Genomic DNA, 226218 nt, shown 5'->3' on the forward strand with positions numbered 1-226218 from the left:
GAGGTGGTCTCACGCAGCCAGTTCTCGGTGGCCGGCCAGAGCCTGCGCTACTACGTCATCTACGGGCCGACGCCCAGGGAGATCCTGCGCAGGTACACCGCACTGACCGGACGGCCCGCCGTCGTGCCGACGTGGTCCTACGGGTTGTGGCTGTCGACGTCGTTCACCACCGACTACGACGAGACGACCGTGCTGGGGTTCGTGGACGGGATGGCGGAGCGGGAGATCCCGCTGTCGGTGTTCCACTTCGACTGCTTCTGGATGCGGCAGTTCCACTGGTGCGACTTCGTGTGGGACCCCGAGACCTTCCCGCACCCGGAGGGCACGCTGGCGCGCCTGCACGACCGAGGGCTGCGGGTCTCCGCCTGGATCAACCCCTACATCGCGCAGCGGTCGCACCTCTTCGAGGAGGGCAGGCGGCTCGGCTATCTGGTGCGCCGCCCGGACGGCGACGTGTGGCAGTGGGACATGTGGCAGGCGGGCATGGCGCTGGTGGACTTCACCAACCCGCGGGCGTGGGCCTGGTTCCAGGGCAAGCTCGAGGCGCTGCTCGACCAGGGCGTCGACGCGCTCAAGACCGACTTCGGCGAGCGGATCCCCACCGACGTCGTCTGGCACGACGGCTCCGACCCGCAGCGCATGCACAACTACTACGCGCAGCTGTTCAACCGGTGCGTGTTCGAGCTGCTCGAACGGCGTCGCGGTCACGGAGACGCAGTCGTGTTCGCTCGCTCGGCCACGACCGGGGGCCAGCAGTTCCCGGTGCACTGGGGTGGCGACTGCGAGTCGTCGTTCACGGCGATGGCAGAGTCGCTCCGCGGCGGCCTGTCGCTTGCGCTGTCCGGGTTCGGCTTCTGGTCGCACGACATCGGTGGCTTCGAGGGCACGCCCGACCCGGAGGTGTTCAAGCGGTGGGTCGCGTTCGGTCTGCTGTCCTCGCACAGCCGGTTGCACGGCTCGAACTCCTACCGGGTGCCCTGGGCGTTCGACGAGGAGGCGGTGTCGGTCACGCGCACCTTCGCCCGGCTGAAGAACTCGCTGATGCCGTACCTGGCCGCTGCGGGGCTGCAGGCGCACCGCGAGGGCCTGCCGGTGATGCGACCCATGGTGCTGGAGTTCCCCGAGGACCGCGCCGCCGCCACCCTCGACACCCAGTACATGCTCGGCGACGCGCTGCTCGTGGCGCCGGTGCTCGACCCCGACGGCTGGGTCGACTACTACCTGCCGCGCGGCCGCTGGACGAGGCTGCTCACCGGCGAGGTCGTCGAGGGTGGCGGCTGGCGGCGCGAGCAGCACGACGTGCACTCGCTGCCGCTGCTCGTGCGCCCAGGGAGCGTGCTCGCCCGCGGCGCGCGCTCGGACCGACCCGACTACGACTACGCCGACGGCGTGCTGCTGCAGGTGTTCGAGCCGGCGGACGACCTGCGCGCCCAGGTGCAGATCCCGACGGCGGACGGCGCGGCTGTGGCCGGGACCATCGAGATCGAGGTCGTCGGCGGCAGCCTTCGTGCGCGTGCCGCCGGGATGGTCCAGGATTGGTCGGTGAGCCTGGGCGGCGTGGTGACCCGGAGCGTGGACAACTCGGTCTCGATCGAGATCGGCGGCAACGATGACTGATGATCGGAACATGATGACGAGCTTCCCGAGCGACTTCCTGTGGGGTTCGGCCACGGCGGCCTACCAGATCGAGGGGGCCGCGACCGAGGGCGGCCGCACGCCGTCGATCTGGGACACCTACTCCCACACACCGGGGCGCACGCTCAACGGCGACACCGGCGACGTCGCGGCCGACCACTACCACCGCTGGCCCACCGACCTCGAGATCATGAAGGAGCTCGGCCTGCAGGCCTACCGGTTCTCGATCTCCTGGTCGCGTGTGCAGCCTGGCGGTCGCGGGCCGCTCAACCCCGAGGGCGTCGCGTTCTACCGCGGCCTGGTCGAGGCGCTGGTGGCGGCCGGCATCCGCCCTGTGGTGACCCTCTACCACTGGGACCTGCCGCAGGAGCTGGAGGACGAGGGCGGGTGGGCCAACCGCGAGACCGCCTACGCCTTCGCCGAGTACGCACGCCTCATGGCTCGCGAGCTCGGTGACGCGATCACCGTGTGGACGACACTGAACGAGCCGTGGTGCTCGGCGTACCTGGGCTACGCCTCGGGCGTGCACGCACCGGGCCGCACCGAGCCGGCCGCCGCGCTCGCGGCCGTGCACCACCTCAACCTGGCGCACGGTCTCGCGGCGATCGCGATCCGCGAGGAGCTCGGTGAGGGCACGCAGCTCTCGATCACGCTCAACCTGCACGTGATCCGCCCCGACGACCCCAGCAGCGCCGCCGACCAGGACGCGGTGCGTCGCATCGACGGGCTGGCCAACCGGGTGTTCCTCGGCCCGCTGCTCGGCCACGGCTACCCGCAGGACGTGATCGACGACGCCGCGCACGTGAGCGACTTCGCCTTCGTGCAGGACGGCGACACCGAGCTGATCGCGCAGCGGCTCGACGTGCTGGGCGTCAACTACTACTCGACCACCCGGGTGCGCGCCTTCGACGGTGAGGGCGAGCCCGATCAGGCCGACGGTCACGGGAACAGCGCCGCGACCCCGTGGGTCGGCACCGAGGGCCAGGTCGAGTTCGTGCAGCAGCCCGGCCCCTACACCGCGATGGGCTGGAACATCGACCCCAGCGGCATGCACGACCTGCTGATGCGGCTGCACCGCGAGCACCCCGGTGTGCCCATGATGATCACCGAGAACGGCGCTGCGTTCCACGACGTCGTCAGCGAGGACGGTGCGGTCCACGACCGCGACCGCACGCAGTACCTGCACGACCACATCGACGCCGTCGGACGCGCCCGCGAGGACGGTGCGGACGTGCGCGGGTACTTCGTGTGGTCGCTCCTCGACAACTTCGAGTGGGGCTACGGGTACGACCGGCGGTTCGGTGTCGTGCGAGTCGACTACGACACCCAGGAGCGCACGATCAAGGACTCCGGCCGCTGGTACGCCCGTCTGATCGCCTCCGGCCAGCTGCCGGACGTCGGCGCGGTCACCCCGGTGCCCGCGGTGCCGTGAGGCGCGGCCGCAAGCGCCCCTACAACGCCGAGCACGTGCCGCTCGACGTCGAGGCGTTCACGCGCGGTCGCGCCCGAACCGAGACCGATCGACAGGGCCGGCGCTGGACCGTGCGAACGGTGAGCGGCAGCGACAAGAGCTATCGCTGCCCCGGGTGCGGAGGTGACATCGCACCCCGAGCCCAGCACCTGGTCGCCTGGAACGAGGATCATCTGTTCGGCTCCGAGGCCGGTCTCGCCGAGCGCCGCCACTGGCACACGCAGTGCTGGCGCCGCTGAGAGCTGAGCTGAGCCGGCTCGCCGAGCTCACCGGTCAGGGAAGAGGCCAGGTGTGCACGGGCTCGTTGCTGTGCATTCCCTGGGTGTAGAGCCTCGTCATCTCGGTCAGGGCATCGGCGCGCGAGGATCCGCGTGCCTCGAGGCGAGCGACGGCCTCGGTCTGCCACCAGGCGCCGTTGCGGCGGAGCTGGCAGCGGGCCTTGACGATCTCCAGGTACTTGGAGGCGGCGTCGTCGGCCACCCCGAGGCTCGCCAGCCCCTCCTGGGCCAGCGGCAGCAGCTCGCGCAGGATCAGCTCGTCCCAGCCGACCTCGCCGTAGCCGGGCCAGTAGAAGGAGGCCTCGACGCCGTGGCGTGCTCCGGCGTCGAAGTTGGCCTTCGCGGTCGCGAACGACATCCGGCTCCACACCGGGCGGTCGTCGCCGGCCATCGCGACGAGGCAGCCGTAATAGAAGGCGGCGTTCGCCACCGTGTCCACGACGGTCGGGCCCGCCGGCAGCACCCGGTTCTCGACCCGGCAGTGCGGGACCCCGCCGACCGTGTCGTACACGGGCCGGTTCCAGCGCCAGACCGTGCCGTTGTGCAGCCGTAGCTCCTGCAGCTTCGGCGCCCCGCCGGCAGCGAGCACCTCCTCGGGCTCCTCGTCGGTGATCTGCGGCAGCAGCGCCGGGAAGTAGCGGACGTTCTCCTCGAACAGGTCGAAGATCGAGGTGATCCAGCGGTCCCCGAACCACACGGTGGGCCGGACCCCCTGGTTGCGCAGCTCGGGTGAACGGGTGTCGGTGGCCTGCATGAACAGCTCGGTGCGGGTCTCCGCCCACAGCCGGCGCCCGAACAGGAACGGCGAGTTCGCGCCGAGCGCGAGCTGCGGACCTGCGAGCAGCTGGGCGGCGTTCCAGTGCGCGGCGAAGTCCTGGGGCGCGACCTGCAGGTGCAGCTGCACCGAGGTGCACGCGGACTCCGGCGCGATCGAGTCGACCGTCATCCGCAGCGACTCGAGCCCGCTGATGTCGAGGTCGATGTCCTCGCGCCTGGCGCCCAGCACAGCGTCCTCGAGCGCCTCGTACCGGGGGTTCTCGCTCATCCAGTCGCCGGTCAGGTGCTCGCGCGCCAGCGTCGGCAGGATCCCCACCATGACGATCTGCGACCCGGCGCCCGCGGCCAGCGACTCGGCGCGGTTGAGCGACTCCCGCAGCGACTGCTCCAGGCTCGCCAGCGAGTCACCCGCGAGGGTGGTCGGAGGAGCGTTGAGCTCGATGTTGTAGCGACCGAGCTCGGTCTGGAACGCTGGGTCCGCGATCCGCTCCAGCACGGCCGCGTTCGCCATCGCCGGCTGGTACGTCGAGGAGATCAGGTTCAGCTCGATCTCCATGCCGGTCACGCCGGCCGTGGTCTCGAAATGGTCCTCCGCCAGCATCCGCTCGAACACGTCGAGGCAGCGCCGCACCTTCTCGCGGTACCTCGTGCGCTCGGCGCGCGTGAAGGTCGTCCCAGCGATCTCATCGCCCATCGGCACAGCAAAGCATGTCGCCGCACTTGCCGGGCAGGGTTGCGTTGTGCCTAGTCTTGAGGGGTCGCACCCGACCGGAGGACCGATGGGCATCGCCGTTCACGCACCCGAACCGCTGACCTCCACCCCGCTCGTGCTGCTGCACGCCTTCCCGCTCGACTCACGGATGTGGTCCCCGGTCATCGACCTGCTCCCCGACGACGTCCCCATCGTTCTCGTCGATGCGCCCGGATTCGGGGAGGGCACCGCGCAGGAGCCCGGGCTCGAGCGCCTCGCGCTCGACGTCGTCGCCGCGATCCGCGAGCTCGGTGTGGACGAGGCCGTGGTGGCCGGGCTGTCAATGGGTGGCTACGTCGCGATGGCGATCGCCGAGGCGGCGCCCGGTCTGCTCGCAGGGATCGGGCTGCTCAGCACCAAGGCCGGGATCGATCCGGAGCCGGCACGCGAGAAGCGTCTCGAGATGGTCGACGCGGTCGAGCGCGGCGAGACCGGGGTTGCGCTCGCCATGCTGGAGGGCCTCCTCGGCGAGAGCACCCGCGCGAGCAGTCCCGCCGTCGTCGAGGCGGTCAGGGACCGGCTCCAGGAGGCGCCGCCGGAGGGACTGGTGTGGGCGCAGCGTTCGATGGCTGCCCGGCCCGACCGGCACGCGGCCCTGCAGGCGCTGCCCGAGGAGCTTCCCGCGCTCGTGCTGCGCGGCGCGGAGGACTCGCTGATGGGCGCCGCCGACGCCGAGTCGATGGCGGCGGCGCTCGGCGTCGAGGTGCTCGAGGTGCCGCAGTCAGGGCACCTCGCAGCGCTCGAGCAGCCGGGAGCGGTCGCGAACGCGCTCGACGATCTCTACCGCCGCGCGGTGGCCTGACCGCTCAGCTGCGCCAGCCGGGCAGCAGCCGATCGAGCGCTGCCACGAGCTCGATCGAGTCGCCGTCCTTGCCGCCGGCGCCGATCACCAGCGGTGGCGGGGTGGGCGTGAGCGTGACGCCGCGCAGCCGATCCAGCACGCCGAGCGGCGCGGTGAGCACGTAGAACGAGCCGTCGATGCCGATCCCGATCGTCCTGTCCAGCCGCAGGTACCAGCCCTCGACATCGCTGCGTGCGCTGCCGCGACCGCCGTACCCCTTGACCATCAGCTGCTGCGTGGGCAGCGTCTCCCGCGCGACCTCGACGAACTCCTCGAGGATCTTGCGCGCCTTGGCGTGCTCGGTCTCCTTGCGCGCGTGCAGACGTCGCTCCTGCTCGCGCGCCGCCTCGGTGCGCTGGTTCGCCCAGTCGGTGCCGTCGGTCACGACGACCTGCTCACTCCTTGCGGACCGGCGGGAGAACCGCCGTGTCCGTCTCGGTGTCCGCCTCCGCAGCGCTCTCGACGGCGGGAGCCGCCGCTTCCGCGCCGGCGTCGCCGTCCTCGGTGTCCTCGGTGTCCTCGGGGGTGGGCGGCGACTCGGGCGACGCGGGTGAGGTCGCCGCCGAGGCCTCGGCGGGAGCCTCAGGCGTCGCCGCGGATCCCGGCGTGCTGAGCCCGAGCGCGGCGCTGGCCGCGCCCGACATCGATCCGAGCATCGTGCGCAGCTCGTCGAGGTAGGCGGTGATGCCCTCGCGCTGACGATGCAGGTCGTCGAGCTGATTCTGCGCGGTCGCGCGGTCGGACTCGATCTGCGCCGTGGTCTCGGCGCGCTCCTTCTCGGCGCGGGTACGACCTTCGTCGATGAGCGCGGTGGCCTTCGTGCGAGCTTCCTCGAGGAGGCCGTCGGCCTCCCGCTCGGCCTCGGCGCGCACCCGCTCGGCCGCCGACAGCGCGGTCGCGAGCCGGCCCTCGGCGTCCTGGGAGTGCTTGGCCGCCTCGCTGAGCACGGTCTCGATCTCGACCTTCGCCTGCTCGTGACGCTCGGCCGCCTCGCGCTCGGCGTCCTCCCGAGCCCTGGCGAGCTCGATCTCGGTGTCCTCCTTGAGGCGCGCGGCGGCGGCCTTGACCCGGTCGGCCTCGACGGTGGCGTTGCGCACCAGCTCGGTCGCGGTCGTGCGGGCCGAGCCGAGGATCTCCTCCGCCTGGGCCCGGGCCTCGCTGAGGAGCGTGCCGGCCTCGCGCTCGGCGCTCACGCGCCGCTCGGTGATCTCGCGCTCGGTCGTGGCACGAAGCCCGCCGAGGAGACGCTCGAGGCCCGCGATCTTCTCGGCCCGTGCAGCCGACTCGGCGCTGTGGATGCGCGCTGCTTCCCGCTCGGCCGAGCCGACGAACTCCACGGCGCGTGTGCGCGCGTCGCTCAGGTGCCCCTCGGCGTCGCGCTTGGCGGCGGCGGCGATGTCCTCGGCCTGCGCGCGTGCCCGCCGCAGGATCTCCGCGGCCTCCCGCTCGGCCGACTCGGTGAGCGCTGCCGCCTCCTCGCGGGCTGCCTTCGTGGCGTCGGAGGCCTGGCTGTTCGCGACCGCGACGACATCGGCCGACTGCTCCTCGGCCGAGCGCAGCAGCTGCTCGACCCGTACGCCCAGCCCGGAGTAGCTCGGGGACTCCATCTCGGCGAGCTTGCCCTTGACCTCGGCGAGCTCGGCGGCGAGCCGCTTCTGCGCGGCCTCGGAGTCCTGGGCTGTGGCGCGCGCCTCATCCAGCTGGCGGCCCAGCTCATGCAGCTTGTGGTCGACCTGCGCACGGTCGTAACCGCGCATCACGACCGGAAACTGTGCGGTCTCGTCAGCCACGTCCTGCTCCTACACCTGTCGGCAACTCCACGGGAAAGCGGACCCAGAGTAGCCGGGGTCACACGCTCGGGCGGTCCGGGTTCGTCCGAGGTGCTCATGATCACAGGACGGTCACGTACCCTAGTCGGCGGCCAGCGATGCGCTGGAACGACCCCAGAGGGACGACGCAAGGGAACTGACAGCTCGTGGTGAGACGGATCTTCGCGATCGTGCTCATCGTGCTCGGACTCGGCACGATCGGCGCTGCGGTCGCATCCGGCACGATCTGGCGACCCGACGACCGGGTGACGCTGACGCTCCCGGCTGCCCCCGACGTCCCCGTGGTGATCAGCGCCCCCGGCGTGCTGAACGCCGTCGACAACCAGGTGGACGTACGGCTGGTCGGCAGCACCGCTGAGACCCCGATCGTGCTCGCGATGGCGCGCGAGAACGATGCCCGCGCCTGGATCGGCGAGTCGGCCCACTGGGAGATCACCGGTCTGGCGGACTGGGAGACGCTCAGCTACGCCGACTCACGTGACGACGGCGCCACCACGGATCCCAGCGCGACCGACGAGGCGTCCGCGATCGGCGAGGCGACCGAGGAGCCCTCGGCGTCCGAGAGCTCCGCGGCCACGGACGACCCCTCCGCGAGCGCCAGCCCCACCGAGGCGCCGAGCGACGAGGCCGACCCGAACGCCACCGTCCCGAACCCGAGCGGCTCCGACCTGTGGGTCGAGGAGCTGACCGGCACCGGCGAGCTCGAGTACTCCTGGACGGCGGTGCCGGGCCGCTGGGTGATGCTCGTAGCGAGCGACGGCACGCTGCCCGCGCCGCAGGTCGAGCTGACCTGGGACCGCCCCGTCGAGACCCCGTTCGTCAGGCCCGGGATCATTCTGGGCAGCGTTGTGCTGCTGCTGGGCCTCGGCCTCCTGATCCTCCAGATCCTGGCCGACCTCGAGAAGCGCCGCGGTCGCCGCGAGGCTGCCGCGATCGCCGCGTCCGGCGAGATCGCTGCCGTTCCCACCCCCGAGAACGGCGACCGACCGCTCACGCGCCGCGAGATCCGCCACGCCGAGGAGGCGCGGCGGCGAGGCGGCCGCCCGGCGAAGGAGGTCGGGACCACGGCCGCTGCCGCGCCCGCGGCGGACGGCGCGAGCGACGCGACCGAGACGATCCCGGCGGTCACGGCCGCCGGTGCCTCCGCTCCGACGCCGACCACGCCGGAGGAGGGCGACGACGCCGGGGAGCTCGACGCGTGGGTCCGCACCGGCGCGGCGAGCCCGCTGCTCCATGAGGGCGAGCGCACCGCGCCGGCCGATCTCGACGTCCAGCAGGACGCGACCGAGGCCGACACGCACGAGGAGCCCCCGGTCGAGGCCACCGAGCAGCAGCCCGACCGAGGGCCGTGGTGGCGTCGCCGATCGACCCGCGACGAGTCCGAGGCGAGCGCTGCGGTGACGGCCCCCGACGGCGAACCTGCCGCGGCGGCTCCGACCGAGCCCGCACCCGCACCCGAGGCGGAACCCGCACCCGAGCCGCAGGCGAGCGGCGACACCGACGAGATCCCCGCCGTCGAGCACGAGGAGCCCGACGCCCAGGAGTGGGGTGCCTCGTGGCGCCAGACCTGGGGGCTGGGCGCAGGCGAGAACGCGGACGAGCCGAAGGAGGGTGACCGATGAGGCGCCGGGACCGGGTGCTGCGTGCGGGTGCCCTGGCTGCGGCAGCCGCCGCTGTCCTCGCCGGGTGCGCGATCCCGCTGCCCGAGGTCGAGGCCGACCCACCCGTGGAAGGGCCGCAGCCCGCTCTCGACGAGCCGCGGATCGAGCGCGTCCTCGACTCGGTCGCCGCCGTGCTCGCCGAGGGTGACGCGGCCGCGGACGCCGCGCTGCTCGAGCCCCGGCTCAACGGCCCCGCGCTGGAGACCCGGCTCGCCGAGTACGCGCTCGCCCAGGCGACCGCCGGCAGCGAGGACGAGGCCACCACGCCGCAGCAGCTCACCACCGAGCCGCAGGTCGTGGCCGTGAGCCAGAGCGAGACCTGGCCGAAGACGATCTTCGTGTTCACCGAGATCGCCGAGGGCATGAACACCCCGCTGCTGATCGGTCTGCAGCAGGACGAGCCGCGCGCGGACTACCGACTGTTCTCGTGGGTGCGGCTGCTGCCAGAGGTGACGACACCGGCGACGGCGGTGATCGCCGAGGGAAGCCCCCAGGTCGCGCCGGACGCCGAGGGCCTGCGGCTCAGCCCGGTCGACACCGTCGCTGCCTACGCGAGCGCGCTCGCCGACACCGAGAGCGAGCAGGTGGCCACCTTCACGGAGGACGTCTTCCGGACGCTGGTCAGCGACGACAGGATCGCGATCGCGGAGTCGGTCGAGGATGCCGGCGAGTACAGCGAGGCGTACGCCGCCGACCCGGACTTCGTCCCGGTGAGCCTTCAGACCGCTGACGGCGGTGCCATCGTGTTCGGCGCGATCGGCTCCACGCACACCTACGAGCGCACCATCGACGACTCCGAGATGACCGTCGGCGGGCAGATCGCCCTGCTGGCGGGCGAGGCCGAGGGCATCGAGGTCGAGGAGTCCGTCACAGCCTCCTACCATCTGATGGTGGCGTTCTACGTCCCCGCCGATCCCGAGACCCAGATCCAGGTCCTCGGGGCCGAACGGGTGCTCCAGAGCGTCACGACCGAATAGCCCCACACGAGGACAGCGATGACCCAGCCTCCTTCCGGACTCAACCTGCGCGGCGCCGTCGATCTCTCGGCGTTGTCGCAACCCGCGCCCAAGGCGGGGGCAGGTGGCGGCGCCACCGCTCCGAACGGGGTGGTGATCGAGGTCACCGCCGAGACCTTCCAGGAGACGGTCACCACCTCGATGACCGTGCCGGTGGTCGTGGACCTGTACTCGGCGCGGTCGGCTGCCAGCACGCAGCTCTCAGCGACGCTGCAGCAGCTCGCGGCGACCTACGCGGGCAAGTTCCAGCTCGCGCGTGTCGACGCCGACAGCAACCCGCAGATCGCCCAGGCGATCGGGGCACAGTCGCTGCCCACCACGTTCGCGATCATCAAGGGTCAGCCGCTGCCGCTGTTCCAGGGTGCGCACCCCGCGGAGCAGATCCAGGCGGTGCTCGACGAGCTGCTGCGCGCGGCAGCCGAGAACGGCGTGACCGGCACGATCAGCGTCGCCGACGCGCCCGAGGCGGCCGAGGAGCCAGAGGAGCCGCCGCTCCCGCCCCACCTGCAGGCGGCCTACGACGCGATCGAGAACGGTTCGTTCGAGGACGCGATCGCCGGGCTCGAGCTCGCGATCAAGCAGAACCCTGGCGACGACGAGGCCAAGGCGCTGCTCGCGCAGGTCCAGCTGATGGGCCGCCTGGAGTCGGTCGACCCGGTGGCCGCGCTCACCGCTGCCCGTGACGCCGCACCGGGCGACGTGGCGGTGCAGCTCGTCGCTGCCGATGTCGAGGTGAGCACGGGCCAGGCTCCGGCTGCGTACGAGCGCCTGCTGGCCGCCGTCCGCGCGAGCTCCGGCGACGACAAGAACGCCGCTCGTGCCCGGCTGGTCGACCTGTTCCTCATCGCCGACCCTGCCGACCCGGCCGTGCTCAAGGCACGCCGCGACCTCGCGATCGCCCTGTACTGATTTCACCGCACTTTCGACACGGATCCGACTTCAACGCACCTGTGACCCGTGTCGAAAGTGCGTTGAAATCACTCAGGGGGAGGGCGTGAGGATCACGGCGCCGAGCGGCGGCACCCGAAGCTCGATCGAGTGCGCGCGACCGGCCCACGGGACCGGCTGAGCCGTCAGCTTTCCGGCGTTCGTGACGCCGGAGCCGCCGTACTCCGAGGCATCGGTGCTGAGCACCTCCACCCAGTCGCCGCCGTGGGGGAGCGCCACCCGGTAGCCCTCGTGCGCCGTCCCGGCGAAGTTGATGACCACGGCCACGACCTGACCCTCGCCGAGGCGGAGGAACGAGATCGTGTTGTGGTCGCCGTCGCCTGCCTCGAGCCACTGGAACCCGGCGTGGCTGAAGTCGTCGGCCCAGAGCGCCGGCTGCTCGGTGTAGATCTTGTTGAGGTCACGGACCAGCAGCCGCACCCCCGCATGCTCCGGGGTGTCGCCCTGGCCCCACTCGAGCGAGCGGGACTCGGCCCACTCGGCATCCTGCGCGAACTCGTCGCCCATGAAGATCAGGTTCTTGCCCGGGTGCGTCCACTGGTAGGCGAACAGCGCTCGGACACCAGCGAGCTGCTTCCAGCGGTCACCGGGCATCTTGCGCAGCAGCGAGCCCTTGCCGTGCACCACCTCGTCGTGCGACAGGGGTAGCACGTACTGCTCGGAGAACGCGTAGACCAGCGAGAACGTCAGCTCACCGTGGTGGTAACGCCGGTTGATCGGCTCCTCGGCCAGATAGCGGAGGGTGTCGTTCATCCAGCCCATGTTCCACTTCAGGCCGAACCCGAGGCCGCCACCCGAGGTCGGGGCGGTCACGCCCGGGAACGCGGTGGACTCCTCGGCGATCATGACGATCCCCGGGGCGCTGCGGTACGCCGTCGCGTTGGTCTCCTGCAGGAACTGGATCGCCTCGAGGTTCTCCCGGCCGCCGCGCACGTTCGGGCGCCACTCGCCGGGATCGCGCGAGTAGTCGAGGTAGAGCATCGAGGCGACCGCGTCCACGCGCAGGCCGTCGATGTGGAACTCGCTCAACCAGTACACGGCGTTGGCGACGAGGAAGTTGCGCACCTCGTTGCGGCCGAAGTTGAAGATGAGGGTGCCCCAGTCGCGGTGCTCGCCGCGCAACGGGTCGGGGTCCTCGTACAGCGGCGTGCCGTCGAAGCGCGCGAGAGCCCAGGCGTCCTTCGGGAAGTGCGCCGGCACCCAGTCGAGGATGACGCCGATCCCGGCCTCGTGCAGGGTGTTGACGAGGTGGCGGAAGTCGTCGGGGGAGCCGAACCTCGCCGTCGGGGCGTAGTACGAGCTCACCTGGTAGCCCCAGGAGCCGCCGAACGGGTGCTCGGCCACCGGCATCAGCTCCACGTGCGTGAAGCCCATCCAGCTCACGTACTCGGTGAGCTCGGTGGCCAGCTCGCGGTAGGAGAGTCCCTGCCGCCACGAGCCGAGGTGCACCTCGTAGATGCTCATCGGTCCGCTGTGGGAGTCCGCACCGGTGCGCCGCTGCATCCAGTCCTCGTCGGTCCAGACGTGCTCGCTCTCGGTGACGATCGAGGCCGTCGCCGGAGGTACCTCCGCGGCACGGGCCATCGGGTCGGCCTTGGCGCGGGCGGCGCCGTCCGGCGTGACGATCTCGAACTTGTACCGCGTCCCCTTGCCGACGTGCGGGACGAACACCTCCCAGATGCCGCTGTCACCGAGCGAGCGCATCGAGGTGCCGCGGCCGTCCCAGCCGTTGAAGTCGCCGATCACCCGCACGGCGCGCGCGTTCGGCGCCCACACCGCGAACGACGTGCCGGTCACCTCGCCGAGGCCGGTCGGGTAGCGGCGCACGTGCGCACCCAGCACGGTCCAGAGCTGCTCGTGGCGGCCCTCGCGGATCAGGTGCTGGTCGACCTCGCCGAGCGTGGGCAGGTACCGGTAGCCGTCGTCGACCTCGTCGACGCGGTCGCCGTAGCTGACCTCGAGCCGGTACTCCGGGACCTCGTCTGCCTCGACGACGGCGACCCAGACGCCGTCCTGCTCGTGCCGCGCCGGGATTCTCGCGCCGCCGGTGAGGACAGCGACCGAGTCGGCTCCGTGCCGGACCGCGCGGATCGTGACGACGCCGTCGTGCAGATGCGGCCCCAGCACGTCGTGGGGGGCGAAGTGGTGCCCGTGCCCGACAGCCGCGAGCACGTGCGCCGGCAGGGGCAGGGGCGCAGCGACTGGTGCCGACGTCGCGGCTGCAGGCCGTTCGCCTTCGGGACTGGTGGGCGTGTTCGTCACGACGTCCTCCTTCTTCGAGTCCCGACCAGCCTACGGGGGTCGGGAGCCGGCTGTCCCGCAGCCGGGATGGCATCCCGGCCGGGGCCGAGAGCAAGAAGGGGCTCAGCCGGCGATGCTCAGCTCGGCGATGCGGTCGCCGTCGATCGTGAAACGGTAGGTCAGGTCGACGACACCGCCCGGGAAGTCGCCCTCGAGGTGGTTGACGAGCACCCAGTGCGTCTCGTCGACGCGCTGGGCCCCGACCAGCTCGGAGGTGTAGCGGAACTCGGCTGCGCCGTTTCGCAGGAAGCCACGGACCTCGTCGAGCCCGCGGTAGGTACGGCCGTCGTCGACCACCACGGCGTCCGGGGCGAAGGAGGACAGGGCAAGCTCGACGTCCCGGTCGGTGTGAGCGGTGAGGTAGCTCAGGATGGTTCGAGGGAGGCCGGTCGCGCCGACCGGTGCTGATGTGCTCATGGAGCAAGCGTGCGGCTTCCCCCACTGAGAGGGTCAAGCGCTGGACTCTCCCCAGGGGGAGGGTCCAGGGTGGTCACGTGCTGTCCATCGGTGAGTTCTCCCGGCTCACGCATCTGAGCGTGCGCACCCTCCGGCGCTTCCACGACTCCGGCCTGCTCGAACCTGCCGAGGTCGACCGTTCGAGCGGCTACCGGTACTACTCGGTGGAGCAGATCCCTGCGGCACAGGTGATCCAGCGGCTGCGCGAGCTCGAGATCCCCGCCGCCGATGTCCTGCAGATCGTGCGCTCAGCCGACCCCGCCGCGCGCGCCACCCTGGTCTCGGAGCACCTGCGCCGGCTGGAGTCGCAGCTCGACCGCACACGTCACGCGGTCGCTGCCCTCCACCGGCTCCTCGAGCCCGCGCAGGCAGAGCTCCAGGTCGACGTGCGCTCGGTGCCGGCGCTCACCGTGGCTGCGATCGAGGCCACGGTGGCGCTGGCGGACGTTCTTCCCTGGTACGCCGGCGCCATGGCGGAGCTCGAGGCCGCTGTGCCCGCCCGCGCCGGCAGTGCGGGAGGTCTGTACGACAACGCCCTCTTCGAGGACGGCCGCGGGCACGTGCTGGTGTTCCTGCCGGTGCCCGAGCCGCCCGAGGTCGGTCGCGTCCATCCTGCGACCCTGCCGCCCGTGGAGCTGGCCGTCACCACACATGTCGGCGAGCACGACGACATCGATGTCACCTACGGCAGGCTCGGTGCCTGGGTCGTGTCGAACCTGCTCGCGGTCGCCGGTCCCGTGCGCGAGACCTATCTCGTGGGCCCCCGTGACGCGAGCGACCCGGCGTCCTGGCGCACCGAGATCGGCTGGCCCGTCTTCCAGGTGGCTGCGCGCTGAGCCGACCGCTGCCAGGGAGCGGAGATCAGTGCCGCCCGACCACGACGATGTGAGCGGCGCTGCCGTGAGGGTCCAGTCGCACGTAGGGGCTGGCACCCCAGGCGAACGTCTGCCCGGAGAGCACGTCGTGCGCCACGAACTCCTCGCCCGCCGACAGCCCGAGGGCGGACATGTCCAGCTGAAGGTGTCCCTGCCGCGTGGCGTACGGGTCGGTGGTGACGCACACGATCAGCGTCTCGCCCACGCCGTCGGGAGCGTGCTCGGGCGCGAGGCGCTTCGAGAAGCACAGGATCGCGTCGTCGGTCGTGCCGTGCACGGTGACGTTGCGGAGCTGCTGCAGCGCCGGGTGCTCCCGCCGGATCTCGTTCAGCCGCGTCAGCAGGCCGGTGAGGCCGTTGCGCTGGGCTGCTTCGTCCCAGTCCCGGGGCTTGAACTCGTACTTCTCGTTGTCGATCTGCTCCTCGGCTCCCGGGCGTGCGACCGACTCGGCCAGCTCGTACCCGGCGTAGATCCCCCAGGTGGGCACCGCCGTCGCGGCGATGATCGCGCGGATCGCGAAGGCGGGGACACCGCCCTGCTGCATGTACGGCGTGAGGATGTCGTGGGTGGTGGGCCAGAAGCTGGGCCGCATCACCGATCCGAGATCGCCCGAGATCTCGGTGAGGTACTCGCCCAGCTCGGTCGCCGTGTTGCGCCAGGCGTAGTAGGTGTACGACTGGTGGAACCCGATCGTCGCCAGCGTGCGCATCATGGCCGGCTTCGTGAACGCCTCCGAGAGGAAGATGACCTCGGGGTGCGCCTCGTCGAACTCGCGCAGCAGCCGCTCCCAGAACGGCAGCGGCTTGGTGTGCGGGTTGTCGACACGGAACGCGGTGATGCCGTGCTCGACCCAGTGCTCGAGCATGTCACGGATGGCGACGTAGATGCCCTCGGGATCGTTGTCGAAGTTCAGCGGGTAGATGTCCTGGTACTTCTTCGGCGGGTTCTCGGCGTAGGCGATCGTGCCGTCGGCGCGGGTGGTGAACCACTCGGGGTGCTCGGTCACCCACGGGTGATCGGGGGAGGCCTGCAGCGCGATGTCGAGCGCGACCTCGAGACCCTGCCGCCTGGCCTCGGCCACGAACGCGTCGAGGTCCGCCACGGTGCCCAGATCGGGATGGATCGCGTCGTGGCCGCCCTCCGCCGCACCGATCCCGTACGGGGAACCGGGATCGCCGGGCAGGGCGGTGAGCGTGTTGTTGCGGCCCTTGCGGTTGGTGGTGCCGATGGGGTGGATCGGTGTCAGGTACGCGATGTCGAACCCCATCGCGGCGATGCCTGGCAGGCGCTTCGCGGCCGTGCGCAGGTTCCCCGAGGTCCAGGCACCGGTGGTCGGGTCCTTGACGGCACCCTCGGAGCGCGGGAAGAACTCGTACCAGGAGCCGAACAGCGCGAGCCGGCGGTGCACGCGCAGCGGATAGGTCGCGCTCGCGGACACCGCGTCGCGCAGCGGGGTGGCCTCGAGCACCGCCTTGACCTCGGGCGAGGTGCCGGCGGCCAGCCGGGCGCCCGGCGGGCGGGAGGAGTCACGCAGCGCGGTGACGGCATCGAGCAGAACGGTGCGCTGCGCACCCGAGAGGCTGTCCTGCGCCGCTGCCCGCTCGAGGACCAGGGCGCCCTCGGCGAGCATGAGCTCGACGTCGACGTCCGCGTGGATCTTGATGCTCGCGTCGTGCTCCCAGGTGCCGTACGGGTCTGACCAGCCCTCGACCCGGAACCCCCACAGTCCCTCCGCGTCCGGGACGACCTGCGCGAAGAAGGTGTCCAGGCCGGGTCTGATGTCCCGCATCCGGACACGTGTGTGGTCGGTGCCGTCAGGGGCGACGAGCACGGCGGTGGCGGCGACGGCGTCGTGCCCCTCTCGGAAAACGGTGGCGCGGACCGGCACCACCTCGCCGACGACCGCCTTCGTGGGCCAGCGGCCGCCCTCGGCGACCGGGCCGACCTCGACCACGGGGATCCGCCCGATCGGCGCGTACGGGGTGGGCTGTGGGGTGTCGTTGCTCACGCCACGAACCTACCGAGAACGGCTGGCCTGCGAGGCCGCTCCGGGCCAGGACCGGCGAGCGGAGGCCGCGGTCACGTTGCCGACCTTTGCCGTGGCTACACTCGCCGCCGTGAGAGCCATCCGCCGATTCACTGTTCGCACCGTGCTGCCCGAGGTGCTGAGCGCCCTCGACGACCTCGCCGTCAACCTGCGCTGGTCCTGGCACACGCCCACCTCCGAGCTGTTCGCGCAGATCGACCCCGAGCTGTGGGAGCACGTCCACGGCGACCCGGTCACGCTCCTCGGCGCGCTGACGCCCGAGCGGCTCGCCGAGCTCGCTGCCGACGGCGACTTCGTGGCTCGCGTGCAGGGCCTCGCCGCCGACCTGGCGACCTATCTGAGCGAACCTCGCTGGTACCAGCAGGAGGCGCAGCGACGCGCCGAGGCCGGCGAGCCCGAGCTGCCGCGCGCGATCGCGTACTTCTCGGCCGAGTTCGGCATCACGGCCGCGCTGCCGCAGTACTCCGGCGGTCTCGGCATCCTCGCGGGCGACCACCTCAAGAGCGCCTCGGACCTCGGTGCGCCGATCATCGGCGTCGGGCTCCTCTACGGGGCGGGCTACTTCCGGCAGTCCCTGACCCGGGATGGCTGGCAGGCCGAGACCTACCCGTTGCTCGACCCCGACAACTTGCCGCTGACGCTGCTGCGGGAAGCCGATGGCACGCCCGCTCGGGTCACGCTCGCGCTGGCCGGGGGAGCGCAGCTGCACGCGCAGGTGTGGCGCGCTGACGTCGGGCGGGTGGCGCTGCTGCTGCTCGACTCGAACGTCCCGGAGAACGAGGACGGGATGCGGCGGGTGACCGACCGCCTCTATGGCGGCACGAGCGAGCACCGGCTGCAGCAGGAGCTGCTGCTCGGCATGGGCGGCGTGCGGGCGCTGCGCCTGCACGCCCGGCTCACCGGCGGCCCGGCGCCCGAGGTCTACCACTGCAACGAGGGCCATGCGGGCTTCCTCGGTGTCGAGCGGATGCGCGAGCTGGTCGAGGCCGAGGGTCTGGAGCTCGACGCCGCCCTCGAGGCCGTGCGCTCGGCCACCGTGTTCACGACCCACACGCCCGTCCCCGCGGGGATCGACCGTTTCGACGCCGGCCTGGTGGCCCAGTACTTCGGCGGTGCGTCCGAGCTGCCGGGCATCCCGGTGGAGCGGGTGCTCGCGCTCGGTGCCGAGGACTACCCGGGCGGTGGCGAGGGCATCTTCAACATGGCGGTCATGGGCTTGCGGATGGCGAAGCACGCCAACGGCGTGGCCAAGCTGCACGGCAAGGTCTCGCGCGGCATGTTCGCTCAGCTCTGGCCGGGCTTCGATGTCAGCGAGGTGCCGATCAGCTCGGTGACGAACGGTGTGCACTCGCCCACGTGGGTCGACCCGATGTTCGCGGAGGCACAGGCCGAGCACTTCAGGGCCGAGGAGATCGCCGACGGCCGCGGCTGGCTCAAGACCGAGGGCGGCATCGACAACGAGACGCTGTGGCAGCTACGCGGCATGATGCGCGCACGGCTTGTGGAGGATGCGCGCAAGCGGGTCCGGGCCTCGTGGCTGCGACGCGGCGCTTCCCCGGCCGAGCTGGGTTGGGTGGAGGACGTGCTCGACCCCGAGGTCCTGACGATCGGGTTCGCGCGCCGCGTCCCCACCTACAAGCGGCTCACCCTGATGCTGCGCGACCAGGACCGGCTCAAGAAGCTGCTGACTGACCCCGAGCGCCCGATCCAGATCGTGGTGGCGGGCAAGTCGCACCCGGCGGACGAGCAGGGGATCCGGTTGATCCAGAAGCTGGTCCAGTTCGCCGACGACCCGGAGGTGCGCACCCGGATCGTGTTTCTGCCGAACTACGACATCGAGATGGCGCAGACGCTCTACCCCGGCACCGACGTCTGGCTGAACAACCCGCTGCGTCCGCTCGAGGCGTGCGGCACGTCCGGCATGAAGGCCGCGCTGAACGGCTCGCTCAACCTGTCGATCCTCGACGGTTGGTGGGACGAGATGTACGACGGCCAGAACGGCTGGGCCATCCCCACCGCCGACGGCGTCGAGGATCCGGACCGCCGCGACGACCTCGAGGCCGCGGCGCTGTACGACCTCATCGAGACCACGGTGGTCCCGCGGTTCTACGACCGGGACGAGGACGGGTTGCCCACTCACTGGCTCGAGCAGGTGCGCCACACCCTGGCAACCCTCGGCCCGAAGGTGCAGGCCACCCGGATGGTCCGCGACTACGTGCAGCAGCTCTACACGCCCACGGCGATCGCCGCTCGCGCGGTCGACGGCGACGGGCACCTGGGCGCGGTCGAGCTCGCCTCGTGGAAGCAGCGGGTGCGGGCCGCCTGGCCCTCAGTGCGTGTGGACCACGTCGAGTCCGAGGGCCTTCACGATGCGGTCAAGGTGGGCGACCACGTGACGGTCAGGGCCTTCGTCTCCCTCGGGGACCTGACGCCGTCCGACGTCGAGGTGCAGATGAACTACGGGCTGGTCGCCGACAACGACGAGATCACCGACTTCGCCACCGCGTCGCTCGACCTCGCCGAGGGCTACGAGAGCGGGCGCTACCAGTTCAGCCGGTCGTTCACGCTGGCGCAGGCCGGGCCCTTCGGCTACTCGGTCCGCATCGTGCCCCAGCATGCCGGCCTCGCGGCCGCCACCGAGCTCGGCCTGGTCGCCAGCGCGTAGCCATGGGCTCGCCCCACGCCGCCGAACAGGTGGTTCTGGTCGCCTCGATCGGTCGAGCAGGGGGTTCTGCCCGGTATGACGGCACTTTCCGGGCAGAACCACCTGCTCGGCGCAGACGTGAGGGCTGAAGGCCTGCTCGGCGCAGACGTGAGGGCAGAAGGGGTCCCGGTGCGACTGTCCCCAGGTGCTCGCTGATGCACCGATATCCACAGCACCCCTCCGACTGCCGGGCACGCCGGAGGCCGGCTGCGCTCTGCTGGGGTGATGCGCTCGATCGTCGTTCCGCCGGCCCTGCTCGACCTCGCACGTGTGCAGGCCGGGTTGGTCTCGACCACGCAGTGCGACGCTGCCGGTATCGGGAGCAGCACCAGGACTCGGCTGCTGCGTCGGGGCGGTTGGCACAGACCGGCGCGCGGCGTGTACGCAGTCCCCGGCGTCGTGGCCCGGCCACGCACCACGAGCGAGCGGTGGGCGCTGTCGCACCGGAGGCAGGTCTGGGGGAGCTTGCTGTCAGGCCCCGATGATGCGATGCCGGCGGGCTTGACGGCACTCGCGGTCCACGACATCTGGGGCCTTCCGGCGAACCTCGGGTGCGAGCTGGTCTACGGCAACGGGCGCCACGCAGGCGGCAACAGTGCCGTACGGGTGAGGCAGTTCGGTGGCCCGTTCGAGACCACGCTCGTCGGTGAGCGGCTGGTACCCACGGTCGCGAGCGCTCTCGTGCAGGCGCTTCCCGAGGTGGGGAGGGACCTTGCCGTGGTGCTCGTCGACAACGCTCTCAACCGGGACAAGCTCACAGAGGAGGAGCTCGAGACCGTCCGGCAGCAGGTCAGGGGCCGCCGAGGTGCGGCGCGCCTGCATGCGGTCTGGCCCCTGATCGACGGGCGAGCGGAATCACCGATCGAGACCCGGGCGCGGCTCGAGTGCCGCGACGACGGACTCCCGCCGGACGATCTGCAGGTCGAGCAGTTCGACGATGAGGACTTTCTGGGCCGCGGCGACCTCGGCTGGCGCCGATGCAACGGCGGCTGGGTCCTCGTGGAGATGGATGGGCTCGACGTGCACGGCACAGCCGCCGCGGTGTCGAAGGACCGTCGCCGTCAGAACGGAATCGCCTCGCGATCGACGGCCACCACGCTGCTCCGCTACATCGGCGAGGACCTCGGCACGGGCGTCATCCTGCGTGATGTCCGCCGGGCCCTGGCCGCCTGACACCCACGGCTCGGCGGCTCACGGCTCGGCACCGGCAGCGAGCAGGTGGTTCTGCCCGCTCCGGTACGCCGAACAGGAAGTTCTGCCCGGAAAGAGGTGCGCAAGCGGGCAGAAGCCCCTGTTCGGCTGATGGGAATGCGTGCTTGTCGAGCTGGAGGGACCAACCAGGAGCCCCGCACGTATCTCCCCGCCGATCACGATCACCGGTATCGCCAACTACCTCGACCGGCAGCTGGCTGCGATCCGGTCATCGGCGATCGGGCTCACCGAGGAGCACGCGACGTCTACACCATGCCGAAGCACCCTGTCCGTGGCGCGCACGGTCAGGCACGTCCTCCACGAGGATGCGCGGTGCGATCCGCCGGTGCCGATCGACTGCTCGGTGATGGCGGCCGCCCATCTGGACGCGTTCGTGCTCAGCGGTGACGAGACGGTGGCCGGGGACCATCGGCCCGGACTGATCAGGCGGTGTAGACCATCCCCATCGCCTCGCGGACCTCGGCGAGGGTGGCGTCGGCGATCTCGTTCGCGCGGGTGTTGCCCTCGGCGAGGATCCTCGCGACACAGCCGGGGTCGGCCTCGAGCTCACGACGACGCTCACGGATCGGGCGAAGGTGCTCGTTGACCACCTCGGTGACGAGCTTCTTCAGGCCGCCGCCGCCGCCGTCGCCGATCTCGGCGGCGATCTCGACCGGGTCGCGGCCGGACAGCGTGCTCGCGATCAGCAGCAGGCTCGCGACCTCGGGCCGGTTCTCGGGGTCGTAGGTGATGTTGCGGTCCGAGTCCGTGACGGCGCGCTTGAGCTGCTTGGCGGTCTCGTCCTCGGTCATCGCGAGGTCGATCGTGTTCCGCTTGGACTTGCTCATCTTGGTGCCGTCGACGCCGAGCACGTTGACCGACTCCGAGAGCAGCGCGTCGGGGGAGGGGAAGATCTGCGCCCCACCTGCGTACCGCTCGTTGAACCGCCGCGCGACCACGCGGGTCTGCTCGAGGTGCGGCAGCTGGTCCTTGCCGACCGGCACCAGGTTCGCCTTGCAGAACAGGATGTCGGCGGCCTGGTGCACCGGGTAGGTGAGCAGCAGCCCGCTCATCGGACGCCCGCCGGTGGCCTCGTGCTCGGCCTTGACCGTGGGGTTGCGCCGCAGCTCCGAGTCGGTGACCAGGCTGAGGAACGGCAGCATCAGCTGGTTCAGCGCGGGCACGGCGGAATGGGCGAAGATCGTGGAACGGGTGGGGTCGATGCCGATCGCGAGGTAGTCGGTGACGACGTCGCGCACGCGGTCGGCGATCGAGCCGATCTCGTCGCGGTCGGTGATCACCTGGTAGTCGGCGACCAGGATCATCGTCTCGACGCCCAGCCCCTGCAGCCGCACCCGGTTCCGCAAGGTCGCGAGGTAGTGACCGAGGTGGAGCCGGCCGGTGGGCCGGTCGCCGGTCAGGACCCTGAAGGTCGAGGGGTCGACGGCGATCCGTGCCTCGATCTCGGCGCTTCTGTTCTGCGCTGAGATCAGCGAGCGATCAGAGATCTCGCTGGGCTCGAAGTCGGGGGCGTCGTCGTCGAGGAAGTCGGTGCTCACCCCCCGAGATTACTGATCCCTGCCGCTGGTGCCGTGCACGCGCACGCAGAAGGCGCCGCCGCCTCGGAATAGCGCTCGCGGTCTGCTGGTTGCGCACAGACATGGCGAACATCGACCCGGCCGCGCTGGAGCGGGTCCTCTCGTGGATCGATGTCCGTGTCGGTGCTGGCCGGAAGCTCGTGCTGGCTGCGGGGGAGCTGCTGCCGCTCGCCCCGGGTGCGGTGTGGCTGGTGTACGTCGTCGGCGGCAGCGTTCATGGGCAGCCACCCCTGTCGCAGGCGTGCTCCCTGAATGTGGACCGCGCCTCGCGCTCGCTCGCTCTCTCCACGAGGCCCGACGGCGAGCGGCTGGTCGAGGGCGACGCCTTCCTCACGCTCGGGCTCCATCCCGTGGCGCTCAGCTCCGAGGCCGGTGCCTCGCTGATGGTCGCCGAGCTCCACCTGTCCGAGACCGCGACCATGGTCCGGGACCTCCTGCCCGAGTTCGTGACCGTGACCGACTTCGCGGGCCTCGAGCCGGCGGCGGCGGCCCTCGCCCGCACGATCGGCAGCGAGCCGTCCGACGCGTGCGACCTCCGCTCCGGCAACCCGCTGATCTGCCGGATGATGGCGACGACGGTGCTGCTCTCCCTGATCCGCGCCTGGGCGGAGAACGGCTGCGCGCCGACCGGCTGGCCGGCGCGCTCGAGCGATCCCTTCCTCGAACGCGTCCTCGAGGCGATCCACGAGACGCCCGGGCGGGAGTGGACGGTCTCCTCGCTCGCCAGCCTCGGGGCGATGTCGCGCTCGGTCTTCGCCGAGCGGTTCCGGTCGACGCTGGGTCGCTCGCCCGCCAGCTATGTCACCGAGGTGCGGATCGACGCCGCCAAGCGCATGCTCGAGGCGGGCCGCCCGGTCTCCGAGGTGTCCAGGGAGCTCGGCTACGGCTCGGACGAGGGCTTCAGCCGAGCGTTCCGGCGCCACACGGGCATGACCCCCTCAGCGTGGCGGGCGGAGTACCGCACGCTCGCCCCCGCCTAGTCGCGCACCCGGTACGACCGACCGAACAGCGCTGCCCCGACGAGCAACGAGGCGGCGCCGATCGCGTAGACGACACCGACGCCGACCAGGTCGAGCACGAGCCCGCCGATGGCTGCCGCGAGCGTGATCGCGCCCTGGAACCCGATGACGACCAGGCCGCCGCCGGCCTCCAGCCGATCGGGCATCCGGTGCCCCACCCACGTGTTGACCACGATCAGCCAGGAAGCGAAGAAGAAGCCCCAGACGAGCACGGCGCCCGCGACGGCGAGGAACACCCCGGGCAGCAGGATCGTGATCGCCACGGTCGCGGCGATGGCCACGGGTGTGAGAACCGAGAAGAACACGAACGAGCGGTCGATGACCATGCCGATGACGATGTTGCCCGCGAGCCCGCCGACGCCGAACAGCGCGAGCAGCAGCACCACCGAGCCGCCGTCGATCTCCGGCATGCGCTCCAGCGCGAGCCGGATGTAGGTGTAGGCGACGATGTGACCGAACACCACGAAGACGTGCCCCATCATGCCGAGCGCGGCGCCGGGGCGGCGAACCACCTCGAGCAGCAGCCGAAGGCTCGAGGTCGTGGCCGCGGGCACGGTCGGCAGCAGCGCCCGCAGCGCCAGGGCGAGCAGCGCGGTCGCCACCCCGATGCCGGCGAAGACAGCCCGCCAGCTCGCGAGCTCGCTCAGCAGCACCCCGAGCGGCACGCCTGCCACCGTGGCCAGCGAAGCGCCTGCCGAGGTGAACATCACCGCTCGACCGAGGCGCTCCGCACCCGCGATCCGCACCGCGACGGTGATGGACATCGTCCAGAACGCGCTGATCGCGGCACCGAGGAAGAACCGGGCTAGCAGGACCAGGATCAGGTTCGGCGCGATCGCGACGAGCAGGTTCGAGACCGCCGCGGCGAGCGCCATCCGCACGAGCAGCGACCGACGGTCCAGGCGGGGGAAGACGATCCCGACCGTCGGGGCGACGACGAAGCCCACCAGGGCGGTCACCGTCACGGTCTGCCCCGCCTGACCCGCCGTGACCCCCAGGTCGGTGGCCAGCTCGGTCAGCACCCCGTTCGGCAGGAACTCGGCGGTGACGAGCAGGAAGCTCATCAGCATCATCACGATGAGGCCGCCGTACCGGATGCGGTCGGATCGAACCTCGGGCTCGGTCCCCGCGGGCAGAGTCTGTGTCATTCCTCCAGCGTGCTCGCGCGGGGTGGTCGACGCCCGACGAAGAGTCCGTAGAGTCCGACCATTCGTCCGGGTTCGCGCGCGGGAATCTTCCGTCTCTCTCGTTCGTTATGTCATCAAGACCGCACCAGGTAGAGGAAGAGGGGTACCTGTGAGGAAGAAGAAGTACGAGGAGCTCGAGCTCGACAACGGCACGGTCGTCAGGTACCGCCGTCATGAGAACGGCGGCGGCATGGTCGCCATGCACGCCGATGCCGACCCGAGCGCCCGCATCGAGGAGACCGCCTGGGTCGACCCGGGAGCCACGATCGCCGCCGGCGCACGCCTGGGTGCCGGCTGCTGGATCGAGGCAGGAGTACGGATCGAGACCGGCGCCTACCTGGCGACCGCCAGCCATGTCGAGCGCGAGGCCGTCATCGGCGCGCATGCACGCATCGGCAGCCGAACGTCCATCGGTGCAGGCGCGCGCATTCGCCCCCGCGTCACCCTGAGGCCGGACTCCGAGATCCCGGCTATGGTCGTCGTCGGCAGGAACGGGCTCGAGCAGGAGGTCCGCGCCGCCTGAGGCCGCTCAGATCGCGCGCCCGACCACCCGGCCGTTGAGCAGGCAGGCGCCGAGGAACGTGCCTTCGAGCGAGCGGTGCCCGTGGATCCCGCCACCGCCGAACCCGGCGGCCTCGCCGACCGCCCACAGACCGGGCAGCACCTCGCCGCCTGGTCGCAGCACCCGCCCCTGGGTGTCGGTGTGCAGGCCGCCGAGCGTCTTGCGGGTCAGCGCTCGCAGCCGCACGGCGAGCAGCGGCCCGTCCTCCGGTCTGGTCAGCGGCGCCGGCTCGGCGACCCGCATCCGCTTGTCGACGACGTAGCTGCGCGCCTTGCGGATCTCCTCGAGCTGGGCATCCCCGCCGTGCTCGACGGCGGCGTCCCGCGTCTGGATGACGCTCGCGAGCGTAGTCGCCGAGATCTGCGAGCCCCCCACCAGGGCGTTCATGCCCGCCGCGAGCGACGCGACGTCATCGGCCCACACGAAGTCGGGGGACCTCGTCGAGAACTCGAGCACGGGCGTGGCGCCCCCGGTGACCCGCTTGAGGAGCCGGCGCACGCTCTTGCCGGTGAGGTCGGGGTTCATGTCCGAGCCGGAGAACGCGAACTCCTTCGCCATGATGGCCTTGTTCAGCACGAACCAGGAGTGCTCGTCACCGCGCCCGGTGAGGTACCGGAGTGCACCGAGCGCGTCGAAGCCGGGGAACAGCGGCGCGGGCAGCCGGTGGCCGTCGGCGTCGAGCCACAGCGAGCTCGGGCCAGGCAGGATACGCACCCCGTGGCGGGTCCACACGGCCGGGTCCATCGGCAAGCCCTCGGGGTAGTGCCACATCCGGTCGGTATGGACCACGTCGGCGCCGACCGCCGCAGCCCGGTCGATGCCGGTGCCGTCGGTGCCGTCGGGCACCCCGGCGAGCAGGTCCTGCGGCAGGCTGCCGGCGGCGGCCGGCCACAGCGACCGCACCATGTCGTGATTCGCGCCGATGCCGCCGGAGGCGACCACGACCGCGTCGGCCGAGATCTCCTCGCTACCCACCACCTCGCGACCGCTCACCTGACCCCGGCGTGCGGCCGAGTGGGCGAGCACATCCGCCCTGACCCCGGTCACGGCGCCATCGGTGACCAGGATCTCGCTGACCCGACGGCGGAACCGCACGTCGAGCCTGCCCGCCGCGCGGGCGTCGCGTGCGGCACGGACGAACGGTTCGAGCACGCCGGGCCCGGTTCCCCAGGTCACATGGAAGCGGGGCACGGTGTTGCCGCGCCCGTAACCCTCGTGTCCGCCGCGCTCGGCCCACTGCACGAGAGGGAACAGGCGTACGCCCAGGCCACGCAGCCAGGACCGCAGCTCGCCCGAGGCCAGCTCGACGTAGGCGCGGGCCCATGCGTACCCGTTCCGGTCGGGTCCCTCGCCCCGATCGGCGCCGTCGGCGAAGTCGGCGGCAGCCAGCCAGTCGGCGAGCGCGAGATCCGGGCTGTCCCTGACCCCGAGGCGTCGCTGCTCGGGCGAGTCGATGAGCAGCAGGCCGCCGAACGACCACCACGCCTGCCCTCCCAGGGAGGCCGCTGGTTCGGCGTCGAGCAGCGTGACGTGCCGCCCCCGGGCGACCAGCTCGGTCGCGGTGACGAGCCCCGAGAGGCCGGCTCCGATGACGACGACGTCGGTGTCTGCCATGGTCGGCACCCTATCGGCGCGGGCGGGCTGACGCCCGGGTCGTGGGCCGTGCGACCACGCCGTGGCGCGCCCGCACGGCCCCGCGCGCTACTCCTCCTCGGACCCGTCGAGCTCGCCCTCGGTGGCGGCGCGCTCGTCGGCCTCCGCGCTGTTCACGAGGTCGTCGTTGAGGTCGGGGTCGAGGGGCTGGTCGTCGTCGTCGCCCAGCGGGCTGACGACGCCCTCGTCACCGAGGCGCTCGTCGTCATCGCCGTCGTCGCCCGGAACTGGAACGACGGGAGGTGTGGGGGTGCTCGACATGATGCTCTCCTTCGAACTCGTCGGTCACGGACCTCGCTTCCGCGGAGGCCGCAGCGGTCCCATCACTGTATGCCTGGGCGCGGGCGGGCGCAGCGGCTTGCGGTCCCACGCCGGATGACTCAGAGCGACAGGTAGATCCGCATCGTGAGCGGGGCGAGCGTGGTGATGTGGCCGCTGTCGACGACGAGGCGCTCACCGGCGTCGGGGCGCTCCCAGGCGGAGTCCCACATCAGCTCGAAGCGCTGGTCCACACTCGGCACCATGACGTCGACCTCGTTGGCGGCACCGTTGAGCACCACCAGCACGTGGCGGTCCTCGACGTCGCGGCTCACGCGGTACTTCTGCAGCACCCGGCGGTGCGGGTCGTGCCACACGTCGATGGTCATCGGCTCGCCGGCCTCGTCGAACCACATCAGGGTGGGGCGCCCGCCGCGGGTCTCGTCGGGGCGGCGGAACCGCCAGGGACGCAGCACCACGTGGTCGCGTCGCAGCGCCGCGAGGTGCTGCACCGTGGCGAGCTGATCACGCTGGGGCTCGGACAGGTTCCAGTCCACCGACAGGGCGACGTCGTCGAAGCCGTCGACGGTGGTGCAGTAGGCGTTGTTGTTGCCGTGCTGGGTGCGGCCGAGCTCGTCACCGGCGGTGAGCATCGGGGTTCCGGTCGAGGCGAACAGCATCCCGAGGATGTTGCGCATCGAGCGCCGGCGGGCTGCGAGGATCTCGGGGTCGTCGGTCTCGCCCTCCACCCCGTGGTTCCAGGAGCGGTTGTTGTCGCTGCCGTCGCGGTTGTCCTCGCCGTTGGCGTGGTTGTGCTTGACGTCGTAGCTGACCAGGTCGGCGAGCGTGAAGCCGTCGTGCGCCGTCACGAAGTTCACCGAGGCGATCGGTCCGCGGCCCCCGGGCACGTCGGTGTGCGCGAACATGTCCGCCGACCCGGCGAGCCGGGTGGCCAGCTCACGCAGGTCGTGCCCCTCGCCACCGTTGCTGATCGCCGCCGCATCGGTCAGCCAGAAGGACCGGGCGCAGTCGCGGTACCTGTCGTTCCACTCGCTGAGCGGCGGCGGGAAGTTGCCGGTCTGCCAGCCGTGCGGTCCGAGGTCCCACGGCTCCGCGATCAGCTTGACGCCGCTGATCACCGGGTCGCTCGCGAGCGCCACCAGCAGCGGGTGCTCCATGTCGACCTGCTCCGCCTTGCGGGCGAGCGCCGTCATCAGGTCGAAGCGGAACCCGTCGACGCCGACCTGCTCGACCCAGTACCGCAGCGAGTCGAGGGTCAGCTGGATCGCGCGGTGGTTGCGGAAGTCGAGGGTGTTCCCGCAGCCTGTGACGTCCAGGTAGCGGTCCGCGGCGGAGCCGTCGTGCAGGTAGTACCCGAAGTCGTCGAGCCCACGCCAGGACAGCGTCGGCCCGTCGGGGCCGCCCTCGCAGGTGTGGTTGTAGACGACGTCGAGAATCACCTCGAGCCCCGCCTCGTGCAGCAGCTGCACCATGCCCTTGACCTCGTCGAGGACGGCGTCCGGTCCCGCCTCTTGGGCGGCGCGCGTGGCGTAGCTCGGCTCGGGCGCGAAGAACGAGAGCGTGTTGTAGCCCCAGTAGTTGACGACCCCGCGCTGCTGCAGCGCCGGCTCGGTCACCTTCGCGTGGATAGGGAGCAGCTCGATGCTGGTCACCCCGATGCTCTGCAGGTGCTCGATCGTGGCCGGGTGCGCCAGCCCGGCGTAGGTGCCGCGCAGGTGCTCAGGGACGCCGGGCAGCTGCTTCGTCAGGCCGCGCACGTGCGCCTCGTACAGGACGGTCCGGCTCCAGGTGACACGTGGCCGGTTCGCCACGCCGCCGCCCGGGTGGTCCGCGAGCACGACACCGTGCGCCACGAACGGTGCGCTGTCGCGCTCGTCGGGGCCGTCGACCGGCAACGGCGCGAGCTCGTCGTCGACCGGGTGCCCGTAGATCTCGGGCCGGAGCTCGACCTCGCCTGCGATGCCCCGCGCGTACGGGTCGAGCAGCAGCTTCGCGGCGTTGTGCCGCATGCCGTGGCCGGGGTGCCATTCGCCGTCGACCCGGAAGCCGTAACGCTGGCCGGGGCCCACGCCCGGCACGTGCGCGTGCCAGCGACCGTGCAGCCTCGGCAGCAGGGACACCCGCCGCTCGAGCAGCTCGCCCTCCTCGCCGTCCTCGAGCAGGCACAGCCAGACGTGGTCCGCGAACGGGGCGCTGACCACCACGTCCACGCCGTCGCCGACCAGGTGCACACCGAACCGCTCCGACCGGGTGGCCGGCGCCGTCGCGTCACTGGTCGAGAGCAACGTCACGGACGGTGCGGTCAGCGCAGTCATAGATCCTCGATGTCGGAAGCGGCCGCAACAATCTAGCGCCCGCGAGCCGGACGGCGGAGTACGCAGGGGCGGCGGGGCCGCCGGACGTGGCAGGCTGGCACCATGCGTGTGGTCGTCCTCGTCAAGCATGTCCCCGAGCTCCTGAGCGATCGCGCCCTCGGCGAGCGCGGGCTCACGGTCCGCACCTCGGACGACTCGACCCTCAACGAGGTCGACGAGAACGCCGTCGAGGCCGCGCTCCAGCTCGCGGCTGCCAGCGACGGCGAGGTGATCGCGGTCAGCCTCGGCCCGGCCATCGCCGTCGATGCGCTGCGTCGCGCGCTCGCGATGGGCGCCGGCCGAGCAGTCCACGTCACCGACGACGCCTTCGCAGGCTCCGACGTGGTCGCCACCGCCCGTGCGCTCACCGCCGCCGTGCGGGTGCTCGACGGCGAGGCTCCCGTCGACGTGGTCCTCACCGGTCTCGCAGCCCTGGACGGGCTGGGATCGGTGGTGCCCTCGCTGATCGCGGCCGAGCTGGGCTGGCCGCAGCTCACCGTGGTCGAAGAGGTCACGCTCGAGGGTGAGGCACTGGTCGCTCGCCGCGAGCTCGACGGCGCGACCGAGCGCTGGCGTGCCAGCACCCCCGCCGTGGTGTCGGTCATCGACACCGCCAACGACCCGCGGCTGCCCAAGATGAAGGATCTGCTCGCCGCCCGCGGCGCCGAGGTCACGGTGCTCACGCCGGCGGACCTGGGGTTGAGCGCTGCACAGGTCGGCGCCGCCGGGACGCGGACCCGGGTGGTCGAGGCCGCCCGCCGACCCGAGCATCCCGGTCCCGAGATCGTGACCGACGACGACGGCGAGGGCGGCGCGCTGCTCGCCAGGTACCTGATCGACAACGACCTCGTGGGAGGCGCCAGGTGAGCACCAGAGGGGTTCTCGTGGTCGCGCTCGGCGGCGTCCGCGCGCCGGTGCTGGAGGCTGTCACGCTCGCGCGCGCGCTCGGCACGCCGGCCGTGCTGTCGCTCCAGCCGCTCACCGACGACGACGTCACCGCGCTCGGCGCCGCCGGCGTGGCCCGGGCGCTCGTCGCCGATCTGGGCGAGGCGCGGCACGCCGCAGCCGTGAGCGGCCGGGCGGTCGCGGCCGCCGTCGAGGCCATCGGTGCGAGCCTCGTGCTGCTGCCGACGTCGTTCGTGGCCAAGGAGGTCGCCGCGCACGCCTCGTTCCTCCTCGACGCAGGCCTGCTCATCGACGTCGCCGCGCTCGCGCTCGACGACGAGACCGGCGAGGTCGTCGGCGACAAGCGTGTCTTCGCCGGCACCTGGGAGACGCGCTGCGCCGTGACCAGCCCGGTCGCCGTCGCGACCGTGCGGGCGAACGCGGTGGTGGCGGCTCCTGCCGGCGAGGCGACCACCACCGCCGTCGAGCCGCTCGAGGTCGATGCCACGCTGCCGCGTGGTCTCGCGCTGATCGGGCGCGAGGAACGACCGAGCGAGGGCCGCCCGGCGCTCGCCGAGGCCGCGACCGTGGTGCTCGGTGGCCGTGGCACGGAGGGCGACTTCTCCGCCGTCGAAGAGCTCGCCGATGCGCTCGGTGCCGCGATCGGCACCACCCGCGACTGCGTGGACGAGGGCTGGCAGCCGCACGACGCGCAGGTGGGCCAGACCGGCGTGACCATCGCGCCGCGCCTGTACATCGGCGCCGGCATCTCCGGTGCCCCGCACCATCACGGCGGCATGCAGGCCTCGGGCACGGTCGTGGCGGTGAACCTCGACCAGGACGCCCCACTGGTGCAGATCGCCGACTTCGCCGTGATCGGTGACCTGCAGGAGATCCTGCCCGCCGCCGCGCAGGCGATCCGCGAGCACCTCGACCGATGACCGCACCACTGGCCCTGCTGGACCTCGACGGCACGCTCAGCAACTCCGCACCGGGCATCCTGCGCTCGGCGAGCGTCACGCTCGCCTCCCTCGGGCTGCCCGTGCCGGAGCCGGAGGTGCTGCTGGCGTTCGTCGGACCGCCGCTGCCCGTCTCGCTGCGGGCGCACGGCGTGCCGGAGCATCGGATCCTGGAGGCCATCGAGGCGTATCGCGCCGAGTTCGAGGCCGGCGGCATGTGGGAGTCGGCGCCGTTCCCCGGGATCGGTGAGCAGCTCGAGCGCCTCCGCGCCGCGGGGCTCACGCTCGCCGTCGCCACGTCGAAGCCCGAGGGGTACGCGCGCCAGATCTGCGAGCGGTGGGGGCTCGACCGGCTGGTCGACGGCGTGTTCGGAGCACCGCCCGACCACATCCCCTCGACCAAGGCGACCGTCATCGCGCACGCCCTGGAGGAGCTCGGCCCCGCACGGGTGCCGGAGGCCTCTCGCATCATCATGGTGGGCGACCGCCACCACGACGTCGAGGGCGCGGCCGAGAACGGCATCGCCTGCCTCGGCGCGGGCTGGGGCTACGGCGACCCGGGTGAGCTCGAGGGCGCCGTCGCCGTGGTCGCCGAGGTCGCCGGTCTCGCCGACGCCGTGCTGCACCACGTGGCGACCGACCAGGGCGCCCTCGTCGGTCGGCGCGCCGAGCCCACGATCCACGCCGGCGAGCAGCGATGAGCCGGGTCCGGCTGGCCTGGTCCGCGCTGCCGGACCACGTGCGAGGCGAGATCGAGGACCGACTGGGCTCCGCCGTCGTCGATGTGCTCAGCCACGAGGGCGGCTACTCGCCCGGGATGGCGGCCACGCTGAGCACGGCCGACGGCGGCAGGACCTTCGTCAAGGCGGTCTCGGCGTCCTTCCATCGGCGCAGCTGGGAGCTGTACCGGGACGAGGCGCGCGTGAACGCGATGCTCCCGGACGCGGCGCCGGCGCCGCGGATGCTGTGGAGCCTCGACGACGGCGAGTGGGTCGCGAACGGGTTCGAGGCAGCCGACGAGCCGGTCGATCTCCCCTGGGACGAGCGGACCCTCGAGGAGGTGCTCGCGGTCTACGACGTGCTGGCCGGCATCGAGGGGCCTGCGGGGCTGCCCACCGTCCCGCACGAGCTCGGGCTGATGACCGGCTGGCACACCGCGCTCGCGGACGGCTCCGACCTCAGCTCGTGGGACCCGTGGGTGGCGGCGAACCTGCGCGACCTGGAACGGTTGAGCAGGAACTACGGGAGCCGCGCAGCGGGCACCGCGCTGGTCCACCTCGATGCGCGTCGCGACAACATGGTCCGTCGCGGTGGCCGGGTGCTGCTCGTGGACTGGCCGTACGCGGCTGTCGGGGCGCCGTGGGTGGACCTGCTCGCGCAGCTGCCGAGCATCACTCTCGAAGGCGGCGGCGACCCCGCTGACCTCTGGGCGCGCGCCGGGATCAGCAAGGACGTCGCGGAGGACGACGTGACCACCGTGCTCGCGGGGCTCACGGGCTACTTCGTGCACGGCAGCGTGCAACCACCGCCGCCGGGGGTGCCGCACGTGCGCCAGTTCCAGCGCGCCCAGGGCGAGATCGGGCTCGCGTGGCTGAGGCAGCGGCTGGGGGAGTAGCCGCAGCTCAGGGCGCGGCAGACAGGACCGCCGTCACCGCCGCACCGGGCCAGACGATGAACCACGCGAGCGATCTGGCCATCAGGCAGCCGCCGCGGTGCCCGACCCGGACGAGGACCAGCAGAGCCACGAGGTAGCTCAGCGGGATCAGGCCGAGCACCACGGCCCGGGCGACCGGTTGGTCGGCGAGCGGCTCCGACAGCGCGACCGCCACCACGAACGCGTAGATCACCAGGGTGATCAGCGGCGAGACCACGCCGATCCAGATCCCGTGCCCGATGCCGCGCCCCTGGAACCACGGCCGCACCCGCTGGCCGCAGGGGCACAGGCGCCATCCCGGGGGCAGCGGCTCGGCGGTGGGTGCCGGCGCGGTCGCCCCGTAGGGCAGGTGCGCGTCGCCGCCCATCAGGGGACCTCCATGACACCGATCTCGTACCCGGTCGAGACGAGGAGCCCGTCGATGCCCGCGAGCTGGTCCCCGGTGTTGCGCTGCGTCCACAGGAGCTCGCCGCTCGCGAGGTCGAGCCCGGCGGCGTGGGTGCCGGCGTCGATGACGGCGACCTCCCCGACCTGGACGACGGAGAAGACGTAGCCGTCGCCCTCGAGCGGCCTGGTCCACAGCTGTGCGCCGGTGACCGGGTCGAGCGCCACGAGCACGGCGTCGCCCGCCACGATCGTGGCATCCGCCAGCGTGTATGCCGAGGGCGGCAGCACGATCCCGCTCCAGGTGCCCGGCTGCTGGGTGAACCGGTACGTCGCCGGGCCGGCGATCTGGCCGGTCTCCCAGTCCACCGGGACGATCTCGAACTGGTTCGTGACCGGCTCGGTGATCGCCACGGGTCGCGCGTCGGAGCGATCCTCGGGGACGGTGAGCCGAGCGCCGGGCAGCGACCAGGTGATCGTGCCGTCGAGGGCGTGCCGATGCAGGCCGTCGTCGTCCTGGCAGAGATAGTGGTCACCCTGCGCCGTGCCTGCCCTGCAGTGGTGGACAAGGACCGGACCGGTGACGGGATCGATGATCGCCGCGCCGGGAGTGGCCCAGAGCATCACCAGGCCATCGTCGAGATCACGCCAGCGTGGACGCTCCAGCACCGGGTCGCCGTCGGAGTCGTAGACGTGCGAGAACAGCAGCTCGGCGGAGTCGAGGTCGGCGACGTCGATGCTCCACAGCTCGGTGCCGTCGGGCGCGAAGCCGGCCATCTCGGCATGGGGTGCCGGATCGGCGGGGCCCACCGCGACCAGCCCCTCGGCGGTCGCGTGCACCGTCTGGACCTCCCGCAGCGAGGTCTCGACCGTGACGGTGTCCTCACCGGTGGCGATCTCGATCTGGTGGTACACCCAGGTCCCGCCGTCCTCGTGCAGACACCGGAGCGCCCCGTCGAAGGCGTGGTCCGCGCACAGGACCCCGGGCAGCGGCCGCTCCCACAGGACCCCGCCGTCGGCGGGGTCGAGCGCGGCGATGCCGGCGGTGCGCCACCCGGAGCCGCTCTCGGTCTGCCAGGCGACCACCCACGCGTCGTCGGCCACGATGATCTGAGGTCCGGTGAAGGCACCGTCGGGGTTGCGGGCGAACTCGTCGCCGTCCTCGGGCTCGGTGAGGTCCTCCGGCCCGAGCAGCCACACCGCGGCCATGTCCGGCACGTCCCCGGTGGTGCTTCCCACGGGGGGCGGATCCTCATCGCCCCCGAGCCTGCTGACCGCGGCTCCGACGAGCTGGACGACGATCAGCAGCGCGAAGGCGCCCACGAGGATCCACGAGGACCGGGAGCGGCGTGCGGGCCGTGCCGGAGTCGGTCGAGCTGTCGAGAACGGTGCCGATGGCGCGGGCGGGTGGTGACCGCCGGCCGGCCCGGCTGGTGCGGACGGACCATGCCTGCTCGGCGTCGATGCCGGTTGCTGCGGGCGCTCGCCGTCATCCATCTCGACCGAGTACGGCTGCGGGGCGGTGAAGCCCGGAACGGGAGCCGGGTCATACCCGTCGCCGATACCGTCGTCGGGAGCAGGGTCGCCAGGCCGGAACCGGGCGTCGTCGGGCTCGCTCATCACCGGGCAGGGTAGCCAGCGCGCGGGGCCCCGGACCGCGAGCACCGCGGGTACCTCTGCCCGACCTACACTCGGATGTCGTGACGGCGACCTATCTCGATCACGCGGCGACCACGGTCGTGCGCGACGAGGTCGCGCACGCCTACGCCGAGGACCTCCGCCGGCTCGGCAACCCCTCCTCGGTGCACAGCTTCGGCCGCGAGGCACGCCGCGTGCTCGAGGAGTCGCGCGAGCAGCTCGCCGCCGATCTCGGCGCCCACCCGACCGAGGTGATCTTCACCGCAGGCGGCACCGAGGCGGACAACCTCGCGGTGGTGGGCGGGTTCCATGCCGCCAGGGGGACGCGACCTGCGGTCGCGATCTCCGCCGTCGAGCATCATGCGGTGCTCGATGCCGCGCACTGGCTCGGCTCGGCGCAGGGGGCCGAGGTGACCGAGCTCGCGGTCGACCGCGAGGGTGTCCTCGACCTCGATGCCCTGACGGCGTACCTCGCCTCGGCGGCAGAGCGCACCGCGGTGCTCGCGGTGATGTGGGCGAACAACGAGACCGGCGCGCTGCAGCCCGTGCGGGAGGTCGTCGCTGCCGCCGGTGGCGTCGCCGTGCACACCGACGCGGTGCAGGCGCTCGGGCACGTGCCGCTCGACTTCGCCGAGATCGGCGTGACCACGCTCGCGCTCTCGGGCCACAAGGTCGGCGCACCGGTGGGCGTGGGCGCGCTGCTCGCACGGCGCGACGCCGCGCTGGCGCCGGTTCTGCACGGCGGCGGTCAGGAGCGCGGCATCCGCTCCGGGACCCTCGACGCCGCCGGGGCCAGGGCGCTCGCGCTCGCGGTGCGGCTCGCGGTCGCCGAGCAGGCGAGCGAGCAGGCGCGGCTCGGTGAGCTGCGGGACCGGCTGCAGGCGGGCGTGCTCGCCGCGATCCCGGAGGTGAGCGCACGATCGGCCGGCGCCGATCGGCTCCCGGGGCACCTGCTGCTCACGATTCCGGGCACCGATGCCGACGCCGTGCTGTTCGGCCTGGACGCCGCGGGTGTGGCCGCCTCCTCGGGCTCGGCCTGCACCGCCGGTGTCACGCAGCCCTCGCACGTGCTGCTGGCGATGGGCGACGACGTGCGGACGGCGCGCTCCGCGGTCCGGTTCACGCTGGGCCGGACCACGACCGAGGCCGACATCGACCGGGTGCTCGCGGTGCTGCCCGGTGTGGTCGAGCGCGCCCGCGCCGCGAACCTGCCCCGACAGGGCGCAAGCGTGACCCGGAGCGGCCAGCCACGCCCTGCCGGCGAGCCTGCGCCCTCCGGGCGTGGACGTGTGGCGGGCGTGCGATGAAGGTGCTCGCAGCGCTCTCCGGCGGCGTGGACTCGGCGGTCGCGGCCGCACGTGCGGTCGACGCGGGGCACGAGGTGGTCGGCGTGCACATGGCGCTCTCGCGCAGCCGCGCTCAGCACCGCAACGGCTCCCGGGGCTGCTGCTCGATCGAGGACGCCTCCGATGCCCGCCGCGCGGCCGATGTCCTCGGTATCCCGTACTACGTGTGGGACCTGTCGGAGGAGTTCGAGGACACCGTCGTGGCGGACTTCCTGTCGGAGTACGAGGCCGGCCGCACGCCCAACCCGTGCGTGCGCTGCAACGAGCACATCAAGTTCGCCGCGCTGCTCGACCGCGGTCTCGCGCTCGGGTTCGACGCGGTGGCCACCGGGCACTACGCACGCATCGTGGACGGCGAGCACGGGCGCGAGCTGCACCGCGCCGTCGACAGCGCGAAGGACCAGAGCTACGTGCTCGCGGTGATGGGCCGGGAGCGGCTCGAGCGATCGCTGTTCCCGCTGGGCGACGTGGAGTCCAAGGACGTCGTGCGCGCGGAGGCCGCCGCGCGCGGGCTGTCGGTCTCGGCCAAGCCCGACTCCTACGACATCTGCTTCGTGGCCGACGGCGACACCCGGGGTTTCCTGGCCGCTCGCCTCGGCGAGCGCCCGGGTGAGATCGTCGACTCCTCGGGCGCCGTCGTCGGGACCCACCAGGGCGCCTACGGCTTCACGGTCGGCCAGCGCAGGGGCCTCGGGATCACAACACCTGCGAGCGACGGCGCGCCCCGGTACGTGGTCGCGACCGATCCCGCGGCGAACCGCGTGGTGGTCGGTCCGGCCGCGCTGCTGAGCGTGGACGAGATCACCGGTGGGGACGTCGTCTGGCTCGCGGAGCCCGGACCGTTCCAGGACGTGACCGTGCAGGTCCGGGCGCACGGCGAACCGGTCGCTGCGACGGTCGAGGTGGACGGCGGCACCCTGGTCGCGCGGCTGGCGACGCCGTTGCGCGGCATCGCCGCCGGGCAGTCGATCGTGGTCTACCGGGGCACGCGCGTGCTCGGGCAGGCGAGCATCACCTCAGCGGCCCGCGCCGGTGCGGTCGGCGCCGTTCGCTGATGTCAGGGGAACGGCAGCCCGAGGAGCTCGTTGCCGAACCACTGGGTCGCGAGCGCGAGGAGGGCGTACCCGAGCAGGAGCACGACGAGCGAGCCTGCCGCGCGGCGGTTCTTCGCGAGGCTGCCGCCGATGCCGGCGAGCACGAGACCGAAGAACAGCACGGCGAGCGGGACCAGGACCAGCTGGCTGGGCTCGACCTCGCAGACGTTCGCGTCGAGCCTGCCCTCCAGGCACAGCATGCGGCCCGCCGCGGCCGCCAGGCCCATCGCGACCGAGAGCAGCAGGCTCAGGTAGCCGAGGAACGGGGCGAGGGCGCCGAGGGCGCCGGAGCGGTACTGGTTGGTGCGGATGCCGTCGGTTTCCACCGGGGCGAGCGTGGAGACCTGGGTCTGGCTGCCGGTGTTGAGCCCGTGGACCTCGGGCTGCTTCTGGTTGTAGGGGTCGAAGATGCTCATGCCGCCGCTCCCATCGCCCAGGCGAGCCCGACGAGCCCGAAGCCCAGCAGCGCGTAGAGCCAGCCGATGCCGCGGCCCTGCTGGCGCTCGATGCCGGCACCGCGCGCCAGCGAGAAGGCGCCGAGCACCGCGACGATCGGCAGTAGCACCTGGATGCGGCCCGCCTCGTTGCTGAGGCACTCCCACGCGCCACCGCCGTCGATGCAGGTCGCCACCGAGGTGCCCCAGTCCACGACCCACTCGCGCGCGACGAGGGCCGCGAAGACGATCGTGCCGACCACGAGCAGGAAGGTCGCGAACCCGAGACCGGGAACGGCGCGCTGCTGCTGGGGCTGTGGCGCGCCGGGCGCGGTGACGCCGCCCGACGTCGCTGACATGGTGTTGACGACCGTGATCGGCTGACCCTGCTGGGCCTGCGCGGTCGGCGGCGTGGGCGGGGGAGCCCATGGCGTGGCCTGCTGCGGGTGGTTCTGGCCGCGGTACGGCTGCTGCCCCGCCTGCTGCGGCATCCACGGGGCCGCCTGGGGCGCGCTCGGGGGCGCGGGCGGCTCACCGGATCCGGGCCACCACGGCTGCGTCATGTGCTCATCCCACCACAGCAGGCTCCGATGTCGGTGCTCCGCGACACAATGAGGGCGTGAACGAGCGCAGCGAGGCAGTGCCCGACTCCGTGGAACACGTCGCGGCCGGAGCCGCGGCCCAGTGGCAGGCCCTGGCCGAGGAGGTCCGCGACCACCAGTTCGCGTACTACGTCAAGGACAGCCCCACGGTCTCCGACGCCCAGTTCGACGCGCTCCTGAAGGAGCTGGAGGCGCTCGAGGAGGCACACCCCGAGCTGCGCACCCCGGACTCGCCGACCCAGCGTGTCGGCGGCACGTTCTCCACCGAGTTCCGCACGGTCGACCACCTTGAGCGGATGCTCTCGCTCGACAACGCCTTCAGCCTCGAAGAGATCGACGCGTGGGCGGGGCGTGTGGAGCGCGAGGTCGGTGCCGACACCCACTTCCTGTGCGAGCTGAAGATCGACGGTCTCGCGATCTCGCTGGTCTACGAGAAGGGCCGGCTGGTTCGCGGCGTCACGCGCGGCGATGGTCGCACCGGGGAGGATGTCACGCTCAACGTCCGCACGATCTCCACGATCCCGCAGCGGCTCACGGGCGAGCACGTCCCCGACCTGCTGGAGGTGCGCGGTGAGGTGTTCTTCCCGGTCGTCGACTTCGAGGCCCTGAACGCCTCGTTGGTGGAGGCCGGCAAGCCCCCGTTCGCGAACCCGCGCAACACCGCCGCCGGATCGCTACGGCAGAAGGATCCGCGCGTGACGGCGTCGCGAAACCTCAAGATGTTCGCGCATGGCATCGGTGCGATGCGATGGCCGGGTGGCATGGTCCCGAGCAGCGCACGCCTGTCCCGGCAGTCCGAGGTCTACGACCTGCTGAGTGGATGGGGGATCCCCACCTCGCCGTACAACCGCGTCGTCGACGACCTCGAGGGCGTGCGCACGATGATCGCGCACTACGGCGAGCACCGGCACGATCCAGAGCACGAGATCGACGGCATCGTCGTCAAGGTCGACGAGGTCGCCGCGCAACGGCAGCTCGGCACCACCTCGCGCGCCCCGCGCTGGGCCCTCGCATACAAGTACCCGCCCGAGGAGGTCAACACCAAGCTGCTCGACATCCGCGTCAACGTCGGGAGGACCGGCCGGGTGACGCCGTACGGGGTGATGACGCCGGTCGTCGTGGCCGGGTCCACGGTCGAGAACGCCACCCTGCACAACGCGAGCGAGGTCAGGCGCAAGGGCGTGCTGATCGGCGACACGGTGGTGCTGCGCAAGGCCGGTGACGTGATCCCGGAGATCGTCGGGCCGGTCGTCGAGCTGCGTGACGGCACCGAGACCGAGTTCGTGATGCCGACCGAGTGCCCCTCGTGCGGCACACCGCTCGCCCCCGCCAAGGAGGGCGACGTCGACATCCGGTGCCCCAACTCCCAGCGTTGCCCCTCACAGCTGCGCGAGCGGGTGGATGCCCTGGCCGCTCGGGGTGCCTTCGACATCGAGGCTCTCGGCTGGGAGGCCGCGGTCGCGCTGACCGACCCCGAGAACGGTCGGCCCGAGGATCCAGCCCGCTACCGACCGAACGGCGTCCTCGACGCAGAGCCACCCAGCGAGCTGCCGCCGCGGCAGCAGCCGGTGCTCGAGACCGAGGCAGGTCTGTTCGATCTCACCGTCGACGACCTGGCATCGGTGCGCGTCTGGCGCGAGATCAAGCGCAAGGGCCAGGCCACCGGTCTGTGGGAGGACCGGCTGTTCTTCTTCACCAAGGGGGATGCGAAGAAGCCGTCGCAGCCCACCCAGAACACGCGGATGTTGTTCGAGCAGCTCGAAACGGTGAAGTCGCAGCCACTGTGGCGGGTGCTGGTGGCCCTCTCGATCCGGCACGTCGGTCCCACCGCGGCCCGCGCGCTCGCCCAGCACTTTGGCTCGCTGGCCGCCATCGAGGCGGCCACCGAGGGCGAGCTCGCCGCGGTCGAGGGGGTCGGTCCCACGATCGCCGCCGCGCTGAAGGAGTGGTTCGGCGACCCTGACGACCCCGACAACTGGCACCGCGAGATCGTCCGGCGCTGGGCCGCCGCCGGCGTCCGGATGGAGGATGAGCGCGACGAGTCGATCGAGCGGACCCTCGAGGGGCTCACCGTCGTGGTCACGGGCTCTCTCGAGAACTTCTCACGAGACGGCGCCAAGGAGGCGATCCTTGCCCGCGGTGGCAAGGCCTCGGGGTCGGTGTCGAAGAAGACCGACTTCGTCGTCGTCGGCCCCGGCGCCGGCTCCAAGGAGACCAAGGCCCGCGAGCTCGGGCTGACCATCCTCGACGAGGCAGGATTCCAGGCGCTGCTCGACGGCGGGACCGAAGCGGTGGCGGATCTCTGAGCTTTCAGGCCGTCTCCGCGGTCGCCAGCATGCCCGCGAGCCCTGGCGTGTCGTTCACACGTGCCACATGCGTGCGCATGACACGGTAGAGGTCGGACATCCACGGCGGAATCGCCCCCCCAGCGGCGCCCACAGAGGTTTCCGGCGCGAGCGACGGATAATGGGCAGATGATCTCCGACGACCTTGCCCGAGCCCTCCGCGATGCCGGGGTGCGGTGGGAGCCCGCGTCCGGCGACCGGTTCCGCATCGACAAGCAGGCGCTGACCGAGGAGGTCTTCACGGTCTCCGACATGGTGATCGAGGAGCACCGCCACGATCAGGGCAACTTCTTCGGCTTCAACGGCACCACCGAGTGGGCGCTCGACTCCGTGCCGACCGCCGACACCCTGTGGTTGCCGCGCGAGGATCAGCTGCGCGAGCTCCTCGGTGCAGCTTTCGTCTCGCTGGCCCGTGACGGCGAGGAGTACCTCGCCACCGCGCAGGTCTACGGCCACGAGCCGATCACCGGGCGCGGCAGCGACGCCGCCGACGCCTACGCCCTCGCGCTGCTGGAGCTCGTCGGCCTCGCGGTGTCCTGAGGGCGCCGGACCAGCGGCAGGATGCTGGACATGAGGATCGACCTCAACGCAGACCTCGGCGAAGGCATGGACGACGGAACGGCTGACGCGGCGATGCTCGGCGTCGTCAGCAGTGCCAACGTCGCGTGCGGCGGCCACGCCGGCGACGGTGCGTCGATGCGGGCGGTGTGCGAGATCGCCGTATCGCGCGGCGTGAGCATCGGGGCGCACGTCTCATATCCGGACGTCTCCGGCTTCGGTCGCGTCGCCATGGATCTCGCGCCGGACGACCTCCTCGACTCGCTGACCGGCCAGCTCGACAGGCTCACGACGGCGGCCCTCGGCGCGGGTGGTCGGGTCACCTTCGTGAAACCGCACGGGGCGCTGTACCACCGCGTCGCGGTCGATCCCGAGGTCGCCGAGGTCGTGGTGCGGCTCTGCCGCGGGGCCGGGCTCGCCGTCGTCGGGCTGCCCGCCTCCGTGGTGCTGCTGCAGGCCGAGGCCGCCGGGCTCGCCACCGTGCCGGAGGCCTTCGCCGACCGCGGCTACCTGCCCGGGGGCGGCCTGGTGCCCCGCACCGAGACCGGCGCGGTGCTGCACGACCCGCACGAGGTCACGCAGCGCATGGTGGGCCTGGTGCGCGACGGCACGCTCACCGCGGCCGACGGCACCTCGGTCCAGGTGACCGCCCGCAGCATCTGCGTGCACTCCGATACCCCGGGCGCGGTCCAGATCGCGCGCTCGGTCCGTGCCGGCCTCGTCGCCGCCGGCGTTCACATCGTGGCGGCCACGTGAGCCGGGTGCTGCCCTCGGGGGAGCGGTCTGTGCTCGTGGAGGTCGACGATGCGGCTGCCGCGCACACGCTCGCCGGCCACCTGCGCGAGCGCGCCGAGGATCAGGTCGAGGAGATCGTCCCCGGTGCCCGCACCGTGCTGGTCGTGGCCCGCGAGCCCCGCCTGCTACCGGGGCTGCTGGAGGTGGTGGCGGCGGCCGGGGCATGCGGCCCCGCGGCGAGGGAGCCCACCGAGGTGAGCATCGCCGTCGAGTACGACGGCGATGACCTTGCCACGGTGGCCCGCCTTACCGGGCTCTCGGTCGAGGAGGTGGTGCGGCGACACAGCCAGGCGCGCTACGTGGTCGAGTTCCTCGGGTTCGCGCCCGGGTTCGCCTACCTCGCCGGGCTGGACCCGGTGCTGCACCTGCCGCGGCTCGACAGCCCGCGCCCGAGCGTGCCCGCCGGGTCGGTCGCGATAGCCGGTCCCCACGCAGCGGTCTACCCACGCTCCTCGCCCGGCGGCTGGCGGTTGCTCGGCCGCACCGACGCGGTGCTGTTCGATGTCGACGCCGACCCGCCCACCCCGCTCGCCGCGGGCACCGTCGTGCGGTTCGAGCCGCGATGATCGAGGTGCTCGAGGTGGGTTCGGCGTTCGTGCAGGACCTGGGGCGGCCGGGCCTGTCGCATCTCGGCATCTCGCCCTCGGGCGCCGCGGACCGAGCATCGCTGGTGGCCGCGAACCGGGCGCTGGGCAACGACCCCGGGGCTGCCGCGCTCGAGATCGTCGGTCCTCTCGCGGTGCGCGCCGATGCCGATCTCCTGGTGGCGGTCACCGGTGCGCACGCACCCGTGCTGGTCGACGGCGTGGCCACCGACGCCCGTGTCCTCGCCGTGGCCTCGGGCTCGGTGGTCACGCTCGGGATGCCGCGCTGGGGGTGGCGCAGCTACCTCGCGGTCCGTGGTGGCATCGACGCGCCGCTGGTGCTCGGATCCCGATCCACCGACGTGCTCTCCGGGCTCGGCCCGGCGCCGCTGCAGGTCGGGGACCGGCTCGCGGTCGGACAGGCGACAGGCGCGGTGCCCACGAGCGAGCCACACCCCGAGGTGATCACTCCGGGACCGCTCGTCATGCTCGATGCCTCGCCCGGCCCACGAGCCGACTGGCTCGCCGACCCCGACGAGCTCTACCGCAAGCCCTGGCGGGTCTCCGCCCTCGCTGACCGCGTGGGCCTGCGACTCGAGGGAGGACCGCTGACGCGCGCGATCACCGACGAGCTGCCCTCGGAGGGCGTCGTGACCGGGTCGGTGCAGGTGCCTCCGAACGGTGAGCCCGTGATCCTCGGGCCGGACCACCCGGTCACGGGCGGCTACCCCGTGGTGGCGGTGCTGACCGCGGCCGCGTGCGACGCCGTCGCCCAGCTCCGGGCGGGGATCACGGTGCGGTTCCGCCGCAGCGGGCCGCGGTGACGATCCCGTCGACCCAGCCGGGAGCTACAGGCCGGACACCCAGAAGACGCCGTAGCAGACGATGCCGCCGAGGGCGCAGAGGTTGGTGACCTTGCGCGAGGTGTCGAGCGCCCAGGTCACCCCGACGGCCGCGACGCACAGCCACAACGCCACGCCCGCGCCCTGAGTGATCAGACCGCGGGACCCGGTGTCGCTGTCGAGCGGTCGGATGGCGAACACGACCGCGAGTGCAGCACCGATGAGAGCCACCACGATCCCGAGCGGGATCCGGAACCGCTGGGCGAACCGCGACATCGGCCGTTCCTCGGGTGTCGGGTCGGTCGCCGTGCCCTCCTCGGGCTCGTTCTCGGGGCTGGCAGTCATGACGTTCATCGTAGGTCGAGCCCCGTGCGAACCGGTGCGCACGGGCCGCACCGGTGCGACGATGGTCACACCCGAGGAAGGGAACGACGATGGCTCACGGAGACATCACGCACATCGAGATCCCGGTGTCCGACAACGCCCGTGCGAGTGCGTTCTACAGCTCGCTCTTCGGCTGGGACATCGCGGAGTACCCCGGTGACGAGGGCTACCCGATGTGGCAGGCACCCAACAAGATCAGCGGCGGCGGTCTGACCGCACGCGAGAACGCCAGCAGCCCGGTCTCCTACGTCGAGGTCGACTCGATCGACGAGACGCTGGCCAAGGTGACAGCAGCCGGCGGCGAGGTCGTCAACGCCAAGACGGCGATCAGCGAGACCAGCTGGTCGGCGAGCTTCCGCGACCTCGACGGCAACGAGATCGGCATCTACGAGGGCACCACCAGCGGCGCCGGCGCCGACTGACGGCAGCTGAGATCGCACATCCACGGTGAGTGCACACATCGCACGGTGCGCACTCGCCGTGGATGTGCGCACTCAGCGGGGATGCGCTCGAGCGGATGAGCGTGGACGCGCGGCCGGAGGTGCCCGCGGTTCCTCATAGACTCGCCACCATGTCCACGATCGACTCTGCCGAGGTGGTCCGGCTGGCCGGGCTCGCCCGGATCGACCTCTCCGAGGACGAGGTGACGCGACTGGCCGGCGAGCTGGACGTCATCGTCCAAGCCGTTGCGACCGTCAGCGAGGTGGCCGGGGCCGACGTGCCCGCCACCAGCCACCCCATCCCGCTGACCAACGTGTTCCGCGACGACGTGCCGGGCGAGACCCTCGACACCGCCGCCGTGCTGTCTCAGGCGCCCGAGGCGCAGGACGACAAGTTCGCCGTCCCGCAGATCCTGGGTGAGGAAGTATGAGCGAGCTGATCAGGCTCACCGCCGCCGAGCTCGCCGCCACGCTCGCCGCGGGCGAGGTCAGCAGCGTCGAAGCCACGCAGGCCCACCTGGACCGGATCGGCGCCGTCGACGGCGATGTGCACGCTTTCCTCAACGTGTCCGACGCCGAGGCGCTCGCCAGCGCCGCCGCCGTCGACGCGGCTCGCGCCGCGGGGGAGACCCTCCACCCCCTCGCGGGCGTGCCGATCGCCGTCAAGGACGTCGTGGTCACCAAGGGGCAGGTCACCACGGCCGGCTCCAAGATGCTCGAGGGCTGGGTGCCGCCCTACGACGCGACGCTGGTCACCCGGCTGCGCGAGGCGGGGCTGCCGATCCTCGGCAAGACCAACATGGACGAGTTCGCCATGGGGTCCAGCACCGAGCACTCGGCGTACGGGCCCACCCGCAACCCCTGGGACCTGGGCCGCATCCCCGGCGGCTCCGGCGGTGGCTCGGCCGCCGCGGTGGCCGCCTACGAAGCACCGCTCGCGATCGGCACCGACACCGGTGGCTCGATCCGCCAGCCCGCGGCCGTCACCGGCACGGTCGGCGTCAAGCCGACCTACGGCAGCGTGTCCCGCTACGGTCTGATCGCGCTCGCCTCCAGCCTGGACCAGGCCGGCCCCTGCACGCGCACCGTGCTCGACTCGGCGCTGCTGCACGATGTCATCGGTGGGCACGACCCTCGTGACTCGACCTCCCTGCCCGAGGCTGCGCCGTCGTACGCCGACGCCGCCCGAGCGGGCGCGCACGGCGACCTCAAGGGCCTCCGGGTGGGCGTCGTGACCGAGCTCGGCGGCGAGGGCTACGAGCCGGGTGTCCGGGCCTCGTTCCAGGCCGCGCTCGACGCGCTCACGGCCGCGGGCGCCGACATCGTCGAGGTGACCTGCCCGAGCTTCTCGGCCGCACTCGCGGCGTACTACCTGATCCTGCCGTCGGAGGCCTCGAGCAACCTCGCGAAGTTCGACGGCATGCGCTACGGCCTGCGCGTCGAGCCCGGCGAGGGTGCGGCCACCGCCGAGCGCGTGATGTCCGCGACCCGCGGCGCCGGGTTCGGAGACGAGGTCAAGCGCCGCATCATCCTCGGCACCTACGCGCTGTCCGCCGGCTACTACGACGCCTACTACGGCAGCGCCCAGAAGGTCCGCACGCTCATCCAGCGCGACTTCGCCGCCGCGTTCGAGCAGGTCGACGTGCTGGTCTCGCCCACGGCTCCCACCACCGCGTTCCCGTTCGGCGCCAAGCTGGACGACCCGCTGGCGATGTACCTCAACGACGTCGCCACCATCCCGGCCAACCTGGCCGGCATCCCGGGGATCTCGCTGCCGAGCGGGCTCTCCGACGACGGCCTGCCTGTCGGGTTCCAGATCCTCGCCCCGGCGCGCCAGGACGCCCGCCTGTACGGCGTCGGTGCTGCGCTGGAGACGCTGCTGCTCGATGACTGGGGTGCGCCGCTGCTGAGCAGGGCGCCGAAGCTGGAGGTCTCCCGATGAGCGTCACCTACGAGGACGCGGTCACGCGCTACGACCCGGTGCTCGGCATCGAGGTCCACGTCGAGCTCGGCACCCGCACCAAGATGTTCGACGACGCCCCGTCGCCGGCCGGCGGCACCGAGCCCGAACACGCGAACCAGCTCGTGACACCGGTCTCGCTGGGGCTGCCGGGTGCGCTGCCGGTCGTCAACGGCACCGCGGTCGAACACGCGATCAAGATCGGCCTCGCGCTCAACTGCCAGATCGCCGAGGTCTGCCGGTTCGCGCGGAAGAACTACTTCTACCCCGACGTCCCGAAGAACTTCCAGACCTCGCAGTACGACGAGCCGATCGCCTACGAGGGCTACCTCGACGTCGAGCTCGCGGACGGCACCGTGGTGCGCGTCGAGATCGAGCGTGCCCACATGGAGGAGGACGCCGGCAAGAACACGCACGTCGGCGGCGCCGCAGGGAGGATCCACGGCGCGTCCCACTCGCTGGTCGACTACAACCGCGCCGGGGTGCCGCTGGTCGAGATCGTCACCAAGCCGATCACCGGCGTGGGCGACCGTGCGCCGGAGGTGGCGCGCGCCTATGTGCAGACGCTCCGTGACATCTTCCGAGCGCTCGAGGTCTCGGAGGCGCGGATGGAGCGCGGCAACGTCCGCGCCGACGTCAACGTCTCGCTGCGACCCACGCCCACCTCACCGCTGGGCACCCGGACCGAGACCAAGAACGTCAACTCCTTCCGCTCGATCGAACGGACCGTGCGCTTCGAGATCGCGCGGCAGGCAGAGGTTCTCGACGGCGGTGGCTCGGTGCTGCAGGAGACGCGGCACTTCCACGAGGACGACGGCTCCACCTCGCCGGGGCGCGTCAAGTCCGACGCCGAGGACTACCGCTACTTCCCCGAGCCCGACCTGGTCCCGGTCGCGCCCTCGCGCGAGTGGGTCGAGCAGATCCGGGCGACCCTGCCCGAGCTGCCCGCGGCCCGCCGTCGGCGGCTGCAGGGCGACTGGGGCTACGCCGACGCCGAGATGCGAGACGTGGTCAACGCGGGGGCGCTCGAGCTGATCGAGGCCACGGTGGCTGCGGGCGCGAGCCCGGCCGCAGCCCGCAAGTGGTGGATGGGCGAGCTCGCCCGCACCGCCAAGAGCCAGGACGTCGCGCTCGAGGAGCTGCCGGTCACGCCGGCCGCGATCGGTGAGCTGCAGACGCTCGTGGACGCGGGCCGGATCAACGACAAGCTCGCGCGCCAGGTGCTCGAGGGCGTGCTGGCGGGTGAGGGATCCCCCGAGCAGGTGCTGACCGCCCGCGGCCTGGAGATCGTCTCCGACGACGGACCGTTGCTCGAGGTGATCGACGCGACCCTCGCCGAGCAGCCGGACATCGTGGAGAAGATCAGGTCCGGCAACCTCGGTCCGATGGGCGCGATCATCGGCGCGGTCATGAAGGCGACCCGCGGTCAGGCCGATGCGGGCCGTGTGCGTGAGCTCGTGATGGAGCGCGTCAACGGCTGAATCCGGTCCCGCGTGTAATCTTCGGCCGGTTCAGGACATGTCACAGGTATGACCGTGCACAACGAGGGCACCGGCGGCCGATGGTCGTCCCTGATCGTCGTGCGCGCGCTGGCACTGGTCATCGTGGTCCTCATTGCCGCGGCTGGACTGGCTGTGGCTGCGCTCACGTCGGAGGGCGGGCGGGAGCTGCCCGTGGAGCACGGGGTGGAGCAGCCGAGCATCCAGTGACGGGTCGCCTCAGGGCAGCTCGTACCGGACCAGCTCGTTGATCCCGAGCCCGTAGAGCGCGTCGTCGATGACCTGCACGTCACTGGTGAGGAAGTCGCGCTCCCACGAGCGGCTGCCGTCGGCGATGTCGAAGCCCCACGAGTGCTCGCCGTCGACCACGAGGGTGTCCTCGACCACCCCGCCGCCGGCGATGTTGAGGTAGCCGTCGACGACCGGCGCGGTCCACACCACGCTGGTCAGGTCGGAGGAGAGCAGCGAGACGGACTCCTCGGCCAGCACGAACGGGTGCTCGGGATCGCCGAGAAAGTTGAAGGAGCTGTCCTCGCCCAGGTCGACGGCCGGGCCGTGGTCGCCGGTCAGCGGGTCGACCGAGGAGACCGTGCCGTCCCAGTTGTCGACGAGCATCACCGGAGCGATGTACTGGTACCGGTCGATCAGGTAGTAGTCGTGCCAGTCGGCGCGCCACAGCTCGGCGCCGTCGGGGGCGAACCCGATCGCCTCGTCCTCGCCCCGACACATCCACGCCGCCGGTGTGGCGGCCACGCTGTCGCACTCGTGCTTGGTCGATCCCTCGGGTGTCACGAAGAAGGTGCCTCGCAGCCATCCGAAGGACAGGATCAGCGAGCTCTCGTAACGAGCGACGTCGGCCTGGATGTAGCTCGTGTCGAGGTCGGGTGAGTCCAGAGGCTCCTCCCACCGGGTGCTGCCCGCCAGGTCGAGCGCCGTGAGCTCCTTGTCGACCGACAGCGTCACGAGGCCGTCGGGACCCAGGGGCAGGAGGAGCACCGGGACGTGCGAGATCTCCGTGGGTACCGGTTCGCCGACGAGGTCACCGGTGCCGACGTCGACGGTGACGAGGTCGAATGTCGAGCCGCCTTGCCGTGTGAGGCACAGCAGGGTGTCGGGATCCGGTGCCGCGCACCGGGCCTCGGGCATCGGCACGGACCACCGCACGCTGCCGGATCCCGGGTCGATCGAGAGCAGCGACGCGTCGAGGGTCGAGGGTTCGATCATCGCCACCAGCCCGGCCGACGTCGTCAAGATCGAGCCGGGGAGGGTGCCGTCCGCGCTGTCGTAGGTGCCGTAGTCGCTGTGGTCGTAGGAGCTGACCGCCCACGCCTCTTCCAGCACCGGCGCCGCGCCCAGGCCGCCCCCGCCGCCCCCTCCGGAGCCGGTGAGGGCTGAGTAGCCCACACCGACCACCACGACCAGCACCCCGACGGCGGCGCCCACCAGGAAGAGGATCCCCGCCTTCCGCGGTGCACGGCCGGGTGTGGCGCCGGGACGTGAGGCGGCCGGGAACGGTGGAGCGGGGGCCGTGGTTACGGGCGCCGTCGTCGACGTACCCGTGCTCGAGGCCTTCTTCTTGGTGTTCTTGCCAGACGGCGTGCCCCACGGCGGCGTCTCGGTGGAGGCGGGATCGAATCGGGTGGCGCGCGGTGCCCGAGGATCGAATCCGGCATAGGGGTTAGGTGCCGACCAGGTCGGCCCAGTCGTGCTCTCCACGGCCTTGTAGCTGGTACCGATCTGGCTGAACCTCGCTTCTGGGGGCGGCTGGAAGGCCGCCGGCCGAGGGGACGTGCCTGCGAGCTTCTTCCACCAGTCGATCAGGCGCCCCACCGGGTCGAGGGTAGTGGAGGCGGCGCGGCCGCTACGCCCGCGGGTCGAACACCAGCAGGCTGCTCGAGGCGGTCGCGATCAACGTGCCGTCCTCGGTGGCGAGCGTGGCGTCGGCGAACGCCACCCGGGAGCCAGGCTTGGTGACCGTGCCGGTGGCGACCACCCGCGTGCCCCGCTGCAGCGGCCGCAGGTAGCTCAGCTTGATCTCGATCGAGGTGTAGGCCTTGCCTGCCGGCAGCGTGGTGTGCACCGCGCAGCCGCACACCGTGTCGAGCATCGTGGCCGCGAACCCGCCGTGCACCACGCCGATCGGGTTGTAGTGCGAGGCGTCCGGCGTGCCCCCGAACGTCACCCGACCCTGATCGACGGTCTCGATGTCCATGTTCATCAGCGCGGCGATCGGCGGCGGCGGCACCGTGCCGTCGGCCATCCCGCGGAGAAACTCGAGCCCGCTCATGGTCATCCCCATCGCGGCGGTCGCCGTCGGGTCCGCGAACTCGATCGTCCGGCTCAGGGGAGAGGGTGTCTGGGTCATGGCCTCATCATGCCGAGCCGTAGACCGGATGGCGGGATCCGAGCGCCATCGAGCGGAAGTGACTAAGATGTGGAATCGTACTCTCGCATCGTGAAAGTTTCTGAGGAGCGACATGGACATCCCCGTCGGCATCGCCATCACAGCCCCCTTGCCCGAGCGCGCCGAGGACGTCCTCACGCCGCGTGCACTCGAGCTGATCGGCAAGCTCCACCGCGCTCTCGACGCGCGCCGCCACGAGTGCCTCGCCGCGCGCGAGCAGGTCGTTGCCGACATCGCCGCCGGGGGCACGCTCGACTTCCTTCCCGAGACCGCCGATGTGCGCGCCGACGACTCCTGGCGGGTCGCCGAGCCGGCGCCCGGGCTGATCGACCGTCGCGTCGAGATCACCGGCCCGACCGACCGCAAGATGACGATCAACGCCCTCAACTCCGGCGCCAAGGTCTGGCTCGCCGACCATGAGGACGCGAACACACCGCGGTGGGAGTCGGTGATCGGCGGGCAGCTCAACCTGCTCGACGCCGTCAACCGCACGATCGACTTCACCGCCGAGAACGGCAAGAGCTACACGCTGGCGCCCGACGCGGACCTGGCGACCATCGTGGTGCGTCCGCGCGGCTGGCACATGGACGAGAAGCACATCGAGGTCGACGGCGAACCCACCTCGGGCGGACTCGTGGACTTCGCACTGTACGTCTCGACGGCGGGGCTCGCCCAGATCGCGAAGGGCCTCGGCCCGTACTTCTACCTCCCCAAGATGGAGCACCACCTCGAGGCGCGGCTGTGGAACGAGGCCTTCGCGATCGCCTCGGAGCACCTCGGCTTCCCGGTCGGCACCATCCGTGCGACATGCCTGATCGAGACGATCCCCGCGGCCTTCCAGATGGAGGAGATCCTCTACGAGCTCCGCGAGCACTCGGCCGGGCTCAACGCGGGTCGATGGGACTACCTGTTCTCGATCGTCAAGACCTTCCGCAGCCGCGGCGCCGAGTTCCTGCTGCCCGATCGCAACTCGATCACCATGACGGCGCCCTTCATGCGCGCCTACACCGAGCTGCTGGTGCGCACCTGCCACAAGCGGGGCGCGCACGCGATCGGCGGCATGGCTGCCTTCATCCCGAGCAAGGACGCCGGCGTCAACGCCGCGGCCTTCGAGAAGGTCACGGCCGACAAGACGCGCGAGGCCGGCGACGGGTTCGACGGCTCCTGGGTGGCGCACCCCGGCATGGTGATCACCTGCCGCGAGGTGTTCGACGCCGTTCTCGGTGATCGTCCGAACCAGCTCGACAACCTCCGCGAGGACGTGCACGTCGAGGCGGCACAGCTGCTCGACATCGCCTCGGCCGGTGGCGAGGTCACCGAGGCGGGTCTGCGCAGCAACGTCGACGTGGCGCTGCAGTACCTGCGGGCGTGGCTCGGCGGGCTCGGTGCCGTGGCGATCCACAACCTGATGGAGGATGCCGCCACCGCCGAGATCTCGCGCTCGCAGATCTGGCAGTGGCTCCGGGGCGGGATCGTGCTCAGCGACACCGGTCGCATCGTCACCAAGGATCTGGTGCAGCGATGCGTCGAGGAGGTGGTGCAGACGCTGCCGGGCGAGCCGAGCGACTACGACGAGGCCAAGGAGCTGTTCCTCGAGGTGGCCGTCTCCGACGACTACGCCGACTTCCTGACCACACCTGCGTACGCGCGGATGGACTGACGGGCTCTCAGGGCCCAAGATCGACCCTGAGGGTCCGACGGCGGAAGGTTCGGCAGTGCGGCTGGATGAGTTCAACGCGGCGACGCCCGCGCAGGCAGCGGAGGTCGTCCGTGCCTGCGCCGACGTCGAGCGCTGGGTGCAGCAGGTCGTGGCCGGCCGTCCCTATGGCGACGTCGACGGGCTCGTGGCAGCCGCCGAGACGCTCGCGGACCCCTGGACCGAGCAGGAGATCGACGCCGCGCTCGCGCGCCACCCCCGCATCGGGGAACGGCCGAGCGGGGGTGGCGCCGCCGCTCAGCTGTCGCGACTGGAGCAGGCGCGAGTCGGCGACGTCGATGCCCAGGTGCAGGACCGGATCGCCGCCGGCAACCGCGCGTACGAGGAACGGTTCGGCCACGTCTTCCTGGTCCGGGCCGCCGGGCGATCTCCTGAAGAGATCCTTCACCTGCTCCAGGAGCGGCTCGGCAACACCGCCGAGCAGGAACGCCGCCACGCTGCGGCCAACCTCCGCGAGATCGCAGCCCTTCGACTGAGAGGCCTGGTGGGCGCATGACGAGCACGACGGCTCCATCCTTCATCACGACCCATGTCCTCGACTCGGCCGTCGGGGCACCGGCCGCTGGGGTCGCCGTCCTGCTCGAGGCCCGCGACCGCGAGGGCTGGACCGAGGTCGCGGCCGGCACCACCGGCGCCGACGGGCGCATCGGTGCGCTCGGGCCTGCCGCCCTGCCGAGCGGGATCTACCGGCTGACCTTCGCGGTGGGGGACTACTACGCCGCCCGGGGAACCACCACCTTCTACCCCGAGGTGAGCATCGTCGTCCGGATCGACTCCGAGCAGTCGCACTATCACGTGCCGCTGCTGCTGAGCCCGTTCGCCTACTCGACCTACCGAGGGAGCTGACCCGTGTCGAACGTCCCAGCAGCGCCGACGCCGCCGTACGAGATCCGGAGCGAGGTGGCCGAGCTCGGCTTCAACCAGTACGGCAAGTCCGAGATCCGTCTCGTGCACGTCGAACGCGACGGCGCGCGCCACGAGATCACCGACGTCAACGTCTCCTCCCAGCTGCGCGGCGACTTCGCACGCGTGCACACCCACGGCGACAACGCCGCCTGCGTGGCGACCGACAGCCAGAAGAACACGGTGTTCTCGCTCGCACGGGAGGGGGTCGGCGCTCCCGAGGCGTTCGCGATCAGGCTCGCCGACCACTTCACCAGCACCTACGACTGGGTGAGCGGTGGCCGGTGGGAGGTCGAGCAGGTCGCGTGGAACCGGATCGTCACCGAGAACGGGCCTCATGACCACTCGTTCGTGCGTGCGGGCAAGGAGGTGCGCCGCACGGTCGTGCAGCGTGACGGCGACGAGCTGTTCGTGGTCTCCGGCGTCACGGACCTGACCGTGCTGAAGTCCTCCGGCTCGGAGTTCGTGGGCTTCGTGGACGACAGCTACCGCACCCTCGCCGACGCCACCGACCGGATCATGGCCACCGACATCACGGCTTGGTGGAGCTACGACGCCGCGCGGGCGCGTGAGGTCGACTTCGACGCGGTGTACGACTCGGTGCGCCAGATCATCCTCGGCCAGTTCGCCGAGCTCCACTCGCTCGCGCTGCAGCAGACCCTGTGGGCGATGGCGGTCACGGTGATCGAGACCCACGCGGAGATCGACGAGATCCGGTTCTCCTGCCCGAACAACCACCACTTCGTGGTCGACCTGAGCCCGTTCGGCCAGGACAACCCGAACGTGGTCTTCTTCGCCGCCGACCGGCCCTACGGGAAGATCGAGGCCGCGGTCACCCGCAAGGGCGTGCCGAGCGAGCCGCGCGCCTGGAGCACGGTCCCGGCGTTCGCGTGAGCAGCACCTCAGGCCTGCAGCAGTGCGGCCCCGATGTCCTTCGCACGGCGCTGGAGCACGGGCACGGCCCTCTCGCCGAAGGCGACGGTCACCCGCGAGTCGGGCCCGGACACCGAGAGCGCTGTGGGCGTCGGGGCGCCCGGCACCGGGACCGCGTAGCACCGCACCCCGATCTCCTGCTCGCCGTCGTCGATCGCGTACCCGCGCTCGCGGATCACCGCCAGCTCGGCCAGCAGGGCGTCGAGGTCGGTGATGCTGTGCTCGGTGGTGGCGGGCATCCCCACGCGGCGTACGATCTCGCGGACCGCTGCGTCGTCGAGCTGGGCGAGCACCGCCTTCCCGACCCCCGTGCAGTGCGTGTAGACGCGGCGGCCCACCTCGGTGAACATCCGCATCGAGTGCGCCGAGGAGGCCTGCGCGATGTACACCACCATGTCCCGGTCGATCATCGCCAGGTTGGCGCTCTCGCCGAGCTCGCCGGCGATCTCGGTCAGGAACGGTCGGGCATCCGCGCCGAGCTGGCGGCCCGCGCCCTCGCCGAGGCGGATCAGCCGTGGCCCGAGCGCGTATCGTCTGCTGGGAAGCTGCCGCACATATCCGAGCTGCAGCAACGTGCGCATGAGGCGATGGATCGTGGGTAGCGGAAGACCGGTCGTGGCGGCGAGCTCGCTGAGCGCGCTCTCACCTCCGGCGTCAGCCAGCAGCTCGAGCAGCTCGGCGGCGCGTTCGACGGACTGGACCGACCCGCTGCGGGGGGCGTCGCTCATCGCCGTTCCTCCCTGTTCCGTCACTCGGAAAGATTACTCCATTGCGCGGAATAGCAGCCAGGAGCGGCGGACGTGTGCGCGTGCATCTCCCGATCTCCCGATCTTGATCACGACGACGTGATACCACCATGAGCAGCAGCCCCGTACGCGAGTACCCGACGTCCTAGGCGGAACCGATGGCGATCCCCAGCCCCAGCTACTCGATCACGATCCGAGTCGAGTCCCCCACCGGTCCGCGCAGCACCACCGCGCTCGTCTCGGCGGTCGGTGACACCGGCGCCGCGGTGACCGGTATCGACGTCGTGGAGTCGACCGACACCGGCATGGTGGTCGACGTCTCGGCGAACGCGCGCGACGAGGCGCACGTGGAGGAGATGCGGCTGCGGATCTCCTCGATGGAGGGTTTCAGCGTCCGCTATGTCTCGGATGCGACGTTCCTCATGCACCTGGGCGGCAAGCTCGAGGTCAAGCCCAAGGTCAACCTGCGCCATCGTGACGACCTGTCGCGCGCGTACACGCCGGGCGTCGCGCGCGTCTGCCTGGCGATCGCAGCCCGCCCGGAGGACGCACGGCGGCTGACCATCAAGCGCAACACGGTCGCCGTCGTGACCGACGGCACCGCTGTGCTCGGGCTCGGCGACATCGGGCCGGCGGCGGCGATGCCGGTCATGGAGGGCAAGGCCGCCCTCTTCAAGCAGTTCGGTGGCGTGGACGCCTGGCCGGTCGCGCTCGACACCAAGGACACCGAGGAGATCATCCGGATCGTCAAGGCGATCGCTCCGGCCTATGGCGGCGTCAACCTCGAGGACATCTCCGCCCCCCGCTGCTTCGAGATCGAGCGCCGGCTGCGGGCCGAGCTCGACATCCCGGTGTTCCATGACGACCAGCACGGCACCGCGATCGTCGTGCTCGCCGCGCTGATCAACGCCCTCAAGGTCGTGGGGAAGCGTCTCGAGGACGTGCGCGTGGTGATCTCGGGCGTCGGCGCCGCCGGGTCCGCCATCATCCGGCTGCTGCTCAAGCAGGGCGCCCGCAACATCGTGGGCTACGACATCAACGGTGCGGTCTGCAGCAGCAAGCCTGCGCCCGACGAGAACTGGGCCTGGATCGCCGAGCACACCAACCAGGGCGGCGTGAACGGCACGGTGCGCGAGGGCCTCGCCGGTGCCGACGTCTTCATCGGCGTCTCGGCGGCCAACATCCTCACCGGTGCCGACATCGCGACCATGGCCGAGGGTGCGATCGTGTTCGCGCTCGCCAACCCCAACCCCGAGGTCGACCCGCTGGAGGCGTCCGAGCACGCCGCGGTCGTCGCGACCGGTCGCAGCGACTACCCCAACCAGATCAACAACGTGCTCGCGTTCCCCGGCATCTTCCGCGGGCTGCTGGACGCACGGGCGGTCAGCATCTCCGACGACGTGCTCCGCGCCGCCGCGCTCGCGATCGCCGAGGTGGTCAGCGACGCCGAGCGCAACGCCAACTACATCGTGCCGAGCGTGTTCGACACCGAGGTCGCAGAGGCGGTCGCGCGGGCGGTCGTCGAGGTGGTGCGGACCGAGCGCGAGGAGTCCGGTGAGGAGCTGCCTCCGACCGGAGCGCTGCCGCTGGGCCTCGGGACGGCTCGGTGAGCTCGATCCCGCTCGCGCGGATCGAGGACCTCCTCGCCGGGCCGGACGCGGCGCTGGCCCGCCGGTATCCTGGCGCGCCCACCGCGCGGCAGCCGGTCCACTCGGTCTACGTCCCGGCCGACAAGGTCGACGGCGGCACGATCCGCGCCTGGGGGAGTGCGGCTCTCGAGTCGCTCGCCGCGGCCGGTGGGCCCGGGCGGCTTCTCGAGGTGCATGGTCAGCTGCCCGCAGGAGTGCAGCGGGACAGGGTCGCCGACCTGGTCGTGGCCAAGCTCGCGAGCGAGCCGATCGAGGACCTGCGCATCGATCTGGAGGACGGCTTCGGCGATGTCGGAGACGCAGCGGAGGATGCCGCCGTCGATGCGGCGGTCGCGACGATCGGCGAGCTGATCGAGGACGGCGCGCTGCCGCCCTTCGTGGGAATCCGGTTCAAGTCCTTCGAGCGCCCCAGCCGTGCGCGCGGGCTCCGCACGCTGGAGCGCTTCCTCACGGGGCTCCATCGCGGTCCAGGGCTCCCGCCCGGCCTGGTGCTGACGCTCCCCAAGGTGACGTCGGTCGAGCAGGTGCAGGCGATGGTCATCGCGCTCGAGGCGCTCGAGCTGGCGCTCGGTCTGCGAAGCGGTGCGCTGACCTTCGAGATCCAGGTGGAGACGCCGCAGGCTGTTCTTGGTCCGGACGGCACCTCGCTGCTGCCGCCGATGATCGCCGCCGGGCAGGGGCGCGTGACGGGGATGCCGTACGGCACCTATGACTACTCGGCCTCGCTCGGGATCGCTGCCGGTGACCAGGCGATGGATCATCCGGCCGCCGACCACGCGAAGGCGGTCATGCAGGTCGCTGCCGCGGGCACGGCCGTGCGGCTCTCGGACGGCTCCACGAACGTGGTCCCGACCGGCGACGGCGCGGCGATCGACGCCGCGTGGGCGTTGCACGGCCGGCTCGTGACACGGTCGCTGCATCGTGGCTTCTTCCAGGGCTGGGACCTCCACCCCGCCCAGCTGCCGAGCCGCTACGCCGCGACCTACGCGTTCTTCCGCACCGGGCTCGCCGGCATCGTGGAGCGCCTCGACGCCTATCTGGGACGCCGGGCGGGTGCGGTCATGGACGAGCCCGCGACCGCGCGTGCGATGGCATCGTTCCTCGTGCGCGGGCTCGACTGCGGCGCCGTCGACGAGGCCGAGATCCCGTTCGCCGCGGACGATCTTCGCGCTCTCCTCGCCCCTCGGCCCAGCGGTTGACGCCCCTGACGGCAGTCTCCTAGGCTTCCATGACAAGGAACAGAGATATCGCATCTTGGAATCAGTCCGCTGGTGCGGCTGACGCGGCGCCGCCGACGTGGGGGAAGAGAACGCCATGCGACTCACGGTGAACGGCTCGATCCTGCTGACGGACCTGCCGTTGCTGGAGCGGCCGGCAGCGATCAGGGCGGCCGGGTTCGAGGCGATCGAGCTGTGGTGGCCCTACGCCACCTCGACTCCCGACGCCGACGAGGTCGACGCCCTCGTGCAGGCGCTCGCGGACGCCGGCACCCAGCTGACCGGCCTGAACGTCAACGCCGGCGACATGCCGGGCGGGGACCGCGGCCTGGTGTCCTGGCCCGAGCGGGAAGCGGACTTCCACGCGAACCTCGACGTCGTCACCAGGATCGGGGAGCGCACGGGCTGCCGCTCGTTCAACGCGCTCTACGGCAACCGGCAGCCCGGCGTCGACCCTGTCGAGCAGGACGACCTCGCGGTCCGGAACCTCGCCGCTGCCGCGCAGGCCGTCAGCCGCATCGGTGGCACCGTGCTCGTGGAGCCGATCTCCGGCGTGGACGCCTACCCGCTGAAGACCGCAGCCGACGCGATCGGCGTCATCGACAGGGTCGCCGCCGAGCACGGCGCCACCAACCTGGGGCTGCTGCTCGACGTCTACCACCTGTCCGTCAACGGCGACGACGTCGATGCTGCGATCGCCGCCCACCGCGACCGGATCGCCCACGTGCAGATCGCCGACGCGCCCGGGCGAGATCAGCCCGGCACCGGGGCGCTGCCGATCGGCACCTGGCTCGGCGCGCTCGAGGCAGGCGGCTACGAGGGCTGGATCGGCCTGGAGTACAAGCCGGCCACACCGCAGTCCCAGGCGGACCCGTTCGCCTGGATCCCGCCCGAGCAGCGCGCCTCCTCCTGAACCGCGCCCTCCCCACGAAGGACCAACCAGACATGACCACGATCGCGTTCATCGGCCTCGGCATCATGGGCTCGCCCATGGCGGTGCACCTGCAGAAGGCGGGCTTCGACGTCATCGGCATCAACCGCACACCGGAGAAGACCGCCGCGCTGGTCGAGGCGGGCGGCCGGGCAGCCGGGTCGATCGCGGAGGCGGTGCCCGACGCCGACATCGTCGCGCTCATGGTGCCCGACTCGCCCGACGTCGTGCAGGTGCTGCGCGAGGACGGCGTGCTCGACCACGCCAGGCCCGGCACGCTCGTCATCGACTTCTCCTCGATCCGCCCGGACATCGCCGCCGAGCTCGCGGCCGAGGCCGAGGAGAAGGGGCTGCGTATGCTCGACGCGCCCGTCTCCGGCGGTGAGCCCGGCGCGATCAACGCCACGCTCTCGATCATGGTCGGAGGGGCCGCCGCCGACTTCGAGGCGGCTGCGGACGTGTTCGCAGCCGTCGGCAAGACGATCGTCCACGTCGGTCCCAGCGGCGCGGGTCAGACGGTCAAGGCCGCCAACCAGCTGATCGTCGCCGTCAACATGGAGGCGCTCGCCGAGGCGATCGTGTTCCTCGAGGCGTACGGCGTGGACCTGCCCGCGGCGGTCGAGGTCCTCGGCGGGGGCCTGGCCGGGTCCGCCGTGCTCAACCAGAAGGCGGGAAAGATGCTCGACCGCAACTTCGACCCCGGCTTCCGCATCGACCTGCACCACAAGGACCTCGGCATCGTCACGGCAGCCGCCCGCGAGGCGGGGGTCGCTGTCCCCGCCGGTGCGTTGGCCGCGCAGCTGATGGGCTCGGCGCGCGCCAACGGCGACGGCGGCCTGGACCACAGCGGCCTGTACCGCGGCGTGGCTCGCCTCAGCGGTATCCACCACGAACGCTGAGCAGGTGCCGCACATCGTCGTGGCCCCTGACAAGTTCAAGGGCTCGCTCACCGCCGCCGAGGTCGCCGCGCACGTCGCCGCTGGCCTGCGCCGTCACCACCCTGATCTCGACGTCCGCGAGCTGCCGCTGGCAGACGGCGGCGAGGGCACGGTGGCCGCCGCCGTCACCGCGGGCGGGCGGGGGCGCGAGGTCCGGGTCACGGGGCCGCTGGGCTCGCCGGTGGATGTCCGGTACGCCCTGCTCGACGGACCGGGCGGCCCGACGGCGGTGCTCGAGATGGCGCTCGCCTCCGGCCTGGCACTCACCGATGCCGACGACCACGCGGCCCGCCTGGCCACCTCCTACGGCACGGGTGAGCTCGTGGCCGACGCCCTCGCGGCGGGCGCTCGCCGGATCGTCCTCGGGGTGGGCGGCAGCGCCTCCACCGACGGTGGCGCCGGGCTGCTCGCCGCGCTCGGTGCCCGGCTGCTCGACGACGCCGGAGCGCCCCTGGGCGGCGGCGGTGACGCGCTGCGTCGGCTCGCTCGGGCGGACCTCTCGGGCCTGGACCCCAGGCTCGGCGACGTCGAGATCGTGCTGGCTGCCGACGTCGAGAACCCGCTTCTCGGGCCCGACGGGGCTGCTGCGGTGTACGGACCCCAGAAGGGTGCGGACCTCCAGGCGGTCGCCGACCTCGAGACCGGTCTCGCCCGATGGGTCGATGCGCTCGCCACGGCCGGCCTCGCTCACGCCCAGGAGACGGCGCAGCAGCCCGGGGCCGGGGCCGCCGGCGGAGTCGGCTACGCCATGCTCCTGCTCGGTGCGCAACGCCGCCGGGGGATCGACGTGGTGCTCGAGCTGACGCGGTTCGGTGACGCACTCGCGGGCGCGGCGCTCGTGGTGACCGATGAGGGATCGCTCGACGAGCAGAGCCTGTTCGGCAAGACCCCGGTCGGCGTGGCAGCAGCGGCGAATGCGGTCGGCGTGCCCACGGTCGCGGTCGCGGGGCGCAGCACCCTCGATCGTGAGATGCTCGCGAGGCACGGGATATCGGACCGCTACGTGCTGACCGAGATCGAGCCCGATGTCCGCGTCTGCATCGCCGAAGCCGGCCGGCTGCTGGAAGATGTGGGAGCACGGATCGCCGCCGACCACCTGTAGGAGCACCATGACCCAGCCCCTGGACCTCGTGGTCCGTGGCGAGCGAGTGCTCACCAGCGCGGGCTTCGGGCCGCGAGAGATCGGGGTGCGCGACGGCAAGATCGCCTCGTTGGCGCCCCTCGGTGCGGGGTTGGCGGGAGAGCGGTCGATCGACCTGGCACCGGACGAGGTGCTGCTGCCCGGCCTCGTGGACTCCCACGTGCACGTGAACGAGCCGGGCCGCACCGAGTGGGAGGGCTTCGACTCGGCCACCCGTGCTGCTGCCCGTGGCGGTGTCACCACGATCATCGACATGCCGCTCAACTCGATCCCGCCGACCACCTCGGTGGCCGCGCTGCGGGAGAAGGTGGCGGCGACCGAGGGCAAGCGGCACGTGGACGTCGGCTTCTGGGGCGGCGCGGTGCCCGGCAACCTCGGAGAGCTACGCACCCTCCACGATGCCGGCGTGATGGGCTTCAAGTCGTTCCTGCTGCACTCGGGCGTCGAGGAGTTCGGCCATCTCGAGGTCGAGGATCTCGAGGAAGACCTGCGCGAGCTCGTGGGGTACGACGCGTTGATGGTGGTGCACGCCGAGGACTCGCGTGCGATCGACCACGCGCCCCACCCGGCAGGCGACCGCTACGAGACCTTCCTGCGCTCGCGCCCGCGCGGTGCCGAGAACGTGGCGATCGCCGCCGTGATCGAGCGCGCCCGCTGGACCGGTGCGCGCGTGCACGTGCTGCACCTGTCCTCCTCGGACGCGCTGCCGATGATCGCCTCCGCCAAGCGCGACGGCGTGCGCATCACCGTCGAGACCTGCCCGCACTACCTGACCCTGACGGCCGAGGAGGTGCCTGACGGCGCCACGGCCTTCAAGTGCTGCCCGCCGATCCGCGAGGCCGGCAACCGTGAGCTGCTGTGGCAAGGGCTGATCGAGGGCACGATCGACTGCGTGGTCAGCGACCACTCGCCCTCGACCGCCGAGCTGAAGAACCTCGAGACCGGTGACTTCGGGACCGCCTGGGGCGGGGTGGCGTCGTTGCAGCTGGGGCTCTCGATCGTGTGGACCGAGGCACGCACCCGGGGCATCGGGCTCGCGCAGGTGGTGGAGTGGATGTCGAGCCGACCAGCCGCGCTGGTGGGGTTGCGGAACAAGGGCGCGATCGCCGTCGGGCACGACGCCGACCTGGTCGTGTTCGCACCCGACGACGCGTTCGTGGTCAGGCCGGAGGCGCTCGCGCATCGCAACCCGGTCACGCCCTATGCCGGTGCCACGCTCTCGGGCGTGGTGCGGCGCACGCTGCTGGCGGGGGCCGACATCGACGAGGGCGTGCCCGCAGGCCGGCTGATCTGGAGAGGCGAGTCATGAGCTACTACACCCCGCGCGGCGGGCTGCCGGCGCAGACCGAGCTGACCACCGACCGCGCGATCTTCACCGAGGCGTACGCGGTGCTGCCGCGACGCACGATGAGCGACATCACGACGAGCCTGCTGCCCCACTGGGACGCGACCCGGCTGTGGGTGCTCGCCCGCCCGCTCACCGGCTTCGCCGAGACGTTCTCGCAGTACGTCGTCGAGGTCTCACCGGGTGGCGGGAGCAACCGCCCCGAGGCGGACCGCCGCGCCGAGGGCGTGCTGTTCGTGGTCGACGGCGAGATCGGGCTCGAGCTGTTCGGCACCCGCCATGCGCTGGTCGCCGGGAGCTACGTCTACCTCGCCCCGGGCGCGTCGTGGACGATCCGCAACACCTCGGCTGCCACCGCCACGTTCCACTGGGTCCGCAAGGGCTACCAGGTGGTGGACGGGATCGAGGCGCCGAGCTCGTTCGTCACGCACGAGCGCGAGGTCGACGCCGTGGAGATGCCCGACACCGACGGTGCCTGGGCCACCCAGCGGTTCGTGGACCCGGCCGACGTCCGCCACGACATGCACGTGAACATCGTGACGTTCCAGCCCGGGGGAGCGATCCCGTTCCCCGAGACCCACGTGATGGAGCACGGTCTGTATGTGCTCGAGGGCAAGGCGATGTACCTGCTCAACACGGACTGGATCGAGGTGCAGGAGGGTGACTTCATGTGGCTGCGGGCGTTCTGCCCGCAGGCCTGCTACGCGGGTGGCCCGGGCCTGTTCCGCTACCTGCTCTACAAGGACGTGAACCGCCACGCGCCCCTCTGGCCAGTGATGCCCACGCGTCCGTGACGCCGTCGACGGCGTCAGAGTGACGTCGCGATGGTGTTGACGTGACGCCACAATGGTGTCAAGATGGCGTCATGGATCTCACACCGTATGTCACGAGCCTCAACTCAGCTCTTGTCAACAGCGCTCAGACCTCGAGCCACGAGGTCCGCGAGGCGGCTGAACGGCTCGCCCAGGGAATGGAGCCGGCGATCAGGCTCACCTTCATGGAGATGGCCTCCGACGTCGCGGCCGAGGTGACCGCCAGGCTCGATGGCGATGTCATCGACGTCCGGCTTCGCGGCGGCAACCCGGAGATCGTGGTCGACCGGGCCGTCTCCCACGAGGAGCCCACGGTTCCTTTCGGCACCCCGCCGGAGCCGCCAGCCCCGCCGGCGCCGCCGCAGCCCCCGATCGATGACGACGGCGGCTTGTCCCGCGTCTCGCTCCGGCTGCCGGACTACCTGAAGTCCCAGGTCGACGAGGCCGCTGCGAAGGAAGGCGTCTCGGTCAACACCTGGCTCGTCCGCGCCGTCCAGCAGGCGCTCACACCCCAGTCAGGGATCGACATCACCACTCCCGGCGGTCGCGTGCGCATCGGGCGCTCGATGACCGGCTGGGTCCGCTGAACTCACACCTTGGAGCACGTCATGTACAGCACCGCACACGAAGCGATCATGGCTCAGCACATGAGCTCCCCGCTCGACGAGCAGATCGCCCGCACGTCCAAGCCTCGCCGTCGGAACTCTCTCAGCACGACCTTCCGCCCGGCCAACAACCGTGGAGGGCAGCTGTGAGGTACGAGTACGAGAGCACCGGCCCGGTGACGCTCACCGCCAAGATGCGGGCCAGTGACCTCGTCGTGATCGCGAGCGAGTCGGCACCGCTGGTGACGGTCGACGTCGAGCCCCGCCGCGGCGGCGACGACCTCGCCGCCGCCACGCGGGTGGAGATGTCCGGCGGGCGGCTCGACGTCTCGGTCCCCAAGTCGATCGGCGGCCTCTTCGGGAGCCGCGGCTCGGTGCACGTCACGGTGACGCTGCCTCCGGGAAGCTCGATGGACGCCGAGACCGGCTCCGGTGACATCCGCACCGAGGGCTCGCTCTCGCGGGCCGAGATCAAGAGCGGTTCCGGTGACGTCAGCCTCGAGAGCGTCGAGGACGTCCGCCTGACCGTGGGATCAGGTGACGTCACCATCGGCGGCACCGGCGCTGCGGTCGTGACCGCAGGCTCCGGCGACGTCCGGCTCGGTCGGTCCACCGGCCGAGCCGAGCTGCGGACGGGCTCGGGTGACATCGTCGTGCAGGATGTCGCCGACATCTCGCTCGCCACCGGTTCCGGTGATGTCATGGTGACGTCCGCCGGCGGCCACGTCCAGATGGCCAGCGGCTCGGGCGACCTGGTGATCCGCACCATCACTCACGGCGAGGTCAGCGCCAAGGCCGCCTCGGGCGATGTGACCGTCGGCGTGGCCGCGGGCACGGCAGCCTTGCTGGACTGCAGCTCGATCAGCGGAAGCGTCCACTCCGACCTCCGGGCCGGCGACGAGCCCAGCGAGGGTGAGCGCGGCGTCGTGCTGCGGATGCGTACCGTCAGCGGCGACATCATGGTCCAGCGCGCCTGACCCTCAGCGCAGGCCGAGCCAGCTCTCGACGGCGGTGCGCAGGCCCGGCATGTCGGAACGGAGCGAGTGGTTGCCTCGCAGGGTCACGATCTCCCGGTCGGCCGCTGCGGGCGGCATGCCGAACGGGTCCGACTCGCCCTGCACGATCAGCACGGGAAGCGTGACGCCGTCCAGCTCAGGGAGTCGGGACTTGCTCGGGTCGCCGGCCTTGCCAGGCGGATGGAGCGGGAAGGCGAGGCACAGCACGCCGGCGGCTCCGCCGTCGTGAGCGGTGCGGCACGCGACCCGGGCGCCGGAGGAGCGGCCGCCGACCACGAGGGGCCCGGGTCCGATCACATCAGTCTCGCGCAACGCGGCGAGCACCGTGAGCCACGCGACATCCAGCTGCGCGGCTGGTGCTGGCGCGCGCCGCCCCGCGACCCGGTACGGCTGCTCGACGAAGACGACCGTCCACCCAAGGCTCTCGGCCACGGCGCCCGCCGCCCGCAGGTCGGGGGCCTTCGTGCCACCGCCGGCGCCATGCCCCAGCACGAGGGTGCCGATGCTGCCGAGCACGATCTCGGCGCGAGCGGGTCCGTGCGGGGTCTCGATCTCCACTCGCCCAGGTTAGGGGCACGAGAACGGCCGGCCACCTCCGCTGGTGGCCGGCCGTGCGATCTCGACGAGATGGGGATCAGTCGAGATCGGTCTCCTTCTCGGCGCGCGGCGCTGTGGTGGCGACCGCAGCGGCGACCTGCCGCAGCCCCAGCCCGCCCAGGACGAGCAGGACACCGAGGACGATTGCCATGGCGGCGACGCCGTAGGAGACGACTGAGGTGAACAGTGACGCCCGCAGGAAGGAGGCGTTCATGACGGTGGTCCGCTGCTCCTGCAGCTCGGCGGCGCGGTCGGCGTCGCCGGCTTCCTCGGCCTCCCGGACCATCGAGCCGAGCTCGGCGTAGGTGTAGCCCTCGGCGGAGGCGGAGGCGTGCAGGTCGATGATCTCGGCCTGGGCGTACGCGGTGAAGGGGTCGCCGACCGTGCGGCCGGTCGTCCACGACAGCGCGGGGACCGCCTCGCCGGCGTCCTCGCCGACAGTGATCTTCTGCGCCTGGAGCTGCGTGCTCACCAGGACCCAGACCGCGATGCCGGCGATCGCGAAGATGAGGCCGGCGACCAGCGCTGCGACGCCGGCGACCTTGGCCGTGGAGGTGTTGACGGTGGAGCTGGACATCTGGGGTGCCTCCTGTTGGGGCTGATCTGTAGGGCGGGCTTGCATGAAGAAGTCTTCCGGTGCACTCGGGTCGGTGCATGGGTCCGAGGTCCCGGATGCTGCGATCGGGCCGTTCGGCACGGTGTCGCCTGCGTCACACGTCCGTGTCGTTGTGCCCATTGAAGCGCAGTGCTCTCCCACGGGCCCGCACCTACACTCGCCAGCATGGCGATCACCGAGGACTCAGGGCCGGACATCAAGCCTCGCAGCAGGGTGGTGACAGATGGCCTGGAGGCCACGGCCTCGCGCGGGATGCTCCGGGCGGTGGGCATGGGTGACGACGACTTCGCCAAGCCGCAGATCGGCGTCGCGAGCTCGTGGAACGAGATCACACCGTGCAACCTGTCGCTCGATCGGCTCGCCCAGGCGGTGAAGCAGGGTGTGCACGCTGCCGGCGGCTACCCCCTGGAGTTCGGCACCATCTCCGTCTCCGACGGCATCTCCATGGGTCACGAGGGCATGCACTTCTCGTTGGTCTCGCGCGATGTCATCGCGGACTCGGTGGAGACCGTGATGCAGGCCGAGCGGCTCGATGGCTCGGTTCTCCTCGCAGGCTGCGACAAGTCGTTGCCCGGCATGCTGATGGCTGCCGCCAGGCTCGACCTCGCGTCGGTGTTCCTCTACGCGGGCTCGATCATGCCGGGCTGGGTGAAGCTCAGTGACGGCACCGAGAAGGACGTCACGATCATCGACGCGTTCGAAGCGGTCGGGGCGTGCGCACGTGGGCTGATGAGTGCTGAGGACGTGGATGCCATCGAGCGGGCGATCTGCCCGGGTGAAGGCGCGTGCGGCGGCATGTACACGGCGAACACGATGGCCTCGGTCGCTGAGGCCATCGGGATGTCGATCCCGGGCTCTGCGGCGCCGCCCTCGGCGGACCGGCGGCGGGACACGTTCGCGCACCGTTCGGGACAGGCGGTGGTGGAGATGCTCCGACGCGGCATCACGGCACGCGACATCATGACGAAGGAAGCCTTCGAGAACGCGATCGCCGTGGTGATGGCGTTCGGCGGGTCGACCAACGCCGTCCTTCATCTGCTGGCGATCGCGCACGAGGCCGAGGTCGACCTCACGCTGGACGACTTCTCACGCGTGGCTGACAGGGTGCCGCACCTCGGCGACCTGAAGCCGTTCGGTGCGTACGTGATGAACGACGTCGACAGGATCGGCGGCGTGCCGGTCGTCATGAAGGCACTGCTCGATGCTGGGCTGATGCACGGCGACTGCCTCACCGTGACGGGCAGGACGCTCGCCGAGAACCTCTCGGACATCGCCCCGCCCGACCCCGACGGGAAGATCCTGCGTGCGATGGGCGACCCGATCCATCCGACGGGTGGCATCACGATCCTTCGCGGTTCGCTCGCGCCCGACGGGGCGGTCGTGAAGTCGGCCGGCTTCGACTCGACGACCTTCGAGGGCACCGCGCGGGTCTTCGATCGCGAGCGTGCGGCCATGGATGCTCTGGAGGACGGCACGATCACCGACGGCGACGTGGTGGTGATCCGGTACGAGGGCCCCAAGGGTGGGCCGGGCATGCGGGAGATGCTGGCGATCACCGGTGCCATCAAGGGTGCCGGCCTGGGCAAGACCGTGCTGCTGATGACCGACGGGCGGTTCTCGGGCGGCACCACCGGGCTGTGCGTGGGTCACGTCGCGCCCGAGGCCGTGGACGGCGGCCCGATCGCCTTCATCAACGACGGCGACCGAATCGTTCTCGACGTGGCCAACAAGACGCTCGACCTGCTGGTGGACCCTGCGGAGCTGGAGCTGCGCAAGGCCGGGTGGCAGCCGCTGCCGCCCGTCTTCACGCGCGGCGTGCTGGCGAAGTACACCAAGCTCGTGCAGTCCGCCTCGACAGGAGCGGTGCTGGTCTGAGCCGGTCGGCCTCGTCCCTGCTCAGAGCACCTCGAGGTCATCGAGGGTCGGCGTGGCCGGGCGATCCGTGCTCGGCGCGTCGAGGTAGAAGAACGCGGTCGAGGCGATGTCGTCGTGCAGGGGCAGGTAGCGGCCGCCACTGCGCCAACCCAGCGCCTGGATGTCGACCGTGAGGTCGGTGTGGAACCGGATCGGGTCGGGCACGTGCCAGCGGTACATGCCGAAGCGCTGCTGCGAGGCATACAGACCGTCGGGGCGGATGATCTGGTGGAGGCCGAGGTAGGGCGTGGTGTAGGCCGTGTAGCCCTGGCCGGGGACCTCGAAGTTCCAGGCGCCGCCGAAGTAGTCCTCGGTGCCGGTACCGGCGATGGTGGGGTAGGGCTCGGGCAGGCCCGCGTCGCCGTCCAGGTAGAACTTGACCTCGCCCTCGCCCCACCAACCGGTGGAGTTCACGCCCCACGCGATGTAGGTCCCGGCGTAGTGGCCGCGGCCCCGGACGCCGTCCAGGATGGTGTGCGTGCTCCCGGCCCGCAGGGGGTTGCTGCGCCGCCACTGCGCGTGCAACCGCCCGCCGGTGCCAGCCGACTCGCCGACCTCGTAGGTCACCTGGTAGTAGACGACGACGGGTGCGTCGGAGAGATTCTGGGCGGTGAGCAGGGCGCCGTCGGAGAACGGCATCGGCCAGTAGGAGTTGAAGCCGCCGTGCGGGTTGACGGCGACCATCTGCGAGGACAGCTGGGCGAACCGGCCCCAGCCCTGACCGAAGAAGTCGCCCAGCGGTGTCTCGATCGCCGGCTCCTGGCTGCCGTCCCAGTACGCGCGCAGCAGCATGCGTCGCCAGTTGTCGGTGTGGGTGGTCAGCCACAGGTGCGTGATGCGGCCGGCGCCCCCCATGCGGGCGAGGTCGAACGTCTCGCCCGGCCCGATCTCGACGCTGGGGGAGACCTTCCACCCGACTCCCAGGTCGCGAGCGGCGTTCGCGCCGGTGCCATCGGTGGCACGACCGCCACCCGCCTTGGCGCCCGTGACGTTCTCTGGGCTGATCGAGCGGGTCGCGCGCTCATGCAGTGCGGCGATGTCGTGGTGCGTCATGTCGGGATCGCATCCTGGGGATCGGTGGGCCGTCGGCGACGGCATGAGCAAACGATTACCGATGGTAGTCGCCACCGCGGCCCCGCGCGTACCCCGCACTGGGCAGGAATGAACGCGATGCGCTCGTTGGTTGCGTCAACGATGAGCGATGCGCGCGAGCACACCGTGTCCGTTCCCGTGGTCGACGCCGTGGTCTTCGACGTGCTCGGGACGATGGTCGATGAGCCGGGTGGCATCTCTCGCGCGCTCCGCGAGGTGCTGCCGACGTCCGGCGCCGTGCGCGACGTCGAGCCGCTGGTGCGCCACTGGCAGCACTACGTCGATGGCCAGCAGCGCCGGATGCGCGACGGCGACAGGCCGTACGCCAGGACCGACGTCGTCGACCGCGAGGCCGCGGTCGCGCTCGCGCTCGCCTCGGGGATCGAGGCGGCGGATGTGGATGCGGACGCGCTGGTGCGCGCGGCGCAGCGGCTGGACCCATGGCCCGACTCCGTGTCCGCGCTGGGCAGGATCGCGTCCCGGTTCCAGGTGATCGCGCTCTCGAACGCGAGCCGTGCCGCGCTCACCCGGATCAACGCCCACGCCGGGCTGCGCTGGCACCAGGCGCTCTCGGCGCAGGACGCTCAGGCCTACAAGCCGGCGGCTGCCGTGTACCAGCTGGCGGTTGACGCGGCGGGGTGCCCGCCGGAGCGTCTGCTGATGGTGGCTGCGCACGCCTGGGACCTCCGGGGCGCTCAGGCTGTCGGGATGCGCACCGCCCACGTCGAGCGCCCGGTCGGAGATCCGCCGGCAGCCGGCGACGTCTTCGATCTGGAGGTCACGAGCCTCGAGGAGCTGGCCGATCGCTTAGGTGCGGACTGACCGGAGGTGCGGCGGGACGTGCTCGAGCAGGTCGCCCGGCTGGCACTCGAGCACCTCGCAGATCGCCTCGAGCGTGGTGAAGCGGATCGCCCGCGCCTTGCCGGTCTTGAGATTGCTGAGGTTGGCGACGGTGATCCCGACCCGATCGGCGAGCTCGGTCAGCCGCATCTTGCGCTGTGCGAGCATGACATCGAGGTTGACGACGATGGCCATCAGACCGTGAGCTCGCTGTCAGTTCGATAGCGCGCGCCGCTGGCGAACAACCGCTCGAGCAGTGCGACCAGGGTGAACAAGAACAGTCCGACCGCCTCGGCGGCGAACCAGACGATCAGCACGCTTGGATGCCCCAACCCGAGCGCGAGCATCCCGATCAGACCGATCGTGAACCAGACGGCGCTGGCAGCGATCAGCAGCCGGAGCGTCCGCAGACGGCGAATCGCGTCATCGGAGAACGCCTCTCCACGATCAATGACTGTCAGCAGGCCCCAGGTCACCGTCATGCCCGCGAAGACCGGAACGGTCCCGAGCGCTATCCCGAGAAACACCGGCGTCGTCCAGCGGGCTACCTCAGGGAACTGGCGAGCAGTCTCGTCACCGAGCTGGAAGAGCACGACGAGCCCCAGCAGGACGACGAAGACGAGCGCGATCAGCAGCACGCGCAGCGTTCTGGTCGGCAACATCGCTCAATCATATCGATAAACGGCAATTACATGCTGTGTTGCGATACGCCCCGTGTGCTGTGTAGCAGCCGCAACCTCCGATGTTCCTGCGCGCAGCGTCGAGGCAGGCATACCGTGATGGCATGGACACGTTGACGGCCTCGCAGGTGCTCGCGATGGACGGGTTGGACGACTGGCGCGTGATGCTCGGCACGCTGCAAGCACGATTCCGGACGCCTGACATGAGTGCCGGCGCCGAGTTCGTCGCGCGGGTGGTCGCTGCGGCGAACGCCGCGAACCATCACCCCGACCTGCAGGTCAGCTATGCGCATGTGGACGTCGACCTCGCGACGCACGACGCGGGCGGGCTGACGCAGCGTGACGTCGAGATGGCGGCGACGATCTCGGCGCTCGCCCTCGACGCGGAGCTGCGGGCGGCACCGACCGAGCGCCAGGTGATGGAGTACGCCGTCGACGCCCTCGACATCGCGGCGGTGCGGCCGTTCTGGGAGGCCGTCACCGGGCTCGCACCCGACGGGGCGGGCAACCTGCCCGCGAGCGGCCTCGGAGAGATCGCGGTGTGGTTCCAGCAGATGGCGGAGCCCAGGCCGCAGCGCAACCGGATCCACCTCGACATCACGGTCCCGGTCGACGTCGCCGACGGCCGCGTCGCGGCCGCCCTGGCCGCGGGCGGGCGGGTGGTCGGCGATGCGCGGGCGCCGGCGTTCGTGGTCCTCGCGGACCCCGAGGGCAACGAGGTCTGCATCTGCACGGCCGCCGGGCGGGACTGACGAAGCCGTCCGATATGCGGACCTGTGATCCACGATGTGAGATCGGCGGTGTGGGAAGTTGGGTGAACCGCCGACGCAGGTCTACAGTGACGAACGTGTCCAGCACCATCATCGTCGTCGTACTTACCGAGCGCGCCAGCGCAGCGGTCTGAACGTCGACCTCTCGCTGAGCGCGCGCCCCTCGATCGCCCACCTCGGGCCGAGGGGTTTTTGTATGTCTAGAACCGATCGACCGCAGTCTCGAACCGCCCAGGAGGAGCGATGACGACCCAGGTCCCGCACCCGGCGCCGCCTCGGCCGACGCCGGCCCAGGTGCGACCCGCCCCAGCGCAGCACGATTCGGCGACAGCCGGCGAGCCCATGTCGGGCGCGGCCGCCGTCGTACGCGCGCTCGAGGAGGTCGGTACCGAGGTCATCTTCGGCATCCCCGGTGGAGCGGTCCTTCCGGTCTACGATCCGCTGTTCGACTCCTCGATGCGGCACATCCTCGTGCGTCACGAGCAGGGTGCCGGGCACGCGGCGACCGGCTACGCCGCGGCGACCGGCAAGGTCGGCGTGTGCATGGCGACCTCCGGTCCCGGTGCCACCAACCTGGTCACACCGCTCGCTGACGCCCACATGGACTCGGTGCCGCTCGTGGCGATCACGGGCCAGGTCGCGAAGTCGATGATCGGCACCGACGCCTTCCAGGAGGCCGACATCGTGGGCATCACGATGCCGGTCACCAAGCACAGCTTCCTCGTGACCGATCCGGCGGAGATCCCGGCCCGGATCGCCGAGGCGTTCCACATCGCCTCGACCGGGCGACCGGGTCCGGTGCTCGTGGACATCGCCAAGAGCGCCATGCAGACCGAGACCCGGTTCGTGTGGCCCACCGAGCCCGACATCCCGGGCTACCGGCCGATCACCAAGCCGCACATCAAGCAGGTGCGGGAGGCGGCCCGACTGCTGGCGACCTCGCGCAAGCCGGTGCTGTACGTGGGGGGTGGCGTGATCCGCGCCGACGCCGCTGCTCAGCTCCGTGCGTTGACGGATCTGTCCGGAGCGCCCGTCGTCACCACCCTGATGGCGCGGGGTGCGCTGCCTGACAGCCACCCGCAGCACGTGGGCATGCCCGGCATGCACGGTGCGGTCTCGGCCGTCGCCGCTCTGCAGAAGGCTGATCTGATCGTCGCCCTCGGGGCACGCTTCGACGACCGCGTGACCGGCAGGCTCGACTCGTTCGCGCCGAACGCGACCGTGGTGCACGCCGACATCGACCCGGCGGAGATCGGCAAGAACCGCGTGGCGGACGTCCCGATCGTGGGCGACCTCCGTGAGGTGCTCGCCGACCTGGCCACCGAGCTGAAGCGGGAGCACGCTCAGCACGGACTCCCGGACCTGCAGGGCTGGTGGGCCCTCCTCGACGATCTGCGGGAGCGCTACCCGCTGGGCTGGACGCCGACCGCCGACGGCCTGCTCGCACCTCAGCACGTGATCTCGCGGTTGGGTGAGCTGGCCGGTCCCGACGCGATCTACGCCGCAGGCGTGGGCCAGCACCAGATGTGGGCGGCACAGTTCATCCGCTACGAGAAGCCGCGCACCTGGCTGAACTCCGGTGGCCTCGGCACGATGGGCTACTCGATCCCCGCGGCCATGGGTGCGAAGGTCGGCATGCCCGACACCGAGGTGTGGGCGGTGGACGGCGACGGCTGCTTCCAGATGACCAACCAGGAGCTCGCCACCTGCGCGCTCGAGGACATCCCGATCAAGGTCGCTCTGATCAACAACTCCTCGCTGGGGATGGTGCGGCAGTGGCAGACCCTGTTCTACGGGGAGCGCTATTCCAACACCGACCTCAACACCGGCCATGAGACGCGCCGCATCCCCGACTTCGTCAAGCTGGCGGAGGCTTATGGGTGCGTCGGCCTGCGTTGCGAGTCGAGCAAGGACGTCGACGAGACGATCAAGAAGGCCCGCGAGATCGACGACCGCCCCGTCGTCGTCGACTTCACGGTCAGCCGGGACGCCATGGTGTGGCCGATGGTCGCAGCCGGCGTCTCCAACGACGAGATCCAGTACGCCCGGGACATCACCCCGGACTTCGACCGGGACGAGTAAACACGATGACACGACACACCCTCTCCGTGCTGGTGGAGAACAAGCCGGGTGTCCTCACCCGGGTCGCGGCGCTGTTCGCGCGCCGTGCCTTCAACATCCACTCGCTCGCCGTCGGACCGACCGAGCACCCGGACATCTCCCGCATCACCGTGGTGGTCGATGTGGACGAGAACCCGCTCGAACAGGTGACCAAGCAGCTCAACAAGCTGGTCAACGTGCTCAAGATCGTGGAGCTGACCCCGCAGGCCTCGGTGCAGCGCGAGCTGCTCCTCGTCAAGGTCAGGGCCGACGACGCCTCCCGCACCGCGGTGCTGCAGGTCGTCGAGCTGTTCCGGGCGCACGTCGTCGACGTCGTCCCGGACGCCGTGACCATCGAGGCGACCGGTGGCGAGGACAAGCTGACCGCGCTGCTGACCGCGCTGGAGCCGTACGGTATCCGCGAGATCGTGCAGTCCGGGGCCGTGGCGATCGGCCGAGGCCCCCGCTCGATGACCGACCGGGCGCTCGAGCGCATCGCCCGCAGCGCCTGACCACCGACAACACAGTCCGCAACAACCCCAATATCAAGGAGATTGATCCGTGGCCGAGCTGTTCTACGACGACGACGCCGACCTGTCCCTCATCGCTGCCAAGAAGGTAGCTGTCATCGGGTACGGCAGCCAGGGGCACGCGCACGCCCTGAACCTGCGCGACTCCGGTGTCGACGTCCGAATCGGTCTGCGTGAGGGCAGCGCGTCCCGTGAGAAGGCCGAGAACGAGGGCCTCCGGGTGCTGAGCGTGGCCGACGCGGTCAAGGAGGCCGACGTCGTCGTCATCCTCGCCCCGGACCAGGTGCAGCGCATCGTGTACTCGGAGGAGATCGAGCCGAACCTTGCCGAGGACGCCACGCTGGTGTTCGGGCACGGCTTCAACATCCGCTTCGGGTACATCAAGCCCAAGGCGGGCAACGACGTGATCATGGTCGCCCCCAAGGGCCCGGGTCACCTCGTGCGCCGCGAGTACGTCGACGGTCGTGGCGTGCCGGTGATCGTTGCCGTCGAGCAGGATGTCTCGGGCAACGCCTGGCCGCTCGCGCTGTCCTACGCCAAGGGCATCGGCGGCCTGCGCGCCGCCGGCATCAAGACGACCTTCACCGAGGAGACCGAGACCGACCTGTTCGGTGAGCAGGCCGTTCTCTGCGGTGGTGCCTCGCAGCTCGTGCAGTACGGCTTCGAGGTGCTGACCGAGGCCGGCTACCAGCCCGAGGTCGCCTACTTCGAGGTGCTGCACGAGCTCAAGCTGATCGTCGACCTCATGTACGAGGGCGGCATCGCCAAGCAGCGCTGGAGCGTCTCCGACACCGCTGAGTACGGCGACTACGTCTCCGGCCCGCGCGTGATCGACGCCCGCGTGAAGGAGAACATGAAGGCCGTGCTGGCCGATGTGCAGAACGGCGCCTTCGCGCAGCGGTTCATCGACGACCAGGATGCCGGTGCTCCCGAGTTCAAGGAGCTCCGCGCCAAGGGCGAGGCACACCCGATCGAGGGCACCGGGCGCGAGCTGCGGAAGCTGTTCGCGTGGGTGAAGCCGACCGACGCCGACTACCAGGAGGGCTCAGCCGCCCGCTGACCCCTGACCGACGAACGCCCCTCCGGCAGCTCTGGCTGCCGGAGGGGCGTTTCTCGTGGTGTGGAGACCGGGGGAGCTCAGCCCTTGAGGATCGGGAGCTGGAACGGGTAGCGGTAGACCTCACCGTTCCAGGCCCGCAGCGCGCCGACGATCGAGAGCACGATCTGTGCGATCGCCGGGACCACCCACAGCACGATCGCGACCGGGATGCCGATGATCGTGATGAAGAAGATCCACGCGGCGATCCAGGCCACCCAGATCGTGATGTGGAAGTTGAACGAGGAGGCGGCCGCGTTGCGCACGAGCGGGCTGCGGTCCTTGTAGACGAAGTACAGGATCAGCGGGCCGAGGAAGCTCAGCCAGCCGGCGCTGACGATCGCGGCGATGATGGGGGACAGATGGGCGAGGACCGCGAGGACGCGGTCATCGGCTCCGGCGGTCGCGTCGACGGGTCGCTGGTACTGCGAACCCTGCTGCGGCGTGCCCCACGTGGGTTGCTCGTTCTGCTGGTCGGGCGATGGGTACGTCACGTTGTGCTCCAAGTCTTCGGTCCGAGGTCGTCCGGACGCTGCCATTCTCCCCGGTCTCGCAAGCCGGGTCGAGCCTGCCACCCCCCAGGGGATAACCACCACAACGCGCGGACCCGGCATGATGGGCCCGTGACCGATGTCAGCGAGCCTGCCGAGTCCGACGAGGTGGACGAGGCCGGTGGCCTCCTCGATCAGGCGCTGCTGGTCGCGAGGGCGCTGCGGGCCGCGACCCTCGTGCTCTCGGTGCCGGCATTCGGCGTGGCCTCGGCGGCCGGACTCGCGTTCGGCGTGATTGCCATCCTTGCTGGGACCGGGCTCGCGAGCCAGTCGTCCGTGCCGGGCTGGATCCTGCTCGGCCTCGCGATCGTCGGCCTTGGGGTGGTGACGGTCTTCCTGCTGCGCGTGCGCGCCACGCGGCGCGCCGGGAGCGATCACCCAGCCCTGGCCGCTGAGCTTCTCGGTCTCGTCGACATCAGCGAGCTGACGACGGCGACCCTCGCCGATCTCGCTGACCTCACCTCCCGAGAGGGCGGGATCCGCGCGGTCTCGCGTGCACGTGCCCTGTGGCGGCTGCTGCGCCGCCTGGACGTCGGCGAGCACACCTCACGCTTCGAGCGGGCGAAGTGGTTCATCCCGCCGGAGGTCGGGGCCACGTGGCTGCTCGCTCAGATCGTCACGTGGTCCGGGCTGGTGGCGTGGCTGGCAGTCCCGCTGGTGGTGGCCGCCCGAGCGGCCGGCGGCCTGTAGGAGCCGATCCGGGCCGGTCAGACGCGGCGATGCCGAACGACGTCGCGTGTGCGTGCGCGTCACGCCAAGGCTGACCAGGTCAGGGCTGTGCGGTTGCGGAGGGGGATCATGGGCAGGATGTGCCAGCGGCCGTCTGCTCCGAGCTCGCAGCGGAGTCTGCCGGCGTGGAGCTCGTTGTGGCAGTGCTGACATAGCGGGACGCCGTTGTGGACGTCGGTGTGCCCGCCGTTGGACCACCAGAGGGGGTGGTGGATCTCGGTGAAGCCTGGTGGTGCGTTGCATCGGGGGTTCTGGCAGCCGGTGGGATAGGCGGTGAGGATGGCTCGGCGTTGATGCCGGGTGTGGGTGCGGCGGGCTCGCCCGAGCTTGAGGGGGTGGCCGTCGTCTCCCAGGACGCAGGCTTGCAGGTAGCCGTCGCAGATGATTCGTGCGGCCACGTTCGCGGGGACGGGTTCGCCGCTGTGTTGCAGGTGGGCGGTTCCGGCGCCGGTGGTGGCGTGCTTGGTGAGCTCCTCGTTGGTGATGGTGACCACGAGGGTGGGGGCGTCGCCGCCGATGCGGGGTGCGTTGCCGTGCTTGATGGCGTCGGTGATGAGCCCGACCAGGGTGTCGGCCTGTCGTTGTGCTGTGGTGCGCTCATCGAGCATGCCCCGGCGGTTCAGCGCGGCGACGCCAAGATCCGCGCTGCCGCTGCCGCTACTGACAGGCTCACCGCCACCGCCACCGCCACCGCCACCGCCACCGCCACCGCCACCGATGCCGCTGCCGTCGGTGGCGCTGCCACTCTCGGGCAGGGCGGGGCTGGCGCCAGCGGTGGTCGTGGTGTCGGTGGTGTCACCTCCGTTGGTCCCGGCGGTGTCGTGCCTGCTGGCGGTGCGGGGTGCGTTGTGGGCATCGAGGGCGAGCCGAAGGGCTTCGCCTTGGTCGGGTGGGAGTAGGAGCTTGCCGACCCACATGCCGTCGAGGCGTTTGCCGAGGGTGAAGGAACGGGCCTGGCGTTGCTGCTCATACGTGGGTTCGGGTCCATCGGGGTCGATGGCGTCGCGCCAAGCCCGGGCCTGCACGGCCAGCAAGTCGGGTGGCAGCGGCATGGCTGTGGCCTGCTGGGCGCAGTCCTGCTCGTCACCGGCATCATCGTGCTCGTGCTCGCACACCACGGCACCCATGGCTGCGGCGACGAGTGCCTTCTCCGCAGCGTCGAGCGCTTCGGGGTGGGCGCGGGCACGGGCCTCTGTGAGGTGCTGCCGGATCACCAGTGCCTGGTCGACGCTGACCGCTCCCGTTGCGATGCCTTCCGCGAGCCGGGGCAGCCAGGGTGGCAGCAGCCCGCTGGAGCCGATGCCCCGTGGGGTGGTCTCGGCGGCGATCTGGCGCCACCGGGTCAGGGTGCGGCGACTTGCACCGGTGATCGTGACCAGCAGGGCGGCCGCGTCCCGGAACCCGTACCGGCAGGCCAACGACTCCTCCGGCCCGGCGCGCCGGCACTGCTCCTGGACCGCGTCCACGGTGGTGACCATCGCCGCATCCGACAGCCGAGCGATCCCAGCCGCCAGCTCGGCAGCCTCCATCAGCTCATCCGCGGATAGCGAAGCCATCGAGCCCAGCTCGCCGGCGGCAGCCGCCAAGGCCTGGTGCGCCTGCGCCAGCAGACCCACCAACCCCTCACGCGCCGTCGTCGCCTTCATGAACCCACACTAGCACACATTGGAACGGATGTACTAGTACCGATCGGAGCCAATCTCTTCCGGTTCTGTCGACGCGGTACTCCTACGGGGCGGATGAGGCGTCCGGCCGGTTGGCAGGCTGGCGACACGACAAGGAGACCCGGTCCGACTCTCACGACCGATCGGCTGATCCGGCTGCGCGCCGAGCGGATCGACCTCAGGGCCAGCATGGTGAGCGCCTCTCGCCCTCGGTGGCTTGTGGCAGCAACGTGTCGCCGTCACCGACAACGCGGGCCAGGCGGCGGAAGGTCGGACGCCGCAACCGACTGCTGGTCAACACGTTTGCCGGCGGTCCTCGCCGGCATCGGCATCTCCGGAGTTCTCGCGATGGTTCAGGAGGGCTTTGCCGTGACAGGCTGGGCTCGGCCACGCTCGTGGCCATCGTGCTGACCATTGCCGCGCGCGTCGGGGCGAGCCGCTGAGGAGAGACGATGAGGCTGGCCGATGTCACCGCCGAGCGCGCGCTCGGTCAGATCTACGACGACGTGCTCGCCCCGTCCTTCCCGTCCACCGAGCTGGTGAGCAGGCCATGGCTTCTCGAGAGCGCAGCCTCCGGTGCCGTCGTGGTCACGGGTGCGTACGAGGGCGAGGGCCCGACGGCGGTGGCCGTCAGCGAGACGATCTCGCCCGGCGTGGTGCTGCTGAGCTATCTGGCCGCGCTGCCGACCAGTCGCGGGACGGGGGTCGGCTCGCGGCTGCTCACCTCCGTGCGCGAGCGGGTGATCGACGACGGCGGCGTGCTGCTGCTCGCCGAGGTCGAGCGACCCGACCGCCACACCGGCTCGGCCGAGCACGGCGACCCGGCGGCGAGACTGCGCTTCTACGCGCGGCACGGCGCGCAGGTGCTCGACCTGCCGTACGTGCAGCCGCCGATCCGACCGGGGGAGGACCCGGTGCCCGGCATGCTGCTGCTCGCGCTCTACGCCGCTCCAGCGGTGCTTCGCAACGGCGGCACCGGCGTCGACGGCCAACTCGTGGCCACAGCAGTCGAGGCGCTGCTCGAGGAGCAGGGCGCCGATGGCGCGTGGGTCGCGGCGCTCCGATCCGCTGCGCGCGCGCCCGTGGTGACGATCCGACCCGCAACCCAGTGGCAGTCCGTGGCGCCCTCGGCCGCGATCCCACCGCGGCGTGACTAGATAATGAGACAGCCATCCCAGCACCTGGGACGGCCGTACTACAGTGCGACCATGGCACGCACGATCAAGCTCGCGGTGATCCCCGGTGACGGTATCGGCATCGAGGTGGTGTCCGAGGGTCTCAAGGTCCTCGACGCCGCGCTGGCGGGCTCCGACGTCGTCATCGAGCAGACACAGTTCGACCTCGGCGCCGCACGCTGGCACCGCACCGGTGATGCGCTGACCGACGAGGATCTCGAGGCGATCAAGGGTCACGACGCGATCCTGCTGGGCGCCGTGGGTGACCCGACCGTGCCGTCCGGTGTGCTGGAGCGCGGCCTGCTGCTCAAGCTCCGCTTTGCGCTCGACCACTACGTCAACCTCCGGCCCTCGAAGCTGTACCCGGGGGTGCCCAGCCCGCTGGCGAACCCCGGTGAGATCGACTTCGTCGTCGTCCGCGAGGGCACCGAGGGACCGTACGTGGGCAACGGCGGCGCCCTCCGCGTCGGCACCCCCCACGAGATCGCGACCGAGGTCAGCGTCAACACCGCGCACGGCGTCGAGCGCGTGGTGCGCGATGCGTTCGCCCGCGCACAGGCCCGCCCGCGCAAGAAGCTCACGCTGGTGCACAAGCACAACGTGCTCGTGCACGCCGGCCACCTGTGGCGCCGCACGGTCGAGGCGGTGGCCGCCGAGTTCCCGGACGTGACGATCAACTACCAGCACGTCGACGCGGCCACCATCTACCTGGCCACGAACCCGAGCCAGTACGACGTGATCGTCACCGACAACCTGTTCGGCGACATCCTCACCGACCTGGCTGCCGCCATCACCGGTGGCATCGGCCTTGCGGCCTCCGGCAACGTCAACCCCTCCGGCGAGCACCCCTCGATGTTCGAGCCCGTGCACGGCTCGGCCCCCGACATCGCCGGCCAGGGCAAGGCTGACCCGACGGCCGCCATCCTCTCGGTCTCGCTCCTGCTGGAGCACCTCGGTCTGAACGAGGCAGCGGCCAAGGTGAGCGACGCCGTCGACATGGACCTGCAGGAGCGAGCAGCGGGGCGCGCCGCCGCCTCCCGCAGCACCACCGAGATCGGCGACGCGATCGCCGCTCGAGTAGCCGGCTGAGCGCGCCGCCCGGGCCGATCCTCCGACCGCCTGCCCCGGCTCGCTCTCCCGTTCCCGCCGAACACGGCGGAATGGGCGCCATGTCACCCCTCACGACATTACGGTGGAGCCACCATGACTGCTGCAGCAACCTTTGAGGTGCGACCCAGCTCGCACCCACGCACCCTCGCTGAGCGCACCGCCGCGCTCGCTGACCTCAAGTTCGGGATCGTCTTCACCGACCACATGGCGCGGGCCAGGTGGACCGAGGACGCCGGCTGGCACGACCGCCGCATCGAGGCGTACGGGCCGCTGAGCCTGGACCCTGCCGCCGCCGTGCTGCACTACGCCCAGGAGATCTTCGAAGGTCTCAAGGCGTACCGGCACGCCGACGGCTCGGTCTGGGTGTTCCGCCCCGACCGCAACGCAGCCCGGCTGGCCCGCAGCGCCACCCGGCTCGCGCTGCCGGTGCTGAGCGAGGAGGACTTCCTCGGCTCCATCCGGACGCTGGTCGCGACCGACGCCGAGTGGGTGCCCTCGGTTCCGGGCTCCTCGCTCTACCTGCGGCCGTACATGTTCGCCTCCGAGGCGTTCCTCGGCGTGCGGGCCGCCAAGCAGGTCGACTACCTGGTGATCGCCTCCCCGGTGGGCCCGTACTTCACGAACGGCTTCCAGCCGCTCTCGATCTGGGTCGATGCCGAGTACAACCGCGCCGGGCCCGGTGGCACCGGTGCTGCCAAGTGCGGCGGCAACTACGCCGCCAGCCTGCTGCCGCAGGCGCTCGCGTACCAGGAGGGGTGCGACCAGGTCTGCTTCCTCGACGCCGCCACCGGCACCTACCTCGAAGAGCTCGGCGGCATGAACGTCTTCGTCGTCATGAAGGACGGCTCGGTGACCACCCCCGGTCTCGGAACCATCCTCGAGGGCGTCACCCGCGACTCGATCCTGCAGCTGTGCCGTGAGAACGGCCGCCCGGTGACCGAGCGGCAGATCGCGCTGACCGAGCTGCTCGACCAGATCCGGTCCGGTGAGGTGGCCGAGGTGTTCGCGTGCGGCACCGCTGCCGTGATCACCCCGATCGGTCGCCTCAAGGGTGCGGACTTCGACCTGACGATCGGCGATGGCGGCGCGGGCCCCGTGACCAGCGAGCTCTACGAGACGATCACCGACATCCAGTACGGACGTCGCGAGGACGTCCACGGCTGGATGCAGCGCCTGGTCTGAGCGGGTTCAGGAGTCCTCGGCCTGGTCGTAGCGATCGACGACGGCGACATCGAGCGGGAAGGTGATCGGAAAGCTGCCGAACAGCAGCCGCCCGGCCGTCTCCGCGGATTCCCGGACCGCCGCGGCCACCTCGTCGGCCAGCTCGGTGGGCGTGTGCACCACGATCTCGTCGTGCAGGAAGAACACCAGGTGCGGGCGACCCTGCCCGGGGAGGTGAGCGGCGCCGTCGTGCTCTGCCTGGCCCATCGAGCGGAGCCGACGGCGTAGCTCACCCATCCAGCACAGCGCCCACTCCGCAGCCGTGCCCTGGACCACGAAGTTCCTGGTGAAGCGCCCCCAGTTGCGGGCCTGGGTGCGGGCGCGACGCTCGTCGCCTGCGCTCGCCTCGACGACGGCGGCCGCGTGCTGCACGCTGTGCCACGCCTCACCGGGCGGGGGAGAGGTGCGACCCAGCCACGTGCGCACGGTGCCGCCCCGCTCACCGACGCGGGCGGCGGCGTCGACCATCCCGAGCGCGCGCGGGTAGGCCTGCCGCAGCCGGGGCAGCACCAGCCCGGACTCGCCCGTGGTGCCGCCGTAGAGCGCCCCGAGCATGCCCACCTTGGCGCGGGAGCGGTCCTCGACCACGCCGGCGTCGACGAGCCCGGCGTACAGGTCCCGGTCAGCGCCTGCCTCCGCGAGGTCGGTGTCGTGGGCCATCGCGGCGAGCACCCGCGGCTCGATCTGCGCGGCGTCGGCGACCACGAGCCGCCAGCCGGGATCGGCCACCACGGCCGCCCGGAGCGACTTCGGGATCTGCAGCGCACCGCCGCCGTTCGTGGCCCAGCGGCCCGTCACCACGCCGCCGGGGACGTAATCGGTGCGGAACCGGTCGGCGCGGCCCTCGACGCCCGGCTCCACCCAGGAGTCGAGCCAGGTCCAGCCGTTCGCGGTCAGCAGCCGGGACAGCTTCTTGTACCGCAGCAGCGGTGCCACCACGGGGTGGTCCGAGCGGGAGATCTCCCACTTGGAGGTCGAGCTCACGTCGAGCCCGTTGGCGCGCAGGGCCCGCAGCAGCTCGACGGGGGAGTCCGGGTTGAGCTGCCTGCTGCCCAGGTGCTCCGCGATCTCGACGGCGAGGCGCTCCAGCACCGGTGGCCGGTAGCCGATGGCCGGTCGCGGCCCCAGCGCGGCGGTGAGGATCTCGTCGTGACGCCTGCGGGACCACGGCAGGCCATCGGCGCGCATCTCGACGGCGATCAGCGCACCCGCCGACTCCGCAGCGAGCAGAAGCCGCAGCCGGCCGGCCTCGGCCGCCGCTGCGACCAGGCCCTGCTGGCGCGCGAGCTCGGCAGCGACCTGCTCGAGACCCAGCTCACCGACCGGGTCGAGGTCGTCGAGAAGCGTGCGCTCGGCGACGGCAGCCGGGCCGGCGTCCAGCCAAGCGGGGCCCGGCTCCGCATCCGGAGTCGCCTGCGCCAGGATCCGGCCGCACAGCCGCAGGTCGTAGCAGCGGGCGGGGCGGCCGCCGGCGGCGAGCAGCCTCGGATACGCGGCGATGGTGTCCGGCCACACCCACCGGGCATCGGGGTGGGTCCGCACGAGGTCGGCGGCCTGCTCCCACGTGAGCCGTTCCTCGCTGCCGTCGACCGCGACCAGCAGGCGCGCCCCGCTCGGCGCCGCGATCACGTCCACAGGGGCACCGTACGTGGCAGCGCCGTCATCCCCGCAGTCGCACCACCGATCTGGCCCAGAGTGTTGACCTGGTGAAGAAAGGTGAGCAGAATGGCCACTGTGCAAGGTCGCACCGCTCACACGAAGATCGCCGCGCTCGCCGATCACGGCTCGTCGGCGAGAGCTGTCATACGCGAGCTGCTGGTGCACGGACCGATGGCTCGTGCCGAGCTGGCCAGGCGCCTGCAGCTGTCGCCGGCCGCGCTCACTCGGGTGACGCGCGACCTGCTGGAAACCGCGACGATCCGGGAGGCTGCAGCAGCCCCCGGTGCTACCGGCGGGCGCCCAGGAACCCCGCTCGAGGTCAACGTCGAGCAGCATCAGATGGTCGGCGCCAAGATCACGGCCGAGGGTGTCTACGCGGTGCGGACCGATGCCCTCGGGCGCGTTCTGCAGGGGGGCCAGCGTCAGCTCAGCTCCACCGATGTCCCCGAGGTCGCCGACGCGATCGTTGATCTGGTGAATGAAGTCGCCGAGAGCCAGCCCGTGGAGGCGCTCGGAGTCGGACTGGCCGGGGCCATGTCGCGCTTCGACGACCGCGCCCGGCACAACCTGTTCCTCGGGTGGGACGACGTGCCCCTGGGCACCATGCTCGAGAGCGCGTGCGGCCTCCCCACGGTCATCAGCAACGACGTCCGGGCTCTCACCGCGGGCGTGCACTGGTCCGGACCGGCGCGCGGCCGGGACGACTTCGCCGTGGTCACGACCGGCGTCGGCATCGGCCTCGGCCTCGTGATCGAGGGGCGGATGGTGGTCGGCCCTCGGGGCAGGGCGGGCATGATCGGCCACCAGCGCGTCAGCGGCACGGGACCGCTGTGCGTCGATGGCCACCGCGGCTGTGCCAGCAGCTTTCTGACCACGGCCGCGATCACGAGGGCTGTCGCTGTCGCGCACGGCGACCCGAGCATGACCCTTGCACGCGTCTGCACCTTGGCCGACGGCGGCGACCCGGCCGCTCGCAGGACCCTCGCCGAGGCCGGCCACGCCCTCGGAGCGATCGTGGCCGATCTCGTCAACGTGATGGATCTGCCCAGCGTGATCCTGGCGGGTGACGGGCTCCCCGCGGTCATCCGTGCCCAGACCGAGCTCGAGCAGTCGCTCGCGGAGCGCCTCGACCGGCACGCCGCGATGCCCGAGCTGCGGTTCCTGGTCTCCGACTTCGACGAATGGGCGCGCGGAGCAGCCGTCGTCGCATGTCAGTGGGTGCTCCTCGAGCCGCCGTGGCGGCGCTCGCCCGATGCTGCGGCCCGCCCCCGCACGGGGCGCGAACGCTCGTGGCAGCGCCCCCGCAGCCCGGTCGCCGTCCATTCCTAGCCAGTCCTGATCAGCAGTCCGCAACGAGAGAGGGAGGTCAGATGACGACCGCTCCAGCATCGACCGGAGCACGCCGACGCCGGCGCGACGACACGCGGCTCGCGCTGCTCTTCATCGCCCCGGCCACCATCGGTCTGCTCGTCTTCTACTTCTGGCCGCTGCTGCGTGGCGTGTGGCTGAGCTTCACGTCGTGGGACGTGCTCACCCCGGCCACGTTCATCGGCGTGGACAACTACACCGCGATGGTCGCCGACCCCGTGTTCTGGAACGCCGTGCGGGTGACCGCGCTGTACGTGGTCATCAACATCGGCGTGCAGACCGTGGTGGCGCTCCTGATCGCCGTGCTCATGCAGCGGCTCAGCCAGTCGATCCTGCTGCGGTCCCTCGTCCTGACGCCGTACCTGGTCTCGAACGTGGTCGCCGCACTCGTGTTCCTGTGGATCCTCGACTTCCAGCTCGGCATCGGCAACAACATCCTCGAGGGGCTCGGTCTCGACCGGGTCGGGTTCTTCACCTCCGAGGAGTGGGTGATCCCGACGATCGCCCTTGTCAACGTCTGGCGCCACATGGGCTACACGGCCCTGCTGATCTTCGCCGGGCTGCTCACCATCCCACCGACCATGTACGAGGCCGCCCGGGTCGACGGCGCGTCCGAGGTCCGGTCGTTCTTCTCGATCACGTTGCCGCTGCTCCGGCCGATCCTCGGGCTCGTCCTCATCGTCTCGGTGATCGGGTCGTTCCAGGTGTTCGACACGGTCGCCGTCACCACCAGCGGCGGTCCGGTCGACGCCAGTCGCGTGCTCCAGCTCTACATCTACGAGAAGGCGTTCGCGCAGTTCGACTTCGGGTACGCCTCGGCGCTCAGCGTGGCGCTGCTGCTGCTCCTGATGATCGTGACCTTCCTGCAGTACCGCGTCACGCGCGCGGGACAGTCGGACCTGAGCTGAGGGGGATCGAGATGACACAGGCAGCAACCACAGATCCAGCCGGCGCCCGCCGGCGCCGCGGCCCTCGCATGACCGCCGGGCGCTTCTTCGCGTGGGTCGTGATGATCATCATCCTGATCGTGACCCTGTTCCCCTTCTACTGGGTGCTGCGCACAGCGCTGTCCAGCAACGCGGCGCTCTACGTCGACCCGTCGGCGATCGGGCCGGTGGGCACGGGGTTCGGGGCCTTTGCCCGCGTGTTCGGGCAGCAGTCGGTCGAGGAGGCGATCGCCCAGGGCGGCTCCGGCGCCTCGATCGACTTCTGGCGCTACCTGCGGAACTCGATCGTCGTGGCCACCACGGTCACCGTCTTCCAGGTCTTCTTCTCGGCGATGGCCGCCTATGCGTTCTCGCGGCTGCGGTGGCGCGCTCGCAACCAGGTCTTCAGCCTGTTCCTGCTGTCGCTGATGGTGCCGACGATCTTCACGCTGCTGCCGAACTTCCTCCTGATCCGGCAGCTCGGTCTCATCGACACGCTGGTCGGCATCATGCTGCCCGGGCTCTTCATGACGCCGTTCGCGATCTTCTTCCTGCGCCAGTTCTTGATGAACATCTCCACCGAGGTGGAAGAGGCGGCTCAGATCGACGGTGCCAGCAAGACACGCGTGTTCTTCGTCCTGGCGATCCCCATGACCGTGGGCCCGATCGCGACCATCGCGATCCTCACGTACATCAACTCCTGGAACGACTACTTCTGGCCGCTGATGGTCTCCTACACCGACTCCTCGCGCGTGCTGACCGTGGCGCTCGGCAACTTCAACGCCCAGACCCCCCAGACCGGGCCGGACTGGGCGGGTCTGATGGCGGCCACGCTGGTGGCGGCACTGCCGATGCTGCTGCTGTTCATGGCCTTCGCGCGCCGGATCGTCAGCTCCATCGGCTTCAGCGGAATCAAGTGAGGTGACTGAGATGACGAACAGGACCCTGAGCACCCAGCGCACTCCTCGCCGTCGACGGCTCGCTGCTGCGGCCGTGGCGGCCGGCGCCGCGGCGGTGACCGTGGCGTGCGGTGCGGGCAACGCCGCAGGCGGTGCGGAGACAGCGCTCGACTACTGGTTGTGGGACGCCAACCAGCTGCCCGCCTACCAGGCGTGCGTGGAAGCGTTCGAGGAGGAGAACCCCGACATCGACGTGCGCGTCAGCCAGTATGGCTGGGACGACTACTGGCAGAAGCTCACTGCCGGCTTCGTCGCAGGCGCCGGCCCCGACGTGTTCACCGACCACCTGACCCGGTATCCCGAGTACGCCGGCCGCGACCTGTTGCTCGATCTGAACACGCTCGACGCCACGGCAGATGTCGACCCGGACACCTTTCAGCCCGGCCTCGCCGAGCTGTGGGTGACGCCCGACGGCGGCCGCTACGGCCTGCCCAAGGACTTCGACACGATCGCCCTGTTCTACGACGTCAACGCGCTGACCGAGGCCGGCATGAGCCCCGAGGACCTGCAGGGGCTCACCTGGAACCCGGACGACGGCGGCACGTTCGAGGACGTCATCGCGCACCTGAGCGTCGACGCCAACGGGGTCCGCGGGGACGAGGAGGGTTTCGACCCCGACAACGTGGAGACCTACGGCATGGCCTCCAACGGCTCCGGCGGGGCCGAGGGCCAGACCCAGTGGTCCTGGCTCGCGGCGTCGACGGGCTGGACCTTCACCGACCAACCGGTCTGGGGCACCGAGTATCACTTCGACGACCCCCGGCTCCACGAGACGCTGGCCTGGTACTTCGGCCTCGTCGAGAAGGGCTTCATGCCACCGTACGAGGAGGTCGGCACCAGCCCGAACCCCACCCAGGCGCTCGGGTCGGGGCGTGCGGTGCTCTCCTCGAACGGTTCCTGGATGATCCGCAGCTACACCGCGCTCGAGGGTGTCGAGCTCGGCGTCGCGCCGTTGCCCGCCGGGCCGGTGGGGCACCCGATGTCGATGTACAACGGGCTCGCCGACTCGATCAGCGCGCAGACGGAGAACCCCGAGGAAGCGGCACGGCTCGTGGCGTTCCTGGGGTCGGAGGCCTGTCAGGTGATCGTCGGAGAGGCCGGCGTGGTGTTCCCCGCCATCCCGGCCGGCACCGAGGCAGCGGTCGAGGCGTTCGCGGATCAGGGGGTGGACGTGCAGCCGTTCACCGATCTTGTGGACAATGGCTACACGTTCTTCTTCCCTGTCACGGACGGCTATGGATCGATCTCGGCGCTGATGACGCCGATCATGGACGAGATCTACATCGGCAGCCGCGACCCGGAGACGCTCACCCAGCTGAACGATCAGGTCAACGACCTGATCGGGTGAGGCCTCACGTCAGGCAGAATGATTGCCTTGTGAGGCCAGCACAGGGAGCGACGTGGCGCGGATCGGATCGGTAGGGGCTGCGGTCGTCGGCTCCGAACCCGAGTCCTGGTACGCGCTGCAGGTCTTCGACGACGGCTGGGTCGAGGTGCTCGGCTCGGGTCGCAGCGCGGCCGGTGCCCGTGAGCAGCTCCGTGGCGCGCTCGTGGCGCTGGGCACGGTCGCGGCGCTGTTCGCGATCGCCGCCATCACGCCGTACCTGGGCCTCGACGAGCAGTGGTCCGGCATCGTCGGCCTCGTGCTCGGGATCGTGGTGGTGACCGTGCTGGTCCTGCAGGTGGTGCGCCAGCGCGGTCGGCTGCGCCGTCGCCTCGCGGATGCCCGCGCCGACTGGGGGCAGCTCCAGCGCGCACGAGCGGCAGGGCAGGGGACTCGGCGGGTCCCGGGCGCACCCACGTTCAAGCGAGCGACCTCCGCCGAGCAGCTGGCCGGCTGGCTCACTCCGGTCCGCCTGGTCCGCGCCGCCGAGGTCGCCCAGCTCACGCTGACGACCCACGGCGAGGACGCGGTCGCCGTGGCCACCTTCACCGATGGGACGGCGCGCTCGTGGCGCAGCCCGGACCACAAGCTGCACGAGTTCCTCGGCCGCGTCGACCTGGTCCCCGGCGTCGTGCAGCGCGTGTCGTGAACGCCGCCCCGGTCGAGCTCGCCCTGCCGCTGGCGGGTCGCGTGCTCGTGCAGAACAGTCCTGCTGACAGGGTGCCCAGCCACGGCGCCGACCTGTTCGGTCAGACGTACGCGATCGATCTCGTCCCGGTGGACGAGCACGGCCGGTCCGCACCTCGAGGTGTCCGGTCCTGGCTGGCCGCTGAACCGCCTGCCGGGTTCGTCGGGTTCGGCCGTCCGGTGCTCGCACCCGCATCCGGCGTGGTGGTCGGCACGCACGACGGCGAGCCCGACGGCCCCGCGCGCCGCGCTCCGCTCGTGGTGGCTGCCTACGCGCTCACCCAGCTCCGACGTGTCCGCGCCGGCCTGGCCGCGATCACCGGCAACCACGTGGTGATCGAGGTCGACGGCGGTGCGGGCTTTCTCTGGATCGTGCACCTGCGAGCAGGCTCGGTGAGTGCTGCGCCCGGCGACCGTGTGCAGGTCGGTGACCCGATCGGCGAGTGCGGCAGCTCGGGCAACAGCACCGAGCCGCACGTCCACATGCACGTGGCCGACACGGCGGACCCCTCGTCGGCGCGCGGGGTGCCGATCACGTTCGACCGGTTCCGGGATGTGGCGACCGGAGTCGTCGTCACGGCGGGGCTCCCGCGCAACGGCAGCCTCATCGAGCCGGTGTGACCCACCCTGAGACGAGCTGTCCGCGCTGCGGGACGCCGGGGGTTCCCGCTGTGGCATGATGGCCGCGTGGCACACCAGGCACAGACGCAGCTCATTATCTGCTAGCGCGCACGGGACGACCCGAGCGCGCAGACCTCCCCAACCCGGGAGGTCTTTTTGTTGCCGGGGCCACCCCTTCCCGGCAGCAGGCGGATGATGGACGCGGGACCCACCCCTTCCCGCGGGAACAACAGAACGACACCACGGGCGAGCTACGCCGTCGTCCGGAAGAAGGCAACGATGAGTACCAGCCCGGTCCCAGCGGACTCCGGTGACCTCGATGTGCACGTGTACGACACCACGCTGCGCGACGGCGCCCAGCAGGAGGGGATGAACCTCTCCGTGGGTGACAAGCTCGCGATCGCGGCGCTGCTCGACGAGCTCGGGGTGGGCTTCATCGAGGGCGGTTGGCCCGGTGCGGTCCCGAAGGACACCGAGTTCTTCGCCCGCATGGACAAGGAGGTCGAGCTCAGCAACGCCGCGCTCGCCGCCTTCGGCGCGACCCGCAAGGTCGGGGTGCGCCCGCACGACGACCCGCAGGTGCGCGCTCTGCTCGACTCAGGGGCCTCGGTCATCACGCTGGTCGCCAAGAGCGACATCCGGCACGTCGAACGGGCACTGCGCACCACGGGCGAGGAGAACCTCGCGATGATCGCGGAGACCGTCGCCTATCTGCGCGAGGCCGACCGGCGCGTGTTCGTGGACGTGGAGCACTTCTTCGACGGGTTCCGCTTCGACCCCTCCTACGCGCTGCGTGCGGTCACGACGGCGTTCGAGGCCGGGGCCGAGGTCGTCGCCCTGTGCGACACCAACGGCGGGATGCTGCCCATCTGGGTGCACGAGATCGTCGGCAAGGTGCGGGCAGAGACCGATGGCCGGCTCGGCATCCACGCCCACAACGACTCGGGCTGCGCGATCGCCAACTCGATCGCCGCCGTCGAGGCCGGGGCGCGGCACGTCCAGGGCTGCGTCAACGGGTACGGCGAGCGGACCGGCAACGCTGACCTGCTCTCGGTGGTGGCGAACCTCGAGATCAAGACCGGGCGCACCCTGCTGCCTGCTGGCGGGCTGAGCGAGATCACCCGGATCGCGCACGCGATCAGCGAGCTCACCAACATCGCGCCGTTCGCCCGCCAGCCCTACATCGGCGCGAGCGCATTCGCGCACAAGGCGGGGCTGCACGCCTCGGCGATCCGCGTCGACCCGGACCTGTACCAGCACGTCGACCCACGCGCCGTGGGCAACGACATGCGGATGCTCGTCTCCGACATGGCCGGCCGCGCCTCGATCGAGCTCAAGGGGCGCGAGCTGGGGTTCGACCTGGCCGGCCAGGGGGATCTGCTCGGGCGGGTGACCAACCGGGTCAAGGACTCCGAGGCCAACGGGTACACCTACGACGCCGCCGACGCGAGCTTCGAGCTGCTGCTCCGTGAGGAGATGGACGGCAAGCGGCTGGCGTACTTCGAGGTCGAGTCGTGGCGCGCCATCGTCGAGCACACCGCCAGCCGGGGTGACGTGGTGGACGCCGAGGCCACCGTCAAGCTCCGCACGGGCGACCGCCGCGTCGTGAGCACCGGGGAGGGCAACGGTCCGGTGAACGCCCTCGACCACGCCCTGCGGCAGGCGCTGGTGACGGCGTACCCCGACGTGGAGGCGTTCGATCTCATCGACTACAAGGTCCGGCTGCTCGACAGCTCGCACGGCACCGACGCGATCACGCGGGTGCTCATCGAGATGACCGACGGCGAGCACACCTGGAACACCGTGGGCGTCGGTCCGAACATCCTGGAGGCGTCCTGGGAGGCACTGGTCGACTCGATCACCTTCGGGCTGCTCCGCAGCGGGGTCAGGCCAGCCTGAGCTGAGATCGCACATCCCCGGTGACATCGCACCGTGCGCAGTGCGTACTCACCGGCGGTGTGCGATCTCGACGGCGGGTGCCGGCGAGGACCGGGTGGTCCGACGGCCGTAGGGTGGGCTCGTGCGTGGTGAGTACAAGGTGCCTGGTGGCAAGCTAGTGGCTGCGGACGTCGAGATCGCCGACGGCGTCATGCGCGAGGTCCGGATCAGCGGAGACTTCTTCCTGGAGCCGGACGACGCGCTCGCCAGCATCGACGGTGTCCTGACCGGGCTGGCCGAGGATGCGGACGTGGCGACCATGGCCGCGGCGGTGAGCTCCGCCGTCGGGGATGCCGAGCTGATCGGGTTCACGCCCGAGGCGGTCGCGATCGCGGTGCGGCGCGCGCAGGGGCGCGCGTCGGGGTGGACCGACCACACGTTCGAGATCGTGCACCCGGGGCCGCTGCCGCCGCTGACCCACCTGGCGCTGGACCAGGTGCTGCTCGAGGAGGTCGGCGCCGGGCGCCGGGCGCCGACGCTGCGGATCTGGGAGTGGGCCGGGCCGGCGATCATCATCGGCAGCTTCCAGTCGCTGCGGAACGAGGTGGATCAGGTGGCTGCCGAGGCGCATCGCATCGAGGTGGTGCGCCGGATCTCGGGAGGCGGGGCCATGTTCGTCGAGCCCGGCAACTCGATCACGTACTCGCTGTACGTGCCTGGATCGCTCGTGGACGGGCTCTCGTTCGAGCGCTCGTACGCGTTCCTCGACGACTGGGTGCTGGGCGCGCTGCGCGAGCTCGGCATCGACGCCAGCTACGTGCCGCTCAACGACATCGCCTCACCCGAGGGCAAGATCGGCGGCGCCGCGCAGAAGCGGCTCGCGGGCGGCGCGGTCCTGCACCACGCGACCATGTCCTACGACATCGATGCCGACAAGATGCTGCAGGTGCTACGGATCGGGCGCGAGAAGCTCTCCGACAAGGGCACGAAGTCGGCGCGCAAGCGCGTCGACCCGATGCGCCGGCAGACCGGCATGGCACGCGCGGACGTGATCGACCGTATGGTCGATCACTTCCGCGGGCGCTATGACACGGTCGACGGCGAGATCACCGCCGCCGAGTACGCGCGTGCCGATCAGCTGGTCGCCGAGAAGTTCAGCACCCCGGCCTGGCTCGCGCGCGTACCCTGACTAGCTGGCGGACTGCTCGGCGACCTTGGCGCGGACCTCGTCCATGTCGAGGCCACGAACGGCCTCGATGAGCTGGTTCAGCTGCGCCTTGGGCAGGGCGCCGGCCTGGTTGAAGACCAGGATGCCGTCGCGGAACGCCATCAGCGTGGGGATCGCGGTGATGCCGGCCTGACCGGCGAGCGTCTGCTCGGCCTCGGTGTCGACCTTGGCGAACGTGATGTCGGTGTTCTGCTCGGACGCCGCGTCGTAGACGGGGGCGAAGCTCTTGCACGGGCCGCACCAGTCGGCCCAGAAGTCGACGAGGACGATGCCCTCGGACTCGATGGTGTCGTTGAAGGTCTCGGTCGTGATGTCGACGGTTGCCACAGCTCTCCTCGTTCGGGTTCGTCTGTCAGGCACAACCGGATCGGAACCTCTGGTATTCCGCTCAGCCGGGCACGGGGCGCGCCCCGAACACGGCCGATCCCACGCGCACCATGGTGGCGCCGGCGGCGATCGCGATCTCGAGGTCGCCGCTCATGCCCATCGAGAGCTCTCGCGCCTGCGCGGTCCCGACGGCGGTGCTCGCCTGCACCTGCTCCCGCACCTCGGCGAGGGCGTCGTAGGACGCGCGGACCTGCCCGCGGTCGGTCGAGTTGGCGCCGATCGTCATGAACCCGGTGAGGGTCAGCCCCGGAAGCGCGGCGACCGCGGCGGCGAGGTCGGGTGCGTGCTCCGGCCCGGCGCCGAACTTCGACTCCTCACCCGAGGTGTTGACCTGGACCATCACCTGGAGCGGGTGCTGCGGCCCGCCGTCCTCGGCCATCGCGACTCGTCTGCGCGAGAGGCGCTCGGCGAGACCCAGGGAGTCGACGCTCTGCACGCAGTCCACCCATCGCAGCACGGCGTTGACCTTGTTCGACTGCAGGTGCCCGATGAAGTGGGTGCTGTGCTGGAGGTCCACCAGGTCGGGTTCGGTCGCGGTCAGCTCCTGCGCACGGTTCTGCCCGAGCAGGGGGTAGCCGGCAGCGATCGCCTCGCGGATCTGGGGCGCATCGACTGTCTTGACCGCCAGCAGCACGGCCACCTCGGCGGGTTCTCGCCCTGCTGCGCGTGCCGCCGCGTCCACCCGCTCGCGGACCCGCGCCAGGGCGTCGGTGACGTGCTCGCTCACGTGACGAGAGTACCGGCGTCGACCTCGCCGGCCTCGTGCGGATCCGGGCGGTGCGGGCGCAGCGCGAGGGCGGTGGCGATCGCCGCGGTCGCGGCCTCGTACCCCTTGTCCTCGGTCGATCCGTCGAGGCCGGCGCGGTCGCGAGCCTGATCGACGTCGTCGCAGGTCAGCACCCCGAACCCGACCGGGGTGCCCGTGTCGAGCGCGGCCCGCGTCAGGCCGTCGGTCGCGGCCTGGCACACGTACTCGAAGTGGGGCGTGCCACCCCGGACGACGACGCCGAGCGCGACCACGGCGTCGTGCGTGCGCGCGAGCACCGATGCGGCGACGGGGAGCTCGAACGACCCGGGGACGCGCACGAGGGTCACCTCGGCGACGCCCGTGTGATCGAGCGCGCGGGCAGCGCCGTCGAGCAGCCCGGTCATGACCTCCTCGTGCCACTGCGCGGCGACGACGGCGACGCGCAGGGATCGGCCGTCGGGGGAGGTGAGGTGCGGGGCGCCGGAGAAGTTCATGGGATGTCCGATCTGGGGTGGGGTGGTGGGGTGGTCAGCTGAGGTGACCGAGCCGCTCGCGCTTGGTGGCGAGGTAGTCGGAGCTGTCGGGGGTGGCCGGCACGACCAGAGGCAGCCGGGTGCGCACGTCGATGCCGGCGGCGGTCAGGCCGGTCACCTTGTCGGGGTTGTTCGTGAGCAGCCGCACGGAGCGGACGCCGAGGTCGCGCAGGATCTGACCCGCGGCCTCGTAGGTGCGGCCGTCGACCGGGTGGCCGAGCCGCAGGTTCGCGTCGACGGTGTCCAGACCGGCGTCCTGCAGCGCGTAGGCGCGCAGCTTCTCCACCAGGCCGATCCCGCGCCCCTCGTGCCCGCGTAGGTACACCACGACGCCCGCGCCGGCGGCGGCAACCTCGGTGAGCGCCTGCGCGAGCTGCGGTCCGCAGTCGCACCGGCCGCTTCCCAGCGCCTCGCCGGTCAGGCACTCGGAGTGGACGCGGACGAGGATGTCCGCAGCCTCGTGGACGTCGCCGTGCACGAGGGCCAGATGCTCGTCGCCACCGGGGGAGCGGTAGCCGTACGTCTCGAAGGTGCCGGCGGGCAGGGGGAGCCACGTGCGGGCGACGCGCTCGAGGGCTGCCGCCTGCTGCCGTCGGTAGGTGGCCAGGTCGGCGATCGAGATCATCGCCAGCCCGTGCTCGTCGGCGAACGCCCGCAGCGCGGGGGCTCGCATCATCGTGCCGTCGTCGTTGACCAGCTCGACGAGAGCACCTACCGGCAGCAGGCCGGCGAGGGTCACCAGGTCGGTCGCCGCCTCGGTGTGACCAGGACGCTCCAGCACGCCGCCCGGGCGAGCCGCGAGCGGGAACACGTGCCCGGGTCGCACGAGATCGCCGGGGGTCGCCGCCGGGTCGGCCAGCAGCCTGATCGTGTGCGCGCGGTCGGCGGCGCTGATCCCGGTCGTCACACCCGTGCGGGCGTCCGCGCTCACCGCGAACGCGGTGCGGTGCGGGTCGGCGTTGACGGCCGTCATGGGTGGCAGGTCGAGCGCGGCGAGCCGCTGCGGGGTAATCGGCACGCAGATGATGCCGCTGGAGTGCCGCACCGCGAAAGCGAGCAGACGCTCGGTGGCCATCGAGGCCGCGAAGATGAGATCGCCCTCGTTCTCCCGGTCGGCGTCGTCCACCACGACGACGGGCGCGCCCGTCGCGATCGCGGCGACGGCGTCCTCGACCTGGTCGAGCCGGTCCGCGCTCATCGTCGGCCCGCCAGCGCGGTGGCCACGTACCTGGCCACGACGTCCACCTCGACGTTGACCCTGGCGCCGACGTCCAGAGCGCCGAGAGTCGTGCTGGCCAGCGTGTGCGGGATCAGGCTGACGGTGACCGCGGTGCTCTCGACCGCGACGACCGTCAGGCTCACGCCCGCCAGCGTGATCGAGCCCTGCGGGGCGATGAAGACCATCAGATCCTGCGGCACCGAGAGCTTGACGACATCCCAGTGGGGCGTGTGCTCCCGCTCGCGCACGAGCGCGACGCCGTCCACGTGGCCCTGCACGATGTGCCCACCGAGGCGGGAGTCGGCGCGCACGGCGCGTTCCAGGTTGACGGGGTCTCCTGGCTGGAGGTCGCCCAGCGTCGTCGCCTCGAGCGTGGTGAGCATCAGGTCGGAGGTCCACTCCGTGCCGTGATGCTCGACGAGCGTGAGGCAGCATCCGTCGACGGCGATCGAGTCGCCCGTCCGGGCGTCCTCCAGCACCTGGGGTGCATGGATGCGTAGCCGCGCACTGGTCGCGGTCCTCTCGATGGACGTCACGGTTCCGATGGACTCGACAAGTCCGGTGAACATCAGGCTCCTGGGGGGTCGAGGCGGAGGGTGAGGCGGATGTCGGCAGCAGGGCCGGTCCCGGCTGTCGACGGGTCGGGTGGCGGATCGGTGATCACCGCGACGTCGACGAGTCGCGGCCGGAGCGCGTCGTCGATCGAGACGACGCCGAGGTCGGCCAGCGCCGCCGGACCGGCGCCCAGGAGGGCCGGCGCGACGTACGCGACGATCTCGTCGACCACTCCGGCACCAAGGAACGCTGCGGCGAGCTGCGGCCCGCCCTCGAGCAGGACCCGTCGCAGGCCGAGCGCGAAGAGGTCGCCGAGGGCGGCGTCGACATCGCGGGTGCGCAACCGGATCAAGCGGCCCGGGCCGGCCACGGCGCGCGCGTGTGCCGGCAGGTCGCGCAGGCCCATGACGGCGCGCGCAGGCTGGTGGGGGAGCGCCCGCCCGCACCCGTCCCGAACGGTGAGCTCCGGGTCGTCCACGAGCGCGGTGCCGGTGCCGACGAGCACGACGTCGTGAGCCGCTCGCACGGCGTGGACGTCCCGGCGGGCGGCGGGGCCGGTGATCCAGCGGCTGGAGCCGTCGCGGGCGGCGGCTCGGCCGTCGAGCGTGGTCGCCACCTTCCAGGTGACCCACGGGCGCTGGTGAGCCAGCCCGAAGAGCCAGGGCGCGACGAGCGCGGCGGCACGGTCCGCGATGTCGGTGGGCATCGCCTCGACGACCTGGATGCCCGCGGCCCGCAGCAGCTGTGCCCCGCCGCCGGCGCTCGGGGTGGGATCGGGGTGCCCGATGACGACCCGCCGCACGCCGGCGGCGCGCAGTGCGTCGGTGCACGCCGCCGTTCGCCCCACGTGCCGGCACGGCTCGAGCGTGACGACCGCGACCGCTGGCTCGGCACCCGGGCGGCACCGAGAGAGTGCGACGACCTCGGCGTGCGGGGTGCCCGCGCCTCGGTGGAATCCTTCGCCGAGCTGCTCGCCGGAGCTCGACAGCACGACGCACCCGACCCGCGGGTTGGGTCCGAGCGGCAGCCCCGGCGTCGCAGCGAGATCCAGGGCTCGCCTCATCGCGCGCCGTTCGGCGGTCCTCAGTTCGTCCATCGGGGTCCCTGGTCCGGTCACGGCTCAGGGGGTGACGACGACGGACGCTGCCTGCTCGTGGGCGGACAGCGACGCCACCGCGTGCGCTTCCCATCCGGACTTTCACCGTCGGTCCAGGAATTTCACCTGATCAACCGGTCACTGGCTGTGACCGGGTCGCGGACTTTCACCGCCGGCTCGGAATTACACCGACCCCAGAGCACGCGAGTGCTTGCACTCAACGCCCCGATCATGGCACACCCGGCTCAGCGGGTAGCCCGCCGGCGCATCCCGTCCAGATCGCGGCCAGCGGGCAAGGGCCTCAGTCGTCGATCACCCGGATACCGAGCTCGGCAGCGAGCGCGGGAAGTGCGCTCGCGGCGTCGGTGCGGGCGAGGTGCGCGCCCCGCAGGCCGGTGACCCCGGTGATGGCGTCGAGCGTGCAGCCGCTCAGCGTGACGTCCGAGCAGCGCACACCGGCGAACCGCGCCCGGGTGAGGTCGCAGTCGACGAACCGGACCCGCACGAGCTTGGCCTCGGAGAGGTCGAGCTCGCGCAGCCGGGCGCCGGTGAGCGTGACGTCGGTCCACGTGCTGCCGTGCGCCGAGAGCGTGTCGGCCACCAGCTCGGTGGCGTCGAGCTGCCGCCAGCGCGACCGGAGCCACTGGCTACCGGTGAGCCGGGCGCCGTCGAGCGTGCAGCGCACGAGCGAGGAGTCGGTGGTGACCACCCCGGCCAGATCGGCGCCGTCGAGCGCACAGTCGATGAAGGAGGTGCGGGTCCAGGTGCCGCCGCTGCCACGCAGGCGCCGCAGGCTCGAGGACTCGACGGCGACCTCGTCGAGCTCGGCTCCGATCCAGATCCCGCCGTCGAAGCTCTCCGACGAGGTGGTCGTGCCGTGGACGGGGAGATCGGTCACGAGACCGTGACGTCGGCCTCGAGGGCACGACCCCGGTAGTCGAAGACCAGCACCACCCAGGTGCCGGCGGGCAGGTCCTGCTCGAGCTGGGGGTCGCGGTCGTCGGCGTTGCGGTCGTCGTTCACGTACTGACGATCACCCTCGCCCACGACCACCACGACCGCGTCGGGGTTGCTGTTCTCGGTCGTGCTGACGCCTTCGACGGTGATCGTCACCGCGCCGTCGGCTGCCATCGTGAGCACGCCGGCCCAGAAGCCGTTCTGAGCTGTGGATGCGTCGACGCTCGAGCCCGGCGCCAGCTCGGCGGTCACCGAGGTGGCGCTGATGTCGAAGTCGACCTCGGCGCCGTTGCGCTCGTCGACGTGGACCTCGTACGTGCCCGCGGCCAACGTGACGGCGAGGAGAGGGTTGAGCGCGTTGCCGCCGATGCTCGCGAGGAAGTTGCCGCGGTCGTCGTTGGCGCCCACCGGGTCGTCGCTGCCCTCGGGTACGACGGAGATGCGCAGGTCGCTGCTGCTGCTGGAGCCGTACGCCTCCAGCAGCAGGGTGGTGTCCGAGCCGAGCTCCAGGGTGCCGATCCACAGGCCGGCCGCAGGGACGGTCGCACTGCTGGGGGAGTCGACCGTCAGCTCAGCAGTCACGGTCTCGCCGTCGGTCGGTCGCGTCGTGTCGCCGTCGGTGGGTCCGCCGGCAGGGGAGTCGGGTCGGAACGCCCACCAGGCCACGCCGACGACCAGCAGCACCACCAGCGCGCTGGCGGCCACCATGGCCCAGGCGCTCGCGCGAGAGTGCTTGCCGCCACCGTTGAACTCCTGGGTGTCGCCGTCCCCGCCCGCTGCCGGTGCGGTGGGCCAGCCGCCGCTGCCCGACCTGCCGACGTGGATCGGCGGTGCCATCAGGTCGTGGTGCGACCCGGTCTTGCTCGCCGTGAGGTAGGGGTAGTCGGTGACGGCGGTGCTCGCCCCGTGGAGATCGGTGCGTTCGGGCGCGAGCGGCGTGTAGTACTCCGTCCAGGAGTCGCCGTCCCAGTACCGCTGACGGTTGTCCCCGTCAGGGTCGGGGTACCAGCCGGCTGCCTTGTCGCTCACGCGCCCATGGTAGGTGGGCGCGCCGGTGTGCTCGCCTCACCGGATCGGGCAGAGGTCCCCGATAACCTGCGGTGCACACGACCTCGAAGGGGGCAACATGGCCGAGGGCGAGTGGGCTGTCGTCACGCGCGACCTGCGCAAGACCTACCGGGGGCGGGCCGCCGTGGACGGGCTCGACCTGCGCGTGCCTGCGCGGGGCGTGCACGGGTTCCTGGGCCCGAACGGTTCGGGCAAGACGACCACGATCAGGATGTTGCTGGGCCTCGTGCGCGCCGACTCGGGGCGGATGCGGATCTTCGGGACGTCGGTGCCGCGAGCGCTGCCGGAGGTCATCAACCGGGTAGGCGCGATCGTGGAGTCGCCGAAGTTCTTCCCGAACTTCACGGCGAGGCGCAACCTCGACCTGCTGGCGCGCGCGATCGGTGCGCCCGGCACCGCGGTGGACGACGTGCTCGAGCGCACGGCCCTGCGCGACCGCGCGGGCGAGGCCTACCGCGGCTACTCGCTCGGCATGAAGCAACGCCTAGCCATCGCTGCGACGCTGCTCAAGTCGCCCGACCTGCTGATCTTCGACGAGCCGACCAACGGGCTGGACCCGGCGGGTATCCACGAGATCCGCGGCACGATGCGGCGGCTCGCCGACGAGGGCCGTGCCGTGCTCGTGAGCAGCCACATCCTCGCGGAGGTCGAGCAGGTGGCCGACACCGTCTCGATCATCGGCCAGGGGCGGCTGCTCGCGTCCGGCTCGGTGGCCGAGGTCGTGGGCGACCGGGCGGGCGCGGTGAAGGTGGGGATCGCCGATCCCGCCGGCGCAGCGCAGGTGCTCGCCGCCGCCGGGCTGAGCGTGCGGGCCGAGGGCGAGATGCTGGTGGTCGAGGGTGAGAACGACCCGGCGCGGGTCACCTACCTGCTGGCCCAGCACGGCCGCTACGTCCACAGCCTCAACCGCACCCGCGCCGGTCTCGAGTCGGTGTTCCTCGAGCTGACGGCAGGACATGGACTGGGCGCCCCACCGCCGGCCGCACCCGGCGAGCCCACGGGGGGTACCGGCTCATGAGGCTGCTGGGCGTCGAGCTGCTGCGGCTGCGCTCGCGCGCGGCCATCGTGCTGCTGCTGATCGCGGGGCTGGCGAGCACGGCGCTGTTCGCCTGGGCCGCGTACAGCTCGGCGCAACCGATGACCGAGGCCCAGCTGGAGGAGGCCGAGAGGCAGTGGGAGCTCGCGCAGGAGGACTGGGAGGAGCACGGACCGGAGCAGGTCGAGCAGTGCGAGGAGGCCGAGGCGACGGAGTCGGAGCTCGCTGGTGAGCAGCTCGACTTCGGGTGCGACGAGATGGCACCGGAGCGCGAGTGGTACCTCTGGGAGCCGCCACCGTTCGACGAGTTCGTCGCGAGCGCGCTGCAGTCGGGGCAGATGATCATGCTCCTGGTGGCGCTGATGGTGGGCGTGACGTTCGTCGCCGCGGAGTTCAGCTCCGGCTCGATCGGCACGTGGCTGACCTTCGAGCCACGCAGGCTCCCCGTCTTCGGGTCCAAGGTCGCGGCGACGGCGCTGACCGGGCTCGGTTTCGGGCTGCTGTGGGGCGCATTGTTCCTGGGCGCGAACGCCGGGGGGTATGCGCTGGCGGGCAGCGAGGTGATGCTCGAAGCCACGCAGCTGCACATGGTGCTGCGGGTGGGCGCGACGGCGATGGCAGTGGCAGTGGCCGGTGCGGCGCTGGCTTTCCTCGTGCGGCACACGGCTGCAGCGCTCGGAGTGGCTATCGGGTACCTCATCGCGGTCGATCTGATCGCGCTCACGATGATGGTTCCCGGCGGCCAGCGTTGGACGGTGACCAATAACGTCACGGCCTGGACGACAGGCCGGCCCGCGTCGTACTACGAGGAGATCTGCACGGTCGAGGCCGGCGGGACGATGTGTGACTACGTCGAGCGCACGGTCTCGATGACCCAGGGCGGCATCGTCACGCTGGCGGTGGTGCTGGTGGTGACGGTCCTCGCGCTGGTGACCTTCCGCCGGCGGGATATCTAGCTCAGGCGACCCGCCAGCTGAGGTCGGCGAGCACACGCTCGCCGGGGGAGGGATCCGCCACGCGCCACAGCTCGGCGGGTGGGTGCGCATGCTCCTGCGCGCCCGGCAGCGGGGGAGCGGTACCGCTGTAGGTGTGGCCGGTCGGTGTGGTGGTCACCACTCGGTGCCGGCTGCCCGGTTCCACCTCGGCGGGCTCCGCATGCCACCCGAGCGCCGCCTTGCCGTAGTTGTGCGCCTCGCAGGTGCCTTGGAGGTACCGCTTCCTGGTGGGGCCGCCTCGCGCGGCCGGGACCACGTGATCGATGTGTCGGATGGGGGCGTCGCACCAGGGGACGCGACAGCGGCCGCCATCACGCAGGCCGATGAGCTGGGACAGCCCCTTCGGGGCGCGGCGCCGGCGACTGTCCATCGCGACGAGGTCACCGGTGCTCGGTGCGACGTACAGCCTGCGCACCCACGCCCCTGCCTCACCGTTCGATCGTGCGACGAGCTCACGTGCGGTCGCTGCCGGCACCGGTCCGAAGCCAGGCAGCACCGCCGGCTCGCTGTCGCCCGTGAAGAGCGCACGATCGGTCATCACGAGGTTGACGAGGACCGGTGGGCACGAGCCCTCAGGACGGCCGGTCACGGCGGCCACCAACGCATCGGCCATCACCTGGCCACGGGAACGGGCACCGCCGCTCTCGTCGAGGGCGCGAGCGCGCGCGGCATCGGCGTGCTGGCTGAGCGCCGCGAAGGCGGCGACCCCCTCGGCCACCGGCAGCAGCGCCGTGAGGTAGACCATGGCGTCGGGTGCGGGACGGATGCTGACGCGTCGCTCGGACTCGGCTCTGGCCCTGCGCTCGACCACTGCGGCTGCGTTCTCGCGCGCGCACCAGGTGCGGGCGGCGTCCCCGATCTGACGGTCGCCCAAGCCCGCCAGCACCCCGGGGTCGCGGCACAGGTCCCGGTCCATGCGCGCCCGATCCTCCGTCGGTAGGCAGGCAGACTCCTTGACCAGCAGCGTCGCTCGCCACGGCGACAGGCGCCCGGCTGCCAGTGCCGCCATCGTGTGTGGCATCTCCAGGCACAGGGCCTTGCCCAAGCCCAGCATCCTGCTGCCGCGCGATCCCGAGGTCCGGGCCGCCAGCCCCACCTCCGCCGCGACGCCGCGACCGCGCCGGGCCGCGGCGATACCACGCTCGGCCTCCTGCGCCCGCCGCACGCGGTCCAGGTCGACCGCGGCCCGCGCTTGCACCGCCGCTGCCGCAGCGATCAGATCTTCCACGTCCGAGATCAGGTCGACGAGTGCTGCGCCCGCGTCCGGGCGCTCGCCCATGTCGACGGCCGTACCGCGGTCGATGCCGGCGACGGCAGCCGCGCCGAGTGCCTCGAACGCGGTCTGTGCGGCAGCCCTGAGCGCAGCGACATCCCGGGCGCCAGCCAGTGGTGCCCCGCCCCGCTCGGATCCGCTCGTCCTGGCCATGGATTCACGATAGAACAGAGGTACGACATCGACGTCGTGGCGACGGGTCCCCGACACGCTTCGCGGGACCCCGGGTCGGCGCGGCGGGGCCTGGTGGCGATCAGAGCGGGCCGAGCCGCTCGATCCGGAGCACTGGCTCGCCCTCGGCGACGCTCGCGGCGATGTCGACGACGGCGGTCAGGCGCCAGTCCTTGTCGCCGGCGGGGTCGTCGAGGATCTGGGTGAGCACCCAGGCGTCGCCCCGCTCCTCGATGCCGAGCATCGAGGGGGCGCGGGCCTCCGGGCCGATGCCGAGGTCGTCGTACTCGTCCCAGTAGGGGTCCGCGGCGGCTCGCCAGGCGGCGGCGTCCCAGCCGGCCGCGCCGTCGAGATCGCCCAGCTCGTCGTACGCCTCCCGTGCCAGCAGCTCCACGCGGCGGAACATCGCGTTGCGGACCATCACGCGGAACGCGCGCACGTTGTCGGTGATCGGCCGGACCGGGGGCGCGAGTGCCATGTCGCCGTCGTCGTCCTCGGGCCTCTCGAGGCGTGCGAGCGCACCGCCCGAGGCGAGCGACTCCCACTCGTCCAGCAGCGAGGAGTCCACCCCGCGCACCGTGGCGCCCAGCCACTCGACGACGTCCTCGAGCTCCTCGGTGCGCAGGTGCGGCGGCACCATCCGGCGCAGCGCGCGGTAGGCATCGGTGAGATACCGCAGCAGCACACCCTCGCTGCGGGCGATGCCGTAGGAGGAGATCAGCTCACCGAACGTCATCGCGCGCTCGAGCATCTCGCGCACCACCGACTTCGGCTTCAGCTCGTGGTCGTCCACCCACGGGTGCGCCTGCGCGTACTCGGCGAGGGCCGCGCTCAGCAGCTCCTCGAGCGGGCGGGGGTAGGTGATGTCGTCGAGGGCGTTCATCCTGTCGATGTAGTCGACGCCGTCGGCCTTCATCGCCGCGATCGCCTCGCCGCGCGCAGCCTTATCCTGTGCGATCAGCAGCGGTCGCGGGTCCTCGAGCGTCGCCTCGACCACCGAGACGGCGTCGAGCACGAAGCTCGGGTCCTCGGGGTCGAGCAGCTCCAGCGCCGCGAGCGCGAACGGCGAGAGCGGTGCGTCGAGCGCGACGTCGATCGGTACCTCGGTCGCGAGCCGGACCTGCCGGCCCTGGGCGTCCGGCTCGGCCAGCTTCTCCACGATCCCGGCCGCGCGCAGCGATCGGTAGATCCTCAACGCGTCGCGTACCAGCGTGTTGCGGGGGCTGGGGGCCTCGTGGTTGTCGGTGAGGAGCTTGGCCATCGCCGTGACCGGGTCGCCCCAGCGGGACAGCATCGAGAGCACCATGGCGTGCGTCACGCGCATCTGCGAGGTCAGCGGCTCGGGTGCCGCGTCGCGCAGCCGCTCAAAGGTCTTGTCGGTCCAGTTCACCTGGCCGGCAGGAGCCTGCTTGCGCACGATCTTGCGGCGCTTGCGCTCGTCGTCGCCCGCCTTGGCGAGCGCCTTCGCGTTCTCGATGACGTGCTCGGGCGCCTGCACGATGACCTCGCCGAGGGTGTCGTACCCGGCGCGGCCGGCGCGGCCCGCGACCTGATGGAACTCGCGAGCGCTCAGGTGGCGCTGCCGAACGCCGTCGAACTTCACCAGCGAGGTGAGCACCACGGTGCGGATCGGGACGTTGATGCCCACCCCGAGCGTGTCGGTGCCGCAGATCACCGGCAGCAGACCCGCCTGCGTGAGGCGCTCCACCACCCGCCGGTAGCGGGGGAGCATGCCCGCGTGGTGCACGCCGATGCCGTGCCGCAGCAGCCGAGACAACGTGCTGCCGAAGCCTCGCGAGAAGGTGACCCTGTACTCGTCGAGGAACGCGGCGATCGCGTCCCGCTGCGCGCGTGTGGCGACCTGGGTGGACGTCAGCGCCTGCGCGGTCGTGACCGCGGCAGCCTGGCTCGTGTGCACCACGTAGACCGGCGCGCGGTGCGTGGTGACCAGCTCCTGCAGCAGCTCGGCCAACGGCTCGAGCGAGTAGGCGTAGGTCAGCGGCACGGGCCGGGCAGCGTCGTCGATCACAGCGGTCGGTCGGCCGGTGCGTGTGGTGAGGTCCTCGGCGATCGCGCTGACGTCGCCCAAGGTCGCCGAGAGCAGCACGAACTGCGCCTGCGTCAGCTCCAGCAGCGGCACCTGCCACGCCCAGCCGCGCTGCGGGTCGGCGTAGTAGTGGAACTCGTCGGCCACCACCTGCCCGACGTCGGCCAGCTCGCCCTCGCGCAGCGCGAGGTTGGCGAGGATCTCGGCGGTGCAGCAGATGATCGGGGCGTCGGCGTTGATCGCGACGTCACCGGTGACCATGCCCACCAGATCGGCCCCGAAGAGATCGACCAGATCGAAGAACTTCTCGCTGACCAGCGCTTTCAGCGGAGCGGTGTAGTAGGTCCGGCGGCCCTCGGCCAGCGCGACCGTGTGAGCCGACATCGCGATCAACGACTTGCCCGATCCCGTCGGGGTCGAGCAGATCACGTTCGCGCCCGAGGCAACCTCGAGCAGCGCGCTCTCCTGGTGCGGGTACAGCTCCAGACCGCGACCCGCAGCCCACGCGGTGACCGCCTCGACCGCCGCATCGGCGCCTTGATCCTGTGCCCCGGCGAGGCTCATGACGCTCCTCCCGGTTGCGCATCGACTCCGACGAGCCTATGCGCAGGAGCAACCTGGTGTGTGCCGCCGCTATCTGACCGAGGCGGGATCGAGGCTCTCCGTTGATCCTGCGTTGGACATGTCTTGACCGACCCGATAACGTGCTGACCGCCGTTTCCCAGGAGGGGTGGACGGCGAGACTACGTGACGCGAAACATACATACGAAACTGATGGGGTCGAGCGCATGGGGGAATTCCTGGCCGGGCGGTTCAACGAGATCGCCTTCGCCTCGGTACAGCACCTGAGCCTCGTGGCGCAGTCCCTGGTGATCGCCACGGTCATCGGGGTCGGGGTCGCGGCCCTCGTGTACCGCAACCAGGCCGCGAGCTCGCTCGCCAACGGCGTCACCGCGATCGGGCTGACGATCCCGTCGTTCGCGCTGATCGGCCTGATGGTCGCGCCGCTCGGGTTCGGCGTCACCCCCGCCGTCGTCGTCGTGGTCTTCTACGCCGTGCTGCCGATCCTGCGCAACGCGGTCGTCGGGCTCGCCGGCGTCGACCCCGGCGTCGTCGAGTCGGCGCGCGGGATCGGCATGAGCCGGTTCCGCACCTTCTGGCGGGTCGAGCTGCCGATCGCGTGGCCGGTGATCCTGTCCGGGGTGCGGATCTCGGGGCAGATGGTGATGGGTGTCGCCGCCGTCGCCGCGTTCGTGCTCGGCCCCGGGCTCGGCGGCCTCATCTTCCAAGGGCTCTCCCGGATGGGGGGAGCCGGTTCGATCGAGTCGATCGTGACCGCCGTCGTCGGCGTGATCCTGCTCGCGCTCGTGCTCGACCTCGTCCTCGTCGCCATCGGGCGACTGACCACACCGAGAGGTATCCGTGTCTGACACCGCCACCGCCCTGCCCCAGGGCGACGAGAGCCAGATCACCGGCAAGTCGATCCGCCTCGAGGGCGTGACCAAGCGCTATCCCGGGCAGACCACGCCCGCCGTCGACGGCGTGACCCTCGAGATCCCCGCCGGGCAGGTCGTGATGCTCGTCGGGCCGTCCGGCTGCGGCAAGACCACCACGCTCAAGATGATCAACCGGCTGATCGAGCCGACCGACGGCCGGATCGTCCTCGGCGACGAGGACGTCACCGACATCGACGGCGACCAGCTGCGTCGTCGCATCGGCTACGTGATCCAGGCCGGCGGCCTGTTCCCTCACATGACGGTCGCGCAGAACATCGCGATCGTGCCGAAGATGCTCGGCTGGGACGCCCAGCGCATCGAGGAGCGCACCACCGAGCTGCTCGACCTCGTCTCGCTCGATCCGGACACCTACCGCGACCGGTACCCCAAGGAGCTCTCGGGCGGCCAGCAGCAACGCGTGGGCGTGGCGCGGGCACTGGCGGCCGACCCGCCCGTGCTGCTGATGGACGAGCCGTTCGGCGCGGTGGACCCGATCACGCGGCAGCGGTTGCAGGACGAGCTGATCCGCATCCAGCACGAGCTGCGCAAGACGATCGTCATCGTCACCCACGACTTCGACGAGGCGGTCAAGCTCGGCGACTGGATCGTGATCTTCCGCGAGGGCGCGCAGATCGTGCAGTACGACACCCCCGAACGCATCCTGGCCGAACCGGCCGACGAGTTCGTCGAGTCCTTCATCGGCAGCGGTGCCGGGCTCAAGCAGCTCAACCTGCGGCGGGTACGGGACGTCGAGCTCAGGGAGGCGGTCACGGCGCGACCCGGCGAGGCCGCAGCCGACGTGCTGGCGCGGGTCGAGCAGGCCAAGCACGGGCACGCGGTCATCCTCGACGAGCGTGACCGCCCCATCGGCTGGCCCTCGAGGCGTCAGCTCTCACGCCTGACGACGCTCGCCGACGCGGTGGACGAGACGACCCCGATCGTGGGTCAGGACGCGACGCTCAACGATGCGCTCGACGAGATGCTGGTCTCCAGCGCGGGCGCGGCGATCGTCACCGGTCGCCGGGGCGTGTTCGTGGGTGTGATCACGGTCGAGGTGGTCATGGAGGCGATCCGCGCGGTCCGCGACGCTGCCGGCGACGACATCGGCGGCGCACCGGTGGGCACCAACGCCGAGGTGACACAGGATGGCTGAGGCGATCGCCGGACCAGCAGCCGGCACCGGTTCAGCGGCACGCCCGTGGCGACCGCTGATCTTCCAGCTCGTGGCGATCGTGGCTGCCGCGCTCGCACTCGTGGTCTGGCTGCGGACGGCCGAGCTGACCGCGACGGAGGCGGAGACCCTCAACGCCGGCGCGCTCGTGAAGCTGATCGGTGAGCACCTGCTGCTGACGCTGGTCGGCACTGCCATCGTGCTCGTGATCGCGATCCCGCTCGGGGTGCTGCTCACGCGCGGCCGGTTCAAGAAGGTCGCAGGCCCGGTGCTGGCAGTGGCGAACTTCGGGCAGGCGGCGCCGGCCGTCGGCCTGATCGTGCTGATCGCGGCTGCTCCGTTCCTTCCGAACGGTTTCTGGGCGGCGATCATCGCGCTGGTGGTCTACGCGGCGCTACCGGTGCTGGGCAACACGATGATCGGGATCCGCGGTGTCGACCAGCGGCTCGTCGAGGCGGGCCGGGGGATGGGCATGACCGCGCCTGCGGTGCTGTTCCGTGTCGAGCTTCCGCTGGCCGTGCCCGTGATGCTCGCCGGTGTCCGTACCGCGCTTGTGCTCCTCGTGGGCACCGCGGCGCTCGCCAGCTTCATCAACGGCGGTGGCCTCGGGCTGCTCATCACCACGGGCGTCAACCTGTACGAGCTCCGGGTGCTGGTGACCGGCGCCCTGCTGACGGCGCTGCTGGCGCTGCTGATCGACTGGGCCGGCCGCGTGGTCGAGCACGTCGCCCGGCCGAAGGGAATGTGATGGCGAGGACCATGAATGCAGCGCGAGGTACCCGACGTCGCGTCGGCGCCCTGCTGGCCGGGCTGTCGGTCGGCGTGGTCGCCGCCTGCGGTCTGCACCCGGCGACTGCCTACACGCCCGAGAGCGCCCCTGGCTCGATCGAGGGGATCGAGGGCCTGCCCGAGGACGCCTCGATCACCGTGACCGGCAAGAACTTCACCGAACAGCTGATCCTCGGCAAGATGGCCGTGATCGTGGCGCAGGCCGCCGGGTTCACGGTCACCGACCTCACGAACGTGCCGGGCAGTGTGCCCGTGCGCGAGCTGATGCTCTCGGGCGAGGCCGACATCACGTTCGAGTACACCGGCACCGCCTGGCTGACCTACCTCGGCCAGGCCGAGGGCATCCCGGACCAGCAGGAGCAGTGGCAGGCGGTCCGCGACGCCGACGCCGCCAACGGTCTGACCTGGTTGCCGCCGGCGCCCCTGAACAACACCTATGCGTTCGCGGTGCGGTCCGAGGCGGTCGAGGAGCTCGACGGCGTCTCGACGCTCAGTGAGCTCGCCGCGCTGCCCGTCGAGGACCGGACCTTCTGCGTCGAGGCCGAGTTCAACTCGCGTGCCGACGGCCTCGGGCCGATGCTCGAGACGTACGACATCCCACGCGGCGACCCGCAGGGCGTGCCGAACGAGAACATCATGATCTTCGACACCGGCGCGGTCTATACCGCGACCGATGCCGGGACCTGCAACTTCGGCGAGGTGTTCACCACCGACGGCCGCATCGAGAGCCTCGACCTCGTGGTCCTCGAGGACGACCTCGGCTACTTCCCGGCCTACAACGTGGCGCCGGTCATCAACACCGAGACGCTCGAGGAGTACCCCGCGCTCGAGGAGATCTACAGCACGCTCGCGGCCGAGCTGACCGACGAGCGACTGCAACAGCTCAACCTGCGGGTCGACGAGGGTGGCGAGCTCCCGGCCGACGTCGCGTTCGACTTCCTGCTCGAGCTGGGGATGGTCACCGAGCCCTGAGCCGGTGCCGTGCTCAGCCCGGTCAGCCGACCTGCTCGGACACCTCGAGCCAGCGTTCCTCCAGCTCGGCCGTCTCGGTCTCGAGCGCGCGGAGCCGGTCGCCCAGCTCGGTGAGCCCGGTGTAGTCCGAGGAGTCGTGCACGGCCATCTGCTGGTGAAGCTCGGTCACCTGGGTGGCGAGCTTGTCCATCCGGCGCTCGATCGCGGCCAGCTCCTTGCGCGCGGCCCTCGTCTCGGCGCCGCCGAGCGCGGGTTCCGCCCGTTGGTCCGACGACGGCGGTGAGCTCACCGCAGAGGTGAGCTGCGCCGTCGTGGTCCCGCGGTCCTTGCGCAGCCGCAGGTACTCCTCGACGCCGCCGGGCAGGTGCCGGAGCCGGCCGTCGAGGATGGCGTACTGGTTGTCGGTGACGCGCTCGAGCAGGTACCGGTCGTGGCTGATGACGATCAGCGTGCCGGGCCAGGTGTCGAGCAGGTCCTCCATGGCGGCGAGGGTGTCGGTGTCGACGTCGTTGGTGGGCTCGTCGAGCAGCAGCACGTTGGGCTCCTCCAGCAGCACGAGCAGCAGCTGGAGGCGACGGCGCTGCCCGCCGGACAGGTCGCCGACCCGCGCCGAGAGCAGTGCCCGGTCGAAGCCGAGCCGCTCCAGCAGCTGCGCCGGGGTGAGGTCGGAGCCGTCGATCGTGTACGTGGTCTTGAAGCGGGCGAGCACGTCGCGGACGCGGTCGTCGCTGATCGTGGCAAGCTCGCCGAACTGCTGATCGAGGCTGCCGATCCGCACGGTCTTGCCGTGCTTGACGCGGCCCTCGGTGGGTGCCAGGGTGCCGGCGATCAACGACAGCAGCGTGGACTTGCCGGAGCCGTTGCCGCCCACGATCCCGGTGCGCTCACCGGGCGCCAGGCGCCACTCGATGTCACGCAGCACCTCCTTGTCGCCGAAGCTGACGCCTGCGCCGTGCAGGTCGACGACGTCCTTGCCGAGGCGTGCGGTCGCCATCCGGGACAGCTCCACGCGGTCGCGCAGCGGCGGTACGTCCTCGATCAGCTGGTTGGCGGCGTCGATGCGGAACTTGGGCTTCGACGTGCGTGCCGGCGCCCCGCGCCGCAGCCACGCGAGCTCCTTGCGCATCATGTTCTGCCGCTTCACCTCGGCGACCGCAGCCTGCCGGTCCCGCTCGACGCGCTGCAGCACGTAGGCGGCGTAGCCGCCCTCGAAGGGGTCCACGATGCCGTCGTGGACCTCCCACGTGGTGGTGGCGACCTCGTCGAGGAACCAGCGGTCGTGGGTGACGAGCAGCAGCGCTCCCTGGTCCTTCGACCAGCGCTCCCGCAGGTGGGCGGCGAGCCACGTGATCGCGTCGACGTCGAGGTGGTTGGTGGGCTCGTCGAGGACCAGCACGTCCCAGTCGCCGAGCAGGAGCGCGGCGAGTGCGGCGCGCCGTCGCTGCCCACCCGAGAGGGTGCCGATCGTCGCCTCCATGTCGAGGTCGCCCACGAGCGCGTCGACCGCCTCGCGGGATCGGCGGTCGGCCGCCCACTCGTGGTCGGCGAGATCGCCGAGCACGGACTGGCTGATCGTGGCGCCGTCGTGGAGGTCATCGGTCTGACCGAGCATCCCGACCCGGAGCCCGCCCCGGTGGGTGACCCGACCGTCGTCGGGTTCCTGCAGACGTGCCAGCACGCGAAGCAAGGTGGACTTGCCATCCCCGTTGCGGCCCACGATCCCGATCCGCATCCCCTCGTCGACACCGACGGTGACGCTGCGCAGGGGTTGGGCGGTGGGGTAGGAGACGCTCACCGATTCTGCGCCGAGGAGGTGAGCCACGAGGGTCCAGCCTAAGGTGCGGACGCGGTCGTCGCTGCCACGGCGCCGTCGGCGTGCTGCGGTGCGGCCGAGGGGCCGTAGAGCGTCTCGACCGCGGCGATGACCTCGTCGAGGCGACCCTCGACAGCGAGGGTGTGGGCCCGGGTGGTGGGGCCGTGCACCAGGACCCCGGCGAAGTGGCGCAGCGCACGCTCGGTGGCCTCGGCCGTCTCGACCGACGTGCCCGGGCGCGCCTGCATCCGCTTGAGCTCCTGCTCGAGCAGGCGCATCACGTGCTCGCGGAACGCGGTGACCACCGGACCGGCGGCTGCGCTGGCGTCGAACGCATCAGCTGCGGACTCGACCAGGTCATGGGCCTGCGCGCTCGCCTGCAGCTCCGGCACCGGGGCGTGCAGACCGATCGTCGGCAGGTCGAGCAGGTCGACGCCCGGGAGCTCGGCCACGGCCGGATCCACGTTCGCCGGCATGCCCAGATCGACGACGAGGGTCGCTTCGGTCGAGGCGCCGCGGGCGGCGAGCAGCCGCTCGCGCGTCAGCGCCTGGAGCGTGGTCGAGGTGACGACGAGGTCGGCGGCTCCCAGCGCGGAGGTGAGATCGTCGCCGTCGACCATCCGCACGGCCGGGTGGGGGAGCATCCGCCCCGAGGGTGACCACGCGTCCATGGCGCGGACGCCGCGCTCGACGAGCGCGGCGCACAGGGCGCGCGCATGGCTGCCGGAGCCGATCACGAGCACGCGGGCGGCGCGCCACCCGCCCAGGCGGCTGCCCGCGAGGTCGAGCGCGAGCTGCACGATCGACTGCCCGCCCTCGCTGATGCCGCTGATGGCCCGGACCTCGCGGGAGGTGGCGGTCGCGCCCTGGAAGAGGCGCTCGAGCTGAGGCGTGGTGACGCCGTCGCGCTGGGCCTCCGCGAGCGCGCGGCGCACCTGGCCGGTGATCTCGCGCTCGCCGAAGACCATCGAGTCGAGCCCGGAGGCGACCGCGAACAGGTGCGCACTGACGCGGTTGCCCGCGATCACCCGCATGCCGTCAGCGAGCTCCTCGGGCTCGAGCTGCGCGGCGCGTGCGACGTCGGCGACGAGGTCCGCCGGGTCGTCCGCGTCCTCGATGTCGAGGTAGAGCTCGTAACGGTTGCAGGTCGCCAGCGTGACCCGACCGCGAGCAGCGGCCGGTGCGGCGACATCCGCGAGCCCCGAGGCGAGACGCTCGAGCAGGTCGAACGTGGCCGTGCGGTGACTCGCTCCCAGGCAGACGAGCACCGCTCCAGGGTAGGCGCGATCATGTTTCCGGGTGATGACGCCCCGTCACGTCCAGCACGTGGGCACGGACCGCCGGCCGGTGGGCGTGAGTGCGCACATCCACGGTGACGGCGCACGGTGCGGTGTGCGCACTCACCGGCGGTGTGCGATCTCACGGTGGCCGCGAGGCGAGGCTGAGGCGACACGGTGTCGCGACTGGGCGGGCGGAGACAGTGGCACGATCGAGGGGTGCCGACCGTCGAGCTGAACCCCCACCCCGCGCTGGCCTCCGCGCCGCTGCTGCGCGCCTACCGCGGCGAGCGCCCCGACCGGCTGCCCGTCTGGTTCATGCGGCAGGCCGGCCGGTCGCTGCCGGAGTACCGGGAGCTACGGGTCGGCACCCGGATGCTCGATGCCTGCCTCGATCCCGCGCTGGCGGCCGAGATCACGCTCCAGCCCGTGCGGCGTCACGGTGTGGATGCCGCGATCCTGTTCAGCGACATCGTGGTGCCGTTGAAGATGGTGGGCGTCGACGTCGAGATCGTCCCCGGCAAGGGGCCGGTGCTCGCGCACCCGGTCCGCACGGCAGCCGACGTCCGCGACCTGGTCGCGCACGCACCCGACGGCGCCACGCCCGAGGCGTTCGACGCCGTCGCCCAGGCGGTGCGGATCGTGGTGGCCGAGCTGGGCGGGACACCGCTGATCGGCTTCGCGGGCGCTCCGTTCACGCTCGCCGCCTACCTCGTGGAGGGCGGCCCGAGCAAGGACCAGCTCGCCGCCCGCACCCTCATGCACGCCGACCCGGAGGCGTGGCAGCAGCTGATGTCGTGGACGGCGCAGCTGTCCTCGGCGTTCCTGCTCGCCCAGGTCGCTGCCGGTGCGAGCGCCGTCCAGCTCTTCGACTCGTGGGCGGGCTCGCTCTCGCTCGCCGACTACGAGCGGGCCGTGCTCCCGGCCTCGACGGCGGCGCTGACAGGTGCGCGTGCGCAGGGTGTCCCGACCGTGCACTTCGGCACCGGGACCGGCCACCTGCTGCCGGCGATGTCCACCGCTGCGGACGTCGTCGGCGTCGACCACCGCACACCGCTCGACGAGGCGGCGGCGCTCGTGCCCGGCGTGCCGCTGCAGGGCAACATCGACCCGGCGCTGCTCGGCGCTCCGTGGGAGGTGCTCGAGGGCCACGTGCGCGCGGTCGTCGAGGCCGGCCGTGCCGCGCCCGGGCATGTGGTCAACCTCGGCCACGGCGTACCGCCCGGCGCCGACCCCGCGGTCCTCACCCGGCTCGTCGAGCTGATCCACGCCCTGTAGCGACGGGCGTGGCAGACTGGCGCGGCGCGGCACGGATGCCCGCCGTTTCACGTTGAAGGAGCATCGATGAGACCCTCGACCGTGACCGCTGCGACCGCTGCCGGGCTCGGGTTGGCGTTGATGATCGCGGCGTGCGCGCCGGGATCGGGCACCCAGGAGCCCACGTCGGAGCAGCCGCAGGAGATCAGCACCGACGTCGCCGCTCTCGGCGACATCACGCTGACGGTGTGGGACCAGGAGGTCCGCGGCGGCCAGGACGAGCAGATGACCCAGCTCAACGCGGCGTTCTCCGAGCTGTACCCCAACGTCACGATCGACCGCGTCTCGCAGTCCTTCGACGACCTGGAGACCACGCTGCGCGGCGCGCTCACGGGCGACGACGCGCCCGACGTGGTGCAGGCGAACAACACCCGCGGGACCATGGGCGCGTTCGTCGAGGCCGGGCTGCTGCTCGACCTCGACGACTACGCCGACGCCTACGGCTGGCGTGAGCGCTACAGCGAGTCCGTGCTCGCGGTGTCCTCCTACGGGGATGGCGGCGCCACGTTCGGCGAGGGCGCGCTGTACGGGTTGCCGCAGACCGGCGAGATCGTCGGCATCTTCTACTCCCGCAGCGCGCTCGCGGCCGCCGGTGTCGAGGAGGAGTCGCTGCGCAGCGGCACCTGGTCGGACTTCACCGCCGCGCTGGCGACCGTGCAGAGCAGCGGCGCGACGGCGATCCAGCTCGGCAACCTCGACGGCTGGCCCGCCGGGCACGTGTTCGGCCCGATCCAGGGCCAGCACGTCCCCGCCGACGAGATCACCGCCCTCGGCATGGGCAACGCGGGCGCCTCCTGGATGACGCCGGAGAACGAGGCGGCCGCCGCCGAGCTGCAGCAGTGGGTCGAGGCCGGTTACTTCAACGACGGACCCAACGGGACCGACTACGACGCCGCCTGGCAGTCCTTCTCCGAGGGCTCCGCCGTCTTCCTCATCGGCGGTTCGTGGCTTGCCGCGGACCTCGAGGCCGCGATGGGCGACGACGTGGGCTTCATGGCGCCGCCGCCCGTGGAGGCCGGCGGCCCGATCGCGACCACCGGTGGCACCGGGCTCCCGTTCGCGATCACGGCGCAGAGCCCGAACGCGACGGCGGCCGCTGCCTACATCGACTTCATCACCAGCGACGACGCGATGCAGGTGCTGGCGGAGACCGGCAACATGCCGGTGAACCGCACCGCCGAGCTCGCCCCGAGCTCCGGCGTCAACGCCGAGATCTTCGAGGCGTTCGGCACGGTCAGCGAGAGCGGGCACCTGCTGCCCTACCTCGACTGGGCGACGCCCTCCATGGGGGACACCCTCGGTGCCGGGCTGCAGGACCTCATCGGCGGGCAGGCCGATCCCACGCAGTTCCTGGAAGGGCTCGAGGCCGACTACAGCGCCTTCACGCAAGGCGGCTGAGCGGTGCGGTCAGGCCGCCGCTGGGTGCCCTACGCCTACCTGGCGCCGGCGCTGATCCTGTTCGGCGGGTTCCTCCTCTACCCGCTGGCGCGCTCGGTGCAGTACTCGCTGTACTCCTGGGACGGGCTGGGCGCCTCGGCCTTCGTCGGCCTGGACAACTACCTCGCGCTGGTGCAGGAGGAGCAATTGCGGGCCGCCTTCGCGCACGCCCTGGTGCTGATCGGCTTCTTCTCGCTGCTGCCGCTGGCGATCGGGCTGGTACTGGCGGCCGTACTCAACCGCGACAGAGCTGTCCGCGGGCTCGGGCTGTTCCGCACCGTGGTGTTCCTGCCGCAGGTGATCGCCATGGTGGTGGTGGCGGTGGCCTGGCGGCAGATCTACGCACCCGACGGCACCCTCAACACGGCGCTGCGTGCGATCGGGCTCGATCAGCTCACCCGCACGTGGCTCGGCGACTACACCTGGACCCTGCCCGCCGTCGGGATGGTCGGCACCTGGGTGCAGATGGGTCTGGTCACGGTGCTGCTGCTCGCCGGCATGGCGCGACTGCCGCGTGAGCAGTACGAGGCCGCGCGGCTCGACGGCGCGGGCGCGGTGCGGGAGTTCTTCTCGCTCACGCTGCCCTCGATCCGCCCCGAGATCGCGGTCGCGCTGACGCTGACGATCGTCGCGGCGCTCAAGACCTTCGACCTCGTCTACGTCACCACCGGTGGCGGGCCGGGCACCTCGACGACGGTGCCCGCCTACGAGGTGTTCCAGCGGGCCTTCCGCGAGGGTGCGGTGGGCTCGGCCGCGGCGATCGCCGTCACGCTGACCGTGCTGATCTTCGCGATCAACATGGTCGTGAACCGGGTCGTCGACCGGAGCGAGCCGTGATCGTCTCGCGCGCCGAGCGCGCAGCCAACTACGTGGTGCTGGCGTTGTTCGCGGCGTTCGCGATCGCCCCGATCGGCATCGCGCTGGCGACCGCGCTGGCACCCAGCACCACCTCGCCCGGTGGCCTCGAGGTGTTCCGCCAGGCCTGGACCGAGGGTGAGTTCAGCCGGTACATGCTCACCTCCGCCACCGTGGCGGTGGTTGTCGTGGTCGTCGCGGTGCTCGCCTCGCTGCTGGCCGGCTACGCGTTCGGCACGATGGCGGTGCGCGGGTCCGGCTGGCTGTTCCCGTTGTTCCTGCTCGGGCTGATGGTGCCTACCGAGGCCATCGTGGTGCCGCTGTTCTACGACCTGCGGGCCCTCGGTCTCACGAACACGTTGTGGGCTGTCGCACTGCCGCAGATCGCTCAGTCGATCGCGTTCGGCACGTATTGGATGCGTGCCTATTTCCGTTCCGCGCCGCGGCCTGTGATGGAGGCGGCGCGGATCGACGGCGCAGGATCGTGGCGCACGCTCTGGTCGATCCTGGTCCCGATCGGGCGGCCCGCCGTGGTGACGCTGGTGCTGCTCGTGTTCATGTGGACCTGGAACGAGTTCCTGATCCCGCTGGTGATGAGCCCCAACGGCACGTTCCGCACCGCGCCGCTGGCGCTGGCGCTGTTCAAGGGCCAGCACGTGCAGGCCACCGGGCTGCTCGCCGCCGCTGCGGTGCTCGTGGCGCTGCCGGTCGTGGTCGTCTACCTGTTCCTGCAGCGTCACTTCATCCGCGGCATGGTCGAAGGGGCTGTGCGGGAATGAGTGGTGAGCCACGCCGTAGGCTCGCACGATGCTGAGCTCGACAGTCGTGATCGGTGGCGGCATCTCCGGTCTGGTCGCCGCGCGCATGCTCGCCCGTGCCGGTCACGGCGTGACGCTGCTCGAGCCGAACGAGCTGGGCGGCGCCGTGGCCCGGCGGCAGCTGGACGGTCTCCAGGTCGACGTCGGTGCCGAGGGTTTCGCGACCCGTGGCGGCGCGGTCCCCGATCTCCTGGCCGAGCTCGGGCTCGCCGAGCGCGCGTGCTCGCCCGAACCCGTGGGCACCTGGGTGTACCGCCCCGACGGCTCCACGCGGATCCCCGACGGCGCCGTGCTGGGCATCCCCACCGACCTCGCCGACCCTGCGCTCAGCGCCTTGGGGGAGGAGGGACTCGAGCGGGCTCGGCTGGACGCCTCGCTGCCCGCTGCCGTGGGCGCGGACGCGGCGAGCCTCGGCGCCCTCGTGCGTGCCCGCATGGGCGATGCCGTCCTCGACGCCTGGCCCCGACCCCTCGTGGCCGGCGTGCACCGGCTCGACATCGAGACCGTAGCCCCGCACGTGCTGCTGCCCGGGGTGCTCGACCGGCTCGCCGAGCGCGGGTCGCTCGCGGCCGCACTCGGTGGCGGCTCCGGCCAGCTCGGCGGGCTCTCCGGTGGCATCCACCAGATCGCCGACGCGATCGTCGGTGAGCTCGTCACGCACGGTGCGACGACGGTGCCCGCAGCGGCGACCGCCGTCGAGCCCGATCTGTTCGGCTGGCGCGTGCGGACGTCGCACGACACCGTGATCCACGCCGACCGGTTGCTCCTCGCGTGCCCGCCGTGGTGGTGGCCGAGCGGCCTCCCCGAGCCTCTCGCCGCGGCCGGCAGGTCCTGGCCCGGACCGCGTCCGGTCGACCTGGTCACGCTCGTGCTGGCGCACGACGGCGGAGCCCGGGCCTCGGGCGTGATCGTCGCCGACGGCGGTGACCGGGTCCGCGCCCGCGCGCTCACCTTCTCCAGCGCCAAGTGGGCATGGCTCGCCGAGCAGGCCGGCGACCGCGTGGTGCTGCGCCTGACCTACGACGCGTTCGACGGCACGGACGAGGCGCTCGTGATGCGTGCCCTCGAGGACGCGCGAACCCTCACGGGTGGCGACTGGTCGGCCGCCGATCTGCGCGCGAGCGACCGCACCCGGTGGGCCATGGCATGTTCCGCCGTCGAGCCATCGATGACGGCGCACCGCGAGCAGGTGCGGGAGCGGCTGGCGGAGGTCGAGGCGCTCGAGGCGACCGGCGGGTGGCTCGCCGGGACCGGACTGGCGTGGTCGGTCACGGACGCGGTCGGCGCCGCTGCGCGGCTCGGTGCCTAGGCCCAGACCTGAGCGGCGAGGTGCTCGGCCTCCTCGGCGGTCGCCGCGCCGTCGAGCATGACGGCGCCGAGGCTGACGGTCAGGGTGGCGCCGTTGCCGACCTGCAGCGGGGAGCTCCAGGCGAGCGCGGGGCCCGCGCCGACGTAGTCGCTGGCGCGAAGGAACCACGGCAGCACATGATCGGGATCCTGGGCGAGCACGAGCGTGGCGACCCGCGGGCCACGATGCTGCACGAACGCCACCCAGGGTGAGATCGAGCCGTGGATCGCGTCCGGGCCCTCGCCGTGCGAGCCCATCACGGTCGTGGTGGTGGCAGGGCCGAGGCGCCAGAACAGGCCGCCGTAACCCGCGCCACGGCGACCGGCGGTCGCGGGTGACTCGATCACGAGGTCACGCTGATCGGCGAGCAGCTCGGAGCGCCACCGCAGCGACCACGCGTGCTCGCTCATCACAGCAGCCCGCAGCTCACGCTGCTCGCTCAGCAGGTCGCCGCCCTGCGCGTCCGACCACAGGATCTCCTGCTGCAGCGTGCCGTCCTCGGCATGCTCGGAGAGCACCTGCTGGCGACCGTGGTTCGCGAGCAGCGTCGGGCCCTCGTCGCGCACGTAGGTGCGGCCGCCCCAGAACGACGTGCCGTTGACGAGCGCGACCGCCATCGAGACACCGTAGTGATGGCGGTGGTCGGCCGGGGTGACCTCGGTGAGGTCGAGCCCCGCCGCGGTGCGCACCGGGTGCAGGTAGGGCCGCGGGGAGTGCACGGGCGGCATCTCGGCGCCGTCGAGCGAGCGCACGAGGTCGATCTCGCTGCCGTCGGCAAGGGTGCCGATCAGGCAGTGGCCCGCGTCGTCGCGCACGGGGTCGTCACGCCACTGCACGCCGGTGAGCACCGGGGGCGGCGCGGTCGCGGCGCGCTGCGCCTCCCGCCGCAGGCCGTGCACGGTGGCCGGGACCACCCCGCTGCTGGCGCGCGGCTCGAGCTCGGGGACCCACAGCGGCGGGTCGGTCCTGCCGACGCCGTCGAGCAGCGCCGTCAGCTGTTGCCACGCCAGCTCACCCAGCTGCCCGTGGTGCACCGAGACGGTGGTGAGCGGCGGCAGCGAGAACCGCGACAGCGCGATGTTGTCGAACCCGGTCACGGAGATGTCGGTGGGCACGGCGACGCCGAGCTCGTTGAGCCGGGCCAGCAGGCCGAAGGCGACCAGGTCGTTGTAGGCGACGACGGCGGTGGCCCGGCACTCGAGGACGGCCTCGCCGGCTCGGTAGCCCGAGGCGATCGAGGCGCCGCCGGGCAGCTCGGTCAGCCGCACCTCGGTGCGACTCGCGGCGAAGCGCCGCATCGCGTCGATCCGCTGCCGGTTGGGCTCGCTGCGCGAGGGGCCGGCGAGGTAGACGAGGTGCTGGTGGCCGAGCGCGGTCAGGTGCTCCATCACCAGGACCGCACCCGCGGCGTAGTCAGCGCCGATCGTGGGGGTGATGCCATCGGGCAGCCGGTTGACGACGACGACCGGGTGCAGCGTGGGCAGCAGCGCCCGCAGCTCGGCCTCGCCCAGCCGGGGGGAGACCAGCACGATCGCGTCACAACGCCGCCGGGCGTCCGAGATGCTGCGGACCTCCTCGCCCGGGTCACCCGAGGTGTCCGCGACCAGCACGCGGTAGTCGCGCTCGCCCGCAGCCGTGCTGACACCTGCCAGCACCTCCTGGAACATCGGGTTCCCGAGGTCGGGCACCACCACGGCCACGGTGTTGGTCCGGCCCAGCGACAGGCTCCGGGCCGTGGTGGAGGGGTGGTACCTGAGCTCGTCAGCGGCGGCCTGCACGCGGCGCGCCAGCTCGGCGTCGACGGTCGCCTTGCCGTTCATCACACGCGAGACGGTGGCGCGGGAGACCTGGGCCGCACGCGCGACGTCGTCGATCGTCGCGGGCTTGCTCGCGTTGCGTGACTGCGGCACGGCTGTCGACTCCTTCGAGGCCTGTGACGGAGCCCGCCGACCAGCGGGGACCCCACGGACTGGACGCTACCGGACCCATCCTCGTTGTCTCGGCAGGCGCGCCACAGGCAGATGGTAACCGGTTGCTGAGTTCTGCGCGGACTCCCAACCTTGGTGTTGCTGACGTTGGCGGGCTATGTCTATAGTGACTCGAACCTGTCAGAAACCGGTTACTCAGCCTGGGTCGGATTGCCGAACCCTGGCGCTCGACGTGGAGCGGAAGGCAACGAAGCATGGCCAACTCGGCAACGGCTGGGCTGCGATGAGCGCGCCCACGCTCACGAGGCCCGTCGAGCACGCGCGCCTCGACCGGTCACCGAAGCCCGCACGCGCACGCGGCTTCCGGAAGACGATCTGGCGCCATCGCACGCTCTACCTGATGGCGATCCCGGGCATCGCGTACTTCCTGCTCTTCAAGTACCTGCCCATGGGCGGGCTCGCCATCGCATTCCAGGACTACCAGCCGTTCCTCGGCATCAGTGGGAGCCCGTGGGTGGGATTCGAGCACTTCGTGCGCTTCTTCACCGAAGACACGTTCTTCATGCTGCTGCGCAACACCCTGGTGGTCTCGGCGCTGCTGCTGGTCTTCGCGTTCCCGGTGCCGATCGTCCTCGCGCTGATGCTGAACGAGCTCCGCGGCCGCGTCTTCAAGCGCAGCGTGCAGTCGGTGATCTACCTGCCGCACTTCATGTCCTGGGTGATCGTCGTCTCGCTCTTCTACGTGCTGCTCACCACGGACCGGGGCGCCATCAACAACCTGATCACCGCGCTCGGTGGCGACTCGATCTCGTTCCTCACGGATCCGGACTGGTTGCGTCCGCTGTACGTGCTGCAGAACATCTGGAAGTCGGCCGGCTGGGGCACGATCGTCTACCTCGCCGCGATGACGGCGGTGGACACCAGCCTCTACGAGGCCGCCGAGCTCGACGGCGCAGGCCGCATGCGCCAGTCCTGGCACATCACGCTGCCGGCCATCCGGCCCGTGATCGTCGTGATGTTCATCCTGTCGATCGGCGACATCCTCGAGCTCGGCTTCGAGCACATGTACCTGCTGCTCAACTCGCTGAACCGCGAGGTCGCCGAGATCTTCGACACCTACGTGTTCACCGCCGGGCTCCAGAACGGCCAGCTCTCCTACGGCACCGCCGTCGGCCTCTTCAAGGGTCTCGTCGGCCTGATCCTCGTGGTGCTCGCCAACCGGATGTCCAAGAAGTTCGGTGAAGAGGGCGTCTACTAGCCATGTTCTCCTTCGAGGGCTTCGCGCGGCTGAACGGCTTCCTCAGCGGCGTCTACCGGATGGCGTGGCTCAACATCCTGTGGGTCGCGGTGACCCTGCTCGGCCTGGTCGTCGTCGGCTTCGGACCGGCCTCCTACGCGATCGCCACCTATGTGGACCGGTGGTTCCGGCTGGGGCAGACGCCGCCTGTGACGCGCACCTTCCTCGGCTACTGCCGAGAGCAGGGCTGGCGCCCGGTGCTCATGGGCTGGATCCTGCTCGCAGCCGCCGGCGTGATCACCGTCAACCTGCTGCGTGTGGAGAGCGGAACCGTGCGCGCCCTCAACGTCGTCATGCTCGCCGTCCTCGGCATCATCGCGGCCTACGTGTTCTTCGTGATGGCGGCGCTCGACGTCGACACGATCCCGCGACAGCTCGCCAGCGCGGTGCTGCTGGGCGTCGGCTCGCTGCACCTGACGATCATCGGCGCGGCCGCCGTGGCGGGACTGGGTTGGCTGCTCGCGCACCACGCCGCGCCGCTGCTGCTGCTCTTCGGGGTCGGGCTGCCCGCCACCGCTGCCGGCCTGATCACCCGCCGTGTGCTCAGCGGCCTCGACCACCAGACCGATCACACGGCGCGGGTCCCCGCGCACTCCCCAGGATGAGAGGACCACAACGATGATGAGACGACGACTGCTGGCCGCGGTTGCGGCCGTCGGCGCGCTCGCGCTGACCGCTACCGCGTGCGGCGGCGGGGGCACGAGCGGCGGAGACGGCGGTGGCGAAGGGCTGCAGCCGGGCGACACCATCCGCTGGATGTCGACCGTGCACACGCCCACGACACCCGAGGCCGACGGCCCGATCGAGACGGCGCTCGAGGAGCACTCCGGCGCCACCTTCGACATCGAGTGGGTGCCCGCGCCCTCCTACAGCGAGAAGATCAACGCGGTGCTCGCCGCCAACCAGCTCGCCGACGTGACGGGGCTCTCGCCGCTGGACAACAGCGCGATCCGCAACGCCCTCGGCTCAGGGATGTTCTGGGACGTCGAGCCGTACCTGAGCGAGTTCGACAACCTCTCGCAGATCAACGAGCTCACGATCGACGGCGCCCGGATCGACGGCGTCCTGTACGGCGTCCCGATCCAGAAGGTGATCGCCCGCTACGGCGTGCTCGTGCGCCAGGACTGGCTCGACAACCTCGGCCTCGAGGAGCCGCACACGCTGGAGGAGCTCGCCGAGGTGGCGCGAGCCTTCACCGAGGACGACCCCGACGGCAACGGTGTCGACGACACGACGGGAATCCTCGACCGTGCGGAGAGCTTCCAGCTCACGTTCCGCACGATCGCCGGCTACTTCGGCGCCGGCGACAAGATCGAGCTCGACGAGAACGGCCAGCTCGTGGCCTCGTTCGACACGCCCGCCTTCAAGGAGGCGATGGAGTGGTACCGCGAGCTGTACCAGGCCGGCTACGTCAACCAGGAGTTCATCACCCTCCAGAAGACGAACCAGCAGGACGCGATCGCGCAGGGCCGCGGTGGCATCGTCATCACCGGGCTGTTCGAGGCCAAGAACTACATGGCACTGGCGGAGAACGCCGACCCGAACACCCCGATGGCCTGGGCGTTGATCAACGACATGACCTACGCAGACGTGCCGCGCCGGATCGTCTCGGACACCGGCGGTGGCGTGGGTGGCGTGCTCGCGATCTCCAAGGAGAACGTGCCGACCGAGGAGGGTCTGCGCTACGTCCTCGGCTTCATCGACTCGCTGCTGGACGAGGAGGCGTTCGACCTCATGACGAACGGCATCGAGGGCACGCACTACGAGCTCGACGGCGACGGTGTCGTCACGATCACCGACCAGACCGCGTGGGAGCAGCAGGTGCAGCCCTACTCGAGCTCGCGCCCCTCGGACACCGTGGTGACCTACCCGAGCGCTACGCCTTACGTCGACGAGGGCAACGCACTGATGGCGGAGCAGGCCGAGTTCGCGGTCATCAACCCCGCCTCCGGGCTCAGCTCCGACGCGTACGACCGCAGCTGGTCGACGATCTGGACCACCGTGCAGGATGCGTACTTCCAGTACATGGACGGCCAGATCGAGATGGCGGACTACGAGGCCGTCGTCGAGGCCACGTACTCGCAAGGTCTGGAGGAGATCCTGACCGAGCTCAACGAGGCGTACGCCGCAGCCAACGGCTGATCCGCGGTGCCGGCCACGGCAGCGTGCCGTGGCCGGCATCCCAGCACCCCAGCTCAGAGAGGTTCCTGACGTGCACGAGACGATCCAGACCACCCCGACGGCATCCCGCGGGCTGGCCACGTCACGGCTGCAGGCCGAGATCGACGCCGCAGCCGCCCGCGGCGGCGGCAGGGTGGTCGTGCCCGCGGGGGTGCATCGCACCGGTGCGCTGCGGCTGCGCTCGCACGTCGAGCTGCACCTGGAGGTGGGGTCGGTGCTGCAGTTCGACCCCGACCCGCAGCTCTACCCGGTGGTGACCGCCCGCTGGGAGGGTGTGCCCCGTGAGGTGCACATGCCGTGCCTCTTCGCCGACGGTGAGGTCGGGGTTGCGATCACCGGTCTCGGAACCATCGAGGGCGGCGGCGAGGCCTGGTGGCGGCGTCAGCACGATCGCGAGCTGGAGCATCCGCGACCCACCCTGATCGGACTGCACTCGTGCGAGCGCGTGACGATCCGCGACGTCTTCCTGCGGGACTCGCCGGCGTGGACCGTGCACCCGGCACTGTGCCATGACGTGAGCGTCTCGGGCGTGCGCATCCTCAACCCCGCCAGCTCGCCGAACACCGACGGCATCAACCCCGAGTCCTGCCGCAACGTGCGGATCAGCGACTGCCACATCGACGTGGGCGACGACTGCATCGCGATCAAGGCCGGGACCGAGGCGGCCGCAGCGCGGGTCGTGTGCGAGAACATCACGATCACCGGCTGCACGATGGTCCACGGTCACGGCGGTGTCGTGATCGGCAGCGAGATGAGCGGCGGCGTCCGCAACGTCGTGATCACCGGCTGCGTGTTCCAGGGCACCGACCGCGGCATCAGGATCAAGACGCGGCGCGGCCGCGGCGGCTTCGTCGAGGACGTGCGCGTGACCAACGTGATCATGGACGGCGTCATGTGCCCGTTCGTGGTCAACCCCTTCTACCACTGCGGCGACGATGGCAAGAGCGAGCTCGTCCGCGACCGGTCCGCCAGGCCGGTGGACGAGCGCACCCCGGTGCTGCGCAGGCTGCACATCGCGCACGTGACAGCGCGCGGCGCCCACGCAGCGGCCGGCCATCTCTTCGGGTTGCCCGAGCAACCGCTCGAGGACATCACGCTCGACGACGTCTCGATCTCCTTCGCCGACGACGCCCAGCCCGGTGTGCCCGCGATGGCCGACGGCGTCGAGCCGGTCGTCCGGGCCGGGTTCCGGCTCGGGCACGTCGTCGACTCGGAGCTCTCCCGCGTGCGCGTGCTCGGCGCGGAGGGCAGCCCGGTGACCGCGACCGACTGCCACGGTCTGATTCTCGACGTGAGGAGCGGTGATGACGGCGACGGCTGAGCGGGTGGCCGACGCCGGCGCGAACCAGGAGGCGGTCCCCGTGCGCCGAACCGCTGAGCAGGTGGTGAGCGTGCTCGCCATGGTCGCCGCCACCAGCTTCCTCGGTGGCTTCACCGCCGTCATGAACGGTCTCGAGGAAGCGACCTTTGCCGAGTCCGGGCTGCCTGCGATGCTCGGCCTGCAGGAGCTGAGCAGCGCCGACTCATACCACCTGGCCAGCACGCTGGCCGCCTGGTTCGGATTCACACTGATCGCGGTGCTGCTGCTGTCGGCCGCTGGGCTATTGACGCTGCGTCGTCGGCCCCGGCGCCGGGATACGGGCTGGTGGTTCCTCGCTGCCGGACTGGTATGCCTCTTCGGCAGCCAGCTGATCCTCTATCCGGTCGCCTTCATCTTCTTCGTCAGCGCGGGCCTGCTCGCCCTGCGCCCGGTCGCACCCAGGAGCGTCTCATGAGCACTGCCCCCACACAGCGGCGCACCACCAACCGCAGCGTCCGCCGCGAGGGTCCCGGCGTCAAGGTGTTCCGGGTCGTCAACGTGCTGCTGCTCACGGGTTTCGCGCTGATCTGCCTCGTGCCGTTCCTGCACGTGATCGGCAGCTCCTTCGCGAATCCGGGCGAGCTGGCCACGCGCACCTTCGTGATCATCCCGCGCGAGCTCACCCTCAACGCCTACGACTACGTGCTCTCCAGCCCGGCGATCTTCCGGGCCATGGGCGTGTCCGTGTTCGTCACGGTCGTGGGGACGTTCCTCAGCCTGGTGGTGACCTCGCTGATGGCGTACGCGCTCTCGAAGCGCTACCTGCGAGGGCGGCGCGTCATCAACTTCCTGGTCGTGTTCACGATGCTGTTCAGCGGCGGCATGATCCCGACCTTCATCGTGGTGAGCTCGCTCGGGCTGCTCGACACCCTGTGGTCGCTGATCCTCCCCGTCACCGTCAACGCCTTCAACTTCGTCATCATGCGCAGCTTCTTCCAGGGGATCCCGGACAGCCTCGAGGAGGCGGCGCGGATCGACGGCTGCTCGGAGCTCGGGGTGTTCTGGCGGATCGTGCTGCCGCTGTCGTTGGCGTCGATCGCGACCATCGGTCTGTTCTACGCCGTGGCGTACTGGAACAACTACATGCACGCGGTGCTGTACATCAACAACTCCGAGCTCTGGCCGATCCAGCTGCTGCTGCGCCAGATCGTGATCATCGCCAGCGGGCTCAACGCCGACACCAGCGCGGTGGACGTCGTTCCGCCTGCGCAGTCGGTCAAGATGGCTGTGATCGTGATCGCCACCCTGCCGATGCTGATCGTCTACCCGTTCATCCAGCGGTTCTTCGTCAAGGGCGCGCTGATCGGCTCGGTCAAGGGCTGAGCCGCCGGCGGTGCGGTGCTGACGCGACGTCGCGACGTGTCACCTCGGTTCCGACCTAGGGTGGAGAGGTGACCGAAGCATCCGAGACCGTGCCCGATCAGGGAAGCGACCAGCAGACCGAGTACACCCTCTGGGCCACGTTCGCCCGCACCGATGAGCCGTCGGCAGGCGACTCCGCCGAGCTCGAGGAGGCGATCACGAGCGTCGAGGCCACCGGTGTGCGCATCCGCGGCCTGTACGACGTCTCCGGGCTCCGCGCCGACGCCGACGTGATGATCTGGCTGCACGGCCCGGACCTCGCCGCCGTGCAGGCCGGTCTGCGGACGCTGCGCCGGACGGCGCTGCTGGCCCCGCTGACACCGGTGTGGCACGCGGGTGGCGTCCACCGGGATGCCGAGTTCAACCGCTCGCACGTGCCCGCTTTCATGCGCGACGTCGAGCCGAAGGGGTGGCTGTGCGTGTACCCGTTCGTGCGCTCGCACGAGTGGTACCTGCTGGCTGAGACGGACCGCAGGACCATGCTCGCCGACCACGGCCGCAAGGGTGCCGCGCACCGCGGCGTGCTCACGAACACGGTGGCCGCGTTCGCGCTCGGCGACTACGAGTGGATCCTGCCGCTCGAGGCCGACGACCCGGTCGAGCTCGTCGACCTCATGCGCGACCTGCGCTACACCGAGGCCCGGCGCCACGTCCGCGAGGAGACCCCGTTCTTCACCGGGCGGCGTGTGACGCCGGCCGAGGTCGCCGAGGTGCTCCGATGACGCCGTCCGTCACCGAGCGCCCGGGCGCAGGTGGCAAGCCGCCCAGGGCGACCGATGCTCCCTGCGCACGCGGCGCCGCCGTGCCCGCCGCGACACCCGCGGCTCGGTGCGGCGATCCGTTCGTCACCGAGCCGACCGAGTACGACGCCGTGCTCCTGCTCGGGTTCGGCGGGCCCGAGGGCCCCGACGACGTGATGCCGTTCCTCAGGAACGTCACCGCGGGGCGTGGCATCCCTGACGAGCGGCTCGCCGCCGTCGCCGAGCACTACCATCACTTCGGCGGCGTCAGCCCGATCAACGACCAGAACCGCGAGCTGCGGGAGGCTCTGGAGGCCGAGCTCGCCCGCACGGGTCCGGCGCTGCCGGTGCTGTGGGGCAACCGCAACTTCGCGCCCTACCTGACCGACGCGCTGCACGAGGCGCACGAGGCCGGCCACAGGCGCCTGCTCGCGCTCGCGACCAGCGCCTACTCCAGCTACTCCTCCTGCCGCCAGTACCGCGAGGACCTCGCCGACGCGCTGGCAGCGACCGGGCTGGGGTCGGAGCTCGAGATCGACAAGATCCGCAGCTTCTTCGACCACCCGGGCTTCGTGGAGCCGTTCGTCGAGGCCGTGCAGGGCGCCGTGACCGAGCTCGCGGGACGCGGGCGTCGGAACATCCGGGTGCTCTTCGCCACCCACTCGATCCCGAGCGGGGACGCGGAGCGCTCCGGTGCACCCGGGCGCGACCTCGGCCCAGGAGGTGCCTACGAGGCCCAGCATCTCGCCGTCGGGAAGGTCATCATGGGTCGCGTGAGCGCACCCGAGGGGGTCGCGGTCGATGCGACGTTGGTGTACCAGTCCCGTTCGGGGCCGCCGAGCCAGCCGTGGCTGGAGCCCGACATCAACGACGAGATCGCCGAGATCGCGCAGGGTGCTGCCGATCGACCGGACGCGGTCGTGATCGCTCCGATCGGGTTCGTCTCCGACCACCTCGAGGTGCTGTGGGACCTCGACAACGAGGCGATGGAGACCGCGGCCCAGCACGGGCTCGACGCCATCCGGGTGGCCACGCCGGGCACGCACCCGGCGTTCGTGGCCGGGCTCGCGGACCTGGTGCGCGAACGCGTGGAGGCGCGCCCGGCCCAGCGCCGTGCCGCGCTGACCGGGCTGGGACCCGACATCGACGTGTGCCGGCCCGGGTGCTGCGCGAACGCGCGACGACCGTTCTCTCCGGCGCTGGCAGGTATCGCGCCGTGACCACCATCCGTCTCGGCACCCGCGCGAGCGTGCTCGCGCAGACCCAGGCAGGCACGGTGGCGGACGCGTTGCGATCCCGGGGCGTGGCCGTCGAGATGGTACCCATGCGCAGCGAGGGGGACACCAACCGGGCGTCGCTGTCGACGCTGGGTGGCACCGGGGTGTTCGCCGCCGGGCTGCGCGAGGCGTTGCTCGCGGGCGAGTTCGACATCGTGGTGCACTCCTACAAGGATCTGCCCACGGCCCCGCACCCGGGGCTGGAGGTCATCGCGACACCCGCGCGGGCCGATCACCGCGACGTGCTCTGCGCCCAGGCCCCGCTCGCCGAGCTGCGCGCGGGTGCACGCGTGGGGACCGGGTCGCCGCGGCGCCGGGCGCAGCTGCTCGCGGCACGCGAGGACCTCGAGGTCGTGGACATCCGCGGCAACGTGGACACGCGGCTCGCGATGGTGACCGACGGTGCTCTCGACGGCGTGGTGCTGGCTGCTGCCGGTCTCGAACGGATCGGACGCCAGGAGCACATCGCCGAGGTGTTCGAGTGGCCCACCGCACCCGCGCAGGGTGCGCTGGCGGTGGAGGCACGCACCGGCGACGAGGAGATCGCTGCCCTGGTCAAGCAGGTCGACGACGAGCGCACCGGGCAGGCCGTGGCAGTCGAGCGGGCCTTCCTCGCCGAGCTCGAGGCCGGATGCTCGGCGCCGCTGGCGGCGAGCGCGACGGTCCGGTTCGGACGCGTGAGTCTGCGGGCGGTGGCGTACTCGCTCGACGGGCAGCGCCGTCACGGCGCCCGGCTGGACGACCGGCTCACCGACCCCGAGGCGATCGGGGTGCGTGCCGCGCGCTCGTTGATACAGGCGGGTGTCCAGGAGTGGCTGCAGGCGGGCTCCGGATGAGCGTGCTGCTGATCCCGCGCGGAGGTAGCTGGGGTGCCACGGTCGCTGCCGCTGCGGCGGAGGCGGGGCTCACTCCCTGGGTGCTGCCGCTGATCGAGGTGCTACCCGCGCCGTCGATCGAGCTGAACCAGGCACTCACCCGGCTGAGCGAGGGTGACTATGCCTGGCTCGCGCTGACCAGCGCCGCCGCCGTGCCGGCCCTCGAGGGCGTGACGTTGCCGAGGACCACCAAGGTGGCTGCGGTCGGGCATGCCACGGCGACCGCGCTGGAGGAGGCGGGTTTCGCCGTCGACCTGGTCGGTGACGGGGGCGCGCAGGCGCTGCTGGACCGGTGGCTCGAGCCCGCTGATGGTCGAGTGCTCGCCGTGAAGTCCGACATCGCGCGCCCGCTGCTGGCCGACGGCCTGCGCGCGGCCGGCTGGGACGTGGACGACGTGGTCGCGTACCGGACGGCAGCGGCACGGCTGAGCTCCAGCGAGGAGCACGCGGTCCGGACCGGCAAGGCTGACGTGGCGCTGGTGATCAGCGGCAGCGTGGCGCGCAGGCTCGCGGAGGTAGGCGTGAGCGAGGGCACCCAGCTGGTGGCGATCGGTGCCCAGACCGCCGAGGATGCGCGGTCCGTCGGCCTCACCGTGAGCGCGGTGGCGCCCACGCCGTCGGTGGCCGGGCTGATCAGCGCCGCACAACGACTCGTTCCCGCGCACGACGACGAAGGAGGTGCTGCATGAGTGCGATCCCGTTCCGCCCACGACGGCTGCGCCAGTCCGCGGCCATGCGGGCTCTGGTGAGCCAGACCCGCCTGCACGCGGCGCAGCTGGTGTTGCCGGTGTTCGTGATCGAGGGGGAGGAGTCGCGACCGATCTCCTCGATGCCGGGCGTCCTGCAGCACTCGCTCGACTCGCTCCGGCGGGCCGCCACCCAGGCCGCCGAGGCCGGCATCAGCGGTCTCATGATCTTCGGGGTCCCCGAGCACCGGGACGCCACGGGCACCGGCGCGACCGATCCGAACGGGATCCTCAACAGGGCGACGGCGGCCGTCGTGCAGGAGGTGGGGGACGCCGTCGTCATCTCGACGGATCTGTGCCTGGACGAGTTCACGGACCACGGGCACTGCGGTGTGCTCGACGGCGAGGGCCGGGTCGACAACGACGCCACCCTCGTGCGTTACGCCGAGATGGCGCTGGCGCAGGCGGAGGCCGGGTCGGTGCTGCTGGGGCTGTCGGGGATGATGGACGGGCAGGTCGCCCACGTGCGCGAGGCGCTCGACGAGGCGGGGCGGACCGACGTCGCGCTTCTCGCCTACTCGGCGAAGTACGCCTCGGCGTTCTACGGCCCGTTCCGCGAGGCGGTGGACTCCCAGCTGCAGGGGGACCGGAGGGCGTACCAGCTCGACCCGGCCAATGCGCGCGAAGGGTTGCTGGAGGCTGCGCTGGACGTCGAGGAGGGCGCGGACATCGTCATGGTCAAGCCCGCGCTGCCGTACCTGGACGTGCTGCGACAGGTGGCCGAGTCGAGCCCGGTACCGGTGTGGGCCTACCAGGTGTCGGGGGAGTACGCCATGCTCGAGGCCGCTGCAGCGAACGGGTGGATCGCGCGCGAGGCCGCGATCATGGAGTCGGTGACCTCGATCGTGCGCGCGGGAGCCGACGCGGTGCTGACCTACTGGGCGATGGAGCTGGCGGAGTGGACGAGGCGATGAGCACGGAGGCGTTCGAGCGGGCACGGGGGCTGATGCCGGGTGGTGTGAGCTCGCCGGTGCGGGCGCACGGCGCGGTCGGGGGAGACCCGCTGATGCTGGAGTCCGCTGCGGGTGCGCGGGTGCGCGACGTGAGCGGGCGCGAGTACGTCGACCTCGTGGGGTCGTGGGGTCCGGCGATCCTGGGGCACGCGCACCCCGAGGTGGTCGCGGCGGTGCAGGAGGCCGCCGGCCGCGGGTTGTCCTTCGGGGCGTCCACGCCGGCGGAGGCGGAGCTGGCCGAGCTGGTGCGCGAGCGGGTGCCGGTGGCGGAGAAGATCCGGTTCGTCTCCACCGGCACCGAGGCCACGATGACGGCGATCCGGCTGGCGCGGGCCGCCACCTCGCGGGACCTCGTCATCAAGTTCGCCGGGCACTACCACGGGCACTCGGACGGGCTGCTGGCCGCTGCGGGATCCGGTGTGGCGACGCTCGGCCTGCCGGGCTCGGCCGGTGTGCCGGAGCCGTTCGCGGCGCTGACGATCGTGCTGCCGTACAACGACATCGAGGCGGTGCGGGCGGCGTTCGACATGCACCCGGGGCGGATCGCCGCCGTGATCACCGAGGCGGCTGCGGCGAACATGGGCGTGGTGCCGCCCGAGCCGGAGTTCAACGCGGAGCTGTGCGCGCTGGCGCACACGTACGGTGCGCTGGTGATCGCCGACGAGGTGCTCACGGGGTTCCGGGTGCACCGCTGCGGCTGGTGGGGGATCGAGCGCGGCCTCGAGACCCGCTGGGAGCCCGACCTGCTGACCTTCGGGAAGGTGATCGGCGGCGGCCTGCCCGTGGCGGCGCTGGCCGGTCGCGCAGAGCTGATGGACCAGCTCGCGCCGCTCGGGCCGGTGTACCAAGCAGGCACGCTGAGCGGGAACCCCGTGGCGCTGGCCGCCGGTGCGGCCACGCTGCGGCTGGCGGACGAGGCCGTCTACGCCCGGCTGGACGCGGTCGCGCACGAGGTGAGCACCGCCGTCGAGCGGGCGCTGGGAGGCGCCGGGGTGGCGGCGCACGTGCAGCGCGCGGGAAACCTGTTCTCGGTCGCCTTCGGGCAGCCCGCGCTGTGGGGCGGGACGCCCGGGCCGCGCGACTACGCGGGTATGCAGGCCAGCGAGCACTGGCGCTTCCCGGCGTTCTTCCACGCGATGCGCGAGGCGGGCGTGAGCCTGCCGCCCTCGGCGTTCGAGGCGTGGTTCGTGTCCGCCGCTCACGACGAGGAGGCGGTCGGGCAGATCATCGAGGCACTCCCGGCCGCGGCGCGGGCCGTGGCCGGAGCGTCAGCGCCCGCCTGAGACGCTGGGCGCGTACTCGATCGCCACGACGTGATCGGCGCGGATGTCGCGCAGCAGTGGCTCGTCGACGGCGGAGATGCTCACGCTCAGTGCGCGCGCGGGCGTGACGACATCGGCAGGGTTCCATGCCGGCAGCACCGCGAGCCGGGTGACGTGCGGTGCGAGGCTGGGGAGGTCGTGGAGCCAGCCGAGCAGTGCGGGTGCGGGGATCTCACCAGGCTCGGCGGGTCGATCGCGGAGGCCGACGAGCGCGTCGCAGTCACACATCCGCCGCGTCAGCGTGAAGTGCACGGCGCTCGGGCGCACGCACGAGGCTGCGATGCGTGTCGTGGTGGGCTGCGGCGCCACGCCGAGTCTGCGCTCGGTCGCGTGGAGCAGCGACTCACCGTAGGCGGCAGCGTTGATCGCCCAGATGACGGTCGTGCACATCGGGTCATTCTGTCAGTCGCGAGGGGTGCAACGCCTGGTCGGTCGGTGACCGACGCGCGTGACATCTTCATCCGGCACGCTCTCGTGGAGGGCGACTGGCGCACGCACCACTGATTCGTGCGGGCCGAGGCGGAGGTCGAGGGTCCGGTCCCGTGGCCGCGACCCCATGGTCGACGGCTGACCAGCGCTCGCCCACCCGCGATCGGGATGTCGGTGGTCGAACATAGGTTTGATTCATGACCACCACACCTCCTGCGACTGAGCGCCCCGGCTCGACGGCGCTGTCGGGGGCGCTTGGGTGCGGTTGTGCCCAGATGTCGGTGGTCGAACATAGGTTTGATTCATGACCACGACCGCCCTTCCTCGCACCACCGTGGCTCCTGCTGCGGTGGCGCGCGATGCTGATGAGGTGCTGGGGTCGGCGCGGGCGGCGCGGGTGCGTGCGGTGGCTGCGGAGGTGCAGGTGCTGGTGGATGCGGTGGACTGGGCGGTGTTGAATCCGCCGTTGTTCGGGCGTGAGGCAGCGACCTGGTACGCGGCCACGTCGCAGGGATCGGCGCCGGAGGCGCTGGAGGTCACCGCGGAGGGGGTGCCGGATGTGGACCGGGCCGCGGTGGCAGAGTTGGGGATCGCGTTGGGCATGAGCACCCAGGCCGCGCAGCGGCTGCTGGCGGATGCGTTGGAGCTGGCGTTCCGGCTCCCCACGGTCTGGACCCGGGTGGTCGCTGGTGAGGTCAGGCCGTGGCAGGCGCGGCGGGTCGCGCAGTCCACCCGCCAGCTGTCCAAGCTGGGGGCGGCGTTCGTGGACCGCGAGATCGCCCCGGCCGCTGACCGGGTCAACGGCCACCAGCTGGAAGGACTGATCGCGACCGCGATGGCCCGCCACGACGCGCAGCTGGCTGAGCAGCTCGCGGCCGAGCGCGCCGAGCAGCGCGATGTCCAGATCCACCTGGACGAGACCACCCTGGCCGGGTTGACCCCGGTCAACGGGTGGGTGGACCTGCCCGATGCGCTGGACCTGGAAGCAGCCCTGTCGCACTGCGCCGAGCAGCTGGCCGCGTGGGGGTCGCAGGACCCCCTGAACGTGCGCCGCGCCCGCGCCCTGGGCGAGCTCGCCCGCGAACACCTGACCTTCACCGGCCAACCCGCCACCGACCACCCGGCCGACTTCGAGGGCGGCGAACGCGGTGGCAGCAGTGCTGGCGAGGCCGGCGATGGCGGCGGTAGCACCGCGGGTGTGCGGGCGGGCAAGCGGGTGCGGCCCAAGCGGCAGGTGGTGCTGTACGCGCACCTGACCGATGCAGCGATCTATGACGCGATCGGCCGCGGCACCACCCCGATCATCCAGTACCCCGACACCACCAGCACCGCCGGGGGCACCGAGAGCAGCGCCCATCACGACAGCTGCGTCGGCAACGACGGCGACTGCAGCTACCGCGACGGTCACGGCGGTCACGGCGGAGGCGACGCCGGTAGCGGCGGTGGCAGTGGCGCCGGCGGCGCAGGTGGCGGGAGTTCGGGTTGCGGTACGAGTGGTGATGGGTGGCGGGTGCCGGTCTGGGTGGGGCGGGTGGAGAACACCGCGACCCCGGTCACCGCTGAGACGATCCGGGCCTGGTGTGCCGATCCGGGCACCCGGGTGACCGTCAAGCCGGTGCTGGACCTGAACGGTTACCAGCAGGCCGACTCCTACGAGGTCCCGGGCCGGATCAAGGAACAGATCCGGCTCCGCGATGGCACCTGCATCTTCCCCAACTGTCGTGCCAAAGCCCTCTACTGCCAGGACGACCACGTCGAGCCCTACGACCACGCTGACCCGGGCGCGGGTGGTCGGACCGAGACCAGTAACCTGCGGCTGCTGTGTCAACGGCATCACAACCTCAAGACCCACCACGGCTTCAGCTACATCATCCTGACGAACGGGGCGGTGTTGTGGCGCACCCCGCACGGGCTACGCATCCGCCGCAACCGCGACGGCACCGTCGACTACCTCACCCGACACCGAAACCGCTACGGACCCCACGGCGACGACGGGACTGGCGACCGGGTCGAGGCCACCACAGCAGCACGCGGCGGTCGTCGCCAGCGTGGCATGCACGGCTGGGACGCCATCGACGGACTCGAGACCCTGAACCCTGCCGACCAGAGCGAGCGCCGCAACGGTCTCGACGACCTCGGCCCACCACCCTTCTGAACGACCCGCCCCGAACCCCGCCACCCCACGAGGAGGCGGGGACACGGGCATGTCCGCAGAGGTGACAGCGTCTTCGTGCGGGCGTCGAGCGGCCGCAGCGAGCGCTCCGTTGCCGAGAGCGGGTGGGTCGCCCCGGGGAACCGCAGCAGCTCCCCAGAGGCCAGCTGCACTCGCAGCCGGGCCATCTTCTGGCTCGCGCTCGCGGCCGCGTGCAGCATCAGCGCACCGCCCCCGACGCCGCCCACCCCGAGCCCGCCCGCCCCGACGCCGCCCGCCCCGACGCCGTCCACTCCGCCGAGATCGTGGATCGACGCCGAGATCGTAGATCGCGATCTACGAAGTGGCCGCGGATCTACGATCTCGCGGAGCGAGGTCGGGGATGCCGTGAGCCTGGCCCCCACGAGGCGGGGCTCCCGAATCGGGGCCGGAGCCATCAGAACAGCCCCGCCGGGGTACGGACCGTGACACGGCGTACGTCCGTGGACGTGCCCCCGCGCTGGCGAAGCCAGAGCACGACCACCGCACCGGCGGCAGGATGGGGTCATGAACCGCATCGTGGTGATCGGAGCCGGGCTGACCGCAGCCAACGCCGTCGAGACCCTCAGAGATGAGGGGTACAGAGGGGAACTGACCGTCGTCGGTGACGAGCCGGTGCTGCCGTACGAGCGTCCACCGCTGAGCAAGGACGTCTTGCAGGGCAACAGCGAGTTCGACGTCCTTCACGACGCGCAGTGGTACGGCGAGCGGGACACCCGGGTGGTCACGGGCACCGAGGCGACCGGCATCGACCTGGAGGGCCGGAAAGTCACGTTGAGCACCGGGGAGGAGCTGCCCTACGACGGCCTGCTCATCGCGACCGGGGCGGATCCGCGCGTGCCGTCGATCCCCGGTGGCGAGCGCGCCCTCACGCTGCGGACGCACGCCGACGAGCAGAAGCTCAGGTCCACGTTCACCGAGGGCGGGAAGCTCGTGACGATCGGCGGCGGTTGGATCGGGCTGGAGGTGGCGGCGTCGGCGCGGCAGGCAGGCATGGAGGTGACCGTTCTCGAGCGTGGTCGGCTGCCGCTGGCCACAGTGCTTGGCCCGGAGATCGCGGAGCACCTCCGCGCGCTGCACACCGGCCACGGGGTCGAGATCCTCACCGAGGTCGACGCTCTCGAGGTCACCGACGACGGCGTGACCACCTCCGCAGGGCCTGTCGCCGCGGACGCGGTGCTGGCTGCGATCGGGGTGGAGCCGACCACCGAGCTGGCGGCCGCCGCAGGGCTGGTGGTCACCGACGGCATCGTCGCGGACACGCGCTTCCAGACCTCCGACCCGCACGTCTGGGCGGCCGGGGACGTCGCGTTGGTCACGCACGCCACCCTCGGGCCGCTGCGGTCGGAGCACTGGGACAACGCGATCCGGCAGGGCAAGGCGGTGGCGGGGGCGATGCTCGGCCAGGACGTCGCCTACGACTGGCAGCCGTACTTCTTCACCGACCAGTTCGAGTTCTCGATGGAGTACGTGGGGCACTCGTCACCGTCGGACACCGTGGTGATCCGCGGCGATCTCGCGAACAACGAGTTCATCGCCTACTGGCTCGACGACGCCAGGGTCGTCACCGCCGGCATGAACGTCGGCATCTGGGATGTCAACGACACCCTGCGGGACATGATCGGCACGACGCCGAGGCCCGAGGACCTCACCGACCTGCGCTGATCGCGATCAGTCGACGGTCGTGAGGGCGTGGATCGGCACGTCGGCCGGGATACGGGCCCGCCCGCCGAGCGCGGCGAGCTCCATCGCGACCACCACGGCGGTCACCACACCACCGGCGCGCCGCACGAGCTCCACGGCCGCGGCGGCGGTGCCACCGGTCGCGAGCACGTCGTCGACCACCACGACCCGTGCTCCCTTCCCGACGTCGGCCGGCTGCAGCTCCAGGGACGCCGAGCCGTACTCGAGTTGGTAGCCCTGCACCAGCAACGCGTCGGTCCCGGTGCCGGGCAGCTTCCCGGGCTTGCGCAGCGGCAGCACCCCACCGCCACCAGCCACGGCAGCGGCCGCCCCCAGCAGGAACCCGCGCGCCTCCAGCGCCGCGTAGAGGTCCGCCTCGCCACCCAGAGAAGCGATCGCCTCCGCCACCACGCCGAGCGAGTCGGAGTGGCACAGCACTGGCGTCAGGTCCCGGAACAGCACCCCGGGCTCGGGGAAGTCCGGGGTCAACCGGGTGCGCTCGATGATCGCCGCCGCAGCCCGCTCGACCACCGCGGCCCTCGCGTCGCTCACACCGTGCTCACGGGCTCGGCTGCCAGCAGGGGGCCCAGCACGGCGCTGAGACGCTCGCCCATGAGGCGGTAGCCGACGGCGTCGGGGTGGAGCTCGTCTGGCAGCAGGTCCACGTCGTCGAAGCCGATGATGCTCGGCCCATCCACGAGGTGAAGCCGGTCGTCGGCGGTACCGGCGACGACCTCGGCGATCGCCTCACGCATCCACTCCAGCGTCACACCTGTGACGTTCGGGGTGCTCTCGCGGGGCGGCGAGACGATCGGAGTCATGACGGCGATCGGCGCCTCCGGGTGCGCCTCCCGCACCTGGTCGATCAACCCGGCCACCTGCGGGCCGAACGTGCGGGTCGACATCGTGGCGCCACCCTGCACGTTGATGCCCAGGCACAGGCTCACGATGTCCGCCGGGATCGCCGCGATCGTACGCGCGGCCACCGGGTCGAGGTGGCACTGGCCGCCGAACCCGAGGCAGGTGAGGTCCCAGTCGAGCGCCCGCGCCACCACGGCCGGCCACGTCTCGCTCGGGCCCGCCGCTGTGCTGCACTGCGTGATCGAGGACCCGTAGGTGGTCCACCGAGCCGCGGCAACGGGAGCAGCCGAGACCGCGCCCGCCACCTGCACCGACCGGATCCACAGGTCGCCCACCTGCGGCAGCCACACCTGCACCCGGTGCTCCCCGCCAGGCAGCGCCACGGTCAGGCCGAGCGGGCCGTGCGCCAGGTCCACGCGCTCGTGCAACTCGCCGTCGACCAGCACGTCGATCCGGTGGTCGCGGTCCAGCTCGATCGTCAGGTCACCCTCGATCCGGACCGAGTCCGCATCCGTGACGACGTCGAGCCGTACCCCGGCAGCCTCGCGCGCCTTGGCGAGCAGCTCGGGCGAGAACGCCCTGCCCACCAGCTCGGGGAGGATCCGCCAGGCGCGTTGAGCGCCGCCACGGTGCTCCCAGCCGGCGGCACCCCGCCAGGCATCGGGTCGGACATCCGGTCGCAGCTCGGTGGTCACGATCGCCCAACCTACCCTCACGCGGCGGTGTGCCGCCCACGTGGCCGCGCCCGCCCGTCGTGCAGCTCGAGCACCCGATCGGCGCGCCCCATCAGCAGCGGGTCGTGCGTCGAGACCACCGCCGCGAGCCCACGCTCGTGCACCAGCTCCGCGAGCAGGTCCATGATCGTGGCCGCCGTCGCGGAGTCGAGCTGCCCGGTCGGCTCGTCGGCGATGAGGATCTCCGGTGCGGACGCCAACGCCCTTGCGATCCCGACCCGCTGCTGCTGGCCACCGGAGAGCTCGTACGGCCGCTGGTTCGCGTGCGCTGCGAGCCCCACGAGCTCCAACGCCTCGGCCACCCGTCTCTCGCGCTCGTCGCCCGGGGTCTCCACGAGCCGCAGCGGCACCTCCACGTTCTCGGCCGCGGACAGCACCGGGATCAGCCCGAACGACTGGAAGATGTAGGAGAGCCGCCGCCGTCGTACATCCAGCTGCTCGGCCTCGCTCATCGCGGTCAGCTCCGACTCGCCGAGCCAGACCGTGCCCGAGGTCGGCCGGTCCAGTCCGCCCAGCAGGTTCAGCAGCGTGGTCTTGCCCGACCCCGACGGCCCTCGCACCACGAGCAGCTCGCCCGCGTGCGCCTCGAGGCTCACCTCCGTGAGGGCGTGCACATCGCCCGACGGCGTGCTGAACACCCTGCTCAGGCCCCGCCCGGTCAGTGCCGGCGACCCGCTCATCGTTCCTCCTCCTGCTGATCCGTGGGCTCGTCGCCGCCAGGACCGGGCTTGCCGTGACGCCCGTCGCGCCACACGCCCGCGTGGTCTTCCTCGAGCGTGAGCCGTACGCGGTCCTTCAGCTCCAGCGCACTCACGAAGTCCTGCGGCAGCTGCATCCGCCCCACCTTGTCCAGCACCGCGAACTCCTCAGCCACGTGCAGCTCCGCGCCGTGCTCGTCGGTCTCACGGCGGCGCAGCACCTCGGTCGAGGTGCGCCCGTCGCGGATCTGCACGGTGCGCCGCACGTGCTCGGAGACCGTCGGGTCGTGCGTCACGATCAGCACCGTGACCCCGGTCTCCGCGTTGACGGTGCGCATCATCTCGAGCACCTCGGCGCTCGTGGCCTCGTCGAGCTCACCCGTGGGCTCGTCGGCCAGCAGCACCTGAGGCGAGTTCGCGACGGCGACCGCGATCGCCGTGCGCTGCTGCTCACCGCCCGACATGGCGCCGGGGCGCCGGTCGCGGCAGTGGCTCACGCCCAGCATCTCGAGCAGCGCGTCAGCCCGCTCGTCGATCGCCTTCGCCGATTGCCCGGCGAGCGCCATCGGCAGTGCGACGTTCTCGAGCGCGTTCAGGTACGGGAGCAGGTTGCGGGAGGTCTGCTGCCAGACGAACCCCACCGTGTGCCGCTGGTAGGCGACGCGCCGCTTGCCGCCGAGCGTCAGCAGGTCCACACCGGCCACCGACGCCCGTCCTGCCGTCGGGGTGTCGAGTCCCGACAGGATCGTCAGCAGCGTCGACTTGCCGGACCCGGACGCCCCGACGATCGCGACCAGGTCGCCGGCCTCGACGTGCAGGTTGAGTCCCTGGAGGGCCTGCACCTCGATGCCGTCGGCCGCGTAGATGCGCACGAGGTCCTCGCACACGATCTCGCCTCCGCTGACTCGCGTCGTGGCGCCGTCGATGGGTTCCTGGGCGGTGGATGTGCTCATGTCGCGTCTCCGATGCGCAGCACGGACAGGGACAGTCTGCGGGCCACCGCGCTGGCGACGAGCAGTGTGAGACCGAGGATGGCGAGCACCCCGGCGAGGACGAGCGCGAGCCGCCCCCCGTCGTAGACGACCGGGGGAGAGGACTGCCCGGTGAACGGCGACAGGTCCACGGTCGCCACCACGAGATGCGGCAGCGCCAGCCCGAGCACGGTGCCGACCACCAGCGCCACGATCCCCAGCGGTACGAGCTCCCACGAGACCAGGCGCCGTGAGTCGCGCGCACCGATGCCCAGGGTGCGCAGCACGGCCACGAGCCGGCCCCGCTCGGGAGCGGCCAGCACCAGCGTCAGCACCAGTGCCAGCACCGACTGCAGCACGCTGACCACGAGCGCCACCACGAAGCCCACCTGCATCGAGATCGCACTCGGCGAGGACAGGAACGCCGACTGCTGGCCCGACGACGTCGCGATCGTGCCGATGCCGCCGACGATCCGGCTCACCTCCGTGGTCACGGCGTCGACGTCGGCGTCGGGCTCGAGGTCGACCAGCAGGAGGCGGGGCACGAGGTTCTGCCCGGTCACCTCCCGCAGCAGCTCGAGGTCGACCACCGCCCACAGCGGCCCCTCGGCGAACCCCGCGGCGGCGGCCGCCGTGCCGACCTGCGTCACCGGTACCAGGGAGCCGATCCGGACGCTGAGGTCCAGGCCGTCCTCCTCGGGCAGGAGCGCGCTCGACAGGACGATCGGGATGGCCTCGCCCTCGAGGGCAGCCATCCCCGCAGGCAGCGCAAGCGCTCCGGTCACGCCTGTCTGCACGATGCCGAGCGTCGCGGTGTCGACGGCGTAGAGGGTCGCCTGCCGGGTCGACTCGCCGGCGGTGAGCGCGGTCTGCGGCTCCGCGAAGACACGTGCGGTCGCGGCGACGCCCTCGACGCCCTCGATCTCGGCGACGACCTCGTCCGAGTACGGCGGACCGGCGAGCCGCATCTCGGCCCCGTTGGCGGCGAGGGTGGCCTCGCCGACCCCCGTGCTCAGGGTCGAGAGCATCGCCGTCGAGAAGATCGCGATCGAGGTGCCCACGAGCAGAGCGAGCATCGGGACGAGCCCGCCGCCGCTCTCGCGGATCGCACGGGCCGACCCCAGGAACGCCGCCAGGCCACGCCCGCGCCGTGCCGCTGCGTGCACGAGCCGCATCGGGAACGGGAACAGCCGGGTCGCGAGCACCGCGGCGGCGAGGGAGATCAGCAGCGGCGTCGCCGTGGTGAGCGGGTCGACCGTGGTGGTGGTTGTGGCCTGCAGGCCACGGCTGAGCAGCAGGTAGACCGCCCCACCGGCGATCGCGACGAGGAGGACCTCGGCCACCCAGCGCCATCTGCTGCTCGACCGGGTGGAGATGTCCGCACGCTGCGTGCGTAGGCTCGGGAGCTTCTCGGAGGCGAGCAGCACGGCGGGCGCCAGCGCGGCCAGGGCGGGCAGGCCGTAGTCGCCCAGCTGGAACGACTCCGGCACCAGCACGGTCGCCGCCGCAGCCCCGAGCAGCGCAGCGGGCACCCCGAGCACGAGACCCTCCGCCGCCAGCGCACCCCGGATCTGCCACGGTGATCCGCCACGGGCGTTCGCGAGCGCGAGCGTGGCGCGCCGTCGAGAGACCGAGAGCCGGGTCCCGAGCGCGAGCAGCGCGAACGTCACACCGACGGGCCCGGCGGCCACGAGGGTCAGCACCGCGGAGGTGCCGCGCTGGGAGGTGATCGCACGGTCGAGCACGTCGATGAGCTGAGAGCCCAGCCTCATCTGGAGACCGCCGCCGAAGCCGGACTCGCCGAGCGGGATGTTGCGCGCGGTGACGTCCCGGAGGTCGTCGAGAAGGCCTGCGACATCTCCGGTTCCGACGGCGACCGGGATCCAGACGCTCGTGGTCGGTCGCAGGGCGCTCGAGCTGAGTGCCTGTGCGGTGTCGGGGTGAACGTACGCAGCGCCGATGGCGAAGTCGCCCGCGTTCGGGTCGGAGGCGATGCGTGGTGTCAGACCGCTGACCTGGAACTGCCAGTACTCCTCGTCCTGGTCCGTGGCCTCGAAGAGTCCCGTGACGACGGCCACCACGGGCTCCGCGGCCTCGGGCGAGGCCGGCGCCTCGGGGCTCGGCCAGCCGCTGAGCTCGTCGCCCACGCTCACCCCGAGACGCTGTGCCGTGTGAACCGAGAACATCACCTCGATCTGCGTCGCCGGTGCTGTCGAGCCATCACCGCTGGCGTCGAGCTGGAGCCCCGGCCACGCCGCAGGCTCGGTCCCGGCGACGATCGTGGCGTGCTCGAGCAGGCTGTCGATGGCGCGCAGCTCGAAGAACCGGCCGGCGAGGTCGGCGGGGCGGGGTGTCGGCGCGTCGAACGGCATCCCGGTCCCGGTCGGGTTGACCGGCGGCATGCCCACCGAGATCAGCAGCTCCGGGTCGCCGAGGTTCGGGCGCAGCATCGGTCCAGCCTCGTCGACGACGCCCTCGACCGCGTCGAGCGCCGCCGCATACGTGGTCGAGGTGTCGAAGGCACCGACGGGCCAACCGAGCGCGGTGCCGGTCAACGCGCGCGCATTCGCGTTGGTCTGCGCCATCTGGAACGTCACCTCGTCGGCGAACGTCGCCCGGGACAGCCGCGGCCATGCGGTGAACAGGCCGGCCGCGACGGCGACGATGACCATGATGGCGATCGAGGCACCGATCGAGCTGGTCGCCTGGCGCAGCAGCAGCCGGAGCCTCATACGGGGTCCTCGCGACGTTGTGCGGCGGAGCGGAGCGGGGGAGCAGAACGTCGTGGGGTGTTCATCGGATCTCCTCCCGCCAGGTGGTGTCACGGGCCTGGCTGCGGACGCGGGCGCCGTACCAGAGCGCGACAGCCGCGACCACGAGCGCGATCACCGCGACCATCGCGATGCCCGGCGGCCAGTCGAAGGTCAGTCCCAGCGGCACCGCCGGGGAGACCTGCGGAGCGGTCGAGCGGATCAGCGGGACCATGATCAGCAGGCTCAGCAGCCACCCGGCGAGCAGACCCGCGAGCAGCGCCCCGATCTCGAGCCCGAGCAGCTCACGGCTGCGCGAACGGCCCTGCTGGGCGGCACCCACACCGACCGCTCGCAGCACCACGACCTCACCGCGGCGCGAGGCGGCCTGCGTCATCGCGACGGCCACCATCGCCGGGAGCGCGAGCAGCAGCGCACACACCGCCGCCACCCAGTAGACGATCCGAGCCGGCGCCGCCACGGTGTCGGTGATGCCCTCGCCCGCAGCCACGATCGTCGTCTGCGGGGGCAGATCGACGCGCAGGGCTCCGGCGAGCGCCGACGGTGCTCGATCGCCGCCGTCGACCCAGACCTGGCTGATCGCGGGGACGTCGGTCGAGGTCCGCAGCAGGATGTTCTGGAGCGTTCCGAGATCGGCGAGGACGGCGGCGGCCTCCGGGTTGCCCGGAACCACGGGCATCGCGGCGACCTGCTCGACCCGCACCGGGATCGTGCCGACCACCAGGTCGGAGCCGTCGGGTCGGATCTGGTCGGACCAGCCAGGGGTGGTCGCGACCGGCAGCACCAGGCCCGACTCGGAGACCGGCATGAAGCGTTGCGTGGTGGTCGGCACCAGCTGGTCGTACGGGCCGGTCACATCGCCGGTGAACGTGCCGGTGAAAGCCATGGTGGCCTCGGACTCGAACGGCGCGGCATCGCGCGGAGCCGGGAGCACGGCCGGGTCCCAGGTCAGCTCGTTGCCGGTGAGCACCTCGGTCCCGCCGGCCGAGACCGCGTCGACGGCCACGTGCCAGGTCGTGGGTGAGTAGCTCGCCTCCATGCGCGTGTCGACGGCGATCAGGCGCCACTGCCCGGGCGGCAGGGACACCTCGAGCACCTCCGAGACCGGCCGGCCGCGGTCGGGGTTCTCGATGGTGACCCACTCGTCCGTGTCCGGGTTCCACCCCTGCCGGTCGCCGGCAGCCACGCGGAACGATCCGAGGGTCAGGTTGATCAGCTCCGATCCTTGGGCCAGCCAGGCCTGGAGCTCGACCCCCCGGGAGGGGTGGCCGAGCTCGGGATGATCGGCGGAGACGGTGACGTCGAACGTGAGGGACTCGGCGCCGTCGGGCAGCTCGATGCCTGGGAGCGGATCCGATCCCGGGGTGAGCAACGGCACCACCGGGTCGAGCAACGTGCCAGGAGCGGACGAGACGCCGATGTCGGACATGGGCAGCGCGGTGATCTGCCCGACGGTCTCGTCCATCCGCACCGCGCCCTGGAGCACACCGGTCGCGCTCGCACCCGGGCCGGCGGCGGCGGCCACCTCGGCGACGCCGGCGGGATGGCTCAGGACGATGCCACCGACGGTCTCGACCCGCACGTCGGCACCGACCGAGACCTGCGCCGAGGCGGTACGCAGCGCGTTCCAGGTCCCGGCGTAGCCGCTCGCGATCGTCGCGATCGCCGCGGCCAGCACCACGAGCACCACGGGGACGGCGTTGACCGTGATCCTGCGGGATGACTGGCGCAGCTCGGTCACCGGGGAGAAGCCGTTGCGCCTGGCCGCCACCGCGGTGAGCGCGCGGCTCGCAGGACCGGCGAGGGCGACGGTCGCGAGCGCGACGGCGATCAGGGCCAGTGCAGGCGCACCGACGGCGACCACGTCGATCGCTCGGGTGCCAGGCACCAGCGGCGAGCCGTTGCGGATGAACCGCCACAGCGAGAACCCGGCGAACGCGGCCACCAGCACCAGCGCGCTGCCCGCGAGGGCGGTGGTGGCACGACCGCTCTCGCCCTCGGGATGCAGCCCGGTCAGAGCGGCGCGCGTGACGGCCGCGACCATCACGCCGAGCACACCGACCACGACCGCGCCGGTCACCGCGACCGTGGAGCCGAGCGAGAAGCCGGAGCGATCCCAGAAGCCGATGACGGTGGCCGCGCCGCCGAGCAGTGCCCCGCACGCGACCGCCACGCCCTCCAGGGCTCCGATGCCGATCAGCTGCCGGGGCGAGGCGCCACGGGAGAGGAGCACGAGGGTCTCGCGCTCGCGGATCGCGGCGAGCAACCTCGTGATCTGCCAGAGCGCCACCAGCGAGACCAGCGCCACCACGAGCAGCGGGATCGCGCTGGATGCCCGCACCGAGGCGAGGCCGTCGCGGGCATCGAGGAGAGTGGTGGCGAGCGACCCTGTGCTGGTGACACCGCGGATGGTCAGATCCGCGTCGTCGAGCGCCCCGGTGATCCGGGGAAGGCCGCGGAGCCAGCCGTCGAGCGCCTGCGGGCTCAGCTCGCTGCCGGGCGTGATCGTCCAGCGGACGAACGGTGCGAGCGCCAGCGGCTCGACGGTGTCCATGCCGACCACCCACGGGCCGTAGGTGTCGATCTCCAGCGGGTCCGCGCCGGTCCGCAGCATCAGGTCGCCGGCCCAGTGCGTGTCCTCGGCGTCGTGAGGTTCCCAGATGCCGACGACGGTCAGGTCCGTCCGTGCGTCCTCGGCGGTGACCCCGACGACGTCGCCCACCTCGATCCCCAGGGTCTGGGCGGCGCCGGCGTGCAACGCGGTCTCGTCAGCCCCGGTCGGCCACGTGCCCGCCAGGATGGTGGCGTGGTCGGCGATCCGATCGTCCACCAGGAGCGTCGCCCGTTCGGTGCGGTCGACGATCGGCATCGGAGGCGTCCGGATCGAGGACCAGGTCGTCGCCCCCTCGGGCAGCAGGTCGTCGATGACCTGGTCGGCTCCCGAGCGTTGAGCCTCCGGGTCGTCGGCGAGGCGCGTCTGCACCTGGAGCACCCGCGCCGCAGGTGGCGACGCGGAGATCGCGTCCCGGACCCCCGCCGTCGAGGACACCTCGAGGAACGCCAGCGTGCCCGCCAGCGCGAGCACCACGAGCGCCGCCATGGCGGTGAGCAGCGCGACCAGCCCGGTGCGGGCGCGCGAACGGCGCCACGCGTACCCGCCTGTGCGCACTCCGTTGCCTCCGAATCCCCCTGCTGCAGGCGCAACGGTAACCGAGATCACACCCGGCGTCGCGGAGCCGTGGCCGTGCCGCGCCCGAGATCAGCGAGGCGGCGTCTGCTGCGGCTGGCCCCACTGCTGCGGCGCCTGACCCTGGGGCGGCGGCCACTGCTGGTGCTGCGGAGGCCAGGGCTGCTGAGCCTGCGGCTGGCTGCCCTGCTGCGGGTGCTGCTGCCACGGCCCGTGCCCCGGGGAGGGCGGCGGCTGCTGCTGACGCGGACGGATCATGCGATGCAGCAACCGCTCCAGCGGTCCCTGGCCGAGCGTGAGCTGCCAGATGGTCGCGAACACCAGCGACGCGAGGGTGAGCCAGATCAGCGGCCAGTTGGACTCAGGGTTGTAGACCGCCTCGCGTCCGAGGACGGCGATGTAGACGATGTGCGCGGAGTAGACGGTCAAGGACATCGCGCCCATCGCCGAGACCGGCGTGAGGATGACGCGCATCGGCGGGACCGACGTCGTCAGCAGCAGGCACAGACCGAGCACCGCGACGGCGAACCCGACGTTGCCCAGCATCTCGAACGTGGTGTTGGAGTGCGGCTCGATCGTCACGAGATCCTGGACCAGCCCGCCGGTGCTCCGCTCGAGCGCGAGGCCCGGCAGGTAGCCGGCCGCGGCCACCAACGCACCGCCGACCAGCAGGCCCAGCGCCGTGGTCCACCGGCGCAGCGGCATCCGGCCCACGGCGAGGCCGACCAGGATGTAGAGGACCCAGGACAGCGCGGGGTAGTAGCCGGACCACAGGTCCGCGACCACCGGGATGATCAGCGCGACGCCACCGGTGTCGGTATAGGCATAGACGTCGGGCGAGGTCCCTCCGAGCACGGCGTGACGGGACAGCAGCACGAGGCTGGGCATCACGACGGCGACGGCGGCGGACCAGGCGAGCAACGCCGTCGGACCCATCCTCAGGAAGGGGATCGCGAGCACGAACAGCAGTGCGTACGCGCCCAGGATCACCGCGACCGGCGTCCCCATCGCCGTGAGCGCCCAGCCGAGCACCATGAGGATCGCCGAACGCTTGAGCAGGCGGCTGCGCTGGACCGCGTACTCGGCCTCGTCGCCGTTCGCGTAGGCGCGCTTGGTCATGAACGCCAGCCCTGTGCCCGCGAGGGTGGCGAAGAGTGCGGAGGGGCGCCCGTCGGCGAGCCAGAACCAGCCGGTCGTCGAGAAGAACTCGGTGCTGCGCTCCAGGCCGAGGTGCGCGATGAACATCCCGATGATGGCGAGGCCACGCGCGACGTCGACGCCGACGATCCGCGCCTTCTTCTGCTTCGGCGCGCTCACGGCGGGCGCGGTCATGGTGGCCATGGCGCACAGGCTAACGATCGCGGCGCCCCCGGCGCCCGCGCGCACGAGGGGAGAAGTGCCTAGGGTGAGGCATGGCCGACTGGGACGACGTCGTGCGGGTGGCGAAGGCGCTCGCGGGTGCGGAGCCGAGCACCACGTGGGGCAACCCCTGCTGGAAGGTGCGCGGAAAGAGCTTCGCCTGGCAGCGACCGCTCACGAAGAAGGACCGGGCGGATCTGGGCGACGCCGCACCTGATGGCCAGGTCCTCGCCGTCCGCGTCGAGGACCTGGGGGAGAAGGAGGCGATCCTGGCCACTCCCGGGCCGTGGTTCACCACGCCTCACTTCGACGGCTACCCAGCGGTGCTCGTAGACCTGGACGAGGCGACGCCCGAGCAGGTGCACGAGCTCGTGCTCGACGCCTGGCGTGCGATGGCACCCGCCGACCAGCCGGCGGGCGGCCGGTTCGAGGACTAGCGTGAGGTCATGAGCGGCAACTATGTGCACGGGCACCACCCGAGCGTGCTTCGCTCGCACACCTGGCGGACCGCTGAGAACTCGGCCGGGTACCTGCTGCCGCACCTGCGCCCCGGCATGGACGTGCTGGACGTCGGCTGCGGTCCGGGCACCATCACGGCCGACCTCGCGACCCGCGTTCCCGGCGGCCGTGTGGTGGGGATCGACACCTCCGACGAGGTGCTGGACAAGGCCGCTGACCTGGCGGTCGCGCAAGGTGTCGAGAACGTGGAGCTCGAGAAGGCCGACGTGATGGCGCTGCCGTACTCGGCCGGCGCCTTCGACGTGGTCCACGCCCACCAGGTGCTCCAGCACCTCCAGGACCCGGTCGGTGCGGTGCGTGAGATGCGGCGCGTGCTGCGCCCGGGCGGGATCCTCGCCGTCCGCGACGCCGACTACGGCGGCATGCGCTGGTTCCCCGACAGCGACGGCCTCGAGCGCTGGCGCGACCTGTACCTGACGCTCACCAGCCACCACTACCCGGACGCCGGGCGTCGGCTCAGCTCGTGGGTGCAGGAGGCCGGCTTCACCGATACCACCGCCACCGCCGGGACCTGGTGCTTCAGCGAGCCCGAGGACCGTGACTGGTGGTCGCACACCTGGGCGGAGCGCGTGCAGCACTCCTCCTACGCACGGCACGCCCTCGACGGCGGCCACGCCACCCAGGAGCAGCTCGCCGAGCTGGCCCAGGCCTGGAACGACTGGGCCGCGCACGACGACGCGTGGTTCGTGGTCGTCCACGGCGAGGTCCTCGCCCGCCGCTGAGCCCGCGCGCCGATACGCTCGGGCCCATGCGCATCGCACGGTTCACGACCGGGGAAGACCCTCGCTACGCCGTCGTCGAGGAGGGCAGCGACGATCTTGTCGTGCTGTCCGGCGACCCGCTCTACGGTCAGCTGGAGCCCACCGGGCAGCGGGTACCGCTGGAGGGAGCCAGGCTGCTGGCGCCGATCATCCCGCGGAGCAAGGTGGTGGGGATCGGTCGCAACTACGCCGAGCACGCCGCCGAGCTCGGCAACGAGGTCCCGCCGGAACCGATCGTCTTCCTCAAGCCGAACACCTCCGTGGTCGGCCCCGACGACCCGGTGGTGCCGCCCGCCTACACGAGCCACGTGGAGCACGAGGCCGAGCTCGCCGTCGTGATCTCGCGGATCTGCAAGGACGTGCCGGTCGAGCGCGCCAAGGACGTGATCCTGGGCTACACGGCCGCGAACGACATGACGGCGCGGGACGTGCAGCGCTCCGACACCACCTGGACCCGCGGCAAGGCGTGGGACTCCTCCTGCCCGCTCGGCCCCTACCTCGTGCTGGACCTCGACGTGAGCGACCTGCGGATCCGGTGCTGGGTCGATGGCGAGCTGCGCCAGGACGGCTCGACGGCGCAGATGATCACCTCCGTGCCGGAGCTGATCTCGTACGTGTCGGGCATCTTCACGCTGCTCCCCGGTGACGTGATCCTCACCGGTACCCCCGCGGGCGTCGGGCGGGTCGAGCCCGGACAACGGGTCAAGGTCGAGATCGAGGGCATCGGCGAGCTCTCGAACCCGGTGATGAAGCGCTGAGGTCCGCGAACTACGCTGGGGGACCGTGACCCATGCCTCGACCTCCGCTGCCTCTGCTGTTCGTGTCCGGTTCTGCCCCTCACCCACGGGCACCCCGCACGTCGGACTGATCCGCACCGCGCTGTTCAACTGGGCGTACGCCCGCCATGTGGGCGGCACGTTCGTGTTCCGGATCGAGGACACCGACGCCGCGCGTGACAGCGAGGAGTCCTACGCCCAGCTCCTCGACGCACTGCGCTGGCTCGGGCTGGACTGGGACGAGGGCGTCGAGGTCGGCGGCCCGCACGAGCCGTACCGGCAGAGCCAGCGGATGGACCTGTACGCCGAGGTGGCGCACAAGCTCCTCGAGGCGGGGCACGCGTACGAGTCCTTCTCCACGCCCGAGGAGATCGAGGCGCGCCATCGCGCCGCGGGTCGCGACCCCAAGCTCGGGTACGACGGCTTCGACCGCGACCTCACCGACGAGCAGAAGGCCGCCTTCCGCGCCGAGGGCCGCGAGCCGGTGCTACGGGTCCGGATGCCCTCGGAGGACATCACGTTCACCGACCTGGTGCGCGGGGAGATCACGTTCAAGGCGGGCTCGGTCCCGGACTTCGTGATCGTTCGTGCGAACGGGGCGCCGCTGTACACCCTGGTCAACCCGGTCGACGATGCGCTGATGGGCATCACGCACGTGCTGCGTGGCGAGGACCTGCTGTCCTCGACCCCGCGCCAGATCGCGCTCTACCGGGCGCTGCTCGAGATCGGTGTGGCCGAGGTGATGCCGCAGTTCGGGCACCTGCCGACCGTCACGGGGGAGGGCAACAAGAAGCTGTCGAAGCGGGCCCCGGAGTCCAACCTCTTCCTGCATCGCGAACGCGGCTTCATCCCCGAGGGGCTGCTCAACTACCTGGCGCTGCTCGGGTGGTCGATCTCGCCCGACAACGACATCTTCGGCCGCGAGGAGATGGTGCAGGCGTTCGACATCTCCGACGTCAACCCGAACCCGGCGCGCTTCGACCTGAAGAAGGCCGAGGCGATCAACGCTGCGCACCTGCGGTTGCTGACGGCCGCGGACTTCGCCGGCCGGTTGGTGCCCTACCTGAAGGATGCCGGGCTCGTGGCGGCGGACACCTTGGACGGTCTCGCGCCCGAGCACCAGGAGTTGCTGAGCGCTGCTGCGCCGCTCGTGCAGGAGCGGATGACGTTGCTGGGCGAGGCGCCCGGGATGCTCGGCTTCTTGTTCGTCGCCGACGACGCCGTGGTGGTCGAGGACGAGGCCCGCAGCGCGCTCCGCGACGAGGCGCCCCAGGTTCTCGACGCGGCGATCGAGGTCCTCGACGGGCTGCAGGACTTCTCACCCGAGGCGCAGCAGGAGGCGCTCAAGGCCGCGCTTGTCGAGGGACTGGGCATCAAGGCGCGGTTCGCGTTCGCGCCGCTCCGCACGGCCGTGACCGGGCGCCGGGTGTCGCCGCCGCTGTTCGAGTCGATGGAGATCCTCGGCAAGGACTCCTCGCTCGCGCGCCTGCGCGCGCTGCGCGCGTCGCTCTGATGTCCGACGACGCAGCTCGGGTGGTGGCGGTCAGCCGCCTCTTCGAGGTGCGCGAGACCGATCGGCCGGGGTATCTGACGGCGATCGACAAGCGCCCGGTGCCGGGACCGGTGGTGGTGGGTGAGCTCGGCGTCGAGGGCGACCAACAGGTCGATCACATCAACCACGGCGGTCCGGACAAGGCCGTGTACGCCTACGCGGCCGAGGATCTTGCACGGTGGGCGGAGCAGCTGGGCCGCGAGCTCGGGCCGGGGATGTTCGGCGAGAACCTGACCACGGCCGGCGTCGACGTCACTGGAGCGGTCATCGGCGAGCGGTGGGCGGTCGGCGACGGCGGCCTGCTGCTCGAGGTCACGATGCCGCGCACGCCCTGCTACAAGTTCGCGCACAAGATGGGCGAGCCACGGTGGATCAAGAGGTTCAACGCCGAGGGCAGGCCCGGTGCGTACCTGCGGGTGCTGCAGCCGGGCCCGGTTGCGGCGGGAGACCGGATCGAGGTCGGCGACCGGCCGGCGCACGGTGTCACGATCGGGCAGACGTTCCTCGATCCGCAACCCGAGATGATGGCGGCGCTGCGGCAGGCCGAGGCCGCCGGCGACGTGCGGCTGGCGCCGCCGCTGCGCGAACGGATCCAGTACCTGCTGGAGAAGGCTGAGAGCGAGTGAGTGCTCCGACGATCCGCGGCGTCCTGTTCGACGTCGACGACACGCTCGTCGACACCGCCTCGGCGTTCTCGGCGGCACTGACCGCTGCGATGGCGGGGCTGGCGCCGCTGTCCGACGAGGATGCCGAACGCGTGCTCGCGACCTGGCGCGCCGACGCCGGCGGCCACTACCGCGCGTTCGTGGCCGGCGAGCTCACGATCGTGCAGCAGCGGCGCAACCGGGTGGACGAGCTGACCCAGCTGCTGGGCCTCGCCACCCTGGATGACGACGCCTTCCGGGTGTGGGACACCGACTACCAGGAGCGCTTCGCAGCTGCCTGGGCGCTCTTCGACGACGCCCGGGCCTGCGTGGAGCAGGCCGTCGACGCCGGGCTCGCGATCGGTGTCGTGACCAACGCGCCCGGCGAGATGCAACGGGCGAAGATCGCCGCCGTCGGGCTCTCCGACCTGCTGACGCACCTCGTCGCCGTCGACACGTTCGGTGTGGGCAAGCCGGACAGGACGATCTTCCACGAGGGCTGCCGGCTGCTGGGCACCGTACCCGAGGAGACCATCTACGTGGGGGACGAGCTCGACGTGGATGCGGGGGGCGCCGTCGAGGCGGGGCTGGCGGGTGTCTGGCTCGACCGCCCGGGTCGCCGCCGAGGCGGCCCGCACGCGGTCACCGAGGAGCGGCTGGCCACGGCCCGAGCGGCCGGGGTCGAGGTCGTGACGTCCCTCACGGAGCTGCCGGAGCTGTGGCAGGAGCGGGTCGACACGGGGGAGTGACGTTGCTCACGTCGCACGATTTCAGTGCGGGGCGATGCTCGGGTATCGTTGCCTGCCGGTACGACCTACAGGGTTGGCGCGTTCGCACGCATCATCTCCGGGGTCATACCCCCATGGGGTATGGTGTAATTGGCAGCACGGCTGATTCTGGTTCAGTTAGTCTAGGTTCGAGTCCTGGTACCCCAGCGGTCAGCAGCGCCCTGCACGTCAGGTATGCTTGTCCACCGTTGCCCGGCCCCGTCGTCTAGTGGCCTAGGACGCCGCCCTCTCAAGGCGGTAGCGCCGGTTCGAATCCGGTCGGGGCTACACAAGAAGGCCCCCGCTCAGCGAGCGGGGGCCTTCGTCGTCGTCGGACTCACGCGAGCACGGCGCCGACGGCGATCTCGAGCGCCCGTCTCTCGGCCGCCAGCGATGGCTCTCCGCGGGGCATGGCGCGGTCCAGCGCGAGGCCGTTGACGACGGTGAGCAGGAACGCTGCATCGTCGGTGTGCTCGGACCTGGCGAGCGAACCCTCGTGCGCAAGGACGTTCAGCCAGTGCTCGATGCGCCCTCGTACGGCTCGCTCGGACGCCGCGAACGCCGCACGTACGTCCTCGGTGGGCTCAGGTGCGAGGAACGTCTCGTAGGCGACGGCCCAGCTCGCCCGGGCGTCGGTGCCCACCCCTATCGGCGCCAGCAGCTGCTGCAGGCAGCGTACGAGCCGCTCCTGCGCCGGCAGCGACGTGTCGTGGATCGGGTCGCCCGGCGTCAGATCCGCGTAGAACTTCTCGAGCACGGCCTCCTGGAGATCGCGCTGAGTGGGGAAGTGGAACCGGAGCGAGCCGGTGCTCACGCCCGCGCGTGCGGCGACCGCTCGGACGCTCAACCGCGCCGTGATGTCGTCCGCCAACATCTCGGCCGCCGCCTGCAGCACCTTCTCCCGCGACCCCATCGAGCCCTCCGTCTCGTCTCTGGAATAACTAGCACAGTGTGCTAGTTGGCGCCACTATCACAGTGTGTTAGTAGCTCAGAGCGCGGCGCTTCGCGCTCACGACATCAGGAGAGGAACATGACGACGACGACTCGGGCCACCAGGGGTGTGCCCGTACCGCACGGTGTGGAGTATCACCGAGTACTGGTGGGGGAGAAGCGGCGAGTCGGCCGCGGCATCCTCGCGATCGCGCTGCTGCTCGCCGGCCTGTTCGGCTCCGGCGCCGTGCTCTACGAGGTGGGTGTGTGGATCGACGGTCTCATCCGCCCGGACGGCGACGTGGGCCCGGGACTCACTCCCGTGACCCAGACGCTGAGCTTGCTGTCGGTGGCGCTCATGATCCCGTGGAGCATGCTCATCCAGCGCTGGCTCTATGGCGTGCGAGGCGCCAGCTTGCACTCGGTGATCTCCTCGTTCCGGTTCGACCTGTTCGGGCGGGTGCTGCTCATCCTCGTTCCGCTGTTCTTCATCGCCACTGCGATCCACGAGTACTCCAGGCCGTTCGGCACCGTGCACTGGTCGCCCACCGACGTGATCGGCGTCCTCCTCGCCAGCGTTCTGCTGGTACCCCTGCAGGCCACCGGCGAGGAGTACGGCTTCCGTGGACTGGTGTTCCGGGTCGCCGCGAGCTGGGGTCGCGGTCGCGTCACCTCTCTCCTGCTGGGCATCGGCGTCTCGACGGCGGTGTTCTCCGTCATCCACTTCGCGAGCGACCCGTGGTGGAACGTCTTCTACGTCGCGGTCTCGACCGTGACGGCCTATGTCACCTGGCGCACGGGCGGGATCGAGATCGCCGCGATCATTCACTCGGCCATCAACCTCTCCACGTTCATGTTCTGGATTGCCCTCAACGCCGACCTGGCCGAGCGCTTCGACCGGTCGCCCGGTGGGGTCACACCCGGCCTGATGATCCCGGTGCTGGTGATCCTGCTCGGCGTCACCGTCGTGGTCTGGTTCCGGACCCGACGCACCGGCCCGGTCCTGACGCCGTCGGGACCGTCCGCTACCGGGAGCGACGGTCGCACTCCCGTCGAGGTGTCCGGGGCGTCGGCAGTGTGACGTTGCCCGCGCCGGCCACGGGTGCCTGCAGCGTCACCGTGCTCGGGGTGACCAGCACGCGATAGCGGCTGCCGGTCACGAGCCCGTGCGGCTCGAGCGCGGCGTCGAGAGCGCGCCAGGCGTCCGCCTCGTCGGTGAGGGCGCCGTCGTAGGTGATCGAGGCACCCTCCGGCTCCGCGGCGAGCACGGTGGGGACCAGACCGGCGGGCGGTTCGCCGTCGGGTATCTCGATCCCGACGGCGACCGTGATCGGGCCGTTGCCGGGCGCCGCCTCGTAGGTGCGGACGACCGAGCCGTCCCACGGGCGGCCGGCAGCCGCCATCCGGGTGCGGACCTGGGCGCTGAGATCGACGACGGCGTGGCCGATCTCGCTCTCGTCCCGCACGCTCGTGCTGAGCTGGGCGAGACGCGTGGGCGGGAGCGGGTGGAGCTGGAGCGTGCGGATGGTCATCTGGAGTCCCTCTTCGATGGATCGCAGACGTCGCTGCACCTCACCGAGCGCCACCCGGTCGGCTTCGATCCGCCTCGCCAGCTCGTCTTCCCGAGTCCGCAGGGACTCAAGAAGACGCGGCGTGGTCAAGGTCGGGTCGAGCAGGTCGCGGATCTCCTCCAGCCCGAAACCGAGCGAGCGCAGCGCCGCGATGGCGTGCACCCGGCCGGCCTGGGCGTCCGTGTACCGGCGGTAGCCCGAGACCGGGTCGATCGCCGCGGGGCTCAGCAGCCCCTCGGCCTCCCAGTGCCGCAGCATCCGCCGGGAGGTCCCGGTGCGGTGAGCGATGTCTCCGATGGTCAACATGGCAAGACCCACTCCAGCCCCTCCCATGGTGTCAAGGTCAACCCTCGCCCCGACCCTCGCCAGCCGGGCCTGGTCGTCGATCACCTCGAATCGCGACACCGGAGCGCCGGGGGCGGGGAGAGGGTCAGCCCTCTTCGGCCTTCTTGAGGACGTCGGAGAGGCGGTTGGCGGCGGCGACGACGGAGGCCGCGTGGAGGCGGCCGGGCTGCCGGCTCATCCGCTCGACCGGGCCGGAGACCGAGACCGCAGCGATCACCCGACCGCTCGGGCCGCGCACCGGCGCGCTGACCGAGGCGACGCCGAGCTCGCGCTCGCTCACGCTCTGCGCCCATCCCCGGCGGCGGACGCCGGAGAGGATGGTCGCGGTGAACTTCGCGCCCTGCAGGCCCCGGTGGAGCCGGTCGGGCTCCTCCCAGGCCAGCAGGATCTGAGCGGCGGAGCCGGCGAGCATCGTGAGGGTCGCGCCCACCGGGATCGAGTCCCGCAGGCCCATCTGCTTCTCCGCGGCGGCCACGCAGATGCGCTGGTCGCCCTGGCGGCGGTAGAGCTGGGCGCTCTCGCCGGTGTGGTCACGCAGCGCGCCGAGCACGGGGCCCGCTGCAGCGAGGAGGCGGTCCTCGCCCGCAGCGGCAGCGAGCTCGCCGAGGCGTGGTCCGAGCACGAATCGACCCTGCATGTCGCGCGAGACGAGACGGTGATGCTCCAGCGCGACGGCGAGACGGTGCGCCGTCGGGCGTGCAAGGTGGGTCGATGCGACGAGCTGGGCGAGCGTCGCCGGACCGGCCTCGAGGGCGCTGAGTACGGTCGCAGCCTTGTCCAGGACGCCGACTCCGCTAGAGTTGTCCATACCCCGATATTGCCGTCTCGGAGGATGAGACGCAAGTCCAGACCGGGAAGAACCCTCGGACACTGGACGAGACGAAAGGTGTGTGGCGATCATGGCCGGGACGCTGGCAGAGAAGGTATGGGCTGAGCATGTCGTGCGTCGAGGCGACGCCGGAGCTCCGGATCTCCTCTTCATCGACCTTCATCTCGTGCACGAGGTGACCAGTCCGCAGGCCTTCGAGGGCCTCCGACTCGCTGGCAGGAAGGTCCGCCGTCCCGACCTCACGATCGCGACGGAGGACCACAACACCCCCACGCTCGACATCGACCTGCCGATCGCCGATCTCACCTCGCGCACGCAGATCGACACGCTGCGGAACAACGCCGCGGAGTTCGGGGTGCGGATCCACTCGCTCGGTGACGCCGACCAGGGGATCGTGCACCAGGTCGGTCCGCAGCTCGGGCTGACGCAGCCAGGCATGACCGTGGTGTGCGGCGACTCGCACACCTCGACGCACGGCGCCTTCGGCGCGCTCGCGTTCGGCATCGGCACCTCCGAGGTCGAGCACGTGCTCGCGACCCAGACATTGCCGCTGGCGCCGTTCAAGACGATGGCGATCAACGTCGAGGGCGAGCTGCCGCCCGGCACCACCAGCAAGGACATCATCCTGGCGATCATCGCCAAGATCGGCACCGGTGGCGGCCAGGGCTACGTGCTCGAGTACCGCGGCGAGGCGATCCGCGCGCTGTCGATGGAAGCGCGCATGACGATCTGCAACATGTCGATCGAGGCCGGCGCACGGGCCGGCATGATCGCGCCGGACGAGACCACGTTCGAGTACCTCCAGGGCCGTCCGCACGCTCCCGAGGGTGCCGACTGGGAAGCGGCGGTGGCGCACTGGCGCACGCTGCGCACCGATGACGACGCCGCGTTCGACGTCGAGATCGAGCTGCGCGCGAGCGACCTGGAGCCGTTCGTGACCTGGGGCACCAACCCTGGTCAGGGGCTGCCGATCTCGGCGAGCGTGCCGGTGCCCGAGGAGATCGCGGAGGAGAACGACCGCATCGCCGCCGAGCGTGCGATCGAGTACATGGGCCTGATTCCCGGCCAGCCGCTGCGGGAGATCACCGTCGACACCGTGTTCATCGGGTCCTGCACCAACGGGCGCATCGAGGACCTGCGCTCGGTGGCCAAGGTCTTCAAGGACCGGCGCAAGAACGAGAACGTCCGCGTGCTCGTGGTGCCGGCCTCGGCCCGTGTGCGCCTGCAGGCCGAGGCGGAGGGGCTCGATCAGATCTTCCTCGACTTCGGTGCCGAGTGGCGCAACGCCGGGTGCTCGATGTGCCTGGGCATGAACCCCGACCAGCTGCAGCCCGGCGAGCGGGCGGCCTCGACGTCGAACCGCAACTTCGAGGGTCGGCAGGGCAAGGGTGGGCGCACCCACCTGGTCTCGCCGCTGGTGGCCGCGGCCACCGCGATCCGTGGAACCCTGTCGTCCGTCGCCGACCTGGCCGCCGATGACCCGACGTTCGCCGCGCTCGACGTGGCCGAGCTCGACGGGTCGCCGCTGGTTCCGCTGGACCCTCGGGTCCCCATGCAGGTCTGACGCGCAGGGCTAGGAGGAGTCGTCATGGAGAAGTTCACCACCCACACCGGTATCGGCGTCCCGCTGCGTCGCAGCAACGTCGACACCGACCAGATCATCCCAGCCGTGTACCTCAAGCGGGTCACGCGCACCGGCTTCGAGGACGCGCTGTTCGCGGCGTGGCGAGGCAACCCGGACTTCGTGCTCAACCAGGATGCCTACCGCGCCGGCTCCGTGCTGGTCGCCGGCCCCGACTTCGGCACGGGCTCCTCACGAGAGCACGCTGTCTGGGCGCTCAAGGACTACGGCTTCCGGGTGGTGCTGTCCACCAGGTTCGCCGACATCTTCCGCGGCAACTCCGGCAAGCAGGGGCTGCTCGCGGCCCAGCTCAGCCAGGAGGACATCGAGCTGATCTGGAAGGTGCTCGAGCAGGAGCCCGGCACCGAGATCACGGTCGACCTCGAGGCACGTACCGTCACCTGCAGCGACGTCGTGGCCCAGTTCCAGGTCGACGACTACACCCGCTGGCGTCTGATGGAGGGCTTCGACGACATCGGGCTCACGCTCGCGCACGAGGAGGACATCTCGGCGTTCGAGAAGAGTCGTCCGAGCTACAAGCCGACCACGCTGCCCGCCAAGCACCTGCCGACCGCGCCGATCAAGGCCGCGCGGCCGATCGCGCTCCCGATCCAGCCCGTCTGATCGGCCGGCCGGCCAGCCGGTCCGGTGGCGCTCCCGGGCGCGGTGTGGCGCGCCGGGGAGGCGCGGGGAGCGCGACGTACGCTGTCCGGGCCCGTGCACACGGCGGGTGCGACGACGAACGGATGATGCGATGAGCGCGCTGCAGGTGCACGGCGGGACGCCGCTGATCGGTGAGATCACGGTGCGCGGCGCCAAGAACTTCGTCTCGAAGGCGATGGTCGCGGCGGTGCTCGGCGAGAGTCCCAGCGAGCTGCGCAACGTGCCGCAGATCAAGGACGTGCAGGTCGTCGCGGACATCCTGAGGCTGCACGGGGTCGACGTCGGGTGGGACCCCGAGGCCGGCGTCGTCACCATGGACCCGCACCGCGTCGAGACCGCGCTCATGACCGAGGTCAACGCGCACGCGGGCTCCTCGCGCATCCCGATCCTGCTGTGCGGTCCGCTCGTGCACCGGCTCGGCGAGGCGTTCATCCCCGACCTGGGCGGCTGCCACATCGGCGACCGCCCGATCGACTACCACCTGAGCATCCTGCGTGAGTTCGGCGCCAAGGTGGACAAGCTCGACTCGGGTATCAGCATCACCGCACCGCGCGGGCTCACCGGCACGCAGGTCGAGCTGCCGTACCCCAGCGTCGGCGCGACCGAGCAGCTGCTGCTCACCGCCGTCCGCGCCCACGGCAAGACCGAGCTGCGCAACGCGGCCATCGAGCCCGAGATCATGAGCCTGATCGCGGTGCTGCAGCGCATGGGCGCGATCATCTCGGTGGATCCCGGCCGCGTCATCCGCGTCGAGGGTGTCGAGCGACTGACGGGCTACACCTTCACCGCGCTCCCGGATCGGATCGAAGCGGCGTCATGGGCGTCGGCTGCGCTCGCCACCCGCGGTGACATCTACGTCCGCGGTGCGAGCCAGGCCGACATGGTCACGTTCCTCAACGTCTACCGCAAGGTCGGCGGCGCCTTCGAGATCGACGACGACGGGATCCGGTTCCGGCACCCCGGCACCGAGCTGAAGGCGATCGCGCTCGAGACCGACGTGCACCCCGGCTTCATGACCGACTGGCAGCAGCCGCTGGTCGTCGCGCTCACCCAGGCGGCCGGCCTGTCGATCGTGCACGAGACGGTGTACGAGAACCGGTTCGGCTTCACCGAGGCGCTCCGTGAGATGGGCGCGACGATCCAGGTGTACCGCGAGTGCCTGGGTGGTGCCTCGTGCCGCTTCGGGCAGAAGAACTTCTTCCACTCGGCGATCATCTCCGGGCCGACGCCGTTGCGCGCCGCCGACATCGTGGTCCCTGACCTGCGCGGCGGTTTCAGCCACCTCATCGCGGCGCTCGCCGCGGAAGGCATCTCGAACGTCCAGGGGATCGAGCTGATCAACCGTGGCTACGAGAACTTCGAGGGCAAGCTCGAGGCGCTCGGCGCGAAGGTCGAGCCGGGCTAGCGGGGCCAAGCCGCCAGCCCTCGCGTTGCGGATGCGACCTCAACGGCACGAGAGTCAACGCGGGGTGTGTGGCCGCGTTGCGGACGTGACCACGACTCCACGAGAAGCAACGCGGCCGCGACCGTCGGGCCGCCCGCGTTGCGGACGTGAGCACGACGGCACTTGAGTCAACGCGGGGGTGCGTGGCCGCGTTGCGGATGTGACCACGACTGCATGGGAATCAACGCGGGGTTCCCGCAACCTGCTGCCACGGGCACCTGTGCCCCTGCCGGGGCGCCCGCCGAGGGAGGGTCCTGTGACAGGATCGAAGGGCCGGGGGCGCGTCGCTGCCGGTAGGCAGGGAGAGTGATCGATGAGCCAGCTGGCTGACGCCGCGCGCAGGATCGCGCAGAATCCCGACGTGAGGTCCGCCGTCGGCAGCGCCGTGGACTCGGTGGCCGGTGGCGGCTCTGGTCTGGGCCGAGCTGCCCAGGCGGCGCAGTCGTTCGGGCTGAACCCGAACGACTTCCCGGGCGCCCGTGCCGAGGGCAGCTCCGCGGGCACCAGGATCGCCGCCGAGACCTGTGCGATCGACGAGGCGAACGAGATCCTCTCCCGCAGCCACTACGAGATGGGGCCCTCCGGCCCGGTGCATGTGATCACGCCGATGGTGATGCCGAAGACGCGGCGCATCCGGGGCCTGCTGCCGGTGATCCTGGCGCTTGTCATCGGCGTCGTCGGCTATGTCGTGCTGCTGCCGTTCGACCTGTCGAGCGCGGTGTTCGGCCCGCACTACTGGGCGCTGGTCGTGCTGACCGCGGCCTACCGCTACTGGCGGCAGGGCATGGTGATGGTCCCCGAGGGGTGCACGGCGCTGATCTCCCGGTTCGGGAAGGTCGAGGCCGAGGTTGGCCCGGGGCTCGTGACGCTGCTGAACCCCTGGAAGCGCGTCTCCTACATCGTCAACACCACCCGTGAGTACCCGTTCAACGCGCCGATCCGGCAGGCGCCCACGAAGTCGGGCGTGCAGGCGAGCGTCGACCTGTTCCTCCAGTTCAAGATCACCAACGCGCGCGAGTTCGTGTTCGTGCTCGGAGCGGTGCAGGGCTTCCAGGACAAGCTGAACAACGCGATCTCGGAGACCACCCGCTCGCTGATCTACGAGCAGGAGGCGTCGGGCATCTACGACCTGGTCGGCGAGAGCACCTCGCGGCTGCTGGAGCAGCTCAACGCGCAGTTCCAGCCGGCGGTGCAGCTGACCACGGCGAACATCACGCACGCCGAGCCCGCCAGCCAGGAGTACCGGATGGACCTGGCCGCACCCGAGATGGTGCGGGTGGCCAAGGAGGCCTACACGTACGAGTACGAGCTGCAGCTGCGCAAGGAGCAGAACGAGGGCGACCTGAACAAGGATCTCGCCTCGCTCAACGAGACGCTCTCGGCGATCCAGGCCGACATCGCGCGCTACCAGGCGCAGATGGACACCGCGCTCGAGCGGGAGACCAACCGTGCCGACGCGCTCGCACGGCAGCGGTTCGTGGAGTCGGAGTCGACCGCCAAGGCCAACGCGGCGCTGCTCGAGGCGCAGGCGCTCGACATCCGCGCGATGAGCGCCGCGCTCGCCCCCGAGATCCTCGACTACACCTACCAGCAGGACGTGCTCACCAAGCTGGAGTCGCTCTCGGGCTCGCTCCCGCAGATCGTGCGGGTCGGTGGCGACGGCGACGGCGTCGACTACCTGGCGATCGCCCGCGGCCTGGTCGGTGGTGCCGAGCAGAAGCTGTTCTCGGCCGACGACATGGAAGCCATCACCTCCCGGCACGAGGAGATCGCGGCTCGTGTCGCGGACCGCGAGGACCGGATCGAGGAGCTGTTGAAGCCACCGGAGGAGACACAGGTGGAGATCGTCACCTCACACGAGCAGGACGAGGTCCCCGGGGCGGACCGGGTCGAGGAGATCCGACGATCGGTGGCGATGGACACGGCTGCGGTGGCCGACGAGACAGGGGAGGCCAGCGATGTCTGAGCAGATCTCGGTGCGCGAGGTCCGGGGAGCCCGGATGAGCTCGATCAAGGAGTCGCTGGCGAGCTGGAACGATGTCGCGGCGCTGCTGCGCGGCGGCGACGACGGCGCGCTGGTGCCCGTCGTCATCCCGCGCGACAGCCGCGGCACCAGGTGGCTCGTGCCGATCTGGCTCGGCGTATGGGCGCTCGCGAGCGCGGTGCTGTTGATGCTGGACGAGCGCGGGGCGCTCGGCACCCTGGCCCTGGTGGCGGGGATCGTGCTGGTGCTGCTCGCTGCGCTGTGGTGGTGGCGCTCCTCGATCGTGGAGATCGAGGAGGGCACGATCGGTGTGCTCACGAAGTTCGGTGCGATCTCCGGCCCTGGGCTCTCGCCCGGCCGGCACTACCTGTGGCACCCCTGGAAGCGGGTCGCGTACGTGGTCGACGTGACCACGGAGATCCCGTACTCGGCGCCCGTGCTGTCCTCCCCGACCCACGAGAACGTGCCGCTGAAGTCGATCGAGTTCTTCCTGCGGTTCCGCATCCTCGACGCGATCAGGTTCGTGCAGACGATCGGTGCCGGCAACTTCGACCTCGTGCTGTCGAACTCGGTGCAGGATGCGATCCGGCAGCGGTCGCGCCAGGTCCGCACCGAGCGCGCCTACGACCTGCGCGGCTCCGACGTGAAGGACATGCAGGACCTGCTCAACCGGCAGCTGACGCCCTACGGCGTGCAGATCATCGGTTGCAACATCCCCGACGTGCAGCTGCCGGAGGAGTACCGCGAGCACCTGGCCACGCGGGAGCGGGTCGCCAAGGAGCTGTCCGCGTACGAGAAGGAGTGGGAGCTCGCGCGCAAGCGCCGGGTCGACACGCTGCTGATGGAGATCGAGCGGAGCAAGAAGGTTCGCGACGCCAAGATCGTCGAGGTCAACGCCGCGCTGAACAAGGCACGCCAGGACGTCGCACAGATGCTCGAGGAGCGCGAGACCGAGGCGCAGAAGATCCGCTACGAGATCGAGACCGGCGCGCGCACCAACCTGGTGGCCGCGCAGGGTGAGGCGAAGGCTCGCGAGCAGCTCGCCACCGCGTACAAGGACAACCGCGCGGTGCTCGGTTACGAGCTTGCCCGACGGCGACTCGACGTGGGTGCGCTGCTCGCCGAGGCTGCCCCGCGCCCTGTCATCGTCAAGACCGATCCGGCCGGGAGCGGCGGCGCCGACTCCTCGGCGCTCTCGACCCTGCTGCTGGCGCAGCTGCTGCCGCAGCTCGGGCGTGGCGAGGGCTCAGCGCCCGTAGTGGACCTGTCGTAGCGCCTTGACGTAGCCGAGGGCGAACAGCCTGCCCAGGGTCGCGTACCCGGGGCGGGCGTTGTCCTCGCCCTCGAGGGTGGGTACATGATCGGGCCGTAGCGGTCCGTCGAACCCGATCTCGGCGTATGCCTCGACGCACGCCGACAGGTCGGTCTGGCCGTCGTCGTGGAAGGTCTCCACGAAGTCGTCCGGGGTGCCCACGACGTCACGGAGGTGCACGAACGCGATGGCGTCCCGGGCGCCGAGCTCACGGATCACCGCTGGCAGGTCGTCGGTCATCAGCGCGAAGTTCCCCTGGCACAGGGTGGCCGCGTTGGCTGGGGAGGGATGCAGGTCGAGGACCCGGCGATAGGCCTCGACCGACCGGATGATGCGCGGCACGCCGCGGCTGGAGGAGCGCGGCGGGTCGTCCGGGTGCAGCGCGAGCCGCACCCCGGCCTGCTCCGCCTCGGGGACCACGGCGTCGAGGAAGTAGGCGAGCCCGTCCCACAGCTGCTCCTCGGTGATGCTGCCCGGCTCGACGACGGGCGGCAGCGCCAGATCACCCTCGCGCGTGTAGCCGGTCGAGAGGGCGCCCCCGCGGATCCGCACCGCCACGTCCGTGCGTGCCCAGCTGGTGACCGCCATCCAGTTGTAGCAGAGGACGGGGACACCGAGCCGGCCCATGGCGCGGATCTGCTCGATCACGTGCTCGATCTGCTCGTCACGCCCGGGCAGGCCCAGTCGGACCGCGTCCATCGGCGCGGTGTCCTCGATCGCCGCCATCGTCAGCCCGTGGTCGGCGAGCCGCTGCTGCTGCGCGCTGATCGCGGCCTCGCCCCACGGGTGCTCCTCCGACCGCGGCGTGGGCACGGCCCCCGCTGCCCGGAGCCATCGCAGCTCCTGCTCGGCACCGTCGAGCAGCACGACCGCCTCGTCGACGCCGCACTGCTTGACCAGCTTCCACAGCGGGTCGGGGCGGCTCTGGAGCAGCTCGGTGAGCCTCACCCTGCGTACCGTCCCGCGGGCAGGCCGGCCACGCCGGGCCGGCACCGGAACAGGCTGCCCAGGTGCGAGTCAGGCCCGAGCTCCCCGGGGTCGTCGAGCTGGTGGCCGGTGGTGACGTAGAGGTCGCGGAGATCGGGACCGCCGAAGGCGCAGGACGTCGGATTGGCGACCGGCACCGGCAGGCGCACGTCGAGCTCGCCGTCGGGCCGGTAGCGGCGGACCTCACCACCTGCGTACATGGCGACCCAGAGGCAGCCCTCGGCGTCGACGGTCATGCCGTCCGGCATCTCCGACTCGGCGAAGTCGACCAGCACGCGCGCGCTGCTGAGCTCGCCCGTCGCACCGTCGAAGTCGTAGGCCGACAGGATGCCCGGGATCGTGTCGATGACGTACATCGTCGAGCTGTCGGGACTCCAGCCGAGACCGTTCGACAAGGTCATCCCGGTGACGGCGGCGGTGGCGGTGCCGTCGGTGTCGAGCCGCCACAGCGTCGACCGGCCCGGCGTGAAGTCGTAGGCGTTGGTGCCGGCCCAGAACCTCCCGAAGGCGTCGCACTTGCCATCGTTGGCGCGATGGGTGGGTCCCAGCCCGAGATCGACCAGCTGCTCCAGCTCGCCCGACGCCGACAGCGTGGCGAAGCCGCTCTCGATCGCCAGCACGTAGCCGCCGGACTCGCGCACGGCGGCGGCACCGACCGGGGCCCCGACGTCCAGCTGGGTGTCCGAGCCATCGGCTGGGTCGAAGCGGTGCACCTCACCCCGGATCAGGTTGACCCAGACCAGCTGCTGAGCCACCTCGTCCCAGACCGGGCCCTCACCCAGGTGCGATCTGGAGTCGAGCACCAGCTCGAACTCGACGTCTGCCTCGACCACGATCCCTCGCATCCACTTGGAGCCACGTGGCCCGGAGCCTATCCAGAGCTGAGCGACCAGCGATGACCGAAGGGGTCGACGAGCCAGCCGAGCCGCTCGCCCCAGGGCTGGTCGGTGGGTTCGCGGTCGATCGTGGCACCGGCGGCGACGGCGCGCTCGTAGGAGGCGTCGACGTCGGCCACGGTGAGCATCAGCGCCGTCGTGCTGTGCCCGAGCGTGGCGGGCGCGTACGCGCCGTACTCGGTGAACTCGTCGGAGAGGTAGAACACGTCCTCGCCGATGCGCAGGGCCGTGTGGCCGATCTTGCCGCCTTCCTCGGTGTAACGCTCGCCGAGCTCCTCGGCTCCGAAGGCAGCGGTGTAGAACGCGACGGCTGCGACGCCGTCGTGGACCGTGAGGTAAGGGATGAGCGACATGGGACTCCTTCGTCCGGGCGATCGTCGTGTCGTCGCGTGAGATCACGGTAGACCCATGAGATTTGTCATGCAGCGCCCATGAGAGGTGCGGATGAACCCATGACGCCAGGCACTGGGGGAGGCGGCGCGAGCGCGGCACAGTGGAGAGCATGAACGCACCAGTCATCACCGCTACCGGCGTCCGCCGCACCTACCGCGGTTCGGGCGCACCGTTCGAAGCCGTCCGGGGGGTCGACCTGCACGTCGATCGGGGCGAGCTGTTCGCGTTGCTCGGCACCAACGGCGCCGGCAAGACCTCGCTGATGGAGGTCCTCGAGGGCATCGCACCGGCCACCGACGGCGAGGTGCGCGTGTTCGGCGCCGACCCCTACCGCGAGCGAGCCACCGTGCGGACCCGCACCGGGATCATGCTGCAGGAGGCCGGCTTCCCCGCCGACGTCCGAGCGGGCGAGATGGTCAAGACCTGGGCCGCGACGCAGACCCGCCGCAGCGACGACGACGTGCTCGCCGCCGTCGGGCTGTCCCACCGCGCCGGGGTGACCGTCTCGAGCTTGTCCGGTGGTGAGCGCCGGCGGCTGGACCTCGCGCTCGCGCTGCTCGGACGGCCCGAGCTGCTGTTCCTCGACGAGCCCACCACAGGCCTCGACCCCGAGTCGCGGCGCGACGCCTGGAGCATCGTGCGCGCGCGGATGGCCGAGGGCGTCACGGTCATGATGACCACGCACTACCTGGAGGAGGCAGAGGAGCTCTCCGACCGGCTGGCCATCATGCACGGGGGTCAGATCGTGCGCGCGGGCACGGTGGCCGACATCGTGGCCGACGAGCCGGCCCGGATCACCATGCTGATCCCGCCCGGCGCCCCGGCGCCGCCACCGCTGCTCGGCAGCACCCAGCTTGAGCGCAGCGCCGCCGGGACCCGGCACGTGATCACCACGCCGCAGCTCCAGGAGGACCTGTTCTCGCTGCTGCGCTGGGCACGCGAGAACGACGTGACCATCGGTGACCTCGACGCCCGCGCAGCCTCGCTCGAGCAGGCCTTCCTCACGATCGCCGAGGGCAGCAAGCGAGCGCCCGCCGCTGCGCCCGCCGCTGCCTGACCGACCACTCGACGAAGGAGCCATCCCATGACCACCACAGCCACCAGCCCTGCCCCTGCTCAGGAGCGCGGCTCCGCCCTCAGGCGGATCACGGCCCTCGCCAGGCTCGAGCTGACCATGCTGATCCGGAACAAGACGGCGCTCTTCAACGCGCTGACGCTCGGCCCGCTGATGGTCGTGGTGATCAACTCGTTCCAGATGCCCGGCATGGACAGCGACCGCACCGGGGTGGTCACCACCCTGGTGGCGTCCCTCGTCGTGTTCGCGCTCGTGTTCGCCGGCTACTACAACCTGTGCACCACAGCGGTGGCACGCCGCGAGGAGCTGATGCTCAAGCGGCTGACCATCGGCGAGGTGCAGCGGTGGGAGGTGCTCGTCGCGATGGCCGCGCCGGCGCTGTTCGTGATCCTCGCGCAGGTGCTGCTGGGCGGTGTCGCGATCTCGGTGCTGGTGGGCGCGCCCGCCATGGTGAACCCGCTGCTCGTGGTGCTCGGGCTGCTGCTCGGTTTCACCGCGCTCGCTGCGCTCGGCTACGCCACTGCGACCATCACCCGCACGGTCGAGGCCGCCCAGATCACCACGCTGCTGCCGCTCGCGGTGCTGATCTTCTTCTCGGGATCGACCTTCCCGTTCGCCCTGATGCCCGACGGGTTGCGTACCGCCGCGGAGCTGACGCCGCTGGCCGCCGCGAACCAGCTGATGACGCTGGGGCTGTCGGGAACCGCGGCCGATGGCAGCACCTATGACTTCGTCCAGGCGTTCGTCGCGGGCCTGCAGCCCACGATCGTGCTGCTGGCCTGGATCGCGATCGGCGGCTACCTGGTGCAGCGGATGATGCCGTGGGAGCCCCGCAGGTAGGTTGACCCGATGACCGTGCCATCCTCGGCCGCCCGTTGGATCGGCCGCACCCAGCCCGAGCGGTTCGAGCTGATGACGCGCTGGTCGATCTACTTCATCTTCGCGCTGCCCCCGTTCCTCGCGCTGTCGATGATCAGCGGCGACACGCCGTACGCCAATGACTGGGTGCTCCTGTATCCGGGTGTGACGGCCGTGCAGGCGATCCTCGCGGCACGGGTGTTCGTCCCCGCGATGCGGGTGTACAGCAGCCGGGGGGCATGGCCCGTCCGCCGGATGTGGTGGTTGGGCGCGGCCACACTGGTATCCACGGTCGTCGCGCTGCAGGTCTACCCGGGTCGGACCGACGTTCTGGGCATCGGCCTGCTGATCCCGCTGGCCGCCGCGGTCATGGCGATCTCGCCGATCCCGGCCCGGATCCGAACGCTCTTGGCGCTGGCGATCGGCACCGGCGTCGCCGCCGCGCTGGTCCAGCTCGCGATCGGGACCGCGCCGCTGAAGGTCGTGCCGACGCTCGTCATCGCGACGTTCAGCATCACGGCCGCCGCCGCCTCGTGCCGGATGTCGGGATGGATGATGGCGGTCGTCTGGCAGCTCGACGAGGCTCGCGTGGTCGCCGGCCGGCTCGCGGTGGCGGAGGAGCGGCTGCGGTTCTCCCGCGACCTGCACGACGTGTTCGGACGGACGCTGTCCACCGTGGCGGTCAAGAGCGAGCTCGCGGCGGCCCTCGCCGAGCGCGGCGACCCGCGCGGCCCGGCCGAGATGCTCGAGGTCCGTCAGCTCGCGCACGACGCGCTTCGCGAGGTGCGCGGAGTCATCCAGGGCTACCGGTCGGCGGACCTGGACACCGAGATCGCCGGTGCGCGCGCGCTCCTGCGCTCGGCCGGTGTCGAGTGCCGCGTCGCGGGCGAGGGACTGACCCTTCCCGAGGCGACCGCCGAAGCGGTCGCGTGGGTGGTACGGGAAGCCGTGACCAACGTGGTGCGTCACGCGGCCGCGACCCGTTGCGAGATCGACATCCGCTTGGCGGGGGAGCGGTGCCTGGTGCGGATCACCAACGACGGCGCCACCGCGATCGCTGATCCCATCGGCAGCGGCAACGGGCTGCGCGGCCTGCGTGAGCGGCTGACGGCGCGCGGTGGCACGTTCGGGGTGGAGTCCGTCGACGGCCAGTTCACGGTCTCGGCCGAGGTACCGCTGGAGCTGCGGCAGGATGACGTCTCGTGACGATCTCCGTGCTGCTGGCCGACGACGAGACCCTGATCCGGGACGCCGTGGCGGCCCTGCTCGGGCTGCAGGACGACCTCGAGGTCGTCGCGGTGGCGGGTTCGGGCGACGAGGCGCTCGCGGCCGCGCTCAAGCACCGGCCCGACGTTGCGCTCCTGGACCTGCAGATGCCTGGCCTCGACGGCATCGAGGTCGCGGAGAAGCTGGCCGAGCAGCTGCCCGGCTGCCGGTGCGTGATCGTCACCAGCCACGGCCGCCCGGGCTATCTGCGCCGTGCGCTCGAGACCGGCGTCCGCGGCTTTCTCCCGAAGACGTCCTCGGCGGCTGTTCTCGCCGAGGCGGTGCGCACCGTGCACGGCGGCGGCCGGTACGTGGACCCCGAGCTGGCTGCCGACGCGATCGCTGCCGGCGCGAGCCCGCTCACCACGCGCGAGAGCGACGTGCTCGAGCTGGCCGCCGACGGCGCGCCGGTCGAGGAGATCGCCTCCCGCGCCCACCTGTCGCCAGGCACCGTCCGGAACTACCTGTCCGCGGCCTCGGCCAAGCTGGGCGTCGCCAACCGGCACGAGGCTGTGCGGGTGGCGCGCGAGCGGGGGTGGCTGTGACGGGAGGCCGGCCGAAACCGCCGCCGGTGTTCCGTGCCGTGGTGGCGGTCCTGCGGCCGCTGATGCTGCTGATCACCCGACCGCGGCGCTGGCGCGGCAGCGAGCACCTTCCGGACGGCCCGTTCATCGTCGTGGCCAACCACCTCTCGAGCTTCGACCCGTTCACGCTCCTGCATTACCTCGTGGACAACGGTGTCTGGCCGCGGGTGCTGGCCAAGGAGTCGTTGTGGCGATACCCGGTGGTGGGCTGGGTGGTGCGCAAGGTGAAGGCGGTCCCGGTGCACCGCGAGAGCGCGCACGCGAAGGGCGCCTTGGTCGACGCCGAGGAGGCGCTCGCGGAGGGCTATGCCGTGGTCGTGTTCCCCGAGGGGACCACGACGCAGGATCCCGGGACCTGGCCGATGAAGGCCAAGACGGGGGCAGCGCGGCTGGCGCTGCGGACCGGCGCCACGGTCGTGCCGATCGCCCAGTGGGGTGCGCAAAAGGTGATCCCCGCGGCGGGAAGAGCGTTCAAGCCCTTCCCGCCCACGCCGTCGGACGTGCTGGCCGGCCCACCGGTCGACCTGAGCGACCTGCTCGACCGGGCCGACGACCCGGCCGCGTGGGAGGAGGCGACCACGCGGATGATGGCGCGCATCACCTCCCAGCTCGCCGAGATCCGAGGCGAGGCCCCGCCGGAGGTTCCGTTCGTGCGGCGGCCCCACCTGCCGCGGTGAGCGCGCTCAGTCGAACCGATACCGCACCAGCCCGGACAGCCCGTGCGGCACCCGGAGGACGTGGCAGCGGCGTGAGGCGTCCTCGAAGAACGTCCGGTCCGTCGGCTCCAGCGAGACCGCGACGGCGTCCCCCCAGTCGATCGTGAGCCTCACCTCGCCGCGTCGGATCGTGATGCCGCCGACGAGCGCGGTCGAGGTCGAGTCACGACTCACCGCCGTGCCGTCCGCCCACGCGACCACGTCGTCGGCCGCCAGCACGAGCGGGACCTGCTCGACGCCGTCCATCGTGGTCGTGATCCGGCGCTCGATGCCGTGGTCGTGCAGCAGCACGGCCGCGGTGACGTTGCCCCCGGTCGTCGTCCAGTGCAGCCCCAGATCGCCTCGGAGCTGGTGCACGTCGCCAGGCTCGACCAGCTGCCCGTCGGCCACCGGCCCGTCGTAGTAGGTCGCGGTGAGGTTCGACGCGCCATCGGTGCCGCCGTTGGGAAGCACCGTGGCCCAGCACAGGGTGTTCGAGCTCTGCGCGCCGTGCACGAACGTTCCGGCACGGGGGTGCCACAGGAACCCGAGGCCGGCGCGCACCACCTGGTTCGGCCGGGTCCCGAAGAAGGCCGGCAGGTAGTAGCCGGGCCGCCGGACGAACAGGTAGTGCTGGTGCTGCGGGTCGGTGCGGAGCTCGGTGAACCTCTCGTGGCGCACCGCCGGCAGCGTCCGCAGCGCGACGTCTCGACGCCGGCGCGTCGGGTATCGCTCGCCGTAGGGGATGTTGGCCGGGATCCGCGGGTTGGTGTCGCCGGGTGCGAGCGGCTCCACCGGCTCGGGTGCAGCAGCCCAGGCGGCTCGTTGTGCCTCGCGGTCCTCCTGGGCGGGGTAGAAGACCGACAGCCCCGGCACCTGGCGTGTGAACACCGAGCCGAGGTCGCGCTGCTGGCGATCGCGCGTGACGGCGTCGAGGTAGTCCATCGGCGTCCGCGCGGCACCCGAGGCGAAGCAGATGAGGCCGGCCCCGTCGGGTTCGGGAGCCACCGTGTACCGCAGCCAGTCCGCGAGCCGCCGGACCGTCGCCAGCATCACCGGGCGCCCGAGCTCGACGTGCAGCTCGTGGAGCTCGGTCAGCGTGACGTTGAGGTTGTACGCGATGTCCATGCCGCGCGGCTCGTAGAGGAAGCCCGCCGGGCTCTGCGCGTGCTCGACGAAGTACTCGACCCGGTCCAGCAGCAGCTCCTCGAGCTCCGGGTCGGGGTCCAGGGCGAGGGCCTTCGCGGCGCCCGCGAGCCCGGCGGCCGGCTGGTTGGCGAACTCGAGAACCTCACCGGTCCAGACACCGGCGTTGTCAGGATCGAGGAACCACCGGGTCGCCAGGCGCAACGACGCGGAGATCGCCTCGCACCGTTCGGGCAGCAGCTGCGCGCCCCGCAGCCGGTCCAGCGTCTTGGAGAGGTAGCCCAGGGCGAAGGCCGTCGCCGCGCGCGAGTGCTCGTCGGGGGAGTACTCCGGCCACGAGCCGTCGTCGTGCTGCAGCCGCAGGTAGTAGTCGATGGCTGCGTCGAGCCGCGCCGCCAGCGCGGGGTCTCCGGTGTAGGGGTTCCAGCTGCGCTCGGCGGTGAGGAACCACGCGAACGTGGCCACGTGCTCGCTGATCCGGGCGTTGAACGGTTCGCTCGGGGTCCGCCACCATCCGCCCGCCTGGTAGCCGCGCAGCTCGGTGTCGGAGTCGTCGATCGCTCCTGCCATCGCCGCGAGCGTCACCAGGTAAGGGGCGAAGCGTTGCTCGTGCGGCTCGAACGAGCTCCGGTCCACCTCGCTCGCCAGCTCTGGCACGAGTGGCAGCGCACCGGTGCCGGCGGGCGCCTCGGTGGGTCGTAGCGGTGGCGCGGCGAGCGCCGGCGGAACACCGACGAGCAGGCCTGTCGCGGCGGTCAGCCCGGTGGTCAGCAGCGTGCGTCGGGTGGTGATGATGGTCATGTGATCCTCCTCGATCTCATTTGCTCGCTCAGCCCTTGATGCCGCTGGCGAAGCCCTTGATGATGTATTTCTGGAGCAGGAAGTAGACGACGAGGATCGGCAGGATTGCGATCCCCATGCCGGCGAAGATGATCTGCCACTGGCTCGCGAACTCGCCCCGGAACGCGAAGATCGCCACCGGGAGCGTCTGCTGGGCGCTGCCGCCCACGTAGAGCAGCGGCGTCAGGAAGTCGTTCCAGATGTTGATCGAGCTGAGGATCACCACGGTGCCGGTGATCGGTCGCAGCAGCGGCAGCACGATGCGCCAGAAGCTCGTGAACGGTCCGGCGCCGTCGACCCGCGCCGCCTCCTCGTACTCCCGGGGCAGCGCGCGCAGGAAGCCCGTGTACAGGAAGATCACGAGCGGGAGCTGGTGACCCACCTCGAAGATGATCAGCGAGGTGTAGGTCTGGAGCAGATTCGCATCGCGCATCAGCTGGTACAGCGGCACCATGCCGAGCTGCAGCGGGATCATCAGGCCGAGCAGGAACACCAGGTAGAGCCCGAGCGAGAGGCGCTGCGCACGTCTCGCCAGCAGGTACGCCGCCGTCGACCCGCAGGCCACCAGGCCCGCGACGCTCAGGGCGGTCACGATCGCCGAGTTGGTGAGCGCCTGCCCGAGACCGCCCCGCTGCCAGGCATCCGCGACGTTCGCCCACGCCGGGTCGGTCGGCAGGGAGAGCGGGGACGCCGCGAGATCGGCGGGCGTCTTGAGCGCGACCGAGAGGAACACGTAGAAGGGGAACATGAACAGCAGCGCCACCACGATCATGCCCAGCTCGGCCGCGATGCCCGTGGTCAGTCGGCGCGCGCGGGCGCCCCGAACCCCGGTGGTCGCGCTCATGAGTCGACCTCGAACCGTCGCAGGCCGCGCAGCTGCACCAGCGCGAACGCGAACACGATCATCGTCAGCACCAGCGCGATCGCGGCGGCGTACCCGTAGCGACCCGAGACGAACGCTTCCTTGTACATGACCACCGACAGCGTCTCGGTGGCATAGCCAGGCCCGCCGCCGGTCATCACGTAGACCTGGTCGAAGAGCTTCAGGCTGCCGATCAGCGTCAGCGACATCGCGATCGTGGTCGCCGGTATCAGCAGCGGGATCGTCACGCGCCGCAGCCGCTGCCATCGGCTCGCGCCGTCGATCTCGGCGGCCTCCAACAGCTCGGGCGGGACCCCCTGCAGCCCGGCGAGGTAGATCACCATCGTCAGGCCGGCGTTCTGCCAGATGATCACGCCGATGACGCTGGCGAGCGCGATCGAGGCGTCGCCCAGCCAGTTCTGCTGCAGCGCGGACAGGCCCACGGCGCCGAGCGCCTCGTTCAGCGGACCCTGCGGGGTCAGGATGTACTGCCAGAGGAAGCCGACGATGACCGGCGGCAGCAGCGCCGGTGCGAAGAACAGGGTGCGGAGCAGGTGGCGGCTGCGCAGGCTCGAGTGCAGCGCGAGTGCGAGCGCGAGCCCCAGCACGGTCTGCAGGACCGTCGTCGAGAGAGCGATGAGCAGCGTGTTCCTCAGCGCCGAGCGTGCCGCGGGCGCCGCCAGCAGCTCGGCGAAGTTGGCGAGACCGGTGAAGCTCGGTGCGACGCGCCGACCCGTCCAGTCCGTGAACGCGTACACGCCGCCCGCGACGGTCGGGTACAGCACCACGAGCCCGTACAGGAGCAGCGCGGGCACCACGAACGCATACGGGATCCGCGCCACCCGGGCGGCTCCCGAGCGCCCCCGGCGAGGTCGAGGTGGTTCCTCGACCTCCGCCGGTGCCGACGCCGGAGCGAGGGTCACGGAGTGCCCTTCGCGTACTCCTCGTCCATCTGGCCGAGCAGGTCAGCGGTCTCGATCGTGCCGTCGAGCCACTCCTGCCCCGACTGCAGCATGGTCTGCTGGACGTCGCCGTTGGGCCACAGGTAGTTGGCGTACCCCGTGCTGCGACCCTCGTCCAGCAGCGGCATGATCGGCTCGAGCGCGGTCGACTCCAGACTGACCTCGACGCCGAGCCCTGGCAGCACGCCCATCTCGTTGGCGTACGCCTCGACGTTCTCCGGCTGCGCGAGGAAGTCGAGCAGCGCCCTTGCGCCCTCGGGGTTGGTCGCGTTGGCGTTCACCGCGAGGAAGTCGGGAGCGAGCGGCACGTGCGTGTCGCCGGCGTTCTCGGTCGCGGGCAGGGCGAAGACGCCGAAGCCCTCCTCGCCTGCCTCGGAGTAGCCGTACAGCTGCGGCAGCCCGGCCGAGACCAGCAGCACCATCGCGGACTCACCGGTGGCCACCGACTGCATGCCCTGGTCCGGCGGCACGCCCAGCATGCCATCGGAGAAGTATCCGGCGTCGTTGAGCTCGGCGATGCGCGCGAACGCCTCGTTCCACTCGGGGCTGTCGGTGAATGTCGTCTCGCCGGAGGCCATCTGCGCGTCGACGTCGGGGTTGACCGGGTACACGAGCGTCGAGGCCATGGCGTAGACCCAGAACTGGAAGAAGATGCCGCCTTGGAACGGCGTCGAGATGGGTGTGACGCCAGCAGCGGCGAGCGCCTCGCACGCCGCGAGCAGCTCCGGCCAGGTGGTCGGCACCTCCACGCCTGCCTGCTCGAAGACGTCCCGGTTGTAGGCCATGACGATGGCGTTGCGGCTGACCGGGAACGCCATCACCTGCCCGTCCACCTCGGCCAGGGACTGGGTGTCGGGGGTGAGGTCGCCCGCCCAGGAGGCGTCGGACAGGTCGGCGAGCTCACCCTCCTGGCCGAGCACCCCGGCGGCGACCGGGCTCGAGAAGCCGGGGGACACCCGGATCAGGTCGGACGCGGTGCCGGAGGTCAGCTGCACGCGCAGCTGCTGGTTGAGCTCGTCGGTGCTCGCCGACGACATGTCCACCGTGAGACCGGACTCGGCCTCGAACGCCTCGATCAGTGCGCCCAGACCGGCGCTCTGCTCGGTGTTGACGTACGCGGTGACGGTGTCGCCACCGCTGCCGCCGTCGCCGCTGCCCTCGTCTCCGGAGTTGACGAATCCGCTGCACGCGGCCAGGGCGCCGGTCGCGCCCGCCGCCGTCGCGGCGAGCAGGATGTGCCGCCGGGAGGGTCGAGAGGTGCTGTTCATGCCGTTCTCCTTCGCTTCGATGCGGGGTCTGCTGGGGGCTGGTTCTGCTCGAGCGGCGGCACGGTGACGTCGCCGGGCGCGATGGCGCCATGGCCGCGCAGCACGTCGCGGGCCAGGGGGATCGGGACCTCGTGCACGTCGCACGAGCGCGACACCGCGAGCGCGGCCACCGCACCGGCCGCCTGCCCCATCGCCATCGAGGAGGCCTGCACCCGATAGGCCGAGGCTGCCTCCTGGTCGCCGCTGATCGATCGGCCGGCCACCAGCATCCGCTGGCTGCCCACCGGGATCATCGCCCCGCGGGGGATCGTGGGAACCGTGCCGTAGGTGAGCGGCCGGATGTCGATGCCGTCGCCGTCGGGGCGGTGCACATCGATGGGGTAGAAGGAGTAGGAGAGGGCGTCGGGCCAGGCGCGCCCCGAGCTGTAGTCGTCGAGGGTGACGCACTCGTGGCCCTCGATCGACCAGCTCTCCCGGACGCCGGTCTCCATCGCGGTCCAGGCCAGCCGGATGTCCTCGAGCCCGGGCTGAGCGCGGAGGAAGCGCAGCACACGCCGGAGCACCCGGCGCCCGGCGAGCTCGGCGTCCGTGCGGTCTGCGCTGGTCCCGCCCTGGATGCCGACCACGTGGGTGGCGTTCTCACCGTGCGACCGCAGGAACGACCGGACCTGCTTGTGCGCGAGGTCGGCCGGCTCGAGCTCGCCGCGGCGGACGGCCTCGTCGTGGGCTGTCTGCAGCGCGTCGGCGTCGAGCCGCTCGAGGTCGTAGCCCTCCAGCCGCATCATGATCGTGCCGGGCTGGCGGCGCGGGCTGGTACGCCGAGGGAAGCCGGCGAGGGCGACGGCGTCGGCGTCGCCGGTGCAGTCGATCAGGGCCGCGGCGGTGGCCCTGTACAGGCCTTCCTTGGTGGCGATCGTGAGCTGCCACTGCTCGCCGTCCCAGCGGGCCTGGCCGAGCATGCTGTGCAGCAGCAGCTCCGCGCCGGAGTCGACGACGGTCTCGTCGATGATCCCGGCGAGGATGCCCGGCACCACCGGTACCTGCAGGAGCCAGTGCGGCTGGTCCCAGTGGGTGAAGTCCGGCATCGCGCCGCCCGCCTCGGCCACCGACCGCGCCACCGCGTCCCAGCCGATACCGCCGATGACCTGCTGCCCCCAGGCGTGGAAGAGGCCAGGCAGGGCCACCGCGGCCACCGTCGTGGTGCCGCCGAGCGCGCCGTTCTTCTCGATCAGCAGCGTGCGAGCGCCGAGGCGCGCTGCCTGCGCCGCCGCGGGCCAGCCTGCAGGGCCGCCGCCCGCGACCACGACGTCGTAGTGCTCGGTCATCGCGCGCTCCCGCTCGGGTCGCCGCCCAGCAGCGCGGAGAGCTCTGCCGCTGCGCCGAGGACCTCGTTGCGCAGCAGGACGGCGTGGTCGGGGGTGTGTCGCGTGGAGGGGTAGCCGAGGCACACCGCTGCGACGGTGCCGCCGGACTGGTCGCGCACGGGAGCCGCCACACCGCAGACCCCGACGGCCTCCTCCTCGAGGTTGGTGGCGTAGCCCTGGGCGAGGACCGCGTCCATGTCGGCCATCAGCGTCTCGGGCGCCGGTGGGTGGTCGTCGTGCCATGCCGCCGTGCGCAGCATGGCGAGCCGGTCCGAGCGCGAGAGGCCGGCGAAGAGCACCTTGCCGGCGGCCGTCTTGTACAGCGGTGATGCCGAGGCATCGAGGTAGCCGGCCGAGGTCGGGTCGACGCGAAGCAGCTGGAGGCTGACGAGCACGGCGAGGTCGAGACGACGGGTGCCCTGCAGCACCGTGAGGTGCACGGTCTCGTTGGTGCGCTCCCACAGCGCGCGCAGCACCGGCGCAGCGACCGCGGACAGGTCCGCCTGCATCGCGAACCGACGGTTGAGCTCGAAGAACCGGGATCCGAGGGTGTAGCTCCTGCCGCTGCCGCGCTGGGCGATCAGTCCGTGCGTGACGAGCGAGGACAGGATGGTGCGAGCGGTCGAGGGTGCCAGCTGTGTCGTGTCGGCCAGGGCGCCGAGCGTCATGCCGTGTGGCCCGCCCTCGGCCACCGCGTCCAGCAGTGCGATCGCACGGTCGATCGCCTGGATCGGTGTCCGGGGTGTGCGGGTTGCTGCCTCAGGTGCTGAACCTGTGTGGTCTGCCATCGATGCTCTCTGCTCGCCGTTGACCCAGTTCGTTCGACAATATCGAACGCGCTTCGAGAAAGTCGAGGCTAGCGCGGGTCGGCGGCAGCGTCAACGGCGCCGGGCAGGCTCACGCCCCCGGCTACGCGCGTGCCGGGTCGGTGGACAGGGAGCTACGGCGGGTCAGCTGTCCTGCACGTCGACGACCAGGCGAGACGGCTCGGTGAGCACGAAGACCCGGAACACCTCGACCTCGTCGAGCCCGAGGAACACCGTGGTGTACCCCTCGAAGGCGCCGTCCACGAAGACGTCGTCGATGACCTCGGTGTCGGGGTCGAACTGCTGGGGGCCGTCGTAGTAACCGGTCATGTCGCTGGGCATCCCGTGCGTGGCCGAGACCTGCAGGATCGCGTCACCCTCCAGGTCGATCGGCTCACCGCTACCCTCACGAGCGGCGCTCTCGACGTAGCCCACCCGCCAGCCGGGCTCACCCTCACCGTCGAACTCCAGCACCAACCGGTCGAACCCGGGGTGCTCGGCGACCCGGATCTCCACCAGCTTGAGCTCGCTCTCGAACGACTCGTTGTTCTGGTCGGCGGCCTCCGCCGGGAACGGCGGGCCGGTGGTGCCGTCGGTCGGACCATCGCTGGTGGGCTCTTGTGTGGTGGGGTCGTCGGAGGATGGCTCGTCGGTGGGCTCGGCCGTGGTGGTGGCGTCGTCCGTGGGCGCGGTGGTGGGGTCGTCGCCGCCACCGTTCCCGCAGGCCGCGAGCAAGCTCGCAGCGGCAGCCATCGTGAGCATGGTCCTGATGGTTCCGCGTCGCACGGCGTCCTCCTCGGCTCGGTTCCGATCAGCCTAGGCGGCGGCTGTGGTCAGGGCTTGGAGAACACGACGAGGCGGTTGGACACGAGATCGTGCGGCAGCTCGTCCCAGACGACCGGGATCGACCCCACGAGATCCAGCACCGGCGCCAGCGCCGCGCTCGCATCGGCGACGAGCGGCGTGAGCTGACCGTCGTGTGCGATGTCGGCGACGTCGAGCACGAGATGACCCCCGGGGCGAAGCAGCTCACCGACCTGCTCGGCCACGTCGGCGAGGCCGGCGAGATAGCTGCGGTAGTCGCCGTCGTCGGTCTCGTAGGCGGTGAGGGGGTTCGCGGGGTGGTCGTTCGACGTCATCCAGGGCGGCGAGGTGAGGGCGAGCGCGACCGACGAGCGCGCCAGACCGAGCGCGCCCGCGTCGGCGAGGGCGAGCAGGCCGCGGGCGTCACCTTCGAGCACGACGGCGGCCGGTACCCGGTCCTTGATGCTCGCCACGCGTTCGGGCAGCAGCTCGACGCCGACGGCGGTGCGGCCGAGCTCGTGCGCGACCACGAGCGTGGTGCCGAACCCCGCGAAGGGATCGAGGACGATGTCGCCCGGTCTGCTGAGGTGCTCGATCACCGTGCGGGCGAGTGCTCGCGTGAAGTGGACGTCTTCCTCAGCATCGGCGTGACGCTCGGAGCGGTGCTCGGCGAGCGTGACGCGGATCTCGCTGGGCAGTCTCATCCCTGGCTGGCCCCGAGCGCCGCGAGGAGGTCCTCGGCGAGGTCCTCGACGTCCTCGATGCCGACCGAGAGCCGGAGCAGGTCCTCGGGCACGGTGGTCGGTTCGGAGGGGAGCCGACGCCGGCGCTCGATCAACGACTCGACGCCGCCCAGGCTGGTTCCCGGGACCCAGAGCTGGACCGTGCGGGCGATCGCCGTGGCTGCGAGCGCACCGCCGTGCGGGCGGAGGGTGATGATCGAGCCGAAGCCGCTCATCTGGGCGGCCGCCCGCTCGTGCTGGGGGTGGCTGGGCAGGCCCGGGTGGCGGACCTCGAGCGCCGCCGGGTGAGCCTCGAGACGCTGCGCGAGATCGAGCGCGCTGCGCTGCGACCGCTGCACCCGCAGAGCGAGCGTGCGCAGCCCTCGCAGGGCCAGCCAGGCCTCCCACGGCCCGGGGATGGCGCCGTGGACGTCGCGGTGGCTCTTGAGCCTCGCCCAGAGCTCGGGGTCGTCCGTGACGGCGGCACCCATGACGACGTCGGAGTGCCCGGCAAGGTACTTGGTGACCGAGTGGACGACGACGTCCGCGCCCAGCGCGAGGGGCTGCTGCGCGAGCGGCGTCGCGAACGTGTTGTCGGCGAGCACGAGCCCGCCTCGGGAGCGGGTCGCCGCGACGAGCGCGGGGATGTCGGCGATCTCGAGCATCGGGTTGGTCGGGGTCTCGAGCCACAGGGTGGGGGAGTCCGCCTGCTCCAGCGCCGTGGTGGTCTGGGTGGTGTCCGCGATGTCGACCTCGACGAGCGTGAGCCCGCGCTGCTCGGCGTGCGCTCGCGCCGCGATCAGCGCCACGTTGTAGGAGTGCCGCGGGATGACCAGCGTGCCGCCGTTCGGCACCAGCGCCATGGCGGCGGTGACCGCCCCCATCCCGGAGGCGTAGACCAACGCCCGCCGGCTCGAGCCCTCAAGCGCCCCGAGCGCCTCTTCCAGCGGCCGCCACGACTCGGTGTCGTAGCGCGCGTAGAGCAGGTCGTCAGGCTGTGGCTCGCCCGTTCCGATGTACGTCGAGGAGAGCACGACCGGCGGGTTGACCGGGGCGCCCGTCTCCCGGGGCGGGCGCCCAGCGGCGACCACGAGCGAGTCGGTGCGAAGTGTCTTGCGGCCCGTCACGGACAGAGCCTACGGCGAGGTGACGGTGACTCCTCGCCCTGCACCGAACTCGACGCGCCGGGGTGGGCGAGGCGGAGGTGCGCGCGAACGGGCGCGCGCCGGGTGCACGGTGCGGGCAGGCCCGGCAGGTAGCCTGAGCGCGATGACCAGAACGAGGGTCGCCGTGGTGTTCGGCGGCAAGAGCTCCGAGCACACGATCAGCTGCGCGACCGCCGCAGGAGTCCTCGCGGCGATCGATCGCGACCGCTACGACGTCGTGCCGATCGGGGTCACGCGGGAGGGCCGCTGGGTCGTCGCAGCCGACGAGGCGGACCGCTGGGCCATCGCGCCCGGGCGGATCCCTGAGGTCACCGACGGCGAGGGCGCCGAGATCACCGTGCCCATGGGCGCCTCCGGTGCGCTCACCGTGACGGCGCCCGGCGCGCTGCCGGAGCAGCTCGCGGGGGTCGATGTGGTGCTCCCGCTGCTGCACGGTCCGTTCGGCGAGGACGGCACGATCCAGGGCATGCTCGAGCTGGCGGGCATCCCGTACGTGGGCTCCGGCGTGCTCGCCTCGGCCGCGGGCATGGACAAGCACTACATGAAGGTCGTGCTCGCGGGCGCCGGCATCCCGATCGGCCCGAGCGTCACCATCACGAACCGGCAGTGGCGCACCCAGCGCGAGGCAAGCGTGGAGGCGGTTGCGCAGCTCGGCCTGCCGGTCTTCGTCAAGCCGGCGCGAGCGGGTTCGTCCATGGGTATCACGAGGGTGGACGACCTCGCGGACCTGGCCGCCGCCGTCGAGGCCGCTCAGCAGCACGACCCGAAGGTGCTGGTCGAGGCGGGCATCAACGGCCGGGAGATCGAGTGCGCGGTCCTGCAGGGGCGTGGCGACGAGCCGCCCCGCACCACCGGGGTGGGCGAGATCGTGGTCGGCACCGAGCACGCGTTCTACGACTACGAGGCGAAGTACTTCGACTCCGAGCACCTCGACATCCGCATCCCCGCCGACGTGCCGCCCGAGGTCGAGCGCCGCATGCAGTCGCTCGCGGCAGCCACGTTCGAGGCGCTCGACTGCGAGGGCCTGGGGCGGGTCGACTTCTTCTACACGCCCGAGGGCGATGTGCTGGTGAACGAGATCAACACGATGCCCGGATTCACCCCGTTCTCGATGTACCCGATGCTCTGGCAGGCCGCAGGCATGAGCTACGCCGACCTGATCGCCGAGCTCATCGAGCTCGCGCTCGAGCGCCCGGTGGGCCTGCGCTAGAGGCACTCCCGATCGCCGTCGCGCGGGAGCTCGGCGACGGCGGTGCTGAGCTCGGTCATGATCGTCTGGTCGCCCGCGTAGTCCCGAGGGATCGTGACCTCGACGGCGGGGAGCTGCCCGTAGGTCACGAACGCCGTGCGGTCCTGCTCCTCGGTGACGACCCAGTCGACCTCGGTGCCGTCACCGGCGGCGATCGTGACGCAGCCCTCGACCGTCGGCCCGAGCGGCGTGACACCGCAGCGCAGCACGATAGCTGGATCGCCCCAGGCACGGGACGCCTGGCTCGTGGTCGAGCGCCGCTCCTCGCCTCCGACCACGTCGGGGAGGGCGAGCAGCAGCACCGCGCACACCGGCTCGCTCGCGCTGGGGGCAGGGTCCACGGGAGCCGGAGCGGCGCACGAGGCCGCACCGAGAAGCGCGCCGAGCACGATCCCGGCGACCCCGATCTGCCGCCATCGCGATGCTCGTGCCACGCCCTCAGGGTAGGGCGTCCGGGTGCTGCTGCCGATCACGCGGAGCGGTCGTGGTCGCGCATCGTCAACGGGAGCACCCACAGCGCGAGCACGGCGATCAGCGTCACCACGCCGGCGATCACGCCCGCGGCGCGCCCCGCCACGAAGTCGAAGATCAGGTGGCAGACGCCCACGGCGAGCACGGCCACGAGGATCGCCGCACTCATCAGGTATCCCGAGCCGAGCTGGACCACCTGGTGCTTGCGCAGCTTGCGGAACAGCACCCGGTGCACCACCACGGGCGCGATGCTCACCGCGGTCGCGAGCGCCGCCACGCCGACCAGCACCAGGTACACCACGAGCTGGTAGGAGTCGAGCTCCTCGAACCGCTCCGTGAAGGCGAGCGCCAGCAGGAAGCCGCTGACGATCTGCGTGCCGGTCATCGTGACCCGGAGCTCCTGCAGGATCTCGGCCCAGTTGCGGTCGAGGCGCTCGTTGGTGCTCTCGTGCCGGCCGTCGTCCCGAGTCGTCTCGCTGCCGTCCACGTCGCCCCGGTGGCCGGTCACCGTTCCTCACCTCGCAGCAGGGCGCTGATCGTGGCGTCCAGGTCCGTCATCGCGAACTCGTACCCGGAGCCGAGCAGCGCACCGGGCGCGATGTGCTGGCTGAGCAGCAGCACCTCGTCGGCGGCGGGGCCCAGCGGGAGCCGCAGCAGCCAGGACGGCAGCGCGAGCAGGTGCGGACGGTCCATGGCCTCGGCGAGCGCACGAGTGACGTCTTCGCTGGTGCTCCGCGCGGGCGCCACCAGGTTGACGGGCCCGCTGACCTCCTCGTGGGTGATCGCGTGCAGGATCCCTCCCACCTCGTCGGCCAGCCCGATCCACGGCCACACCTGCGTGCCCGGGCCCATCCGCGCACCCAGCCCGAAGCGGGTGGCGAGCATCAGCGGGGCCAGGGCTCCGCCGTCGGCCAGCACGAGACCCGTGCGGATGGTGACCACCCTCGTGGTCTCGGCCGCCTCGCGCGCCTCTGCCTCCCAGCGCCGACAGAGATGGGCGAGGAAGCCGTGGCCCGCGCCGGAGGTCTCGTCGAGCAGCTCGCCCGGGCGGTCACCGTAGAAGCCGACCGCGGATCCGCTGATCATCACCGACGGCGGCTCCTGCGCGTTCTCGATCGCGCTCACGAGGGCGCGGGTCGCCTCCATCCTGGACCGCACCAGCTCGTGCCGGTAGCCCCGGGTCCAGGGCACCCGACCGATCGAAGCGCCGGAGAGGTTGACGACGGCGTCGGCCCACTCGATCGCCTCAGCCGGCGCGCGGCCGGTGCTGGCGTCCCAGCGCCACTCGCGCGGTGCGCGCGGCTCGCGGCGGACGAGCAGTCCGGTCTCGTGGCCCTCGCGCTCAGCGACCCGCTGCAGCGCCGAACCGATCATGCCGGTGCCGCCGCTGAGGAGGATACGCACGTGGGTGATCTCGCTTTCGCCGAGCAGGAGTCTGGTCGCCTACAGTGTGGCAGTTCGTGCAGACGCAGGCGGGAAGGTCGTGCTGGTGAGCGGTTCGAGCGAGCGGGTCCGCGACCTCGACGAGACCGAGCTCATCGCCCGGTTCGCGCCGCTGCTGCCGTTCGGTGATCTGACGCTGATCGGCCCCGGTGACGACGCCGCGGTGCTCGCGGCCCCCGACGCTCGTGTGGTGGTCACCACCGACCTGCTCGTGGAGGGGCACCACTTCCGCCGGGACTGGGGCACCGCCGAGGACATCGGGCACCGGGCCGCCGCGCAGAACCTCGCGGACGTCGCGGCGATGGGAGCCGGCCCCACCGGGCTGCTGGTCGGTCTGGTGCTGCCGCCGCACACCGAGGTCGACTGGGTGCTCGGGCTCGCCCGCGGGCTCGCAGCGGGGTGCGGCCCGCACGTCGGGGTCGTCGGGGGTGACCTGTCCGCAGGGGAGCACCTGATGGTCGCCGTGACGGCGTTCGGTGACCTCGGTGGCCGAGCCCCGGTGCTGCGCGGTGGTGCTCGCGACGGCGACGTCGTGGCTCACTCCGGTCGCATCGGGTGGGCGGCGGCCGGCCTGGCCGGGCTCGAGGCCGGCCGGGCGGACGAGGTGGGTGCCGTCGTCGAGGCGTTCCTCCGTCCGCAGCCGCCGCTCGATGACGGCCCGCTGGCGGCCGACGCCGGTGCCACCGCGCTCCTCGACGTCTCCGACGGGCTGCTCCGCGACGCCGGCCGGGTCGCGACCGCGTCGGGGGTGGTGATCGATCTGGAGCGAGCAGGCCTCGTGGACGAGGTCGTGCACGCAGCGGCCGAGACGCTCGGCGTCGACCCGCTCGCGCTCGCGCTGACCGGTGGCGAGGACCACGGCCTGCTCGCGACCTTTCCTCCCCGCACCCCCCTGCCCGGTGGCTTCCGGGCCATCGGTCGGGTGGTCGGGCACGGAAGCGTGGGCGTGACCCTGGATGGTGCGGCGCCGGCTGTCGAGGGGATCGGCTGGGACCACTTCCGGGCCTGAGCCGGGCCAGGGTCCACGCTCGAACGGCTGCTCGCGCCGGCGCAACCGGTTGCCACCGCATCGAGCGTGCGATTCGTGCCACCCGCGTGGTCACGCTGTCCTACCGTGGGGTATGCGTATCGCCGAAGTGATCAGACGCAAGGGCGCGGATGTGGTCACGGTGGCTCCGGACACTGGGGTCGCCGACCTGATCGCGCAGCTCGACGAGCACAAGATCGGTGCTCTCGTGGTGTCCCCGGACGGCGGGCACACCGTGGTGGGCATCGTGTCCGAGCGGGATGTGGTCCGCCGTCTCCACACCGACGGCGCGGGCGTGCTGGAGCGCACGGTCGCGGACATCATGACCGTCGACGTCGAGACCTGTCAGCCGGAGGACGAGCTCGAGTCGCTCGCACGCCGCATGACCGACCTGCGGGTGCGGCACCTGCCGGTGGTCGTGGACGGCCGCCTGCACGCGATCGTCTCGATCGGCGACGTCGTGAAGAACCGCCTCGACGAGCTCCAGGACGAGCGCGACCAGCTGGTCACCTACGTGCAGCAGTAGCGTGTGCTGGCCGCGTCACGCACGGCGGAGCGTGTAGCGGAGCTCGGGGATCAGCAGGCCACCGGCGCGGAAGTCGGCGGCCGTGCCGTCCGGGCGGAAGCCGGCATGCTCGTAAAAACCGCGGGCAGGGGCGTTGCCCTCCAGGACCCACAGCGCGACGGGACGAGGCGCGAGCGCCTCGAGGGTCGCCGTCATGAGGGCGCCTCCGGCTCCGGTACCGATGGCGCTCGGGTCGACGTAGATCGCGTAGATCTCACCCCAGCCCTCGCCGGGAGGGCAGGGGGCGTCGTCGTCGGGGCGGTAGTCGCCGAACCAGCAGTACCCCGCGACCGTGCCGGTGTCGTCGACGGCGACGAACCCCGGCGCGCACGTGCCGGTGCGGAACCGCTCGCGCAATGCGGCCGCGCGCGGGGCGCTCTCCTGCGAGGCGAGGAAGTCGGCGGGCATCAGGCCGGCGTAGGCGTGCTGCCAGGCGCGGACGTTGATCGCCGCGATCGCCTCGATGTCCACGACGCGCGGCTCACGGACCTGGTAGGTCACGGTGCCTCCCTGACAGACGCGAAGAGCCGCTCACCGGATCGGTGAACGGCTCGATGCGAGTGCGACGAGATCAGATCGCGCGCTGGACCTTGCCGGCCTTGAGGCAGCTGGTGCAGACGTTCATCTTCGTCTTCGTGCCACCGACCATCGCGCGGACGGTCTGGATGTTCGGGTTCCAACGACGCTTCGTGCGGCGGTGGGAGTGCGAGATGCTGTGGCCGAAGCTCGGCGACTTGGCGCACACGTCACACGTAGAGGCCACGGGATTCTCCTAGCTCGATGGCCATCACGGTGGACAGCCGGGTACACGTCGGGTCGCCGGGCCGCGAACAGCCCAGGGCAACCACGGAAGTCTACACCGAGACCCGAGGCTGCGACGACACGGTCGGTGTGCGGTGCCGCACTGTCCGGACGCGACGGCCGATGAGGATCGCTGGCGCAGCGTAGCCTCGGAGACATGAGCGAAGCCAGCGGGTCTGAGTCCGCACCGGTCAGAACGATCCCGCGGGGGACCTACCGTGTCAGCGACAGCTCACGCGTCGACTTCGCGGACGCTCTGGAGGTCTGGGTGCCGCTGGCGCGCGAGCGGCTGATCGAGGTCGCCGGCGAGTATCACGGCGTCGTGACGCATGCCGCGCTCGCCGCACGCGTGCAGGGGCTGTCGGGGATCCGCACCCGGTGGGCGGTGTCCAAGTGGATCGGGTGGCTGCTCGAGGGTGTCGCCAAGAGCCTCGAGCCGAGCGAGCCCCCGTTGACGTCGCTGTGCGTGCACCACGACGGCACGATGGGCAGGCTGTACCCGCAGACCGGAACGCCGCCGGCGGGCACCGACGTCGAGACGTACGCCGCCGAGCACCGGTTGCTCTGCTACCAGCGCTATGCGACCGACCTGCCCGCCGGTGGTGGCGTCGCGGCGCTCACACCGCAGGTGGTCGCCCGCCGCACGCCGAAGTCCAGCAAGCGCGAGGAGCCGGAGCCCGATCGGTGCCCGGTGCACCACACCTCGCTGCCGGCCAGCGGCCAGTGCGACTACTGCGAGATGGCCTGAGCCACCCGACCGCGTCGTCGGTGGCCGCGGATACCATCACAGCCGTGGCACGGGTGAGCGGGCACAAGGCGAAGGCTGTCGGTGCGCGCTCGCAGCTCGGCCGCAAGTTCGGTGAGAAGACCGGCGTCGAGCTCGCCAAGCTCGGGCTCGAGACCTTCGAGGACCTGCTGCGGCACTACCCGCGGCGATACGTCGAGAGAGGCGCGTACACACCGCTCAACGCGGGCGCGCCAGGGGAGTCGGTCACCTACATCGCCGAGGTGGTCCAGCTCAGCACCCGGTACGCGCGCAACCGGAGCCTGCAGATCATCTCCGTCACGATCTCCGACGGCACCAGCACCCTCCCGCTGACCTTCTTCGCCCGCCAGGCCTACCTCGCCAGCTACCTCGAGCGACAGCTCAAGGTCGGCACCGTCGCGATGTTCGCCGGCACCCTGAAGGAGGGCCTCAACGGCCAGCGCGAGCTCACCCATCCGGAGGTCGAGCCCCTCGACTCCTGGGACGACGAGGAGACCGCCAGGCGCGAGGCCGCCCGCCCCGTCCCGATCTATGGCGCCACCATCAAGTTCCAGAGCTGGAAGGTGCGCGACGCGGTCCGCACGCTGCTCGACCCGATGACCGAGGCCGATGTGCTCGACCCGGTGCCCGCCACGATCGTGGCCGATCGCGCGCTGGTGTCCGAGTTCCAGGCGCTCCGCGGGATCCACATGCCCGAGGACCTCGCCGATGTCCGGCGCGCCCGCGAACGGCTCCGCTACGACGAGGCGTTCCTGCTGCAGACCGCGCTCGCGCGGCGGCGTGCGGATCTCGCCGCGTTCGAGGCGCGACCCCGCCCCGCGGTCGCCGATGGTCTGGTGGACGCGTTCGACGCCCAGCTCCCGTACACGCTCACCGGCGGCCAGGTTGCCGTCGCCGACGAGATCAGCCGCGACCTCGACGCCGGTACCCCGATGCAGCGGCTGCTGCAGGGCGAGGTCGGGTCGGGCAAGACCGTGGTGGCGCTGCGGGCCATGCTCCAGGTGGTCGACGCCGGCGGGCAGGCCGCCCTGCTCGCCCCCACCGAGGTGCTCGCCCAGCAGCACCTCCGCACCATCACCACGCTCCTCGGCCCCCTCGGCGAGGCCGGGATGCTGGGTGGCGCGACGAACGGCACCCGGGTGACGCTGCTGACCGGTTCCCTCGGTGCCGCCGCACGCAAGAAAGCACTGCTGCAGGCGGCCTCGGGAGAGGCGGGCATCGTCGTCGGCACCCATGCCCTGCTCGGAGACCAGGTCCAGTTCGCCGACCTCGGCCTCGTCGTCGTCGACGAGCAGCACCGCTTCGGCGTCGAGCAGCGCGACGCGCTCCGCGCGAAGGGCCAGGTGATGCCGCACCAGCTCTTCATGACCGCCACCCCGATCCCGCGCTCGGTCGCGATGACGTTCTTCGGTGACGTCGAGGTCTCCACGCTGCGCGAGGTGCCCGCCGGCCGCTCGCCGATCGCCACCCACGTCGTCCACGCGGGCAACGCCCGCTGGATGGAGCGGGTGTGGTCGAAGGTCGCGGAGGAGGTCGACGGCGGGGGCCGGGCCTACGTGGTCGCGCCCCGGATCTCCTCCAGCCAGGAGGAGGAGGGGGCGGAAGTCTTCGATCTCTTCGCCCCCGAGGGCGAGCGCAAGCGCCCGCCCGCCGCCCCCGACCTGGTCGACGGCGGCCCCGGGGAGACCGCGAACGTCGAGGATGCTGCGGCGTGGCTCAGGAGGTTCAGCGGCCTGGACGCCGAGTCGATCGGCATCATGCACGGCCGCCTCGGCACCGAGGAGAAGGATGCGGCGATGGCCGCCTTCGCCTCCGGTGAGGTCCCGGTGCTGGTCAGCACCACGGTGATCGAGGTCGGCGTCGACGTGCCCGAGGCCACGATGATGGTCGTCCTCGACGCTGACCGGTTCGGTCTCTCGCAGCTGCACCAGCTGCGGGGGCGCGTCGGCCGTGGCAGCAAGCCGGGCACCTGCCTCGTGGTCAGCTGGGCCGACGAGGGCTCGGCATCCCACGAGCGGCTGACGATCCTCGCCGACACCCTCGACGGGTTCCGCCTGGCGGAGGCGGATCTCGAGCAGCGGCGCGAAGGTGACATCCTGGGTGCCGCGCAGTCCGGCCGTGCCAGCTCGCTGCGGCTGCTGCGAGTGATCGCGGACGCCGCGATCATCGAACGGGCACGGACCGACGCCCGCGCGCTCATCAGCGAGGACCCCAATCTCGTGCACCACCCTGAGCTGCTGACAGCGATCACCCAGCTCGTCGACCCCGACCATGAGGAGTTCCTGGACCGTGTCTGACAAACGCGACCTGCTCGTTCGCGCCACGGCCCTTCTCGTCGGATACGGCAGCACCCCCGAGTCCGCCGTGTGCCCGCCGATCAAGGTCTCGCTCGGTCGCGGCGAGGCGCTCGCCGTCGTCGGCGCGAACGGCACCGGCAAGTCCACGTTCCTCCGTGCCGCGGCCGGGCTGCTGGAGCCGCTCGGCGGCCACGTCGACGTCCTCGGCGAGCCCGTGGACGAGCGGTCGCTGAGGTTCCGTGCCGAGGTCGCCGTCGTCCTCGACGAGGACTCCTACCTCCCTGCCCTCACCGTGCGCGAGCACCTGCTGCTGACCGCGCGCGGGCACGGGATGACCCAGGTCAGCGATCTCGTGACCGAGGTCGTCGAGGAGTTCGGGCTGGCGCCACGGCAGCAGGCGCTGCCCACCGCGCTGTCCTCGGGGCAGCGGCGGCGGCTGCTGCTCGCCTCGGCGTTCGTGCGGCCGCGGACCCTGATGCTGCTCGACGAGCCCGAGCAGCGCCTCGACGCCGGGATGCGGGACCGCCTCGCCGAACGGCTGGTGGCCGAGCGCACCGGCGGCGGCGGTGTCATCCTCGCGACCCACGACCCGGTGCTGGTGCGCACCGTCGCCACCAAGGCGCTGCTGATCGGCGAGGACCAGGTGCGGGTGGTCAAGCCCGAGCAGGCGGCCGCGGCGATCGAGGCGCTGTGACCAGCCTCGCGGACGCGACGCCGATCACCGGGCGGGAGCTGCGCAAGCTGACCCGGCAGGCCACCGAGGCCCACGGCGGCGGTGCCGTCGGTGAGCTCTTCGAGGAGGTCTACACGTTCGTGTTCAGCCTGCTCGTCGCGGCCGCGATGGCGTTCGGTGCCACCCAGCTGCTCAACACGAAGCTGCGGCCGGCGGACGCCGAGGCGGTGCTCGACCCGGCGTGGCTCGGGATCGCGATCGCGGTCGTCGCGGTCGGGTCCGCCGTCAGCCTCGCCGCGCGGCTCGGCCCGATCGGTCTCGGTGGTGGTGAGGCGGCGTGGCTGCTGCCCACGCCTGCCGACAGGCGCGGCCTGCTGCACCCGCGGCTGCGGATCGTCACGATCGTCTCCGCAGCGGTGGGTGCTGGTATCGGCGTCCTCGCCGCCGCGCTCGCCGGCGCAAGCGGTTCGGGACTGGGACTCGGCGCCGGGGTCGGTGCCACCCTCGGGCTCGCCACCGTGCTCGCGGTGGCGCGCACCCAGGTAGGCCGCTCGGGCAGGGCGGCCCACCCGGCGGTCGCGCTGGGTGAGGGCCTCGTGGTCCTCGCACCGCTGCTGGCGCTCGCCGTGGTGCTGCTGCGCCCGCCGGCACCGTCCGCCCCGCCCTCGGTCGTGGCGCTCGCGCTCGTGGCCGTGCTGCTGGTCACCTCGGTGCTGCTGCTGATCTCGACCGAACGTCACCTCGACGGGATCTCGGGCGCGCAGATCCGGGCGCGCGGTGCTGTCACGGCCTACGCCGCCGGTGCCGTCACCTCGCTCGACACCCGCGAGCTGGGCCGCGCGCTCAGCATCACCTCGCAGCCTGACAGCAGGCGCCGCTCCCGGGGCTTCGGGTGGGTACGCGGCCCGCTCACGGCCCTGGTCTCCGGCGACGCGCTGGTCACGCTGCGCTCGCGGCGCCACGTGATCGCGGTGGTGGTCTGGGGGCTCGTCCCGATCGTCGTCACGCTCGCGGGGTGGGCCAGCTGGACCACGCTGGTCGCCCTGCTGGTCGCCGGCTACGCCACCGCGCTCGCGTGCGCCGAGGGTGCGCGCCGCGCCGAGATGGCGCCCGTGCTCGACCGCGCCTTCCCGGTCGCAGCCGAGCACGTTCGTCGCATCCGGCTGATCTGGCCCGGCTTCGTGCTCGTGATCTGGAGCATGGTCACGGTCGGGGTCTGGGCCGCGCTCACCGGCCTCGACGTGGGCGAGTGGCTGCCGCTGGCGGCCGTCGCCGCCCCTACCTTCGCCGCAGGCGCGATCCGCGGCGCGTACCGCAAGGCGGCCGACTGGTCGAAGCCGCTGGTGGCGAACCCGATGGGGCCGCCGATCCCGCCTGGTCTGTTCGGGATGGTCGCCAAGGGACCCGACATCGTGGTCATCTGCCTGGTGCCGCTGATCCTGGGCGTCGTCGCCGTCGCCTCACCGGTGACGCTGCTGCCGTGGCAGCTGGCCGCGACCCTTCTCGCGATCGCGATCGGCACGCACGTGCCGGACCCGAAGGGTCCGTTCGCCCAGGCGATGGGCAACCAGTCGGGCAACCGATCATGACCAGGATCGTCGGCGGTAGCGCGGGTGGGCGGCGCCTCGCGGTGCCCGCCACCGGGACCCGGCCCACGAGCGAGCGGGTGCGGGAGGCGCTGTTCTCGCGGCTCGACCACCGCGGGGCCCTCGACGGCGCCCGGGTCCTCGACCTGTACGCGGGCTCGGGTGCGCTGGGTCTGGAGGCGCTGTCGCGGGGCGCCGCGAGCGCTGTGCTCGTCGACTCCTCACGCACCGCCGTGGCCGTCTGCACCTCCAACGCCCGCTCGATCGGGTTCGCCGACTCCGTGACCGTGATCTCTCGCAAGGTCGAGCAGCTCCTCGCCGGCCGCGCGCCCACGCGGACATCGACCCTGGTGTTCATCGACCCGCCGTACGACCTGGGCATCGAGAGGGTGCTCCGGCTGCTCACCCGGCCCGGTTGGCTGGCGGAGGGCGCCGTCGTCGTCCTCGAGCAGTCGAGCCGTGCGGGCGAGCCCACCTGGCCCGAGGGTCTGCAGGCCGAGGACAGCAAGGTCTACGGCGAGACCACGCTGTGGTTCGCCACCGCTGTCGCTGCAGCGTCATGCGATGTGAGAAGCGATCAGGAATGAAGAAGCACCTCGCCTGGCGGTGTCCTTAGGCTCGTCGAGTCAACGATCACCGAGCAAGGAGACGGCGAGATGGGTGGATTCAGCAAGGCCGAGCGCGATGCCATGAAGCAGCGCGCCGAGGAGCTGCGGGCGACCAAGGGTGTCAAGGGAGCGGCGAAGCGCGCACGCGAGTTCGAGGCGTGCGTGAGCGCCATCGAGGCACTCACCGGCGTCGACAAGGAGGTCGCCTCGCGGTTCCACGTCGTGGTCGCCGAGGAGGCGCCGGAGCTGGACCCCAAGACCATGTACGGCTTCCCGTCCTACGCGCGGGAGGGCAAGGTCATGATGTTCGTGCAGCCGTCCTCGAAGTTCGACACCCGCTACCCGACCGTGAACTTCGACGACGGCGCCAAGCTCGACGACGGCGTGATGTGGCCGACCTCGTTCGCCGTCCTCGAGTGGACCGACGAGGTCGAGAAGACGCTGCGCGACCTGGTGAAGAAGGCTGTCGGCTGAGACGTGCGGACGCTCAGCGCACCGCCCAGGGGGCACCGAGCTCGCTGAACAGCTTGTGCTCGGCCGCTGCCCGGTCGCACCACGCCTCGACGTCGGCCAGCACCGGGTGGGCATCGGAGCCCTCGCCGACCCAGGTGACGTAGGCGTCGTCGACCTGGACCGGGTCCGGTGCGGTGCGGACGGCCTCGAGCACGCGCATGAAGGCGCCGGTGTCGGCGATCGGAGCGATCAGCGCCACGCTCGGGTCGGCGAGGTGCTCCACGAGGTTGCGCACGATCCCGGTGCGGCCGAGCCGCTGCTCGGTCGTGCCCGACTCGGTGCGCACCCTGAGCACATCCGAGGTGTAGCCGAAGACGATCTCGCCGCGGCTGCCCTGCACCGTGATGATCGGCTCGGACTGCACAGCTGCGCAGAGCGTGAGCCCGAAGGTCGCCGTCGTGCCCGTGGTGGTGCGGACGCGGACGCTGGAGGTGTCGTCGGCCTCGATGTCGTGAGCGTGGAACAGCTCGACCTCGACGCTCTCGACATCCTCGGCACGGACGGCCCCGGCGATCTTGAGCGCGGTCGCGACCGCGTGGGCGAGCGGATTGGTGACGACCCCGTCGACGACCGGGACGCCGTCGAGGGTTCTCATACCGGCCCAGCGGGACCGCTCGTAGTAGGAGACGGCGCGCTGCCAGTGGCCTGCACCACCCACCCCGGTGATCTCACCGATCGCGCCGCTCGCCACCAGCCGGTCGATCTCGGCGAGGGCGTGCGACCCGAAGCTCTGGAAGCCGACCTGGACGACGCGCCCGGTCTCCTCGGAGACCCTGACCATCTCCTCGAGCTCGGCCAGCGTGGCCGCGGTGGGCTTCTCGACCAGCACGTGAGCGCCGGCGCGCATCGCCTGGACAGCGAGCGGCGCGTGCGTGTTGATCGGGGTAGCGAGCACGACGACATCGGGGACACCGGCCGCCAGCAGCTCGTCGAGAACGGCGTAGCACGGTGTGCCCGCGGGGACCTGGTCGGCGCCCTCGGCGCCGCGCGGATCGGCGACGGCGGTGAGCTCGGCCAGCCCCTCGCCCACGAGCTGGGAGATCGCGGCAAGGTGCAGGCGGCCATAGCCGTGGATGCCGATGACGGCGAAGGTCGTGGCCTTTGCGGGGTCCTCGCGACGTTGTGCGGCGGAGCGAAGCGGGGGAGCGGAACGTCGTGGGGTGCTATTCATGACGCGAGGTTCTCCAGGTCGCGGTAGAGAGCATCGGCGGCCGCCGGCTCGAGCTCGGCGTCGACGAGAGCCGCCCACAGGTGCAGGCTGCGGGAGTCGCCCCGAGCGAGCGTGGTCGGCGCGTCCCACGCCACCGCCGGCCCGGCTCCGACGTAACCGCTCACCCGGACGAACCAGGGGAGCATGACGGCCGGGTCGTCGGGCTGACCGAGCAGCAGTGTCACCGGGCCGCTGTCGCGGACCTGCGTGAGCGTGAGCCAGCGGCCGAGCGCGCCCAGGCAGCTCTCCTCGCCGCTCACCACGCCGCCCGGGGTGCTCACGCGCACGGTCCAGGTCGACTCGGGCCCGACGCGCCAGAACAGCCCGCCGTACCCAGCGCCGGTGCGCCCACGCGTGGCGGGCGAGCCGATCACCAGGTCGGTGTGCGGTGCGTGCAGGTCGCTGCGCCACGTGAGCAGGTGGGCGGGCACCTCGTGCTCGACCCGGGCCAGGCGAAGGTGACGGTCCTCGACGACCTGCTCCTCGCCGTCGGGCCCGGTCCACGAGAGCTGTTGCTGCAGCACGGTGCGGCCGGCCTCGCGGGTGACGGTCGGGGCGGGGCCGCGCTGGCGGCCCTGGTTCTCGAGCATCGTGTAGCCCTGGCCGTGCACGTAGGACTTCCCGCCCCAGTACATCACCCCGTTGACATCGACAACGGCGGCGCTCACGCCGTAGTGGTGGCGGTGGTCCTCGGGGTAGATCTCGGTGAGGTCCGCGCCCGCGGGCGTGCGGACCGGATGGAGGTAGGGCCGTGGGGAGAGCTCGGGCGGGAGGTCCTCGCCGTCGTGATAGGTAGCGACGGCGACCTCGGCGTCACGGTCAGCCACGGTCAGGGTCACCGGGTCGTAGTGCACGGCGGCCAGCCTACCGGTAATCGCTTACCGCCTAAGGTGGGGACATGACTGATCTCGACGTCGCCGTCCTCAGCGGCCAGGGGCGGTATGCGGACCCGTGGCACGACTTCATCGGCACCTCCACGAGGATCTCGGAGATCCTTCGTGCGACCGGGCTGACCGTGCAGGTGTGCGGCAGCGACGCCGACGAGCCGGTCCCGGCCCGGCTGCTGATCGTCAACTGCGGCGGTGGTGCGGACGCGATCCCCGGCGAGGCCGAGTCGGTCTCGGTGCGCTGGCGGGACGCGGTGCTCGGGCATGCGCTGGCCGGTGGACCTGTGCTCGCGGTGCACGCCGCCACCAACACCTTCTACGACGACCCCCGCTGGGCCGAGGTGCTCGGCGGGCGCTGGGTCCCGGGCACCTCGATGCACCCGCCGGGCGGCCCGGCCACGGTGCAGGTCACCGGCGGCGATCACCCGATCACCGCGGGGATGCCGGCGGAGATCGACATCGTCGACGAGCGCTACTCCTACCTCGAGACCAGTCCCGCGATCGTGCCGCTGGTGACCCAGGTCCACGACGGCCTCGTCCACCCGATCGTGTGGACGCACACAGGTGAGGCGGACGCGCCGGTGCGCGCCGTCGTCGACACCCTCGGTCACGACGTGCCCGCCTACGGCGACGTGCGCGCCGACCTCCTGCGTCGCGAGGTCAGCTGGCTCTTGGCCGCAGCCTGACCGGCGCGGCCCGTGACGCGGTTGCCACCTGGGCGCTGGAGTTACGCGCCGCCTGGTCAGGTGACGGCGCCCAGCTGCCAGGGGATGAACTCCTCCTGGCCGATGTCCATCTCCTCGCTGACGGTCTGCTCGCCGGAGGCGACGGCGACGATCCGCTCGTAGATCTCGCGCGCGACCTGCTCGAGGGTGGCGGTGCCATCCACGATGCGGCCGGCGTTGATGTCCATGTCCTCGGCCATCCGGTCGTACATCGGGGTGTTGGTCGCGACCTTGATCGACGGCGTGGGCTTGCACCCGAACACCGAGCCACGGCCCGTGGTGAACACGACCACCGTGGAGCCACCCGCGACCAGCCCGGTCACCGAGACAGGGTCGTACCCGGGGGTGTCCATGAACCCGAAGCCCTTGGTGGTGATCGGTTCGGCGTACTCGTAGACGGCTGCCATCTCGGCCGAACCACCCTTGGCGACGGCGCCCAGCGACTTCTCGAGGATCGTCGTCAGGCCGCCGGCCTTGTTCCCCGGTGACGGGTTGTTGTCCATCGTGCCGCCACCGGCCGCGGTGTAGTCCTTCCACCACTCGAGCCGGTCCAGCAGCTTCTGACCCACCTCGGGGGAGACCGCTCGCCGGGTGAGGAGGTGCTCGGCGCCGTAGACCTCGGGCGTCTCGGCGAGCACCGACGTGCCGCCGGCCGCGACAAGCCAGTCACCCGCCAGCCCGAGCGCTGGGTTGGCGGTGATGCCGGAGTAGCCGTCCGAGCCGCCGCAGTTGGTGGCGAGCACCAGCTCGCTCACGTCCTGCGGGGTGCGCCTGGCCTCGTTGACGACCGGCAGCATCTCCCTGATCTTCTCGACGCCGGCTCGCACCGTGGCGCGGACGCCGCCGGTGTCCTGGATCGTCATCGACTCGATGTGCATGCCCTCGGGCAGCCCCAGCCCCTCGACCAGCGAGGTGACCGGCAGCATCTCGCAGCCCAGGCCGAGCACGAGCAGGCCGCCGAAGTTGGGGTGGCGCGCGTAGCCGCGAAGCGTGCGCAGCAGCAGGTCGGCGCCGTCGGATCCCGAGACCAGGCCGCACCCGGAGGTGTGCGCGAGCGCCATCACGCCGTCGACCGATGGGTACTCGTCGAGCGTGCCCATGCCGCGGAACTGGTCCGCGATCAGCTTGGCGGTGCTCGCCGAGCAGTTCACCGAGGTGATCACGCCGATGTAGTTGCGGGTGCCGATGCGGCCATCGCCGCGGTCGTAGCCGAGGAACGTGCGGGGGAGTCCCTCGGGGAAGGTCGGGACCACGCGGGCGGTTCCGAACTCGTGCGCGCGGTCGCTCGTGTCCATGCCGAGGTTGTGACTGTGCACGTGGTCGCCGGCCGCTACCGGCGCGGTGGCGAGCCCGATCGACTGGCCGTACTTGTGGACCTGCTCACCCTCGCGAATCGCGCGGACAGCGAGCTTGTGACCCCGTGGCACGTCGACGGCGACGACGAGCGTGCCGTCGTCGGTGATCAGCTCGGTCCCGGCGACCAGGTCGCTCGTGGTGATCGCGACATCGTCGTCGGGGCGGAGCAGGAGGGCGACGTCGGTGAGTCGCGTGGTGGCCATGGCCTCTTCTTCGGTGGGGTTCGGTAACTGGTTTCCATCGTAGGTGCAAGCGGTTGCGGTTGCGCCGCCTTGCCGTCGCTTGTCATGGCGGCTCGGCTCTCTCGCGATAGGTTGGCGCCATGGCAGGAGTGGCGGTTTGTCCGGGGTCGTTCGACCCGGTGACCCTCGGTCATGTGGACATCGTGCGGCGCGCTCGCACCATGTTCGACGAGGTGGTGGTCGCGGTGGGCGTCAACGCCGCCAAGACCCCCTTGCTCGACGACGAGACCCGGGTCGCGCTGTTCGCCGCCGCCGTCGAGGACATGCCCGGGGTCCGCGTGGTCGCGATGCCCGGCCTGCTCGCCGATCTGTGCCGTGAGGTGGGGGCGACCTCGATCGTCAAGGGCCTGCGCGGCGGTGCGGACTTCGACGCCGAGCACCCGATGGCCTTGATGAACCGCCACCTGAGCGGCGTCGACACGGTCTTTCTGGTCGGCGCGGCGTCGCTGTCGCACATCGCGTCGTCGATGGTCCGTGACGTCGCCAAGCACGGCGGCACGATCGACGACCTCGTGCCTGACGGTGTCGCCGATGCCGTGCACGCCGCCCTCGAGGTGCGCCGCAACAAGGGAGAGAGCCGATGACCGAACCCAGCAGCGGTGAGTCGCTCGTCGCGATCCTCGACGAGCTCAGCGACCTCGTGGCCGGTGCACGTGCCATGCCGATGTCGGCGTCCGCGCTGATCAACCGGGCCGAGGTGCTCGAGCTCGTCGAATCCGCGAAGGCCGTGCTGCCGAGCCAGATCTCGCAGGCCGACACCCTCGTGGCCGACGCCGACGCGGTGCTCGAGCGTGCGCGCCGCGAGGCCGCCAAGATCCTCGAGAAGGCGCATGCGCGCGCTGAGCGGCTCGTCTCCGAAGAGGCCGTCGTGGCCATCGCCAACCAGCGTGCGGAGGAGATCATCGCCGCGGCCCGGGATCGTGGTGAAGAGCTCGCGCGCGAGGCCGACGACTACTGCGACAAGCAGCTGGCCCAGTTCGAGATCGACCTCGGGGCCATCACCAACCAGGTCGCCGCAGGCCGGCAACGGCTCATCGAGCGCGCGCGCAGCCGGGTCGAGAAGGCCAAGCTCGACAACGAGCGCCCCGAGAAGCCGCAGCGTGTCAGCCGCATCGACCGGTTCCGCGACGAGTCCGAGGAGGGCGGAGCAAGCTCATGACCACCAGTCCGTTCGTCATCAACATCCACGACCTCTCCCGCCGCCCCGGGTCGATGCGTGAGCTCGACGTCAGCGTGACCCTGGCCGAGCCACTCGGCTCGGACGTCATCGCGATCGCCGCCGGCGCCTCCCTCGACCTCCAGCTTCGGCTCGAGTCGGTGAGCGAGGGTGTGCTGGTCACCGGCACCGCCACGGGCACCGCCACCGGCGAGTGCGTACGGTGCCTGCGCGAGCTGTCCGAGGAGGTCGACGTCGACATCACCGAGCTCTTCGCCTACGAGGACACCCGGAGCAGGCGTACCGCCGACGAGGGCGAGGACCCGGAGCCGCTGCCCGTTCTCGACGGCGACCTGCTCGACCTCGAGACCACCGTCACCGATGCCGTGGTGACCTCGCTGCCGTTCCAGCCGGTGTGCACGCCCGACTGCGCGGGCCTGTGCTCGGAGTGCGGGGTCCGGCTCGACGACGCCGAGCCCGGCCACAGCCACGAGATCCTCGACCCACGCTGGGCGGCGCTCTCGGAGCTCGCCCGCGGAGGCGACGGGGACGACGCCGAGGGTGAGGGCGAGGAGCCGAGGTGAGCGCCGCAGCACAGGATCTCGCCGAACGGCTCGGGATCGATCTCGATCCCGAGCTGCTGGTCCTGGCCCTGACGCATCGGAGCTTCGCGCACGAGGCGGGCGGCATCCCCACGAACGAGCGCCTGGAGTTCCTGGGGGACGCCGTCGTCGGCCTGGTAGTGACCGAGTACCTCTATCGCGTCCTGCCGGACAGGCCGGAGGGGGATCTCGCCAAGATGCGCGCGGCGTCGGTGTCGCAACGCGCGCTCGCGGAGATCGCGCGCACGCTCGATCTCGGTGCCTACGTGCTCCTCGGCAAGGGTGAGCTGGCCACGGGTGGTCGCGACAAGGACTCGATCCTGTGCGACACGTTCGAGGCCGTCATCGGCGCCGTGTACCTGAGCCACGGGCTGGAGTCGACCCGGCGCGTCGTCGAGGCGCTGATCGGCCCCACGTTGGAGGCGGCCGCGAGCATGGGTGCCGGTCTCGACTGGAAGACGAGCGTGCAGGAGCTGGCCTCCGAGCGCGGGCTCGGCGTTCCCACGTACCTGGTCGAGGGCAGCGGTCCCGATCACGAGCGCTACTTCGAGGCGCGCCTCGTGCTCGACTCGGTGACCTGGGGCGTCGGCGAGGGGACCAGCAAGAAGGTCGCCGAGCAGCAGGCAGCCTCACGCGCCTACGCGGCGCTGATCGAGCACGCGCACCGGGACAGTGCCGGAGCTTCCTGAGGTCGAGACCGTGCGCGCCGGGCTGGCGCTGCACGTGCTCGATCGTGAGATCGCCGAGGTGGCGGTGCGCGGGCCGCTCGGCGCCCGCGTGGTCCGGCGACAGGTCGGCGGCGCGGACGAGCTCGCTGCCCGGCTCGTGGGCCGGCGGTTCACCTCGGCGGTGCGGCGTGGGAAGTTCCTGTGGCTGCCGCTGCACGAGTCCGGCGGGCCGGCCGAGGAGGCGCTGTTCGCGCACCTCGGCATGAGTGGTCAGTTCCTGCTCCCGGACGATCCGAACCCGGAGCATCCGCACCGGCGGGTCCGGATCACGTTCGCCGACGGCGGCGTGCTCGACTTCCACGACCAGCGCACCTTTGGGCATCTCGCCGCCACCGATCTGGTGCCCACGCTCGACGGCGGGCCAGGTGGTGATGCCGGGGGCATCGGCTCCGACGCGGTGCTGCCGGACGTGGCGCAGCACATCGGCCGGGATCTCCTCGACCCGCTGCTGGCGCCCGGCACCACCCTGCGCGCAGCGCTCGCGCGGCGGATCCGCTCCTCCTCCCGCGGCATCAAGCGGGCGATCCTCGACCAGGAGCTGGTCTCCGGTATCGGGAACATCTACGCCGACGAGGCGCTCTGGCACGCTCGCCTGCACTACGACCGGCCCGGCACGAAGCTGCCGGCTGCCCGGGTGCGGCTGCTCCTCGACGCAGCGACCGAGGTGATGCGGTCCGCGCTCAAGGCGGGCGGCACCAGCTTCGACTCGCTGTACGTCAACGTCAACGGCGCCAGCGGCTACTTCGACCGCTCGCTGCACGTGTACGGCCGCGAGGGCCAGCCCTGCGACCGGTGCGGTGCGCCGATCCGCCGCGAGGAGTTCGCGAACCGGTCCTCCTTCCGCTGCCCACGCTGCCAGCGGCGCCCAGCAGGTCGATGACCGCGCGGAGGCAGCCGATGCCGGTGCGCCGCGTCGACGACGACGAGCGCCGGTCTCGGCTCGCGGTCCGCCAAGGGCTGGCGGTCGAGAGCCGGTTTGGGGACGAGGTCGCGGCCACGCGTGGGATGACCGTGCTGCACGCCACCGAGCCGGCGAGCGTGCACCTGGCCCTGTGGGCTCGCGTCGCTGGACTGTCGTTCGGAGCGGTCGAGGAGGCCTTGTACGGCTCCCGCACGCTCGTCAAGCAGACCGCGATGCGGCAGACCTTGTTCGTGTTCCCGCTCGACCTGCTGCCTGCTGCGTGGGGGAGCGCGAGCGCACGCGTGGCCCGCACGCTGGGGCCGCGCCTCGCCACGGACCTGGTCGCCTCGGGCGTCACGCACGACGGCGCGAGCTGGCTCGAGAGGGTGGGGGACGCCGTCGTCGAGCTGCTCGAGACTCGAGAGGTGAGCGGAGCCGAGCTCCGCGAGCTGGTGCCGGAGGTCGACGTCAAGGTCGATCGGGGTGCGGGGAAGTGGGCGGCCGCCACGCCTGTCGCGCCGCAGCTGCTGTGGCTGCTGAACGCGCAGGGGCGGGTGCTGCGCGCCAGCAACGGTGGGCACTGGCGGCTCTCGAAGCCGCGCTGGCGCGCCACCTCGGCGTGGTTGCCGACCGTGCCCGAGCCGCAGTCGGAGCGCGAGGGGTATGCCGAGCTGGTGCGGCGCTGGTTGCGGACCTTCGGTCCGGGCACCGAGGCCGACCTGCGGTGGTGGCTGGGCGGGACCCTCACGGCGGTGCGCGCAGCGTTGCTCGACGTCGAGGCCGTGCCGGTCAGCATGGACGGCACCGATCGGCCCGGGTGGCTGCTGCCCGAGGATGTCGAGCCGGTGGCGAGACCAGCGGAGTGGGTCGCGCTGCTCCCGACGCTCGACCCCACCGTGATGGGCTGGCACGGGCGCGACTTCTACCTCGGCCCGCACCGGGCGATGACGTTCGACTCGGCGGGCAACGCCGGGACGACCGCCTGGTGGGACGGTCGGATCGTCGGGACCTGGGTGCAGGACCAGACTGGTGCGGTGCGGGTCCACCTGCTCGAGGAGGTGCCCGCGCGGGTGCGGCAGGCCCTCGACTCGCACGCAGAGCAGCTGACCGCGTGGCTCGACGGGGTGATCGTGAACGGCGTCTACGCCTCGGCCGCGATGCAGGAGGCCAGGGCGGCTCACGAGGGCTGACCGATGGGGACCTCTGCCCTGCCGCGGCTGCTCCGCAGGCCCTAGGCTGGCACGAGTTCGTAGCTGGGGATGTAGCGGGGAGATCGATGACTGGCGAGAAGTACGCGGTAGACAACGAGAGTGCTGGCAAGGTCGCCACGGACACCGAGACCGCGATAGGCGACGTCGACGCCGTCGTGACGGCCATCACCGATCCGCTCTCGGATGCCGAGGGTGCGTTGCCGCCGGAGTTCCACAACGCCCTGGCGAGGCTGAAGACGCTGCGCGAGAACCATGAGCGCGACGTCAAGAGGGTCAAGACCTACGCGACCAGCTGCGTCAGCGCCGTGCGGGCGGCACTGGCCGTCTACGAGAACAGCAGCGCCGACATGGTCGCCGAGCAGAAGGCCACCGAGGCGAAGGTGTTCTTCGAGCACGGGACCGCGTTCACCAACAGCGAGACCGCGCTGAACGACTGGGCCAACGGCACGGACACCACCGGCGCCGGCAACAACCGGGGCCTGGCGGGTGTCAACGAGAACATGCCGAGCAGGACCGAGGGCACCACCCGCGACCACACCTACGAGCGCACCAGCACCAACGGTGGTCAGACGGTCGCGACCGAGACGTCGCACTCCAGCACCGGCAAGGGCTTCTCGAGCAGCGAGACCACCCACCGAGCCTCCAGCACGCACAACGGGGTCACCGACACCACCACCTACTACAACAACACGTCGACGCGGGGTAACGAGCAGACGCAGTCGACCAGTCAGACCTACGCGGTCAGCAGCGGCGGCCAGGAGCAGTCCCGGTACACGACGAGCAGCTCGACCCGCACCCCGGTGGCACGATGACGTACGCGATGATCCAGGTCACCGACGTCCCCCAGGTCAAGGGCAACCCCGAGACCGTGCAGACAGCGGGCAGCGATCTGAAGACCTCCGCCTCCGACGCCACGGATGCCGCGACGGCCATCACCGGAGCATGGGCGGGTCTGACCGAGGCCAACTACCACGCGCCCGAGGCGCCGGCGGTGTACCAGTCGATCCCCAAGATCACCTCACCGATGGAGACCGTCGGGTCCAACATGACAGCGATGGGCCAGGCCCTCGTGGATGCGGGCACGACGCTGGGCACCCTCAAGACCACGTCGACCACGCTCGAGACCGACGTCAGGGACTTCGTGCGGCGCGCCAATGACATGGACGCGTTCGCCAAGGCGGGCGGCTCGATCGACGGCGAGGTGTGGAGCACCTGGCGCGACGCCCCCGGGCTCCAGGCCGAGAACGATCGGTTGTGGACGCGGGCCACCACCCTGCAGACCGACATCGACACGGCCGGTGACGATCTCTACACCGCCATCGCCTCGATCATCGCGCCGAACCCGGTGCTGCCGGAGGCCACGTTCGAGGCAGGCGTCCCGTCCGGGAACCGGGCGTCCGCCGAAGGTCCGGGTGCGAGCGCCAGCACCTGGAACGGCACCGGCTACCGGGATGGCAACTGGTACGCGGGCGCAGGCGCTGAGGCCGATGCTCATCTGTTCGACCTCAACGCTCAGGGCTCGGCCAACACGCACTTCGGAACCTTCGGCGGCGAAGCCAGTCTCTACGGCGGCGCGAAGGCCGATGCCTCGGCCAACGCCTCGATCGGTCTCGACGGCGTCCACGCGAGAGCGGAGGCGAACGCCTTCGCCGGCGTGGAGGGGTCGGCCAAGGGCACCTGGAACGCCGGTCCCGTCTCGGCCGAGGTCGGTGTGCGAGGCATGGCGGGCGCTGAGGCCAACGCGAGCGCCGGCGTCGACGTCGGTCTCGATGGTGTCTCGGCCAACGCCGGCGTCACCGCCTTCGCGGGTGCGAAGGCTGAGGCAGACGCCGCCGTGGGGGTCTCCGGCGCCAAGGCCAACGTCGGCGCGGACGTCCGCGCCGGCATCGGTGTGGACGCCAAGGCCGACATCGCGGTCACAGCCGACGAGGTCAAGGTCTCGCTCGACTTCGGGGTTGCGCTCGGTGTCGGCGCCGGTGTCAAGTTGGATCTCGAGATCAAACCGAAGAAGATCGTCGACGACGTCAAGAGCTTCTTCGGGTTCTAGCCCGGCAGCTTTCCTGCACCTCGCCACACTCTGAAGGAGAAGAATGTCCGACTCTGTCACCTACCCGAGCGCCGAGTTCCCGGCACCTGTCGGGGTCTCGCTGCCACGCCCGGAGGGGTGGGAGGTTCTCACGGTTGCCGAGGCGCTCGTCGCCATCGGCAAGTCGCTCGAGGGCGCGCAGGAGTTCCAGCCGAACGTCGTCATCACGAGCCGTCGCGCGATCGGCGCCACGCTCGAGGAGACCGCTCAGGCCACCGTCGAGGCGCTGCAGAGCGCGCCCGACTGGGAGGAGACCGGGCAGGAGTACCGCGACGCGTTCGGCGGCGCCCACCGCTCGTTCCGCATCGAGGGCGCCTTCACCCACCCGCAGGTGGGCACGCTCTACCAGGCAGCGCTCATCACCGTGATCCAGCGCGGTGCCTACACCGATGTCATCCAGGGCGTGGGCAGCTGCACCGCGAGCCAGGCCTTCGATCGGCTCCCCGAGATCCGTGAGTCCCTGCAGGGAGCCACGATCACCGAGTAGGCCCCAGGGGTACCACCGCTGCTCCGACGTCACAACGATCGCACCGCACCTCGTCACCCGATCGGGTGGCGAGGTGCGGTACGTCGCTCGTGGGCTCAGCGGTCGACGCGCGCCGACCCGCCGCCGGCGAGCTTGAGGACCTCGGCCTTGGTCACCATCGTGGTGTCACCGGGGGTGGTCATCGCCAGCGCGCCGTGGGCGGCGCCGTACTCGACGGCGGTCTGCAGCGACTCACCGGTCATCAGCCCGTAGATGAGGCCGGAGGCGAAGGAGTCGCCGCCGCCGACGCGGTCGAGGATCTCCAGGTGCGGCCGGTGGGTCGCCTCGGCGAAGCCCTCGTCCTTCGACCAGGCGATCGCGCCCCAGTCGTTGTCGGAGGCGCTGTGCACGGTCCGCAGGGTGTTCCCGATGACCTCGAAGTTCGGGTACGCGGCGCTCGCAGTCGCGATCATCGACTGGAACTTCGTGACGTCGAGCGCCGAGAGGTTGTCGTCGACACCCTCGACCTCGAACCCCAGCGAGGCCGTGAAGTCCTCCTCGTTGCCGATCATCACGTCGATGTGCGGTGCGATCGCCTTGTTGACCTCCTGCGCCTTCGCCTCGCCGCCGATCGACTTCCACAGGCTCGGGCGGTAGTTGAGGTCGTAGGAGACCACGGTGCCGTGCTTCTTGGCGGCCGTGACAGCCTCGACCACGACCTCCGCGGTCGACTCCGAGAGTGCCGCGAAGATGCCGCCGGTGTGCAGCCAGCGCGCGCCGAGCTGCCCGAACAGGTGGTCCCAGTCGACGTCTCCCGGCTTGATCTGCGAGATCGCGGTGTTGCCACGGTCGGAGACACCGACCGCGCCACGGACGCCGAAGCCGCGCTCGGTGAAGTTGAGGCCGTTGCGCACGGTGCGGCCGATGCCGTCGTAGGCCACCCAGTTGATGTGATCGGCGCTCACGCCGCCCTGCAGGATGAAGTCCTCGACCAGACGGCCCACCTCGTTGTCCGCGAGCGCGGTCACGACGGCGGCGCGCAGCCCGAACGCACGGCGCAGGCCACGGGCGACGTTGTACTCGCCGCCGCCCTCCCACGCACGGAAGCTGCGGCTGGTGCGGATCCGACCCTCACCGGGGTCGAGTCGGAGCATCACCTCGCCGAGGGAGACGATGTCGTAGCGGCACTCCTGCGCCGGGCGGATGGACAGGCTCATCGGTGAACTCTCTTCCTTCGTTCTCAGGTGTGTGGGCTCAGGCGCTGGCGAGGGCGACGGCGTCGGCGGTCAGCGAGGTGACCGTGGCGAAGTCGCCGGCGGCGATGTCGGCGCGGGGGACCATCCAGGAGCCGCCCACGGCGAGCACGGCCTCGATGCTCAGGTAGTCGTTGAGGTTGGCCGGCCCGATGCCGCCGGTGGGCACGAACCGCAGACCGCCGAACGGAGCGGAGAGCGCCTTGATCGCTGCGGCACCACCCGAGGTGGCAGCGGGGAAGAACTTGACGGCCTGCAGGCCCTCGGCGAGCGCCGCCTGCACCTCGGTCGCCGTCACGGCGCCGGGCAGGGCGAGCACGCCACGCTCGGCGCAACGGCGCACCACCGGCACCGAGAGCCCGGGGGAGACGATGTAGGAGGCCCCGGCGTCGACGGCCGCGTCGACCTGCTCGGGGGTGAGCACGGTGCCGGCGCCCACGAGCATGTCGGGGTTCGCGGACATCGCCCTGATCGACTCGACGGCGGCGGCCGTGCGGAAGGTGACCTCCGCGACCGGGAGCCCGCCGGCGGTGAGGGCCTCGGCGAGCGGTGCGGCCGAGCTGGCGTCGTCGAGCACGACGACGGGGACGAGCCGGGCGGCTCCGATGCGGTCCAAGATCTCGGTCACGCTGGGTCCTTTCAGATCAGCCGCACGCGCCGACGCGTCCGGTCTACAAACGCTTGCAAGTTGAAGACCTGGCAACGCTAGCAGGCCTAGAATCCAGGTACAACAGGGGTTGAAAGCGTTTGCAGCCAGCCCTACGATCACGGCCATGACCAACGAGGCGAGACTCGCCGACGTCGCCGCGGCCGCGCAGGTCTCGGTCGCGACCGCCTCGCGTGCGCTCGCGGGGTCGACGGTCGTCGCGGCGGCCACCAGGGACCGGGTTCGCCGCGCCGCCGCGCGCCTCGGCTACGAGCCGAACCTCGCGGCCCGGCAGCTCGTCACCGGTCAGGGGCAGTCGATCGCTCTGGTGCTCCCGGATCTCGCGAACCCGTTCTATGCCGGTGTCGCCAAGGGGGTGCAGCGTCGTGTCCGTGCGGAGGGCCTGACCGCTGTGGTTGCCGACACCGATGAGGACGCGGAGGTCGAGGCCGCCGTCATCGCCCAGGTCGGGCCGGTCGCCGCCCGCCTCGTGCTCGCCTCACCCCGGATGCCCGATGACGCCGTGCGCGCGGTCGCGCAGCGCGCTCGCGTCGTGCTGGTCAACCGCGAGGTGGAGGGTCTCGCCGCCGTGACCGGTGACAACGCCGACGGCGTGCGGCAGGCGCTCGTGCACCTGCACGCCCTGGGGCACCGTCGAGTCGGATACGCGGGCGGCCCGGCGACCTCGTGGTCGGACGCCGCTCGCCGCCGTGGCCTCGTGGCCGCGCGGGAACGAGTCGAGATCGAGGTCGTCGACCTGGGGGCGTTCAGGCCCGGCTCTGCCGGTGGCCTGGCCGCCGCCGACCTCGCGCTGGCCGCCGAGGTCACCGCGGTGCTGGCGTTCAACGACCAGCTCGCCCTGGGGATCCTGGGCCGGCTCGCCGACCGCGGGGTGGCGGTGCCCGGCCGGCTGAGCGTGGTCGGGTTCGACGACATCCCGGTCGCGCGGCTGCTGGCGCCACCGCTGACATCGGTCACGGTGCCCGCCGACGAGCTGGGGCGCACCGCCGTCGAGCTCCTTCTCGGGCCGGACCGGCCCGAGCCCGGGCTGCGCACCCTTCCGGTCGAGCTCGCGGTGCGGCGCTCCACGGCAGAACCGGCAGGCTGACCCTGCTGGGGCGGGATGGCCGATAGGCTCCGGTTCGTGCCTGCGGATATCACGGTGATGGTGGTGGACGACCACGAGGTCGTGCGTCGTGGCGTCGCCGAGGTCATCGACCGGACCGAGGGGCTGTCGGTCGTCGGCGAGGCCGCCACCGTGGCCGAGGCGCTGCGCCGGCTCCCGCTCGTCGCCCCCCAGGTGCTGCTCGTCGATCTGCAGCTTCCCGACGGCACCGGTCTCGACGTCATCGCCGCCGCCAACAAGCTGACGGACTGCCGGTCGGTGGTGCTGACCTCGTTCGAGGACCCGGACGCGCTGCGCGCGGCCGGCGCCGCCGGTGCGCGCGCGTTCCTGCTCAAGACCGTCCGCGGCGACGACATCGCCGAGGCCGTGCGCGCCGTCGCGGCCGGGCGCAGCCTGATGACCCGCGCGAGCATCGGGCAGAGCGAGCACGACCCCACCGAGAAGCTCACCCCGAGCGAACGGCGTGTGCTCGAGCTGATCGGCGACGGGTTGTCCAACCGCGAGATCGGCGAGACGCTCGGCGTCGCCGAGAAGACGGTGAAGAACCATGTCACCGGGTTGCTCGCGAAGATGAGCTTGCAGCGCCGCACCCAGGCCGCAGCCTGGGTGGCGGGTCACCGTGGTGGCGGGTGGCGGCCCCGCAGCGAGACCGGCAAGGAGCACCTGTGACCGTCGCACCCGACATCGAGCCGCTGCGCGCTGCGGTGGCCGCCCTGATGCCCCGCGCGCGCACCGAGCTCGCCACCCTCGTGGCGTTCCGCTCGGTGGCCGACCCCGAGGTCGAGGATCCCGAGGAGTGCCGCCACGCCGCCGCCTGGGTACGTGATGCGTTCGCGGCCGAGGGCCTGGACGCCCGCCTGGCCACGACCCCGGACGGGACCGACGCCGTCTTCGCGACCTACGAGGGTCCCGAGGGTGCGCCACGCGTCCTCCTGTACGCCCACTACGACGTGCAGCCGGCGCCGGCCGAGCAGTGGAGCACGCCGCCGTTCGAGCTCACGGAGCGTGACGGGCGCTGGTACGGCCGTGGCTCCGCCGACTGCAAGGGCGCGGTCATCGCTCACCTCACCGCGTTGCGGGCGTTGCGCGGCGACGGCGAGGGGTACCCCGTCTCGCTCACGGTCGTCGTCGAGGGGTCCGAGGAGCAGGGGACCGGCGGGCTCGAGCGCTACGTCGAGCAGCACCCCGAGGAGGTCGCTGCCGACGTCGTGATCATCGGTGACGTGGGGAACGTCGCGGTGGGCGTGCCGACCCTCACGGTCGCGCTGCGCGGCATGGTGATGGTGACCGTGCGCGTGGACGCCCTCGACGGCAACCGCCACTCGGGCGCGTTCGGGGGCGCGGCACCGGACGCGCTCGCGGCCCTCGTCGTCATCCTCGCCTCGCTACGGAACGCGGACGGCGACACCACGATCGCCGGTCTCGATGCCTCAGGCACCTGGCCGGGCACGCCCTACCCGGCCGAGCAGTTCGCCCAGGATGCCGGCGTGGTCGAGGGTGCGCAGCTGGTCGGGTCCGGGTCGGTCGCCGACCAGATCTGGGCACGACCGGCCGTCACGGTCGTCGGGATCGACGCCCCTGGCGTGATCGGCGCGCTGCCCGCGATCCAGGGCAGCGCCGCAGCGACGGTCAGCCTGCGTGTGCCGCCGGGCGTCGATGCGGCCGACGCCGAGGCCGCGCTCGTCGCGCACCTCAAGGCTGCGGCCCCCTGGGGCGTGCACGTCGGCGTCGAGCGCCAGGGCATCGGCCAGCCGTTCGCTGCCCGGCAGGACACCCGAGGGTTCGAGGTGCTGAGCGAGGCGATGGCCGACGCCTTCGGTGCCCCGACCCAGACCGCCGGTCAGGGCGGCTCGATCCCGCTGACGGCATCGATCGCCGCCGCGCAGCCCGACGCCTCGATCGTGATGATCGGCCTCGCCGAGCCGCAGAGCCGGATGCACGCCTCCGACGAGAGCGTCGACCCGGGCGAGCTCGAGCGCATGGCCCTGGCCGAGGCCCTCTTCCTCTCCCGCTACCGCCCCTGAGTCGTCGGTTCCTTGCCGCCGAGTTCGTTCCGTACCTTCGAACTCGCTTGGTACGCCCGGCGAACGCGACGATCTGCGACGAGCTCAGCGATCGAGAGGCGCTGGCGGCACCGCGGTCTTGGTGAGAGGGACCTGCCAGGTCATGACCGTGCCGGAGGTGGGGCCGGGGGCGGCCGAGAAGGTGCCACCCCAGCGCTCGGCGCGGCGGCCGAGGTTCGCCAGGCCCGACGATCGGGTGCGGTCGGCAGGGATGCCGACGCCGTCGTCGGCCACCGTCACCACGAGCTGAGGGCCGACCTCGAGCGTCACCTTGACGTGCTCGGCGCGTGCGTGCCGGGAGGTGTTGGACAGGCCCTCGCGGATGACGGCGACCGCGTCGTCGACGAGGTCGGTGTCGGCGCTCTCGGTCCAGGTCTCGACGTCGATCTGTGAGGGCAGCAGGTCCAGCTCGGGCTGGAAGCCGAGACCGGAGCGGGCCAGGTCGAGCTCGCGCTCGACGCGTTCCATCGGGAGCGAGGGCACGGCGTCGCGCTGCAGCGCGTGGACGATCTCGCGGATCTGCGCGACCGCCTCGTCGAGGCCCTTGAGCGCCTCGCTGAGCTGCCCGCCCACCTCGGGGGGCAGATCGTCGCGTGCTCGGGCGATCGAGAGCCCGGTCGCGAAGAGGTGCTGGATGGCGAGGTCGTGCAGGTCACGCGCGATCCGGGCGCGCTCGTCGAGGAGCGCAGCGCGGTCCTGGGCGTCCCTCGCCTCGGCGAGCTCGAGCGCCAGCGCCGCCTGCCGGGCGAACGCCTCCGCGATCTGGAGCTCGTCGTAGCTGAACTCCTCGCCGCCCCTGGCACGCATGAGGATGATGACGCCGGTGCTGCGCGCGCCCGCGACGAGCGGGGCGTACAGCGCGGGCCCGTACCTGCCGAACTCGGGAACGCGCAGCGTGCTCGACCGGTCGAACGACGTCACCACCAGGCCGGCCCGCGACTCGATGACCCGCCGCGCGCGACCGCCCTCGGGCATCACGATCCCGACCAGGTCCTCGGTGCCCTCGCCCGCGGCGAACTCGATGACCCAGTCGTCGCCCACACCGGGCAGGACCAGGCACGCGGCGTCGGCCTCGGCGATCACCTGCAGGCGGTGCGCGATCAGCCCGAGCGCATCCTCGACCTCGGCGCCCTCGAGCATCGCGGTCGTGACCTCCTGGCCGACCGTCAGCCACTGCGAACGAGTCTGCGCGTTGCGTAGCGGGCGCGCGGTGTCCGCGAGGTCGATCGCTGCCGCGAGGTGCCGGATCGCGCCGGCTGCGCGTGAGGACAGCCGTCGCCCCGCCGCGGCCACATCGCCGAACATGTTCATCGCACGAACCCTCCCGACAGATCGATCACGCGGTCGGCCGCCGCGATCGCGGGCGAGGCTCGATGCGTCACCACGAGCACGCCACGGCCAGCCTCCCGTAGCGCGACGATATCGGCCAGCAGCGCTTCGGCGGTGTCGGGGTCGAGGTGCTCGTCGGGCTCGTCGAGCAGCAGCAGCGGTGCCCTGGTCAGCAGCGCCCGGGCGAGCAGCAGACGGCGGCGCTCTCCTCCTGAGATCAGCGCGCCGTCCTCGCCCACCGGGGTGTCGAGCCCGCTCGGCAGTCCCGAGAGGAAGTCGCGCAGCCCCGCCTGCTCGAGCGCCTCACGTGCCTCGTCCAGCGCGACGTCGCCACGCGCCACCCGGAGGTTCTCCAGCAGCGTGGTGTCGAAGACGTGCGCGTCCTCACCGGTCATCGTCGCCACCGTGGCGGCCGCGCCATCCGCGAGCTCGGTGGCCGGGACGCCTCCGATACGTACCTCGCCCAAGACCGGCGGCAGCAGCCCGGCGAGCGTGAGCAGCAGGGTGGTCTTCCCCGATCCGTTGGGCCCGACGAGCACGACGGCGGAGCCCGGCTCGAGCGTGAGGCTCACCTTCTGGAGCAGCGGAGCCCGGCCCGGCCAGCCGACCGTCACGCCCTCCGCCACCAGGGTCGAGTCGTCATCGTGCGGGCGGCGATCGCCCTGGACAGGCCGGTCGGCCCGCGCCACGAGGTCGGTGATGCGCCGGGCAGCATCGGCGGCGCGGACCGCATGCACCGCGGCCGGCGCGAGCGCGGTGACGCCTTCGAAGGCGGCAAGCGGTGTCAGCACGACGACCGCTAGCTCGACCGGCGTGAGCGCGCCCGCCGCGACCTCGGCGGCGCCGACGATCAGGGCGACCAGCACCGCGATCCCCATCGCGCCGACGGTGACCGCCTGGGCGAGCGCGGCCGGGCGCGCCGCCCGGTCTCGCGCTGCTCGGAGGTCGTGCTCGGCCGTGGCCAGCCCGCCGAGCACACCCTCGAGACGACCGTTGACGGCGAGCTCAGCCGCCCCGTCCAGCACCGACAGGCTCGCGGCCGAGACCTCTCCACGCGCGGTCGCGCCGTCGATCTCGGCCCGCCTGACCGCACGGGCCGAGAGCGCCGGGGCGGCGAGCCCGGACACCACCAGGCACAGCGCCAGCGCCAGTCCGATCGTGGGGGAGAGGGCACCGACGATCGCGACCGCTCCCGCCGACACGACCACCGCGACCAGCGCCGGCACGAGCGCCCGCACCACGAGGTCGCCCACGTCGTCGACATCGGCACCCCAGCGGCGGAGCACCTCGCCGCGCCGCAGCGTGGCCACCGCGTCGAGCCTGCCGGCGGCCAGCGTGGCGTACAGCCGCTCCCGCAGGGTCGCGGATCCACGCAGCGCGACGTCGTGCGACGAGAGCCTGTCGAGGTAGCGGAACAACCCACGGCCGATGCCGAGCGCGCGCACGGCCACCACCGCCACCGTCAGGTCGAGCACCGACGGCATCTGGCTGGCGCGCGCGATCAGCCAGGCCGAGACCGCGCCCAGCCCGACCGCGGAGCCGAGGGCGAGGCTGCCCCAGGCCACCGCCACCGCGATCCGGTTGCGGGAGACGCCGAGCAGGGGCCACACGCGTCGCAGCGCCGTGATGTCGTCGCGGAGCGTGCCGCTGGACTCGGCAGCCGGGGCTGTGGTGGTCACGTGGTCACCTCCTCGAGTACACCCGCGGTCACGAGCTCGTCGGCGATCTCGACCAGCTCGTTCGCGTGAGTGAGCACGAGCACACCCGTGCCCTGCTCGGCGGCGTGACGAACGACCTGCGCCACCTGGCCCGCGCTCGCGGAGTCGAGGTGCGCCGTCGGCTCGTCGAGCACGAGGAACGAGACCGGTGCCAGCAGGGCTCGGGTGAGGGCGAGACGCTGCCGCTGCCCGGCGGAGAGACCGCGCGCGCGGCCACCGATCGGCGTGCCCCACGCCTGCGGCATCCCAGCGACCACTTCGGAGAACCCGGCAAGTCTCGCCGCTCGCTCGAGCTGGTGGTCGGGGATGTCGACGGCGCCCACCACCTCTCGCACGGTGCCCGGCTCGAGCACGGGGTGCTGCGGCACCCAGGCGACCTGCCGCCGCCACTGGTCGAGGTCGACGTCGGCGAGGTCGTGCCAACGGTCGTCGGCGCGCAGCCGGACCGATCCCTCGTCGGGAGCCACGAGGCCCAGCAGGGCGAGCGCCGCTGTGGTCTTGCCTCCGCCGCTGGGTCCCTGCAGCACGGTGATGCGGCCTCGGCGCACGGTCGCGCTCAGGTCCCGCGGCGCGGGGCGGGTCCGGCCGGGAGGGGTCACGGTCACGTGGTCCCAGCGGGCCTCGTCGACCGGGCCGATCGGGCCGGTGCCGGCCGTCGGTGTCGGCTCATCGAGGATCTCGAGACACCGCTCCACCGCGGCCACCCCATCGGCCGAGGCGTGGAAGTGGGTGCCGACCGCGCGCAGCGGTGCGAGCACCTCGGGCGCGAGGATCAGCACGGCGAGCCCTGTCACGAGCGCGACCTCGCCCTCGACCAGCCGCAGCCCCACCCCGACGGCCACCATCGCGACCGACAGCGTCGCGAGCAGCTCGAGCGCGGCGCCGGACAGGAACGCGACCCGCAGCGTGCCCATGGTGCCGCGGCGCTCGGCGTCGGCGAGCTCACGGACCCGGCCGACCGTCCCGCGAGCACGCCCGAGCGAGCGCAGCGTGGCCAGCCCGGCGACCAGGTCGAGCACGCGGGCGTTGAGGCGCTGCTGCGCCGCCAGCCGCTTCTCGGTGGTCCGCTGCGTGGCGACCCCGATCAGCCACATGAACACCGGGATCAGCGGGATCGTGATCGCGATCGTGGCGGCGGCCAGGAGGTCCTGGGTGGCCATCACCACGAGGATCGCGGGCGTGAGGATCGCGGTCTGCAGCAGCTGCGGCAGGTAGCGCACGAGATAGGGCTCGAGGTCGTCGAGCCCGCGGGTGACCAGTGTCGTGAGCTCCGCACGGTGCACCCCGAGCCAGCGCGGCCCCAACGCGACCGCGTGCCGCAGCGTGAGCTCGCGCAGCTCGGCGATCACCCGGGTGGCGCCGCGGTGCGCGCGCCACTCGGTCGCCGTCGTCAGCGCCACCCTGGCCAGCACGGACAGGGTGAAACCCGCGACTGCGGGCACCACCTCGGCCCAGGTCGCGCTGCCGAACACCAGCCCACCCAGCACCTGGGCGAGCAGCAGCGCGCCCACGACCACGGCCGCCGTCTGGCCCACGACCAGCAGCGCCGTCACGACCACCGCGGAACGTGCGCTGCTGACCGTGCGCAGCAGCACCGGGTCGAGGGGCTTGCTCATCTGTCGGAGGCGCTCGGCTGCTCGGCTCGCAGCGGCAGCCCGATCGCGGCGGGGATCCGCTCCGCGGTGAGCCGCTTGCGGAACACCCAGTAGGTCCAGCCCTGGTAGGCGAGCACGAGCGGCGTGAGGAACCCGGCGACCCAGGTCATGATCGTCAGCGTCTTCGGCGTCGCGGCGGCGTTGACGATCGTCAGCGAGTTCGCGGGGTCGTTGATGGCCGGCATCACGTTCGGGTAGAGCGAGCCGAAGATCAGCACCACCGCGGCCAGCACCGCCAGCGCCGATGCCAGGAACGCCCAGCCCTCACGCCCCGCCTGGATGGCCCGCCACGCGCCGACCACGCCGAGCGCTGCCAGTCCGACCGCCGCCCACGTCCACGCCTTGTCCGAGTACGCCAGCTGGGTCCAGACGACGAAGGTCGCCCCGACGGCGGCGCTCACGATGGCCAGTCGGGTTGCCAGCGCGCGCGCCCGGTGCCGGAACTCGCCGTCGGTCTTGAGCGAGAGAAAGATCGCGCCGTGCGTGAGGAACAGCAGCGCCGTGGTCGCGCCGCCGAGCAGCGCGTACGGGCTGAGCAGGTCGACGAACGAGGAGGTCATCTGGTGGTCGGCGTCGATCTCCACACCGCGCACGAGGTTCGCGAACGCGACGCCCCACAGCACCGCCGGCACCCACGATCCGAACGTGATGCCCCAGTCCCAGCGGTTGCGCCACGTGTCGTCGTCGATCTTGCCGCGGTACTCGAAAGCGACCGCGCGGATGATCAAGGCGACCAGGATCAGCAGCAGAGGCAGGTAGAACCCGGAGAACATGGTGGCGTACCACTCGGGGAACGCCGCGAACGTGGCGCCGCCGGCCACCAGCAGCCAGACCTCGTTGCCGTCCCACACGGGTCCGATCGTGTTGATCACGAGCCGGCGCTCGGTGTCGTTCTTGGACAACGGGCGCAGCAGCATGCCGACGCCGAAGTCGAAACCCTCCAGCACGAGGTACCCGGTCCACAGGACCGCGATCAGCACGAACCAGACGATGACAAGGATGTGAGGTTCCACGTCTCAGGCCTCTCAGTACGCGAAGGAGAGCGGGCGGTCGGACTCGGCGTTCTCGTCGTCCACCTCCGGCGGCGGTTCCACCTCGGGCGCGCCGTGGCTCGCGTAGCGGGTCATCAGCTTCACCCAGACCACCGCGAGCACCCCGTAGAGCAGCGTGAAGACGGTGAGGGAGGTGATCACCTCGGCGATCCCCACCGAGGAGGAGACGCCGTCGGAGGTCAGCATCCTCACCATGTCCACGCCGGTCGGGTTCGGGACCACGACCCAGGGCTGCCGACCGGTCTCGGTGAAGATCCAGCCGAAGGAGGCGGCGAGGAACGGCATCGGGATCGCGATCAGGCACAGCTTCGCGAACCAGCGGTTGTCGGTGACCGACCCCTTCTTGCGCAGCAGCCACAGCGCGGCGACCGCGAGCAGCGCCGAACCGGCTGCGAACCCGATCATGAGCCGGAACGACCAGTAGGTGAGGGCGAGGTTGGGGGAGTAGTTGACCGGTTCGCCCTGCTCGTCGACCTCGCCGTAGCGCTCCTCCATCTGCTGCTGCAGCTCGGGGACGCCTGCCACCTGGCCGGCGAAGTCGCCGGTCGCCAGATAGCTGGTCAGCCCGGGCACCTCGATGAGGTGGATGACGCCCTCGCACGAGTTCGACAGGTCCCCGACCGTGAGGATGGAGAAGCCGGCGCCGGTCTGGGTCTCGCACAACCCCTCGGCGGCGGCCATCTTCATCGGCTGCTGCTCGAACATCAGCTTCGCCTGCCAGTCGCCTGAGACCGCGACACCCGCGCCGCTGACGGCGATCGTCACGAGCCCGAGCAGCGCGGCCGGGCGGTAGACCGCGCGGGCGAGGTCGATCCTGCCGGCCCTCACCTCGCGGACCATCAGCCAGCCCGCCACGCCCGTGACGAACGTGCCGCCCACGAGCAGCGCCGTCGCCACGGTGTGCGTGAACGCCGCCCAGAGGGTGTTGTTGAGCAGCACGGCGCCGAAGTCGTCGAGCTCGGCGCGGCCGGTCTCGGGGTTGAAGATCGCTCCCACGGGGTGCTGCATCCAGGAGTTGGCGGCGAGGATGAAGAACGCCGAGACGTTGGTCGCGATCGCGACCAGCCAGATGCACGCGAGGTGGATCTTGCGGGGCAGCCGGTCCCAGCCGAAGATCCACAGCCCGAGGAACGTCGACTCGATGAAGAACGCCGCCAGCCCCTCGATCGCCAGCGGCGCACCGAAGATGTCGCCCACGAACCGGGAGTACTCGCTCCAGTTCATCCCGAACTGGAACTCCTGCACGATGCCGGTCGCCACGCCGATCGCGAAGTTGACGAGCAGCAGCTTGCCGAAGAACTTCGTGAGTCGCAGCCAGTGCGCCTTGCCGGTGACCAACCACGCCGTCTGCATGATCGCGACCAAGGGCGAGAGCCCGATCGTGAGCGGGACGAAGATGAAGTGGTAGACGGTGACGATGGCGAACTGCCATCGCGCGGCGTCAACAGCTTCCACGGGCGGGCTCCCTCAGGTCGGTGACTCGCTCGCCAGCGTAGGAACGCTCTGTCACCAAGAGTCGGGACCTTGGACCCATGGACGGTCCCGACGGCGGCCCCTCCTGTCGATGCCGTCTCGCCGTGGACGCGCCGGGGTAGAAGCGGCCCCTGAGACCTGCTTGTGACATACTGCTCATGGCTGACCAGCGAGTTCCGTACCCGTTGATCAGCTCGATGACACCAGCACGGTCGTTGGGGTTCACGAGTTCCGGCGCCGCCACTCCAGGCAGGCGCGGAGCCCGGGGCCACACCTGTGCACGGGCCCACATGGCACGACGGTGACACCGGTGGATCCTCAGCGCGAAACTCGCGAGGGACCCGCACCCTTCAGACTTGCGACAGACCCGGATCCGCCTGTGCGGACCGCCCGAGAGAACCGAGCAACCCCCGGTGGTACGGCAGGGGTCGCCCGGCGGAGCCACGTGAGCGACTACGACGCTACCCAGGACCAGCAGAGCAACGAAGCAGCTGCCGAGCAGGACAAGCCCACCCGCGGTCGCCGTTCGCGGCGCGCCACGCGGCCGGCGATGACCCCGGATCGGCCCACGCTCGACGTGCTCGCCGAGCTCGGGCTGGCGCCCGCCGAGCCCGAGCCCGAGGCCGCGCAGGAGGAGCCCGCGCAGGCCCCCGAGCCGGCCGACGAGGGTGCACCCGAGCAGGTCCCGGCCGAGGAGACCGCCGAGGTCGCCGACGCCGAGGAGGCCGCCGAGCCGGCTGCGGACGACGAGAGTGTCGAGGCACTGGACGAGGCGCCGGAGTCCCAGGACGAGGAGGAGGCCTCGCCGCGCCTGCCTGCCACGGCGCTGCTGTTCCAGGCTCCTGACCTGACCCCGCGCCGCCGCCGCCGTGCGTCGGCACCCGCGGGTGCGCCGCAGCTGCCCGCTGACGAGGAGCCGACGTCGCAGCGTCAGAGCGGTCCGCAGGACGAGCCCGAGCGCACCTCCGAGAAGGCAGCCGGCACCGAGAGCTCCGACGAGCCCGAGAAGAGCACTGAGGACTCCGAGGACAAGCCGGAGGGCGACGACTCCTCGGCACCACGTCGCCGTCGTCGCCGGGGCGGTCGGGGCCGACGCAAGGCGAAGGGCGACGACTCCTCCTCGGACGACGACTCCGCGAACGACGAACCGACGGACGACGGCGAGAGCGCCGACGAGGCGAACCGGTCCGAGAAGTCGGACGAGCCCAAGGGCGAGAGCCGGGGCAGGCGGCGCCGGGGCAAGAAGGCCGACGACGCCGAGACCGCCGCTGACAGCACCGAACCCAAGGCCGACGACGCCGACAGCGAGACCGAGAACGACGAGTCCGGCGAGGGTGACGAGGGTGGCGAGAGCAACCGCTCCCGGCGCCGCCGTCGCCGTCGGTCGCGCTCGACCCGCGACGAGGGCGCCCGCGCCCGCGACGAGGTGACCGCGCTCAAGGGCTCGACCCGGCTCGAGGCGAAGCGCCAGCGCCGCCGCGAGGGGCGCGACTCGAACCGTCGCCGCTCGATCATCACCGAGGCGGAGTTCCTCGCCCGGCGTGAGTCCGTGGACCGTGCGATGGTGGTGCGTTCCAGCAACGGCCGGACCCAGATCGCGGTGCTCGAGGACGATGTCCTGGTCGAGCACTTCGTGGCCCGCAAGACGCAGACCTCGATGGTGGGCAACGTCTACCTCGGTCGCGTGCAGAACGTCCTGCCAGGCATGGAGGCAGCGTTCGTCGACCTCGGTCGTGGTCGCAACGCCGTGCTGTACGCCGGTGAGGTCAACTGGGACGCCGCCGGACTCGAGGGCCAGCCGCGCCGGATCGAGCAGGCGCTCTCCTCGGGCGACTCGGTGCTGGTGCAGGTCACCAAGGACCCGATCGGTCACAAGGGGGCGCGGCTCACCTCGCAGATCACCCTCGCGGGCCGCTACCTGGTGCTCGTGCCCTCGGGCTCGATGACCGGCATCTCGCGCAAGCTGCCCGACACCGAGCGCAACCGCCTCAAGAAGCTTCTCAAGGAGATCGTCCCCGAGGGGCAGGGCGTCATCGTGCGCACCGCGGCCGAAGGAGCCTCCGAGGAGGAGCTGCGTCGCGACGTCGAGCGTCTGACCAAGAACTGGGACGACATCCAGAAGAAGGTCAACCGGACCTCCACGAGCGCCCCGACGCTGCTCAAGGGCGAGCCCGAGCTCGCGACGCGCGTGGTCCGGGACGTCTTCAACGAGGACTTCGCCTCGTTGACCGTGCAGGGCGACGACGCGTGGAAGACCATCTCGGAGTACGTCGAGTCGGTCGCGCCGGACCTGACCGAGCGGTTGCACCACTGGACCGACGAGCAGGACGTGTTCGCCGCCCACCGCATCGACGAGCAGCTCGCCAAGGGGCTCGACCGCAAGGTCTGGCTGCCCTCGGGCGGCTCGCTGGTGATCGACCGTACCGAGGCCATGACGGTCGTCGACGTCAACACCGGCAAGTTCACGGGATCGGGCGGCACCCTCGAGGAGACCGTCACCAAGAACAACCTGGAGGCGGCCGAGGAGATCGTTCGCCAGCTCAGGCTGCGCGACATCGGCGGCATCATCGTCATCGACTTCATCGACATGGTGCTGGAGTCCAACCGTGACCTGGTGCTCCGTCGCCTGGTCGAGTGCCTGGGCCGCGACCGCACCCGTCACCAGGTCGCCGAGGTCACCTCGCTCGGCCTGGTCCAGATGACCCGCAAGCGCGTGGGCCAGGGCCTGTTCGAGGCGTTCAGCACGAGCTGCGAGCACTGCCACGGCCGCGGGGTCGTCTTCCACGACGAGCCGGTCGAGTCCGGTGCTGGCGTCCCCGAGGAGTCCGAGGACACCCCGCGCTCGGGCCGTGGTGGCCGCCGCGGTCGCCGGAGCAACAGCAACGGGCAGTCCCAGCAGGCACAGCCGCAGGCCGTGCCGGAGCCCACGGACGACCCGGTGCAGCGGGCGCAGGTCCGCGCCACGCTGGCCGCGATCGCAGCGGCGGCGGCGCACGCGCACGACGAGCAGCACCTCGACACCGAGCCGCACCCGTCGCCGCTGACAGCCGAGGACTCGCTCGAGTCGGTCGTCGAGCTCGAGGCGCAGGAGACGGTCGTCGCTGTGGCTGTTGCCGAGCCGGAGGTCGCGGTGGCGGAGACTGCCGCAACGCCCGAGGAGACTGCGGTGACGCCCGTGGAGCCCGTCGAGAGCCCCGCGGAGACTCCTGAGCCGGCCGCGGAGACGCCGGAAGAGCCTGCGACAGCCGAGCCTGAGCAGAGCGATACTGCTGACCAGAGCGAGCCTGCTGAGCAGAGCGAGCCCGAGGTGACCCAGCACGCTGAGGCGAGCGACGACGTCGGGCAGGACGCGCCCGCCTCCTGAGGCAGAGGGATCACCTCGGACGCGAGGCCCTACCGGTCACGGTGGGGCCTCGCGTTGTGCTGTGGCCGGTCAGGCGGAGCTGCTCGGCGTGCCCCGGTCCCCCCGCACGCCCCACGGTGAGGGCACCTCGACCACGACCGCGCCGCAGTTCTGAGAACGTGGTCGCGCAATCTGCTACGGTCAGCGGCACTCGATGGTGAGTTGCGCCGATGGGGAGGCTGAGATGGTCCGGAGGTTGCGGGCCGCTTTCGCGATGGCCTTTGCGGTCGTGCTCGTAGCGTCGGCAGGATCGGCTGCGACCGGCGCTGACGATGCAAGCGACCCTTGCTAGTGGAAGTGCTTGATCTGTTCCCTGACGACGTCGTGGACTGTGCATGGACGCCCAGCGGCGGGGAAGTGCTCTCGACCCCTGAAGGTCTCGCGGCGATTACCGAATACGTCGGTAGCCAAAGTGAGTCGGCGCGGGTGAGTGTGTCCCGGCCGGGAGTGCTCCCGTATCGCGACCGTCAGGCGCTGGAGAGAGCGGTACTGGACATCTACGAGGATGCGCCGTTTGAGGCGATGGGAGCCCGCTATGACCCAGTCGCCCATGCGGTGACCGTAACGGTGTGGACCGATGCTCCGGCAGAGGTCGCGGCTTTTCACCACGATCACGCAACGACCGTTGGCGGTGTGTGGGCGGATGTCGAGATTCGTATTGAATACGAGCCTGCTGCTCAGGCGCCTGTGACCGATTCGAACACCCGCGGTGGGTACGGATACAGTACGTGCACTGGCGGATTCATAGCGACACGTGGCACCGCATACGGCATCACCACTTCGGCTCACGGGATCCACGTACGTTGCATCCAGTAGTCGCGATGTTCGCTTCACCGCTCTGAGCGGTGGTACCCCGCAGAACCGATTCAGGTACGACTTCGGGGTGACGAGGCCCATCACGGGAACCGGCGTAGTCAGTGTCGGACAGTCGCTCTGTCTTCGGCCAGACCTCCGGCTACGGATCCACCTCAGTCGAGAGCTACGAAGGGTCCGTGGCCTTTACGAGCGGTGACACCTGGTGCTACCTCTACTACACGCAAACAAAGGTCACTACAGGCGGAGATTCGGGTGGTCCTTGGTTTCTGGGCTATACCGGGTATGGCTTCACCACAGGATCCAACTCGGGCGGATCGTTCATCACTACAGTGGCTTCCGTCTTGGCGATCTCAGGAGGGGTCAGTATCAAGACCAGCTGAGGTGGAGTCGCCAAACTTGAAGGGTTGGGTTGGAGAAGGTGCGAGGCATGAGTCGCCATGTGCGCTACTTCGCAGCGGTGACGACGATGCTCGTGCTCTCGGCCTGCGGGCAGGTGGCCGGCGAGCCGCCTAGCACAACGTCAGAAGAACCGAGTGCATCGCTCACGGACGTCCCTGAGGAGACGACCACGATCGAGGAGGTGCCGACGCAACCGGAGGAGCAGTGGGGCGAGCAAGAGCTGGCGGTGATCACGGCGATTGACTTCGACCCGGCTCCGAAGGCGGTCCACTTCGAGCCCGCGCGGAACGCCTTCATCATCACCATCTACACGGTGGGTGAGACGTTCAGTGACGAGCGGCTGGGCGCGATTCAGACTGCCGCCGAAGAAGTTGCGGAGGGCAAGGCGGTCATCATCGAGCTGACCGACGAAGACCCGCCAGTACTGAACAACTGACCATTAACCCGAGCGCGTGCCGGGGGTGCCCTGGTACCAGGCGGTCCAGAGCCACCGCAGGAACACCGGCACGAGCGCGATCGCTGCGATACCGAGCGTGTAGATCGATGCGGTCGTCGAGCCCGGCAAGGTGATGACGAACGCGGCCAGGGCGTGGATCGCGGCGATCACCATGCCGCGCGTACGCGGACCGTGCGAGCGCGTCTGGGAGAAGGTCGAGTCCTCGACCATGACGTCCTCGCGGATCGTCGGCGGGGCGGCGTGCTGCTCGCCGAGCTGCAGGTCAGCCGCCTGGGCGAAGCCGGCGAGCCCGGACAGGTCGTCGCCGGGAGCCCAGGAGTCGGCGGGCAGCACGAGTCGCCAGCGACCGAGGCGATCCACGAGCGCGTACCCCCACGCCTGTCCCTGGTGGAGCAGGCGATCGATACCGACCACCCCGAGGTCGGTGTCACTGCTGGCGGCCACCCACGCCTCGTGACGGCTGCCGGTGCGCACGCCGATGTTGGCGCCGTCGTACATGAGCTTGGCGTGCAGCTGGAAGGCGCGGGTGGTGTGCGCGGACGCCCCGGGTCGATAGGTGGCCACCATCCGCCGCATGTCGCGGTCGGCGACCCAGCGCACCACCCAGGTGATCCATGGCTCCAGGACCGTCGCCACCGCGAGGATGACGAGCAGCCGCACCCACCACTCGCGCTCGAGCAGGTACGCCGTGAACAGCGAGCCCACCCACAGGGTCGTGGGGTAGAAGGCGCGCAGCATCTCGGTCACCCTCGAGGAGGGCCCGAGGTCGACCTGGCGCGCCTTGTGCCTGCGCTGGCGCCGGATCAGGGCGCGCGCGGGGTTCGCTGCCGGACCGCGGTAGGGCATCAGGTGCGGCCCGGGGCGGACGACGTCGGCGGACAGCGGCGGCGCCTGGGCGCCCGGCGCGGGCAACGCCTGCTGCGCGCGCCTGCTGGCGTGAGGCACGCTCGAGAGGGCCTCGGGGTTGATGTGCGGTGGGTGCTGCACGCCGCGTCGGATCGGCACCCGCAGGGTGGCTGCGCCCGCGGCGATCCCCGAGGCCTCGAGGGCCCAGACCAGGCGGTCGTAGGCGCGGATCCGCTCGGTGGGCTGCACGAGGGCGGCCTGCGCCACGGTCAGCTCGGGCTGCGCCAGCCAGTCGGCGACCGCGATCGCGCCCAGGCTGTGGCCGTCGGCGCTGCAGAAGTGCACCACGCCGAGCTCGTCGTACAGCGGCACGGGTGCGTAGCGCTCGGCGGGGTCGTAGGGGATCACGGTGGCGGTCGGGGATGGCGGGACCACGTGGAGCAGGTACGCGATCGGGGTGTCGGAGCCGATGACGCGACGGCCGCTGCCGGTCGTGAGCTCGACCCGGTCGGTGAGGAACATCGCTCGGGCGTAGCGCGCCCACGTGGTCATCGGCGCCGGGCGCGGGGACGCACGCAGCTCGATGCGACCCGACTTCGCCGGCAGCGCCGGCATCCCGGGCCGCTCGAAGTCCCACATCGCGGCCGTGAACACGGCGGCGAGATGGTCGACCGCGGCGGCCGCGTGCGCCACGGCACCCGCCTGCACGATCCGCTGCGCACCCCAGGTCTGCGCGCCCATGCGCAGGTGGTCGGTCGTCTCCGTCAGGTATCGACCGGCGCCGTTGAGGGCCGCGGCGAACCCGTACACCGGCTCCGCCTGCGGATCGGGGTCCACCGGCTCGCGTCCGACAGGGGCGCCGCTGACGACGATCGGCTCGCCCCAGCCGAGCGAGCCGAGCGTCTGAGGGTTGAGCGCGCCAGGACCCTGCGCGGCCACGCCGGCCGGCAGCGACGGCCGGGCCGCGGCCAGCGTCTCGTAGATGTGGCGGAACCGCTTCCGCAGGGTCTGCTGGTCCTCGGGAAGGAAGTCGAGCAGCTCGCTCACCGACTGCAGGGCAGAGCCGATGATCTGGTGCGTGTGCTCGAACGGGTCGCCACCGCGTGCGAGGAGCAGCTGGGTGGTCGTCCGCGGTGTGGCGGCGGGGAGCGCGGGCGGTCGTGGCATATCGCGCTCAGGCTAGGGCACCGGGTCGCTCATCCCGGTGAGCCGCCCAGGGCAGAGGTCACCACCCGAGAACCGATCTCAGAGCCGCCGCGCCTCCCAGCGCTCCTCGATCGCGGTACCGCTGGCGCTGCGCGTCACCCGGTACCCAGCCACCCCGTCGCGCTCAGCGACCACATCCACGAGGTTCGTGCGCTCGTAGACCAGGCCCACGCCGTCGTCGGTGCAGTGGGTCTCGCCCAGCGTGCCCTCGGCCACGAGCCGGTGCACGAGCGGCCGCCGGCGCGCCTCGCTGTCGTAGTGCACGCCGTTGGCGAAGGGGAGCAGCCCGAGGCCGTTGGTGACCGCGCGCAGCTCAGGGCCGAACGAGTCGGTGGTGCCGCCGGTGAACCAGCAGATCGAGCCAGCGCTGACGCCTGCGAGCACCACGCCGGCCTCCCAGGCCTGCCGCATCGCCTGGTCGACGCCGTGCAGCCGCCACAGCGCCAGCAGGTTGGCGACCGACCCGCCGTCGACCCAGACCGCGTCGACGCCCAGCAGCGTGGCCGCGACGTCCTCGTGGTTGGGCATCGTGAACAGCGTCACAGGCGTGAGGTCGAACCCGGCCACGCGCGCTGCCTCGTGCATCGCCGCGACCCGACCCTGCTGGTCGCCGTTCGCCGTGCCGAGGTAGGCGAGCCGCGGGCGTCTCCCGCTGACACCCGACCGCTCGACGGCGTGGTGGACCAGGGCGTCGAGCTCGAGCATGGTGCGCGCGCCCCGGCGGTACCCGCCGGAGGTGGCCACGATCGTTGGTGAGTCAGCTGCCATCTGACCATCCCACCACGCGCCTCGGCCCAGCCGCGGGTCCCACGTCGGCGGCACCGACCATGGAATGAGATCATCGGTCCGGAGGTTGGGACGGGGCGTGGTGACGACGAGGGATACCGGCGTGGGGCTGCGCTCTGCGCGCGGCCCGATCCTGCTGGCGACGATGCTGTCGACGTCGTTGGTGGCGATCGACGCGACGATCCTCGCGACCGCGATCCCCTCGATCGTCGCCGATCTGGGCGGGTTCACCCAGGCGCCCTGGCTCTTCAGCGTGTACCTGCTCGCGCAGGCTGCCACGGTCCCGGTCTACGGCAAGCTCGCCGACCTGGTGGGACGCAAACCGATCATGGTGCTCGGGGTCGTGCTGTTCCTGGTGGGCTCGGTGCTGTGCGCGGTCGCCCCCTCGATGCTGGTGCTCATCCTCGCGCGCGGTGTGCAGGGCCTCGGCGCCGGTGCCGTGCAGCCGATGGCGCAGACGATCGTCGCCGATGTCTACGACATCGCCGAGCGCGCCAAGGTGCAGGGGTACATGGCGAGCGTGTGGGCGATCTCCTCGGTCGTGGGGCCGACTCTCGGCGGCGTGTTCACCACGTACCTCGACTGGCGGTGGATCTTCTGGGTGAACCTGCCGCTCGGGGCGATCGCGCTCTGGTTGCTGCGCCGGTTCAAGGAGACCCACGAGCGAACCTCGCGGCGGATCGACGTCGTCGGGTCGGTGCTGCTCACGGTCGGCAGCGCCGCGCTGATCCTGTGCCTGCTCGAAGGTGGTGTCAGCTGGGAGTGGTTGTCCACACCGGGTATCGCGCTCGCGGCGGGCGGGTTGGTGCTGCTGGCGGCGTTCGCCATCGCGCAACGCTACGTCGCCGACCCGGTGCTTCCCAGCTGGCTGTTCAAGCACCGGCTGCTCAACAGCACCAACGCAGCCAGCCTGCTCGTGGGCGCGCTGCTCATCGGGCTGACCGCCTATGTACCGATCTTCGCCCAGACCGTGCTGGGGGAGGACCCGCTGATCGCGGGTTTCGCGCTGGCCGCGCTCACGATGGGCTGGCCGATCGCAGCCTCGCAGTCCGGGCGCCTCTACCTGAGGCTGGGATTCCGCACGACGGGCCTGATCGGCTCGAGCATCGCGCTGGTCGGCACGGTGTTCCTCAACCTGGCGGGGCACGGCACCTCGGTGCTCGCGGTCGCCGGCGCGTGCTTCTCGATCGGCCTGGGCATGGGCCTGGTGGCCACACCGATCCTGATCGCCGCCCAGGCCTGGGCCGCGCCGGGCGTCCGCGGCGTGGTCACCGGAGGCAACATGTTCGCCCGCTCGCTCGGCAGCGCGTTCGGCGTGGCGATCTACGGAGCGGTCGTCAACGCGAACGTCGCGGGGCAGGGCCAGCTCGAGGACCTGCCTGCCTCGCTGCTCGGCCCCACGTTCCAGCAGGTCTTCCTCGGGGTGGCGCTGGCGGCCCTGCTCCTGCTGCTGGCCGTCGTCGTCATGCCGGCCGGGGCCAAGAACCCGCACCTGGCCGCCACGCCACCCTCGCAGGATCAGACGTGACGATCGTCTCGCGGCACACGAGCGGCCCGGGTTTGCCGGACCGCCACCCGCTCGCGTACAGTGGTCCTTCGGTGCGCTTCGCCGTGCCCGCGTGTGCGCCCGGAGGACAGATCCGGGCTGGGGAATCCCCTCACGACTCGCTCCGAGTCACCGTGAGACGCCAAGGGCATGCGCGGCAGGTGCACGCAGATCCAACGTCCGATGCGAGAGATGAGCAAAACCGTGGTGTACGCGATCGTCAAGGCCGGCGGCCGGCAGGAGAAGGTGTCCGTCGGCGACATCGTCGTCATGGACCGGATCGCCGGTGAGACCGGCTCCGAGATCGAGATGACTCCGGTCCTGCTCGTCGACGGCGAGAAGGTGACCTCGGCTGCGTCCGACCTCGCCAAGGTGAAGGTGACGGCGGAGATCGTGCGCGAGGAGCGCGGCCCGAAGATCACCATCCTCAAGTTCAAGAACAAGACCGGGTATCGCAGGCGCCAGGGCCACCGTCAGGACCTGACCCGCGTGAAGATCACCGGCATCAAGTAACCGTCGACCTCACAGGCTTAAGGACTGAAGACATGGCACACAAGAAGGGCGCCAGCTCCTCCCGCAACGGTCGCGACTCGAACGCGCAGCGCCTCGGCGTCAAGCGCTTCGGCGGCCAGGTCGTCAAGGCCGGCGAGATCCTCGTCCGCCAGCGCGGCACGCACTTCCACCCCGGCGAGAACGTCGGCCGTGGCGGCGACGACACCCTGTTCGCTCTCGAGGGCGGCTCCGTGCAGTTCGGCACCCGTCGGGGCCGCAAGGTCATCGACATCGTGCCGGCGCAGCTCGAGACCGTCTGAGCCGAGCGAGAACAGCTTCACGTCATTGCGCGGGGCGGGACGGCATCGGCCGTCCCGCCCTTTCGCATTCCCAGCTCCACCCTGACTGCAACCTGAGAGGCGACCATGGCCAGCTTCGTCGACCGTGTGGTGCTCCATGCGCGCGGGGGCGACGGCGGTCACGGCTGCGCGTCGATCCATCGCGAGAAGTTCAAGCCGCTGGGCGGCCCCGATGGCGCGAACGGTGGCAACGGCGGCGACGTCATCCTCGAGGTCCGCGACGACGTCACCACTCTCCTCGACATCTCGCACGCGCCGCACCGACGCGGCGGCAACGGTGCACAGGGCGCCGGTGACATGCGCGCCGGGAAGAACGCCGAGGACCTTGTGGTCGGGGTCCCCGACGGTACGGTCGTCAAGACCCCCGACGGCGAGGTGCTCGCCGACCTCGTGGGCACCGGGTCGCGGTTCGTGGTGGCTCGCGGCGGTCATGGCGGCCTCGGGAACGCTGCCTTGGCCTCGCCCAAGCGCAAGGCTCCCGGGTTCGCGCTGCTGGGTGAACCCGGCGAGGAGGCCGACGTCGTCCTCGAGCTCAAGAGCGTCGCCGACGTCGCCCTCATCGGGTACCCCTCGGCGGGCAAGTCCTCGCTCGTGGCCGCGATGTCGGCTGCGCGCCCGAAGATCGCCGACTACCCGTTCACCACCCTGGTGCCGAACCTGGGCGTCGTGCAGGCGGGCGACGAGCGATTCACCGTCGCCGATGTGCCGGGCTTGATCCCGGGCGCGAGCGAGGGTCGCGGCCTGGGCCTGGAGTTCTTGCGTCACATCGAGCGGTGCGCGGTGCTCGTGCACGTGCTCGACTGCGCCACCCTCGAGCCTGGCCGCGACCCGGTCAGCGACCTCGATGTCATCGAGGCCGAGCTGGAGGCGTACTCCCAGGATCTCGGCATCGTGGGCGGCCGCGTGCCGCTCGCCGAGCGCCCCCGCTTGATCGCGCTCAACAAGATCGACGTGCCCGAGGCGCGCGAGCTCGCCGAGCTCGTCCGGCCCGATCTCGAGGCCCGGGGCTACCGCCCCGAGCAGATCTTCGAGATCTCGACGGCGTCCCACGAGGGACTCCGTCCGCTCAGCTTCGCGCTGGCGAACCTCGTGCTCGAGGTCCGCGCCGCCGAGCCCGCCGCCGAGCCGGCAGTGCCGGTGCTGCGACCGCGGGCGGTCGACCGTCGCCGGTCCGGCAAGGAGTTCCAGGTCAACCGGCGCGAGAGCGACCACGTGTACTACCTCGTCACGGGTGAGAAGCCCGAGCGCTGGGTGCGTCAGACGGACTTCGCCAACGACGAGGCCGTGGGCTACCTCGCCGACCGGCTCGCAAACCTCGGGGTCGAGGACGCGCTGCTCGCTTCCGGTGCGGTGGCAGGCGATGAGGTCGTCATCGGTGACGGACCCCGGGGCGTGGTGTTCGACTGGGAGCCCACGATGATGACCGGGCCCGAGCTCCTCGGTGCCCGCGGGCAGGACCTGCGCCTCGAGGACCGGCAGCGGCCCACGCGCGCGGAGAAGCGTGAGCAGTTCCACGACCGGATGGACGCCAAGGCGGCTGCGCGCGAGCAGGTGTGGACCGAGACGCCCTCCATCGAGGACGATCTGTGAGCCAGAGCGCTGCCGCGCGTGTGCTGGACCGGGCGGCGCTGGCGGATGTCACGCTCGCCAGGCGGGTGGTCGTCAAGATCGGCTCCTCGTCGCTGACCGACGCCGAGGGGCACCTGGACGTCGCGCGGCTC

212 protein-coding genes, 2 tRNA genes and 1 riboswitch (2 of these 215 running past the window's edge) are annotated in these 226218 nt (G+C 71.3%); of the genes, 134 read left to right on the forward strand and 80 right to left on the reverse strand.

Annotated features, from left to right (window positions below; all coding sequences use genetic code 11):
* The 3 genes in view from yicI to GPA03_RS00295 are tightly spaced (at most 10 nt apart) and all read left to right on the forward strand, a layout consistent with a single transcriptional unit that may run on beyond the window.
* Positions 1-1617: the 3' portion of an alpha-xylosidase gene (yicI, locus tag GPA03_RS00285; protein ID WP_156250016.1), read on the forward strand. The gene continues 666 nt to the left of window position 1, outside the view; 1617 of the gene's 2283 nt are visible here — the last part of the coding sequence; the start codon falls outside the window, past its left edge; it ends in the stop codon at positions 1615-1617.
* 10 nt (positions 1618-1627) lie between these two features.
* Positions 1628-3067 (forward strand): GH1 family beta-glucosidase, encoded by a 1440-nt coding sequence (locus GPA03_RS00290; protein ID WP_421958388.1) that lies wholly within the window; start codon positions 1628-1630, stop codon positions 3065-3067.
* The gene (locus GPA03_RS00295; RefSeq protein WP_156250017.1) at positions 3064-3345 is read left to right on the forward strand and encodes a hypothetical protein; all 282 of its coding nucleotides are present in this window, start codon (positions 3064-3066) and stop codon (positions 3343-3345) included. Before GPA03_RS00290 ends, GPA03_RS00295 begins: the two co-directional genes overlap by 4 nt.
* A gap of 34 nt (positions 3346-3379) precedes the next feature.
* Here GPA03_RS00295 and GPA03_RS00300 read toward each other — a convergent pair whose 3' ends face one another.
* The gene (locus GPA03_RS00300; protein WP_156250018.1) at positions 3380-4855 is read right to left on the reverse strand and encodes a glutamate-cysteine ligase family protein; all 1476 of its coding nucleotides are present in this window, start codon (positions 4853-4855) and stop codon (positions 3380-3382) included.
* 85 nt (positions 4856-4940) lie between these two features.
* On the opposite strand from GPA03_RS00300, the gene GPA03_RS00305 reads away from it, so the two are divergent.
* Entirely contained in the window at positions 4941-5714 is a 774-nt protein-coding gene (locus GPA03_RS00305) for an alpha/beta fold hydrolase (RefSeq protein WP_156250019.1), read from the forward strand.
* Between the two features lie 4 nt (positions 5715-5718).
* Here the strand turns inward: GPA03_RS00305 and GPA03_RS00310 are convergent, their stop codons facing one another.
* Positions 5719-6138 (reverse strand): hypothetical protein, encoded by a 420-nt coding sequence (locus GPA03_RS00310; protein ID WP_156250020.1) that lies wholly within the window; start codon positions 6136-6138, stop codon positions 5719-5721.
* A 10-nt stretch (positions 6139-6148) separates the two neighbouring features.
* Positions 6149-7543 carry a coiled-coil domain-containing protein gene (locus GPA03_RS00315; RefSeq protein ID WP_156250021.1) on the reverse strand — a complete coding sequence of 465 codons (1395 nt, stop codon included), beginning with the start codon at positions 7541-7543 and terminating at the stop codon, positions 6149-6151.
* Positions 7544-7728: 185 nt separating this feature from the next.
* On the opposite strand from GPA03_RS00315, the gene GPA03_RS00320 reads away from it, so the two are divergent.
* The 3 genes from GPA03_RS00320 to GPA03_RS00330 are packed head-to-tail and all read left to right on the forward strand — an operon-like array spanning position 7729 to position 11168.
* Positions 7729-9204, forward strand: a complete 1476-nt coding sequence (locus GPA03_RS00320) for a hypothetical protein (RefSeq protein ID WP_156250022.1) — start codon at positions 7729-7731, stop codon at positions 9202-9204.
* A complete protein-coding gene (locus GPA03_RS00325; protein WP_156250023.1) occupies positions 9201-10220 on the forward strand; it encodes a DUF8094 domain-containing protein in 1020 nt (339 codons plus the stop codon). The genes GPA03_RS00320 and GPA03_RS00325 overlap by 4 nt, the downstream gene beginning before the upstream one ends.
* A gap of 18 nt (positions 10221-10238) precedes the next feature.
* Complete coding sequence (locus GPA03_RS00330; RefSeq protein ID WP_156250024.1) at positions 10239-11168, forward strand: tetratricopeptide repeat protein; 930 nt, start codon at positions 10239-10241, stop codon at positions 11166-11168.
* Between the two features lie 72 nt (positions 11169-11240).
* Here the strand turns inward: GPA03_RS00330 and glgB are convergent, their stop codons facing one another.
* A complete protein-coding gene (gene glgB / locus GPA03_RS00335) occupies positions 11241-13469 on the reverse strand; it encodes a 1,4-alpha-glucan branching protein GlgB (protein WP_170296864.1) in 2229 nt (742 codons plus the stop codon).
* Between the two features lie 102 nt (positions 13470-13571).
* Positions 13572-13925: a nuclear transport factor 2 family protein gene (locus tag GPA03_RS00340; RefSeq protein WP_156250025.1), complete on the reverse strand. Its 354-nt coding sequence runs from the start codon at positions 13923-13925 to the stop codon at positions 13572-13574.
* A 77-nt stretch (positions 13926-14002) separates the two neighbouring features.
* Here GPA03_RS00340 and GPA03_RS00345 point away from each other — a divergent pair, with 77 nt between their 5' ends.
* Entirely contained in the window at positions 14003-14800 is a 798-nt protein-coding gene (locus GPA03_RS00345) for a MerR family transcriptional regulator (RefSeq protein ID WP_156250026.1), read from the forward strand.
* 25 nt (positions 14801-14825) lie between these two features.
* On the opposite strand, the gene GPA03_RS00350 is transcribed toward GPA03_RS00345, so the two are convergent.
* On the reverse strand, positions 14826-16847 hold the full coding sequence (locus GPA03_RS00350; RefSeq protein ID WP_156250027.1) for a maltotransferase domain-containing protein: 2022 nt from the start codon (positions 16845-16847) through the stop codon (positions 14826-14828).
* 109 nt (positions 16848-16956) lie between these two features.
* On the opposite strand from GPA03_RS00350, the gene glgP reads away from it, so the two are divergent.
* Positions 16957-19551: an alpha-glucan family phosphorylase gene (glgP, locus tag GPA03_RS00355; protein WP_156250028.1), complete on the forward strand. Its 2595-nt coding sequence runs from the start codon at positions 16957-16959 to the stop codon at positions 19549-19551.
* Positions 19552-19815: 264 nt separating this feature from the next.
* Complete coding sequence (locus tag GPA03_RS00360) at positions 19816-20763, forward strand: type IV toxin-antitoxin system AbiEi family antitoxin domain-containing protein (protein ID WP_156250029.1); 948 nt, start codon at positions 19816-19818, stop codon at positions 20761-20763.
* 461 nt (positions 20764-21224) lie between these two features.
* Here the strand turns inward: GPA03_RS00360 and trpS are convergent, their stop codons facing one another.
* A complete protein-coding gene (gene trpS, locus GPA03_RS00370) occupies positions 21225-22340 on the reverse strand; it encodes a tryptophan--tRNA ligase (protein ID WP_156250030.1) in 1116 nt (371 codons plus the stop codon).
* Positions 22341-22441: 101 nt separating this feature from the next.
* Here trpS and GPA03_RS00375 point away from each other — a divergent pair, with 101 nt between their 5' ends.
* Positions 22442-23359: a helix-turn-helix domain-containing protein gene (locus tag GPA03_RS00375; protein ID WP_156250031.1), complete on the forward strand. Its 918-nt coding sequence runs from the start codon at positions 22442-22444 to the stop codon at positions 23357-23359.
* On the opposite strand, the gene GPA03_RS00380 is transcribed toward GPA03_RS00375, so the two are convergent.
* Positions 23356-24546 (reverse strand): MFS transporter, encoded by a 1191-nt coding sequence (locus GPA03_RS00380; protein WP_156250032.1) that lies wholly within the window; start codon positions 24544-24546, stop codon positions 23356-23358. The two genes, GPA03_RS00375 and GPA03_RS00380, sit on opposite strands and share 4 nt — an antisense overlap.
* 148 nt (positions 24547-24694) lie before the next feature.
* On the opposite strand from GPA03_RS00380, the gene GPA03_RS00385 reads away from it, so the two are divergent.
* Entirely contained in the window at positions 24695-25108 is a 414-nt protein-coding gene (locus tag GPA03_RS00385) for a transferase (RefSeq protein WP_241681006.1), read from the forward strand.
* A 6-nt stretch (positions 25109-25114) separates the two neighbouring features.
* Here the strand turns inward: GPA03_RS00385 and GPA03_RS00390 are convergent, their stop codons facing one another.
* The 3 genes from GPA03_RS00390 to glgX all read right to left on the reverse strand — a co-directional run bounded on the left by GPA03_RS00390 (position 25115) and on the right by glgX (position 29394).
* Positions 25115-26761, reverse strand: coding sequence for an FAD-binding dehydrogenase (locus GPA03_RS00390; protein ID WP_156250033.1), 1647 nt, complete (start codon positions 26759-26761; stop codon positions 25115-25117).
* Between the two features lie 87 nt (positions 26762-26848).
* On the reverse strand, positions 26849-27061 hold the full coding sequence (locus GPA03_RS00395) for a hypothetical protein (RefSeq protein ID WP_156250034.1): 213 nt from the start codon (positions 27059-27061) through the stop codon (positions 26849-26851).
* A 119-nt stretch (positions 27062-27180) separates the two neighbouring features.
* Positions 27181-29394: a glycogen debranching protein GlgX gene (glgX, locus tag GPA03_RS00400; RefSeq protein WP_156250035.1), complete on the reverse strand. Its 2214-nt coding sequence runs from the start codon at positions 29392-29394 to the stop codon at positions 27181-27183.
* Between the two features lie 102 nt (positions 29395-29496).
* Here glgX and GPA03_RS00405 point away from each other — a divergent pair, with 102 nt between their 5' ends.
* The 4 genes from GPA03_RS00405 to GPA03_RS00420 are packed head-to-tail and all read left to right on the forward strand — an operon-like array spanning position 29497 to position 32892.
* Complete coding sequence (locus tag GPA03_RS00405) at positions 29497-30300, forward strand: electron transfer flavoprotein subunit beta/FixA family protein (protein WP_156250036.1); 804 nt, start codon at positions 29497-29499, stop codon at positions 30298-30300.
* Positions 30297-31259 (forward strand): electron transfer flavoprotein subunit alpha/FixB family protein, encoded by a 963-nt coding sequence (locus tag GPA03_RS00410; protein WP_156250037.1) that lies wholly within the window; start codon positions 30297-30299, stop codon positions 31257-31259. Before GPA03_RS00405 ends, GPA03_RS00410 begins: the two co-directional genes overlap by 4 nt.
* Positions 31256-31978 carry an HAD hydrolase-like protein gene (locus GPA03_RS00415; RefSeq protein ID WP_156250038.1) on the forward strand — a complete coding sequence of 241 codons (723 nt, stop codon included), beginning with the start codon at positions 31256-31258 and terminating at the stop codon, positions 31976-31978. The genes GPA03_RS00410 and GPA03_RS00415 overlap by 4 nt, the downstream gene beginning before the upstream one ends.
* Positions 31975-32892, forward strand: coding sequence for a phosphotransferase family protein (locus tag GPA03_RS00420; protein ID WP_156250039.1), 918 nt, complete (start codon positions 31975-31977; stop codon positions 32890-32892). Before GPA03_RS00415 ends, GPA03_RS00420 begins: the two co-directional genes overlap by 4 nt.
* 7 nt (positions 32893-32899) lie before the next feature.
* Here the strand turns inward: GPA03_RS00420 and GPA03_RS00425 are convergent, their stop codons facing one another.
* Positions 32900-33298 (reverse strand): hypothetical protein, encoded by a 399-nt coding sequence (locus tag GPA03_RS00425; protein ID WP_156250040.1) that lies wholly within the window; start codon positions 33296-33298, stop codon positions 32900-32902.
* Positions 33298-34935: an outer membrane protein assembly factor BamB family protein gene (locus GPA03_RS00430; RefSeq protein ID WP_156250041.1), complete on the reverse strand. Its 1638-nt coding sequence runs from the start codon at positions 34933-34935 to the stop codon at positions 33298-33300. The genes GPA03_RS00425 and GPA03_RS00430 overlap by 1 nt, the downstream gene beginning before the upstream one ends.
* 80 nt (positions 34936-35015) lie before the next feature.
* Here GPA03_RS00430 and GPA03_RS00435 point away from each other — a divergent pair, with 80 nt between their 5' ends.
* Together GPA03_RS00435 and mnmA are read left to right on the forward strand one after the other, a co-directional pair.
* A complete protein-coding gene (locus GPA03_RS00435; protein ID WP_241681007.1) occupies positions 35016-36260 on the forward strand; it encodes a cysteine desulfurase family protein in 1245 nt (414 codons plus the stop codon).
* Positions 36257-37354: a tRNA 2-thiouridine(34) synthase MnmA gene (gene mnmA / locus GPA03_RS00440; protein WP_156250043.1), complete on the forward strand. Its 1098-nt coding sequence runs from the start codon at positions 36257-36259 to the stop codon at positions 37352-37354. Before GPA03_RS00435 ends, mnmA begins: the two co-directional genes overlap by 4 nt.
* Positions 37355-37356: 2 nt before the next feature.
* Here the strand turns inward: mnmA and GPA03_RS00445 are convergent, their stop codons facing one another.
* Positions 37357-37809, reverse strand: coding sequence for a hypothetical protein (locus GPA03_RS00445; RefSeq protein ID WP_156250044.1), 453 nt, complete (start codon positions 37807-37809; stop codon positions 37357-37359).
* Positions 37806-38390: a hypothetical protein gene (locus tag GPA03_RS00450; RefSeq protein ID WP_241681008.1), complete on the reverse strand. Its 585-nt coding sequence runs from the start codon at positions 38388-38390 to the stop codon at positions 37806-37808. Before GPA03_RS00450 ends, GPA03_RS00445 begins: the two co-directional genes overlap by 4 nt.
* A 56-nt stretch (positions 38391-38446) precedes the next feature.
* Between GPA03_RS00450 and ligA the strand changes: the two genes are divergently transcribed.
* From ligA to GPA03_RS22745, 5 genes are all read left to right on the forward strand, one after another.
* Positions 38447-40735 (forward strand): NAD-dependent DNA ligase LigA, encoded by a 2289-nt coding sequence (ligA, locus tag GPA03_RS00455; RefSeq protein WP_421958389.1) that lies wholly within the window; start codon positions 38447-38449, stop codon positions 40733-40735.
* Positions 40736-40903: 168 nt separating this feature from the next.
* Positions 40904-41314, forward strand: a complete 411-nt coding sequence (locus tag GPA03_RS00460; RefSeq protein ID WP_156250047.1) for a hypothetical protein — start codon at positions 40904-40906, stop codon at positions 41312-41314.
* Between the two features lie 30 nt (positions 41315-41344).
* On the forward strand, positions 41345-42088 hold the full coding sequence (locus GPA03_RS00465; protein WP_206673419.1) for a LamB/YcsF family protein: 744 nt from the start codon (positions 41345-41347) through the stop codon (positions 42086-42088).
* Complete coding sequence (locus GPA03_RS22740) at positions 42085-42693, forward strand: 5-oxoprolinase subunit B family protein (protein WP_156250049.1); 609 nt, start codon at positions 42085-42087, stop codon at positions 42691-42693. Before GPA03_RS00465 ends, GPA03_RS22740 begins: the two co-directional genes overlap by 4 nt.
* Positions 42690-43535, forward strand: coding sequence for a 5-oxoprolinase subunit C family protein (locus GPA03_RS22745; RefSeq protein WP_156250050.1), 846 nt, complete (start codon positions 42690-42692; stop codon positions 43533-43535). The genes GPA03_RS22740 and GPA03_RS22745 overlap by 4 nt, the downstream gene beginning before the upstream one ends.
* A gap of 24 nt (positions 43536-43559) precedes the next feature.
* Here the strand turns inward: GPA03_RS22745 and GPA03_RS00480 are convergent, their stop codons facing one another.
* The gene (locus tag GPA03_RS00480; RefSeq protein ID WP_156250051.1) at positions 43560-43898 is read right to left on the reverse strand and encodes a hypothetical protein; all 339 of its coding nucleotides are present in this window, start codon (positions 43896-43898) and stop codon (positions 43560-43562) included.
* 89 nt (positions 43899-43987) lie between these two features.
* Here GPA03_RS00480 and GPA03_RS00485 point away from each other — a divergent pair, with 89 nt between their 5' ends.
* The 5 genes from GPA03_RS00485 to GPA03_RS00505 all read left to right on the forward strand — a co-directional run bounded on the left by GPA03_RS00485 (position 43988) and on the right by GPA03_RS00505 (position 48046).
* A complete protein-coding gene (locus GPA03_RS00485; RefSeq protein ID WP_156250052.1) occupies positions 43988-44359 on the forward strand; it encodes a VOC family protein in 372 nt (123 codons plus the stop codon).
* 149 nt (positions 44360-44508) lie between these two features.
* On the forward strand, positions 44509-44808 hold the full coding sequence (gene gatC, locus GPA03_RS00490) for an Asp-tRNA(Asn)/Glu-tRNA(Gln) amidotransferase subunit GatC (RefSeq protein ID WP_156250053.1): 300 nt from the start codon (positions 44509-44511) through the stop codon (positions 44806-44808).
* Positions 44805-46319 (forward strand): Asp-tRNA(Asn)/Glu-tRNA(Gln) amidotransferase subunit GatA, encoded by a 1515-nt coding sequence (gene gatA, locus GPA03_RS00495; RefSeq protein ID WP_156250054.1) that lies wholly within the window; start codon positions 44805-44807, stop codon positions 46317-46319. The genes gatC and gatA overlap by 4 nt, the downstream gene beginning before the upstream one ends.
* Positions 46316-47818, forward strand: coding sequence for an Asp-tRNA(Asn)/Glu-tRNA(Gln) amidotransferase subunit GatB (gene gatB, locus GPA03_RS00500; RefSeq protein WP_156250055.1), 1503 nt, complete (start codon positions 46316-46318; stop codon positions 47816-47818). The genes gatA and gatB overlap by 4 nt, the downstream gene beginning before the upstream one ends.
* A gap of 48 nt (positions 47819-47866) precedes the next feature.
* Positions 47867-48046 carry a hypothetical protein gene (locus GPA03_RS00505; RefSeq protein WP_156250056.1) on the forward strand — a complete coding sequence of 60 codons (180 nt, stop codon included), beginning with the start codon at positions 47867-47869 and terminating at the stop codon, positions 48044-48046.
* Between the two features lie 9 nt (positions 48047-48055).
* Here GPA03_RS00505 and GPA03_RS00510 read toward each other — a convergent pair whose 3' ends face one another.
* Positions 48056-49666, reverse strand: a complete 1611-nt coding sequence (locus GPA03_RS00510) for a hypothetical protein (RefSeq protein ID WP_156250057.1) — start codon at positions 49664-49666, stop codon at positions 48056-48058.
* Positions 49667-49697: 31 nt separating this feature from the next.
* Entirely contained in the window at positions 49698-50201 is a 504-nt protein-coding gene (locus tag GPA03_RS00515; RefSeq protein ID WP_156250058.1) for a PaaI family thioesterase, read from the reverse strand.
* A gap of 112 nt (positions 50202-50313) precedes the next feature.
* Here GPA03_RS00515 and aceB point away from each other — a divergent pair, with 112 nt between their 5' ends.
* From aceB to pucL, 4 genes are read left to right on the forward strand one after another with little or no spacing between them, the layout of a single operon-like run.
* Complete coding sequence (gene aceB / locus GPA03_RS00520) at positions 50314-51900, forward strand: malate synthase A (protein ID WP_156250059.1); 1587 nt, start codon at positions 50314-50316, stop codon at positions 51898-51900.
* 55 nt (positions 51901-51955) lie between these two features.
* Positions 51956-52453 carry a 2-oxo-4-hydroxy-4-carboxy-5-ureidoimidazoline decarboxylase gene (gene uraD / locus GPA03_RS00525; protein WP_156250060.1) on the forward strand — a complete coding sequence of 166 codons (498 nt, stop codon included), beginning with the start codon at positions 51956-51958 and terminating at the stop codon, positions 52451-52453.
* Positions 52450-52803: a hydroxyisourate hydrolase gene (gene uraH, locus GPA03_RS00530; protein WP_156250061.1), complete on the forward strand. Its 354-nt coding sequence runs from the start codon at positions 52450-52452 to the stop codon at positions 52801-52803. The genes uraD and uraH overlap by 4 nt, the downstream gene beginning before the upstream one ends.
* 3 nt (positions 52804-52806) lie before the next feature.
* On the forward strand, positions 52807-53754 hold the full coding sequence (pucL, locus tag GPA03_RS00535) for a factor-independent urate hydroxylase (protein WP_241681009.1): 948 nt from the start codon (positions 52807-52809) through the stop codon (positions 53752-53754).
* Between the two features lie 8 nt (positions 53755-53762).
* On the opposite strand, the gene GPA03_RS00540 is transcribed toward pucL, so the two are convergent.
* A complete protein-coding gene (locus tag GPA03_RS00540) occupies positions 53763-54521 on the reverse strand; it encodes an IclR family transcriptional regulator (RefSeq protein ID WP_156250062.1) in 759 nt (252 codons plus the stop codon).
* 176 nt (positions 54522-54697) lie between these two features.
* Here GPA03_RS00540 and GPA03_RS00545 point away from each other — a divergent pair, with 176 nt between their 5' ends.
* The 10 genes from GPA03_RS00545 (at position 54698) to GPA03_RS00590 (ending at position 64154) form a co-directional block, all read left to right on the forward strand.
* Positions 54698-56149, forward strand: coding sequence for an NAD-dependent malic enzyme (locus GPA03_RS00545; protein WP_156250063.1), 1452 nt, complete (start codon positions 54698-54700; stop codon positions 56147-56149).
* The gene (locus tag GPA03_RS00550) at positions 56146-57387 is read left to right on the forward strand and encodes a DUF6986 family protein (protein WP_156250064.1); all 1242 of its coding nucleotides are present in this window, start codon (positions 56146-56148) and stop codon (positions 57385-57387) included. The genes GPA03_RS00545 and GPA03_RS00550 overlap by 4 nt, the downstream gene beginning before the upstream one ends.
* A 115-nt stretch (positions 57388-57502) precedes the next feature.
* Complete coding sequence (locus GPA03_RS00555) at positions 57503-58318, forward strand: hydroxypyruvate isomerase family protein (RefSeq protein ID WP_156250065.1); 816 nt, start codon at positions 57503-57505, stop codon at positions 58316-58318.
* A gap of 32 nt (positions 58319-58350) precedes the next feature.
* Positions 58351-59235 carry a 2-hydroxy-3-oxopropionate reductase gene (locus GPA03_RS00560; protein ID WP_156250066.1) on the forward strand — a complete coding sequence of 295 codons (885 nt, stop codon included), beginning with the start codon at positions 58351-58353 and terminating at the stop codon, positions 59233-59235.
* A 4-nt stretch (positions 59236-59239) separates the two neighbouring features.
* Positions 59240-60376, forward strand: a complete 1137-nt coding sequence (locus GPA03_RS00565; protein WP_206673420.1) for a glycerate kinase — start codon at positions 59240-59242, stop codon at positions 60374-60376.
* Positions 60377-60383: 7 nt separating this feature from the next.
* Positions 60384-61724 (forward strand): allantoinase AllB, encoded by a 1341-nt coding sequence (gene allB, locus GPA03_RS00570; protein ID WP_156250067.1) that lies wholly within the window; start codon positions 60384-60386, stop codon positions 61722-61724.
* Entirely contained in the window at positions 61721-62554 is an 834-nt protein-coding gene (locus GPA03_RS00575; RefSeq protein WP_156250068.1) for a bifunctional allantoicase/(S)-ureidoglycine aminohydrolase, read from the forward strand. The genes allB and GPA03_RS00575 overlap by 4 nt, the downstream gene beginning before the upstream one ends.
* Positions 62555-62625: 71 nt before the next feature.
* A complete protein-coding gene (locus GPA03_RS00580) occupies positions 62626-63159 on the forward strand; it encodes a hypothetical protein (RefSeq protein ID WP_156250069.1) in 534 nt (177 codons plus the stop codon).
* Between the two features lie 21 nt (positions 63160-63180).
* Positions 63181-63327: a hypothetical protein gene (locus tag GPA03_RS00585; RefSeq protein ID WP_156250070.1), complete on the forward strand. Its 147-nt coding sequence runs from the start codon at positions 63181-63183 to the stop codon at positions 63325-63327.
* Entirely contained in the window at positions 63324-64154 is an 831-nt protein-coding gene (locus GPA03_RS00590) for a DUF4097 family beta strand repeat-containing protein (RefSeq protein WP_156250071.1), read from the forward strand. The genes GPA03_RS00585 and GPA03_RS00590 overlap by 4 nt, the downstream gene beginning before the upstream one ends.
* Before the next feature lie 3 nt (positions 64155-64157).
* Here the strand turns inward: GPA03_RS00590 and GPA03_RS00595 are convergent, their stop codons facing one another.
* Positions 64158-64751: an alpha/beta hydrolase family protein gene (locus GPA03_RS00595; protein WP_156250072.1), complete on the reverse strand. Its 594-nt coding sequence runs from the start codon at positions 64749-64751 to the stop codon at positions 64158-64160.
* Between the two features lie 76 nt (positions 64752-64827).
* Complete coding sequence (locus tag GPA03_RS00600) at positions 64828-65367, reverse strand: aromatic ring-opening dioxygenase LigA (RefSeq protein ID WP_156250073.1); 540 nt, start codon at positions 65365-65367, stop codon at positions 64828-64830.
* Between the two features lie 204 nt (positions 65368-65571).
* On the opposite strand from GPA03_RS00600, the gene ilvD reads away from it, so the two are divergent.
* Positions 65572-67281 (forward strand): dihydroxy-acid dehydratase, encoded by a 1710-nt coding sequence (gene ilvD, locus GPA03_RS00605; protein ID WP_156250074.1) that lies wholly within the window; start codon positions 65572-65574, stop codon positions 67279-67281.
* Positions 67282-67302: 21 nt separating this feature from the next.
* Here the strand turns inward: ilvD and GPA03_RS00610 are convergent, their stop codons facing one another.
* Positions 67303-68373, reverse strand: coding sequence for a glycoside hydrolase family 172 protein (locus tag GPA03_RS00610; RefSeq protein WP_156250075.1), 1071 nt, complete (start codon positions 68371-68373; stop codon positions 67303-67305).
* Positions 68374-68514: 141 nt separating this feature from the next.
* Here GPA03_RS00610 and GPA03_RS00615 point away from each other — a divergent pair, with 141 nt between their 5' ends.
* Positions 68515-69234, forward strand: coding sequence for a haloacid dehalogenase type II (locus GPA03_RS00615; RefSeq protein WP_156250076.1), 720 nt, complete (start codon positions 68515-68517; stop codon positions 69232-69234).
* Here GPA03_RS00615 and GPA03_RS00620 read toward each other — a convergent pair.
* Positions 69220-69447 (reverse strand): helix-turn-helix domain-containing protein, encoded by a 228-nt coding sequence (locus tag GPA03_RS00620; protein ID WP_156250077.1) that lies wholly within the window; start codon positions 69445-69447, stop codon positions 69220-69222. The genes GPA03_RS00615 and GPA03_RS00620 overlap by 15 nt on opposite strands.
* A complete protein-coding gene (locus tag GPA03_RS00625; protein WP_156250078.1) occupies positions 69447-69914 on the reverse strand; it encodes a DUF2975 domain-containing protein in 468 nt (155 codons plus the stop codon). Before GPA03_RS00625 ends, GPA03_RS00620 begins: the two co-directional genes overlap by 1 nt.
* Positions 69915-70036: 122 nt before the next feature.
* On the opposite strand from GPA03_RS00625, the gene GPA03_RS00630 reads away from it, so the two are divergent.
* The 4 genes from GPA03_RS00630 to ilvC all read left to right on the forward strand — a co-directional run bounded on the left by GPA03_RS00630 (position 70037) and on the right by ilvC (position 74392).
* Positions 70037-70684, forward strand: coding sequence for a 4a-hydroxytetrahydrobiopterin dehydratase (locus tag GPA03_RS00630; RefSeq protein ID WP_156250079.1), 648 nt, complete (start codon positions 70037-70039; stop codon positions 70682-70684).
* 261 nt (positions 70685-70945) lie between these two features.
* Positions 70946-72784 (forward strand): acetolactate synthase large subunit, encoded by a 1839-nt coding sequence (locus tag GPA03_RS00635; protein ID WP_156250080.1) that lies wholly within the window; start codon positions 70946-70948, stop codon positions 72782-72784.
* A gap of 5 nt (positions 72785-72789) precedes the next feature.
* Positions 72790-73314 carry an acetolactate synthase small subunit gene (ilvN, locus tag GPA03_RS00640; protein WP_156250081.1) on the forward strand — a complete coding sequence of 175 codons (525 nt, stop codon included), beginning with the start codon at positions 72790-72792 and terminating at the stop codon, positions 73312-73314.
* Between the two features lie 49 nt (positions 73315-73363).
* The gene (ilvC, locus tag GPA03_RS00645; protein ID WP_156250082.1) at positions 73364-74392 is read left to right on the forward strand and encodes a ketol-acid reductoisomerase; all 1029 of its coding nucleotides are present in this window, start codon (positions 73364-73366) and stop codon (positions 74390-74392) included.
* A gap of 77 nt (positions 74393-74469) precedes the next feature.
* Here ilvC and GPA03_RS00650 read toward each other — a convergent pair whose 3' ends face one another.
* The gene (locus GPA03_RS00650; protein ID WP_241681010.1) at positions 74470-74922 is read right to left on the reverse strand and encodes a DUF4870 domain-containing protein; all 453 of its coding nucleotides are present in this window, start codon (positions 74920-74922) and stop codon (positions 74470-74472) included.
* A 129-nt stretch (positions 74923-75051) separates the two neighbouring features.
* On the opposite strand from GPA03_RS00650, the gene GPA03_RS00655 reads away from it, so the two are divergent.
* Positions 75052-75669, forward strand: coding sequence for a hypothetical protein (locus GPA03_RS00655; RefSeq protein WP_156250084.1), 618 nt, complete (start codon positions 75052-75054; stop codon positions 75667-75669).
* Between the two features lie 59 nt (positions 75670-75728).
* Here the strand turns inward: GPA03_RS00655 and GPA03_RS00660 are convergent, their stop codons facing one another.
* Complete coding sequence (locus GPA03_RS00660) at positions 75729-77354, reverse strand: HNH endonuclease signature motif containing protein (protein WP_156250085.1); 1626 nt, start codon at positions 77352-77354, stop codon at positions 75729-75731.
* Positions 77355-77824: 470 nt separating this feature from the next.
* Between GPA03_RS00660 and GPA03_RS00665 the strand changes: the two genes are divergently transcribed.
* The 3 genes from GPA03_RS00665 (at position 77825) to GPA03_RS00675 (ending at position 80839) form a co-directional block, all read left to right on the forward strand.
* On the forward strand, positions 77825-78529 hold the full coding sequence (locus GPA03_RS00665) for an N-acetyltransferase (RefSeq protein ID WP_156250086.1): 705 nt from the start codon (positions 77825-77827) through the stop codon (positions 78527-78529).
* 51 nt (positions 78530-78580) lie between these two features.
* Positions 78581-79636: a 3-isopropylmalate dehydrogenase gene (locus GPA03_RS00670; protein WP_156250087.1), complete on the forward strand. Its 1056-nt coding sequence runs from the start codon at positions 78581-78583 to the stop codon at positions 79634-79636.
* Between the two features lie 114 nt (positions 79637-79750).
* A complete protein-coding gene (locus tag GPA03_RS00675; protein WP_156250088.1) occupies positions 79751-80839 on the forward strand; it encodes a branched-chain amino acid aminotransferase in 1089 nt (362 codons plus the stop codon).
* Between the two features lie 6 nt (positions 80840-80845).
* Here GPA03_RS00675 and GPA03_RS00680 read toward each other — a convergent pair whose 3' ends face one another.
* Complete coding sequence (locus GPA03_RS00680; RefSeq protein ID WP_241681011.1) at positions 80846-82513, reverse strand: bifunctional 3'-5' exonuclease/DNA polymerase; 1668 nt, start codon at positions 82511-82513, stop codon at positions 80846-80848.
* A gap of 90 nt (positions 82514-82603) precedes the next feature.
* Between GPA03_RS00680 and GPA03_RS00685 the strand changes: the two genes are divergently transcribed.
* The 8 genes from GPA03_RS00685 to GPA03_RS00720 all read left to right on the forward strand — a co-directional run bounded on the left by GPA03_RS00685 (position 82604) and on the right by GPA03_RS00720 (position 91549).
* Positions 82604-83866 carry an ROK family transcriptional regulator gene (locus GPA03_RS00685; protein WP_156250090.1) on the forward strand — a complete coding sequence of 421 codons (1263 nt, stop codon included), beginning with the start codon at positions 82604-82606 and terminating at the stop codon, positions 83864-83866.
* 41 nt (positions 83867-83907) lie between these two features.
* On the forward strand, positions 83908-84813 hold the full coding sequence (locus GPA03_RS00690; protein ID WP_156250091.1) for a carbohydrate ABC transporter permease: 906 nt from the start codon (positions 83908-83910) through the stop codon (positions 84811-84813).
* An 11-nt stretch (positions 84814-84824) separates the two neighbouring features.
* Positions 84825-85751, forward strand: a complete 927-nt coding sequence (locus GPA03_RS00695) for a carbohydrate ABC transporter permease (protein WP_156250092.1) — start codon at positions 84825-84827, stop codon at positions 85749-85751.
* 10 nt (positions 85752-85761) lie between these two features.
* The gene (locus GPA03_RS00700; protein ID WP_156250093.1) at positions 85762-87138 is read left to right on the forward strand and encodes an ABC transporter substrate-binding protein; all 1377 of its coding nucleotides are present in this window, start codon (positions 85762-85764) and stop codon (positions 87136-87138) included.
* A gap of 52 nt (positions 87139-87190) precedes the next feature.
* Positions 87191-87823 carry a hypothetical protein gene (locus tag GPA03_RS00705; protein WP_156250094.1) on the forward strand — a complete coding sequence of 211 codons (633 nt, stop codon included), beginning with the start codon at positions 87191-87193 and terminating at the stop codon, positions 87821-87823.
* Positions 87820-88482: a M23 family metallopeptidase gene (locus tag GPA03_RS00710; protein ID WP_156250095.1), complete on the forward strand. Its 663-nt coding sequence runs from the start codon at positions 87820-87822 to the stop codon at positions 88480-88482. The genes GPA03_RS00705 and GPA03_RS00710 overlap by 4 nt, the downstream gene beginning before the upstream one ends.
* Positions 88483-88761: 279 nt before the next feature.
* Positions 88762-90381 carry a citramalate synthase gene (gene cimA / locus GPA03_RS00715; protein WP_156250096.1) on the forward strand — a complete coding sequence of 540 codons (1620 nt, stop codon included), beginning with the start codon at positions 88762-88764 and terminating at the stop codon, positions 90379-90381.
* A 121-nt stretch (positions 90382-90502) separates the two neighbouring features.
* A complete protein-coding gene (locus GPA03_RS00720) occupies positions 90503-91549 on the forward strand; it encodes a lipoate-protein ligase LplAB (RefSeq protein ID WP_156250097.1) in 1047 nt (348 codons plus the stop codon).
* Here the strand turns inward: GPA03_RS00720 and trxA are convergent, their stop codons facing one another.
* From trxA to GPA03_RS22610, 8 genes are all read right to left on the reverse strand, one after another.
* Positions 91550-91915, reverse strand: coding sequence for a thioredoxin (gene trxA, locus GPA03_RS00725; protein ID WP_241681012.1), 366 nt, complete (start codon positions 91913-91915; stop codon positions 91550-91552).
* 61 nt (positions 91916-91976) lie between these two features.
* Positions 91977-92702: a YggS family pyridoxal phosphate-dependent enzyme gene (locus tag GPA03_RS00730; protein ID WP_156250099.1), complete on the reverse strand. Its 726-nt coding sequence runs from the start codon at positions 92700-92702 to the stop codon at positions 91977-91979.
* Complete coding sequence (gene ribH, locus GPA03_RS00735) at positions 92699-93217, reverse strand: 6,7-dimethyl-8-ribityllumazine synthase (protein ID WP_156250100.1); 519 nt, start codon at positions 93215-93217, stop codon at positions 92699-92701. Before ribH ends, GPA03_RS00730 begins: the two co-directional genes overlap by 4 nt.
* A 34-nt stretch (positions 93218-93251) precedes the next feature.
* On the reverse strand, positions 93252-94454 hold the full coding sequence (locus GPA03_RS00740; protein WP_156250101.1) for a bifunctional 3,4-dihydroxy-2-butanone-4-phosphate synthase/GTP cyclohydrolase II: 1203 nt from the start codon (positions 94452-94454) through the stop codon (positions 93252-93254).
* On the reverse strand, positions 94451-95044 hold the full coding sequence (locus GPA03_RS00745) for a riboflavin synthase (protein WP_156250102.1): 594 nt from the start codon (positions 95042-95044) through the stop codon (positions 94451-94453). Before GPA03_RS00745 ends, GPA03_RS00740 begins: the two co-directional genes overlap by 4 nt.
* Positions 95044-96126: a bifunctional diaminohydroxyphosphoribosylaminopyrimidine deaminase/5-amino-6-(5-phosphoribosylamino)uracil reductase RibD gene (gene ribD / locus GPA03_RS00750; protein ID WP_206673421.1), complete on the reverse strand. Its 1083-nt coding sequence runs from the start codon at positions 96124-96126 to the stop codon at positions 95044-95046. Before ribD ends, GPA03_RS00745 begins: the two co-directional genes overlap by 1 nt.
* Positions 96127-96203: 77 nt before the next feature.
* A riboswitch (FMN riboswitch) is annotated at positions 96204-96333 on the reverse strand.
* Between the two features lie 94 nt (positions 96334-96427).
* A complete protein-coding gene (locus GPA03_RS00755; RefSeq protein ID WP_156250103.1) occupies positions 96428-97024 on the reverse strand; it encodes a pentapeptide repeat-containing protein in 597 nt (198 codons plus the stop codon).
* Positions 97021-98112: a DUF2510 domain-containing protein gene (locus tag GPA03_RS22610; protein ID WP_206673422.1), complete on the reverse strand. Its 1092-nt coding sequence runs from the start codon at positions 98110-98112 to the stop codon at positions 97021-97023. Before GPA03_RS22610 ends, GPA03_RS00755 begins: the two co-directional genes overlap by 4 nt.
* Before the next feature lie 97 nt (positions 98113-98209).
* Here GPA03_RS22610 and GPA03_RS00765 point away from each other — a divergent pair, with 97 nt between their 5' ends.
* Together GPA03_RS00765 and GPA03_RS00770 are read left to right on the forward strand one after the other, a co-directional pair.
* Positions 98210-99169 (forward strand): ABC transporter ATP-binding protein, encoded by a 960-nt coding sequence (locus GPA03_RS00765; protein ID WP_156250104.1) that lies wholly within the window; start codon positions 98210-98212, stop codon positions 99167-99169.
* Complete coding sequence (locus GPA03_RS00770) at positions 99166-100143, forward strand: ABC transporter permease subunit (protein WP_156250105.1); 978 nt, start codon at positions 99166-99168, stop codon at positions 100141-100143. The genes GPA03_RS00765 and GPA03_RS00770 overlap by 4 nt, the downstream gene beginning before the upstream one ends.
* Before the next feature lies 1 nt (position 100144).
* Here the strand turns inward: GPA03_RS00770 and GPA03_RS00775 are convergent, their stop codons facing one another.
* Positions 100145-101608, reverse strand: a complete 1464-nt coding sequence (locus GPA03_RS00775) for an HNH endonuclease (protein WP_156250106.1) — start codon at positions 101606-101608, stop codon at positions 100145-100147.
* 100 nt (positions 101609-101708) lie between these two features.
* Positions 101709-104237 (reverse strand): DEAD/DEAH box helicase, encoded by a 2529-nt coding sequence (locus tag GPA03_RS00780; RefSeq protein ID WP_156250107.1) that lies wholly within the window; start codon positions 104235-104237, stop codon positions 101709-101711.
* A gap of 224 nt (positions 104238-104461) precedes the next feature.
* On the opposite strand from GPA03_RS00780, the gene GPA03_RS00785 reads away from it, so the two are divergent.
* Genes GPA03_RS00785 through GPA03_RS00800 form a run of 4 tightly spaced genes read left to right on the forward strand, consistent with a single transcriptional unit; the run spans position 104462 to position 108101 of the window.
* Positions 104462-105103: an ABC transporter permease gene (locus GPA03_RS00785; protein WP_156250108.1), complete on the forward strand. Its 642-nt coding sequence runs from the start codon at positions 104462-104464 to the stop codon at positions 105101-105103.
* On the forward strand, positions 105096-106322 hold the full coding sequence (locus GPA03_RS00790) for an ABC transporter ATP-binding protein (RefSeq protein ID WP_241681013.1): 1227 nt from the start codon (positions 105096-105098) through the stop codon (positions 106320-106322). The genes GPA03_RS00785 and GPA03_RS00790 overlap by 8 nt, the downstream gene beginning before the upstream one ends.
* Entirely contained in the window at positions 106315-107088 is a 774-nt protein-coding gene (locus GPA03_RS00795) for an ABC transporter permease (RefSeq protein WP_156250109.1), read from the forward strand. Before GPA03_RS00790 ends, GPA03_RS00795 begins: the two co-directional genes overlap by 8 nt.
* A gap of 11 nt (positions 107089-107099) precedes the next feature.
* Positions 107100-108101, forward strand: coding sequence for a glycine betaine ABC transporter substrate-binding protein (locus GPA03_RS00800; protein ID WP_241681014.1), 1002 nt, complete (start codon positions 107100-107102; stop codon positions 108099-108101).
* Positions 108102-108123: 22 nt separating this feature from the next.
* Here the strand turns inward: GPA03_RS00800 and GPA03_RS00805 are convergent, their stop codons facing one another.
* Together GPA03_RS00805 and GPA03_RS00810 are read right to left on the reverse strand one after the other, a co-directional pair.
* Positions 108124-109923 (reverse strand): ABC-F family ATP-binding cassette domain-containing protein, encoded by a 1800-nt coding sequence (locus GPA03_RS00805; protein WP_156250111.1) that lies wholly within the window; start codon positions 109921-109923, stop codon positions 108124-108126.
* Between the two features lie 11 nt (positions 109924-109934).
* On the reverse strand, positions 109935-111182 hold the full coding sequence (locus GPA03_RS00810) for a glutamyl-tRNA reductase (protein ID WP_162458212.1): 1248 nt from the start codon (positions 111180-111182) through the stop codon (positions 109935-109937).
* 228 nt (positions 111183-111410) lie between these two features.
* On the opposite strand from GPA03_RS00810, the gene hemE reads away from it, so the two are divergent.
* The 5 genes from hemE to GPA03_RS00835 all read left to right on the forward strand — a co-directional run bounded on the left by hemE (position 111411) and on the right by GPA03_RS00835 (position 116927).
* Positions 111411-112469 carry a uroporphyrinogen decarboxylase gene (gene hemE, locus GPA03_RS00815; protein WP_156250113.1) on the forward strand — a complete coding sequence of 353 codons (1059 nt, stop codon included), beginning with the start codon at positions 111411-111413 and terminating at the stop codon, positions 112467-112469.
* Between the two features lie 66 nt (positions 112470-112535).
* Positions 112536-113906, forward strand: coding sequence for an extracellular solute-binding protein (locus tag GPA03_RS00820; RefSeq protein WP_156250114.1), 1371 nt, complete (start codon positions 112536-112538; stop codon positions 113904-113906).
* A gap of 3 nt (positions 113907-113909) precedes the next feature.
* Positions 113910-114782, forward strand: a complete 873-nt coding sequence (locus GPA03_RS00825) for a carbohydrate ABC transporter permease (protein ID WP_156250115.1) — start codon at positions 113910-113912, stop codon at positions 114780-114782.
* Positions 114779-115579, forward strand: a complete 801-nt coding sequence (locus GPA03_RS00830) for a carbohydrate ABC transporter permease (protein WP_156250116.1) — start codon at positions 114779-114781, stop codon at positions 115577-115579. Before GPA03_RS00825 ends, GPA03_RS00830 begins: the two co-directional genes overlap by 4 nt.
* Positions 115580-115607: 28 nt before the next feature.
* On the forward strand, positions 115608-116927 hold the full coding sequence (locus tag GPA03_RS00835; RefSeq protein WP_156250117.1) for a protoporphyrinogen/coproporphyrinogen oxidase: 1320 nt from the start codon (positions 115608-115610) through the stop codon (positions 116925-116927).
* Here GPA03_RS00835 and GPA03_RS00840 read toward each other — a convergent pair.
* Positions 116924-118876: a DUF6807 family protein gene (locus GPA03_RS00840; RefSeq protein ID WP_241681015.1), complete on the reverse strand. Its 1953-nt coding sequence runs from the start codon at positions 118874-118876 to the stop codon at positions 116924-116926. The two genes, GPA03_RS00835 and GPA03_RS00840, sit on opposite strands and share 4 nt — an antisense overlap.
* Before the next feature lie 301 nt (positions 118877-119177).
* Between GPA03_RS00840 and GPA03_RS00845 the strand changes: the two genes are divergently transcribed.
* From GPA03_RS00845 to hemL, 12 genes are all read left to right on the forward strand, one after another.
* Positions 119178-120152, forward strand: a complete 975-nt coding sequence (locus GPA03_RS00845) for an ABC transporter permease (protein ID WP_156250118.1) — start codon at positions 119178-119180, stop codon at positions 120150-120152.
* A 2-nt stretch (positions 120153-120154) separates the two neighbouring features.
* Entirely contained in the window at positions 120155-120796 is a 642-nt protein-coding gene (locus GPA03_RS00850) for a YesL family protein (RefSeq protein WP_156250119.1), read from the forward strand.
* A gap of 13 nt (positions 120797-120809) precedes the next feature.
* Positions 120810-122333 carry an extracellular solute-binding protein gene (locus GPA03_RS00855; protein ID WP_156250120.1) on the forward strand — a complete coding sequence of 508 codons (1524 nt, stop codon included), beginning with the start codon at positions 120810-120812 and terminating at the stop codon, positions 122331-122333.
* 70 nt (positions 122334-122403) lie between these two features.
* Entirely contained in the window at positions 122404-123693 is a 1290-nt protein-coding gene (locus GPA03_RS00860) for a glycoside hydrolase family 28 protein (protein ID WP_156250121.1), read from the forward strand.
* Positions 123677-124147 carry a hypothetical protein gene (locus tag GPA03_RS00865; protein ID WP_156250122.1) on the forward strand — a complete coding sequence of 157 codons (471 nt, stop codon included), beginning with the start codon at positions 123677-123679 and terminating at the stop codon, positions 124145-124147. The genes GPA03_RS00860 and GPA03_RS00865 overlap by 17 nt, the downstream gene beginning before the upstream one ends.
* On the forward strand, positions 124144-125055 hold the full coding sequence (locus GPA03_RS00870; protein ID WP_156250123.1) for a carbohydrate ABC transporter permease: 912 nt from the start codon (positions 124144-124146) through the stop codon (positions 125053-125055). Before GPA03_RS00865 ends, GPA03_RS00870 begins: the two co-directional genes overlap by 4 nt.
* A gap of 68 nt (positions 125056-125123) precedes the next feature.
* Positions 125124-125816: a hydrogen peroxide-dependent heme synthase gene (gene hemQ / locus GPA03_RS00875; protein ID WP_156250124.1), complete on the forward strand. Its 693-nt coding sequence runs from the start codon at positions 125124-125126 to the stop codon at positions 125814-125816.
* Complete coding sequence (locus tag GPA03_RS00880; RefSeq protein ID WP_156250125.1) at positions 125813-127054, forward strand: ferrochelatase; 1242 nt, start codon at positions 125813-125815, stop codon at positions 127052-127054. The genes hemQ and GPA03_RS00880 overlap by 4 nt, the downstream gene beginning before the upstream one ends.
* Entirely contained in the window at positions 127051-127947 is an 897-nt protein-coding gene (hemC, locus tag GPA03_RS00885) for a hydroxymethylbilane synthase (protein ID WP_156250126.1), read from the forward strand. Before GPA03_RS00880 ends, hemC begins: the two co-directional genes overlap by 4 nt.
* Entirely contained in the window at positions 127944-128675 is a 732-nt protein-coding gene (locus GPA03_RS00890) for a uroporphyrinogen-III synthase (protein WP_156250127.1), read from the forward strand. The genes hemC and GPA03_RS00890 overlap by 4 nt, the downstream gene beginning before the upstream one ends.
* Entirely contained in the window at positions 128672-129646 is a 975-nt protein-coding gene (gene hemB, locus GPA03_RS00895) for a porphobilinogen synthase (RefSeq protein WP_156250128.1), read from the forward strand. Before GPA03_RS00890 ends, hemB begins: the two co-directional genes overlap by 4 nt.
* Complete coding sequence (hemL, locus tag GPA03_RS00900; protein WP_156250129.1) at positions 129643-130968, forward strand: glutamate-1-semialdehyde 2,1-aminomutase; 1326 nt, start codon at positions 129643-129645, stop codon at positions 130966-130968. Before hemB ends, hemL begins: the two co-directional genes overlap by 4 nt.
* Here hemL and GPA03_RS00905 read toward each other — a convergent pair.
* Positions 130954-131397 (reverse strand): hypothetical protein, encoded by a 444-nt coding sequence (locus GPA03_RS00905; RefSeq protein WP_156250130.1) that lies wholly within the window; start codon positions 131395-131397, stop codon positions 130954-130956. The two genes, hemL and GPA03_RS00905, sit on opposite strands and share 15 nt — an antisense overlap.
* Before the next feature lie 343 nt (positions 131398-131740).
* On the opposite strand from GPA03_RS00905, the gene GPA03_RS00910 reads away from it, so the two are divergent.
* Both GPA03_RS00910 and GPA03_RS00915 read left to right on the forward strand, forming a co-directional pair.
* Positions 131741-133591: an HNH endonuclease signature motif containing protein gene (locus GPA03_RS00910; protein ID WP_156250131.1), complete on the forward strand. Its 1851-nt coding sequence runs from the start codon at positions 131741-131743 to the stop codon at positions 133589-133591.
* 543 nt (positions 133592-134134) lie between these two features.
* The gene (locus GPA03_RS00915) at positions 134135-135292 is read left to right on the forward strand and encodes an NAD(P)/FAD-dependent oxidoreductase (RefSeq protein WP_156250132.1); all 1158 of its coding nucleotides are present in this window, start codon (positions 134135-134137) and stop codon (positions 135290-135292) included.
* A 6-nt stretch (positions 135293-135298) separates the two neighbouring features.
* Here GPA03_RS00915 and GPA03_RS00920 read toward each other — a convergent pair whose 3' ends face one another.
* The 7 genes from GPA03_RS00920 to GPA03_RS00950 all read right to left on the reverse strand — a co-directional run bounded on the left by GPA03_RS00920 (position 135299) and on the right by GPA03_RS00950 (position 145873).
* Positions 135299-135862 carry an adenine phosphoribosyltransferase gene (locus GPA03_RS00920; protein WP_156250133.1) on the reverse strand — a complete coding sequence of 188 codons (564 nt, stop codon included), beginning with the start codon at positions 135860-135862 and terminating at the stop codon, positions 135299-135301.
* Positions 135859-136866 (reverse strand): GDSL-type esterase/lipase family protein, encoded by a 1008-nt coding sequence (locus GPA03_RS00925; protein ID WP_162458213.1) that lies wholly within the window; start codon positions 136864-136866, stop codon positions 135859-135861. Before GPA03_RS00925 ends, GPA03_RS00920 begins: the two co-directional genes overlap by 4 nt.
* A 17-nt stretch (positions 136867-136883) precedes the next feature.
* The gene (locus GPA03_RS00930) at positions 136884-137585 is read right to left on the reverse strand and encodes an ABC transporter ATP-binding protein (RefSeq protein WP_156250135.1); all 702 of its coding nucleotides are present in this window, start codon (positions 137583-137585) and stop codon (positions 136884-136886) included.
* Positions 137582-138556: an ABC transporter ATP-binding protein gene (locus GPA03_RS00935; protein ID WP_156250136.1), complete on the reverse strand. Its 975-nt coding sequence runs from the start codon at positions 138554-138556 to the stop codon at positions 137582-137584. Before GPA03_RS00935 ends, GPA03_RS00930 begins: the two co-directional genes overlap by 4 nt.
* On the reverse strand, positions 138553-141306 hold the full coding sequence (locus GPA03_RS00940) for an ABC transporter permease (protein WP_156250137.1): 2754 nt from the start codon (positions 141304-141306) through the stop codon (positions 138553-138555). Before GPA03_RS00940 ends, GPA03_RS00935 begins: the two co-directional genes overlap by 4 nt.
* A 61-nt stretch (positions 141307-141367) precedes the next feature.
* The gene (locus tag GPA03_RS00945) at positions 141368-144514 is read right to left on the reverse strand and encodes an FtsX-like permease family protein (RefSeq protein ID WP_156250138.1); all 3147 of its coding nucleotides are present in this window, start codon (positions 144512-144514) and stop codon (positions 141368-141370) included.
* Positions 144515-144604: 90 nt separating this feature from the next.
* Positions 144605-145873 (reverse strand): heparan-alpha-glucosaminide N-acetyltransferase domain-containing protein, encoded by a 1269-nt coding sequence (locus tag GPA03_RS00950; protein ID WP_156250139.1) that lies wholly within the window; start codon positions 145871-145873, stop codon positions 144605-144607.
* Positions 145874-145944: 71 nt separating this feature from the next.
* Here GPA03_RS00950 and GPA03_RS00955 point away from each other — a divergent pair, with 71 nt between their 5' ends.
* The 8 genes from GPA03_RS00955 to GPA03_RS00990 all read left to right on the forward strand — a co-directional run bounded on the left by GPA03_RS00955 (position 145945) and on the right by GPA03_RS00990 (position 151198).
* Complete coding sequence (locus GPA03_RS00955) at positions 145945-146328, forward strand: MmcQ/YjbR family DNA-binding protein (RefSeq protein WP_156250140.1); 384 nt, start codon at positions 145945-145947, stop codon at positions 146326-146328.
* Between the two features lie 9 nt (positions 146329-146337).
* Positions 146338-147132 carry a methyltransferase domain-containing protein gene (locus tag GPA03_RS00960; protein ID WP_156250141.1) on the forward strand — a complete coding sequence of 265 codons (795 nt, stop codon included), beginning with the start codon at positions 146338-146340 and terminating at the stop codon, positions 147130-147132.
* 26 nt (positions 147133-147158) lie between these two features.
* Positions 147159-147929, forward strand: a complete 771-nt coding sequence (locus tag GPA03_RS00965; protein WP_156250142.1) for a fumarylacetoacetate hydrolase family protein — start codon at positions 147159-147161, stop codon at positions 147927-147929.
* A 25-nt stretch (positions 147930-147954) separates the two neighbouring features.
* A complete protein-coding gene (gltX, locus tag GPA03_RS00970; RefSeq protein ID WP_156250143.1) occupies positions 147955-149460 on the forward strand; it encodes a glutamate--tRNA ligase in 1506 nt (501 codons plus the stop codon).
* Positions 149460-150125, forward strand: coding sequence for an MOSC domain-containing protein (locus GPA03_RS00975; protein WP_156250144.1), 666 nt, complete (start codon positions 149460-149462; stop codon positions 150123-150125). Before gltX ends, GPA03_RS00975 begins: the two co-directional genes overlap by 1 nt.
* Positions 150122-150892, forward strand: coding sequence for an HAD family hydrolase (locus GPA03_RS00980; protein WP_156250145.1), 771 nt, complete (start codon positions 150122-150124; stop codon positions 150890-150892). Before GPA03_RS00975 ends, GPA03_RS00980 begins: the two co-directional genes overlap by 4 nt.
* A gap of 114 nt (positions 150893-151006) precedes the next feature.
* A tRNA-Gln gene (locus GPA03_RS00985) sits at positions 151007-151078 on the forward strand.
* 47 nt (positions 151079-151125) lie between these two features.
* Positions 151126-151198 (forward strand) — tRNA-Glu (locus GPA03_RS00990).
* Positions 151199-151247: 49 nt separating this feature from the next.
* Here the strand turns inward: GPA03_RS00990 and GPA03_RS00995 are convergent.
* Entirely contained in the window at positions 151248-151823 is a 576-nt protein-coding gene (locus tag GPA03_RS00995; protein ID WP_156250146.1) for a TetR/AcrR family transcriptional regulator, read from the reverse strand.
* A gap of 117 nt (positions 151824-151940) precedes the next feature.
* Between GPA03_RS00995 and GPA03_RS01000 the strand changes: the two genes are divergently transcribed.
* On the forward strand, positions 151941-152921 hold the full coding sequence (locus GPA03_RS01000) for a CPBP family intramembrane glutamic endopeptidase (protein WP_156250147.1): 981 nt from the start codon (positions 151941-151943) through the stop codon (positions 152919-152921).
* Here GPA03_RS01000 and GPA03_RS01005 read toward each other — a convergent pair.
* Together GPA03_RS01005 and GPA03_RS01010 are read right to left on the reverse strand one after the other, a co-directional pair.
* On the reverse strand, positions 152866-153717 hold the full coding sequence (locus GPA03_RS01005) for a MerR family transcriptional regulator (protein WP_162458214.1): 852 nt from the start codon (positions 153715-153717) through the stop codon (positions 152866-152868). The genes GPA03_RS01000 and GPA03_RS01005 overlap by 56 nt on opposite strands.
* Positions 153718-153841: 124 nt before the next feature.
* Positions 153842-154564 carry an IclR family transcriptional regulator gene (locus GPA03_RS01010; protein ID WP_156250149.1) on the reverse strand — a complete coding sequence of 241 codons (723 nt, stop codon included), beginning with the start codon at positions 154562-154564 and terminating at the stop codon, positions 153842-153844.
* Between the two features lie 91 nt (positions 154565-154655).
* On the opposite strand from GPA03_RS01010, the gene leuC reads away from it, so the two are divergent.
* The 5 genes from leuC to GPA03_RS01035 all read left to right on the forward strand — a co-directional run bounded on the left by leuC (position 154656) and on the right by GPA03_RS01035 (position 161570).
* Complete coding sequence (gene leuC, locus GPA03_RS01015) at positions 154656-156149, forward strand: 3-isopropylmalate dehydratase large subunit (RefSeq protein ID WP_156250150.1); 1494 nt, start codon at positions 154656-154658, stop codon at positions 156147-156149.
* Between the two features lie 24 nt (positions 156150-156173).
* Positions 156174-156830, forward strand: a complete 657-nt coding sequence (gene leuD, locus GPA03_RS01020; protein WP_156250151.1) for a 3-isopropylmalate dehydratase small subunit — start codon at positions 156174-156176, stop codon at positions 156828-156830.
* A gap of 130 nt (positions 156831-156960) precedes the next feature.
* The gene (gene murA, locus GPA03_RS01025; protein ID WP_156250152.1) at positions 156961-158274 is read left to right on the forward strand and encodes a UDP-N-acetylglucosamine 1-carboxyvinyltransferase; all 1314 of its coding nucleotides are present in this window, start codon (positions 156961-156963) and stop codon (positions 158272-158274) included.
* A gap of 352 nt (positions 158275-158626) precedes the next feature.
* Positions 158627-160279 carry an SPFH domain-containing protein gene (locus GPA03_RS01030; protein ID WP_156250153.1) on the forward strand — a complete coding sequence of 551 codons (1653 nt, stop codon included), beginning with the start codon at positions 158627-158629 and terminating at the stop codon, positions 160277-160279.
* Positions 160272-161570, forward strand: coding sequence for an SPFH domain-containing protein (locus tag GPA03_RS01035; RefSeq protein ID WP_156250154.1), 1299 nt, complete (start codon positions 160272-160274; stop codon positions 161568-161570). The genes GPA03_RS01030 and GPA03_RS01035 overlap by 8 nt, the downstream gene beginning before the upstream one ends.
* Here GPA03_RS01035 and GPA03_RS01040 read toward each other — a convergent pair.
* Genes GPA03_RS01040 through GPA03_RS01050 form a run of 3 tightly spaced genes read right to left on the reverse strand, consistent with a single transcriptional unit; the run spans position 161544 to position 163845 of the window.
* Positions 161544-162557, reverse strand: a complete 1014-nt coding sequence (locus GPA03_RS01040) for a mannonate dehydratase (RefSeq protein WP_156250155.1) — start codon at positions 162555-162557, stop codon at positions 161544-161546. The genes GPA03_RS01035 and GPA03_RS01040 overlap by 27 nt on opposite strands.
* Positions 162554-163429: an SMP-30/gluconolactonase/LRE family protein gene (locus GPA03_RS01045; protein ID WP_206673423.1), complete on the reverse strand. Its 876-nt coding sequence runs from the start codon at positions 163427-163429 to the stop codon at positions 162554-162556. Before GPA03_RS01045 ends, GPA03_RS01040 begins: the two co-directional genes overlap by 4 nt.
* 38 nt (positions 163430-163467) lie before the next feature.
* Positions 163468-163845, reverse strand: a complete 378-nt coding sequence (locus GPA03_RS01050) for a VOC family protein (RefSeq protein WP_156250157.1) — start codon at positions 163843-163845, stop codon at positions 163468-163470.
* A 149-nt stretch (positions 163846-163994) separates the two neighbouring features.
* On the opposite strand from GPA03_RS01050, the gene GPA03_RS01055 reads away from it, so the two are divergent.
* Genes GPA03_RS01055 through GPA03_RS01075 form a run of 5 tightly spaced genes read left to right on the forward strand, consistent with a single transcriptional unit; the run spans position 163995 to position 168345 of the window.
* Positions 163995-164942, forward strand: a complete 948-nt coding sequence (locus GPA03_RS01055; RefSeq protein WP_156250158.1) for an ABC transporter ATP-binding protein — start codon at positions 163995-163997, stop codon at positions 164940-164942.
* Between the two features lie 27 nt (positions 164943-164969).
* Positions 164970-165800 carry an ABC transporter permease gene (locus tag GPA03_RS01060; RefSeq protein ID WP_156250159.1) on the forward strand — a complete coding sequence of 277 codons (831 nt, stop codon included), beginning with the start codon at positions 164970-164972 and terminating at the stop codon, positions 165798-165800.
* Between the two features lie 9 nt (positions 165801-165809).
* Positions 165810-167024: a sensor histidine kinase gene (locus GPA03_RS01065; protein WP_156250160.1), complete on the forward strand. Its 1215-nt coding sequence runs from the start codon at positions 165810-165812 to the stop codon at positions 167022-167024.
* The gene (locus tag GPA03_RS01070; protein WP_156250161.1) at positions 167021-167629 is read left to right on the forward strand and encodes a response regulator transcription factor; all 609 of its coding nucleotides are present in this window, start codon (positions 167021-167023) and stop codon (positions 167627-167629) included. The genes GPA03_RS01065 and GPA03_RS01070 overlap by 4 nt, the downstream gene beginning before the upstream one ends.
* On the forward strand, positions 167620-168345 hold the full coding sequence (locus GPA03_RS01075) for a lysophospholipid acyltransferase family protein (RefSeq protein ID WP_241681016.1): 726 nt from the start codon (positions 167620-167622) through the stop codon (positions 168343-168345). Before GPA03_RS01070 ends, GPA03_RS01075 begins: the two co-directional genes overlap by 10 nt.
* A gap of 6 nt (positions 168346-168351) precedes the next feature.
* On the opposite strand, the gene GPA03_RS01080 is transcribed toward GPA03_RS01075, so the two are convergent.
* The 9 genes from GPA03_RS01080 to GPA03_RS01120 form a co-directional block, all read right to left on the reverse strand.
* Positions 168352-170310 carry a hypothetical protein gene (locus GPA03_RS01080; protein WP_156250162.1) on the reverse strand — a complete coding sequence of 653 codons (1959 nt, stop codon included), beginning with the start codon at positions 170308-170310 and terminating at the stop codon, positions 168352-168354.
* 28 nt (positions 170311-170338) lie between these two features.
* Entirely contained in the window at positions 170339-171193 is an 855-nt protein-coding gene (locus GPA03_RS01085; protein WP_156250163.1) for a carbohydrate ABC transporter permease, read from the reverse strand.
* Positions 171190-172134 carry a carbohydrate ABC transporter permease gene (locus GPA03_RS01090; RefSeq protein ID WP_156250164.1) on the reverse strand — a complete coding sequence of 315 codons (945 nt, stop codon included), beginning with the start codon at positions 172132-172134 and terminating at the stop codon, positions 171190-171192. Before GPA03_RS01090 ends, GPA03_RS01085 begins: the two co-directional genes overlap by 4 nt.
* The gene (locus GPA03_RS01095; RefSeq protein ID WP_156250165.1) at positions 172131-173441 is read right to left on the reverse strand and encodes an ABC transporter substrate-binding protein; all 1311 of its coding nucleotides are present in this window, start codon (positions 173439-173441) and stop codon (positions 172131-172133) included. The genes GPA03_RS01090 and GPA03_RS01095 overlap by 4 nt, the downstream gene beginning before the upstream one ends.
* Positions 173438-174766 (reverse strand): FAD-dependent oxidoreductase, encoded by a 1329-nt coding sequence (locus GPA03_RS01100; protein ID WP_156250166.1) that lies wholly within the window; start codon positions 174764-174766, stop codon positions 173438-173440. Before GPA03_RS01100 ends, GPA03_RS01095 begins: the two co-directional genes overlap by 4 nt.
* Positions 174763-175593: an IclR family transcriptional regulator gene (locus tag GPA03_RS01105; protein ID WP_156250167.1), complete on the reverse strand. Its 831-nt coding sequence runs from the start codon at positions 175591-175593 to the stop codon at positions 174763-174765. Before GPA03_RS01105 ends, GPA03_RS01100 begins: the two co-directional genes overlap by 4 nt.
* 162 nt (positions 175594-175755) lie before the next feature.
* Complete coding sequence (locus GPA03_RS01110; RefSeq protein ID WP_156250168.1) at positions 175756-176397, reverse strand: AMIN-like domain-containing (lipo)protein; 642 nt, start codon at positions 176395-176397, stop codon at positions 175756-175758.
* Between the two features lie 47 nt (positions 176398-176444).
* Positions 176445-177119, reverse strand: a complete 675-nt coding sequence (locus tag GPA03_RS01115) for a DNA methyltransferase (RefSeq protein WP_156250169.1) — start codon at positions 177117-177119, stop codon at positions 176445-176447.
* Positions 177116-178264, reverse strand: a complete 1149-nt coding sequence (locus tag GPA03_RS01120; RefSeq protein ID WP_156250170.1) for a trans-sulfuration enzyme family protein — start codon at positions 178262-178264, stop codon at positions 177116-177118. The genes GPA03_RS01115 and GPA03_RS01120 overlap by 4 nt, the downstream gene beginning before the upstream one ends.
* Before the next feature lie 142 nt (positions 178265-178406).
* On the opposite strand from GPA03_RS01120, the gene GPA03_RS01125 reads away from it, so the two are divergent.
* Positions 178407-179513, forward strand: coding sequence for a D-alanine--D-alanine ligase family protein (locus GPA03_RS01125; RefSeq protein ID WP_156250171.1), 1107 nt, complete (start codon positions 178407-178409; stop codon positions 179511-179513).
* Here GPA03_RS01125 and GPA03_RS01130 read toward each other — a convergent pair.
* The 3 genes from GPA03_RS01130 to GPA03_RS01140 are packed head-to-tail and all read right to left on the reverse strand — an operon-like array spanning position 179510 to position 181427.
* The gene (locus GPA03_RS01130; RefSeq protein WP_162458215.1) at positions 179510-179986 is read right to left on the reverse strand and encodes a DUF3515 family protein; all 477 of its coding nucleotides are present in this window, start codon (positions 179984-179986) and stop codon (positions 179510-179512) included. The genes GPA03_RS01125 and GPA03_RS01130 overlap by 4 nt on opposite strands.
* A 35-nt stretch (positions 179987-180021) precedes the next feature.
* The gene (locus tag GPA03_RS01135) at positions 180022-180531 is read right to left on the reverse strand and encodes a DUF6328 family protein (RefSeq protein WP_156250172.1); all 510 of its coding nucleotides are present in this window, start codon (positions 180529-180531) and stop codon (positions 180022-180024) included.
* A complete protein-coding gene (locus GPA03_RS01140; RefSeq protein ID WP_156250173.1) occupies positions 180528-181427 on the reverse strand; it encodes a TIGR01777 family oxidoreductase in 900 nt (299 codons plus the stop codon). Before GPA03_RS01140 ends, GPA03_RS01135 begins: the two co-directional genes overlap by 4 nt.
* Positions 181428-181512: 85 nt before the next feature.
* Between GPA03_RS01140 and GPA03_RS01145 the strand changes: the two genes are divergently transcribed.
* A complete protein-coding gene (locus GPA03_RS01145; RefSeq protein ID WP_241681017.1) occupies positions 181513-182475 on the forward strand; it encodes a thiamine-phosphate kinase in 963 nt (320 codons plus the stop codon).
* Between the two features lie 112 nt (positions 182476-182587).
* The gene (locus GPA03_RS01150) at positions 182588-183019 is read left to right on the forward strand and encodes a CBS domain-containing protein (protein ID WP_156250175.1); all 432 of its coding nucleotides are present in this window, start codon (positions 182588-182590) and stop codon (positions 183017-183019) included.
* A 15-nt stretch (positions 183020-183034) separates the two neighbouring features.
* Here the strand turns inward: GPA03_RS01150 and GPA03_RS01155 are convergent, their stop codons facing one another.
* A complete protein-coding gene (locus GPA03_RS01155; RefSeq protein ID WP_156250176.1) occupies positions 183035-183559 on the reverse strand; it encodes a GNAT family N-acetyltransferase in 525 nt (174 codons plus the stop codon).
* 70 nt (positions 183560-183629) lie between these two features.
* A complete protein-coding gene (rpmB, locus tag GPA03_RS01160; protein ID WP_156250177.1) occupies positions 183630-183821 on the reverse strand; it encodes a 50S ribosomal protein L28 in 192 nt (63 codons plus the stop codon).
* Positions 183822-184016: 195 nt separating this feature from the next.
* Here rpmB and GPA03_RS01165 point away from each other — a divergent pair, with 195 nt between their 5' ends.
* From GPA03_RS01165 to GPA03_RS01190, 6 genes are all read left to right on the forward strand, one after another.
* On the forward strand, positions 184017-184607 hold the full coding sequence (locus tag GPA03_RS01165; RefSeq protein ID WP_156250178.1) for a hypothetical protein: 591 nt from the start codon (positions 184017-184019) through the stop codon (positions 184605-184607).
* A 44-nt stretch (positions 184608-184651) separates the two neighbouring features.
* Positions 184652-186922, forward strand: coding sequence for an ATP-dependent DNA helicase RecG (locus GPA03_RS01170; protein ID WP_241681018.1), 2271 nt, complete (start codon positions 184652-184654; stop codon positions 186920-186922).
* Positions 186915-187616, forward strand: coding sequence for an ABC transporter ATP-binding protein (locus tag GPA03_RS01175; RefSeq protein WP_241681019.1), 702 nt, complete (start codon positions 186915-186917; stop codon positions 187614-187616). Before GPA03_RS01170 ends, GPA03_RS01175 begins: the two co-directional genes overlap by 8 nt.
* On the forward strand, positions 187613-189184 hold the full coding sequence (locus GPA03_RS01180; RefSeq protein ID WP_156250181.1) for a DUF6297 family protein: 1572 nt from the start codon (positions 187613-187615) through the stop codon (positions 189182-189184). Before GPA03_RS01175 ends, GPA03_RS01180 begins: the two co-directional genes overlap by 4 nt.
* Entirely contained in the window at positions 189181-189768 is a 588-nt protein-coding gene (rsmD, locus tag GPA03_RS01185) for a 16S rRNA (guanine(966)-N(2))-methyltransferase RsmD (RefSeq protein ID WP_156250182.1), read from the forward strand. The genes GPA03_RS01180 and rsmD overlap by 4 nt, the downstream gene beginning before the upstream one ends.
* 69 nt (positions 189769-189837) lie before the next feature.
* Positions 189838-190263: a hypothetical protein gene (locus GPA03_RS01190; protein ID WP_156250183.1), complete on the forward strand. Its 426-nt coding sequence runs from the start codon at positions 189838-189840 to the stop codon at positions 190261-190263.
* A gap of 13 nt (positions 190264-190276) precedes the next feature.
* Here the strand turns inward: GPA03_RS01190 and GPA03_RS01195 are convergent, their stop codons facing one another.
* Together GPA03_RS01195 and GPA03_RS01200 are read right to left on the reverse strand one after the other, a co-directional pair.
* Positions 190277-191473: a Gfo/Idh/MocA family protein gene (locus tag GPA03_RS01195; RefSeq protein WP_156250184.1), complete on the reverse strand. Its 1197-nt coding sequence runs from the start codon at positions 191471-191473 to the stop codon at positions 190277-190279.
* Positions 191470-192366, reverse strand: coding sequence for a DUF6807 domain-containing protein (locus tag GPA03_RS01200; RefSeq protein ID WP_162458216.1), 897 nt, complete (start codon positions 192364-192366; stop codon positions 191470-191472). The genes GPA03_RS01195 and GPA03_RS01200 overlap by 4 nt, the downstream gene beginning before the upstream one ends.
* 44 nt (positions 192367-192410) lie before the next feature.
* Between GPA03_RS01200 and GPA03_RS01205 the strand changes: the two genes are divergently transcribed.
* Positions 192411-193085 (forward strand): ThuA domain-containing protein, encoded by a 675-nt coding sequence (locus GPA03_RS01205; RefSeq protein WP_156250186.1) that lies wholly within the window; start codon positions 192411-192413, stop codon positions 193083-193085.
* A gap of 56 nt (positions 193086-193141) precedes the next feature.
* Here GPA03_RS01205 and GPA03_RS01210 read toward each other — a convergent pair whose 3' ends face one another.
* Positions 193142-194683, reverse strand: coding sequence for a UxaA family hydrolase (locus GPA03_RS01210; RefSeq protein WP_156250187.1), 1542 nt, complete (start codon positions 194681-194683; stop codon positions 193142-193144).
* Between the two features lie 119 nt (positions 194684-194802).
* Here GPA03_RS01210 and coaD point away from each other — a divergent pair, with 119 nt between their 5' ends.
* The 9 genes from coaD to GPA03_RS01255 all read left to right on the forward strand — a co-directional run bounded on the left by coaD (position 194803) and on the right by GPA03_RS01255 (position 201893).
* A complete protein-coding gene (coaD, locus tag GPA03_RS01215) occupies positions 194803-195306 on the forward strand; it encodes a pantetheine-phosphate adenylyltransferase (protein ID WP_156250188.1) in 504 nt (167 codons plus the stop codon).
* Complete coding sequence (locus GPA03_RS01220) at positions 195303-195881, forward strand: hypothetical protein (RefSeq protein WP_241681020.1); 579 nt, start codon at positions 195303-195305, stop codon at positions 195879-195881. Before coaD ends, GPA03_RS01220 begins: the two co-directional genes overlap by 4 nt.
* Positions 195878-196462 (forward strand): YceD family protein, encoded by a 585-nt coding sequence (locus tag GPA03_RS01225; RefSeq protein WP_156250189.1) that lies wholly within the window; start codon positions 195878-195880, stop codon positions 196460-196462. The genes GPA03_RS01220 and GPA03_RS01225 overlap by 4 nt, the downstream gene beginning before the upstream one ends.
* Complete coding sequence (gene rnc, locus GPA03_RS01230) at positions 196459-197169, forward strand: ribonuclease III (RefSeq protein WP_156250190.1); 711 nt, start codon at positions 196459-196461, stop codon at positions 197167-197169. The genes GPA03_RS01225 and rnc overlap by 4 nt, the downstream gene beginning before the upstream one ends.
* Positions 197153-198088: a bifunctional DNA-formamidopyrimidine glycosylase/DNA-(apurinic or apyrimidinic site) lyase gene (mutM, locus tag GPA03_RS01235; protein ID WP_156250191.1), complete on the forward strand. Its 936-nt coding sequence runs from the start codon at positions 197153-197155 to the stop codon at positions 198086-198088. The genes rnc and mutM overlap by 17 nt, the downstream gene beginning before the upstream one ends.
* Positions 198085-199299, forward strand: a complete 1215-nt coding sequence (locus GPA03_RS01240) for a winged helix DNA-binding domain-containing protein (RefSeq protein WP_206673424.1) — start codon at positions 198085-198087, stop codon at positions 199297-199299. Before mutM ends, GPA03_RS01240 begins: the two co-directional genes overlap by 4 nt.
* 86 nt (positions 199300-199385) lie before the next feature.
* Positions 199386-200132 (forward strand): hypothetical protein, encoded by a 747-nt coding sequence (locus GPA03_RS01245; RefSeq protein ID WP_156250192.1) that lies wholly within the window; start codon positions 199386-199388, stop codon positions 200130-200132.
* Positions 200129-201367, forward strand: coding sequence for a hypothetical protein (locus GPA03_RS01250; RefSeq protein WP_156250193.1), 1239 nt, complete (start codon positions 200129-200131; stop codon positions 201365-201367). The genes GPA03_RS01245 and GPA03_RS01250 overlap by 4 nt, the downstream gene beginning before the upstream one ends.
* Positions 201368-201410: 43 nt before the next feature.
* On the forward strand, positions 201411-201893 hold the full coding sequence (locus GPA03_RS01255; protein ID WP_156250194.1) for an LpqN/LpqT family lipoprotein: 483 nt from the start codon (positions 201411-201413) through the stop codon (positions 201891-201893).
* Positions 201894-201988: 95 nt separating this feature from the next.
* On the opposite strand, the gene GPA03_RS01260 is transcribed toward GPA03_RS01255, so the two are convergent.
* Complete coding sequence (locus GPA03_RS01260; protein ID WP_156250195.1) at positions 201989-203089, reverse strand: sugar kinase; 1101 nt, start codon at positions 203087-203089, stop codon at positions 201989-201991.
* Between the two features lie 37 nt (positions 203090-203126).
* Positions 203127-203753 carry a bifunctional 4-hydroxy-2-oxoglutarate aldolase/2-dehydro-3-deoxy-phosphogluconate aldolase gene (gene eda / locus GPA03_RS01265; protein WP_241681021.1) on the reverse strand — a complete coding sequence of 209 codons (627 nt, stop codon included), beginning with the start codon at positions 203751-203753 and terminating at the stop codon, positions 203127-203129.
* A gap of 145 nt (positions 203754-203898) precedes the next feature.
* On the opposite strand from eda, the gene GPA03_RS01270 reads away from it, so the two are divergent.
* Genes GPA03_RS01270 through GPA03_RS01280 form a run of 3 tightly spaced genes read left to right on the forward strand, consistent with a single transcriptional unit; the run spans position 203899 to position 206921 of the window.
* On the forward strand, positions 203899-204879 hold the full coding sequence (locus tag GPA03_RS01270; RefSeq protein WP_156250197.1) for a LacI family DNA-binding transcriptional regulator: 981 nt from the start codon (positions 203899-203901) through the stop codon (positions 204877-204879).
* Positions 204880-204936: 57 nt separating this feature from the next.
* Positions 204937-205566, forward strand: a complete 630-nt coding sequence (locus GPA03_RS01275; protein ID WP_194239499.1) for a response regulator — start codon at positions 204937-204939, stop codon at positions 205564-205566.
* Positions 205563-206921: a dipeptidase gene (locus GPA03_RS01280; protein ID WP_241681022.1), complete on the forward strand. Its 1359-nt coding sequence runs from the start codon at positions 205563-205565 to the stop codon at positions 206919-206921. The genes GPA03_RS01275 and GPA03_RS01280 overlap by 4 nt, the downstream gene beginning before the upstream one ends.
* Before the next feature lie 84 nt (positions 206922-207005).
* On the opposite strand, the gene GPA03_RS01285 is transcribed toward GPA03_RS01280, so the two are convergent.
* The 5 genes from GPA03_RS01285 to GPA03_RS01305 are packed head-to-tail and all read right to left on the reverse strand — an operon-like array spanning position 207006 to position 214169.
* Complete coding sequence (locus tag GPA03_RS01285) at positions 207006-208271, reverse strand: GAF domain-containing sensor histidine kinase (protein WP_156250199.1); 1266 nt, start codon at positions 208269-208271, stop codon at positions 207006-207008.
* A complete protein-coding gene (cydC, locus tag GPA03_RS01290) occupies positions 208268-209968 on the reverse strand; it encodes a thiol reductant ABC exporter subunit CydC (protein WP_241681023.1) in 1701 nt (566 codons plus the stop codon). The genes GPA03_RS01285 and cydC overlap by 4 nt, the downstream gene beginning before the upstream one ends.
* Complete coding sequence (gene cydD / locus GPA03_RS01295; protein WP_156250200.1) at positions 209965-211623, reverse strand: thiol reductant ABC exporter subunit CydD; 1659 nt, start codon at positions 211621-211623, stop codon at positions 209965-209967. Before cydD ends, cydC begins: the two co-directional genes overlap by 4 nt.
* Complete coding sequence (cydB, locus tag GPA03_RS01300; RefSeq protein WP_206673425.1) at positions 211620-212675, reverse strand: cytochrome d ubiquinol oxidase subunit II; 1056 nt, start codon at positions 212673-212675, stop codon at positions 211620-211622. Before cydB ends, cydD begins: the two co-directional genes overlap by 4 nt.
* A gap of 12 nt (positions 212676-212687) precedes the next feature.
* The gene (locus tag GPA03_RS01305; protein ID WP_156250201.1) at positions 212688-214169 is read right to left on the reverse strand and encodes a cytochrome ubiquinol oxidase subunit I; all 1482 of its coding nucleotides are present in this window, start codon (positions 214167-214169) and stop codon (positions 212688-212690) included.
* Positions 214170-214632: 463 nt separating this feature from the next.
* Here GPA03_RS01305 and GPA03_RS01310 point away from each other — a divergent pair, with 463 nt between their 5' ends.
* From GPA03_RS01310 to GPA03_RS01320, 3 genes are all read left to right on the forward strand, one after another.
* Entirely contained in the window at positions 214633-217551 is a 2919-nt protein-coding gene (locus GPA03_RS01310; protein ID WP_479681101.1) for an Rne/Rng family ribonuclease, read from the forward strand.
* Positions 217552-217887: 336 nt separating this feature from the next.
* A complete protein-coding gene (locus GPA03_RS01315) occupies positions 217888-218406 on the forward strand; it encodes a hypothetical protein (protein ID WP_156250202.1) in 519 nt (172 codons plus the stop codon).
* Positions 218407-218863: 457 nt separating this feature from the next.
* Positions 218864-219241, forward strand: a complete 378-nt coding sequence (locus tag GPA03_RS01320) for a hypothetical protein (protein WP_156250203.1) — start codon at positions 218864-218866, stop codon at positions 219239-219241.
* Between the two features lie 3 nt (positions 219242-219244).
* Here the strand turns inward: GPA03_RS01320 and GPA03_RS01325 are convergent, their stop codons facing one another.
* Complete coding sequence (locus GPA03_RS01325) at positions 219245-221275, reverse strand: hypothetical protein (protein WP_156250204.1); 2031 nt, start codon at positions 221273-221275, stop codon at positions 219245-219247.
* A 78-nt stretch (positions 221276-221353) separates the two neighbouring features.
* Complete coding sequence (locus GPA03_RS01330; RefSeq protein ID WP_156250205.1) at positions 221354-222082, reverse strand: Type 1 glutamine amidotransferase-like domain-containing protein; 729 nt, start codon at positions 222080-222082, stop codon at positions 221354-221356.
* A 121-nt stretch (positions 222083-222203) separates the two neighbouring features.
* Between GPA03_RS01330 and GPA03_RS01335 the strand changes: the two genes are divergently transcribed.
* The 5 genes from GPA03_RS01335 to proB form a co-directional block, all read left to right on the forward strand.
* Positions 222204-223628, forward strand: coding sequence for an MDR family MFS transporter (locus GPA03_RS01335; protein ID WP_241681025.1), 1425 nt, complete (start codon positions 222204-222206; stop codon positions 223626-223628).
* Positions 223629-223850: 222 nt separating this feature from the next.
* Positions 223851-224159, forward strand: coding sequence for a 50S ribosomal protein L21 (rplU, locus tag GPA03_RS01340; protein WP_206673466.1), 309 nt, complete (start codon positions 223851-223853; stop codon positions 224157-224159).
* Positions 224160-224191: 32 nt separating this feature from the next.
* Positions 224192-224458, forward strand: a complete 267-nt coding sequence (rpmA, locus tag GPA03_RS01345; RefSeq protein WP_156250208.1) for a 50S ribosomal protein L27 — start codon at positions 224192-224194, stop codon at positions 224456-224458.
* A gap of 105 nt (positions 224459-224563) precedes the next feature.
* Positions 224564-226087, forward strand: a complete 1524-nt coding sequence (obgE, locus tag GPA03_RS01350) for a GTPase ObgE (RefSeq protein ID WP_156250209.1) — start codon at positions 224564-224566, stop codon at positions 226085-226087.
* Positions 226084-226218, forward strand: the beginning of a protein-coding gene (gene proB / locus GPA03_RS01355; RefSeq protein WP_170296866.1) for a glutamate 5-kinase. The gene runs 1017 nt beyond the window's last position; the window shows 135 of its 1152 coding nt (coding positions 1-135); its start codon is at positions 226084-226086; the stop codon falls past the right edge of the window. Before obgE ends, proB begins: the two co-directional genes overlap by 4 nt.

Source organism: Pseudactinotalea terrae, assembly GCF_009733845.1.
Taxonomy (GTDB): Bacteria; Actinomycetota; Actinomycetes; order Actinomycetales; family Beutenbergiaceae; genus Pseudactinotalea; species Pseudactinotalea terrae.

What these genes read in the sequence shown, in the direction of transcription:
- GPA03_RS00290 (WP_421958388.1), top strand. Translation starts at nt 1,628, where the DNA reads ATGATGACGAGCTTCCCGAGCGACTTCCTGTGGGGTTCGGCCACGGCG.
- GPA03_RS00300 (WP_156250018.1), bottom strand. Translation starts at nt 4,855, where the DNA reads ATGGGCGATGAGATCGCTGGGACGACCTTCACGCGCGCCGAGCGCACG.
- GPA03_RS00305 (WP_156250019.1), top strand. Translation starts at nt 4,941, where the DNA reads ATGGGCATCGCCGTTCACGCACCCGAACCGCTGACCTCCACCCCGCTC.
- GPA03_RS00325 (WP_156250023.1), top strand. Translation starts at nt 9,201, where the DNA reads ATGAGGCGCCGGGACCGGGTGCTGCGTGCGGGTGCCCTGGCTGCGGCA.
- GPA03_RS00330 (WP_156250024.1), top strand. Translation starts at nt 10,239, where the DNA reads ATGACCCAGCCTCCTTCCGGACTCAACCTGCGCGGCGCCGTCGATCTC.
- GPA03_RS00340 (WP_156250025.1), bottom strand. Translation starts at nt 13,925, where the DNA reads ATGAGCACATCAGCACCGGTCGGCGCGACCGGCCTCCCTCGAACCATC.
- GPA03_RS00360 (WP_156250029.1), top strand. Translation starts at nt 19,816, where the DNA reads ATGCGCTCGATCGTCGTTCCGCCGGCCCTGCTCGACCTCGCACGTGTG.
- GPA03_RS00375 (WP_156250031.1), top strand. Translation starts at nt 22,442, where the DNA reads ATGGCGAACATCGACCCGGCCGCGCTGGAGCGGGTCCTCTCGTGGATC.
- GPA03_RS00380 (WP_156250032.1), bottom strand. Translation starts at nt 24,546, where the DNA reads ATGACACAGACTCTGCCCGCGGGGACCGAGCCCGAGGTTCGATCCGAC.
- GPA03_RS00390 (WP_156250033.1), bottom strand. Translation starts at nt 26,761, where the DNA reads ATGGCAGACACCGACGTCGTCGTCATCGGAGCCGGCCTCTCGGGGCTC.
- GPA03_RS00395 (WP_156250034.1), bottom strand. Translation starts at nt 27,061, where the DNA reads ATGTCGAGCACCCCCACACCTCCCGTCGTTCCAGTTCCGGGCGACGAC.
- glgX (WP_156250035.1), bottom strand. Translation starts at nt 29,394, where the DNA reads ATGACTGCGCTGACCGCACCGTCCGTGACGTTGCTCTCGACCAGTGAC.
- GPA03_RS00405 (WP_156250036.1), top strand. Translation starts at nt 29,497, where the DNA reads ATGCGTGTGGTCGTCCTCGTCAAGCATGTCCCCGAGCTCCTGAGCGAT.
- GPA03_RS00415 (WP_156250038.1), top strand. Translation starts at nt 31,256, where the DNA reads ATGACCGCACCACTGGCCCTGCTGGACCTCGACGGCACGCTCAGCAAC.
- GPA03_RS00420 (WP_156250039.1), top strand. Translation starts at nt 31,975, where the DNA reads ATGAGCCGGGTCCGGCTGGCCTGGTCCGCGCTGCCGGACCACGTGCGA.
- GPA03_RS00425 (WP_156250040.1), bottom strand. Translation starts at nt 33,298, where the DNA reads ATGGGCGGCGACGCGCACCTGCCCTACGGGGCGACCGCGCCGGCACCC.
- GPA03_RS00430 (WP_156250041.1), bottom strand. Translation starts at nt 34,935, where the DNA reads ATGAGCGAGCCCGACGACGCCCGGTTCCGGCCTGGCGACCCTGCTCCC.
- mnmA (WP_156250043.1), top strand. Translation starts at nt 36,257, where the DNA reads ATGAAGGTGCTCGCAGCGCTCTCCGGCGGCGTGGACTCGGCGGTCGCG.
- GPA03_RS00445 (WP_156250044.1), bottom strand. Translation starts at nt 37,809, where the DNA reads ATGAGCATCTTCGACCCCTACAACCAGAAGCAGCCCGAGGTCCACGGG.
- GPA03_RS00450 (WP_241681008.1), bottom strand. Translation starts at nt 38,390, where the DNA reads ATGACGCAGCCGTGGTGGCCCGGATCCGGTGAGCCGCCCGCGCCCCCG.
- GPA03_RS00460 (WP_156250047.1), top strand. Translation starts at nt 40,904, where the DNA reads ATGATCTCCGACGACCTTGCCCGAGCCCTCCGCGATGCCGGGGTGCGG.
- GPA03_RS00465 (WP_206673419.1), top strand. Translation starts at nt 41,345, where the DNA reads ATGAGGATCGACCTCAACGCAGACCTCGGCGAAGGCATGGACGACGGA.
- GPA03_RS22745 (WP_156250050.1), top strand. Translation starts at nt 42,690, where the DNA reads ATGATCGAGGTGCTCGAGGTGGGTTCGGCGTTCGTGCAGGACCTGGGG.
- GPA03_RS00480 (WP_156250051.1), bottom strand. Translation starts at nt 43,898, where the DNA reads ATGACTGCCAGCCCCGAGAACGAGCCCGAGGAGGGCACGGCGACCGAC.
- GPA03_RS00485 (WP_156250052.1), top strand. Translation starts at nt 43,988, where the DNA reads ATGGCTCACGGAGACATCACGCACATCGAGATCCCGGTGTCCGACAAC.
- gatC (WP_156250053.1), top strand. Translation starts at nt 44,509, where the DNA reads ATGTCCACGATCGACTCTGCCGAGGTGGTCCGGCTGGCCGGGCTCGCC.
- gatA (WP_156250054.1), top strand. Translation starts at nt 44,805, where the DNA reads ATGAGCGAGCTGATCAGGCTCACCGCCGCCGAGCTCGCCGCCACGCTC.
- gatB (WP_156250055.1), top strand. Translation starts at nt 46,316, where the DNA reads ATGAGCGTCACCTACGAGGACGCGGTCACGCGCTACGACCCGGTGCTC.
- GPA03_RS00505 (WP_156250056.1), top strand. Translation starts at nt 47,867, where the DNA reads ATGACCGTGCACAACGAGGGCACCGGCGGCCGATGGTCGTCCCTGATC.
- GPA03_RS00515 (WP_156250058.1), bottom strand. Translation starts at nt 50,201, where the DNA reads ATGACCCAGACACCCTCTCCCCTGAGCCGGACGATCGAGTTCGCGGAC.
- aceB (WP_156250059.1), top strand. Translation starts at nt 50,314, where the DNA reads ATGGACATCCCCGTCGGCATCGCCATCACAGCCCCCTTGCCCGAGCGC.
- uraH (WP_156250061.1), top strand. Translation starts at nt 52,450, where the DNA reads ATGACGAGCACGACGGCTCCATCCTTCATCACGACCCATGTCCTCGAC.
- GPA03_RS00540 (WP_156250062.1), bottom strand. Translation starts at nt 54,521, where the DNA reads ATGAGCGACGCCCCCCGCAGCGGGTCGGTCCAGTCCGTCGAACGCGCC.
- GPA03_RS00545 (WP_156250063.1), top strand. Translation starts at nt 54,698, where the DNA reads ATGGCGATCCCCAGCCCCAGCTACTCGATCACGATCCGAGTCGAGTCC.
- GPA03_RS00555 (WP_156250065.1), top strand. Translation starts at nt 57,503, where the DNA reads ATGCGACTCACGGTGAACGGCTCGATCCTGCTGACGGACCTGCCGTTG.
- GPA03_RS00560 (WP_156250066.1), top strand. Translation starts at nt 58,351, where the DNA reads ATGACCACGATCGCGTTCATCGGCCTCGGCATCATGGGCTCGCCCATG.
- allB (WP_156250067.1), top strand. Translation starts at nt 60,384, where the DNA reads ATGACCCAGCCCCTGGACCTCGTGGTCCGTGGCGAGCGAGTGCTCACC.
- GPA03_RS00575 (WP_156250068.1), top strand. Translation starts at nt 61,721, where the DNA reads ATGAGCTACTACACCCCGCGCGGCGGGCTGCCGGCGCAGACCGAGCTG.
- GPA03_RS00580 (WP_156250069.1), top strand. Translation starts at nt 62,626, where the DNA reads ATGGATCTCACACCGTATGTCACGAGCCTCAACTCAGCTCTTGTCAAC.
- GPA03_RS00585 (WP_156250070.1), top strand. Translation starts at nt 63,181, where the DNA reads ATGTACAGCACCGCACACGAAGCGATCATGGCTCAGCACATGAGCTCC.
- GPA03_RS00600 (WP_156250073.1), bottom strand. Translation starts at nt 65,367, where the DNA reads ATGTCCAGCTCCACCGTCAACACCTCCACGGCCAAGGTCGCCGGCGTC.
- ilvD (WP_156250074.1), top strand. Translation starts at nt 65,572, where the DNA reads ATGGCGATCACCGAGGACTCAGGGCCGGACATCAAGCCTCGCAGCAGG.
- GPA03_RS00610 (WP_156250075.1), bottom strand. Translation starts at nt 68,373, where the DNA reads ATGACGCACCACGACATCGCCGCACTGCATGAGCGCGCGACCCGCTCG.
- GPA03_RS00615 (WP_156250076.1), top strand. Translation starts at nt 68,515, where the DNA reads ATGAGCGATGCGCGCGAGCACACCGTGTCCGTTCCCGTGGTCGACGCC.
- GPA03_RS00620 (WP_156250077.1), bottom strand. Translation starts at nt 69,447, where the DNA reads ATGGCCATCGTCGTCAACCTCGATGTCATGCTCGCACAGCGCAAGATG.
- GPA03_RS00625 (WP_156250078.1), bottom strand. Translation starts at nt 69,914, where the DNA reads ATGTTGCCGACCAGAACGCTGCGCGTGCTGCTGATCGCGCTCGTCTTC.
- GPA03_RS00630 (WP_156250079.1), top strand. Translation starts at nt 70,037, where the DNA reads ATGGACACGTTGACGGCCTCGCAGGTGCTCGCGATGGACGGGTTGGAC.
- GPA03_RS00635 (WP_156250080.1), top strand. Translation starts at nt 70,946, where the DNA reads ATGACGACCCAGGTCCCGCACCCGGCGCCGCCTCGGCCGACGCCGGCC.
- ilvN (WP_156250081.1), top strand. Translation starts at nt 72,790, where the DNA reads ATGACACGACACACCCTCTCCGTGCTGGTGGAGAACAAGCCGGGTGTC.
- GPA03_RS00660 (WP_156250085.1), bottom strand. Translation starts at nt 77,354, where the DNA reads ATGAAGGCGACGACGGCGCGTGAGGGGTTGGTGGGTCTGCTGGCGCAG.
- GPA03_RS00665 (WP_156250086.1), top strand. Translation starts at nt 77,825, where the DNA reads ATGAGGCTGGCCGATGTCACCGCCGAGCGCGCGCTCGGTCAGATCTAC.
- GPA03_RS00670 (WP_156250087.1), top strand. Translation starts at nt 78,581, where the DNA reads ATGGCACGCACGATCAAGCTCGCGGTGATCCCCGGTGACGGTATCGGC.
- GPA03_RS00675 (WP_156250088.1), top strand. Translation starts at nt 79,751, where the DNA reads ATGACTGCTGCAGCAACCTTTGAGGTGCGACCCAGCTCGCACCCACGC.
- GPA03_RS00685 (WP_156250090.1), top strand. Translation starts at nt 82,604, where the DNA reads ATGGCCACTGTGCAAGGTCGCACCGCTCACACGAAGATCGCCGCGCTC.
- GPA03_RS00690 (WP_156250091.1), top strand. Translation starts at nt 83,908, where the DNA reads ATGACGACCGCTCCAGCATCGACCGGAGCACGCCGACGCCGGCGCGAC.
- GPA03_RS00695 (WP_156250092.1), top strand. Translation starts at nt 84,825, where the DNA reads ATGACACAGGCAGCAACCACAGATCCAGCCGGCGCCCGCCGGCGCCGC.
- GPA03_RS00700 (WP_156250093.1), top strand. Translation starts at nt 85,762, where the DNA reads ATGACGAACAGGACCCTGAGCACCCAGCGCACTCCTCGCCGTCGACGG.
- cimA (WP_156250096.1), top strand. Translation starts at nt 88,762, where the DNA reads ATGAGTACCAGCCCGGTCCCAGCGGACTCCGGTGACCTCGATGTGCAC.
- ribH (WP_156250100.1), bottom strand. Translation starts at nt 93,217, where the DNA reads ATGAACTTCTCCGGCGCCCCGCACCTCACCTCCCCCGACGGCCGATCC.
- GPA03_RS00740 (WP_156250101.1), bottom strand. Translation starts at nt 94,454, where the DNA reads ATGAGCGCGGACCGGCTCGACCAGGTCGAGGACGCCGTCGCCGCGATC.
- GPA03_RS00745 (WP_156250102.1), bottom strand. Translation starts at nt 95,044, where the DNA reads ATGTTCACCGGACTTGTCGAGTCCATCGGAACCGTGACGTCCATCGAG.
- ribD (WP_206673421.1), bottom strand. Translation starts at nt 96,126, where the DNA reads ATGGACGAACTGAGGACCGCCGAACGGCGCGCGATGAGGCGAGCCCTG.
- GPA03_RS00765 (WP_156250104.1), top strand. Translation starts at nt 98,210, where the DNA reads ATGGCCGAGGGCGAGTGGGCTGTCGTCACGCGCGACCTGCGCAAGACC.
- GPA03_RS00770 (WP_156250105.1), top strand. Translation starts at nt 99,166, where the DNA reads ATGAGGCTGCTGGGCGTCGAGCTGCTGCGGCTGCGCTCGCGCGCGGCC.
- GPA03_RS00775 (WP_156250106.1), bottom strand. Translation starts at nt 101,608, where the DNA reads ATGGCCAGGACGAGCGGATCCGAGCGGGGCGGGGCACCACTGGCTGGC.
- GPA03_RS00780 (WP_156250107.1), bottom strand. Translation starts at nt 104,237, where the DNA reads ATGAGCCTCGCCGGGGCACAGGATCAAGGCGCCGATGCGGCGGTCGAG.
- GPA03_RS00785 (WP_156250108.1), top strand. Translation starts at nt 104,462, where the DNA reads ATGGGGGAATTCCTGGCCGGGCGGTTCAACGAGATCGCCTTCGCCTCG.
- GPA03_RS00795 (WP_156250109.1), top strand. Translation starts at nt 106,315, where the DNA reads ATGGCTGAGGCGATCGCCGGACCAGCAGCCGGCACCGGTTCAGCGGCA.
- GPA03_RS00800 (WP_241681014.1), top strand. Translation starts at nt 107,100, where the DNA reads ATGAATGCAGCGCGAGGTACCCGACGTCGCGTCGGCGCCCTGCTGGCC.
- GPA03_RS00820 (WP_156250114.1), top strand. Translation starts at nt 112,536, where the DNA reads ATGAGACCCTCGACCGTGACCGCTGCGACCGCTGCCGGGCTCGGGTTG.
- GPA03_RS00835 (WP_156250117.1), top strand. Translation starts at nt 115,608, where the DNA reads ATGCTGAGCTCGACAGTCGTGATCGGTGGCGGCATCTCCGGTCTGGTC.
- GPA03_RS00845 (WP_156250118.1), top strand. Translation starts at nt 119,178, where the DNA reads ATGAGCGCGCCCACGCTCACGAGGCCCGTCGAGCACGCGCGCCTCGAC.
- GPA03_RS00850 (WP_156250119.1), top strand. Translation starts at nt 120,155, where the DNA reads ATGTTCTCCTTCGAGGGCTTCGCGCGGCTGAACGGCTTCCTCAGCGGC.
- GPA03_RS00855 (WP_156250120.1), top strand. Translation starts at nt 120,810, where the DNA reads ATGATGAGACGACGACTGCTGGCCGCGGTTGCGGCCGTCGGCGCGCTC.
- GPA03_RS00865 (WP_156250122.1), top strand. Translation starts at nt 123,677, where the DNA reads ATGACGGCGACGGCTGAGCGGGTGGCCGACGCCGGCGCGAACCAGGAG.
- GPA03_RS00870 (WP_156250123.1), top strand. Translation starts at nt 124,144, where the DNA reads ATGAGCACTGCCCCCACACAGCGGCGCACCACCAACCGCAGCGTCCGC.
- GPA03_RS00880 (WP_156250125.1), top strand. Translation starts at nt 125,813, where the DNA reads ATGACGCCGTCCGTCACCGAGCGCCCGGGCGCAGGTGGCAAGCCGCCC.
- GPA03_RS00890 (WP_156250127.1), top strand. Translation starts at nt 127,944, where the DNA reads ATGAGCGTGCTGCTGATCCCGCGCGGAGGTAGCTGGGGTGCCACGGTC.
- hemB (WP_156250128.1), top strand. Translation starts at nt 128,672, where the DNA reads ATGAGTGCGATCCCGTTCCGCCCACGACGGCTGCGCCAGTCCGCGGCC.
- hemL (WP_156250129.1), top strand. Translation starts at nt 129,643, where the DNA reads ATGAGCACGGAGGCGTTCGAGCGGGCACGGGGGCTGATGCCGGGTGGT.
- GPA03_RS00905 (WP_156250130.1), bottom strand. Translation starts at nt 131,397, where the DNA reads ATGTGCACGACCGTCATCTGGGCGATCAACGCTGCCGCCTACGGTGAG.
- GPA03_RS00910 (WP_156250131.1), top strand. Translation starts at nt 131,741, where the DNA reads ATGACCACGACCGCCCTTCCTCGCACCACCGTGGCTCCTGCTGCGGTG.
- GPA03_RS00915 (WP_156250132.1), top strand. Translation starts at nt 134,135, where the DNA reads ATGAACCGCATCGTGGTGATCGGAGCCGGGCTGACCGCAGCCAACGCC.
- GPA03_RS00930 (WP_156250135.1), bottom strand. Translation starts at nt 137,585, where the DNA reads ATGAGCGGGTCGCCGGCACTGACCGGGCGGGGCCTGAGCAGGGTGTTC.
- GPA03_RS00935 (WP_156250136.1), bottom strand. Translation starts at nt 138,556, where the DNA reads ATGAGCACATCCACCGCCCAGGAACCCATCGACGGCGCCACGACGCGA.
- GPA03_RS00940 (WP_156250137.1), bottom strand. Translation starts at nt 141,306, where the DNA reads ATGAGGCTCCGGCTGCTGCTGCGCCAGGCGACCAGCTCGATCGGTGCC.
- GPA03_RS00950 (WP_156250139.1), bottom strand. Translation starts at nt 145,873, where the DNA reads ATGGCCACCATGACCGCGCCCGCCGTGAGCGCGCCGAAGCAGAAGAAG.
- GPA03_RS00955 (WP_156250140.1), top strand. Translation starts at nt 145,945, where the DNA reads ATGGCCGACTGGGACGACGTCGTGCGGGTGGCGAAGGCGCTCGCGGGT.
- GPA03_RS00960 (WP_156250141.1), top strand. Translation starts at nt 146,338, where the DNA reads ATGAGCGGCAACTATGTGCACGGGCACCACCCGAGCGTGCTTCGCTCG.
- GPA03_RS00965 (WP_156250142.1), top strand. Translation starts at nt 147,159, where the DNA reads ATGCGCATCGCACGGTTCACGACCGGGGAAGACCCTCGCTACGCCGTC.
- GPA03_RS00975 (WP_156250144.1), top strand. Translation starts at nt 149,460, where the DNA reads ATGTCCGACGACGCAGCTCGGGTGGTGGCGGTCAGCCGCCTCTTCGAG.
- GPA03_RS00995 (WP_156250146.1), bottom strand. Translation starts at nt 151,823, where the DNA reads ATGGGGTCGCGGGAGAAGGTGCTGCAGGCGGCGGCCGAGATGTTGGCG.
- GPA03_RS01000 (WP_156250147.1), top strand. Translation starts at nt 151,941, where the DNA reads ATGACGACGACGACTCGGGCCACCAGGGGTGTGCCCGTACCGCACGGT.
- GPA03_RS01005 (WP_162458214.1), bottom strand. Translation starts at nt 153,717, where the DNA reads ATGTTGACCATCGGAGACATCGCTCACCGCACCGGGACCTCCCGGCGG.
- GPA03_RS01010 (WP_156250149.1), bottom strand. Translation starts at nt 154,564, where the DNA reads ATGGACAACTCTAGCGGAGTCGGCGTCCTGGACAAGGCTGCGACCGTA.
- leuC (WP_156250150.1), top strand. Translation starts at nt 154,656, where the DNA reads ATGGCCGGGACGCTGGCAGAGAAGGTATGGGCTGAGCATGTCGTGCGT.
- leuD (WP_156250151.1), top strand. Translation starts at nt 156,174, where the DNA reads ATGGAGAAGTTCACCACCCACACCGGTATCGGCGTCCCGCTGCGTCGC.
- murA (WP_156250152.1), top strand. Translation starts at nt 156,961, where the DNA reads ATGAGCGCGCTGCAGGTGCACGGCGGGACGCCGCTGATCGGTGAGATC.
- GPA03_RS01030 (WP_156250153.1), top strand. Translation starts at nt 158,627, where the DNA reads ATGAGCCAGCTGGCTGACGCCGCGCGCAGGATCGCGCAGAATCCCGAC.
- GPA03_RS01035 (WP_156250154.1), top strand. Translation starts at nt 160,272, where the DNA reads ATGTCTGAGCAGATCTCGGTGCGCGAGGTCCGGGGAGCCCGGATGAGC.
- GPA03_RS01050 (WP_156250157.1), bottom strand. Translation starts at nt 163,845, where the DNA reads ATGTCGCTCATCCCTTACCTCACGGTCCACGACGGCGTCGCAGCCGTC.
- GPA03_RS01055 (WP_156250158.1), top strand. Translation starts at nt 163,995, where the DNA reads ATGAACGCACCAGTCATCACCGCTACCGGCGTCCGCCGCACCTACCGC.
- GPA03_RS01060 (WP_156250159.1), top strand. Translation starts at nt 164,970, where the DNA reads ATGACCACCACAGCCACCAGCCCTGCCCCTGCTCAGGAGCGCGGCTCC.
- GPA03_RS01065 (WP_156250160.1), top strand. Translation starts at nt 165,810, where the DNA reads ATGACCGTGCCATCCTCGGCCGCCCGTTGGATCGGCCGCACCCAGCCC.
- GPA03_RS01080 (WP_156250162.1), bottom strand. Translation starts at nt 170,310, where the DNA reads ATGACCATCATCACCACCCGACGCACGCTGCTGACCACCGGGCTGACC.
- GPA03_RS01085 (WP_156250163.1), bottom strand. Translation starts at nt 171,193, where the DNA reads ATGAGCGCGACCACCGGGGTTCGGGGCGCCCGCGCGCGCCGACTGACC.
- GPA03_RS01095 (WP_156250165.1), bottom strand. Translation starts at nt 173,441, where the DNA reads ATGAACAGCACCTCTCGACCCTCCCGGCGGCACATCCTGCTCGCCGCG.
- GPA03_RS01100 (WP_156250166.1), bottom strand. Translation starts at nt 174,766, where the DNA reads ATGACCGAGCACTACGACGTCGTGGTCGCGGGCGGCGGCCCTGCAGGC.
- GPA03_RS01105 (WP_156250167.1), bottom strand. Translation starts at nt 175,593, where the DNA reads ATGGCAGACCACACAGGTTCAGCACCTGAGGCAGCAACCCGCACACCC.
- GPA03_RS01115 (WP_156250169.1), bottom strand. Translation starts at nt 177,119, where the DNA reads ATGAGACTGCCCAGCGAGATCCGCGTCACGCTCGCCGAGCACCGCTCC.
- GPA03_RS01125 (WP_156250171.1), top strand. Translation starts at nt 178,407, where the DNA reads ATGACCAGAACGAGGGTCGCCGTGGTGTTCGGCGGCAAGAGCTCCGAG.
- GPA03_RS01150 (WP_156250175.1), top strand. Translation starts at nt 182,588, where the DNA reads ATGCGTATCGCCGAAGTGATCAGACGCAAGGGCGCGGATGTGGTCACG.
- GPA03_RS01165 (WP_156250178.1), top strand. Translation starts at nt 184,017, where the DNA reads ATGAGCGAAGCCAGCGGGTCTGAGTCCGCACCGGTCAGAACGATCCCG.
- rsmD (WP_156250182.1), top strand. Translation starts at nt 189,181, where the DNA reads ATGACCAGGATCGTCGGCGGTAGCGCGGGTGGGCGGCGCCTCGCGGTG.
- GPA03_RS01190 (WP_156250183.1), top strand. Translation starts at nt 189,838, where the DNA reads ATGGGTGGATTCAGCAAGGCCGAGCGCGATGCCATGAAGCAGCGCGCC.
- GPA03_RS01195 (WP_156250184.1), bottom strand. Translation starts at nt 191,473, where the DNA reads ATGAATAGCACCCCACGACGTTCCGCTCCCCCGCTTCGCTCCGCCGCA.
- GPA03_RS01205 (WP_156250186.1), top strand. Translation starts at nt 192,411, where the DNA reads ATGACTGATCTCGACGTCGCCGTCCTCAGCGGCCAGGGGCGGTATGCG.
- GPA03_RS01210 (WP_156250187.1), bottom strand. Translation starts at nt 194,683, where the DNA reads ATGGCCACCACGCGACTCACCGACGTCGCCCTCCTGCTCCGCCCCGAC.
- coaD (WP_156250188.1), top strand. Translation starts at nt 194,803, where the DNA reads ATGGCAGGAGTGGCGGTTTGTCCGGGGTCGTTCGACCCGGTGACCCTC.
- GPA03_RS01220 (WP_241681020.1), top strand. Translation starts at nt 195,303, where the DNA reads ATGACCGAACCCAGCAGCGGTGAGTCGCTCGTCGCGATCCTCGACGAG.
- GPA03_RS01225 (WP_156250189.1), top strand. Translation starts at nt 195,878, where the DNA reads ATGACCACCAGTCCGTTCGTCATCAACATCCACGACCTCTCCCGCCGC.
- GPA03_RS01240 (WP_206673424.1), top strand. Translation starts at nt 198,085, where the DNA reads ATGACCGCGCGGAGGCAGCCGATGCCGGTGCGCCGCGTCGACGACGAC.
- GPA03_RS01245 (WP_156250192.1), top strand. Translation starts at nt 199,386, where the DNA reads ATGACTGGCGAGAAGTACGCGGTAGACAACGAGAGTGCTGGCAAGGTC.
- GPA03_RS01250 (WP_156250193.1), top strand. Translation starts at nt 200,129, where the DNA reads ATGACGTACGCGATGATCCAGGTCACCGACGTCCCCCAGGTCAAGGGC.
- GPA03_RS01255 (WP_156250194.1), top strand. Translation starts at nt 201,411, where the DNA reads ATGTCCGACTCTGTCACCTACCCGAGCGCCGAGTTCCCGGCACCTGTC.
- GPA03_RS01260 (WP_156250195.1), bottom strand. Translation starts at nt 203,089, where the DNA reads ATGAGCCTGTCCATCCGCCCGGCGCAGGAGTGCCGCTACGACATCGTC.
- GPA03_RS01270 (WP_156250197.1), top strand. Translation starts at nt 203,899, where the DNA reads ATGACCAACGAGGCGAGACTCGCCGACGTCGCCGCGGCCGCGCAGGTC.
- GPA03_RS01275 (WP_194239499.1), top strand. Translation starts at nt 204,937, where the DNA reads ATGGTGGTGGACGACCACGAGGTCGTGCGTCGTGGCGTCGCCGAGGTC.
- GPA03_RS01285 (WP_156250199.1), bottom strand. Translation starts at nt 208,271, where the DNA reads ATGAACATGTTCGGCGATGTGGCCGCGGCGGGGCGACGGCTGTCCTCA.
- cydD (WP_156250200.1), bottom strand. Translation starts at nt 211,623, where the DNA reads ATGAGCAAGCCCCTCGACCCGGTGCTGCTGCGCACGGTCAGCAGCGCA.
- GPA03_RS01325 (WP_156250204.1), bottom strand. Translation starts at nt 221,275, where the DNA reads ATGCCACGACCGCCCGCGCTCCCCGCCGCCACACCGCGGACGACCACC.
- GPA03_RS01330 (WP_156250205.1), bottom strand. Translation starts at nt 222,082, where the DNA reads ATGGCAGCTGACTCACCAACGATCGTGGCCACCTCCGGCGGGTACCGC.
- rpmA (WP_156250208.1), top strand. Translation starts at nt 224,192, where the DNA reads ATGGCACACAAGAAGGGCGCCAGCTCCTCCCGCAACGGTCGCGACTCG.
- obgE (WP_156250209.1), top strand. Translation starts at nt 224,564, where the DNA reads ATGGCCAGCTTCGTCGACCGTGTGGTGCTCCATGCGCGCGGGGGCGAC.